The organism is Niabella aquatica, assembly GCF_054779315.1.
In genome coordinates, this window is record NZ_BAAGYM010000004.1 from 57,672 (window position 1) to 288,357 (window position 230,686).

The 230,686-nt window shown below is 41.6% G+C and carries 199 protein-coding genes and 2 tRNA genes (2 of these 201 only partly in view); 102 read left to right on the top strand and 99 right to left on the bottom strand.

The genetic code is table 11. From position 1 onward, the window contains the following. The 3 genes in view from ACYVBM_RS04025 to ACYVBM_RS04035 are tightly spaced (at most 56 nt apart) and all read right to left on the bottom strand, a layout consistent with a single transcriptional unit that may run on beyond the window. Positions 1-343: the 5' portion of a prenyltransferase/squalene oxidase repeat-containing protein gene (locus ACYVBM_RS04025; RefSeq protein ID WP_460684338.1), read on the bottom strand. It extends 734 nt beyond the left edge of the window; only the first 343 of its 1,077 coding nucleotides appear in the window; it begins with the start codon at positions 341-343; the stop codon falls past the left edge of the window. Positions 344-391: 48 nt separating this feature from the next. After that, positions 392-1,204 carry a 4-(cytidine 5'-diphospho)-2-C-methyl-D-erythritol kinase gene (gene ispE, locus ACYVBM_RS04030; RefSeq protein WP_460684339.1) on the bottom strand — a complete coding sequence of 271 codons (813 nt, stop codon included), beginning with the start codon at positions 1,202-1,204 and terminating at the stop codon, positions 392-394. Positions 1,205-1,260: 56 nt separating this feature from the next. Then, on the bottom strand, positions 1,261-1,860 hold the full coding sequence (locus ACYVBM_RS04035) for a bifunctional nuclease family protein (protein WP_460684340.1): 600 nt from the start codon (positions 1,858-1,860) through the stop codon (positions 1,261-1,263). A 299-nt stretch (positions 1,861-2,159) separates the two neighbouring features. Between ACYVBM_RS04035 and ACYVBM_RS04040 the strand changes: the two genes are divergently transcribed. After that, complete coding sequence (locus tag ACYVBM_RS04040; protein ID WP_460684341.1) at positions 2,160-4,835, top strand: metallophosphoesterase; 2,676 nt, start codon at positions 2,160-2,162, stop codon at positions 4,833-4,835. Between the two features lie 51 nt (positions 4,836-4,886). Here ACYVBM_RS04040 and ACYVBM_RS04045 read toward each other — a convergent pair whose 3' ends face one another. Together ACYVBM_RS04045 and ACYVBM_RS04050 are read right to left on the bottom strand one after the other, a co-directional pair. Further along, positions 4,887-5,843, bottom strand: a complete 957-nt coding sequence (locus ACYVBM_RS04045) for an electron transfer flavoprotein subunit alpha/FixB family protein (protein ID WP_460684342.1) — start codon at positions 5,841-5,843, stop codon at positions 4,887-4,889. 43 nt (positions 5,844-5,886) lie between these two features. Beyond that, a complete protein-coding gene (locus ACYVBM_RS04050; RefSeq protein ID WP_460684343.1) occupies positions 5,887-6,648 on the bottom strand; it encodes an electron transfer flavoprotein subunit beta/FixA family protein in 762 nt (253 codons plus the stop codon). An 85-nt stretch (positions 6,649-6,733) separates the two neighbouring features. Between ACYVBM_RS04050 and ACYVBM_RS04055 the strand changes: the two genes are divergently transcribed. Both ACYVBM_RS04055 and tilS read left to right on the top strand, forming a co-directional pair. Continuing rightward, a complete protein-coding gene (locus ACYVBM_RS04055; RefSeq protein WP_460684344.1) occupies positions 6,734-7,045 on the top strand; it encodes a tetratricopeptide repeat protein in 312 nt (103 codons plus the stop codon). 27 nt (positions 7,046-7,072) lie between these two features. After that, positions 7,073-8,386, top strand: coding sequence for a tRNA lysidine(34) synthetase TilS (tilS, locus tag ACYVBM_RS04060; protein WP_460684345.1), 1,314 nt, complete (start codon positions 7,073-7,075; stop codon positions 8,384-8,386). 94 nt (positions 8,387-8,480) lie between these two features. On the opposite strand, the gene ACYVBM_RS04065 is transcribed toward tilS, so the two are convergent. From ACYVBM_RS04065 to ACYVBM_RS04125, 13 genes are all read right to left on the bottom strand, one after another. After that, a complete protein-coding gene (locus ACYVBM_RS04065) occupies positions 8,481-9,458 on the bottom strand; it encodes a metallophosphoesterase (protein ID WP_460684346.1) in 978 nt (325 codons plus the stop codon). Positions 9,459-9,470: 12 nt separating this feature from the next. Continuing rightward, complete coding sequence (locus ACYVBM_RS04070; RefSeq protein ID WP_460684347.1) at positions 9,471-11,024, bottom strand: ADP-ribosylglycohydrolase family protein; 1,554 nt, start codon at positions 11,022-11,024, stop codon at positions 9,471-9,473. A 36-nt stretch (positions 11,025-11,060) separates the two neighbouring features. Continuing rightward, positions 11,061-14,441 carry a sulfatase-like hydrolase/transferase gene (locus tag ACYVBM_RS04075; protein ID WP_460684348.1) on the bottom strand — a complete coding sequence of 1,127 codons (3,381 nt, stop codon included), beginning with the start codon at positions 14,439-14,441 and terminating at the stop codon, positions 11,061-11,063. Between the two features lie 63 nt (positions 14,442-14,504). Then, positions 14,505-16,109: a sulfatase family protein gene (locus tag ACYVBM_RS04080; RefSeq protein WP_460684349.1), complete on the bottom strand. Its 1,605-nt coding sequence runs from the start codon at positions 16,107-16,109 to the stop codon at positions 14,505-14,507. 53 nt (positions 16,110-16,162) lie between these two features. Then, the gene (locus ACYVBM_RS04085) at positions 16,163-17,566 is read right to left on the bottom strand and encodes a hypothetical protein (RefSeq protein ID WP_460684350.1); all 1,404 of its coding nucleotides are present in this window, start codon (positions 17,564-17,566) and stop codon (positions 16,163-16,165) included. A gap of 5 nt (positions 17,567-17,571) precedes the next feature. Next, positions 17,572-19,116 (bottom strand): hypothetical protein, encoded by a 1,545-nt coding sequence (locus tag ACYVBM_RS04090; RefSeq protein ID WP_460684351.1) that lies wholly within the window; start codon positions 19,114-19,116, stop codon positions 17,572-17,574. A gap of 11 nt (positions 19,117-19,127) precedes the next feature. Further along, positions 19,128-20,951: a DUF4838 domain-containing protein gene (locus ACYVBM_RS04095; protein WP_460684352.1), complete on the bottom strand. Its 1,824-nt coding sequence runs from the start codon at positions 20,949-20,951 to the stop codon at positions 19,128-19,130. A 17-nt stretch (positions 20,952-20,968) separates the two neighbouring features. Next, positions 20,969-22,744, bottom strand: coding sequence for a RagB/SusD family nutrient uptake outer membrane protein (locus ACYVBM_RS04100; protein WP_460684353.1), 1,776 nt, complete (start codon positions 22,742-22,744; stop codon positions 20,969-20,971). 11 nt (positions 22,745-22,755) lie between these two features. After that, complete coding sequence (locus ACYVBM_RS04105) at positions 22,756-25,854, bottom strand: SusC/RagA family TonB-linked outer membrane protein (RefSeq protein WP_460684354.1); 3,099 nt, start codon at positions 25,852-25,854, stop codon at positions 22,756-22,758. A gap of 43 nt (positions 25,855-25,897) precedes the next feature. After that, the gene (locus ACYVBM_RS04110) at positions 25,898-26,905 is read right to left on the bottom strand and encodes a GRP family sugar transporter (RefSeq protein ID WP_460684355.1); all 1,008 of its coding nucleotides are present in this window, start codon (positions 26,903-26,905) and stop codon (positions 25,898-25,900) included. 426 nt (positions 26,906-27,331) lie between these two features. Further along, positions 27,332-28,255: a ribokinase gene (rbsK, locus tag ACYVBM_RS04115; RefSeq protein WP_460684356.1), complete on the bottom strand. Its 924-nt coding sequence runs from the start codon at positions 28,253-28,255 to the stop codon at positions 27,332-27,334. 219 nt (positions 28,256-28,474) lie between these two features. Next, positions 28,475-30,244 (bottom strand): arylsulfatase, encoded by a 1,770-nt coding sequence (locus ACYVBM_RS04120; protein WP_460684357.1) that lies wholly within the window; start codon positions 30,242-30,244, stop codon positions 28,475-28,477. 53 nt (positions 30,245-30,297) lie between these two features. Then, the gene (locus ACYVBM_RS04125) at positions 30,298-31,911 is read right to left on the bottom strand and encodes an ADP-ribosylglycohydrolase family protein (protein WP_460684358.1); all 1,614 of its coding nucleotides are present in this window, start codon (positions 31,909-31,911) and stop codon (positions 30,298-30,300) included. 301 nt (positions 31,912-32,212) lie between these two features. Here ACYVBM_RS04125 and ACYVBM_RS04130 point away from each other — a divergent pair, with 301 nt between their 5' ends. After that, entirely contained in the window at positions 32,213-33,706 is a 1,494-nt protein-coding gene (locus tag ACYVBM_RS04130; RefSeq protein ID WP_460684359.1) for a hypothetical protein, read from the top strand. 124 nt (positions 33,707-33,830) lie between these two features. Here the strand turns inward: ACYVBM_RS04130 and ACYVBM_RS04135 are convergent, their stop codons facing one another. Continuing rightward, the gene (locus tag ACYVBM_RS04135; protein WP_460684360.1) at positions 33,831-34,979 is read right to left on the bottom strand and encodes an aldose epimerase family protein; all 1,149 of its coding nucleotides are present in this window, start codon (positions 34,977-34,979) and stop codon (positions 33,831-33,833) included. Between the two features lie 131 nt (positions 34,980-35,110). Here ACYVBM_RS04135 and mnmC2 point away from each other — a divergent pair, with 131 nt between their 5' ends. Beyond that, entirely contained in the window at positions 35,111-35,788 is a 678-nt protein-coding gene (mnmC2, locus tag ACYVBM_RS04140) for a tRNA (5-methylaminomethyl-2-thiouridine)(34)-methyltransferase MnmC2 (protein ID WP_460684361.1), read from the top strand. 83 nt (positions 35,789-35,871) lie between these two features. On the opposite strand, the gene ACYVBM_RS04145 is transcribed toward mnmC2, so the two are convergent. The 9 genes from ACYVBM_RS04145 to ACYVBM_RS04185 all read right to left on the bottom strand — a co-directional run bounded on the left by ACYVBM_RS04145 (position 35,872) and on the right by ACYVBM_RS04185 (position 43,509). Then, positions 35,872-36,471 carry a DUF4126 domain-containing protein gene (locus tag ACYVBM_RS04145; RefSeq protein WP_460684362.1) on the bottom strand — a complete coding sequence of 200 codons (600 nt, stop codon included), beginning with the start codon at positions 36,469-36,471 and terminating at the stop codon, positions 35,872-35,874. A 173-nt stretch (positions 36,472-36,644) separates the two neighbouring features. Then, the gene (locus tag ACYVBM_RS04150) at positions 36,645-37,613 is read right to left on the bottom strand and encodes a YihY/virulence factor BrkB family protein (protein ID WP_460684363.1); all 969 of its coding nucleotides are present in this window, start codon (positions 37,611-37,613) and stop codon (positions 36,645-36,647) included. Further along, on the bottom strand, positions 37,610-38,635 hold the full coding sequence (gene mltG, locus ACYVBM_RS04155) for an endolytic transglycosylase MltG (RefSeq protein WP_460684364.1): 1,026 nt from the start codon (positions 38,633-38,635) through the stop codon (positions 37,610-37,612). The genes ACYVBM_RS04150 and mltG overlap by 4 nt, the downstream gene beginning before the upstream one ends. A gap of 160 nt (positions 38,636-38,795) precedes the next feature. Next, on the bottom strand, positions 38,796-39,164 hold the full coding sequence (gene secG / locus ACYVBM_RS04160) for a preprotein translocase subunit SecG (RefSeq protein ID WP_460684365.1): 369 nt from the start codon (positions 39,162-39,164) through the stop codon (positions 38,796-38,798). 2 nt (positions 39,165-39,166) lie between these two features. After that, on the bottom strand, positions 39,167-39,979 hold the full coding sequence (locus ACYVBM_RS04165; protein WP_460684366.1) for a hypothetical protein: 813 nt from the start codon (positions 39,977-39,979) through the stop codon (positions 39,167-39,169). Between the two features lie 11 nt (positions 39,980-39,990). Beyond that, on the bottom strand, positions 39,991-40,524 hold the full coding sequence (gene lptE, locus ACYVBM_RS04170) for an LPS assembly lipoprotein LptE (RefSeq protein WP_460684367.1): 534 nt from the start codon (positions 40,522-40,524) through the stop codon (positions 39,991-39,993). Continuing rightward, positions 40,505-41,770 carry a sigma-54 interaction domain-containing protein gene (locus ACYVBM_RS04175; RefSeq protein ID WP_460684368.1) on the bottom strand — a complete coding sequence of 422 codons (1,266 nt, stop codon included), beginning with the start codon at positions 41,768-41,770 and terminating at the stop codon, positions 40,505-40,507. The genes lptE and ACYVBM_RS04175 overlap by 20 nt, the downstream gene beginning before the upstream one ends. Before the next feature lie 95 nt (positions 41,771-41,865). Continuing rightward, on the bottom strand, positions 41,866-41,988 hold the full coding sequence (locus ACYVBM_RS04180; protein WP_460684544.1) for a GxxExxY protein: 123 nt from the start codon (positions 41,986-41,988) through the stop codon (positions 41,866-41,868). A gap of 15 nt (positions 41,989-42,003) precedes the next feature. Further along, the gene (locus ACYVBM_RS04185; protein ID WP_460684369.1) at positions 42,004-43,509 is read right to left on the bottom strand and encodes a MiaB/RimO family radical SAM methylthiotransferase; all 1,506 of its coding nucleotides are present in this window, start codon (positions 43,507-43,509) and stop codon (positions 42,004-42,006) included. A gap of 335 nt (positions 43,510-43,844) precedes the next feature. Between ACYVBM_RS04185 and ACYVBM_RS04190 the strand changes: the two genes are divergently transcribed. From ACYVBM_RS04190 to ACYVBM_RS04215, 6 genes are all read left to right on the top strand, one after another. Then, positions 43,845-44,387 (top strand): YceD family protein, encoded by a 543-nt coding sequence (locus ACYVBM_RS04190; protein ID WP_460684370.1) that lies wholly within the window; start codon positions 43,845-43,847, stop codon positions 44,385-44,387. A gap of 102 nt (positions 44,388-44,489) precedes the next feature. Further along, positions 44,490-44,684, top strand: coding sequence for a 50S ribosomal protein L32 (rpmF, locus tag ACYVBM_RS04195; protein WP_460684371.1), 195 nt, complete (start codon positions 44,490-44,492; stop codon positions 44,682-44,684). Positions 44,685-44,883: 199 nt separating this feature from the next. Continuing rightward, complete coding sequence (plsX, locus tag ACYVBM_RS04200; protein WP_460684372.1) at positions 44,884-45,831, top strand: phosphate acyltransferase PlsX; 948 nt, start codon at positions 44,884-44,886, stop codon at positions 45,829-45,831. A 271-nt stretch (positions 45,832-46,102) separates the two neighbouring features. Next, positions 46,103-48,001, top strand: coding sequence for a TlpA family protein disulfide reductase (locus ACYVBM_RS04205; protein ID WP_460684373.1), 1,899 nt, complete (start codon positions 46,103-46,105; stop codon positions 47,999-48,001). Positions 48,002-48,158: 157 nt separating this feature from the next. After that, positions 48,159-50,075 (top strand): TlpA family protein disulfide reductase, encoded by a 1,917-nt coding sequence (locus ACYVBM_RS04210; RefSeq protein ID WP_460684374.1) that lies wholly within the window; start codon positions 48,159-48,161, stop codon positions 50,073-50,075. Between the two features lie 6 nt (positions 50,076-50,081). Beyond that, positions 50,082-51,047: a bile acid:sodium symporter family protein gene (locus ACYVBM_RS04215; protein ID WP_460684375.1), complete on the top strand. Its 966-nt coding sequence runs from the start codon at positions 50,082-50,084 to the stop codon at positions 51,045-51,047. A 36-nt stretch (positions 51,048-51,083) separates the two neighbouring features. Here the strand turns inward: ACYVBM_RS04215 and purU are convergent, their stop codons facing one another. The 6 genes from purU to ACYVBM_RS04245 all read right to left on the bottom strand — a co-directional run bounded on the left by purU (position 51,084) and on the right by ACYVBM_RS04245 (position 56,631). Continuing rightward, positions 51,084-51,914 (bottom strand): formyltetrahydrofolate deformylase, encoded by an 831-nt coding sequence (gene purU, locus ACYVBM_RS04220; protein ID WP_460684376.1) that lies wholly within the window; start codon positions 51,912-51,914, stop codon positions 51,084-51,086. Positions 51,915-52,076: 162 nt separating this feature from the next. Continuing rightward, positions 52,077-53,387, bottom strand: a complete 1,311-nt coding sequence (locus tag ACYVBM_RS04225) for an HAD-IIIA family hydrolase (RefSeq protein ID WP_460684377.1) — start codon at positions 53,385-53,387, stop codon at positions 52,077-52,079. 33 nt (positions 53,388-53,420) lie between these two features. Then, positions 53,421-54,002 carry a D-sedoheptulose-7-phosphate isomerase gene (locus ACYVBM_RS04230; protein WP_460684378.1) on the bottom strand — a complete coding sequence of 194 codons (582 nt, stop codon included), beginning with the start codon at positions 54,000-54,002 and terminating at the stop codon, positions 53,421-53,423. A 57-nt stretch (positions 54,003-54,059) separates the two neighbouring features. Continuing rightward, complete coding sequence (locus tag ACYVBM_RS04235; protein WP_460684379.1) at positions 54,060-55,082, bottom strand: GHMP family kinase ATP-binding protein; 1,023 nt, start codon at positions 55,080-55,082, stop codon at positions 54,060-54,062. After that, complete coding sequence (locus ACYVBM_RS04240; RefSeq protein WP_460684380.1) at positions 55,066-55,497, bottom strand: GxxExxY protein; 432 nt, start codon at positions 55,495-55,497, stop codon at positions 55,066-55,068. The genes ACYVBM_RS04235 and ACYVBM_RS04240 overlap by 17 nt, the downstream gene beginning before the upstream one ends. A 15-nt stretch (positions 55,498-55,512) precedes the next feature. Beyond that, positions 55,513-56,631 (bottom strand): glycosyltransferase, encoded by a 1,119-nt coding sequence (locus ACYVBM_RS04245; RefSeq protein ID WP_460684381.1) that lies wholly within the window; start codon positions 56,629-56,631, stop codon positions 55,513-55,515. A gap of 295 nt (positions 56,632-56,926) precedes the next feature. Between ACYVBM_RS04245 and ACYVBM_RS04250 the strand changes: the two genes are divergently transcribed. After that, positions 56,927-57,583 carry a protein-L-isoaspartate(D-aspartate) O-methyltransferase gene (locus tag ACYVBM_RS04250; RefSeq protein WP_460684382.1) on the top strand — a complete coding sequence of 219 codons (657 nt, stop codon included), beginning with the start codon at positions 56,927-56,929 and terminating at the stop codon, positions 57,581-57,583. A 9-nt stretch (positions 57,584-57,592) separates the two neighbouring features. Then, positions 57,593-58,267, top strand: coding sequence for a LysE family transporter (locus tag ACYVBM_RS04255; RefSeq protein WP_460684383.1), 675 nt, complete (start codon positions 57,593-57,595; stop codon positions 58,265-58,267). A gap of 20 nt (positions 58,268-58,287) precedes the next feature. On the opposite strand, the gene ACYVBM_RS04260 is transcribed toward ACYVBM_RS04255, so the two are convergent. Then, complete coding sequence (locus ACYVBM_RS04260; RefSeq protein WP_460684384.1) at positions 58,288-59,604, bottom strand: 4Fe-4S dicluster domain-containing protein; 1,317 nt, start codon at positions 59,602-59,604, stop codon at positions 58,288-58,290. 296 nt (positions 59,605-59,900) lie between these two features. Between ACYVBM_RS04260 and ACYVBM_RS04265 the strand changes: the two genes are divergently transcribed. Then, positions 59,901-60,401 (top strand): phosphoribosyltransferase family protein, encoded by a 501-nt coding sequence (locus tag ACYVBM_RS04265; protein ID WP_460684385.1) that lies wholly within the window; start codon positions 59,901-59,903, stop codon positions 60,399-60,401. Between the two features lie 71 nt (positions 60,402-60,472). On the opposite strand, the gene ACYVBM_RS04270 is transcribed toward ACYVBM_RS04265, so the two are convergent. Further along, positions 60,473-61,333: a dienelactone hydrolase family protein gene (locus tag ACYVBM_RS04270; RefSeq protein ID WP_460684386.1), complete on the bottom strand. Its 861-nt coding sequence runs from the start codon at positions 61,331-61,333 to the stop codon at positions 60,473-60,475. A 113-nt stretch (positions 61,334-61,446) separates the two neighbouring features. On the opposite strand from ACYVBM_RS04270, the gene cmk reads away from it, so the two are divergent. Both cmk and ACYVBM_RS04280 read left to right on the top strand, forming a co-directional pair. After that, a complete protein-coding gene (gene cmk / locus ACYVBM_RS04275; protein WP_460684387.1) occupies positions 61,447-62,130 on the top strand; it encodes a (d)CMP kinase in 684 nt (227 codons plus the stop codon). A 103-nt stretch (positions 62,131-62,233) separates the two neighbouring features. Beyond that, positions 62,234-63,346, top strand: coding sequence for a Gfo/Idh/MocA family protein (locus tag ACYVBM_RS04280; protein WP_460684388.1), 1,113 nt, complete (start codon positions 62,234-62,236; stop codon positions 63,344-63,346). A gap of 36 nt (positions 63,347-63,382) precedes the next feature. On the opposite strand, the gene ACYVBM_RS04285 is transcribed toward ACYVBM_RS04280, so the two are convergent. Next, on the bottom strand, positions 63,383-64,360 hold the full coding sequence (locus ACYVBM_RS04285; protein ID WP_460684389.1) for a GlxA family transcriptional regulator: 978 nt from the start codon (positions 64,358-64,360) through the stop codon (positions 63,383-63,385). 35 nt (positions 64,361-64,395) lie between these two features. After that, entirely contained in the window at positions 64,396-64,791 is a 396-nt protein-coding gene (locus tag ACYVBM_RS04290) for a GxxExxY protein (protein ID WP_460684390.1), read from the bottom strand. A 178-nt stretch (positions 64,792-64,969) separates the two neighbouring features. Between ACYVBM_RS04290 and ACYVBM_RS04295 the strand changes: the two genes are divergently transcribed. From ACYVBM_RS04295 to ACYVBM_RS04330, 8 genes are all read left to right on the top strand, one after another. Continuing rightward, entirely contained in the window at positions 64,970-65,374 is a 405-nt protein-coding gene (locus ACYVBM_RS04295; protein WP_460684391.1) for a VOC family protein, read from the top strand. Between the two features lie 26 nt (positions 65,375-65,400). Further along, positions 65,401-65,847, top strand: coding sequence for a VOC family protein (locus tag ACYVBM_RS04300; RefSeq protein ID WP_460684392.1), 447 nt, complete (start codon positions 65,401-65,403; stop codon positions 65,845-65,847). Positions 65,848-65,858: 11 nt separating this feature from the next. Further along, positions 65,859-66,422: a dihydrofolate reductase family protein gene (locus ACYVBM_RS04305; protein ID WP_460684393.1), complete on the top strand. Its 564-nt coding sequence runs from the start codon at positions 65,859-65,861 to the stop codon at positions 66,420-66,422. Positions 66,423-66,473: 51 nt separating this feature from the next. Then, positions 66,474-66,935: an SRPBCC family protein gene (locus ACYVBM_RS04310; RefSeq protein WP_460684394.1), complete on the top strand. Its 462-nt coding sequence runs from the start codon at positions 66,474-66,476 to the stop codon at positions 66,933-66,935. Positions 66,936-67,053: 118 nt separating this feature from the next. Beyond that, positions 67,054-67,503: an SRPBCC family protein gene (locus ACYVBM_RS04315; protein WP_460684395.1), complete on the top strand. Its 450-nt coding sequence runs from the start codon at positions 67,054-67,056 to the stop codon at positions 67,501-67,503. A gap of 35 nt (positions 67,504-67,538) precedes the next feature. Further along, positions 67,539-67,958, top strand: a complete 420-nt coding sequence (locus ACYVBM_RS04320) for a VOC family protein (protein ID WP_460684396.1) — start codon at positions 67,539-67,541, stop codon at positions 67,956-67,958. A 115-nt stretch (positions 67,959-68,073) separates the two neighbouring features. After that, entirely contained in the window at positions 68,074-68,340 is a 267-nt protein-coding gene (locus ACYVBM_RS04325; protein ID WP_460684397.1) for a DoxX family protein, read from the top strand. After that, a complete protein-coding gene (locus ACYVBM_RS04330) occupies positions 68,321-68,689 on the top strand; it encodes an iron chaperone (protein ID WP_460684398.1) in 369 nt (122 codons plus the stop codon). The genes ACYVBM_RS04325 and ACYVBM_RS04330 overlap by 20 nt, the downstream gene beginning before the upstream one ends. 4 nt (positions 68,690-68,693) lie before the next feature. Here the strand turns inward: ACYVBM_RS04330 and ACYVBM_RS04335 are convergent, their stop codons facing one another. The 4 genes from ACYVBM_RS04335 to ACYVBM_RS04350 all read right to left on the bottom strand — a co-directional run bounded on the left by ACYVBM_RS04335 (position 68,694) and on the right by ACYVBM_RS04350 (position 75,598). Then, positions 68,694-69,416 (bottom strand): tRNA1(Val) (adenine(37)-N6)-methyltransferase, encoded by a 723-nt coding sequence (locus ACYVBM_RS04335; protein WP_460684399.1) that lies wholly within the window; start codon positions 69,414-69,416, stop codon positions 68,694-68,696. Positions 69,417-69,646: 230 nt separating this feature from the next. Then, positions 69,647-70,696, bottom strand: a complete 1,050-nt coding sequence (gene tsaD / locus ACYVBM_RS04340) for a tRNA (adenosine(37)-N6)-threonylcarbamoyltransferase complex transferase subunit TsaD (protein ID WP_460684400.1) — start codon at positions 70,694-70,696, stop codon at positions 69,647-69,649. Between the two features lie 87 nt (positions 70,697-70,783). Beyond that, entirely contained in the window at positions 70,784-73,183 is a 2,400-nt protein-coding gene (locus tag ACYVBM_RS04345; RefSeq protein WP_460684401.1) for a hypothetical protein, read from the bottom strand. Between the two features lie 33 nt (positions 73,184-73,216). Further along, positions 73,217-75,598, bottom strand: coding sequence for a hypothetical protein (locus tag ACYVBM_RS04350; protein ID WP_460684402.1), 2,382 nt, complete (start codon positions 75,596-75,598; stop codon positions 73,217-73,219). A gap of 155 nt (positions 75,599-75,753) precedes the next feature. Here ACYVBM_RS04350 and ACYVBM_RS04355 point away from each other — a divergent pair, with 155 nt between their 5' ends. From ACYVBM_RS04355 to ACYVBM_RS04380, 6 genes are all read left to right on the top strand, one after another. Further along, on the top strand, positions 75,754-76,305 hold the full coding sequence (locus ACYVBM_RS04355) for a nucleotide exchange factor GrpE (protein WP_460684403.1): 552 nt from the start codon (positions 75,754-75,756) through the stop codon (positions 76,303-76,305). A 4-nt stretch (positions 76,306-76,309) separates the two neighbouring features. Continuing rightward, the gene (dnaJ, locus tag ACYVBM_RS04360) at positions 76,310-77,470 is read left to right on the top strand and encodes a molecular chaperone DnaJ (RefSeq protein WP_460684404.1); all 1,161 of its coding nucleotides are present in this window, start codon (positions 76,310-76,312) and stop codon (positions 77,468-77,470) included. 112 nt (positions 77,471-77,582) lie between these two features. Next, positions 77,583-78,347, top strand: a complete 765-nt coding sequence (locus ACYVBM_RS04365) for an SDR family NAD(P)-dependent oxidoreductase (protein ID WP_460684405.1) — start codon at positions 77,583-77,585, stop codon at positions 78,345-78,347. Between the two features lie 97 nt (positions 78,348-78,444). Next, entirely contained in the window at positions 78,445-79,299 is an 855-nt protein-coding gene (locus ACYVBM_RS04370) for a fumarylacetoacetate hydrolase family protein (protein WP_460684406.1), read from the top strand. A gap of 212 nt (positions 79,300-79,511) precedes the next feature. After that, complete coding sequence (locus ACYVBM_RS04375) at positions 79,512-80,345, top strand: amidohydrolase family protein (RefSeq protein WP_460684407.1); 834 nt, start codon at positions 79,512-79,514, stop codon at positions 80,343-80,345. A gap of 51 nt (positions 80,346-80,396) precedes the next feature. Then, a complete protein-coding gene (locus tag ACYVBM_RS04380; RefSeq protein WP_460684408.1) occupies positions 80,397-80,774 on the top strand; it encodes a pepsin/retropepsin-like aspartic protease family protein in 378 nt (125 codons plus the stop codon). Positions 80,775-80,828: 54 nt separating this feature from the next. Here ACYVBM_RS04380 and ACYVBM_RS04385 read toward each other — a convergent pair whose 3' ends face one another. The 3 genes from ACYVBM_RS04385 to recN form a co-directional block, all read right to left on the bottom strand. Then, positions 80,829-81,647, bottom strand: coding sequence for an enoyl-ACP reductase FabI (locus ACYVBM_RS04385; protein ID WP_460684409.1), 819 nt, complete (start codon positions 81,645-81,647; stop codon positions 80,829-80,831). 62 nt (positions 81,648-81,709) lie between these two features. Next, on the bottom strand, positions 81,710-82,516 hold the full coding sequence (locus ACYVBM_RS04390) for a phosphatase PAP2 family protein (protein WP_460684410.1): 807 nt from the start codon (positions 82,514-82,516) through the stop codon (positions 81,710-81,712). Positions 82,517-82,656: 140 nt separating this feature from the next. Then, a complete protein-coding gene (recN, locus tag ACYVBM_RS04395) occupies positions 82,657-84,348 on the bottom strand; it encodes a DNA repair protein RecN (protein WP_460684411.1) in 1,692 nt (563 codons plus the stop codon). A gap of 158 nt (positions 84,349-84,506) precedes the next feature. Between recN and ACYVBM_RS04400 the strand changes: the two genes are divergently transcribed. The 5 genes from ACYVBM_RS04400 to ACYVBM_RS04420 all read left to right on the top strand — a co-directional run bounded on the left by ACYVBM_RS04400 (position 84,507) and on the right by ACYVBM_RS04420 (position 88,081). Beyond that, the gene (locus tag ACYVBM_RS04400) at positions 84,507-84,902 is read left to right on the top strand and encodes a hypothetical protein (RefSeq protein WP_460684412.1); all 396 of its coding nucleotides are present in this window, start codon (positions 84,507-84,509) and stop codon (positions 84,900-84,902) included. 94 nt (positions 84,903-84,996) lie between these two features. After that, a complete protein-coding gene (locus ACYVBM_RS04405; protein WP_460684413.1) occupies positions 84,997-85,632 on the top strand; it encodes a hypothetical protein in 636 nt (211 codons plus the stop codon). Positions 85,633-85,647: 15 nt separating this feature from the next. Further along, entirely contained in the window at positions 85,648-86,037 is a 390-nt protein-coding gene (locus ACYVBM_RS04410; RefSeq protein WP_460684414.1) for a hypothetical protein, read from the top strand. Between the two features lie 312 nt (positions 86,038-86,349). Next, a complete protein-coding gene (aroQ, locus tag ACYVBM_RS04415; RefSeq protein ID WP_460684415.1) occupies positions 86,350-86,769 on the top strand; it encodes a type II 3-dehydroquinate dehydratase in 420 nt (139 codons plus the stop codon). Positions 86,770-86,851: 82 nt separating this feature from the next. After that, the gene (locus ACYVBM_RS04420; RefSeq protein WP_460684416.1) at positions 86,852-88,081 is read left to right on the top strand and encodes an MFS transporter; all 1,230 of its coding nucleotides are present in this window, start codon (positions 86,852-86,854) and stop codon (positions 88,079-88,081) included. Between the two features lie 64 nt (positions 88,082-88,145). On the opposite strand, the gene ACYVBM_RS04425 is transcribed toward ACYVBM_RS04420, so the two are convergent. The 3 genes from ACYVBM_RS04425 to rfaE1 all read right to left on the bottom strand — a co-directional run bounded on the left by ACYVBM_RS04425 (position 88,146) and on the right by rfaE1 (position 90,751). Then, the gene (locus tag ACYVBM_RS04425; RefSeq protein ID WP_460684417.1) at positions 88,146-89,162 is read right to left on the bottom strand and encodes a glycosyltransferase family 9 protein; all 1,017 of its coding nucleotides are present in this window, start codon (positions 89,160-89,162) and stop codon (positions 88,146-88,148) included. Positions 89,163-89,271: 109 nt separating this feature from the next. Next, positions 89,272-89,772, bottom strand: coding sequence for a D-glycero-beta-D-manno-heptose 1-phosphate adenylyltransferase (gene rfaE2 / locus ACYVBM_RS04430; RefSeq protein ID WP_460684418.1), 501 nt, complete (start codon positions 89,770-89,772; stop codon positions 89,272-89,274). After that, entirely contained in the window at positions 89,765-90,751 is a 987-nt protein-coding gene (gene rfaE1 / locus ACYVBM_RS04435; protein WP_460684419.1) for a D-glycero-beta-D-manno-heptose-7-phosphate kinase, read from the bottom strand. The genes rfaE2 and rfaE1 overlap by 8 nt, the downstream gene beginning before the upstream one ends. Before the next feature lie 201 nt (positions 90,752-90,952). On the opposite strand from rfaE1, the gene ACYVBM_RS04440 reads away from it, so the two are divergent. Beyond that, positions 90,953-92,689 carry a S41 family peptidase gene (locus ACYVBM_RS04440; RefSeq protein ID WP_460684420.1) on the top strand — a complete coding sequence of 579 codons (1,737 nt, stop codon included), beginning with the start codon at positions 90,953-90,955 and terminating at the stop codon, positions 92,687-92,689. A gap of 3 nt (positions 92,690-92,692) precedes the next feature. Here ACYVBM_RS04440 and ACYVBM_RS04445 read toward each other — a convergent pair whose 3' ends face one another. The 3 genes from ACYVBM_RS04445 to ACYVBM_RS04455 all read right to left on the bottom strand — a co-directional run bounded on the left by ACYVBM_RS04445 (position 92,693) and on the right by ACYVBM_RS04455 (position 94,748). Then, the gene (locus ACYVBM_RS04445) at positions 92,693-92,884 is read right to left on the bottom strand and encodes a hypothetical protein (protein WP_460684421.1); all 192 of its coding nucleotides are present in this window, start codon (positions 92,882-92,884) and stop codon (positions 92,693-92,695) included. Between the two features lie 94 nt (positions 92,885-92,978). Further along, the gene (locus ACYVBM_RS04450) at positions 92,979-94,154 is read right to left on the bottom strand and encodes a M20 metallopeptidase family protein (RefSeq protein ID WP_460684422.1); all 1,176 of its coding nucleotides are present in this window, start codon (positions 94,152-94,154) and stop codon (positions 92,979-92,981) included. A 159-nt stretch (positions 94,155-94,313) separates the two neighbouring features. Then, positions 94,314-94,748: an SPOR domain-containing protein gene (locus ACYVBM_RS04455; RefSeq protein ID WP_460684423.1), complete on the bottom strand. Its 435-nt coding sequence runs from the start codon at positions 94,746-94,748 to the stop codon at positions 94,314-94,316. Between the two features lie 371 nt (positions 94,749-95,119). Between ACYVBM_RS04455 and ACYVBM_RS04460 the strand changes: the two genes are divergently transcribed. The 4 genes from ACYVBM_RS04460 to ACYVBM_RS04475 all read left to right on the top strand — a co-directional run bounded on the left by ACYVBM_RS04460 (position 95,120) and on the right by ACYVBM_RS04475 (position 96,865). Continuing rightward, positions 95,120-96,145: a glycosyltransferase family 2 protein gene (locus tag ACYVBM_RS04460; protein WP_460684424.1), complete on the top strand. Its 1,026-nt coding sequence runs from the start codon at positions 95,120-95,122 to the stop codon at positions 96,143-96,145. Between the two features lie 79 nt (positions 96,146-96,224). After that, positions 96,225-96,464: a hypothetical protein gene (locus tag ACYVBM_RS04465; protein WP_460684425.1), complete on the top strand. Its 240-nt coding sequence runs from the start codon at positions 96,225-96,227 to the stop codon at positions 96,462-96,464. A gap of 194 nt (positions 96,465-96,658) precedes the next feature. Beyond that, a tRNA-Gly gene (locus ACYVBM_RS04470) sits at positions 96,659-96,734 on the top strand. Positions 96,735-96,779: 45 nt separating this feature from the next. Beyond that, positions 96,780-96,865, top strand: a tRNA-Leu gene (locus ACYVBM_RS04475). A 255-nt stretch (positions 96,866-97,120) separates the two neighbouring features. On the opposite strand, the gene ACYVBM_RS04480 is transcribed toward ACYVBM_RS04475, so the two are convergent. The 4 genes from ACYVBM_RS04480 to ACYVBM_RS04495 are packed head-to-tail and all read right to left on the bottom strand — an operon-like array spanning position 97,121 to position 100,149. After that, complete coding sequence (locus tag ACYVBM_RS04480; RefSeq protein ID WP_460684426.1) at positions 97,121-97,627, bottom strand: (R)-mandelonitrile lyase; 507 nt, start codon at positions 97,625-97,627, stop codon at positions 97,121-97,123. A 38-nt stretch (positions 97,628-97,665) separates the two neighbouring features. After that, positions 97,666-98,397, bottom strand: a complete 732-nt coding sequence (locus tag ACYVBM_RS04485) for a carboxymuconolactone decarboxylase family protein (RefSeq protein ID WP_460684427.1) — start codon at positions 98,395-98,397, stop codon at positions 97,666-97,668. A 21-nt stretch (positions 98,398-98,418) separates the two neighbouring features. Continuing rightward, entirely contained in the window at positions 98,419-99,480 is a 1,062-nt protein-coding gene (locus ACYVBM_RS04490; RefSeq protein WP_460684428.1) for an alpha/beta hydrolase, read from the bottom strand. A 42-nt stretch (positions 99,481-99,522) separates the two neighbouring features. Continuing rightward, positions 99,523-100,149 (bottom strand): flavodoxin, encoded by a 627-nt coding sequence (locus tag ACYVBM_RS04495; RefSeq protein ID WP_460684429.1) that lies wholly within the window; start codon positions 100,147-100,149, stop codon positions 99,523-99,525. Between the two features lie 449 nt (positions 100,150-100,598). On the opposite strand from ACYVBM_RS04495, the gene ACYVBM_RS04500 reads away from it, so the two are divergent. Both ACYVBM_RS04500 and ACYVBM_RS04505 read left to right on the top strand, forming a co-directional pair. Continuing rightward, positions 100,599-101,264, top strand: coding sequence for a class I SAM-dependent methyltransferase (locus ACYVBM_RS04500; protein ID WP_460684430.1), 666 nt, complete (start codon positions 100,599-100,601; stop codon positions 101,262-101,264). Between the two features lie 16 nt (positions 101,265-101,280). After that, entirely contained in the window at positions 101,281-101,991 is a 711-nt protein-coding gene (locus ACYVBM_RS04505; protein WP_460684431.1) for a hypothetical protein, read from the top strand. Positions 101,992-102,301: 310 nt separating this feature from the next. Here ACYVBM_RS04505 and ACYVBM_RS04510 read toward each other — a convergent pair whose 3' ends face one another. Then, entirely contained in the window at positions 102,302-102,937 is a 636-nt protein-coding gene (locus tag ACYVBM_RS04510) for an NAD(P)-dependent oxidoreductase (RefSeq protein WP_460684432.1), read from the bottom strand. A 110-nt stretch (positions 102,938-103,047) separates the two neighbouring features. Further along, a complete protein-coding gene (locus tag ACYVBM_RS04515; RefSeq protein WP_460684433.1) occupies positions 103,048-103,416 on the bottom strand; it encodes a DoxX family protein in 369 nt (122 codons plus the stop codon). 92 nt (positions 103,417-103,508) lie between these two features. On the opposite strand from ACYVBM_RS04515, the gene ACYVBM_RS04520 reads away from it, so the two are divergent. After that, positions 103,509-103,853 (top strand): winged helix-turn-helix transcriptional regulator, encoded by a 345-nt coding sequence (locus tag ACYVBM_RS04520; RefSeq protein WP_460684434.1) that lies wholly within the window; start codon positions 103,509-103,511, stop codon positions 103,851-103,853. Between the two features lie 205 nt (positions 103,854-104,058). Here ACYVBM_RS04520 and ACYVBM_RS04525 read toward each other — a convergent pair whose 3' ends face one another. The 4 genes from ACYVBM_RS04525 to ACYVBM_RS04540 form a co-directional block, all read right to left on the bottom strand. Then, a complete protein-coding gene (locus tag ACYVBM_RS04525; RefSeq protein WP_460684435.1) occupies positions 104,059-104,487 on the bottom strand; it encodes a hypothetical protein in 429 nt (142 codons plus the stop codon). 431 nt (positions 104,488-104,918) lie between these two features. Then, a complete protein-coding gene (locus ACYVBM_RS04530; protein ID WP_460684436.1) occupies positions 104,919-105,134 on the bottom strand; it encodes a SymE family type I addiction module toxin in 216 nt (71 codons plus the stop codon). A gap of 459 nt (positions 105,135-105,593) precedes the next feature. Then, complete coding sequence (locus tag ACYVBM_RS04535) at positions 105,594-106,436, bottom strand: hypothetical protein (RefSeq protein WP_460684437.1); 843 nt, start codon at positions 106,434-106,436, stop codon at positions 105,594-105,596. Between the two features lie 283 nt (positions 106,437-106,719). Then, positions 106,720-106,935 (bottom strand): SymE family type I addiction module toxin, encoded by a 216-nt coding sequence (locus ACYVBM_RS04540; RefSeq protein ID WP_460684438.1) that lies wholly within the window; start codon positions 106,933-106,935, stop codon positions 106,720-106,722. Between the two features lie 295 nt (positions 106,936-107,230). Between ACYVBM_RS04540 and ACYVBM_RS04545 the strand changes: the two genes are divergently transcribed. Continuing rightward, the gene (locus ACYVBM_RS04545) at positions 107,231-107,506 is read left to right on the top strand and encodes a hypothetical protein (protein WP_460684439.1); all 276 of its coding nucleotides are present in this window, start codon (positions 107,231-107,233) and stop codon (positions 107,504-107,506) included. 304 nt (positions 107,507-107,810) lie between these two features. Here the strand turns inward: ACYVBM_RS04545 and ACYVBM_RS04550 are convergent, their stop codons facing one another. Both ACYVBM_RS04550 and ACYVBM_RS04555 read right to left on the bottom strand, forming a co-directional pair. After that, positions 107,811-108,905 (bottom strand): alpha/beta hydrolase, encoded by a 1,095-nt coding sequence (locus ACYVBM_RS04550; RefSeq protein ID WP_460684440.1) that lies wholly within the window; start codon positions 108,903-108,905, stop codon positions 107,811-107,813. Positions 108,906-108,929: 24 nt separating this feature from the next. Continuing rightward, positions 108,930-109,913 (bottom strand): aldo/keto reductase, encoded by a 984-nt coding sequence (locus ACYVBM_RS04555; RefSeq protein ID WP_460684441.1) that lies wholly within the window; start codon positions 109,911-109,913, stop codon positions 108,930-108,932. A gap of 156 nt (positions 109,914-110,069) precedes the next feature. Between ACYVBM_RS04555 and ACYVBM_RS04560 the strand changes: the two genes are divergently transcribed. Next, positions 110,070-110,963, top strand: a complete 894-nt coding sequence (locus ACYVBM_RS04560) for a helix-turn-helix domain-containing protein (protein ID WP_460684442.1) — start codon at positions 110,070-110,072, stop codon at positions 110,961-110,963. Positions 110,964-111,072: 109 nt separating this feature from the next. On the opposite strand, the gene ACYVBM_RS04565 is transcribed toward ACYVBM_RS04560, so the two are convergent. The 7 genes from ACYVBM_RS04565 to ACYVBM_RS04595 form a co-directional block, all read right to left on the bottom strand. Next, entirely contained in the window at positions 111,073-111,423 is a 351-nt protein-coding gene (locus ACYVBM_RS04565) for a response regulator transcription factor (RefSeq protein WP_460684443.1), read from the bottom strand. A 33-nt stretch (positions 111,424-111,456) separates the two neighbouring features. Next, positions 111,457-112,566, bottom strand: a complete 1,110-nt coding sequence (locus tag ACYVBM_RS04570; RefSeq protein WP_460684444.1) for an ATP-binding protein — start codon at positions 112,564-112,566, stop codon at positions 111,457-111,459. 521 nt (positions 112,567-113,087) lie between these two features. After that, positions 113,088-113,363 (bottom strand): hypothetical protein, encoded by a 276-nt coding sequence (locus ACYVBM_RS04575; RefSeq protein WP_460684445.1) that lies wholly within the window; start codon positions 113,361-113,363, stop codon positions 113,088-113,090. 104 nt (positions 113,364-113,467) lie between these two features. Beyond that, complete coding sequence (locus ACYVBM_RS04580; protein ID WP_460684446.1) at positions 113,468-113,737, bottom strand: RNA recognition motif domain-containing protein; 270 nt, start codon at positions 113,735-113,737, stop codon at positions 113,468-113,470. 242 nt (positions 113,738-113,979) lie between these two features. After that, on the bottom strand, positions 113,980-114,258 hold the full coding sequence (locus ACYVBM_RS04585; RefSeq protein ID WP_460684447.1) for a hypothetical protein: 279 nt from the start codon (positions 114,256-114,258) through the stop codon (positions 113,980-113,982). A gap of 173 nt (positions 114,259-114,431) precedes the next feature. Continuing rightward, positions 114,432-114,686 (bottom strand): hypothetical protein, encoded by a 255-nt coding sequence (locus tag ACYVBM_RS04590; RefSeq protein ID WP_460684448.1) that lies wholly within the window; start codon positions 114,684-114,686, stop codon positions 114,432-114,434. Between the two features lie 300 nt (positions 114,687-114,986). Continuing rightward, entirely contained in the window at positions 114,987-115,889 is a 903-nt protein-coding gene (locus ACYVBM_RS04595; RefSeq protein ID WP_460684449.1) for an alpha/beta hydrolase, read from the bottom strand. Between the two features lie 113 nt (positions 115,890-116,002). Between ACYVBM_RS04595 and ACYVBM_RS04600 the strand changes: the two genes are divergently transcribed. The 10 genes from ACYVBM_RS04600 (at position 116,003) to ACYVBM_RS04645 (ending at position 123,279) form a co-directional block, all read left to right on the top strand. Then, a complete protein-coding gene (locus tag ACYVBM_RS04600; protein WP_460684450.1) occupies positions 116,003-117,298 on the top strand; it encodes a hypothetical protein in 1,296 nt (431 codons plus the stop codon). 92 nt (positions 117,299-117,390) lie between these two features. Next, on the top strand, positions 117,391-118,101 hold the full coding sequence (locus tag ACYVBM_RS04605; RefSeq protein ID WP_460684451.1) for a DUF6320 domain-containing protein: 711 nt from the start codon (positions 117,391-117,393) through the stop codon (positions 118,099-118,101). A gap of 240 nt (positions 118,102-118,341) precedes the next feature. Next, the gene (locus ACYVBM_RS04610; protein WP_460684452.1) at positions 118,342-118,860 is read left to right on the top strand and encodes a helix-turn-helix domain-containing protein; all 519 of its coding nucleotides are present in this window, start codon (positions 118,342-118,344) and stop codon (positions 118,858-118,860) included. Between the two features lie 422 nt (positions 118,861-119,282). Further along, entirely contained in the window at positions 119,283-120,011 is a 729-nt protein-coding gene (locus ACYVBM_RS04615) for an ATP-binding protein (protein ID WP_460684453.1), read from the top strand. A gap of 285 nt (positions 120,012-120,296) precedes the next feature. Beyond that, positions 120,297-120,518 carry a hypothetical protein gene (locus ACYVBM_RS04620; RefSeq protein WP_460684454.1) on the top strand — a complete coding sequence of 74 codons (222 nt, stop codon included), beginning with the start codon at positions 120,297-120,299 and terminating at the stop codon, positions 120,516-120,518. A gap of 132 nt (positions 120,519-120,650) precedes the next feature. Next, a complete protein-coding gene (locus tag ACYVBM_RS04625; RefSeq protein ID WP_460684455.1) occupies positions 120,651-120,992 on the top strand; it encodes a cupin domain-containing protein in 342 nt (113 codons plus the stop codon). A 133-nt stretch (positions 120,993-121,125) separates the two neighbouring features. Further along, entirely contained in the window at positions 121,126-121,350 is a 225-nt protein-coding gene (locus tag ACYVBM_RS04630) for a hypothetical protein (RefSeq protein ID WP_460684456.1), read from the top strand. Between the two features lie 106 nt (positions 121,351-121,456). After that, positions 121,457-121,723, top strand: coding sequence for a GlsB/YeaQ/YmgE family stress response membrane protein (locus ACYVBM_RS04635; RefSeq protein ID WP_460684457.1), 267 nt, complete (start codon positions 121,457-121,459; stop codon positions 121,721-121,723). 166 nt (positions 121,724-121,889) lie between these two features. Next, the gene (locus ACYVBM_RS04640; RefSeq protein ID WP_460684458.1) at positions 121,890-122,099 is read left to right on the top strand and encodes a hypothetical protein; all 210 of its coding nucleotides are present in this window, start codon (positions 121,890-121,892) and stop codon (positions 122,097-122,099) included. 91 nt (positions 122,100-122,190) lie between these two features. Beyond that, positions 122,191-123,279 carry a calcium:cation antiporter gene (locus tag ACYVBM_RS04645; protein WP_460684459.1) on the top strand — a complete coding sequence of 363 codons (1,089 nt, stop codon included), beginning with the start codon at positions 122,191-122,193 and terminating at the stop codon, positions 123,277-123,279. A 173-nt stretch (positions 123,280-123,452) separates the two neighbouring features. Here ACYVBM_RS04645 and ACYVBM_RS04650 read toward each other — a convergent pair whose 3' ends face one another. Next, a complete protein-coding gene (locus ACYVBM_RS04650; RefSeq protein ID WP_460684460.1) occupies positions 123,453-123,617 on the bottom strand; it encodes a hypothetical protein in 165 nt (54 codons plus the stop codon). Between the two features lie 421 nt (positions 123,618-124,038). Here ACYVBM_RS04650 and ACYVBM_RS04655 point away from each other — a divergent pair, with 421 nt between their 5' ends. Then, positions 124,039-125,016, top strand: coding sequence for a fatty acid desaturase family protein (locus ACYVBM_RS04655; RefSeq protein WP_460684461.1), 978 nt, complete (start codon positions 124,039-124,041; stop codon positions 125,014-125,016). 119 nt (positions 125,017-125,135) lie between these two features. On the opposite strand, the gene ACYVBM_RS04660 is transcribed toward ACYVBM_RS04655, so the two are convergent. Both ACYVBM_RS04660 and ACYVBM_RS04665 read right to left on the bottom strand, forming a co-directional pair. Continuing rightward, a complete protein-coding gene (locus ACYVBM_RS04660) occupies positions 125,136-125,405 on the bottom strand; it encodes an RNA recognition motif domain-containing protein (RefSeq protein WP_460684462.1) in 270 nt (89 codons plus the stop codon). 255 nt (positions 125,406-125,660) lie between these two features. Further along, on the bottom strand, positions 125,661-125,861 hold the full coding sequence (locus ACYVBM_RS04665; RefSeq protein WP_460684463.1) for a hypothetical protein: 201 nt from the start codon (positions 125,859-125,861) through the stop codon (positions 125,661-125,663). Between the two features lie 602 nt (positions 125,862-126,463). Between ACYVBM_RS04665 and ACYVBM_RS04670 the strand changes: the two genes are divergently transcribed. After that, a complete protein-coding gene (locus ACYVBM_RS04670; RefSeq protein WP_460684464.1) occupies positions 126,464-127,534 on the top strand; it encodes a 3-oxoacyl-ACP synthase III family protein in 1,071 nt (356 codons plus the stop codon). A gap of 20 nt (positions 127,535-127,554) precedes the next feature. After that, complete coding sequence (locus ACYVBM_RS04675) at positions 127,555-127,854, top strand: hypothetical protein (RefSeq protein ID WP_460684465.1); 300 nt, start codon at positions 127,555-127,557, stop codon at positions 127,852-127,854. Between the two features lie 9 nt (positions 127,855-127,863). On the opposite strand, the gene ACYVBM_RS04680 is transcribed toward ACYVBM_RS04675, so the two are convergent. Beyond that, on the bottom strand, positions 127,864-128,112 hold the full coding sequence (locus ACYVBM_RS04680) for a hypothetical protein (RefSeq protein WP_460684466.1): 249 nt from the start codon (positions 128,110-128,112) through the stop codon (positions 127,864-127,866). A gap of 94 nt (positions 128,113-128,206) precedes the next feature. Between ACYVBM_RS04680 and ACYVBM_RS04685 the strand changes: the two genes are divergently transcribed. Further along, positions 128,207-128,401, top strand: coding sequence for a hypothetical protein (locus tag ACYVBM_RS04685; protein ID WP_008582820.1), 195 nt, complete (start codon positions 128,207-128,209; stop codon positions 128,399-128,401). A 236-nt stretch (positions 128,402-128,637) separates the two neighbouring features. Here the strand turns inward: ACYVBM_RS04685 and ACYVBM_RS04690 are convergent, their stop codons facing one another. From ACYVBM_RS04690 to ACYVBM_RS04705, 4 genes are all read right to left on the bottom strand, one after another. Next, on the bottom strand, positions 128,638-129,255 hold the full coding sequence (locus tag ACYVBM_RS04690) for a DedA family protein (RefSeq protein WP_460684467.1): 618 nt from the start codon (positions 129,253-129,255) through the stop codon (positions 128,638-128,640). 231 nt (positions 129,256-129,486) lie between these two features. Continuing rightward, a complete protein-coding gene (locus ACYVBM_RS04695) occupies positions 129,487-129,666 on the bottom strand; it encodes a hypothetical protein (protein ID WP_460684468.1) in 180 nt (59 codons plus the stop codon). A gap of 203 nt (positions 129,667-129,869) precedes the next feature. Then, positions 129,870-131,102, bottom strand: coding sequence for a FecR domain-containing protein (locus tag ACYVBM_RS04700; RefSeq protein WP_460684469.1), 1,233 nt, complete (start codon positions 131,100-131,102; stop codon positions 129,870-129,872). Next, a complete protein-coding gene (locus tag ACYVBM_RS04705) occupies positions 131,095-131,673 on the bottom strand; it encodes an RNA polymerase sigma factor (RefSeq protein WP_460684470.1) in 579 nt (192 codons plus the stop codon). The genes ACYVBM_RS04700 and ACYVBM_RS04705 overlap by 8 nt, the downstream gene beginning before the upstream one ends. 805 nt (positions 131,674-132,478) lie before the next feature. On the opposite strand from ACYVBM_RS04705, the gene ACYVBM_RS04710 reads away from it, so the two are divergent. Next, entirely contained in the window at positions 132,479-132,898 is a 420-nt protein-coding gene (locus ACYVBM_RS04710; protein WP_460684471.1) for a hypothetical protein, read from the top strand. Positions 132,899-132,952: 54 nt separating this feature from the next. On the opposite strand, the gene ACYVBM_RS04715 is transcribed toward ACYVBM_RS04710, so the two are convergent. The 3 genes from ACYVBM_RS04715 to ACYVBM_RS04725 are packed head-to-tail and all read right to left on the bottom strand — an operon-like array spanning position 132,953 to position 138,169. Further along, a complete protein-coding gene (locus ACYVBM_RS04715) occupies positions 132,953-134,338 on the bottom strand; it encodes a RagB/SusD family nutrient uptake outer membrane protein (RefSeq protein WP_460684472.1) in 1,386 nt (461 codons plus the stop codon). Between the two features lie 14 nt (positions 134,339-134,352). Next, the gene (locus ACYVBM_RS04720) at positions 134,353-137,586 is read right to left on the bottom strand and encodes a SusC/RagA family TonB-linked outer membrane protein (RefSeq protein ID WP_460684473.1); all 3,234 of its coding nucleotides are present in this window, start codon (positions 137,584-137,586) and stop codon (positions 134,353-134,355) included. 16 nt (positions 137,587-137,602) lie between these two features. Next, positions 137,603-138,169: a peroxiredoxin family protein gene (locus ACYVBM_RS04725; RefSeq protein WP_460684474.1), complete on the bottom strand. Its 567-nt coding sequence runs from the start codon at positions 138,167-138,169 to the stop codon at positions 137,603-137,605. 581 nt (positions 138,170-138,750) lie between these two features. Between ACYVBM_RS04725 and ACYVBM_RS04730 the strand changes: the two genes are divergently transcribed. The 3 genes from ACYVBM_RS04730 to ACYVBM_RS04740 all read left to right on the top strand — a co-directional run bounded on the left by ACYVBM_RS04730 (position 138,751) and on the right by ACYVBM_RS04740 (position 140,769). Then, positions 138,751-139,290 carry a hypothetical protein gene (locus ACYVBM_RS04730; RefSeq protein ID WP_460684475.1) on the top strand — a complete coding sequence of 180 codons (540 nt, stop codon included), beginning with the start codon at positions 138,751-138,753 and terminating at the stop codon, positions 139,288-139,290. Positions 139,291-139,358: 68 nt separating this feature from the next. Beyond that, a complete protein-coding gene (locus tag ACYVBM_RS04735) occupies positions 139,359-140,399 on the top strand; it encodes a HipA domain-containing protein (RefSeq protein ID WP_460684476.1) in 1,041 nt (346 codons plus the stop codon). Next, a complete protein-coding gene (locus ACYVBM_RS04740) occupies positions 140,368-140,769 on the top strand; it encodes a HipA N-terminal domain-containing protein (RefSeq protein WP_460684477.1) in 402 nt (133 codons plus the stop codon). Before ACYVBM_RS04735 ends, ACYVBM_RS04740 begins: the two co-directional genes overlap by 32 nt. 202 nt (positions 140,770-140,971) lie before the next feature. Here the strand turns inward: ACYVBM_RS04740 and ACYVBM_RS04745 are convergent, their stop codons facing one another. Continuing rightward, the gene (locus tag ACYVBM_RS04745; RefSeq protein ID WP_460684478.1) at positions 140,972-141,235 is read right to left on the bottom strand and encodes a hypothetical protein; all 264 of its coding nucleotides are present in this window, start codon (positions 141,233-141,235) and stop codon (positions 140,972-140,974) included. A gap of 670 nt (positions 141,236-141,905) precedes the next feature. Here ACYVBM_RS04745 and ACYVBM_RS04750 point away from each other — a divergent pair. After that, positions 141,906-142,454 (top strand): hypothetical protein, encoded by a 549-nt coding sequence (locus ACYVBM_RS04750; protein WP_460684479.1) that lies wholly within the window; start codon positions 141,906-141,908, stop codon positions 142,452-142,454. A 418-nt stretch (positions 142,455-142,872) separates the two neighbouring features. On the opposite strand, the gene ACYVBM_RS04755 is transcribed toward ACYVBM_RS04750, so the two are convergent. From ACYVBM_RS04755 to ACYVBM_RS04795, 9 genes are all read right to left on the bottom strand, one after another. After that, positions 142,873-143,907, bottom strand: a complete 1,035-nt coding sequence (locus tag ACYVBM_RS04755; RefSeq protein ID WP_460684480.1) for a relaxase/mobilization nuclease domain-containing protein — start codon at positions 143,905-143,907, stop codon at positions 142,873-142,875. Then, positions 143,904-144,278, bottom strand: a complete 375-nt coding sequence (locus ACYVBM_RS04760; RefSeq protein ID WP_460684481.1) for a plasmid mobilization protein — start codon at positions 144,276-144,278, stop codon at positions 143,904-143,906. The genes ACYVBM_RS04755 and ACYVBM_RS04760 overlap by 4 nt, the downstream gene beginning before the upstream one ends. 295 nt (positions 144,279-144,573) lie before the next feature. Beyond that, positions 144,574-144,921: a hypothetical protein gene (locus ACYVBM_RS04765; protein ID WP_460684482.1), complete on the bottom strand. Its 348-nt coding sequence runs from the start codon at positions 144,919-144,921 to the stop codon at positions 144,574-144,576. Between the two features lies 1 nt (position 144,922). Next, on the bottom strand, positions 144,923-145,366 hold the full coding sequence (locus tag ACYVBM_RS04770; RefSeq protein ID WP_460684483.1) for a hypothetical protein: 444 nt from the start codon (positions 145,364-145,366) through the stop codon (positions 144,923-144,925). Positions 145,367-145,370: 4 nt separating this feature from the next. After that, positions 145,371-146,084: a hypothetical protein gene (locus ACYVBM_RS04775; RefSeq protein WP_460684484.1), complete on the bottom strand. Its 714-nt coding sequence runs from the start codon at positions 146,082-146,084 to the stop codon at positions 145,371-145,373. A gap of 51 nt (positions 146,085-146,135) precedes the next feature. Beyond that, on the bottom strand, positions 146,136-147,074 hold the full coding sequence (locus tag ACYVBM_RS04780; protein ID WP_460684485.1) for a toprim domain-containing protein: 939 nt from the start codon (positions 147,072-147,074) through the stop codon (positions 146,136-146,138). Positions 147,075-147,080: 6 nt separating this feature from the next. Further along, positions 147,081-147,422 (bottom strand): helix-turn-helix domain-containing protein, encoded by a 342-nt coding sequence (locus ACYVBM_RS04785; protein WP_460684486.1) that lies wholly within the window; start codon positions 147,420-147,422, stop codon positions 147,081-147,083. A gap of 161 nt (positions 147,423-147,583) precedes the next feature. Beyond that, entirely contained in the window at positions 147,584-148,477 is an 894-nt protein-coding gene (locus ACYVBM_RS04790; RefSeq protein ID WP_460684487.1) for a hypothetical protein, read from the bottom strand. A 126-nt stretch (positions 148,478-148,603) separates the two neighbouring features. Continuing rightward, entirely contained in the window at positions 148,604-150,001 is a 1,398-nt protein-coding gene (locus ACYVBM_RS04795; protein WP_460684488.1) for a tyrosine-type recombinase/integrase, read from the bottom strand. A gap of 636 nt (positions 150,002-150,637) precedes the next feature. Here ACYVBM_RS04795 and ACYVBM_RS04800 point away from each other — a divergent pair. Continuing rightward, on the top strand, positions 150,638-151,015 hold the full coding sequence (locus tag ACYVBM_RS04800) for a hypothetical protein (RefSeq protein WP_460684489.1): 378 nt from the start codon (positions 150,638-150,640) through the stop codon (positions 151,013-151,015). 520 nt (positions 151,016-151,535) lie between these two features. On the opposite strand, the gene ACYVBM_RS04805 is transcribed toward ACYVBM_RS04800, so the two are convergent. From ACYVBM_RS04805 to ACYVBM_RS04825, 5 genes are read right to left on the bottom strand one after another with little or no spacing between them, the layout of a single operon-like run. After that, positions 151,536-152,822 carry a hypothetical protein gene (locus ACYVBM_RS04805; protein WP_460684490.1) on the bottom strand — a complete coding sequence of 429 codons (1,287 nt, stop codon included), beginning with the start codon at positions 152,820-152,822 and terminating at the stop codon, positions 151,536-151,538. Positions 152,823-152,834: 12 nt separating this feature from the next. After that, a complete protein-coding gene (locus ACYVBM_RS04810) occupies positions 152,835-155,225 on the bottom strand; it encodes a TonB-dependent receptor (protein WP_460684491.1) in 2,391 nt (796 codons plus the stop codon). Positions 155,226-155,255: 30 nt separating this feature from the next. Then, entirely contained in the window at positions 155,256-156,872 is a 1,617-nt protein-coding gene (locus ACYVBM_RS04815; protein WP_460684492.1) for a PepSY-associated TM helix domain-containing protein, read from the bottom strand. A gap of 5 nt (positions 156,873-156,877) precedes the next feature. Then, complete coding sequence (locus ACYVBM_RS04820) at positions 156,878-157,159, bottom strand: hypothetical protein (protein ID WP_460684493.1); 282 nt, start codon at positions 157,157-157,159, stop codon at positions 156,878-156,880. After that, positions 157,146-157,478, bottom strand: coding sequence for a DUF3325 family protein (locus ACYVBM_RS04825; RefSeq protein WP_460684494.1), 333 nt, complete (start codon positions 157,476-157,478; stop codon positions 157,146-157,148). Before ACYVBM_RS04825 ends, ACYVBM_RS04820 begins: the two co-directional genes overlap by 14 nt. Before the next feature lie 676 nt (positions 157,479-158,154). On the opposite strand from ACYVBM_RS04825, the gene ACYVBM_RS04830 reads away from it, so the two are divergent. Then, positions 158,155-158,397, top strand: coding sequence for a hypothetical protein (locus tag ACYVBM_RS04830; protein WP_460684495.1), 243 nt, complete (start codon positions 158,155-158,157; stop codon positions 158,395-158,397). 37 nt (positions 158,398-158,434) lie between these two features. Here ACYVBM_RS04830 and ACYVBM_RS04835 read toward each other — a convergent pair whose 3' ends face one another. Further along, a complete protein-coding gene (locus ACYVBM_RS04835) occupies positions 158,435-159,739 on the bottom strand; it encodes a sensor histidine kinase (protein ID WP_460684496.1) in 1,305 nt (434 codons plus the stop codon). Between the two features lie 1,142 nt (positions 159,740-160,881). Here ACYVBM_RS04835 and ACYVBM_RS04840 point away from each other — a divergent pair. The 15 genes from ACYVBM_RS04840 (at position 160,882) to ACYVBM_RS04910 (ending at position 182,754) form a co-directional block, all read left to right on the top strand. Continuing rightward, entirely contained in the window at positions 160,882-161,658 is a 777-nt protein-coding gene (locus ACYVBM_RS04840) for a hypothetical protein (protein WP_460684497.1), read from the top strand. 82 nt (positions 161,659-161,740) lie between these two features. Continuing rightward, positions 161,741-162,709, top strand: a complete 969-nt coding sequence (locus ACYVBM_RS04845; RefSeq protein ID WP_460684498.1) for a YihY/virulence factor BrkB family protein — start codon at positions 161,741-161,743, stop codon at positions 162,707-162,709. 3 nt (positions 162,710-162,712) lie between these two features. Further along, positions 162,713-162,913, top strand: a complete 201-nt coding sequence (locus ACYVBM_RS04850; protein WP_460684499.1) for a KTSC domain-containing protein — start codon at positions 162,713-162,715, stop codon at positions 162,911-162,913. Positions 162,914-163,556: 643 nt separating this feature from the next. Beyond that, entirely contained in the window at positions 163,557-163,826 is a 270-nt protein-coding gene (locus ACYVBM_RS04855; RefSeq protein ID WP_460684500.1) for a hypothetical protein, read from the top strand. A 690-nt stretch (positions 163,827-164,516) separates the two neighbouring features. Further along, the gene (locus ACYVBM_RS04860; RefSeq protein ID WP_460684501.1) at positions 164,517-165,098 is read left to right on the top strand and encodes an RNA polymerase sigma-70 factor; all 582 of its coding nucleotides are present in this window, start codon (positions 164,517-164,519) and stop codon (positions 165,096-165,098) included. Between the two features lie 115 nt (positions 165,099-165,213). Further along, positions 165,214-166,251: a FecR family protein gene (locus tag ACYVBM_RS04865; RefSeq protein WP_460684502.1), complete on the top strand. Its 1,038-nt coding sequence runs from the start codon at positions 165,214-165,216 to the stop codon at positions 166,249-166,251. A gap of 158 nt (positions 166,252-166,409) precedes the next feature. Further along, positions 166,410-169,778 carry a SusC/RagA family TonB-linked outer membrane protein gene (locus ACYVBM_RS04870; RefSeq protein WP_460684503.1) on the top strand — a complete coding sequence of 1,123 codons (3,369 nt, stop codon included), beginning with the start codon at positions 166,410-166,412 and terminating at the stop codon, positions 169,776-169,778. Between the two features lie 20 nt (positions 169,779-169,798). Beyond that, the gene (locus ACYVBM_RS04875) at positions 169,799-171,448 is read left to right on the top strand and encodes a RagB/SusD family nutrient uptake outer membrane protein (RefSeq protein ID WP_460684504.1); all 1,650 of its coding nucleotides are present in this window, start codon (positions 169,799-169,801) and stop codon (positions 171,446-171,448) included. A 120-nt stretch (positions 171,449-171,568) separates the two neighbouring features. Next, entirely contained in the window at positions 171,569-173,281 is a 1,713-nt protein-coding gene (locus tag ACYVBM_RS04880; RefSeq protein ID WP_460684505.1) for a glycoside hydrolase family protein, read from the top strand. Positions 173,282-173,285: 4 nt separating this feature from the next. Further along, positions 173,286-175,670, top strand: a complete 2,385-nt coding sequence (locus tag ACYVBM_RS04885) for a sugar-binding domain-containing protein (protein ID WP_460684506.1) — start codon at positions 173,286-173,288, stop codon at positions 175,668-175,670. A 7-nt stretch (positions 175,671-175,677) separates the two neighbouring features. Next, entirely contained in the window at positions 175,678-176,673 is a 996-nt protein-coding gene (locus ACYVBM_RS04890) for a glycoside hydrolase family protein (RefSeq protein WP_460684507.1), read from the top strand. Positions 176,674-176,795: 122 nt separating this feature from the next. Continuing rightward, positions 176,796-177,707 (top strand): family 43 glycosylhydrolase, encoded by a 912-nt coding sequence (locus ACYVBM_RS04895; protein ID WP_460684508.1) that lies wholly within the window; start codon positions 176,796-176,798, stop codon positions 177,705-177,707. A 64-nt stretch (positions 177,708-177,771) separates the two neighbouring features. Next, entirely contained in the window at positions 177,772-179,931 is a 2,160-nt protein-coding gene (locus tag ACYVBM_RS04900) for a beta-galactosidase (RefSeq protein ID WP_460684509.1), read from the top strand. A 65-nt stretch (positions 179,932-179,996) separates the two neighbouring features. Beyond that, positions 179,997-182,309, top strand: coding sequence for an alpha-L-rhamnosidase-related protein (locus ACYVBM_RS04905; RefSeq protein ID WP_460684510.1), 2,313 nt, complete (start codon positions 179,997-179,999; stop codon positions 182,307-182,309). Between the two features lie 16 nt (positions 182,310-182,325). Continuing rightward, entirely contained in the window at positions 182,326-182,754 is a 429-nt protein-coding gene (locus ACYVBM_RS04910; RefSeq protein WP_460684511.1) for a winged helix-turn-helix domain-containing protein, read from the top strand. Positions 182,755-182,915: 161 nt separating this feature from the next. Here ACYVBM_RS04910 and ACYVBM_RS04915 read toward each other — a convergent pair whose 3' ends face one another. Then, on the bottom strand, positions 182,916-187,079 hold the full coding sequence (locus tag ACYVBM_RS04915; RefSeq protein WP_460684512.1) for a hybrid sensor histidine kinase/response regulator transcription factor: 4,164 nt from the start codon (positions 187,077-187,079) through the stop codon (positions 182,916-182,918). Positions 187,080-187,332: 253 nt separating this feature from the next. Between ACYVBM_RS04915 and ACYVBM_RS04920 the strand changes: the two genes are divergently transcribed. From ACYVBM_RS04920 to ACYVBM_RS04960, 9 genes are all read left to right on the top strand, one after another. After that, positions 187,333-188,478, top strand: coding sequence for a glycoside hydrolase family 88/105 protein (locus ACYVBM_RS04920; protein WP_460684513.1), 1,146 nt, complete (start codon positions 187,333-187,335; stop codon positions 188,476-188,478). Between the two features lie 107 nt (positions 188,479-188,585). Further along, the gene (locus tag ACYVBM_RS04925) at positions 188,586-190,751 is read left to right on the top strand and encodes a hypothetical protein (protein WP_460684514.1); all 2,166 of its coding nucleotides are present in this window, start codon (positions 188,586-188,588) and stop codon (positions 190,749-190,751) included. Positions 190,752-190,757: 6 nt separating this feature from the next. Next, positions 190,758-193,868, top strand: a complete 3,111-nt coding sequence (locus ACYVBM_RS04930; RefSeq protein ID WP_460684515.1) for a glycoside hydrolase family 2 protein — start codon at positions 190,758-190,760, stop codon at positions 193,866-193,868. A gap of 77 nt (positions 193,869-193,945) precedes the next feature. Further along, positions 193,946-196,942: a SusC/RagA family TonB-linked outer membrane protein gene (locus ACYVBM_RS04935; RefSeq protein WP_460684516.1), complete on the top strand. Its 2,997-nt coding sequence runs from the start codon at positions 193,946-193,948 to the stop codon at positions 196,940-196,942. 11 nt (positions 196,943-196,953) lie between these two features. Beyond that, positions 196,954-198,477 carry a RagB/SusD family nutrient uptake outer membrane protein gene (locus ACYVBM_RS04940; protein WP_460684517.1) on the top strand — a complete coding sequence of 508 codons (1,524 nt, stop codon included), beginning with the start codon at positions 196,954-196,956 and terminating at the stop codon, positions 198,475-198,477. A gap of 71 nt (positions 198,478-198,548) precedes the next feature. Next, positions 198,549-199,538: a GntR family transcriptional regulator gene (locus tag ACYVBM_RS04945; RefSeq protein WP_460684518.1), complete on the top strand. Its 990-nt coding sequence runs from the start codon at positions 198,549-198,551 to the stop codon at positions 199,536-199,538. A 355-nt stretch (positions 199,539-199,893) separates the two neighbouring features. Next, positions 199,894-201,054, top strand: a complete 1,161-nt coding sequence (locus ACYVBM_RS04950; RefSeq protein ID WP_460684519.1) for a hypothetical protein — start codon at positions 199,894-199,896, stop codon at positions 201,052-201,054. Between the two features lie 28 nt (positions 201,055-201,082). After that, positions 201,083-203,392, top strand: coding sequence for a beta-L-arabinofuranosidase domain-containing protein (locus tag ACYVBM_RS04955; protein ID WP_460684520.1), 2,310 nt, complete (start codon positions 201,083-201,085; stop codon positions 203,390-203,392). A gap of 113 nt (positions 203,393-203,505) precedes the next feature. Beyond that, complete coding sequence (locus ACYVBM_RS04960; RefSeq protein ID WP_460684521.1) at positions 203,506-204,795, top strand: DUF3748 domain-containing protein; 1,290 nt, start codon at positions 203,506-203,508, stop codon at positions 204,793-204,795. On the opposite strand, the gene ACYVBM_RS04965 is transcribed toward ACYVBM_RS04960, so the two are convergent. Next, entirely contained in the window at positions 204,792-205,673 is an 882-nt protein-coding gene (locus ACYVBM_RS04965; RefSeq protein ID WP_460684522.1) for an AraC family transcriptional regulator, read from the bottom strand. The two genes, ACYVBM_RS04960 and ACYVBM_RS04965, sit on opposite strands and share 4 nt — an antisense overlap. 400 nt (positions 205,674-206,073) lie before the next feature. On the opposite strand from ACYVBM_RS04965, the gene ACYVBM_RS04970 reads away from it, so the two are divergent. The 12 genes from ACYVBM_RS04970 to ACYVBM_RS05025 all read left to right on the top strand — a co-directional run. Further along, positions 206,074-209,115 (top strand): SusC/RagA family TonB-linked outer membrane protein, encoded by a 3,042-nt coding sequence (locus ACYVBM_RS04970; RefSeq protein ID WP_460684523.1) that lies wholly within the window; start codon positions 206,074-206,076, stop codon positions 209,113-209,115. A gap of 25 nt (positions 209,116-209,140) precedes the next feature. Then, positions 209,141-210,934 carry a RagB/SusD family nutrient uptake outer membrane protein gene (locus tag ACYVBM_RS04975; RefSeq protein ID WP_460684524.1) on the top strand — a complete coding sequence of 598 codons (1,794 nt, stop codon included), beginning with the start codon at positions 209,141-209,143 and terminating at the stop codon, positions 210,932-210,934. A gap of 31 nt (positions 210,935-210,965) precedes the next feature. Then, a complete protein-coding gene (locus ACYVBM_RS04980) occupies positions 210,966-213,995 on the top strand; it encodes a SusC/RagA family TonB-linked outer membrane protein (RefSeq protein WP_460684525.1) in 3,030 nt (1,009 codons plus the stop codon). A gap of 18 nt (positions 213,996-214,013) precedes the next feature. After that, entirely contained in the window at positions 214,014-215,735 is a 1,722-nt protein-coding gene (locus tag ACYVBM_RS04985; RefSeq protein WP_460684526.1) for a RagB/SusD family nutrient uptake outer membrane protein, read from the top strand. Positions 215,736-215,785: 50 nt separating this feature from the next. After that, a complete protein-coding gene (locus ACYVBM_RS04990) occupies positions 215,786-216,739 on the top strand; it encodes a DUF1735 domain-containing protein (protein WP_460684527.1) in 954 nt (317 codons plus the stop codon). Positions 216,740-216,946: 207 nt separating this feature from the next. After that, a complete protein-coding gene (locus ACYVBM_RS04995) occupies positions 216,947-217,876 on the top strand; it encodes an alpha/beta hydrolase (RefSeq protein ID WP_460684528.1) in 930 nt (309 codons plus the stop codon). A 200-nt stretch (positions 217,877-218,076) separates the two neighbouring features. Then, complete coding sequence (locus ACYVBM_RS05000) at positions 218,077-222,141, top strand: hybrid sensor histidine kinase/response regulator transcription factor (RefSeq protein WP_460684529.1); 4,065 nt, start codon at positions 218,077-218,079, stop codon at positions 222,139-222,141. 110 nt (positions 222,142-222,251) lie between these two features. Further along, positions 222,252-223,142, top strand: coding sequence for an AraC family transcriptional regulator (locus ACYVBM_RS05005; protein ID WP_460684530.1), 891 nt, complete (start codon positions 222,252-222,254; stop codon positions 223,140-223,142). A 262-nt stretch (positions 223,143-223,404) separates the two neighbouring features. Then, positions 223,405-226,425, top strand: a complete 3,021-nt coding sequence (locus ACYVBM_RS05010; protein WP_460684531.1) for a SusC/RagA family TonB-linked outer membrane protein — start codon at positions 223,405-223,407, stop codon at positions 226,423-226,425. A 9-nt stretch (positions 226,426-226,434) separates the two neighbouring features. After that, positions 226,435-228,099: a RagB/SusD family nutrient uptake outer membrane protein gene (locus tag ACYVBM_RS05015; protein WP_460684532.1), complete on the top strand. Its 1,665-nt coding sequence runs from the start codon at positions 226,435-226,437 to the stop codon at positions 228,097-228,099. Between the two features lie 64 nt (positions 228,100-228,163). Continuing rightward, complete coding sequence (locus tag ACYVBM_RS05020; protein ID WP_460684533.1) at positions 228,164-229,873, top strand: IPT/TIG domain-containing protein; 1,710 nt, start codon at positions 228,164-228,166, stop codon at positions 229,871-229,873. Positions 229,874-229,989: 116 nt separating this feature from the next. Beyond that, positions 229,990-230,686, top strand: the 5' end (the start) of a protein-coding gene (locus ACYVBM_RS05025) for a calcineurin-like phosphoesterase C-terminal domain-containing protein (RefSeq protein ID WP_460684534.1). 809 nt of this gene lie beyond the right edge of the window; only the first 697 of its 1,506 coding nucleotides appear in the window; its start codon is at positions 229,990-229,992; its stop codon lies off the right edge, out of view.

Here is a 230,686-nt window from a genome sequence, read left to right on the forward strand (position 1 = left end):
TAGCGGTATCATCAGTGTCTGGTGGAAGGAATTTAAATAACGGGTGATACTTTGCGAAAAAATTCCAAACACCTCCTCTCATAGTCTGATATTGCAGAAAAGCAGTCACTTTTTTTAGAATAGTATCAACTTCAGGCCTGTTTTGATAGGGTAGCAGGCATTGTGCGATAAGGGCAGTTGTATAAGTCATGCTTTCATACGAGCAGGAGGGATCCTGCATAGCTTCATCTGGTGCCATATATGCAATAAACTCGCCATTAGGAAGCTGATGCTGCGATAAATAGTGAATAGCCGTATCAATGGCCGAGTCAATTTTTTCAACAGGTATTGTAGCGTCAGTCATATATAGTAAAAGATATTGAAGAAATAGTTTATTTTAACGGGATGTTTTTTACAAATCCAGCATTTTTACAAAATAGTTATCCGGAAAATTAAGTATAATATCCGTATCTTTTTTAAACAACCCATATACGGTACTGCCGCTGCCACTCATTAATGCAAAATCTGCTCCCATATTATAAAGCGATTGTTTAATAGTGCCGATTTCAGAGTGGCGTTTTATTACGGCCTCTTCAAAATCGTTCGTTATCAGTTTTTTCCATTCTTCAACAGGCCGGGAAACAGCTTCTTTCAAATTGACCGGGGCAGGTTTGGGCTGTACATAGCTGAAAGCAAGGGGTGTGGATATATGAACGCCGGGGTTCACCATTACTATTTTATAACCGGAAAGATCAGGAGCCACCTCTTCAAAAATTTCGCCGCGGCCTGAAGCAAAGCTGGGCTTGTTTTTTATAAAAAAGGGGCAATCACTACCAAGTCGCAGGGCGTAGCTGATTAATTGATCAGTTGATAAGTTGAGCCGGAATTTATTGTTCAACGCCATCAAAGTATAGGCGCCATTAGCGCTGCCGGCCCCCAGGCCGGACCCAACAGGAATATTTTTTAAGAGATAAAAATGAACAGGCGGTAACGATGGAAAGTCTTTTTTTAACAGTTCCCAGGCGTTTAATATGATATTGTCTGCGATTTTGCCGGGAACAGGCTGACCTAAAATCGAAATGGTTGTGGTACCGGCCTCCATTAGCTCTATAACATCAAACAAAGGCAGGGGCAGGAAAACCGTTTCAAGGTTGTGGTATCCATCGGCCCTTTTTTGAGTGATGTATAACCCAATATTTATCTTACAGTTGGAGAAAACAATCAAGGGGAATTTATAAATATTGAAAAATAGATGTGGAATGTTGTCCCGTTTTTCCGGGGCTATTTCTTTTTACGGCTGTTCAGCTCGTCCCTGATGGCAATGGCTTTCACATAATCTTCGCTTTCCAGTACTTCTTCCAGCAGCTTGTTCAGCTCTTCAATGGTCATTGTTTTCAGGTCGCTGCCTGTATTATCAGTAATCGCTGCGCCTGTGGTTTCCTCCTGTTTTTCGGCAGTTGCCTGGCCTTTATCATCCATTACAATTCCGGCATTGCTTAATATGTTCTCGTACGTATAAATCGGGCAGCCAAACCGCACTGCCAAAGCTATGGCATCAGAGGTGCGGCTGTCTATTTCCACCGTGTCATGATCGGAAGAACAAACCAGCTTACTGAAAAAAATACCTTCCTGGAGATCGGAAATAATGATTTCATGAAGATCAATAGAAAAGGCAACCATGAAATTTTTCATCAGGTCGTGCGTAAGCGGGCGGCTGGGGTTCATTTTTTCCAGGGCCACCGCAATGGCCTGGGCCTCAAAACCTCCGATAACAATGGGTAACCTTCGCAAACCGTTTACCTCTCCCAATACTACGGCATAGGAATGCGTTTGGGTAATACTATGCGAGAGCGCTACAACTTCAAGTTCTATTTTTTTCATAAACCGAAGCACGAAACTAAGGATTTTCTCTCATTTTGCTGCTGTTGTAAAGCAGCTTTAAGCTGCATGACATTTTTTCGGCTTATGAAGCAACAAACCGGATTTTCGGGGGCAACCGGTGTAAAAAGAAAAGCCTGTACAAATGGCCTTGATTGTATTGAATAACTAATTTAAGGTAGGTATGACAATTGGCTATTTCTAAAAGTTGCTTTTAGGAGTATTATGAAGTACTTTCATAATACAAAGTTTCGATTGTAGCGGTAAGGCATCTTGTGACCATCTATTATAAAATAAACACCATGAGCTCTACAAGCGATATTCAAACCAAATACAACCAGCTATTACAAAGAGGGCTTAAATTAGGCGCCAAATCAGGAGCGGAAACAGATACGGGTTACGGAGGAAAGCTGCAGCGCTATCAGAATGGCAATATTTACTGGCACCATACTGTAGGAACATATGAAGTGCATGGCGGCATTTTAACCAAGTATCTTTCTTTAAATGGGCCGGGTATTGCTCCCGGTGCGGGCAAACGCCTGCTGGGTTTTCCTAAGTCTGACGAAACAGCCGTAAGAAGGGATGGCTATTATCCTGTAAGCTATTTTGAATGGGGCGCTATTTACTGGATTTATGGAGGCGTATGTGTAAGCGGGGATATTTATAACAAATACAGGGAAATGGGTGCTGAACAAAGCACTTTAGGATATCCTGTTTCGGATAACCAGTTTATCCCGATGGGCGAAGTGGTTTATTTTGAACGTGGCTGTATCTGGAAATCGCCCGCACTGCCGGCACCGGTTGTGATACATCTTTCCATACCCTTAATGGGAAACCCATTATTGGTGGATACAGATAATTACAATGAGCTACCATCGGGAATTATGATTAATGCGGATGTAACAGAAGCCACCGCAAATTATATAAAGCAAAACCTGCCCGGTCTTTTATCACAATTATGGAGCGCAAAAATAAATTTACGTGCCGCAGGGGCTTCCATATTAGTTCCGCTTCAGTTTGATACTACAACTGTAGCAGTTATAAACATATTGAATATTAAAGCCTGGAAGCTTACCACTAAATTAGTGTGGCCGCCGGGGCAACGGCTCAATAACAGACAATTGTACGATATTGTTTTTTCGCTTCCGGGAAAACAGCCGGTTATGTTATCTCCTCATGCTGTATATACAAGAAATGCCTGGGACAATTTTGGGTTAATACATGCAACAGATCTGCATGTAAGCCGCAGGATTGATAGCTTCAGACAAAAATTATATAATGCGGGTTTTGCAGATGCCGTACAACAATTTAACAGCCCGAATGATGACTTCAGAGATTTGATAAAATATGCCAACAAATTACATTCGCTGGGCGTATTAGATGGATTGATACTCACCGGGGATTTAATAGACTACATATTTGAAAACGATGATGACCGGGAAGGTGGAGGGAATTTTGTGTTTTTCGAGAAACTTGTTATGGGCAAAATACCTTACCCGGATAAAGCTATTTACCCGGTAAATGCAAGCAAGGTGCAGGAAGAATTACAGGTACCTGTATTTACAACATTAGGTAACCATGATTACAGGCCCAATGCTTATGACCTGGTCGCAGATCTGGATGCAGCCGATTTTGGCAGCTTTGATCTATGGCCCTGGGGAAATAAGGTGATAGAGAATTTTTCATCTTTCAACTTATTGCTTAAAGAAGCACAGGCCATACAGGGAGGGAAGAATGTATATTATGATATGAATGATGCTGCATCGAAAGTGGCAATAGGAAGAGATAAATTAGGATATTATCAGCGCCGGTTGAATAGCCGCAATTCGTATGTGGTTAACCTGGGTATTAACAGGTTGATTATGTTAGATACTAAGTACGACAGAGGAGTTCTGGGCGCTTCGGCAAAAGACAGCCTAAAATACATTTTTGGTTTCTTAAGCGAATCGGAAAAGAATTTCTTAGATGCTAATCCCGATTCGGAAGGTTTGAATGATACAGATATCAATATGCTTCGCCAAACGCTGAACCAGAATGGAACAGGGGCTGTGATTATTGGTATGCACGCACCACCAGTAAATCCCCAGAAAAATGAAATGAACCATTATTTCAGGGAAACAGAGCATATGCAGATCAATGCCATGCACGTAAATGGTTTCATTCAGCGCCATGATCCGCTTCAGTATCATATCAAAAAGCAAAATGCACATGAAGACTGGATACGCACCAGCTCACTTAACTTTAAAAAGAAGGACCCCTCTAACCTGCTTGACTATGGGGCATCTAAAGGAAAGCAGAAGGAGTTTTTAGATTTATGTGAAGGCCGGGGTGTACAACGAAAAGTAGATCTTGTACTTTCTGGTCATGGACATAAAAGAGTTGAATACAGATTGGGCTGGAATGAGCAGGAAAATTTTTTACGGGTATATATGGATTTTTATTCTGAAAATCCGAAAATGTATTATTCATCTGTCTATAACAAAGCGTTTAAGCTTGTGCATTATTTAGGAGTGAATAACGTACAAATGGTTGCAGCAACTCAAAAAGTACATGTTCGTATAGCAAAAGGTGTCGCAGTAAACCAGCAGCCAGCGATGGTTACCGATCATAGAGCCAATGGCTGGAAGCCTTATTTGTATATCAATGTTCCGGAATATTTATCTCCGTTAAATGATAGCGTCAATCCTTCAAAATGGTGGAAAGATAAAGGCCCCATCATTATGGAAACAGCCGCTTTAGGCCCAATGGAAGCGAATTTGCGGCAATCGACTACAAGCGAGCAACGGGATTATCCCGGGCCTTGTTTCCAGGGATTCAGATTCATACAGGTAGAAAATAATGTTATTTCCAGAATAAGATATGTAGCGTTATCTGTATTGCGCGAAAATAATTTTAAAATGCCCTGGGAACCGAGTAAGGTATCAGGGCCGGATGTTAATACCGGGACAGGTGGTATAGGAATTGCTGTGATTAAGTGAGCCGTCCTAAAACAGGAGATCCTGAATGATTAAACCTGTGGAATAACAGGTTTAAAGATTTTTCAACGCTTCAGTTAATTTAGGCACTACTTCAAACAGGTCGCCCACAATACCATAATCAGCGGCTTTAAAGAAAGACGCTTCCGGATCTTTATTAATAACCACGATTACCTTGCTCTGGTTCACACCCGCCAAGTGTTGTATAGCTCCTGAAATACCAACAGCAATATAAAGATTCGGTGCAATAGTTCCTCCGGTTTGTCCTACGTGCTCGTTATGTGGGCGCCAGTGAGCATCGGCCACAGGACGGCTGCAGGCCAGGGCGGCATGAAGTTCTTTGGCAAGATCTTCAAGGATGCTCCAGTTCTCAGGTCCTTTAAGGCCCCGGCCACCGCTTACTACAATTGCTGCTTCAGCCAGAGGCACTTCCCCGCTTTGCTTATTAATACTGGTCACTGTTATTTTAGGAGCATCTGCTGCTGCGGAAAATGTTACTATTTCTGCAGCACCTTCTCCGGTTTGCATTTTAAAAGCGTTGGGCTGCAACGATATGATTTTTACCGGAGTGAGAATATGAACATCAGCAAAAGCCTTTCCCGAAAATACACGCTTCTTTACTATAAAGCCGTTGGATGTATCGGGTAGTGCTACGGCTCCCGCCACCAATCCGGCTTTTAGTCTTGCCGAAAGGCGCGGAGCTAAAGCCTTGCCGTTAGCATTGTTGGAAAATATAATAATGGCAGCGCCACTTTGCTCAGCCACCGCCGCTATCAGTTTTGTATAAACCTGTGCATCAAAATGTTTAACCGCCCCGTTATTTACCTGGTAAATCTTCGTTACGCCATATTGACCCAGGGCGCTCAGATCTTCTGTTACGGGAGCTATTACCAGGCCCTGTACTTCAGCACCTGATTGTTTAGCCAATTGCGCGCTATAGCTGAGTGCCTCAAGTGATGATTTTTTTACACTGCCGTCTTCGGCTATATCAATAAAAGTTAAAACAGACATATATATTAAGTTAATGGTGAGTGGTGTATAATAAGTGAGGCTGCTAGATCACCCGGGCTTCATCTTTTAAAAGTCTTACCAGCTCGGCTACATTGTCAGGTGCTACCAGCTTTACCCCTGCTTTGGCCGGTGGCAAACTAAATGCAGCAATACTGGTTAAAGTGTCAGCAGCTACAGGCTCTGCCACTTTTAAAGGCCTGGTACGAGCCGCCATAATACCACGCATATTAGGAATACGTTGTTCGGCCATCCCTTTATTACAGCTTACCACAACCGGTAAGCTTACTTCACACACTTCTTCACCTCCCTCTATTTCACGCGCAATAGTGGCGATAGTTCCGCCGGCTTCGGCAGGCCGGCTTAGCTCAAATTTTGTAGCCAGGGAAATATAAGGCAGGTCTAATAATTCAGCCACCATACCTCCTACAGAACTTCCGTTATAGTCGATGGTCTCTTTTCCTAAAAAGATCAGGTCATAACCACCTTCTTTTGCAACTGCGGCTATCTGTGAAGCAATAAAGAAACTATCCTGGCTTTCTGTATCCACGCGTATGGCTTCATCGCCGCCCAATGCTAATGCTTTCCTGATGACAGCATCGGCAGCAGCAGTTCCTACAGTTACTAAATGAATGACAGCAGAAGGGTCAGCCTCTTTTAACTCAATGGCTCTTACCAGCGCATAGTATTCATCATTGGGGTTGATAATCCATTGTACGCTATTGGAGTCAAATTTCGTGTTGTTGTCAGTGAAAGCTATTTTTGCCGTAGTATCCGGCGTTTTGCTGATACATACCAGTATTTTCATATGAGTGCTGTTTTAAAATAGTTGTTTATGCAACTAAACAAATATAATATTTATTTGCTAAGAAATGAAAGATTAAAAAGTTAATATGTCGAGAATTGATCAGATACAGGACCTGTTAAAAGAAAATCCCGAGGATAGTTTTTTACAGCATGCTTTAGCGCTGGAATACGTAAAACAAGGAGATGATGAAAATGCAAGGCATGTATTTGAAGCATTGTTATTGGCTGATCCGGATTATGTAGGCAGCTATTACCATCTTGCTAAACTGTATGAAAGAAGCGGCCGGGAAGAGACGGCTATTAAAGTATATGAGCGTGGTATGGAAGCAGCCCGACGATTAGGCGATCAGCATGCTTACGGCGAGCTGAGAAGCGCCTATGAATACCTCATTTATTAAAACAGGATTGCATAAAAAATTAATAATTTGTTAGACCGATTTATTTCTTTTATTCATCAGAATCACCTCTTTACCAATAAAGACAGGTTACTAGTGGCAGTAAGCGGAGGAGTAGACTCTGTGGTATTATGTAATTTATGTAAGCAGGCAGGGTATGATTTTGGAATAGCCCACTGTAATTTTCAGCTTCGGGAGGCTGCCAGCGAGCGCGATGAGCAATTTGTAATAGCTCTGGCCGGTACACTGCAGGTACCCGTGCATCGTATCCGGTTTCATACGAAGCAGTATGCCGAAGAAAATAAACAATCTACACAGGAAGCAGCAAGGGAGCTGCGTTATAACTGGTTTGAGAAAACAAGGGCAGAAGAGGGGTATAACTTTATATTAACGGCCCATCATGCAGATGATAATATAGAAACAGTGCTGATGAACTTTTTCAGAGGCACAGGCATCCATGGCCTCACCGGTATTAAAGCTATTAATGGCAAAATAAGAAGGCCGTTGTTGTTTGCAAAACGTGCTGAGCTGGAAACTTATTTAAAAGATAAGCAACTACAGTTTGTGCAGGATGATACCAATCTTCATGATGATTATACGCGGAATTATTTCAGGAATACCGTATTACCCCAAATAGCTAATGTATATCCCGAGGTTTCACAAAACCTGCTGAATAATATTGAAAGGTTTAAGGGTGTGGAAATTCTTTATCACCGTGAAGTAGAACGTAATCAAAAAAAATTGCTGTTTAAAAGGGGAGAGGAGTTTTTCATCCCGGTGCTGCTTTTGCAAAAGACACCTGCATATGCTACTGTTCTGCTTGAAATGGTAAAACCGTTTGGTTTTAAGGCCAGGCAAATACCCGAGCTGATCAGCCTGCTCGAAAGTCAGCCGGGTAAATACATGTGCTCGTCAACGCACCGTATATTAAAGGACAGGAACCACCTGGTTATTTCTGCGTTAAAGAAAGTTGGTTCTTTTGCTATCATTATAGAAGGGGAGGGTACGTACCCGTTTGCTGATGGGACATTGATCGTAAAAACCGGTATTCAGAAAGAGATCTCCAGGAGTGAAAACATAGCAAGTATCAATGCGGCTTCTATTCAATATCCGCTTATCCTGAGACCCTGGCGCACGGGCGATTATTTTTATCCATTAGGGATGCGTAAAAAGAAGAAGGTATCCAGGTTCCTGATAGATAAAAAATTATCTCTTGCGGAAAAAGAAAAAGTATGGGTTGTGGAAATGGATAAAAAGATTATTTGGGTGGTGGGACACCGTATAGACGACAGGTTTAAGGTAGAGGATCCTGAAGCTCCTGCTCTTACAATAGCGCTTTTGTAAATTGCTTCCGTATACAGTAAAAGGCTGCCGGTTTGCGCAGCCTTTTACTTTGATTAAGAGAATGGAATATGATGCTGATTTTTCGAAGTAATACTTAAAGCGTTACATCCGTTAACAGAAACTCCTGGTCGGGTTCATGCTTATAAGCATCCAGGTAAGGGGAATAGGTTTGGACCTTTACGGATTTTGCCCGGGGATCGATGTCCAAAATCCGCAAATAGCCGCTGCCACCCATTACGGACCCCTCTACACCGCTTTGATAATTGGACAGCATTTGATATACCTTGTTGCCATGTACCCCTTTGCTCACCAGTAAACCGGTACCATCGTTGAGCACATGCCCGCTGAAAACAAAAACAATATTGGGATAACGGCTTACCAGCTTCTTCCACATGGCTTCTCCATTATTTACTGCATCCTCACCGGTATCTTTACCAAGGCCATAGGCTTCCGGCAACCATTTATGGCTGGTATCTGCCCCCATTCTTAAATCATCGGAGTACATATAAGCATGGGTTACAATAATCACTTTATGGGAAGGATGATTTTTAATTATTGAACCGGCCCAGTCAATGACCTTATTTCTCGGTCCGAATTCCAGGCACAATACCAGCCATTTTTGTTGATCAGCGCTGAATGTGTACCATACATTATCCATCTTCCCTTTTTCATAGGCACCGCCGAAATAAGGAAGCTTGCTATATTTTGCATACGGCAGGTATTGATTGAACAGGTCTGTGTTCCTTATGTCGGATTTACCATTCGTTCCTATATCATGATTGCCCGTTACAAAAGCATACGGAACTTTTCCGTCAAGCAACTCAAACGCTCTTTCCGCTACATGCCATTGGCTGTCTGCATTATTATTGGTGATATCGCCGAGCTGTATTAAAAAGCGGATACTGTCAGCCTTTGCTGCCGCCCAGGCCGTTTGCATCCTGAATATCCAGGGATGCTTCTGAGAATAATTTTGTGTATCTGGAAGGAGCACCAGCCGGAACGGTTTATGCTGGGCATTGCCATGTATCGTCACCAGGTACAGAAAGGTGAAAAAAAAGATTCTTGGTAACATAACTATATTTATTTAATGCTGATGTTTTGCCGGCACCTTGTCTGTATACACGATGCAATCGGTTGCCTTCAGTTCATACCCGGCCGGAATGTCTTTCGTAACTATTTTTACAGTATGTTTCCCATGGGGAAGCTGGTATTTAAACCCGATCTCCAGCTTACGTGTGGTAAAATCAGTGGGATATTTATAATGCCCGAGCTCTTTGCCATCCAGGAAAACCGTTGCTTCCAATACCCTGTCAGGAAGGGTATTGTTTTTTTTAGTGGCCTTGCCGCGCAGGGCGAACCCGGTTCCCTCAAATTCAAAGGTGTAGGCATCTTTTAAGTTTTTGTCCAGGATCTGTTGCGCCACCGGGTACATGCCGTCAAAACTTTTCTCGAAGCGCACGGGAACGGGCTTTTGCGCTTTTATGACCACTTTGTTCGCAGCTACGGTACCCCCGTTTCTTTTTATCATCTCCAGCGCATGTTTATAACCTGTTTCGTAAACTTTGTTCAGGGACATGGTGGTGTATTTAAAATCTATATCCTCCACCTCCGAAAGTCCCAGCTTCCATTGCCGGGGTATCTGATCATATCCCAACATCGTACCCAGGATGCCCCCTACCGTTGCCGGGTTGCAATCAGAGTCCTGGCCGGCACGCGTTGCAATTTCCATGGATTTGCCAAAGTCGCCTTTTCCGTAAAGCAATCCCAGCAGCACATACGCCGAATTGATGGTGGCATCGATATTAAATGCTGCAAAAACACCATCGGGGCAGCCAATATCATCGCTCCATTTTTTTTGCAGCTCAAACCAGGTCTGCTTCCAGTCGCCGGGATATTTTTTATGCCAGCGGATCACATCCTGCATACATTTATAAAAATTACTTTGAGCGGGGATCGTTTTTAATGCTTCGGTAATGACAAAATTGATATCATCGGATATAAATGCAAGCGAATACATGGCACCCACAAAAACGCCGCCATACCAGCCATCCCCGTAATTCATAATATGGCCGATCTTATCGCTGATGACAGAAGCCGCATTGGGCATACCCGGTGTCATCAGTCCTGCAAAATCGGCTTCTATCTGGTAATCGATATCATCTGCGTGCGGGTTATGGAGCCAGTGTCCGGATTCCGGCGGTCGTATCCCGTTTAATATGTTGTACCGTGCCGCCTGGTTGGCATGCCACAGCTTATATTCGGCATGGGCAAAGGCCTGTGCAAAAGAATCAACCGGAGCGTCCAAGCCTACTCTTTCCAGGATGTCGACAAAGGTAAGGTCCATATATACATCGTCATAAAGGCCCGGCACTTCGGTCATTGTCTTTTTCAGGTATCCATCGTACCATACAATGGGCTGATAATCCTGGATAAACGTGCCGTTATACTTAAATTCGGTTGGTCCTCCGTACGTAACGCCAATGGTTTGACCGGCCCATCCGCCTTTTATTTTATTTTTTAAGGTTTCCGTGGTAAGGGTCACCTGGTTGTATGCGGCAGGTGCCGCTTTTTTTTGTGCTGCAGATTCCATAGGAACTACAAAACCAAGCAGCGATACATAAAACAGACATCGAATCATGATCATTTATTTATAGTTTAAAATATTTTATAGGTTTCAGGGTGTTCCTATCCGGAAGTACGTACGGGGGCCGTAAGTTTTGGACCCTGCCTGGTAATAGGGTATAAGGGATACGGCGCTGTTGTTGATGGTGAAAGAAACGCCTTTACCGGCAGGACCGGCTTTAAGCCGCTGCAATATTTCCTTTACGCGGGTATCATCGGGTTCCAGTCCAGCAAAAGGTTCATCGGAGGGGATAGCGCTTATTTTTTGTGCCAGGGCCAGCGGACCGTAAGAAAAAGCCACCCATTTACTGCCTTTTTCGCCCTCCTGGAGCACGACGTTTAATTCAAAATTTAAATCGACCGTGATCACATCTCCTTTTTTCCAGGTTCCTTTTATGACGTGGTATCCCTGGCTATTGAGCGTAGCATTGACCCGTTTACCATTGAGCTTTACACTTTTCAACGTGCTGTTGGCCGGTACGCGGAATGCAACAGGAAAGCTTTTCGGCTGATCTGTATTCAATGTAATGCCGGCCGTTGTTCCTGTTGGATAATTCCCTTTTATGATGAGTGTACCTCCGCCGAGCGAAACGGGTAAAGAAGTGATGGATGGCGACAGCGCGTTAATGTATAGCTCCTGGCCGGATGCTGCTACCAGGTAGCGGGAAAACAGCTCCAACGCACGCGGGCCGCTGGATGCGCAGCAATGTATCACGGACTCATAGGGATGGGCCACTTCATTCGGCCTGGTATAATAGCACCAATCGATGCCATCGGTATATTGCCCGCCCAGCAGTTGATTGTATAAAGCGGTTTCCGCCTCTGTAAAAAATTCAGCCCGGCCGGTATTTTCAAATAACAGCAGGTTCAGCTGTATCCATGTTACCGTACAGCAATTCTCCACATCCACTTCATAAGGATTAAACACATCTGTATGCGCAAAACATTCCCTGTTGGCATTGTAAGATGCTTTGCGGGTCCAGGGGCCGCCGGTTATTAACAGGTGCTGGTCTCTTATCTGGTTCCAGGCATTCATTACGGTTTGCAGATAACGCCGGTTCCCCGTACACTGGTAGAGGCGATAGTATCCAAGCAGGTTCGACATCAGCTGGTAAGCCTTCCCATCTCCCGGTTTTGATACACTTTCATTGGCCAGCATGGCGCCCATCAGCCGTAATCCCGGGTTATTTTCGCTTGCAGATACGATATACTCCGCAAAATCGAGGTATTTTTTCTCTTTTGTGCGCTCGTACAGCATAACCATTGATTCCAGCAATGTTGAAGTAGACATACCATGGCGGGTACCGTTTTTTGTGATGTCTGCTTTGCCTTCACCAAAAGTTGCGATTAGCAGATCGCCCATTTTCCTGCAGGCATCCAGTACTTTTTTATCCGGATGATACTGCTCGTAAACCAGCAGGCCATAGAGGTTATACCGATGCGTCCACACATCCCAGCTCTTGGTGTCGCCGGGCGCATTGAAAAACTGCATGGCAGGCGCATAAGTGCCCATGTAGCCGTTTTGTAGCTGTGTAGCCAGCAGTCTTTGAACGGTTAACGTAAGCTGGTTTTTTAATTGGGCATCTTTTGTCTGCTCGCAGGCCATGGTAGCCGCATGTATCCATTTACCCACATGCTCTCCCTGCCAGATATGTGCCCCGGGCCTCGACTCAAAGCCCTGCAATAAGAAGGGTGCTTTAGCTACATACCAAAGACGTTTGTTCCGCCAAAGATCAACGCGCGCTCCCAAAAGCCCGCTGGTTTGGGCAGGGGGCAGCATTTGATATCGGATCACCGCATGATCTGCGGCTGCTTTCTTCATGACCCGGGGGCCTGCTGAACTATCCGGTGAGAAACCAGGATTGGGCACCGGCATTTTTGCATGTACCGATTGCCGCCATTGGTGCAGCATTGTGCTGAGTTCTTTTACCTTGCCCGGTTCTTCCCTGGAAATATCGTGTTGCTCTCCTATATCTTTTGCCAGGTTAAAAAGCTGAACGGTATTGTTCTCATAGTATTCTATCAGCTTGTAGTCGCCGTAACGTACGGCGCCGCCGGGGCTTTGCATTCCATGATTGCTGTAATGCGGAAAATGCCAGAATAGCGCTTTCCGGTTCACTGCATCTTTACCTTTTAACAGCGGGGTAATGCTTACTCCGTCTTTATGCTGGCCGGGCAGCAGGGGAAGTCCTAACATATCCAATATTGTGGGATAAAAATCGGTGCTGATAATGGGTACGTGCGATTCTTTATTGGCGTTCCCCTGCCCCGGCCATTTTATAATGACCGGCACCCGGATCCCGCCTTCATACAGCCAGCCTTTTCCGGCGCGTAATGGCAGGTTGGATGAGGCAAATGCGCCGTCCAGTGCATTAGGCTTAATAACACGGTAAGGATTACCTACGTTTGCGGCGGACATGCCTCCATTATCGGATGCAAAAATTACAATCGTGTTCTGGTCCAGGCCTAATTCTTTTAGCTTTTTCATTACCCGGCCCATGCTTTCATCCATGCTTTCCACCATCGCGGCAAACTGGATATTATCCTGGAACTGTTTGATCTTGACGGTATGCTGGGGCAACACGCTGTAACCGGCATAGTGCGGATCGTTGAGCAGGTCATCTAACTGCTTCCTGGAAAGCGGTTGCGGGTCGTCCGGGTTGCCTTCCAGGATAAAAGGCGCACCGGCAGGCTTCTTCATTTGAGCCAGCTTTTTGCGGTATTTTTCCACCAGGTCCGGCCGTCCCTGTATCGGATCGTGCACGGCGAAATGCGAGAGGTACATAAAGAAGGGCTGATCTTTATTTTTTTCGATATACTTTAATGCTTCGGTTGTAACCCGGTCTGTTAAATACTCTCCTTTGGGCCCATCCTGTAACCCCGGCATGCCATAGGGAGAAAAATAGGTTTGGTTCGGCCAGCCTTTGTTCCACTCCGACAGGCGCTCTTCAAATCCATGGGCTAAAGGGTTGGAAGGATCTTCCCCCAAATGCCATTTCCCAAAAATAGCCGTGCGATATCCGTTCGCACGCAGGGTTTCGGCCAGCGTGGAATCTTCGTAGGGCAATTGCTGTACACTGCGTACATTCAGAAACCGCTGAAACGGGAAATCTTTCCGCCCGGGCAGCCAGTCGGAGAGGCCGCTCCTCCCGGGATATTTACCGCTAAGGATGCTTGCGCGCGTGGGCGAACAGACCTGGCAGGCTGCATAGGCATCCGTAAAACGGACGCCTTCGGTCGCCAGCCGGTTAATATTGGGGGTTTCATAAAGATCACTGCCGTAGCAGGAAATGTCCTTCCAGCCTAAGTCATCCACCAAAAAAAGAATCACATTCATTTTTTTCTGAGAACGTTGCGAATGCGATACAACCGAAAGCATCAGCGTGATGATAACTAAAAAACTTTTTAAAAATCGGGTATTCATATGCTTCATCTGTTTGTTTTTTTATTGATTGAATGGCAGGCTGTATGGGTACCGGGCTGCCCGGTCTTCTTTTTATGGATTCCGTTCACTGTGATCCGTTGTTTGCGCTTTTTGGAGGATGTTTTTCAGGAGCGCTACTTTTTCAGGACGGCGCGTGAAAAGGTTTTCGTTCTCTGCCGGGTCCCGCTCCAGGTCGTATAGCTGAAAATCTTTTGTAAAAGGGCCCCCGGCGTAAAAGGTTTGCCCCCAGGCTGCATTTCCGCCTTCAATATACTTCCAGCTTCCCTGCCGGACAATATAGGCGCCGCTTCCTCCTGCGGCCAACACCATCGAAGTGCGTGCCTGTTTGGCAGCCGGGTCCAGTATGGCCGAAAGATAACTGTAACTGTCTTCGCCTTCACCCGACTTTAAGGGACTTTTGATGATGTCGGCTACCGTTGCCATCAGGTCGGTATTACATACCATATGGCTATTAACGGTTCCGGCTTTAATATTTTTTGACCAGTGCATGATTAAAGGTACCCTGTGCCCGCCTTCCCAGGCATCGGATTTAAAGCCCCTGTAAGGCCCTGCCGACGCATGATCATAGGTAAGCCATCCCTTTTGGGTGGCGCCTCGTCCCTCCGGGTTCTGATAATGCGGCTGATAATTGTTGAAATAAGGCAGATAATATTTGTCTCCCCAGTCACTGCGGTAGCGCTCCAGCGGCACCACTGCATCTCCCGGCACTGCTCCGTTATCCGAAGTAATGATCAGCAGTGTGTTGTCAAATGCCTTGTTCCGCTTTAAAGCTTTTACTACTTCATCCACTACCCAATCAAATTCAAGCACCATGTCGCCTCTCAAACCGGCCCCGCTTTTACCTTTGGTGAACGTAGGCAGGCAGGGACGGTGAATGGCGCTGGTAGGAAAATAAAGGAATAAAGGCGTTTTTGTTTTTTGAGAAAAATGATGATCAATAACGCCTACCGCTTTTGCGGTAAGCACCTGGTCCATTTTTTCGAGGTCCCATTCCGGCGCTTTGGCAATTGGCTGGTCTGTATCGTATACATAGGTCCTGGGAACAACAGGGGCAGACAGCACATGATCGTTTTCAATAAATGTAAAAGGAAGCATATTATTGGAAGCCGAAATGCCGAAATAATAGTCGAATCCCTTTTCGAGCGGTCCACCGGTAACCGGCCTGGAAAAATCGATATACGCCTGGGTGGTCCGTTCCCATGAATTAAATACCGTTTGCTGAGGGTCTTCTATAACCGTGTCTTTCAGCGGCCAGTTAAAGCCAAGGTGCCATTTGCCGATACAGGCCGTGTAGTAGCCATTTCTTTTTAAAAGCGCGGCAAGCGTGGTGCGCCCCGGCTCTATAAGCGGCTGTGCAAACCAGGTAAGCACCCCCGATTTGAGCGACGTACGCCAGGAGTAACGCCCGGTCATGATGCTGTAGCGGGAAGGCGAGCATAAAGACGATGCCGTATGTGCATCCGTAAAACGCATACCAGCGGCAGCAAGCGCATCAATAGCAGGCGTTTTTATTTTAGATGCACCGTAACTGCTGAAATCACCATATCCCAGGTCATCGGCCATTATGATCACGATATTGGGATGCTGCTGCCCGGCTGCTTTTAAAAGCGGCAACAAAAGGAGGAGCGTCATTTTTAAAATACAGATCCGTTTCATAAATCGTTTTTTATAGCCTCTAATGGTTTTGTAATTGGATATCATTAGCAGGATTATTCTTTTTCAAACGCCCCTATATCCGGCATTGCTCCCACAGGTATGCGGGCGTTTTTAAAATCGCTTGTATATCCCAGGTTCATTGCCTTATCAATAGCTACGCTGTTCTCTTTTAAGTCGAAATGATCAGGAATACGGGCCATTATATATTCTTTAAGCGCCGGATCTCCGTAAACTGCCGCTGTGCCGGGGCCCTCTTTTCCCATTACAAGCTTTCCGGATGCCGCATAATATAGATTATGGCTGATTATATTATTGGGCGTATGTGTGCCCTGCAAGCCCGTATTGAAAACCGGAATGTCTTTTTCTGTAATGATGATATTGTTCCGGATCTTATTTTTTGAATTATTTTCCGTGATGTTGAAGACACCCCAATCATTTGCATTTACTTTTCTCCGGATGATCGTATTGTGATCAATGCTGAAATGGGCACCCTGCCAGATCGCGGTAAATTGCTGGTAGTCGTCGCTGATATTGTGATGTATCCGGAAGTCCCGGTAATCCGGGTGCTGCTTTACATCTGTCCAGGTGACTTCAAGAAAACCCTGACAGTCTTTTGTATAGTTATGATGGATATGTATGTCTGATTTATCATAGCGCGCATCATCTACTTCGAAAGCACCTCCGTCTGCTCCGCCACCTGTGCCACCTTCCCAGCGTATATTGGGATCTTCTGCGCGATAATTAACGATCCGGTTGAACCGCGCTTCCTGGTGATCGGCCCCCAACCATATTCCGATGGGTCCCCAGCCCCATTGTTTAAGCACCCGGTTGCAATCATGTATATCATTGTTTTCGATGATGGCATAAGGCCCATAGCTTTTTATCCCTACCACGCAATCTTCAATTTCGTTATTCCGCACAATACAGTATTTGGCTGTTTTATCTAAGTAAACAGCCCCCATTTCCCAAACATCCCATCCCCCGTCCGTTTTATAATTGCCGGGCTTATGGGCAGCGGTTTGATGAAAGAACAGGTTTTCCACGATCACATAGCTGCCTTTTATACGGATGCAGTTACCAAAATTGTCCTGGGCAAATACCGGGTTGGTGAAGGAAGGAGCGGTAGTTCCCGTGCCGTACGCTGTAAGCACGATGGGCTGTTGCTCCGTTCCTGATTGGTTGATGAATAACGGCCCGGTAAAGGATGACCCTTTTTTAAATTTAATGGTATCACCCGGAACCAATTGGATCGTTTGCAGCTTGCTTAAAGATTTCCATGCTGTTTGTGCCGTTGTGCCTGCAGCCGCATCGTTGCCGCTTTCAGCATCCACATAATAAACACCGGCCGTATGCATTGTCTCATAACGCGCCGCTTCATGCGTAGAGCAGGCCACCAGCATGCAGGCCATCAGCATTAAATTCTTTTGTATAAAATCATATAATACGTGATATATCATAGTTATTATTTAAACACGGGGGTTACAAGATTTTGTACAGTAAGGCCTGTTGTTTGCAGCCAATTGGACGACGTAAGCCTGGCGCCGTTAAATACCACATTATCCCACACAAACCCGTCGAAATACTCGGCAGGATCATTGCCCACAATGCTGTTTTTAAATTCTGTACCCATCGTCATTTTTACATTCCAGTTCCTGAGTGTAAGGCCATGAATGGGATTCGGGCTGAAGCTATCCGGCGAAATATTAAAAACAATGGGAACCGGGTTTTCGGTAACCAGGTCTTCTACCAGCCAGTTTCGCTGCTCGCCGGATTTGCCCGGCTCCTGGTAGCGGTTCCCCACGCAATTGATAACGCCCCTGTTAAACCCGGGCTTGTTCCATTCTGCGCGTAGCACATCTACCCGGCTTACGGTTACATTTGCAGCATTCGATCCGCCCCAGGCCATTTGTATAACGCCGCCGTTATTCAGCTGCCATATCACGCAATCGGACCAGCTAATGTTATCCCGGTAAATTTTTATAGCATCATCATTCGCCCAGATGAAGCAATGGGTTACTGTAGAGCCGGCAAATGCAGCAATACCATCGCAGTTGTAGACCCATCCGCCGATTACTTTGGTCCAGCTTACTTTATTGTTCTGGCCAATTAACCTCACAGCAAAATATTTAGGATCAGCTACCACAATACCCTCGATCTGGATATTATTGCTTTGGTTAATGGCTTCGATGCAATGGGATTGCCGGTAGTTGAGCTTTCCTGATGAGAGCACACCTCTCCCAAATATCTTTACATCGGGGTTACCATCCATGATCAATGCGCCATACACCCAGGCCCCTTCTTCAAAATAAATATTCTTAATATGCGATGGCACTTTGTATACGCCAATATTGTGCACGCCATTGCTAAAATAAATTCCGGAACTGGAGGAAGCTACAGCGGCTACCGTGGCAGCTGTAGCATTATTCAATACAGCATATCCGCTTTGCTGACGGGAAGGGGCGTTTGTCTCCGGAGGATCAGCAAAAATGATCAGGCCATTTTTATACCCGTTCTCACCAATCTCTACAGAAAACTGACCCGGGTTATTCAAGGTAAAGCGTATCACATCACCATCTCTTACTGATGATACATTATGCCTGGACGGCAAAATACGAACAGCGCCGGTTAAAGGAACTTTATTTTTATTGAGCACTTTTACTTCAACCGTAATACTGCCGGAAAAAGAAAATTTGGTCCAGTGGATGCTCCTGCCGGCGAATATCTCTAATGGGAATTTGTCGTTCTCCTGCATGTTCATGTATCCCGGAGCGTAAACGGGGCAATTGTTTTCAAATACCGCCAGCTTTTCGGCTTTGCCGTTCCGGACAATACGAACCTCATATATTCCCGATTGCGGAACACCGGGATAATGATCTTCCGGGGTTTCTGCCGGCGGCGGCTCCGGCTGCGCTCCGCTCGTGTTGTTTTTTTTACACCCCGGTGATCCGGTAATAAGCCCCAGCATTAATAAGGGGAATAAGCATAATATATAGCATTTTGCCTTCATAGTACTTATCTTTAACGAGGAATAAATACACCGCCGCTGCTGCCTGTAAGAGCAACCTCGCGTATTTTTTCAATTTGTTCTTTTGCTTTCTGATCTTCACCCGCAACGGTGAATTGCTGTCTTTGGATGCTGTGAAGGGCATATTGAAACATTAAATCCAAACGGTTTAAATGCTCGTTTTCGATGGACCCCGGCTTAAATGCTTTAGCTGCCTGATTCAACTGATCCCGGGATCGCAGTAACCTGGTAAAATGGGATTCATAAAACGATGGCTGTTTCGGTACGGAATAAGGAACAAAGCAGGCAAAACGTACCGTTTCTTCTAACGCACGATAGGCTGCTACTGCCGTTTCTGCGGCAGCGCCATAAATGACAGCACTGTAAAGCTGAACCAGGCTGTCTACATTTACATCCGGATTCCAGGCCAACCCGCTTAGTACATAGTGGTTGAGGCCATATGTGAACCAATCGCCCGGTTCGCTGTAAACGGAGACGCCGCTAAGCCCTCGTTGCTTATAATACCGGAGATCATTTTGTATGTAATGCGGGAGCATCATGGGGAGGCTGCGCCAGGCGTATCTTCTATAATAAGAATACAGGCTGATCTCCCCCCTGAAAGCATTGCTCCATGCTTCCAGGTGATCCTTATAGAACCGGTTGTTTTCGGCTTCCGGCTCGTAGATCTGGTAGTCAAAATTTTGCCGGATGGGGCAGAAGTCTACCAGGATATCCGGGTCGAGCACCACCGTATCCGGAGGCGCGGTATAATGGCTATACGCCAGGCATTCCAGCTTTACATGCGGCAAATGCTTTTTTAAAAACCGTGCAGTCTGGTTTACGAAAAGCGCATGTCTTGTAGATGCAGCCCCCAGCGCTGTACATTTGCTGCAGTGGCACCATGCTTCGCCATCGGGTGGCCAGAAATCAAAAATATCAATCTCGGGTCTGGCTTTCAGGTAAGCCAGTATGTTGTTATGCACATACGCTACCGCCTGGGGATTCGAGGTACAGCATACCCATTTTTTATCCGGCGACCGTTCTCCGTTTTCGTTCATGCCAAACCATTCGGGGTGCTGCGAGAACAATGTTCCGGACTCCATCTCCGCATTCAGGAAGTTTTGATAGCCGTGGCCCCCCACCTCCACCTGAATGCCTCTTCTCCTTAATTCCGGCACTAATTGTTCCCTCCAGTTGTCCCACTTTACTTTTCCATGCCCCTGGTAGTTCATCGGCGCCACTAAAATGTTGAACCGCACTTTTGGCATCCATTCTATCAGCTGCAGCAGATTGGTGCTGGTGTGGGAAAGCCCTTCCTCTATATACAGCTTCCTGTATTTAAAGACCGGGGACTGCAGGTTGTTTTTTACATGCGTATATACCAGCGCAGTATTGCGGGGTACATACTCATGGGTACCATTGTAGAAACCGAAGGCAGGTGCTGCCCAGCGGCAGCCAAGCTGCGCAAGGAAATCATACACGGCATACAGCACAGCCGTTTCGCTGGCGGCTGAAAGGTATATTTTTGCTCCGTCTTTTGAGATCCTGTAGCTGTTCTCAGGCTTATCCGAAAGCCATTTTTCGGAAGCAGAAAGCACAATCGTGCGGCTTCCCGAAACAGGAGCCATACTGAAACGGGCGCCGCTGATCTGATCCAGGTATTTTTTTAATGCTGCACCGGCGAACTGCATCCCCGGAGTTGTAGGGCCATCGAGGTAAATACGGTACAGCGCTTTACCTGCCGATGCCAGCTGTGCCGTATCAGGAGCTGAGGCGCACAATGTATTGCAAAACGCAATACCGGCCATTAATAGTATGCAGCGCAATCTGTTCAGCATCTTACATTTTGTGGCTGTTAGTAATCCGGGTTTTCAACAAAATTGGGATTTTCCGATACCCTGCCTACTCCCAGCGGCAGGTAATAATTCCGGTCCATAAATGTGCGGGCAACACCTTCGGCATTGATCAGCGTTATCTTATACTTCCTGGTATTGTAGTTGTATGCATACTGCAATCCTCTCATCCGCTTTCCATCGAGCCATGCTTTAGCAGTCCGCCAGCGGCGCAAATCCCAATAGCTGTGATTTTCCCAGCTCAGCTCTACCAGCCGTTCATTTTGTATGACCTGTTCGGTGATCGCGGCTTTGGGAGGCATGTCTGCCCTTGCCCGTAATGCATTCAATGTGGTCAGCGCTTCATCGGTAAAGCCAAGATAAAAAGCGGCTTCCGCAAGGTTTAAATAGGTTTCACCCAACCTGAAAATAATATAATCGGTTTCATCAGCAATAACGGGCTCCGGCTTCATGGCTTCGTTACAACGCTTACGCACCATGAGCCCGGTGCGTTGTGTATTTCTGTCGATGGCTTTGTAAGGCCAGCCATCTTCTGCGGTACCTGCTGTATAGGTTTTCCCATCTCTGATGGTGCTTGAGTGAAACAGGGTATGACCTCCCTGCCAGGGGCTTCCGGGGTAAAATACCGAAGCCCGGAAGCGGGCATCGCGGTTGCCAAATAAATTATTCATATCCCATTCCTGGCTGGTAAGCTGGCTGCGTGTAACCGAAGTTCCCGGGCGGCCATCTGCAAATTCGAAAAGTTCCACAAAGTCGTATAAGTACCACATAGAAGCCCAGGTACCGTTAAAATCATGCGGCATGGAGCGCAGCGTAAAGGCATGCGCCCGGTTCTTACTGTAATTATATACTTCTGCCATGATCACTTCCTTATTGTCGGCCGACTCATCGAGGAACAGGTTCTGGAAATTGGATGCCGGATCGGCATATTTTTTATAAAGCGAGTGAATACCATTATTCAGGATTGCTTTTGAAGCATCATAGCTGATCCGTGCATAATGCTCCATATCTGATTTCGGAAAACCTAAAAGGCCGTTCAATTGCTGCTGGCCATTTTTGGCAATGCTGGCCGCGTATAAAGCCGCCCGGCTGCGCAATGCATAAGCCGCCCACCTGCTGGGCCGGCCTTTATCTTTATCCCCATACTGGGAAGGAAGGTCTTTGGTGAGGTCATCCGTTTCCGAAAGTATAAAATCATAGACTTCTTTTTCTGAATTGCGGGGCACAAATATTTCTTCTCTTGGTGCATCTATTTCCTGGGGTTTTGTAATAATGGGTACCCCGCCAAACCGGATCACCGTTTCAAAATACATATACGCTCTTAAAAAGCGCACTTCTGCAATCCGCTGCTTGATGAGGTCGGCATCTAATGGCGATTGTGTAATCTTTTGAATAAAGTAGTTACAATCCCTGATATTTGAATACTTCCAGTAATCCAGTTCAGAAACCACTCCGGAAGAGGTGAGCACATTGGTTGATGCGGCATAAGACTGCTGGTGCGTGCCGTGGGTACGCCCTTCACCTCCCATCGAAGCGACCATGGCAAAAGAGGTCTGCTCATCTGTGTTTCCTCTCAGCTCAATAAAGTCTACCCTTGCATAGAGGTTGGCCAGGTACGCGTCTACCAATGCGGGGTCTTGCCAAACTACAGCGTCTGAAATGACATCTAAAGGCTGCTTATCCAAAAACCTGCGGCATCCAGCATTGCTGATGAGCAGCATCACCATTAAAATTTTTATACTTTTCACCGGTATGTGTATGTTTATATTTCTTTTCATGGCCCTGGCATTTATAATTTAAAATTTAACCCGAAGGATATGACCTTTACCGGGGGATAGAATTTCTGTGTATCTGTTGCTTCGGGATCCAGCGACTTTTTATAGATGCCTAACCGGCTCCAGGTAATGAGGTTGCTGCCTGCAGCGAAAACATTCATTTCCTGTATGCCTATCTTCCGGATCCAGTTGTAGGGAATCGTATAATTGATATTCAGGTTGCGCAGGCGTAAGTAGGTGCCGTCTTTTAACCAAAAGTCAGAAGCCCTGTTGTTGTTGGTATTAGAGCCTACACCCGATCCAAGTATGGCGGGCAGTTTGGCATCCGGGTTGATGTTGACACCCGGGTTATCGGGGTCGGGCTGCCACCGGTATTTGTAATGAAAATCATATGCGTTGCTGAGGTTGGCCAAGGGGCTTCTTTGTATATCCGAAATCATATAGTTGTATAAAGAGGCCCCCTGGAATAATGCTGTCAGGCTCACTCCTTTGTATTCCAATTGTATGTTCAGCCCATATGTTAAGTCGGGGAACGATGCAGCGCCGATCACATCCTGGTCTCTCCAGTCGAGGATCTTATCGCCGTTCAGATCCTTATATCGTATATCACCAGGTATTAAGGTCTTATTTCCTGCCTGGTCCTGGTTGACATCATAGCTGTCAATTTCCTCCTGGCTCATAAAAATGCCGTCTGAGCGATAGCCGAACCACCTGTTGGTAAGGTTGCCTGTTTTTTTGTAGATCCTTATTTCATCAGCATCTTCATACAAAGGCTCGGACCATTTGCGGTACCGCTGTCGAGCCAGGCTTACGGTGCCCGCCAGGCTGTAATAGAAGTCGCTGCCTATTTTGTTGCGATGGTTTAAGGAAAATTCTATACCTCTGTCAGATGTAGAATTAATGTTTAATTGGGGCAGGGTAGCTCCAAAGGTGGAAGGGTAATTCTCCAGCGGCTCTCCGAAAACGTTATCAGTGATGCGGTAAAAGGCATCCAGCTCGAATCCGATCAGGCCATTTTTGAAAGAGCCTTCCAGCCCCAGGTTGTACCCTGTCATGGTAAGCCAGGTAATATCCGGGTTGGGCAGCCCTGTGGAGCGTATTTGCTGGTATACATCTGAACCAAACAGGTATACGCTTGTTAATGCCCTCAGGATCTCGTAACCGGTCAGGTATTTAAAGGCATCTACATTGTCATTACCGGTTCTGCTGTACGATCCCCTTATTTTTAAATTGTTGATCCAGGAAATATTGTCTTTTATAAAGGGTTCTTCCGATAGCCTCCAGGCAGCCGAAACGCTGGGAAAGAATCCCCATCTTGAGCCCGGGGCAAATTTATGGCTGGCATCGTAGCGGAAGGTACCTTCCAGGAGGTATTTGGCTTTATAGGCATAATTAAGGCGGCCTACATAGCTTACACGGCCGGTTTCAACCGCATTGCCGTTGTTAGTGATGTTCTCGCTGGACCCGGCAAACAGGTAGGGAATTTCAACAGACAAAAGGTTTACCCTTCCTGCCGATAAAGCGGTATTGCGCGTATCAATCCCTTCAGCGAGCAATAATCCCTTAATGTCGTGGTTGCCAAAATTGCGGTCGTAGTTCAGCGAAACCATCGGGTAGATCTGCGTGTATTGAGAAAAGCTTTCGTTCAGCGAATTAGCGCCATTGGTGCCTTTGTCCTGGTATTCACCGGTTGCATAGTTGTAACTGTATATTTTGAATGGCCGGTCCAGGATCTTTGTATACTGGTAATTCATGGCGTAGTTTAAAGCGGCATTGGCAACGAGGCCGGTGATACCCGGTATTTTATAATTCATACTGAGCCGCCCCGTAAAATAGCGCTGAAGATTATCGTTGAATCCGGTCATTTCCCGGATGGTTTGGGCCACGGGGCTTCTTTCCAGGAATCCGGAGTAAGCGCCACCTTTGGAAGGATCGGGTAAAGTAGCATTATATACCGGCACCGCGGTTTTAAGGTTGGTCCATGTATCTACCAGATCTGTTTGCGGCGCCAGGCGCAGCTCGTTTCTGTAAGACAGATCCAGCGATATCCCCAGCCGATTCGTGATCTGGGCATCTATATTAGAACGCACATTGTATCTTTTAAAGCTCAGGTCTCCGGACCGGTATACACTCGCCTGGTCCAGGTAGCCGGCTGTCATAAAATACTTGATTTTATCACTGCCCCCGCTAACCGTAGCAGAATGGGAGTGCATGGGGGCCCAGCTTTTGAATGCTGCTTTGTACCAGTTTGCGTTCGGGTAATCGGGATCTGTTCCGTCTTTAAATTTCTGGATCTCTTCTTCAGAATAGGTAAAGGGTAATGAGCTGTTTAATTCGCCTTCTCTTAACAGTTCGGCCCATTGCCAGGAAGGTACAAATTTGGGTACAACGGTGGGTTGCTGGGTACTATAGCTGCCGTTGTAGGCAATGGTGGGCTTACCGGATTTTCCTCTTTTAGTAGTGATCAGCACTACGCCGTTCCCGGCACGGGCCCCATAAACCGCCGCCGCCGCATCTTTTAATACACTTATCGATTCTATTTCATTCGGATCCATGCGCGTCCAGGAAGTTTCGATTCCATCTACCAGGATCAATGGCGCATCGTAACCACGGATACTGAGATTGGCATAATCATTCCCCGGCACCCCCTGACTTTGCTTGGTGAACAGGCCGGGCGCTTTCCCGATCAATACTTCGGATACATTGGACGAGGGTACTTTTACCAGGTCTTTCGACTGAACGGTTGAAACGGCTCCGGTTAAGTTTATTTTCTTTTGAGATCCATAACCCACTACCACTACTTCGCCCAAAGCGGCATCGCCCTGCATTAATCCCACATCTACCTGTTTCCTGCCTGACAGCTGTACCTGTTGCGACTGGTAGCCCGTGTACGTAAATAACAGGCTCGATGTATCGGAAGAGACCCGGATGGTATAAAACCCGCCCTCATCAGCTGTGGTTTGAGAAGCGGCTCCCACCTGGCTAACGGTAGCGCCTGCGAGTGGCTGATTGGTGGATACATCCGTGATCTTACCCCTTACTACGGTTTGTGCGTTTCCGGATATGAAGCAAAAAATGGACATGACGAACAGCAGAAAAATATTTCTTTTCATGATCGTTTGATTTTGATTGTATGTGTTTTAAGAGATGCTGTTGCTATTCCCCGGCGGCAATAATGAGCATGAGACCGGCGATGAACAACAGGAACATGGCGGCAAGCAGTTGTGAAACGAGCTTTGAACTGCCTTTGAATTCTTTCCAAACGGCTACCCCCCAAATGGCGGCTACCAGGGTAGCGCCCTGCCCAAGCCCATATGAAATGGCCGGCCCTGCTTTCCCGGCTGCTATCAGATTAAAAATGTTCCCGATCCCCCATATTATTCCGCCAAGAATACCTACCAGATGCAGGCTGAGCTTCCCCTTAAAATAGGACGTATAGGATATGGGCGTTCCCTCAAGCGGGCGTTTCATTAAAATCGTGTTGAAAATAAAGTTGCTGGCAAAGATTCCTAAAGCGAAAATAAAAAATGCAGTGTAGGGCGTCATTTTTTGTGCCTCGGGGTTTACAAAGTTGTTCACGTCCATTGCTGCTGCTATAAAGCGATAGAAAAACGACATTAAAATACCTGCCGTTATGGATAAAATGATGCCTTTTGCAGCGGGTTTCGCCTGACCCTCTTTTGCCGTTGTTTTTTTATAGGCAATGGCATTAAGGATAATGGCGATGGTTACCAGTATTACCCCGGAAAACAGTAAAGCAGGCGAACCCTTTTGCACGGCCCAATAGTTAATCAGCACACCGAGTATTAAGGCAATCCCGATGCCGATAGGGAATGCCACCGCCATTCCTGCAATTGCAATGGCCGCGGTCAGCAAAATATTGGCCAGGTTGAAAACAATACCTCCCAGGAAGGCACTCCCGATATGGGCTGTGCTGGCCTGTTGTAAATCTTCTGCAAACGGGCGTCCCTGCTCCCCGGTGCTACCTAAGGTTAAAGCCGCTATGAGGGATAGTATTAAAATACCTATAACATAATCCCAGTAAAATAACTCAAAACGCCATTTCCCGGTAACTAATTTTTGGGTATTGGCCCAGGAGCCCCAGCAAAGCATGGTGATCAAACAAAACGCTATCGCCAGGGAGTAATTTTCTACAATAAACATAACAGGTTCTTTTAGAATGAATAATATACTTCACCAGTATGGTATGACATAAATGGCACTAACAAAAAAATCCGCTTTTGGTAAGGAAACTGTTATTAAATGCAACAACAGACAGCGAGACAAAAATTGAAGCAACAAAAACGTTGTTCTTGTGTAAGATTGTAATTGCTGTTGTAGATGGATCGTTTCATATAAAAGCGCAAGTTTAAAATATTTTTATTAGTCTACCAAACAAATAGACTATATGATTGACTACATCATCAATCGTTTAAAATCTCTTTCAATTACCCCTTCCCCAACATGCAGTTATTTGAGTGTACCCCGCCGTTCAGCGACCATGCGCCCGATAAAGTTGCTTTACCATTTTCCTTTAACATGCAACGGCTCATCTTTACCGGCAGCAATCGCAGGCAAAACAGTACCCGGTCAGAACGAACAGGACAGTGCAATGACCTCGCTTCGGTAAGGAATGGAAGATTGCGCCCCCAGCTTGGTAACCGAAATGGCGGCCGCTTCGCAGGCAAATGATACCGCTTTTACCAGGTCCTTTTTCTCTGATAACGCAACAGCCAATGCCCCGTTAAATACATCCCCCGCAGCAGTGGTATCTATTGCCTGCACCTTTATGGCGGGCACAATCGTAAAAACCTCATCTTCCAGCACCAGCGCGCCCAATGATCCCATGGTAATGACTACATTTTTTACACCCAGCTTTTTGATCTCAATTGCAGCTTCCTTTGCTGTCTCCATATTTGTAACGTCAATATTGGACAAACGGGAAGCTTCGGTGCAATTGGGTGTTATAATATCGATATGGGAAAGCAGTTCCTGTGCCAGTGCTGCTGCCGGCGCAGGGTTTACGATAACAGTGATGCCGCTGGCAGAAGCCTTTTGCACGGCATATTGTACTGTTTTGATCGGAATTTCCAATTGTAAAAGAATCACCCCTGCATGCTGGCCTTCTGTTATCGCCGGATCAATATCCTGTGGAAGTAAATTGGCATTAGCGCCGGGAGCAACCACAATGCTGTTCTCGCCGCTTTCGTCCACTGTAATGAGGGCTACGCCCGACGGAAGCTCGTCATCAGCTATAATATATTTTGTATTGATGCCTTCCTCGTTAAATAATTGAAAGGACTGTTTCCCGAAAACGTCGTTGCCCATTTTTGAAACAAAAACGGCATCTCCGCCCAGGCGGGCTACTGCTACTGCCTGGTTGGCACCTTTTCCCCCCGGGTTCATAAAAAATGATCCCCCTAAAACAGTTTCTCCATGTGCGGGGATATGGCTTGTTTTTACGACCATATCCATATTCGTAGATCCTACAACAATGATATTTTTTCTTTCCATATTAGTGATTTCGCAATCGTTTTATAAATGATGATTAGTTTTGGGTGCAATCGTTATTAAACTGATTTAAAAATACCTCCACTTTATGCTGATAAAAAACCATAGTTTCCTGTTTTTGAAAATTCTAATGATCATGCTGTGCTTTTAGTATTAGTATAAGTAGATTATAATCATATAATTACATGCTTGCTTTCTTATATAATTTTGAAAATCCCGGCATTAATCAGCTACCGGGGTAAGCCGCAGGTAGTAACTACCACAAACATCCGTTCCATTATGATCCCGGAACCATGCCCGTAACGTGCTGTCTTTGGCCGAAAGCTTTACCGTCATTTCGATCAGTGCCGCCTGGTTACTTGCTTTGGATGCTGTAACAGGTGCCGCTCCGTTTACCGATAAACACGCTTGTTCTATTGCAACGCTTTTACCCCTGCGCAGGGAGGAGCCGCCCACTGCTTTAGCAATGCCGGGTGTTTGAAGCGCCTGGTTTAAATGAAAGGGCCACCGGCTCAATTCGGCTTTGTACCGTCCTTCCTTTTGCACTTTTATATGCCAGATACCGCCGTTGGCCGGCCCCTGCGCCTGCGCTACTTTCCATTGCGTATTTACATAATCCCCGTTCTCCCAGAAATCTGCTGTAAGCACAGCGGATACCTGTTGCGGCGCACCTATCACCACTGGTACAAACCGGTCCAGCTCTTTTTCATTGTTCGCCCACCACTTATTGTAAAAAGCAAGCATTTGCTGAAGCTTTGCGGGGTGCTCTTTGGCTATATTCTGTTGCTGCCCCGGATCCGATTTGATATTGTACAATTCATGATTACCTACCAGTCTCCATTGGTTCCAGGCAACACAGCTGAAATATTTTTCCGGCCGGCTGCTGCCCCCGTACTGTACTATAAACATCCGGTCTTTGAGCGCTGCCGTTTGTTTCAGTAACGGAACCAGGCTTACGCCATCAAAAGGCCTGGGCTGTACAGGCGCCTTCAATTTCAGCAGATCAATAAAGGTTGGAAGCAGGTCCTGCACCTGCGTAGTGGCATCAATAGCTCTGGCCGCGCGCATTTTTCCTCCCGGCCATCTGAAAAAACAAACCGCACGGTGCCCTCCTTCATATACTTCGCCTTTTTTGCCGCGCATACCGGCATTGTATACATTCACCCCCCCGGTGCCACCATTGTCATTCATATAGATGACAATGGTATTTTCTTTTAACCCCTTACCGGTAAGCCATTGATCCAACCGGGTCATATTCTTATCGATGTTGCGTAGCATACCAAAAAAAGCGGCAGCAGAAGAATCGCCTACCTTGTCCTTATAAAAGTGGTAATCTTCTTTGGGTGCATGAAAAGGGCCATGCGGTGCGTTTGTGGGTATATAAGCAAAAAAGGGCTTGTGCTGATCTGACATTTCTCCCATCCATTTCATGGCTTCATCAAACCACAGGTCGGTGCAGTATTTTTCCGACTGGATGGTTTGGTTCCCATCCATATAACGGGTACGGTAGTAATCATTATCGTATTCCGATTCTGAAAGCAATCCCCATCCCCTGATCCAGACCGCTTTTTCAAAGCCCCGGTCCATGGGCCGGTCAGGATAGTTATCTCCCAAATGCCATTTGCCAAAGATCCCGGTACGGTAGCCGTTTTGCCGGAATATTTCGGGCATCGTTACAAGATCATGCCGCATTGTATTCCGGCCGGCGCCCACCGTTGCTGCTTTATTGTGCAGCGCGTCCATACCGGATAAGAGTTGTCCCCGGGTTGGCGTACAATAAGGCGATACATGGAAATCAGTAAAGCGGAGGCCTTCACCTGCCAGCTGATCAAGTGCCGGCGTTTGAAGAACCGGATTCCCGTTGCAGGAAAAATCGCCATACCCCTGGTCATCAGACAGCACAATGATCACATTGGGTCTTTTTGATTCCTGACCATAGCCAATGACCTGCAAATTCAACAATACAATAAGGAGCGTTATACATTTTTTCATATGATCCATTTGAATAACCCGGAATGAATGTTTAATTATTTTATCAGCTCTATTTAGCGCAACGTGATCTTTTCCCAGTAAGCATTTCCTGCCTCTTTTCCTTTCATTAACACTCTTTGATACAACCTGATGGTAACGGCCTGGTTGCGATAGGGCGTGAGGTCCACCTCAACAGGATACCAGGTCTGGCCGGGACCTACGCCGGCAATTATTTTTCTTACAAGCCGGTCATTATTCACAAAAACACTGAGCTCCCAGTAGCGGGCGCTGTCGGCCCCCACGTTCAGCAACAATTGCTTTTCATCGCCCAGCGCAACAGACCGGGTGAGTACCAGGCCCCTCACTTCATCTCTCGGGTAGGTGGCCAGTATATCGCCGTTTAAGTGCGTCATGCCGCGAATACCACCCATTCCGCCGCCGGCACCGCCAAAGCCGGCCCGTTCCATCTTCCAGCCGGGGTTCCAGTACCGGGTAAGATCGGCAAGGGTAAATAGTTCCGGTTCCCGGGTGCGGATTGGTTGAAAAGGAATGACCATTTGGTTATTGTGTATACGGGCTCCGTTCTTTATTAATATTTTTTTACCGATTGCAGCAGTGCGCCCCGAAAGCTCCTTCAGGCTTTCATGTACAGCGGGCGTGAGCGTAAGACTGCCCATTTTTTCACCGGCAATGACATCGCCCAGTGTTTGCAGTAAATGCTGCGGAATGCCTTCCAGCCCTTTCATCGCAGCCACCACGGCGCCGGCATTGGCGGCATTGCAATCGGCATCTGTAAAATCGGCTGCCTGGAAAGCGAGATTAACCGTAGTGAGAAAATCTCCTTTACCGAACCATACACAGGCTGCTACGATGCCGCCGTTTGCCACGGCATTATTGGTGGCAGGATATTCTATATGCCACCGGTCTTCTACGGCATTTACCACATCCCGGAAAGTGCTGCCGCGGGAAGCCTGCTCTATTACCAGATCAAGGCATTGGCGGTAGGGTGATTGCGGAGCGATCAGGCGGGCTGCCTGGCGAACAATATCCTGCGGATTGCTTTCTTTAAAACCCAGGCTAATCATACCGGCAATGAAAACGCCTCCGTCCAGGCCTTCCGCATAACCGTTTATACGTCCGTATTTGGCTGCTAATGCGGCAGCAACGTTGGGCATACCCGGTGCCAAAGCTCCATATACATCGGCGCTGAACTGGGGGCCAATGCTGAACCAAAGCTTATTGTACCTGGGGTGACCGCTTAATGTTGCGCTGACCCCTTTTTTAAGAAGACCGAGGGCCTGCTCGCTGGAGCCCCAGGTTCCGGCACTGTTCGCTACCCATTGTTTGCCCAGGTCGTCTACAGGCATGTCTATCCCATACTTTTCAAAAGCCCGGATCGCCACCATTTCATAATACCAGTCATCATCTACAGGAATACTGCCTGTTTTTAATGTGAACTGCTCTATTTTTTGTGTGCTGGCTACCTTATGCTCAAAGGGAAACCCCATGAGTGCGCCGATCATTTGTGCCGACCATATGGCCTGCACTTTATTTTCATAGTTGCTTAGTGAAAATGTAGCTGCCGCCTGCTGGGAAAACAGCGAACCGGGAAACAACAGCAGCAACGCTAGCAAGGCTTTGCTCCATACAGGGGTAACCAGGATTTTTTCTTCCGTATTTTTACTCATACAAGGTTTTTTAATGCAGGTCACTTTAGAGCATGCGCCAGCTACCTGGTTCAACAGTCCGGTGGGCGCTGCATATACTGCAATGGCTTCCTGACTTTGGCTGTGGCGCTGGTCCTGTAAACAACTCAATCGTATCACCCAAAAATAGCCCTGCTGAAATCTGAAAAAAAGCCTAACTTTCCTTAAAATTGCAAATTCAACTTGCATATATTTTCCCGCACACTTCCTTAATAAATTGATTATAACTCATTTGATTGTCTAATAATTGTCGTGAATTTTACAATCCTAATTTAACGGTGTCATGTCTGCGTATATTGCTGTCATTCGCTTGATCAACTCTTTATCCTCATCGGAAAAAAGATCTTTTAAATTATCTTCCGGAAAGCACAAAAGCCAATCGGAGTATATTGGCCTGTTCAACCTGATCTGCACCAATACACTGTCTAATAGTGACCAGCGGGATGCGATTGCAGCAGATTTTAAGAAACAGTTTCCCCAGTCTTCAATAGACCATACGGCACGGTATCTTATCAAGCTGATCACCGATTTGCTGATACGTACCAAAATTGAAAAGGATCAGGAATTTAAAATGTGGCATAGCCTTTTACGGGTTAAAATTTTACAGGAGCGATCGTTGCCGGAAGAGAGCTACCGCGAGCTAAAGAAGATCAGGGAAACAGCGGCAAGCCTGCAAAACTACCCGGTACAATATATAGCGCTGCGGGAAGAGCTGAATTTTGCTTCGGAGCAGCAGTATTATGGCACTACCGATCAATATATTATTGATATGCAAATGAAGGCCCGGGAGACGCTTCGTATGATGCACTCTATCGAAGAGCATTACTCGTTATATGAGCTGCTGCAATACCGGTTGATGCGTTTGGGCAAAGCTGCTTCTGAGGAAAGCCGGAAGAAGCTGGACGATCTTTTATTAAGCGAAGTAAGCCTGGTTACAGGCAAGATCCGCAATACATTTGAATCCAGGAAACTGCACCTGCTTTTCCAGTCGTTCTACTTTATTTATACGGGTGATTACAGTTCTGCAGTCCGTTGTTTTTACGATCTGAACCGCCTGTTTGAGCAGCACCCGCAGCTTCACGGGCATCCGCCTGTAGATTATTTCTCTTCTCTTGACGGGGTTTTAGACAGCCTCAGGAGCATCCGGCATTTTGATGAAATGTTTTATTATGTAAACAAATTACGGGCGATCTCTAACGAAGGAGTGCCGGACTACTTCAGGGGGCTGACTGATAAAACGATTACCGTGTACACCCTTGCTGCCATGTTGGGCAAGGGGGAATATGACAGGGCGGTTGCATTTATTGAAGCGCTGCCGGAGTCGGTTTTTAGTTCTTACCAGATTGTAAATGATGAAAAACAGGCAGAGCTGTGCTTTTATTGCAGCCTGGCGTATTATCATCGGAAGATGTATAAAAAGGCACATAAATACCTCTTTAGTGTATTGAATGATTACAGCAACTTTTCCCAACAGCCCATCTACAAAGCAATACGCCTGCTCAATATGATCATCCATTACACGCTGAAGGATATGACCTACCTGGATTATGATGTGCGGGCTTACCGGAGGTGGACTAAAATAGCAGGGCTTTCCAAAACAGCCACTGCTATTATTAAAACACTCATCCATAATCCGGGAACAAGGACACGCCACGTGAATACTGCTTTTTTGAAAAAGCTTTCACCGGCGCTGGAAGCCATTTCGAAGGATCGCTATGAACGGCAGATACTGAAGTATTTTGATTTTATTGCGTGGATAAGCGATCATGTACGCTGACTTTTTGAGCATCTTTCATTGCTTCCTGCAATATGGTATTTTTATCGCTAAGCCGTTTTATACAAAAACCAGACATTCCAAAGCCCGCTTGTGGCGGGCTTTGGAATGAAGTTTTTTAGCCGGTTTATTTGCTAAACCTGTAAATAGTTGCTGTTTTATATACTTCCCCGGGTTTTAAAGTGGTAGAAGGGAAGGAGGGCTGGTTAGGAGAATCTGGATAGTGCTGTGTTTCCAGGCAAAAGGCAGTACGAAAATCGTCTTTCCCGTTTTTCATATTCTTTTGGCTGTTCATAAAATTTCCCCCGTAAAACTGTATTCCGGGCTCACCGGAAATCACTTCCATAATGATCCCGCTTTTATCGCCTTTTACTTCGGCTGCTTTGCGTTGCCCGGAGCCTCTGACAACAAAATTGTGATCGTACCCTTTCCCGTATTCCAACTGGATATTCTTTTCGTCTACCCTGGCGCCAATGGCAGTAGGAGCAGTGAAGTCGAAAGGAGTTCCTTTCACGGTTTCATTTTTACCCAGCGGGATCAGTGTGGCATCTACAGGGGTATATTCATCTGCATTGATCTGAAGAATATGATCGTTGATTGTGCCACTTCCGTTCAGGTTGAAATATGTATGGTTGGTAAGATTGCAAACGGTTGTTTTATCAGTTGTAGCTTCGTACTCAATTTTAATTTCTTTATCTGCAGTAAGTGTATAAACCACTTTCACATTCAGGTTGCCCGGAAAGCCCATTTCACCGTCTTTCGACAAATAAGTAAGCTGAAGAGCGCTGTCACTCAGTTGCTCCGGGTCCCAAACCACATTGTGAAAGCCATCGGGGCCGCCGTGGAGGGTATTGGGGCCGTTGTTCTGAGGCAGCTTATATGTTACTCCGTCTAATGTAAATTTTCCGCCGCCGATCCTGTTACCGTATCTGCCAATGATGGCGCCAAAATAGTCTTTAGATTCAAACATATCCTTAAATGTACCCGGTCCTGCTACCACATCTGTCATTTTCCCATTAGCATCCGGTACAAATAAGTTTACCAGGCGACCACCATAGTTGGTTACTGATGCTTCTATACCATTATTTCTTAAATAAAAGATGCTTACCATTTTACCATTTAATGTGTCGCTGAAAGCGTCCTGGTCAGCTAACTTTACAGAGCCGCTGTCCTCTGTGGTTTGAGCTGTTGCATCAGCATTGTTTTTGGGTTGGGTATTACATGAAAAAACAGTTACCGCAGCCACTGTTGCGAAAAGAAAAAAATACTTTTTCATTCAAATGATTTTTAAAGTTATTGTCAATATAATCAGGCTATCCGATATTTTTGGCCTAAACAATCTTTTTAATTGTCTTTTTGATACTTAAAAAGGAAGTGCAATATATTCAATTAATTAAAGCGGAGCAAATGATAAGAAAATATGAAATCATTGAAACAGGCGACGGCAGCCATACCCTGAAACTGGCAGGAACAAATATAACTTTTCATTCGTGTAGGGGAGCCGTTCAGGAGTCGCAGCATGTTTTTATAAAATCAGGGTTTGAATATTTTGTACAGCAGGCCGGGTCGCAGCAACCTTTAGCCATTTTTGAAGTAGGATTGGGCACCGGCCTTAATGCTTTGCTTACTGCAATGATTGCTGACCAAAAACAAAGAGAAGTGATTTATTATGCAATAGACAGGCATCCGCTGCCTGTAGCAATATACACAAAGCTCAATTATCCGGTTTTATTACAAGAACCAGTATTGTACAAGTTTATGATGCAAGCTGCCTGGAATGAATTGTTACCTGTTACCCCGTTTTTCAAACTGCAAAAAATACATAGTGATTTAAACAGCTATACTTTTCACCGGCAGTATGATATTATTTACTTTGATGCGTTTGCTCCTGACGACCAGGAGGAAATGTGGACGGATGCCATCTACCGGAAAATGTATGATGCATTATATCCCGGCGGTGTACTGGTTACTTATTGCTCTAAAAGCATGGTTCGACGGGCATTGATGCAGGCCGGTTTCCTGATAGAAAAATTACCAGGTCCGCCTGGTAAAAGAGAAATCATACGGGCAAACAAATCTTTTTGATTGCCGGGTTCAATCTGTTTCGGTCATTAGTTTATAAATGGCGCAGCAAGCCGGGAGCCCGCTACGGTACAATCAATTATTGCTTATAAGTGCTCTTCTATATCTCTGTGACGAGCTTTTCCCCCGAACCGGTGGACCAGTTTTTTGATCACCCAATAAAAAGCTAATAAGAACAGTATTGCCATGATTACCGGAATGACAAAAGCCAAAACAGAGCCGCTGATTGCTGCGGTATTTTCGCCGGTGGCTACCACTGCGTTCCCGGTGCCTAAAGTAGTTTTACTGCTAAGCAGCCGAAGCAGGCCTGTACCGGATGCTACCAGTCCTGCGCCACCACCGCCGGCAATCATGCCGATCATCCATTTCATCCATTCGTTATCTACAGGTATCACAGATATAGCTAATAAAGTTCCGGCAATTGCCGCCAACGGAGTGGCAATTGTATCGAGTATATTATCAATAAAAGGAATGTAATAAGCCGTAATTTCAAATAAGGTGGCAACGCCCAGTGCTATAAGAGCAGGAGTAGAAGAAAGCCACTGGAAACTTTCAGAAAAACCGAATATATGGAACCTGCTGGCCAGCCCGGCTATTAAAAGGGGAATAAATACACGGAACCCGCAGCAGGCCGAAAGTGCAATGCCTAAGGCAGTGGCGGTAATAGCCTGTATGTCAAAGCTCATATTGGGTATTGAATTGTTTAAAGCAGGATGAATGCCTGGCCTGACCTGTCACGATCTGACCAGTTGTACAGATAAAGTTAAATCAATTTATTAAGAATTCATTTCCCGGTTGAGTTTCCTGCAAGGGGCACAGGGCTACAAATTTTACCAGTTGATACAAGCTGTACTATTGACTATGAACCATAATCCGCTGCTCCATTATTTTCTTTTCCCCTGGCAAGCGAATAAATGCTGGCATTGAGCTCGAAACCTATCAGAAGGATCAGCGAGTTTAAAAAGATCAGCACCAAAACAAAAATAATAGTACCGATCGATCCGTATAGTTTGTTATAAGTACCAAACTGGCTTACCCACCAGGTAAATCCTAATGTACAAATAACGACGAGGCAGGTGGCCACCACTGAACCGGGAGTTAAGAGCTTCCATTTTTCATCAACCGAGGGCGCGTGGCGATAAATGTAGGAGATAATAAAGAAAACAAGTAGCAGAATAAGTATCCATCTTGCTTTTTCCCAAATAGAGGTCAGAACCTGGTTCTCAATTCCCAGCCATGTTAAAACTGATTTTTGAGCAATCAGTAATGCCAGGCAAAGAATAAAGAGGAATATTAATGTCAGTGTTATACGAATAGCTACCAGCCTTCTTTTAAAGCCTTTACGTTTGGTAAAGCCCGGGTACTTCTGGTCAAAAGAACGCATAACGCCCATCATCGCGTTGGATGAGAAAAATATGGAAAGCAGGATACTGAAAAATAACAGTGCATTCCTCGGTTTTTCCACAATAGTATCAATAAAGGCGAGTATGGGCTCATAGTTGGACCTTGCCGGAATGATGTCAACGATCAGTGTTTTAAGCTGCCCCATCAAATTAAGCTCAATGATAAAATTGAAATTGGCTATAATAGGGATAAGCGTGCACAAAAAAAGCAGCAGCGGGGGCAAGGCCATTGCTGAGTTGAAGGAAATAGCAGAAGCCCGTTCAATCAGGTCGTCCCAGATTACATGTTCCCTGAGTCTTTTGATGGCATTGAATAAAGAAACATTCCTGAAACCGGGCAGCTTTTCTGAACGGCTTTGCGCGATCACTTTTTTCCAGAAACCAGTGCCCACCACCTTATCTTTTATTTTTTTGCCTACACTCATTTTTTTGCAGGTTCAATTTTTCCGAAACGTTGATTTAATGCCTCCTGGTATTCTTTCGCCAGCTTCAGATGCTCCTGGTAATTGGCAGAAAAAACATGAGTGCCATCAAATGCCGGGCTTGCCACAAAGTAAATGTATCCCGTTTCCGGTGCATTAAGCACTGCATCAACAGTAGCCTGCTGCGGCGTGCAAATAGGACCCGGCGGGAGCCCCTTATTCCTGTACGTATTATATGGCGATGAAACAGAAAGATGCTTGAATAATACCCGCTTGATGCTAAAATCTTTTAGAGCAAATTTTACAGTAGGATCGGCCTGCAGGGGCATGCCTTTTTTTATGCGGTTTAAATAAGCGCTGGCAATAATTCCTTTTTCTTTTGAGGCATTAGTTTCTTCATCCACAATAGAGGCGAGTGTTGCGGCCTGTACAGGAGTAAGGTCCTTTTGTTGCGCTTTTTGTTTTCTCTCATCTGTCCAGAAAATTTTATAAGCAGTGTAAAACTTCTCAAAAATAATATCAGGTGTCGTGTTCCATTTATTTTCGTAGGTCAATGGAAGCACGGCGGCCATTACCGTATTTGTATCTAAATTATATTTTTTTAAGGAATCATTATTGATTAAATAGCTGATAGCGAGGGTTGAGTCAAATTCGAAGGCTTTGCCCATTCTGCCTGCCAACTGCTCTTTGGTGCGTATTTTGGTAACTACAAAATGAACCGGTGTCTGGCTGCCGTTTCGCAACATGCGTATAAGCGTTAAAACGCTCATACCCCTATCAACCCTGTATTTCCCGGGCTTCACCTTGTCAAAGCTTAAAAATTTTTCGGCAATATTAAACCAGGTGATACTGCCTAAAATATTTTCGTTCACGAGTTGCTGTTTTAACTCAGGCATGGTAGTACCGGTTTTTATATAAAGAAAACCATCTTCGGTTTTTTTAGTTGCCGGCCCCACTATTTTAAATGTAAAAAAAGCGATTGCTATTAGTAGGATGATCAGTGCTGTCTTTAAAAGCTTACTCATTTATAGATGATATTGATGTTTTCTTAACGAGGTGAAAGTAAAACAAAAAAGGGGCAAAAATGAAAAACCTGTAAGGACTTTGAAATCTTTACAGGTTTAAGAATAATTTATTTTCCTGGTGGCTGTATTAGGCGTATGCCGGCAACACTACCATATTTGATTATTTTCCCGAATCCGCCGCAGGTATTGTTGCCGGCAGGGTAGTAGTGTTAGCCGGTAAGGCGGGTTTTGCCGCAGGTTGTTGTTGTACAGGTGCCGTGCCTATGTCCTGCAACCTGCCTTTGTTACCTGTTGCAGTATCAGCGCCTGAAATAAAGAACGTAGACAAAAGACTTAATACACCAATAAGCGTTGCAAAGATCCATGTGCCTCTTTCGAGGATATCGTTTGTTTGTTTTACACCCATGAACTGGCTGCTGACACCAGCAAAGTTGCCTGCCAGGCCACCACCTTTTGGGTTCTGGATCAATACGATAAAACCTAAAATAACTGCGACTAATATAATGAGTATAACAAATAAAACCGTCATGTTTATCTTTTTAAATGGTCAATTTTGGCTGCAAAATAAGCGCTTTTAGCGGGAATTTGCAAACTTAATTTTTTATAAACGGAGACAGCCTTCTGAATATCACCCTGTTTAGCCCAAACCTCTGCCATGGCTTCCGTATCGGCATTTTCACCGCTTATAGAGCGTTCGGCCATTTGTTCTATGTTTTTTTCTTCGGTTAAGGTGATGTTGGTTTTGGCAGTGGCCCCCGGCAGGCGTTTCATTTGCTTCAGCCATGCTGTAAAGCTTTTCAGTTGTACACCAAACTGATCGTTTACACCCTGTTCATTCCATTTAATGCCCTGTGCAGCAAAATAGTCTACGGTATAATAAGGAGTGAAAGCGAGTTCTGTTTTGTATGGATCAGCAGCTTCTATTTTAAAAGCCGGCAACGGGGGTAGCGGAACCTCATCGGCTGTATTTTTTTCTTCAGCAGTATTTTTGCCTGTTGCAGGAGCAGGATCAGCAGGTACTTCTTCAATCTCTGTGACAACAGGAAGTATGTTTTGTTCTATGGCCAGTGCGGTTTCTTCCTGTATTATTTTTATACCAGCTGGCCGGCTATCTGTTTCTATAAGATGGCTGATAAAAAGCGGGTTACTGTAATGAAGAAACGTTGTTTGTGCCTGCGTGGCGTATGCCTCATTGCCTGTTTGCTTTAGTTTTTGCGCGTAAAGCAGCTGTATAGCAGCAGCGTACGGATATTTTTGCGCCAGGTTTTGCAGCTCCTGGGGGTTGTAATCCTCTAATGGTCTGCCCAATACGGCATCGGATAGTGTATTGCTGAAACGTTTCATACCCTTGTTCATTACCAGTTTGAAAATATACGGTTAAAAATAGCATCGGGGATATCCCGGAGCATTTGTTCCTGCAAACCCTGCTCTGCCTGCTGAAGGCTAAGCGTACCTGAGTAATCGAAAGGGGTGCTTACATCATATTTACCTATTGTTTTTTGATTCTTATCTCTTACTATAATATTAACGCCTACATTAAGGCGGTTACTGTTTACCTGCTGGTTAGATATACCTGAAGTAGAGAGGCTATAGCTGGTGATTTTACAATCTATAACCCAATCAGCATCATCGCCCCGCGTCATCTGCAGCTTGGTTTGCCGCATTACCTTCTGTATCAGTTTATCCGTAAGCTCCGGAGCCAGTCTTGGATTAATATAAGAAGCTGAATTCGTAAATGGGTTGATCTTTACAATTTTTACTGAATCAGGAATGGACTTGGCGTCCTGAAACCCATACCGGACCTTACAGCTGCTTTGTGAAAAAGCAAGAAAGAGTACTGATGCAATAAAGGAAAAAACGAGCAATTTTTTATAACTCTTCAATATCATATTCTTTTAATTTTCTGTAAAGTGTGCGTTCGCTTATACCCAGATCAAGCGCCGCATCTTTTCTTTTGCTTTTATGTTTTTTCAACGCTTTTATAATCAGCTCTTTTTCCTTATCCATAATATTAAGACTTTCTTCTACCTCTACATGTTCCTGGATGTTATTGTCCATGCCAATGGTTATAGGCGATCCCTGCGGCTGTATAGCTGCCGGGGCAGGCAGATCTATATGCATTGGCTGGGCCAGAGACTGAAAATTATCATGTCCTGATTTTAAATCTTTCAGATTATTAATGAAGGTAGGATTTTGCTCTGCAACAGCAGGATTCTGCAAAACTTCCAGAAACATTTTTTTCAGTTCGTTAACATCTTTCTTCATATCAAAAAAGAGCTTATATAATATCTCTCTTTCGTTTTGAAATTCCTGCTGATTTGAATGCGCAACTACCGCCGGCAGCCTGTTATTGGAGTAGGGCTGTAAATACCTGCTGAGCTCTTTTGCGCTTATTGTTTTTTCGGGCGATAATACGGATACCTGCTCCGCAATATTTTTCAGCTCGCGCACATTTCCAGGCCAGGGATAGGTGAAGAGCAGATTTTTAGCATCTTCTTCCAGCTGGACGGAAGGGGTTTTGTATTTGTCGGCAAAATCTGCTGCAAATTTCCTGAATAATAAAACAATATCTTCTTTGCGTTGTGCCAGCGACGGAACCCTGATGGGGACGGTACTTAAACGGTAATACAGGTCTTCCCTGAACTTGTTTTGCTGTACTAACTGCAGCAGGTCTTTATTAGTAGCAGCAATGACGCGTACATCTGTTCTCTGCACTTTGCTGGAACCCACTCGGATGTATTCACCGGCTTCCAATACCCGCAGCAGGCGGGCCTGTGTGCCCAAAGGCATTTCCCCGATTTCATCCAGGAAGATGGTGCCGCCGTTTACGGTTTCAAAATACCCTTTCCGGGCATCCACTGCACCTGTAAAAGAACCCTTTTCGTGCCCGAATAATTCAGAATCGATGGTGCCCTCGGGTATAGCACCGCAGTTTACGGCAATAAAAGGGTTATGCTTACGCGATGATAACGAGTGAATGATAGACGAAAAAGCTTCCTTACCCACGCCACTGTCCCCGATAATGAGAACGGTAAGATCGGTATTGGCCACCTGTGCCGCCACCTGCAGGGCATAGTTTAACTCCGGCGAATTACCTATAATGCCAAAACGGTTTTTTATACTTTGTAGATCCATAAATGCCTGTTTCACGCAGCGAACGCAGAGTTGCGATGGCGCAGCGATTATAGTTTATTTACAATTCGGTTGATACCTTTTTTAACAATGTTACATTAAAGTTGATTAGTATAGCCAACTTTAAAATTAGTCAGCACTTGTTTACAATGAATATCTCCCAACGCCTTAATAATTTTCAACTCCAGAATAACTTTATTATTCAGAATGACGTCGGCTATAAATCAATGAGATTGCTACACTATCTCCCCAAACAACGTTGCCTGGGTACAATCGCTGATCAGCACATTCACATAGTCGCCTTTTTTGTATGCAGCAGTATTCTTTGGGAATACCGCCACTTTGTTTTGTGAATTACGGCCTACCCAGTCATCAGCGCTGCGCTTGCTGTCGCCGTCAATTAAAACAGTAAAGGTTTTGCCTACATCTTTTTTATAACTGATCAAAGAAAGCTCGTTTTGTTTCTCAATGATCTCCTGTAACCTTCTTTTTTTAATGTCCAGGGGAATGTCATCTTTATAACGTCGCTGCGCCAGTGTTCCGGGCCTTTCGCTGTAGAAGAACATATAGCTGAGGTCATACTGGCTATAATCCATAATGGAGAGCGTTTCCCGGTGCTCTTCCTCTGTTTCGGTACAAAAACCGGCAATAATATCAGAAGTGATGCTGCAGCCAGGCAATATTTGCCGTATTTCATCTACCTTACTCATATACCATTCGCGGGTATAGGTGCGGTTCATCAGTTGCAATACACGGGTAGCGCCGCTTTGTACCGGAAGATGAATGCACTTGCAGATATTTTCGTAAGCAGCCATGGTATGTAATACATCGCTGGTAATATCCTTGGGGTGAGAAGTAGAAAACCTTACACGCAATAAGGGTGAGATTTGTGCTACCATTTCCAAAAGTTTGGCGAACGTTATAGCTCCTCCGCCCTCCGGAGAGCTGAGCCGGGAAGCCGCTGATGATATCGAAACGCCATTGGTATTAGAAGATTCTAAAGCCTCTCCTTCGGGGTTTGGGGAAGCTGGTATGTAATAATAACTATCTACATTTTGCCCTAACAGGGTTACTTCACGATAGCCATTCTCAAACAGATCCTTACATTCATTAATGATGCTGGCTGCATCGCGGCTGCGTTCGCGGCCACGGGTAAAAGGTACTACGCAGAAGGAACACATATTATTACAGCCGCGCATAATGCTTACAAAAGCCGATACGCCATTGGTATTAAGCCTAACGGGCGCTATATCTGCATAAGTCTCCTCACGGCTTAATAATACATTAATGCTTTTATTACCATCGGCCGCCTCATCCACCAGCGTAGGCAAACTGCGATACGCGTCGGGGCCTACAACAATATCCACGAGTTTTTCCTCTTCCAGGAATTTAGATTTCAAACGTTCTGCCATGCAGCCGAGTACCCCTACTAAAGTTCCGGGGTTTTGCATTTTAAACTTTTTAAATTCTGTAAGGCGCTTACGAACAGTTTGTTCTGCCTTCTCACGGATAGAACAGGTATTGATGAAGATCAGCTGGGCTTCTTCCACATTCCGGGTGGCACCAAAACCCTCTTTATTTAATATGGATGCTACTACTTCGCTGTCGGCAAAGTTCATCTGGCATCCATAGCTTTCTATATAAAATTTTTTTTTATACTCGTTAGGATCTGAAGTAAAAGGAGCATAGCTTTCCCCCTGGCGTGCTTCATCCTGTATTTTATTGGCTACTAAATCAAGCATTAATTTTCTTATTAGAGTTTCAAGCGAGCAAAGATAGGCGATTTCCAACAGCTTTATGACAGGATGGCAGTTGTTTTAATTTTTTTGAAGTTGAAAAGTTGAACATAATCTGACTGTTATTGTCTGCCAATCAATTAGATGAGTTATGTTACACAGCCGCAAAGCTGCCTGATGAAAAGGATGAAGCCGCAGCTGAAGGCCAGGGCTCATAACCCCATAGCAGCTGGATTTTTGTATTGTTTTATAACAGCCGGAAATAATAATCGCGTATAATAGCCTGTTTTCCGAAAAATGTTCGTACATTTGCACGCTCTATTTTCGGGGTAAGAAGTTTTATGGCTAGCAGGAGGGATTACGATATAGCATTTGTGGGGTTAAAACCTGGTATTCATGAATATCACTACCATATTACAGATAAGTTCTTTGAGTCATTTCAGCAGCAGGATTTTACTGACTGTGATGCCCAGGTAAAATTGCTTTTGGATAAAAAAAGCAGTTTTATGTTACTGAAATTTGAAATTGGCGGTAGTCTGATGGTAACCTGCGACCGGTGTAATAATGATCTGAAGCTTAATTTGTGGGATGAGTTTAATATTACCGTGAAAATGGTGGAAGAGCCGGAACTGATGAATGACCAGGAAGATGACCCTGATGTATACTATATAAGCCGGGGTGAAAGCCATATAAACGTGGAGAACTGGATATATGAGTTTATTAACCTGAGCATTCCCATGCACAAGATATGCAGCGCTAATGGCGCACAGTGCAATGAGGAAGCGCTGAAAATGCTTGACAGGCTGGAGCATGAAGCGCCGGGCAAGCCGGATGTAAACCCTATCTGGAAAGGGCTGGAGCAATTTAAAAAAAAGAAAAATTAACTTTTCCCAGGGCAGCGAAAGAACTTATAAAACGCCTGGTTTAAAACAATTGTAAGTATTATTTATTAAATAGCATTTTTAAAAGAATTTAAATAAAGAGTTATGCCAAATCCTAAACGCAGGCACAGCCAGCAAAGAAGCGCAAAACGCAGAACACACTATAAAGCAACAGCACAAACTTTAACTACTGATGCTACCAGCGGTGAAACGCATGTGCGCCACCGTGCACACGTTAGCGAAGGTAAGTTGATCTATAAAGGTAAGGTAGTAGCTGAAAAAGCGCCTGCTAAAGCCTGAGTTTAGTTAGTTCTATATTATTTTTTGAGAATTCCATGTACTACCAGTCATGTTTTGACTGATGTATCTGGAATTTTTTTATTTTAGCCTGAGATCAGACGCTCGTGCTTCCTGTTTTAATGCAGCACATATATAAAACGCGTCTCTCTCAACCCAATTATGGTTTGCCCCGAGCAGACTAAAATATAAAAGTATATAAATGAATATTGGAATTGACATGATGGGTGGCGATTTTGCACCGCTTGAGGCCGTGAAAGGGGCGAAGCAATATCTTTTAAACAATGATTTTGAAGGGCTGCACCTTGTACTTTTTGGGAATGAAACGCTTTTAGAGCCTTTATTATCTGAATATGAGGTGCCCGCCGGTAAATACACGGTGGTAGCTACCACCCAGGTAATTGATATGCACGAGCATCCCACCAGGGCCCTGAAAGAAAAGACCGATTCTTCTATAGCAATTGGGTTCAGACATATGGCTGCGGGGAAAATTGATGCTTTTATCAGTGCCGGCAATACGGGCGCTATGATGGTAGGCGCTATGTTCAGCATTAAAGTAGTGGAGGGTGTATTACGGCCTACTATTTCTTCGGTAATTCCTAAACGGGATGGCAGCACCGGGCTTTTGCTGGATGTGGGGCTGAATGCCGACTGTAAACCAGAACAGCTGAACCAGTTTGCTGTAATGGGTGCTGTATTCAGCAAGTATATTTATGGTGTGGAAGAACCGAAGGTTGGATTAATGAACGTGGGAGAGGAAGAAGGAAAAGGAAACATACTGGCGCAGGCAGCTTATACTATGCTGAAGGCTAATAAAGCGATTCATTTTATAGGAAATGTGGAAGGCCGCGACGTTTTTAATCACAAAGCCGATGTAATGGTTTGTGAAGGATTTACAGGAAATGTGGTTTTGAAAATGGCGGAATCTATTTATGATATAGCGCAGAGCCAGCATATTGATAACCCTTACCTGAACCGGTTCAATTTTGAGATATACGGTGGCACGCCTGTGCTGGGCGTTGAAAAGCCGGTGATCATTGGCCACGGCATATCTCATGATACTGCATTTAGTAATATGATTGATGTTGCTGTGAAAATGCTGAATACAGACGTACTGGGAAAAGTAAAAGATGCGATAGGAAATATGTAATTTTATTAAAAAGTAATACAGGACTCGTTTAAGCTTATTTTAACCGTAGCGTTTCCGAAGCATAATGCCGTTTGGTAATTGAAAGAATATAGAATCACCAGGACACGAAGCTGCTCAAAGAGGTGGCCCCAAAAGCTATAGCAATAAAAGTGAAAAGCAATAGGGATAAACGCGGCGTATGTTAAGTAGATGTCAGGATTTTTGAAAGTTTAAAGAAGTTAGTACTTTACCTTGTAACGGGCGCTGCCAAAACTTAAATAAACAACCAGAAATGAAAAAAGTGCTTTTAATCGCAGTGAGCCTGTTTACGTTGCAGGCTTTTGCCCAGGACAATTTCAGTGTTTCTCCGGCGAAACCCAAAGCAGGTGAAGAGATCAGTTTTCAATATGCGCAGGGAGGAGATCTGTCGGGGGTTATGAAAATGCCCGAAGCCTATGTAATGCAGTTTTCTTCAAAAGGGAATAAAATAATTGATATTCCGCTTAAACGGGAATACGGAAAGCTGGTAGGTAAGATAAAAACAGATACGGCCGCTACGCTCCTGGCATTTGCCTTTACTATCGATAATAAGTTCGATACAAATAACGACGAAGGTTTTTGGATACCATTGTACGATGGTGAAAATCCAAGGAAAAACAGCTATGCCGGTGCCGGCAGCTTTTATATGCAGTATGGCCCTGATTATTTTGGTATAAAAACCAATCCAGCAAAGGCTGTGGCTTACTATGATAAAGAATTTAATGCTGACCCATCAGCTAAAGCAAAATACCTGAACAGCTACTTGAATGCCAAGAGGGCTATTGATAAGGAAAAAGGAAATGCCGCTATACAGGTTGAAATTGAGAATACCCTTAAGGCCGGCCTTAAGGCAAAAGAAGATTATACCAGGCTGGCATCTTTATACAGTCTGGCAGGCCTCAGACAGCAGAATGCATTTATCGGCAGACTGCAAAAAGAAAAATTTTCAGGAGAAGATGATGTGAGCCCTATGGGGTTTTATGAGAAATTTTATGGATCATCTTCCTCTGAACAAAAGCAAGAGGTTCTAAATGCAATGATAGCAGTTGCAGATACTGCAGCTAACAAGGGGGAATATAAATCTTATATCAACTATTTTCAGCGCTTTTTGCTGAACACCTATTTCAATGACAAAAACTGGGATGCTTATAAAAACCTCGCATCAACTATAACAGATAAAAGCTTTTTAGCTACACAATACAACAGTACAGCGTGGCAAATGCAGGAAAAAGGAGACAGCTTAAAGTATGCGGAAAGTCTTGCTTCTTTTGCTGTCAATTATGCCAAAGCCCAATGGCAAAAACCTACCGAAGCCAAGCCTGATATGATGACGGCCAAACAATGGGAAGAAAGCCGGAAAAGAAATTACGCCGCTTATGCGGATACTTATGCCATGGTATTGTACCAGCTGGGCCAGGCGAAAAAAGGCCTGCCTTATGCAAAAGATGCTGCATTTACAGTCGGCAAAGGTGATAATACTGATTATAATAATACTTATGCGTTACTTGCAGAGAAGATATTGTCCCCGGCAAAACTGGTGCCTGAGCTTGAAAAATTCGTGAAAGACGGCAAGGCCTCCGATAAGATAAAAGAAATATTAAAAAACCAGTATGTGAAAAAGAAAAAAGGAGATGCCGGGTTTGACCAATACATAGCCAACCTGGAAAAGGAAGCGCATCTTAAAATGATTGCTGATCTTAAAAAGCAGATACTGGATCAGCCGGCACCTCAGTTTACATTATCTGACCTGGATGGTAAAAAAGTAAGCCTTGCTGATTATAAAGGGAAAGTGGTAATAGTGGATTTCTGGGCTACCTGGTGCGGACCCTGCATCGCTTCTTTCCCGGGCATGAAGAAAATGCAGGAAAAATACAGGGATAACCCGGATGTAAAGTTTTTATTCGTGGATACGTGGCAAAAGGAAGAGAACAAAGAGCAGAATGCAAAAGACTTTATTACTAAAAACAATTATAACAGTTTTCATGTGCTGATGGATAACGAGGATAAGGTGGTAAAAGATTATGAGGTGTCCGGAATTCCTACCAAATTTATTATTGGTAAGGATGGCAGGATTAAATTTCAGGCAGTTGGTTTTGATGGAGAAGACCATCTGTATAAAGAGTTACCAGCAATGATAGAGCTGGCCAACTGATGGTTCGTATTCCGAGAGGTTTTTTCAAACAGGCGCAAACCGGACAGGCAGTGTATGGATGCACCCTTACATTCAGCTAATGTTATGCCTCCAATAATTTCCCGTAATAGAATATCGGGCTGCTTTTTATTACTTTTGAGCGTTTTAAAAAATGTGTATGAAGAAAATATGCCCGGTTGTTTTTTGCCTGCTTACAATATATGCTTTTGGGCAGGAGCGTTTCATTCATTTTCCTGAAAAGCCTAAGCCAGGTGAGGAAATAACTTTTCAGTATATGCCGGGCAGCGAACTGGCTGACATAAAGCAATTGCCTGATGCTTATGTGCTGCAATTTTCACTTAATGGACATTACCGGGTAATAGACATCCCACTGAAACAGGAGAAGGGGAAGCTGATAGGCAAAGTAAAAACAGATAGTGCGGCTAATTTCCTGGCTTTTGGTTTTCTCATTGCTGAAAATGTTGATACAAATGAAGGCAATGGGTACCTTGTACATTTACATAATGAAACAAGCGTTGTACAAAACAGCTATTTGAATAAAGCATTTTTTTATACAGACGGATTAGCTGGTGATTTATTGGGCATTGCCAATAGTTATGAAAAAGCCATAGCCGGTTATGAAAAAGAATATGAGCTGTACCCATCAAGTAAAAAAGATGTTTATCATCTGGAAAGTTATTTTTTATTTAGAAAGAGGGTAAATAAAGAATCGGCTGTTGTACTAATTCAAAAAGAAATTGAACAGGCAATTAAGGCCGGACTGAAGGATAAAGTAGATTATATGATGGTGGAAAGCCTTTATGACATTGCAGAGCTTCCTCAGCAAAGCGCTTTTATTGCTACGATCAGGAGAGAAAAATATCCTTCTACTGAGAACAATAACTATGAAACAGAGCCATATTATTTTTCTGATAAATTTTCTGAATCTGGAACTATTGCAGAAAAGCTGGTCGTTTTAAAGCAGATTGTTGCGATAGCCGATACTGCTCAAAATAGAGAAAGGTACAACTCTACCATAAACAATCTTAAACAAAAACTGCTTCAACTGTACATAGATGCTAACGATTTTTCAAACTTCAGGCTAATTGCCTGTACAGTAACTGATAAAGAAATGCTTGCTGAATCTTTTCAAAATGCGGCTGAAAAATTGTTTGAAACAGGAGTGAACTTAAAGTTTGCGGACAGCATTTCTTTAGCTGCAACAATGTATGCTAAAAAGGAATGGCTGAAACCTACTATTGCCAAGCCGGATTTTTTAACAGCGCGCCAATGGGAGCAACGCAGGAAAGAACGTTATGCTATGTACGCTAATACATACGCTAAAATATTATATAAGATGGGAGCGTATAAAAAAGGGTTTGCGTATGCGAAAGAGTCTGCCATCAGGCTTTCGGATGGGAACAGTTTGGATTATAACAATACATATTTCCTTTTGGCAGAAAAAATATATAACTCTAAACAATATACTGCCGAACTCGAAAAGTTTGTAAAAAAGGGTAAAGCATCTGATGAAGCAATACAAATGTTAAAGAAAGAGTTTGTGAAAATGCAAAACACCGGCAACGATTTTGATGAATACCTTTACGGATTGAAGAATGAAGCGTATGCAAAAACGCTGGCTGAATTAAAAACACAGATATTAAATAAAACCGCTCCGCAGTTTTCCTTATCTGATTTAAACGGCAACAACATAAACCTGGCAGATTATAAAGGCAAAGTTGTTGTGCTGGATTTTTGGGCTACATGGTGCGGTAGTTGTATTGCCCTGTTCCCTGGTATGATGAAGTTGCAGCAACAATATAAAAATGATAATGACATACAATTCTTTTATGTTAATACGTTGGAAAGAGGGAGTGCCGATGCTGTAAAGGCATTTCTTTTAAAAAGAAAATATCAGGCTTTAGATGTGCTGATGGATAGTGAAGACAAAGTGGTAAAGAGCTATGGGGTGTTCGGCATTCCTACAAAGATTGTGATTGGTAAAGATGGAAAGATCAAGTTCAAATCCGTTGGTTGGGAAGAAGAAGAAGTTCTTCTCAGGAGGCTTTCGGCTATGATTGAGTTATCAAAGTAAAGAAGCGTGAAATTTAAAATTGACAAATTCGTATTAGCTATTATTTTAGTTGTAGCAATAGCATGGCTTTTTCCACAGTGGGGAAGTGAGAACAGTAAAGTGCCATTGGATGCTATGGGCAGTGTAGGTGTTTCTCTGATCTTCTTTTTTTATGGGTTAAAACTCAGCCCGGATAAGATCAGGTCAGGCCTGAAAAACTGGAGGCTGCACCTGCTGGTACAACTCTCCACCTTTGTTTTATTTCCTTTAATTATCATCGCTTTTTATCCGCTCGCGGGAATAACATATCGCCAGCTATGGCTGGCTTTTTTGTTTTTAGCAGCATTGCCTTCTACTGTATCTTCTTCGGTTGTAATGGTATCTATAGCAAAAGGGAATCTCCCTGCTGCTATCTTTAATGCAAGCATTTCAGGGTTAATAGGTATTGCTGTTACCCCTCTATGGATGGGACTGTTCCTGCAAAAAACAGCTGCAGGCTTTGACCTGGGCCATATTTATCTGAAGCTGCTCACCGAAATACTATTGCCGGTGGTGCTTGGAATTGGACTGCAGCGTTATTTACACCATTACACGGTTCGTTTTAACCGCTATCTTACTTTATTTGATAAATCAGTGATCTTGCTGATCATTTACAAAAGCTTTGCCGAATCCTTTGAAAAAAATATTTTCAGCACAGTAAGCTGGGCCGACCTGTTGCTGATTACGCTAGCTGTAATGGTGCTTTTCTTTGTGGTTTATTTTTTAACAGGATGGCTGGCGCATTATATGAAATTTAACAGGGAAGACCAGATCACTGCTCAGTTTTGCGGAACCAAAAAATCGCTGGTACACGGCACTGTTTTTTCCAAGGTGCTTTTTCCGGCTTCAATGCCAGCCGGTATCATATTGCTTCCCCTGATGCTTTTTCATGCGTTACAGATATTTATTATCAGTATTATAGCTGGCCGGCTTTCGCGAAAAAATAAAAAATAAAATCCGGCATAGCTTTGCTGATTATTTATGTTGGTATTAATTCTCAAATACAATCGTTTTATTATGATATACCAGCACTTTATCCTGTAATACCAGTTGCAGTGCATGAGCCAGTGAGGATTTTTCAATTTCCCGGCCCAGTCGCATCATGTCTTTTACAGAATGAGCGTGATTGACCGGGATAATCTGCTGGGTAATAATAGGGCCTTCATCCAATACATTTGTAACAAAATGTGCCGTGGCACCAATTAGCTTTACACCTCTTTCATAGGCCTGCTTGTATGGGTGTGCACCAATAAATGCCGGCAAAAAGGAATGATGGATATTAATAATACGCGACGCATATTTTGAATTGAATTCAGGAGAGAGGATACGCATGAACTTGGCCAGTATAATATAATCAAATTCATACCGCGCAAGTGTTTCAAGGATCTCATGTTCAAAAATATGTTTCTCTTTACCTTCATGGGTTATATAATGAAAAGGAATGTCGAACTTTTGTGTGAGTGCTTTAAGGTTATCGTAATTACCTATAACACATTGCACCTCTGCTCCTAAGGTGTTGAAGTGATGCCTTAACAATATGTCTCCCAGGCAGTGATGCTCTTTGGTAACCAGTAAGGCGATCTTCTTTTTTTCGTAGGGGCGGATGCTTATATCTGTATCGGCGGGTAGCTTTATTTTTATTTGCTCCTGAAGCCGGGTAAGATCCGTATCGCCCTGCACTTCAAGGCGTATATAAAAGCGGTTTTCATTCACATTTACATATTCCTTCATCGATATGATATTGAGATGGGCTGCTGCCATAATCGAAGAGATATCAGCTACTAATCCTACTCTGTCGCTGCATTGTAACAGTATAACCATGTTTTTTTAGACTTTAGACGTTAGATGTTAGTATTTAGATGTTAGATTTTAGACAATGGACGATTGCCAAATACAGGAGGCTAAAAGCGTACACACTATTTAATTACTTTGTTAACCTGAAAGCTGGTAACCAGCAACCAATATCCAGTAACCAGCAACCATTCACACCTGCTTTGCAAAAGCCTCCAGGCTTTCAAACAACAAATCTATATCAGGATGGGGCAATGCCTGGTCTTTTTTTGTTGAAGTAATGAATACGGTATACATACCTGCATAACGGCCAAACTTCATATCGCTCAGGCTATTGCCTATGATCAGGGATTTAGTAAGATCAATGTCGGGGAAATCGCTCACTGCCTGTATGGCCATACCCGGATTAGGCTTACGGTTAAAGGATTTGTTTTCCACGTCTGTACAGAAGTAAATTTTATCAATATTGCCGCCTGCACTTTCAATACCATCCAGCATTTTTTCGTTCATGGCAGCCAGGTTATCGGGGCTGATAATTCCCCGCCCTACACCTCTTTGGTTGGTCACTACAATGATCCGTTTAAATTTTTCGGTAAGCTTTTTAAATAAGCCGGGTACGCCATCTGTAAATTGAAATTCTTCCGGTGTTGTTATATAACCGCCTGGCTTATCATGGTTAATTACGCCATCCCGGTCTACAAACAAGGTCCAGTTTTTGTCGATCCGGCTAAGATCGGGCGGAGCCTTTGCAAACTCCGTTTGTGCCCTGTTATAATCTTCAGGGATGCCGATGTCGATAAAGTATGTATCCCAGGCGATACCTGAAAAATGTGCTTCACCAACGAATTGTTGCAGGTAATCTTTTTCAAAAGAGAATTTCGTGGTAAAGCTTTTGGAAAAAAAAGCTTTTTTATGAATAAGGTATAAACCGGCGTTGATCAGGCCTGATTCATAATATTGCTTTTCTTTAAAGCTGCTGACGGTATTGTTTTTACTAAGTGTCACTACTCCATATCGGTCAAAGTTATACATAGGTTTTAATGCAAGTGTGCAGGTCGCATTATGCTGCAGATGCTGTACTAACATTGACTGCGCATCAAAATGAAACAGGGTATCTCCGTTGGCGATAAAAACATTTTCTGCGGTGGTTTTTTGCAATGCAAACCGTATAGCGCCACCTGTTCCGAGGGGCTCATCTTCAATCACGTAATCATAATCCAGCGATGAGAACTCCTGTTGCAGCCATTGAAGGATCACGTCGTGCATATATCCCAGGCTGAATACAATTTTATCAATGCCCTGCATGCGCAGGTAATTGATTACATAGTATAAAAACGGCCTGCCGGCAACAGGAGCCATACATTTAGGCAGATCGGGAACCGCAGAACGAAGGCGGGTGCCGAGACCACCGGCGAGGATGATGGCCTCATGCCCCTCCGGAGAAGTCATTTCGGACAAAGAAACAGGACTTGGAGAGGCAGAAAGTTCTTGTTGCATGTTCATTATTGGATAAACTTATATTCTTCCTTTGGGCGATTAAGGGGCTGCAAAATATTTTTCCTCTACCAGCTGGCAAATGATATGGCCTAACAGCATATGGCACTCCTGTATGCGCGGGGTATCAGCTGCGGGAATATTAATGAGGTAATCGCTTAATGGCTTCATACTTCCGCCACTTTCCCCGGTAAAGCCAATGGTAACCATTTTTTTACTTTGTGCTGTTTCAAAAGCCTGTACAATATTTTTCGAATTGCCGGAAGTGCTGAGGCCGATCAGTATATCGCCTGCCTTACCCAGACCCTGTATAAGCCTTGCATAAATAAGATCAAAACTATAATCATTGGCAACGGCAGTAAGATAAGAGGTATTACAATGCAGGGCTTCTGCCGGAAGCGCTTTCCGGTCTTTATAAAATCTTCCGCTGAATTCGGCCGCAAGATGTTGTGCATCTGCAGCGCTGCCGCCATTGCCGCAAAAATATACACTGTTCCCTTTTTTGAAAGTGTCTACTACCAGTGCAACCACTTGTTCAACAGTAGCAAGTAATGCCTGGTTTTGTAAAACCGATTGTTTTACATCAATAGATGACCGGATAAGTTGTTGTATTTGTTCTTTCATATATTTTTGTTTTAACAGCTGCTCCCTGTTTTAGGTTTTAAAGAGGGAGGATGAGGTTTATACGCTCCATGTTTTTAAGCCATGTTTGGTAAACTGGTAATTGCGGTTAACACCGCCGAACTGATCCAGGGTATGCTGAACCTTATATTTGGTATTGCCGGGGCAATAAAAGATCATAAAACCGCCGCCACCGGCGCCGCTTATTTTTCCGCCGGTAGCACCGGCTGCTTTGGCGGCGCTGTAAATATCATCAATGAGCTGGTTGTTAATACCTGCTGCCATTTTTCTTTTTTGCTCAAAGCCGATATCAAGAATCTGTCCTATTTCATGCAGCTGGCCTTTTAGCAAAGCTTCTTTCATCATTTGCGCCTGGTGTTTCAGCTCATGCATGGCGTCTATGGATGTCTGTTTTTTGTCTGTTACATTTTTGCTTTGCTCTTCAATAATTTTTGCAGATTCCCTGCTGGTGGATGTATAATAAAGCAGGAGATTGTTCTCCAGCTCATCCAGGTAGCGCTGCCTGATGCGTAAGGGGTTTACAATTACTTTATCATCTTTATAAAACTCCATAAAGTTTACACCGCCAAATGTTGCGGCATATTGATCCTGTCTTCCTCCTGCAAGTTTCAGGTCGTTTCTTTCAATGTTATAAGCATACTGCGCAATGTCATACTCGCCTAAAGGTAACTGAAGCATTTCGGCAAAAGCGCCCACAATAGCCACCACAAGCGTAGAGGAGGTGCCCAGGCCGGAACCGGCGGGGGCATCTACATAAGTGCTTAGCTTAAAACCAGTTCTCCGGAAAGGATAATCTTTCTGGATACGGTTGTAAACTCCTTTTAATAAGTCAAGATGTCCATTTAGTGGTAGTTGCCTGCCCCAGTCCAATTCCTCTCTTTCGTCGCGGTCAAAAGCTTCTAAGGTAATCTTGTCATCGTCTGTTATTTCGATGGTAGCATTTGCGTTCAGCGAAATAGTGGCGTTTAATATAGCGCCGCCAAACTCATCGCAGTAGGGGCTTACGTCTGTACCGCCACCGGCCAGTCCTATTCTTAAAGGTGCTTTACTTCTGTGGATCATTTGTCTGCCTGTGATTTGTATGAATTGACCTGAATTTTTTGTTAGGAAGCCGCTTAAAATTAAGGCCAGCTCCTCCAAAGTTGCTTAATGGTGTTATTGCTAAATTGTATGTTTCAAGATAGTTAATTGCCTGTGCAAAAGGCCCATTGTCTAAGCATATTTTGGCTTTTAGTTCAGCCGAAATAACAGTCTCTGTCCAAGAGTCAACATACCTTTTTCGGATTTGTTGATTTCTGTAATCAATCGGCATTGGAGACTCACGTTTAAAAGAAATGCCCGCAAGCATCATTTCAATTTTAAATGCATGTTGGTATATTACTTCCTGAAAGCCATTACCAGGTACCTGATGAACTGTCATTGCAAATCCGGCGATTTGTGAGACCATATCAGAATATTTATATCTGTTATCAATCATATTTAATCAATAAAATCATAGTTCTGACATTATCGCATTTACAATATTTGTCCAGCTGTATTTTTCTTTCTCGGTGCGAAGATGTGGAATAAAATGGTTTTCTCCTAATTCATAAAAATGCCTGATGGCACCGGCAATGGCTGATGGCTGCGGTTCGACAACAAAACCGCATTTTCCGTCAGGTACAAGAGCCGGCAGCCCTCCAACATTGGTAACGATCATGGGCTTTTCGAAATAATAAGCAAGGGGTGTAACACCACTTTGGGTGGCATTTTTATAGGGTTGTACCAGTACATCACTGGCGCATAAATAATACCTGACCTCATTATCAGCAATAAAATTTGTTCTAAGAATTAACATTTCTTCAATATCCAGTTCTTTTATAAGGTCTTTGTAAGGCTGATCATCTTCATAAAACTCACCTGCTATAAGTAATTTGAGATTGGGTATTTGAGATCTGAGACTGGCAATCGCGTTCAGCAATAAATCCAGTCCTTTATATTTGCGGATAAAGCCAAAGAACAAAACGATCTTATCAGCCTGGGATAAGCCTAAATATTCCCTGGCCTGATCTTTAGGCAATAGGGTCCCAAAATTATCATAAAGCGGATGCTGAACTAAACTTGCAGGTTTTTGGGAAAAAGTTCGCAGGTCTGTCAGTACTTTTTCGCTCATGGTAATAAACCCGTCAACTGCTTTTACAAAATACCTGGTAAATAGCACATCGCCCGGTCTTTTTTCGTGTGGAATAATATTGTCTGCAATGCAAATGACCTTTGTATGCCTGTTTTTCTTTACCTGCCGCAGGATAGTACCTAACGCAGGTCCCATCAAAGGTAACCAATACCGCACCACAATAATATCAGGGTTTTCCTTTCTGAGTTGGTTGCCTACCTTAAGCCAGTTAAGCGGATACACAGAGTTTATCAAAGAATCGATTTTAATGCTTTCAGGTGCTGGATCATTACTGTACTGCGTTTTTCCGGGAAACAGGAAGGCGGGGTATTGGAGGCAAAAAGAAACGATAGCACATTCATGTCCCATTGCCATAAATTCTTTTGCCAGGCGATGATCAAAAGTGGCTAACCCTCCACGTAAAGGGTGCGCCGGACCTATAATGATTACTTTAGCCATATATTTCAGCAAATATAGTTTACAGGTTTAAATTGTTAAGGAGTTAATAGGTTCAACGGGTTATTAATCATTACTATGTTTAATATGTCATGTTGTATGCTGCTCATAATATCACTATCATTGAATGGTGCCCGCGATTTGCGGATGAACTGTACAAAACCACTGATTGTAACATTCTGTTGGGTTTAAAATAGAAAAAATACGGCTAAATACAGGTCTCATTAATAAGTAAGATTATCTTCTTTTTCAATTTTTAAACCTTTTACATTTTCAACTAATCAATTACATTTGCTGCATGAGGCGCAGTACAGAAGATACTTATAAGCATAAAGGATTAAGAAAGAAGCTGGTGGATGGTATAAGGGCTAAAGGTATAAAGGACGAAAATGTGTTAAATGCCATTAATATGATTCCTCGTCATTTTTTCCTGGACTCTGCTTTTGATGATGTAGCTTATGTGGATAAAGCCTTTCCCATAGGCGAAGGACAAACAATTTCCCAACCTTATACAGTGGCGTATCAGTCGGAGCTGTTGCAGGTGCAAAGAGGCGATAAGGTACTCGAGATTGGAACCGGCAGCGCATACCAGGCCGTGATTTTAGCGGCAATGGGTGCAAAGGTTTTTACCATTGAACGGCAAAAAAAACTGTTTGATGAGAACAAAGCGTTCGCTTATCTGAAACAATATCCGTTTGTTAAGTTTTTTTACGGAGACGGGTTCCGGGGCCTGCCTACTTATGCGCCTTTTGACAAAGTGATCGTTACTGCTGCTGCACCGGAAATACCTCCTAAACTGGTTGAGCAAATGAGAACAGGAGGTAAGATGGTAATTCCTGTAAACATTGGTAATATACAACAAATGCGCAGGATAACGAAACTTGAAGAGGGTACTGATATTGAGTATTTTGATAATTTTTCTTTTGTACCTATGCTGGAAGGAAAAAATTCTTAACTATTGCGGATGAAAGGAGCACTGCGTATTTTTTTCACAGGTTTGTTGGTTAGCTTTTTAGGTACCTTGCCATTAGGAACCTTAAATATTGCTGCGATGCAAATATCGATCGCAGAGTCGCTCGGGGATGCCATGCTTTTTTCGCTGGGCGCGTTAACTGCAGAAATGATTTACGTGCGTTTGTCGCTGGTAGCAATGGATTGGGTGCGCAGGCAGGAGAAGCTTTTCCGGATATTAGAATGGCTTACTTTACTTATTATCCTGGCGTTGGCTGTTACCAGCTTCATTGCGGCTTCGCATCCACATGAAAACAAGAATGTCATTTTGAACAGCAACCTGCCTTCTTATATCCTGGGTTTAAGCATGAGCGCTGTAAACCCCATGCAAATTCCATTTTGGTTTGGGTGGAGCACGGTTTTGCTTACCAAAGGAGTTTTATTGCCTAATAACGTGCACTATAACCTTTATACCATTGGCATAGGAATAGGAACTATGATCGGAAATTGTCTTTTTATTTTTGGAGGGAGGCTGATCGCGTCAAAGATCCAGGATAACCAGTCGGTTGTAAATTATATTATTGCCGGGGTATTTTTTGTAACTGCATTAATTCAGCTCTGGCGCATGTTTATAAAGAAAAAAGATTTTAAAGAAACTATACATGATGCAGAAACACGCCGGGATTAATTCATTCCATATCTGATATCTTATATTTCTTCTGTCCACTTATCCCTGTCATGCGGGCTGAACCTCCAGGGGGCAAAATTATTCTCTACGTTACTGAACATACTGTTCCATTCCTGAGGAGCATTGCTTTCTTCCATTACCAGGTGACGGCGTAGTTGCAGTATAATATCAAGCGGGTTGATGCTTACAGGACATTCCTGAACACAGGCGTTACAGGTGGTGCAGGCCCTTAATTCTTCTGCCGTAATATAATCGTGTAGCAGGCTTTTGCCATCGCCTGTCAGCTCTTTATAGACATTTATATTTTTACCTACTTCTTCGGTACGGTCACGGGTATCCATCATTATTTTACGCGGCGATAGTTTTTTGCCGGTAATATTTGCCGGGCAAGCGGCAGAGCATCGGCCACACTCAGTACAGGAATAAGCGTCTAATAAATTCTTCCAGCTTAAATCCATAATATCTTTGGCCCCGAATTTTTCGGATGCACTGGCATCAGCAGGCGCTAATTCAGGCTCCATGGCGTACAACACTTCATTTTGAATGACCGGCATATTTTCCATTTTGCCCATAGGGAATAACCTTGTGTAGTATGCATTAGGGAATGCCAGTATAATGTGCAGATGCTTGGAATAGGGCAGGTAGTTTAAAAAAGCAAAGACACCTGTAATATGCAGCCACCAGCAGCTTCTTTCTGTTGCCATTAATACGGGGGTGCTCAGGCCTGAGAGGAGCGGTTGTACGAATTGCGATATCATAAAATTGCCCGTGGCGGATGCTGTATAATGCACAACGCCTCTTGCCTGTAATAAAGTATCAGATGCATTCATGGTAAGGAAAAGAACCATTAAGACGATTTCCGTTATAAGTATATAATTGGCATCACTCCTGGGCCAGCCGTCCAGGTCGTTACTCATAAAGCGCTTAAGCTTTATGATATTTCTTCTTATCAGAAACACTGAGCATGAAATGATAACAAGTAACGCCAATATCTCAAAAGCGTTGATCAGGAAAATGTAAAAGCCTCCCAGGCAGTTTACAAATAAACGGTGGGTGCCGAAAATTCCATCAAGCGCAATTTCCAGTATTTCTATGTTGATAATAATGAAGCCCGCGTAAACAAGGCAGTGAAGCACACCAGCCAACGGCTTCCGGAACATTTTCTTTTGTCCGAACGCCAGTAATAAAACATGTTTCCAGCGTTGGCGTTTATGATCAGTAATGGATTCGTTCCTGCCGAGGTTTATATTTCTTTTAACAATTGTTATCTTTTTATAAAAAATAAACAGGGTAGAAGCGATAAGCAACAGAAATAATATTTGTTGTAATATTTGCATGAGCTTTCGATTACAGCTGCTAATTTACGGGTTTTTGCAAGGTGCAGTCCCAATTGCAGGGATACCATTTTGGATATAGCGGAAGCATCTACAGAATAGGAAGACCTGCTTGGGGCTTTACACGGAATTCGCGTATAATTTAATAATATTTGCTTCACACGACAATTTGAGATATACGCGTTTTGTAACATAGAAACGAAACTCAAGTATTCCATTACAAATATCCCGGCCGTTATAAATGAGTATTTATATTTTTGTTGACAGATAATTGTAACATCAGGGCTAAAAATGGAATTATGACAAAAACTAAAAAATATATTTTGCAGGGTGATGTAATCGCAAAGAAACTAAAGCGGCTGGCACTTGAGGTGATTGAGAATAATATTGAAGAGAAGGAGCTGATCTTTGTAGGCATACAAACTACAGGGGTTATTATGGCCCGGTGGCTGCAAAAGCTGGTAAGCAAGTTGAGCGATGTAAAGATTGAGATACTGACCATGGATATAGACAAGCAGTTGCCGAAGGAGGTAGTGTTAAGTGCACCACTGAATTTTAATGGTAAGGTAATAGTACTGATCGATGACGTTACTAACAGCGGAAAAACCTTATTATACGCAATGAAGCCGTTCCTTGAATTTCATCCCAAAAAAATACAGACGCTGGTGCTGGTAGAAAGAAGCCATACACAGTTTCCCGTCAATGCTAATTATAAGGGCGTTTGCCTTGCTACTACTTTGCAGGAGCATATAGTGGTAGAGGTGGAAGGAGAAATGATTACAGGGGCATACCTGGCATAGATTTTTTATAAAAAAAGCAGGTGTTGTAGTGCTGCGCCTGCTTTTTAGTACTTTCCTGTTTATTTCCCGGATTACTTGAAAACAGTGCTTAAAAAAGTTTTCAATGCTTCCCATGATGCTTTGTCAGCTACCTCGTTATAAGCAATATCCAGCTTATATTTTTCACCAATAACTGTGGCATTGGGGTTGGAAAAAGCATGTTTGGCATTCGGGTAGCCGATGAATGTATAATGTGCCCCGGCATTATCCATTTCTTTTTTAAAGTTGCTTACATCTTTAGCAGGTACCATACTGTCGGCCTCGCCATGAAGCACCAGTATAGCCGGTATAACAGATCCTTTCTGTGGTGCCGGTAAACCACCATTCAGACTGCCGTGGAAGCTGGCTACCCCTTTTAGGTTGGTTCCAAGCCTGGCCATGTTTAATACCATACCACCGCCAAAGCAATACCCTATGGCTGCTATCTTAGCCGTATCGGCCTGTGTAAAGGTTTTAGCTTTTGCAAGCGCTGCATCAAAATGGCTTTTAGCCATGAAAGCATCTTTATAAAAAGGGGTGGCCAGGGAACCTGCGCTGTCAGGGGTTTCTGCGATTTTGCCCTCTCCATACATATCTACAGCCATAGCAAAATATCCAAGCGCTGCTAATTGCTTTACGCGGCTTTTGGTATAGTCGTTCACGCCCCACCATTCGGGTACTACCAAAACAACAGGCAAATGTTCGCCACCTGCTTTGTAAGCCGCAACGCTTTTAAAGTTTTTACCGCCGTTACTATATTCCACATTAACTTCAGTGATTGCAGATGAATCAGCAGCATTTGCTATAGTTGCTAAGCTGTCGTTTTCAGGCGCCTTTTGTGAACTGTTGCTGTTACAACCAAAGGCAGCAGCACATGCCAGTGCGAGAGAGAATAATAATTGATTTTTCTTCATTTGTCTGAGCTTTTTTTAATAACGTTTTATACCTGATTGATATATGGATTGGTATAATAAAATTAGGCATTAAGGATTAAATTTTTACCTTTACGAAAACTATAAAGGCTTTAATGGGCAATAAGAAAATTATAATAGCGATAGATGGTATGTCGAGCTGCGGCAAAAGTACTGTGGCCAGGCAACTTGCAAAAAAGCTGGATTATGTTTATGTAGATAGCGGTGCTATGTATAGGGCGATCACTTTATATTTTTTAAGAAATAATGTTGATATTACCAATGCGGAACTGGTAAAAGAAGCACTTAAAGAAATAGATCTTGATTTCAGATTCAACAGGCAAAGCGGGCAGGTAGAAATATTTCTGAATGATGAAAATGTAGAATACCTGGTACGGGAAATGATCGTTGCTGAAAAAGTGAGCGAAGTAGCGGCGCTGCCCGATGTAAGGCAATATGCAGTAATCCAGCAGCAGAAAATGGGCAATAATAAAGGGGTGATAATGGATGGAAGAGATATCGGGACGGTTGTATTTCCCGATGCCGAGCTGAAGATTTTTATGGTAGCTGATAATACGGTAAGAGTAGAGCGCAGGTTTAAAGAGCTGTATCAGAAAAATCCCAATATTACAATTGAAGAAGTAACGCATAATATAGAAATGCGCGATTATATAGACACCAACCGTGAAGTGGGCCCTTTACGTAAAGCAAAAGATGCTGTTGAAATAGATACTACCAATCTTACACCCGAAGAGCAATTGCACAGCATTTTAGATCTGGCTAACGGGCTGATTCAATAGTTCATGCTTGCGGCATTGGTATTTTTGGCTTTGCTCAAAATAGCAAATTTTGAAACAGCCATACTTCGTTTTAAAGTCAGATAGCAAAACGAAATATATATTAATGAAATCAAGAAGAAAATTTCTGCAACAGGTCACGATTGCGTCAGCAGGTTTGCCTTTACTGGGATCAGGTATATTTTCTTTTAAGCGCAAGGCATTCCATTCCTTTAATAGTGATAAAGTGCTGCGCGTGGCTTTAATGGGTTTAGGCGGCTATGCCCGGCGTGTAGCTGAAGCAATGAATCATTGCCGGAGGGCAAAAGTTACCGGGCTGATCAGCGGTACACCTGAAAAACTAAAAAGCTGGGGAGCTGCCTACCATGTGCCTGAAAAGAATTGTTATAACTACCAGAACTTTGATAGCATCAGGAACAATCCGGATATTGATGCGGTATATGTAACTACACCGAATGCACTTCACTGCAATAATACTGTAAGAGCTGCCCGGGCCGGCAAACATGTGATCTGTGAAAAGCCGATGGCTATCAGCGTTAAAGAAGGCCATGAAATGATGGATGCCTGTAAAAAGGCCAATGTACATTTGCTGGTAGGTTACCGTATGCACTTTGAACCTACTACACTCGAGGTCGTGCGTATGCGTAATGAAGGTGAATTGGGCGCTATCAGGTTTTTCCAGGGGCTCTGTGGATTTCGGATCGGCGACCCGTCGCAATGGAGGCTTAACATGGCATTGGCGGGTGGCGGTTCTCTTATGGATATTGGTATTTATGCGATCAATGGTTGCCGGTATATGGTTGGCGAAGAGCCTGTTTGGGTAACAGCGCAGGAAACGAAAACCGATACAGAAAAGTTCAGGTTGGGTGTGGATGAAACCATACAATTTCAGTTTGGGTTTAAAAGTGGTGCCGTAGCTTCCTGCCTCTCATCGTATAATATGAATAACCTGGATCGTTTTTTTCTGAATGGCGAAAAAGGATTTGCAGAAATGCAGCCTTCAACAGGCTATGGGCCTATAAAAGGCCGCACAAATAAAGGAGAAATTAATGCGCCGGTTGTAGTGCACCAGACAGTACAGATGGATGAAATGGCCGCTATTATACTGGATGGTAAACAGCCCGTAATACCGGTAGACGGTGAAGAAGGCCTGCGCGACCTGAAAATTATTGAAGCTATTTATAAAGCAGTTTCAATGGGTAAGAAGATAGGGTTGTAACTGTCTTTTATAATCCCGGCTTGATGAAGAACCGCATTATACGACCGTCATTTTATTGTACTTGTTACGATATTCAACAGGTGTAAGACCTGTGATTTTTTTAAAGATAGACCGAAACGCTTTTGTGTCTGTATAACCCACATCGTACATTACTTCGTTAATATTTTTCCGGCTCGATTCAAAGCTTCGTTTGGCAGACTCAATCTTAACCCTGTTGATGTATTCCAGCACGGAATTATTAGTAGCCGTTTTAAACCGCCTCTCAAAGCTTCGCCTGCCTAACGAAACCAATGCTGCCAGTTCTTCAATCGTAATTTTTTCCTGGAGATTTTTATCAATAAATTCCTGTGCCTGTTTTATAGCTTCATCCGTATGATTTTTCTGTCCCTGGAACATAGCAAAAGCTGCCTGGCTATCTCTATCGATGTCAATAGCAAAGTATTTGGAAGCCAGTATGGCCGTTTGCCTGTCGGTATATTTTTCTACCAGGTACAGCAATAAGTTCCAGTAAGACATAGCGCCACCGCTTGAGTAAAGACCATGTTCTTCGGTAACAATACTGCCGTCTATTATTTCTACGCAGGGAAACATTTCACGAAATTCGTTTTGAAACCCCCAATGCGTTGAACACTTTTTACCATCGAGCAGGCCCGTAGAAGCCAATAAGAATGCGCCTACACAAAGTGAAGCAACTTCTGCCCCATTGTTGTATTGATCCTTTATCCAGGGCAGGATTTTCCTGTTGGCTTTAATAGCAGTTTTCATATCCCCAAGCAAGGCCGGGATGATGATCAGATCTGTTTTCTTTACATCTTTCAAAAGCTGTGAAGTATTGATAGAAAAGTAGCCATCATTAATTTTTACTTCTTTTTTTAAGCCTACCAATTGCACATTAAATAATGGCTTTTTACCCGATACTGCCATAAATTGGTTTACTGCCGAAAACAAGTATTGTGGATCGGCTATGGCCTGCATTACCGAATTTTCGGGAACAAGTATGCTTACATTCTTCATTTCGTCTGAGCTATGATTTGTTTGATTTTTTATGATTACGCAGATTTGAATTTTTTATTGGTCAACCGTTTAAAGTTTAGGCTCATTTCTCCAAAATTTATTAGTAAGCCAATTTCCAGATTGTATGCTTCCAAATAATTAATGGCTTGTGCAAAATGCACATCTTCTAATTTTGTGATAGCTTTTAACTCTACGGAAACAAGAGCCTCAACCAGAAAATCAACCCTTCTTGTCCCAATCTGTTCCTCCCGGTAATATATGGGCATCTCGTATTCGCGTTGAAAGGCAATGCCCGCCAATCGCATTTCGATTGCCAACGCCCGTTGATAAATGACTTCCTGAAATCCGTTGCCCAATGTTTTATGAACAGTCATTGCACAACCAATTATTCGGGATGTCAGTTCCGAATATTTATACCTTTCATCAATCATAAAAATCATTTAATCACAGAAATCATAGTTCAGACAGTTACGGTTATAAAGATAAAGTAAAGTTTGTCGTAAATCACCCTTTAGTTGTCATTTATGCACATCGTAATATCTACATATCCGTTGCATCTTTGTATTATTAGTTCAGGCAAATTATTATTTACCATTTAAATAAGAGAAAATGAAGCAGGTATTCATCAATTTGGCAGTAAAAGACCTCGACAAATCAATGAGCTTTTACACCGCCCTGGGTTTTTCAAATAATCCTCAGTTTTCAGACGATACAGCAAAATGTATGGTATGGAGCGACAGCATTTTTGTAATGCTGCTGACGCATGAAAAATTTAAGACCTTTACGGACAAACCTATTGCGGATACGAAAAACGGAATTGCAGCGCTATTCTCTCTTTCATTGGAAAGTTTAGACCAGGTAAATGAAACAATGGAAAAAGGGCTTGCCGCAGGCGGTATTGAGCCTAATGAAATAAGAGATTATGGCTTTATGCAGCAACGAACCATAGAAGATTTTGACGGGCACACCTGGGAAGTGTTTTATATGGATATGAGCAAATTTCCGCAACAGTAAAATCTGTAACAATAAAATCCAATTTTATGAATGTACAAAAAATAGTTCCCAACCTCTGGTTTACTGCCGATGGCGGAACACTCGCTAATATAATTACCTATTATCAAAATGTTTTCGGACAAGACTTTCAGTCAGAAGAAATCATACCGCTTGGCAACACGCCCAGTGGAAATACCGAACTGTGCAACGTTGAAATTTTCGGTATGAAGTATGTTTTTATGAGCACAGAAAACGAACATCATCTGTTGAATGATGCCGTTTCGTTCATCATTAACTGTAAAGACCAGCCGGAGATAAACCGTTATTGGGATTATTTCACCAATGAGGGTAAAGAATCGCAATGCGGCTGGTGCATCGATAAATACGGGCTTAGATGGCAGGTACTTCCTGAAAATTTAAACGAGCTGATGAGCAAGCCCGATTCGTTCGAGGTAATGATGAAGCAGAGAAAAATCATAATTGAAGATTATTAAAAGGCCATACAATGAAAAAAGTAAAGTTGCAAATGCAAACGACCATCAACGGATATGTTGGTGGCTTAAATGGCGAAAGCGATTGGATGACATGGAACCCTGATACCGAATTTACAGCGTTTCTCAATACAATGCTTGATACCTCGGACACACTATTGCTTGGCAGAAAGACGGCGGAAAGTATAATAAAATATTGGGAGCATGAAGCAGCGCAGAATCCTGCTCATCCCTTTGCAAAAAAAATAGCAGATATCCGAAAAGTTGTCTTTACCAATACCCTTAACCAATCACCCTGGAACAACACTAATTTGGCAAAAGGAAACCTGGCAGAAGAAATAGCCAATTTAAAAAAGCGAGAAGGAAAAGACATCCTGGTTTTTGGCGGTGCAGATTTTGTTTCATCACTGATAGAGGAAGAGCTCATTGACGAGTATCATCTTATTGTAAATCCAACAGCCATGGGCAACGGTATGACTATTTTTAACTCGCCAGACAGGATACAGAAATTTACTCCCATAGCATCAAAGCTTTATCCGGGAGGGAAAATTGTTTTAAGCTACAAACCACAAAAATGATTGAAAAGAGACAATCAAAAATGGCACGGGAAGGAATTAAAATTTAAAAAAATGAAAAAATTACAATTCAAAACGCGCATCAAAGCACCTGTAGGTAAAGTGTACCGCATAATGCTCGGATTAGACAGCAAAGCTGATTACGAAGCGTGGACAGCCGGGTTTAACCCCACTTCCACCTACGAGGGAAGCTGGGAAAAAGGCTCTAAAATCCTTTTCGTTGGTACAGGTGAAGACGGTAAAAAGGGAGGAATGGTCAGTGAAATAGCGGAGCATATTCCCAACCGTTTTGTTTCGATTTGCCATAACGGAATATTGGACGGAGACAAAGAAATCACATCAGGCGAACAGGCAGCGCAATGGGCAGGCGGTTTTGAAAATTATACTTTTGAGGAAAATAACGGAGTAACGGACCTTACCGTAGACTTAGAAACGGCCGATGATTATTTCGATTATTTCAACGAAACCTGGCCGAAAGTATTGGAAAAGCTGAAACAGATAATCGAAAATAATTGATACAATATATTTAAAAAAAAATGATGCTCACAGATAACTCAGAAAAGCACGGATGTTTTTATCCGTGTTCATTAATGAAATCAGTGAGAGAAAGATAAATAACTAAAAATTAAAGAAAATGGAAAAGAACAAAGTGACCTTACACAGGGTTTTAACAGCTTCCGCCGAGAAAGTATTTCGTGCATTTGCTGATGCCGATGCAATGGCAAGCTGGTTGCCGCCTTATGGATTTGTATGCAAAGTCCATCAATTCGATTTTAAAGCAGGGGGTATGTACAAAATGAGCTTTACCAATTTTACAACAGGCAATGCGCATTCGTTTGGCGGCGAATACCTGGAAATTGTACCCAATCAGTCATTAAAATACACGGATAAATTTGATGATCCCAATTTGCCCGGCGAAATGATCACAACCGTACAATTAACAACGGTAAGCTGCGGAACAGCATTGCATATTACGCAAACAGGCATACCCGATGTGATACCGGCTGAAATGTGCTATTTAGGCTGGCAGGAATCATTAGAGAAATTGAAAAAATTAACAGAGCCCAATATTCCGGATGCGTAAAGATCAAATGCCAAAAAAGACTAATTAAGAAATAAATGGCACAAATAAATTCATATCTCACATTCAATGGCAACTGCCGGGAGGCAATGATATTCTACAAAGGATGCCTGGGCGGTGAGCTTACCTTTCAAACCATTGGTGAATCGCCATTGTCAGCAAAAATGCCGAAGCGAATGAAAAACTGCATTGTGCATGCTACACTTTCCAAAGAGGCACTGTTGCTGATGGCTTCTGATATGGTGAGTGAGCAGGGTTTGATAAAAGGCAACAGCGTTTTGCTTTCATTAAATTGCAGCAGTGAAGAAGAAATTAAAGATTGCTATGCAAAACTTTCAGCAGGCGGAACTGCCAGTCATCCGCTAGAAGAAAATTTTTGGGGTGTATTGTTTGGTAGCCTTACGGACAAATTCGGTAACCACTGGGTGCTTAATTACAACAAAAATGCGAACGGTTAAAATTTTACTGTAATGAAAAAGCAAAAAATTATTTTCTGCACAGCTACCGTTGTTATTTTTCTTTGGGAAGGATTGATGCCCTTGAGTACACTGCTTTTCGCGCCGGGATACGTCAATGCAGGCACAAACCCCCTGGGTTTATGCACTTATTATTTGCAAAGTATTGGGCGCAACGGCTTTAATCACTCCCCGGTTGCACCCCAAGCTAAAAGAATGGGCGTATGCGGGACTGACGTTCAACCTGGTATTTGCCGTCATCAGCCATATGGCGGTAGATAAAAATGCCGTTTTTATTTTAATGCCAATCGTGGTAGGTATTATCCTTGCAGTGCCATATTTATACAATCAAAAAATTCAAAACAATGGCAAAAACAAATTTTAAAACGATTGACGAATATCAAAGTACATTTACAGGTGATGTGCTGAAAAAAATGCAGGCTATTCGTAAACTGGTGCATCAAATAATGCCCGAAGCAGAAGAGGTGATCAGCTACCAGATACCTGCTTTCAAAATCGGTAAGCAATTCTTGATTTACTATTGCGCATTTCCAAAGCACCTCACTTTATCAAGCCCGTGGAGCGAAGCATTTTTAGAGGGGTTTGAAAATGATTTGATGGGAATGAAAGTGTCAAAGTCTGCCATTCAGTTTCCGCATGATAAACCCTTACCGTTGGATTTAATAAAACGGATACTGGTTTTCCGTAAAAAAGAGGTAGAGGTGAAAAGGTAAAAGTTCAAACCTCTTTATCAAGATAATATGGTTGTAACAGCCGGTTAAATTCATCAGTATAAATGTTACCCTTTTTAATAACTATTTCCCGGCTTGCTATACCGGTTTTACTAAAAGAGCCTTTGAGCATAATTCTGAAAGGAGTGTGGTTCTCGGTTTGCTTTACAAAAACAACCTTGTTGATAAATAAACGCCCTCCGGTTATTATATCCTGTATCTCTTCCTGTCTTCTTGCAGGTAATAATAAGTAAAATGCGCCTCCGGGCTGTAATAGTTTTTCAATTAATGGGATAAGTTCATTCAGCTTTAAACCATCATCATGATGGGCAATATTTTTCCCTTTTACGCTGCTTTTCAGATCGCTTTCATAAAAAGGAGGATTGCTTATGATACGATCATATTTTTGGGTATAGCTGAAAGATCGTGCATCTGCGTTAAATACCTGTACCCGGTTATAAAAGGGAGAGGCGCTTATGTTTTTTACCGACTGGCGGTAATCGTTTTCCTGTAATTCAACGCCATCAATGCTGGCATGGATTTGCTGCGCCAGCATTAAGCTGAGTAAACCGCTGCCGCTTCCAATGTCGAGCAGGCGGAGCGGTGTACCGGTTGTTTCGATATCGTTAGCAGCCCATGCTCCAAACAGGCAGGAGTCGGTAGTTACTTTCATACTACACTGATCGTGGTGAATAGTGAACTGCTTAAATTGAAAATAAGGATTAGGCAATAGATTGAGATGTTAGACGTTAAACAATGGACTTAACTATCAGGGTTTGGTAATTAGTGTTATGTTAATTGCAAGTTGTCGTATTTTAGGTAAATTACCTGACGCCAGACAGGTGAGTGAATACTGCATATTCAGGGGCTTTGCTCACTACTCACTGTTCACCACTCACGGTTAACTTTACATTAGATTATTTAGCTCTTATTTTCTTTCAGATGAATAATAGCCCATCTTCATTCAAATCCCCGGGCTGCCGGCTGCACCGATAATGAGGTAAAATCTTTATTAAGCAGCTTGTAATAGGCCGTAATAGCGATCATTCCTGCATTGTCCGTACAATATTGAAATTCGGGGATAAAAGTGTTCCATCCGTTCCTTTCACCCAGTTCAGTAAAAGCTTTGCGCAGCCCACTATTGGCCGAAACGCCCCCGGCAATGCAAATGTCTTTTACACCCACATCCTCTGCTGCTTTCCTGAACTTATTTAATAAAATAGTAATGATCCGTTTCTGAACAGAAGCACATATATCCGTAAGGTTGGCTTCAATGAATTGCTTTTTCTCATCTTCGGTTGCTGTAAACGCTTCTTTATATACCTGGCTTTTTCCTGCATTCATTAAAAAGTAAAGGATCGCTGTTTTTAATCCGCTGAAGCTGAAGTTGTATCCCGGTATTTTAGGCTCAGGAAACCGGAAGCGATCGGGGTCGCCTTCTCTGGCATATTTATCAATTAAAGGCCCGCCGGGGTAAGGAAGGCCCAGCAATTTGGCACACTTGTCAAATGCTTCTCCTGCAGCATCATCAATTGTTTCTCCGATAATTTCCATTTCTACGGGAGATTTGCAAAGTACAATTTGTGTATGACCGCCGCTAACCGTTAAACATAAAAAAGGAAAAGCAGGCTTCCTGTCGGGGATGAGATTCGCTAAAACATGCGCCTGCATGTGATTTACCGCTATTAAGGGTTTGTTCAGGGCCAGCGCTAAAGATTTGGCAAATTCGGCACCTACCAATAACGATCCTATTAATCCTGGTGCCTGTGTAAAAGCGATAGCATCCAGTTGTTCCAGTGTCTTCCCTGACTGTTGCAGCGCTACGTCTACAACCGGCACTATATTTTGCAAATGCGCGCGCGATGCCAGCTCGGGAATAACGCCGCCATATTGTGCGTGCATGGCCTGTGTGGCTATATTGTTGGATAGTATTTTCCCGTTTGCACAAACGGCAGCTGATGTTTCATCGCAGCTGGATTCAATGGCTAATATGATATTGTTTGGTGACATGTATTAAAATAAAGAGGTGCAAATATCCATAACATTTGCCGGATTGTAAAGCTAAAATAATTGTAACGACCGGTGGTGCAGGTACGCCTATTCTACCGTTTCTTCGAGCATTAAAAGTTTACCATCTTTAGTAATACCTTCGGCAATGACTTTGAATTTTTTAGTGCGGTCGTTATTGTAAAAATGAACTGGTATTGACGCGTTGGCCGTATCTGTAATTACCTCCGGCTGCCAGAACAAAGTAAGGCGGTTGTCGCGGTAATCTATATCAGGAGGGGTGGAATAATCGGGGCTGTAAAATTCTTTGATAATGCTGTATCCATCGTAATCCACAATATCTCCGGTGCTTTCCATTTCTTCATTCAGATCATCACCCCGTTTGGTATAGACAGCAATGGCAGGACTGTTACCGCGGGCACCGATAAACTGCGGATATATCTTTATTAAGGCAATTTGATTGGGTGGAATGGCTGATATGAAGCCTGCATCCTGCATTGGCATTTCATCGAGAAATAACTGTACCGGTTGCTGCCTGAAATACAACCTGTAATCTTCAAAACCTTTTCTCTGCACATTTAAGCTGGCAACACGTCCTGTTAGCCATTCAAAAATATTCATTTGGGGAATAAACTGGCCGGTCAGGTTGATGGTTCTTGCATTTATATTTCCAGCAAACAGCCCGCTCATATATTTTTTTTCCAGCTCTTCTAAAGTAAGCCTTCGTCCTTCAATATGAATATTGTCCAGCAAAACTCCACTGCCCTTTGTATAGCTGGAAAAGGCCGATTGCATATTATTAGCAAGCGAGGTATTAGTGTTTACAGCAGCGGGCATGTGTAGTGCAGGCAGGTTATAGGTCTGGTATAACGAATCAGTATCCAGCTTTACAGTGATAAATCGGCTTTTATTACCCATTATATCACTGAATAACACTTTTGCTTTATCAAAAAATACTATCGAATCCATTTTGAAACGTCCTTCGGCATCAGTTTTTACCATTTGCAGGGCACGGCCCGAATCTGAAGTGGCCACCCAGATCAGCAGGTCACGCTCGGCAAAACTTTTCCCGGAGCCACGCACGTTTACCTTACCCGACAGAGAAATATAACCCGGGTCGTTATATACCGGCAGGGGCAGTTTATTTTGTACGACTTCTTTCCAGTTAAAGCGCCGCCAGCCATTGGTAAGCATTACCAGGTCTGCCGCTTTTTTGGTATTCTCATCCTCGGTAAAATAAAATGCAGGATTATGCACATAACCCGGAATATCGCTGGTAAGCAACAGGGAAGAAAGGATGTTTTCTTTGCGTAATCCAGGCTCATTGAAAAGATCATCTGTTACCGATACCGAAAAATTACCCGCTACGGGTTGGTTCAGTTCAATGATATACTGGTTCAATCCTCTTGCTTTTATGTTTATCTTTTGCCGGTTCAGGCTGGCATCCACCTTATATTCCTTATTATTGATCAATACAAGGCGTTCGGCCAAAGGCATGCCCTCTTTGTTAAAAAAGGTAAGCTGCAACACTCCTGAAGGGAAGGTTGAAGTGTTGATGTTGCCTCCGGTACTACTACCAAGTGGCTCCTTTAGTATTATTTTATGCTGCATTTGCCCGATAAGGTAAGCAGGGGTAAAGCTGCTTTCCCCAGATGTATGAAAAGTGTATGGTAAGCTCCCTGTTGAAGGGGTAACCCTGATGGAAAGCCCCTTTTCTACAGCTGGTGGTAAGGGAGTGCTGCTGTTATTAAACTCCGCAATATATGTTTTACCGGTCTGAGGGGTTAACTGAAACGTACCCATACCGTCGTGTATACTTTTTGCCTGTATTATAACAGTTCCGGTATTATCTTTTATATCGGCTGATATATTTACCGGCAATCCTCTGTTGTCGGTGGCTTTAAAAGCAATATTATTTTCTACTCCGGCCAACAGGGTTCCACCTTCGGGGAAAAAAGATAAGGAAACTTTGTTAAGGCCTGTTTCTTTTATCTTTGAGGTTCTGCCGTAAATACGGATTGGCGTGCTGTATAAATAATCCTTATTATGGTTCAGCATTAAAGGGGTATAGGCCCTGAGCCGGTAAGTTCCGGTTGTGGCAGTATCAGGTATATCTAACTGCCCGTAAGTGATGCCACCAAAAACAGGCAATACTTTTTTAGCAATAATATGGCCACCGGGATTAATAAGCTCTATAAACAAGGTGGAGTTTCTCGCCGAAGGCAAAAAGTCAGACATAAAATAACCTTTGAACCAGATGGTTTGCCCTGCAAAATAATCCTTCCTGTCAAGGTGCAGATATATCTTTTCGACAGGGTTACTGTGGTGCCACGATTCAAGTTTTTGATCGGGGGATTGTGCATGGATCCCGGTAAAAAGGCCACCCGTCAAAAATAAAAGACATATATGTTTTAAAATAGTCATTGTGTATAAATACATTACAAAAAAACGGGAAGCCGGGTTTTCGGTATTCCCTTTTAAAGGATGCATTTAACAATGTATTTACACAAAAATGATGCGCATTTATGGAGCCTTCGGCTCTATAAATTTTTCGATCATCAGCATCCGGCCGTCTTTTGTTATTCCTTCTGCCACTATTTTAAAACGTTTAGTGCGGTCGTTGTTGTAAAATATCACTGGTATTTTAGGATTTACATCTGCCACAAATATAGTAGGATACCATGCCATAGTTAACCGGTTGTCGGCCTTTTCATTACCAGGCTGTTTATCATAATCGGGATTGTAAAACTCTTTTACAACCGTATATCCATTATAAGTAATGATATCGGTAGGAGATTCCAGCGAGGCGCTCAGTTCAATCCCTTTTTTCATATAAATGGCCAGCACCGTACCTCCGCCGGGAGTTGCAACAGAATTGGGAAGTAATTTTACCATGGCTATCTCGTTAACGGAAATAGATTCTATCATAGAAGCATCTGTAGGTATTTCGTCAAGAAAAAGCGAAACATTACTTCCCCCAAAGCCGCCTCCCCTGAAGCTTAGCACATAGTTGCCCGGGGTTCCTGAAACCGTCAGGCCTGCTATCCTGCCTTGTAAATACTGAAAAATACTACCTGAATAATTTTCATTTCTCAGATCCAGGGTACGGCCGTTGATGCCCCCCGCGAACAGCCCGCTCGCATATTGTTCATCAAGCTTTTCCTGTTCTGTTTTTTGCCTCGCTTTTACCGTAACATTTTCAAGTGTAAGGCCTGCAGCTTTGTTGTAATCATTATAAGCGCTCATCATTTTAGCTGTATTTACAGTTTCGCTGCTGTCAAAAGGTAATGTAATAGGTGGGATATTATATTTCCTGGTCAATGAATCGCCATCAAGCTTCACAGTAATAAATTTACTTTTTTTGCCCCGTACATCTGAAAACAGGATCCTCATTTTATCATAAAAAATCATCGAATCTATATTGAAATATCCTGATGAGTCTGTATGCATAAACCGGGAAACACTATTTTTACCCAGGGTAGAATCTACGGGGCGCATCATCACTATGATGTCCTTATTCTCCAATGGCTTTTTAGTACCTTCGATCATGACCCGGCCTTTAAGGCTGATATATCCGGGATCTTTAAACCGGGGTGGCGGCAATTTATTCTGCGCCACATCTGTCCATTTAAAACGCGTCCAGCCATTGGTCATCATCACCAGGTCTATAGTGTTCTTTACCATTTCTGATTCGGAGCTAAAATAATAAGAAGGATTGTGTACGTAACCTTTTATATCGCTGTTCAGTAAAAACCAGGAGTATATATTCTGCGGCCTGGTGGTTTCGTTCTCATAATCAGCATCGGTTACCGAAATAGAAAAATTACCTATAACCGTATCTGGCAGCAAAATTGAAAAGTGGTTCCGCTTTCTGGCATCTGTATCCAGGGTATCAACCCGTAACTCTCCGGGCAGTATATAATCCCTGTTATCAATGAAAGTGATACGTTCGGCCAGCGGCATGTCGTCTTTATTAAAAACGGTAAGGTGCAATATGCCGGAGTAAAAATTATTTGTTGGGATCAAGCCGTTGATCTCTTTTTTGCCATCCCTGAAGGGCTGCCTGAACATTATTTCATTTTCCATCTGGCCTATCATATAAGCCGGTTTAAAGGCTGGTTCATCGCTGCCCGTTTGTATCCTGAACTGTTTTCCCTGTGCTGTACTTCTTACGCTGAATAGGATACCGTTTTTTGTTTGTTGTGGTAAAGGGTATTTTTCTTCCGATCCCGCAATAGTTGCAAAATAACTGTCTCCCTCAATGGGCAGGAGAGGAAAAGATCCCATACCATCGTGCATTGTTTTAAAAGTAGTGATTACCGCTCCTGTATTATTCATTATTTCACCCGTTATATTCATGGGCAATCCGTTCTTATCAGTTGCCTTAAAAGCTATTACATTCATCAGGTTGGAGATCATATTCCCTCCCTCGGGGAAAAACAGGAGCTGGTTGTTATTCCCGGAAGGGCTTATCTCTTTCTTTCTGGCCTCTTTTCCGGAAATAGTGATGCGTTTATAAAAGATAAAACCGGGCTGATTCATCATCAGGGGAGAATAGGCTCTCAGTTGGTAGGTTCCGGCGGGTGTGTTTTCGGGCACGTCTAACTGTCCGAGAGTAGTGCTTAAATAAGCGGGGAAAATGCCGCGTACAATAATATCTGATCGGTTATTCACCAGCTCGACATACAGGGTAGAACTTTTGCCGGAAGGAACAAAATTGCTCATAAAATACCCTTTAAACCAGATCGTTTGCCCCGAAAAATAGCTTTCACGGTCCAGTTGCAGGTATAATTTTTCCACCGGATTGATCTTTGTCCACTCAATTAGTTTATTATCAATGTTTTGGGAGATAGAATGGAGGGTGGCGGACATTACACCCAGGATGAGTAAGAAAATATTTTTCATACAGATAAATCAGTAAGTGAAAATAATATAAATGACTGAACAAAATCTCATAAGTTTATTATTAGCCGGTTGTTTGCCAGGAAAACAGACATTTTGTCCTCATTTTTTCATTGGCAATATTATTGTCATGCTTAGTTTTGTCAACAAATAATGATATGATGAATGTAAACAATGATAATTTTTCAGATCAGGATGAATTAAACATCAATGCCGATGAAAACCTGAGTGGCACGGAGCACCTGAATGATCCTGTAGAAGAGAACCAACTGGAATCTTTAAAAGCAGAGCTGGCCGAAAGCAAGGATAAGTACCTGAGGCTGGCTGCTGAATTTGATAATTTCAGAAGGAGGACCAGGAAAGAACGGGATGAGTTTTCACAAATCGCCAGTAAGGATGTGGTCGTTTCACTTTTGGACGTACTGGATGATGTAGAGCGTGCAACCGGGCCGTTAGAAGCCAGCAATGATGAAAAGCTGAAGGAAGGAATTTCGCTTATATTTGGTAAGCTTAGAAATACGCTGCAATCAAAAGGCCTAAAACCAATGGAATCAGTTGGACATGAATTTGATCCCGATCTTCATGAAGCGCTTACTGAAGTGCCTGCTCCGTCAGCGGATTTGGTGGGTAAAGTAATAGATGAGATTGTAAAAGGCTATTATCTGAACGATAAAATTATACGCCATGCAAAAGTGGTAGTAGGAAAATAAGAGTATGGCAAAAAGAGATTTTTACGAAATATTAAGTATATCCAAAACCGCAACTGCTGAGGAGATCAAAAAAGCATACCGTAAAGTGGCTATGCAGTATCACCCGGATAGAAATCCTGGAGATAAGGCCGCTGAAGAGAAGTTTAAGGAGGCAGCAGAAGCATACGAAGTATTAAGCGATGCGGATAAGCGCGGCCAGTATGACCGGTTTGGCCATGCCGGTTTAAGTGGTGCAGGACGTGGGGGCTTTGGTGGCGGTATGAATATGGAAGATATCTTCAGTCAGTTTGGAGATGTTTTCGGTGATGATATTTTTGGCAGTTTTTTTGGCGGCGGAAAGGCAAGAAGTGGCGCTCAGCGGGCGCGTGGTGTACGTGGCAGCAACCTTCGTGTAAAGCTTAAATTGAATTACGAGGAAATAGCTAAAGGCGTTACTAAAAATATTAAAGTAAAAAAATATACCACCTGTAATACCTGCGGCGGGAACGGGGCTAAAGACAGGGGCAGCGTACAAACCTGTACCACCTGCCAGGGGAGCGGCCAGGTAAGAAGAGTACAGCATACGTTCCTGGGGCAAATGCAAACGGTGACCACCTGTCCTGATTGTAATGGTGAGGGTACTACTATTACTTCTAAATGCCCTCATTGTAAAGGCAGTGGCAGGGTTTATGGCGAGGAAACCATTTCTATTGATGTGCCGCCTGGCGTACAGGCAGGCATGCAGCTGAGCATTGGCGGAAAGGGAAATGCCGGTGAGCGCGGAGGCATGCCCGGAGACCTGATTGTTTTGATTGAAGAAGAAACGCATACCGAATTGCAGCGTGAAGGGCTAAATGTTGTTTACGACCTTCATATTTCCTTTACAGATGCCGTATTTGGTACAAATGCGGAAGTGCCTACCATTGATGGAAGAGCGAAAATAAAGATACCGGCAGGGACACAAAGCGGGAAAATATTCAGACTGAAGGGCAAGGGATTTCCTAATGTACATGCTAACTATGAAAAGGGCGATCAGCTGATTCATGTTAGTGTATGGACGCCCCAGCATTTAAGTGATGAGGAAAGAGGCGCATTGGAAAAGCTTTCCGGCTCTCCCAACCTGAAACCCCAACCAGAAAAAAGTGAGAAGGGATTTTTTGATAAAATAAAAGATTTGTTTAGCTAAGAAATTAGTAAAACTACCTGGAGCTGTTGTTTATTGCAACAGCTTTTTTCGTGCTTGGATTTTAAGTTTAGAAGAATCATTTTAGTATCTTTCAGGTTCTGTAAAAAATATAATGTTTCAGTTAAATAATAAAAAAGCGATTGTAACCGGCGGTGGCAGCGGCATAGGCAAAGCTGTTTGCCTTTTATTTGGTAAAGCAGGTGCTCATGTATTTGTAGCAGACCTGAATGAAGAAGCTACAAAAGAAACAGTAACAGCCATTAAAGCCGCCGGGGGCAATGCTACTGCACTGCCTGTAAATGTAGCTGATCAGCACGAAGTAGTTATGGCTTATAGTACTGCCGGTAGTATTGATATACTGGTAAACAGTGCGGGTATTTCTCATATTGGCAAAGTAGAAACCACTGCTGCCGAAGATTTCGATAAAGTTTTTAATGTAAATGTAAAAGGTGTTTATAACAGCCTTTATGCAGCCATCCCGTTAATGAAAAGAAACGGTGGCGGAGTGATCCTGAACCTGGCTTCTATTGCATCGAGCGTAGGTATACCCGACAGGTTTGCCTATAGCATGAGCAAAGGAGCCGTGCTTGCTATGACGCTATCCACCGCAAAAGATTACATAAAAGATCATATCCGCTGCAATTGTATTTCTCCGGCAAGGGTGCACACGCCTTTTGTAGATGGTTTTTTAGCTAAAAACTATCCGGGGAGGGAAGCTGAAATGTTTGAGAAGCTATCGCAAACCCAGCCTATTGGCCGTATGGCTAAGCCCGATGAGATCGCAGCCCTGATACTTTATTTGTGCAGTGATGAAGCTTCATTTATTACCGGCTGCGATTACCCGATTGATGGGGGATTTATTAAATTGAATAATTAAATACAAATGTCGCCCTGTTCCGATCTATCGGAAGACGAAGGGCGTTTTCATTATAACATCATGGTTCGTCAAGCTCACCATGACAAAGGAATAAAACATGAAACTGATACGTTACGGCCAACCCGGCAATATTAAAACGGGAGTTATTATTGATGGTGTAAAATATGACACTTCTGCTTTTGGAGAAGACTACAATGAGGCTTTTTTTGAAAATGCTGGCCTTGTACGGCTGCAAAAGTTTGTAAACGACAATAAGGGAAAACTTGCTGTGGTAAATGAAGAGGAAAGGCTGGACAGCCCTGTGGCCCGCCCATCCAAAATACTGTGCATTGGACTGAACTATGCCGACCATGCGAAGGAAACCGGCGCTACCATTCCTGCCGAACCGGTCATTTTCATGAAGTCTACCACTTCTTTATGCGGTCCTAACGATAATGTTATCATCCCCCGGAATTCTGTAAAAACAGACTGGGAAGTGGAACTGGCCGTTGTGATCGGCAAAAAAGCCAGTTACGTAGAAGAAGCTGAGGCAATGGATCATGTAGCGGGCTATGTGTTGCACAACGATGTAAGCGAACGCGAGTTCCAGCTGGAGCGTGCCGGTACCTGGGATAAAGGAAAAGGCTGCGATACCTTTGCTCCGCTTGGGCCTTTCCTTGCTACTAAAGATGAAATTGCAGATCCTGATAACCTGCGCCTGTGGCTGAAAGTGAACGGACAAACCATGCAGGATGGTACTACTGCCAATTTTATTTTTAAGCTGCCTTATGTTATTGCCTATGTAAGCCAGTTCATGACGCTTTTACCCGGCGACGTAATATCTACCGGAACCCCGGCTGGTGTAGGCATGGGATTCAGCCCTTCGGTTTACCTTAAACCCGGCGACGTAATTGAATTAGGCATTGACGGGTTGGGAACCTCAAGCCAGACCTGCGTGGCGTGGAGCAGGTAGGCTTGTAGCCCATTGACTATAGCCCATGGACTATTTTTAAATTGCTATAATAATGAACAATGGTTTACAGTAGCTGTTCGAGACGCCCTCGTCTCGAGCACTTATTCTATCGCTTTTAGCGATAAAAACGAAATGTACGATAGAACGAAATGGACTACTACGATATTTGTAGGCAAAATATTCAATAAATACTGTTCAATAATCAAGCAAATATGGCCCATACAATAGACGCCCACCAGCATTTTTGGGTATTTGATCCCGTTCGCGATTCGTGGATTGATGATTCCATGAAAAAAATACAGCGCGATTTTTTGCCCAAAGATCTGAAACCTGTTTTAGATCAGAATGAAATAGAAGGCTGTGTGGTAGTACAAAGCGATCAATCGGAAGTAGAGAATCTTTTTCAGCTGACCAACGCTATGCAAAACGATTTTGTGAAAGGTGTGGTAGGCTGGGTAGATTTGCAGGCAAAGAATATTGAGGATAAGCTGGCGCATTATAGTTATTACCCGAAAATGAAAGGCTTTCGCCATGTATTGCAGGGCGAGAAGGACAGGGCGCTGATGTTAAGAAAAAAATTTATGAATGGCATCAGCCTGTTAGAAAAGTACCATTTCACTTACGATATCCTCATCTTCCCCGACCAGCTGAAATATGCAAAGAAGCTGGCAACAGCTTTCCCCAACCAGAAATTTGTGATCGACCATATTGCCAAACCCTATATAAAGGATAGCAAAGTAGATGGCTGGAAACAGGATATACAGGCCATAGGCCAGCTGCCTAATGTGTACTGTAAAATAAGCGGTATGGTCACCGAGACTGAATGGAAAAAATGGAAACCGGCAGATTTTAACCCTTACCTGGATACAGTGGTGGAGGCTTTCGGCGCTGAACGTATAATGTACGGCAGCGACTGGCCGGTTTGCCTGGTAGCTGCTTCATACAAAAAGATGAAGGCGATTGTAGATAGTTATTTTGCCTCGTTTTCTGAAAACGAGAAGAGGGCTTTTTACGGAGGGAACGCGATAAAGTTTTATGGATTGTAACATGGTCTGACTATGTTACACAGAACTGTAACTTTATAGAAAGATGCTACAATGCGTGTAATAAAAGTACCCTTGTTATTTGTTGGCTCCAAAGAAGAGAAAATGCTTTACACGCTATTTGATAGCGGCGCTAACCTGTCGTGTATAAATCCTGATATGGTGGAAGGTATTGCTGATCTGCAGCCGTTGGGAAGGATCAGAAAGCTGGCTACGGCAAGCGAAGGTCTTTTTATAGAGGTGAAGTATCGTGTTGCTTTAGATTTCTATATTAATGATGTTTTACTGTCTGATGAGTTCTTGGTAGTGCCTAATTTGAGCGAGGAAGCCATTATTGGCGCGGCAACGCTTCAAAAATGGCGTATCATGTTAAATTTTGAGCATGATATAGTGGAAGTAGATCCTAAAGTGGCTAAGCTGCAGCTGATTTGATAATAGAATGCCCGGTTATCTGCCGGGCATTCTATATTTTATAGTAAATACAAATTATTCTTCTGTCATAGCATCCAGTACCTTTGGTGTAACGCCTGTAAAGCTGAACCCGCCATCGTGGAAGAGGTTCTGCATGGTTACATATTTGGTAAGGTCGCTGAACATAACCGCCACATAATCGGCACAGGCTTCTGCAGGGGCATTGCCCAGGGGGCTCATTTTTTCGGCATACGCAATAAAGCTGTCAAACCCTTTTACGCCACTGCCCGCAGTGGTGGGTGTAGGCGATTGTGAAATGGTGTTCACGCGCACTTTCTTTCTTTCGCCATAATAATAACCGAACATCCGGGCAACACTTTCCAGCAAGGCTTTGGCATCAGCCATTTCGTTATAATCGGGAAACACACGCTGTGCAGCAATGTAGGTAAGTGCCACCACACTTGCATGTTCATTCAGCCCATCCAGCTCCCAGCAGGTTTTTAAAACCTTGTGCAGGCTCATGGAAGAAATATCAAATGTTTTCTGGTTCCACTCGTAGTTCATTTCAGTATAATGCTTGCCTTTTCTTACGTTTAGTCCCATTCCTACCGAATGCAGGATAAAATCGAGTTTTCCGCCAAAATGTTCCATTGATTTTTCAACCAGGTTTTTCAGGTCGTCCATATTGGTGACATCAGCGCCGATTACAGGAGCGTTGCCACATTCTTCGGCAAGCTGGTTAATGGTTCCCATACGTAAAGCAACAGGTGCATTGGTTAGCACAATTTCTGCACCTTCCGCATAACACTTTTGCGCTGTTTTCCAGGCTATGGATTTTTCATCCAGCGCGCCGAATATAATTCCTTTTTTCCCTTTTAAAAGATTATAAGCCATAGTTAAAAATTAGGTGGTAAAAGTAAGGATTGATTTTGATTTGTAATACCGGTTCAGTAAAATTACCGGAACACTGGCCGTTTGCGGTATTTCTTTCGTTCGATGGCATAAACGGTTCGGGTTACAAAATAGCCCAGGGCCGCGCCCAATATTACATCACTGGCCCAATGCCGGTTATGATAAATGCGTGAAACGCCGGTAAGGGATGCCAGGGAATATGCAACCGGGGCTAACCATTTTTCGTGAGGGAACTCCTGTACCAGCACTGTAGCTATAGTAAAGGCGATACTTGTATGGGCCGATGGCATGGAAGTGTACCGGTGTTTGCCGAAAGGCAGGGCATAGTTAAATGGCGTTTCGCTGGCATCGGGCCGGCTGCGTCTGATGATATTTTTTGAGACAAAACAGATAGCGGATGAAATAGCCATAGCCTTGCTGCCTCTTAAACCAATGCTTTCAATATGTTTGTTGCCACTTGCGAGTCCGGTAGCATATACAAGAGGGAAGACCAACAGGCTATAATTGCTGCCAACAGGCCCTGCAATACCGGCTATACCATACGAAAAATTATTTTGATTGTGCAGGGCGATGCTTTGGATCTTTTTATCGAAGATCATGGCAGCGCCCACAGTGCCCATAATTACAGAAAATTTTAGCCAGTCTTTCTGTTGCCAGTGAAGAGGTTTTTCTACAGTTCGGATCCCATCTTTGAAACTGCTTATGACAAAATCCTTATTTAACTTTTCGTACTGCTTGCTGATGTGGAGAAGGGAGTCAGTAATAGCAGCAATTGAATCGGTATGTTGTAAATTAGCATCAGTACCCTGTTTTTGTGCATTTGCAGAAAAACAGGAAAAAAAGAGCAGCATGAAAGATAGTGCTCTCAGTGGTTTTATACAATGTATGGACTTAGAGATTTTCAGAAAGAGGGCTATAAATATTATTTAGATAAAATCATTATGCAGGAAAGCTATCGCAGTTTGTCAATCTGCAACTCCCTTTGTTAGTGCTAATGTTGTACCATTTCACGGGCATTTTCCAGAGCAGCCGCAGTAGGTTTTTCACCTCCCAGCATTTTCGCAATGGTCGTTATTCGCTCCTCTTTATTCAGCTGCCTGATATTGGTTTTTACCTGATCGGCTTTCAGCTCTTTATACACGAAGAAATGAGCATTGGCTTTGCCGGCAATCTGCGGCTGGTGGGTAATGCAGATCACCTGCCTGTTCGCTGCCAGCTGTTTCATAATGATGCCTACCTGTTTAGCAGCTTCACCTGAAATACCTGTATCTATTTCGTCAAAGATCAATGTAGGCATATCCATTTTTTCGGCTACCAGGCTTTTAATACAAAGCATTACACGGCTTAGCTCACCACCGCTGGCCACTTTACTTAGCGGCTTGAACTGCCCGCTTTTACCTGCCTGTACGGCAGGCAGGTTGGCATCAAATAAATATTCAATTCTATCTATCCCGCTTTCTGTAGGAGGCTGCGATGATATGGAAACCTTTACCGCAGCGTTAGGCATACCTACCTGTGCCAGCATCTGGTTTACCTGTTTTTCAAAAGCAAGAATTTGTTTTTTCCTGGATGCGGATATTTTTTCACCTGTAATGAACACTTCTTTTTCTAATGCGGATACCTGTTTTTCAAGTTCGGCAACCTGGTCGCCGATATTCAGAACGGCCTGTAGTTTTTTCTCGAGCTGCTGCTGTATTGCCAGTAATTCGTTGGTAGATTGAACCCCATGCTTTTTCTGCAGCCTGTAACCGCCAGATATGCGCTCATTCAGCTCGTTTATTTTTTCAGCATCGTAGCTGATGCTGTTGTTCAGGCGCTCCAGATCAGACGCAACATCGCCGAGCTCAATTTGTGCGCTTTGCAGTCTTTCTGTAATAGCAGGCAGATCTTTGTGATAGCTGCTATAGCTGCTCAAAAGCTGTACAAGGCTTTTTAATTGTTGCGTGATGGGATGTTCGCTTTCAGATAGTTCTCCATAAACCCGGCTAAGTGTGCTCTTAATACCTTCCGCATTTGAAAGTATCTTTAACTCTGACTCTATAACTTCCAGTTCATTCTCTTTAAAGTTGAATGCTTCCAACTCTTCAAACTGGAATCTGTTATAATCGCTTTCTTTTTCAAATTGTTGCTGCTGCTGCTTCAGGCTGTCCAGGTTTTTGAGGCCTTGTCTCCATTTTGCAAAAACTGATCTGTAGCCTGAAACGGCTTGTTGTGTATTGGCTAGTGCATCAATCACATTTACCTGGAAGCTGCTGTCGTTTAAAGAAAGGGTATCCAATTGCCGGTGCAGGTCTACCAGCAGTTCGCTCAGGCTATGCAATTGTGTAAGATTTACCGGCGTATCATTGATAAAAGCGCGGCTCTTGCCTGACGTGGCAATTTCACGCCTGATAACCAGCTGCTGCTGCTCGTCCAGGTCATTCTCTGTAAGAAAATTCCTGACCAGCTTTTTCCCTTCGGCATTAAAAATACCTTCTATCACGCATTTTTTTTCTTTGTTTACCAGGGCCGATGTGTCGGCCCTTTCGCCCAGTATTAAATTTAAAGCACCAATAATAATGGATTTACCGGCGCCTGTTTCCCCGGTAATGATGTTCATACCACCGGAAAAATCTATTTCCAGCTCATCAATAATGGCATAGTTGCTTATAGATAAATGTTGCAGCACACAGCAAACGTACATGAAATTTTCCGTTCATAAAATACAGAAAGGATAGGCGAAAAAAAATTATGGAAGTTTCTTCTGGCAAAAGAAAATAAAAAATAGTTCAGGAGAAATTAGTGTATATGGAAATTGCTAACCGGAAAGAAAATGTAATTTAGCCAGATTAAAAATTTTAATTGGATAAGGAATTTATTATTGGAGAAGAAATATTAAAAGTCAGATTCAAACAGGGCATCATTCGGTTATATGCTAATTATGCGCTGCGGCATACGATCAGCAAAAGTTTCAGGGATCTGGAGACGTTATGCATTCTTATTCTGGAGTCATATGAAAAGGAATATGGGCAGGCAATAAAAATTAGCCCGAACTCCTTTATTATAGAAATATTGGGACATGTATATGCTTATAAAGCCCTTTTGTTTTTGAGACAGATCTGTTCTTTCGGGATTTTTAGAAAATATGCTTATCATGCCTGCATTATTGAATGCGGCGACAGGCGATATGACCGGAACCGTTGGTTCTGGAATATGATCAGCTTTATGAAGCCTGTAATATTTTTATTTATACGGTAGCAACGCAGTAAATAGCGAATAGGAAGTATTTTTAACCCACTGTTGCGCTTTTTGATAAATATACGTCTTGATGGGCAACTTATAAATCTTCTATATGAAATCTTTTATTTTCAAAACCTTCCTGTTGGTTTGCCTTGCCACAGGGTTGCCCGGTTTGTTCTTTGCCTGTACAAAAAATAGTAATGACCCTGATGGCGACATAATCGGCGGCCACACGCATTATATCTATTTCAAAATAAAATCGTTAGAGGCAAAGAATGGCGACAAGAGTATTAGCGCCGGCAGCCGCGAGGCAGATGGCAGCGTCAAAAAAGAAGACTATGTCATCTTGGTCAGAGGTGTTCCTGAACAGGTAGACAAACCACAGCCTTCCGCTTTTGTGCCTTTTATCAATACAGCTTATGCGGAAAATCTGAAATTTGTAAATGTCGATACTATCGTTTCCCTGAAAATTATCACCCTGAAAGATTTTGGCAAAGATCTCCCGGCAGGCAGCGATGTTACCAATAAATTTGGAACGAATAACCCTGAGGTTTCTTTACAGGATTGGAAAGTATTACGTTATTTGTCCTCTGATAGGGGTACTACTGGTGCTACTGGATTGGGGCTGCCTTTTTTTCTTACCGGCCTTCCTGAAAACGGGATAAAGGCAGCGCAGTTTAAAGTGGTCTACACCCTTCAAAGCGGTGGACAGCTTGAAGCTACCACGCGTGAAGTGGATTTGTTGTAAAGGTTTAAACTTATTATGCAAAGGATCATATTCTCTCTGGTAATGGGATGCGGGCTTTTATTTGCGGCACTTTCGTGCAGTACCTCCCGGTCTTTTCACTTTAATGAAATAACGATCGCTTCCGATAAACCTGTCGAAGAAGCGTATCGTTTATTGCATGTATCACAGATAGGCCATACTCAAGGAGACAGTCTCCGGCTGGGACTTGGTATATATGCCGGTTTTTTCTACCTGGATATGACCGCGCCTGAAAGCCATGAAGCATACAAAATATTGCAATGGTCGAGAGATAATTTTAGACCTTTAAAGATCAGGTTCTTTAAAGGCACAGCGCTGATCGCAAACATCAAAATGCCCACACGAGAGGAGACAAAGAAATATCTTTCTGTATGGGTAAAGCCCTGACACGGTGGATATGAGAGTCAGGAAACCGGAAGGCAGCGGGTACGGAAGAAGCTGGAACAACAATACCCGTAATTTGTAACCGCAACCTGCTTTCAGCCTTCAGTGTTTTGCTTTCAGGGTAATATTTTTTGTGCTTTAGATATAGTTCGGTGTTTTACTATATATTTAGTCCCTGTTGATCTTATTTTTAATTTTAACGAAAATAAAAAAGCATGAAATGAAGCATAAAAATCATCGAGTAATTTATATCCGGTGCGACGATGATTTTATGCGTAATTCCATCTGATAATAAAAAATATAAAAAATAAACAGATGAAAATAGCCATTATTAACGGGCCTAATCTTAATTTATTGGGACAGAGGGAGCCCGGTATTTATGGTGCTGATAGTTTTGAGCGTTTTTTTGAAAAGCTGAAAACCACATATCCCGCCATTTCGTTCGAATACTACCAGAGCAATGTAGAGGGAGAGCTGGTGAACGCCTTGCAGCAACTGGCCAGCGAAGTGGATGGAATTATTTTAAACCCGGCTGCCTATACCCATACCTCAGTTGCTATTGGTGATTGTATCGCAGCTATTAAAACGCCGGTAGTAGAAGTGCATATCAGCAATGTTCATGCAAGAGAGGAGTTTAGAAAACTATCTTATGTAAGCGCCAAAGCTGCCGGAACCATCTGCGGACTGGGGCTTGACGGGTACAGGCTGGCCGTAGAATATTTTATAAACCGATAGCAGCGGGTATTGACTGTTGACAGCTTGTGTTTTCTGTCATCTGCCATCAGTCATCTGTCAGCTTAAAAGCTAACGAATGCAAATGAATAAGAAAAATGCCTCTGTTTTTAATATTACCGTTATAGTAGCGGCGCTGGGCTATTTTGTAGATATTTATGATCTCCTGCTTTTCGGGATCATTCGCATACCCAGCTTAAGAGATATGGGGCTTACTGCCGCACAAATCACAACCGATGGAGAAAGTATACTGTCGTGGCAGATGTTCGGACTGATGCTTGGTGGTATTTTATGGGGGATTGTAGGTGATAAAAAAGGCCGCAGCAGTGTGCTTTTCGGGTCAATATTGCTATACTCTTTGGGTAATATTGCCAATGGCTTTGTACAAACTGTAGAGCAATATAAATGGATACGTTTTTTTGCCGGTATTGGCCTGGCAGGAGAGCTGGGGGCAGGCATTACATTGGTGGCAGAGCTGCTGCCTAAAGAAAAACGTGGCATAGGCACGTCTATCGTGGCTGGTTTTGGAATAACCGGTGCCGTAGTTGCATTTTTTATCAAAGAAAATTTTCACTGGCGTACCTGCTATTTTATCGGTGGTGGCTTAGGGCTTGCCCTGCTGCTGCTCCGGGTATCTGTACTGGAATCGGGCATGTTTAAAGATATGAAGGAGAAAGCGGTGAGCCGCGGTAATATTTTTATGTTGTTGAATAACGGTAACCGGCTTTTAAGGTATATGCAAAGTATCCTGATCGGTGTGCCTACCTGGTTGGTAATAGGTATTTTGGTGACGTTTAGTAAAGAGTTCGGAAAAGAATTTGGGATAATGGAAGAGATCGATCCCGGTAAGGCTATTATGTTCGCTTACGCAGGATTGGCGGTGGGTGATGTTTCTATCGGGTTGGTGAGCCAGTGGTTACAGAGCCGGAAAAGGGCATTGTATGTTTTTTATGCCATCACTGCCGTTTGCATGGTGCTGTACTTTACCGTTCAGTGGAACGGCAGCGCTGCGCTGATGTATTTTTTGTGTGCCGCGTTGGGCTTTGGCTCGGGTTTCTGGGCCATATTTGTAACTATAGGAGCAGAGCAGTTTGGGACTAATTTGCGGGCTACTGCTGCAACAACTATTCCTAATATGGTGCGTGGCGCTGTTCCGCTGATGTTGCTGCTGTTCCAGTTTTTACGGAGCTTACCGGGAGTAGGATATGTAAATGGCGGCATTTATACCTGTATTATCATATTTGTATTATGCGCTATAGCGGTTATTACCTCTAAAGAAACATTCCATAAGGAGTTGAATTATGAGGAAGTATAGGGAAGGGAAACCGGAAAAGACCAGAAGACAGAAAGCCCGGAAGTCTGAGATTGCAAGTCCGCAGTCAATGTCTATCTTCTGAAATCCAGCTACTCATATCTGCCTGTTGCTTACAAAAGTTGATGATTGCTCCTTCGTTTATTTCGTGCATACATTTAAAGTGGCCTTTTGGGCATTGGGGCAGCCCGTACTTGGAGCAGGGCCTGCAGCTAATGTGCACACCGGCTACCAGCGATTGGTCAATTTTATAAGGCTGAACTCCTAATAATTCCGGTACTGTGCTTCCCCATATCGAGGCAATGGGCTTGTTGAAAGCTTCTGCAATATGTGTAAGGCCGGTATCAAAACCGATAATAGCGGTTGCTTTCGACACTAAAAAAACCGACTCGTCAAGGCTTGTTGCACCACACGCGTTGTACACTTTATCGCCCGTTTCAGCAGCCACAAAAGCGCCATTTTGCTGTACATCAGCACCACCAAGCAATACTACGGGCAGGCGGAGCTGCCTGCAAACAGAAATAATCTTTTCATTGGGCATACGTTTGGTAAAATGCGCGGCACCAATAATAAAACCGATATAGCCTTGCTGGTGAGAGGCTGGGAGTAAGCGGGATAGCTGGTATTCTTTTTTTATGAAGTAATCAATAGGTTTGTTATCATTTACGATACCAAGCGGAGCAGCAGCTTTTAAATACCTGTCTACAAGGTGAATGGGGGGGACCAGTTGTTTCCGGAGCTTCAGGCTCAGCCATTTTCGGATCGTTTGCTTATTATAGGTGTAAGACCGTATACCTGTCCGAAGCTTTATGATACACGTTCTTAAATTGCTGTGCAGATCAATAATGCAGTCGTATTTTTCATTTTTAATTTCAGCGATCGTTTCGTTGAGCGATCTTTTTAAGAGTAGCAGCTTATCCAGGTACGGATTGCCCTCGTAAATATATTTAAACTGCGGCTTGGTAATGAAATGTATTGTGGTCTCCGGTAGTTGCAGTTTAAGGCATCGCACCACAGGAGTGGTATAAATTACATCTCCCAGTGAGCTGAAACGAATGACTAATATTTTTTTCGGGGAAAACAATTGATAAATGTAAAATTTTTAAATATAAATAAAAAACAGTTGACAGTTACAGGTTACCAGTCGCAGGCTGGGTCTTATAAACCGGTATCCTGTAAACGGGAACGAACAACTACTTTCCATGAGCGATTTTGTCAATAATATTCGTAGTAGACAAACCCTTTACAAAAGGCATTATTTTCACTTCACCGCCGCTGGCAATTACTTCCCTGGCACCAACAATTGTATCGATATTATAATCGGCAGACTTTACCAAAACGTCAGGCAGTAAAGCTTTGATCAGCTTTATAGGTGTATCTTCATCAAAAACAACAACTGCATCTACAAAAGATAATGCAGCTAAAAGCAGGGCTCTGTCTGCTTCAGCAATGACAGGGCGGTTTTCTCCTTTTAGTCTTTTTACCGATGCGTCGGCATTCAGGCCAACGATCAGGCAGTCGCCATTGCTGCGGGCATTTATAAGCGATTGCACATGGCCTGCATGTAATATATCAAAAACACCATTAGTAAATACCACCTTTTTGCCCTGCTGCTTCCATTGTATGCGTAAATCGGCCGCTTCTGTTAAAGACATGATCCGGCTCCTTATAATATTTTCGATACTGCTATTCATGGGGTTTTATTATAGATATTATTTCATCAAGGGTTACGGCTACGCTGCCAACTTTACTTACAGCAATCGCTGCTGCATAGTTAGCCAGCTCGCAGGCTACCGGTAAATCAATACCCGAGGCAATAAAATATCCCAGACAGGCAAAAACCGTATCGCCGGCCCCGGTTACATCAAACACTTCTTTGGCTTTTACAGAAAAATGCTGTTCTGTTTTTTTCGAGATCAATGAAATACCTTCTTCTGACCGGGTTACAACCAGGTATTGGGTTTTTGTTTTTTTCAGGAGCTTGTGCGCCGCGCTAATCAACTGGAAGCCGGTTTCTATCTTCTCCGTCACAGTAGCTTCTGCCAGCTCGCGCTTATTGGGCTTTATCAGCCAGGCACCGGTGTATTTTTCATAATGGAGACCTTTGGGATCTATCATTACTTTTTTGCCTGCCTGGTTACAAAGCGCTATCAGCTTTTGAGTGAAGCTTTGGGTAAGCAGCCCTTTATTATAGTCAGAAAGCATTACCATATCAGCTTTGCTGATCTTTACTTCGAGCTTCTTAAGCAGCTGAGCCTCTGTTTGCGCGGAAATATCGGCAGTGGTTTCCCTGTCCACACGCAGCAACTGGTGTGTGCCCGCCATAACGCGCGTTTTTAAAGTACTGGGTCTTGATGCATCGGCAACAACAGCTGTTGCATCTATATTTTCTTTTTTCAACTGTGCAAGGATAGTAGCCGCAACCGGGTCTTTACCGGTAACACCGCATATCGAAACCTTAGCGTTGAGCTTATACAGGTTCTGGGCTACATTAGCCGCTCCGCCGAGGGTAATGGTTTCATCTTTTACATTTACAACAGGCACCGGCGCTTCAGGAGACATGCGGCTGGCGCTTCCCCATATATACCGGTCGGCCATAATATCACCGATCACGAGGATATGAGGTTGTTTTTTTTTACCAGAAAAAGATAGTAATTGCTCTTTCAGAACCATATAATAATAATAGTTTCGCTAAAGTAAAGTATTTGTTGTTCATATATAATAACTATCGGGGTGTATTTCAAATTGTTGAGAACAAATCTCACGCCGGCCTTTTCCGGATAAGTGGCTGTAAGCTTCGCTGGAAGAGGATGTTGAGCAGGATAATTTGGAGGCAGATTTGCTATACTATACTTTTTAAAAGTACCGGATGATATGTTAAAAATATCTGTAAAAGCAGATAATAGTTTATCTTTTCATAAAAATCAGAGTATGATGATCCCCAGGCGGACTTTTTTGTCAGCCATTATTCTTTTGCTGGTTTGGGTATCCTGTACACCGGATGATATTGTTGATGCCAAACCTGAGCCAGGCCCTTCTCCTGCCGAAACCAAAACGTATCAACAGTTGCTGGCTGATTCTTTGTATAAATATGCCCGTCAGGTTTATTACTGGAATACTTTTTTACCGGATAGTGCTACATTCAATCCGTTAGGCTATACCCGGTCAGATACGCTGGCGGGCCTGAAAAATGAGTTGCTCGCTCTCACGAGAATTCCTGTTAACCCCTCTACAGGAAAACCTTATGAGCAATATCAGAACTATAATAATGGTGTAATAACTGATGTTAATACTGCCAGCAAGTTTTCATATGCTGTATTGACCTCTGATCTATATGGTGGCGGTCTTACATCTAATATTATTGTTGATCAGAAGAGGGTGGCTGATTTGAAAATGACCCTGGATGGAAAGGAGAACGAGCTGGGATTTACTATTGCGTTTGTAAGAGCTTCCTACTTAAGCGGAACGCCTAAAGCATTGCCCCAGTCTTTGAAGGATAGTATTGTGGGTCTGGTAAGGATTGTTACCAAAGGTTCGCCGGCATGGAACGCGGGTGTTAGGAGAGGGGACATTATTGCAAAATTTAATGGTAATGCGTGGACCTATACCAATAATCTGGCTAAAATAGAGAGCGCGCTGGGTGGAAGCAACATGACACTTACCACGTACGATCCTGTTACAGGAGCTTATTCTGATCATCCTTTCGATAAAACGCTATACACTTTTAATCCGGTATACAGCGATACGCTTATTACAGCAGGTTCCAAAAAAATTGCTTATGTAGCATACAAATCATTTACAATTGGGGACAATACTGGGCCTGCACTCCAGGAAGTGTTTGGCAGGTTCTCAGAAGCCACAGACCTGGTGATCGATCTCAGGTATAATGGTGGAGGTTATGTAAGCACTGCAGAATATTTTGCAAATACCATATTACCGGCCAGTGCCAATGGAGGTGTTCTATTTAAAGAAGTTTATAATACTACTATGCAAAATAAGCAGGCCACTCTGTTGAAAAATCAGCCGGTTTACCTGAATAATATTAAGCAGAATTATACGTATTACGATATAGATTTTTCTGTGGGCCGGAATACCACCTATATAAAAAAGGAAGGAAGTTTTAATACATCAGGAAATATTGGTACTGTGTATTTTATTGTAAGTGATAACACTGCGTCGGCCAGCGAATTGCTGATTAATAGTGTAAAGCCTTATTTTAATGAGGTTTATTTAATTAATGCGCCGTTTTCTGCAAATGATAATCCAAATTATACTTACGGAAAACCAATAGGATTTTTTGAGATAAGGCTTGGGAAGTATAGTGTCTATATGTCCAATTTTGAGTCGAAAAATAAAAATGATGAGGGGGGATATTACCAGGGAATGAAAACTGACCTGCGGTCTAATGATGATGTGCGATACGATTTAGGCAACCCCAATGAATCGGCTTTTTTGGCTGCTATCAGAAGAATTACAGGAAATAGTTCTTACCAGCCCTCTTCTACATCTCCCCGTTCTGTCATATCCGGTACAAACGATCAAATAGTTCAACCATTGGGAGAGCCAACCAAAATCTATGATATGGTAGTAACACCTAAAACTATCCGTTGATTATTATTCAGTTTGTCGCGCTGTAGTATCCTGCAGCTCTGTTTTTGGCGGCCCTTCCTGTATTTTAGTATCCCTGGTATTCCTGTCATACAGCACTTCTTTTGCAGCGGGAATTGTTTTTTGTTTTTTGCTATGACAGCATGCAGCAAGGCTAACGCTGATTACCAGTATAGTAAATATTTTGAGTATACTCATAATGTTTGTTTTTAGCCTTTTACAGGTATGGCCAGTCACCCCTGTCTTTATTAAGATGCAATAAGACGGCGAAAGGTTTGCTAAGGCGGTGTTACTATTTATATACGGATGTGCCCAGCCAGGCCATCATACCCATACCGGTTTCTATCGCAGCCTCATTAATATCAAAAACCGGAGTGTGCACATTGCGTATATTACCGGGATCGCCCATTACGCCCAGCCTGTAAAAACAGCCGGGTATTTTTTGAGTATAATATCCAAAGTCCTCCGCTCCCAGGCGTATTTCTGTTTCGCCTACATGATCAGCTCCCATGTATTCAATAGCTTTTTGAGTAGCTGTTTGGGTTAATGCTTCGTTGTTAAATACAGTAGGATAGCCTACATCGATATTCAGATCCAGTTCACCGCCCATTGATCGTACGAGGTTTTCAGCAACTGTTTTGATATGCTCATGGGCCTCAAACCGCCAGGCTTCATCCATAGCGCGAAAAGTGCCCATCAGCTTTACCTCCTCCGGAATCACATTAGTGGCAGTGCCTCCGTTAAATGCTGTTATAGACAGTACAGAAGGGTAGAGGGGGTTTCTTCTGCGGCTGATAATTTGCTGCAAGGCAATTACCAGGTGCGATGCAATAAGTATAGGGTCTACCGTTGAATGAGGAGCAGCAGCATGGCCGCCCTTTCCTTTTATGGTAAAATACAGCTCATCAGCACTGGCCATTACTTTACCGCCCCTAAAACTTACTTTACCTGTTTCGAGGGCCGGGTGTACATGCAGTCCGAAAATGGCCGATGGGGCAGGATTCTCTAAAACTCCTTCATTAATTAAGAGGCTGGCCCCACCGGGATTTTTTTCTTCACCCGGCTGAAATATGAGTTTTACAGTTCCTTCCCATTCGTCTTTTAATTCATTCAGGATCTTTGCGGCCCCTAAAAGGCAGGCGGTATGGACATCATGACCACAGGCATGCATGACACCTTCATTAACCGACCGGTAAGGGACTTCATTGGCTTCACTAATAGGCAGCGCATCCATATCAGCACGGAGCGCTATTATTTTTTTATCAGGATTCTTACCTTTAATTAAGCCAATGACACCCGTTTGTGCCTTTATTTCAAAGGGGATATTTAATTCAGCCAGTTTTTGCTGAATAAAAGCAGAGGTTTTGAACTCCTGGTAGCTGAGTTCAGGATGGGCATGCAGGTGCCGCCTTATACTGATAAACTCAGGAGTATATTTTTTTGCAAGGGATTGTATTTTTTCAATCATCAGGCAAACGTACAGAAAAATTCTTATGCAGATAAATAGGCCTGGCCTGGCAGCCTGATGGTTACATTTATACAGGCTGACCTATAACCGGAACAATGAAGCGTGCGACGCAACAAAGATGCTGCCTGTTCTTTTGCCGGGCCAACAAACAGCAGCTGCTTAATCTTCCACTTCGGCTTCTTCGGGCTTTACCTCAACGATATCGTTCATTATAAAAATGTTGCCGGGGAATACAGAAGCCATTCTTTTCTGATAAGCCTGGGCATCACTCCTGGAAATAAAATTGCCTGCTTTTACTTTATAATAAGGTGCCTGGTACCACATATAAGCTTTAAGCTCGGGAAAATTAGTTAATACTTTCGTACGGGCGGCAATGGCTTCTGCACGATTACTGCTGCTCACTACCAGCAACCTGTAACCTTTTGCCGTTCTTCGCTTGGAAGTGTTCCGGGTAGAGAGGTCGTTGGCTTCAGCCTGCTTTTTTAGTAATATATCAATCCGGGGATCTTTATAAACATTAACGCTGCCTGTTGTTTGGGCTAACAAACCAGATGTAAAAAAAAGTACTGGAACTAACGGAAGAAATTTCATCATTTATTCTGTTTATTTTTCTTAGATTAGTTTTTTTGTTAAAACGTTGCTTTCACAAAATTAACAGAACCCGGGCAATTAAAACATTTTTTATGAATGACAGCACAGAAATAATTGGATATGTAGCCACAATAATCCTTGTACTATCTTTTTTGCCACGGAATATAAGATATATCAGGTGCATCAACTTTTTTGCGTGTATGCTTTTTGTTGTTTACGGAATTTTGCTGGGGTTTAAATGGCCCATTATTTTGAGTAATGGTGCTATTGCGCTCATTCAACTGTATTATTTATATTTTAGCAGAAAACCTGGTGATATGAAATGAGTTTGTAGCCTGTAACCTGTTAACTTACCCTATTTTTGCGCCAATATAATGATGCAACCCTCTGTAGCAATAGTTATCTTAAACTGGAATGGTAGAAAATATCTCGAAGAATTTTTACCGTTTTTATTGACCACTACATATCCTGGTTACAGGGTGATTGTGGCAGACAATGGCTCTGCTGATGACTCTTTATTTTTTTTAGAGGAAACCTATCCGTCCATAGAAATTATAAGGCTTGATGATAACTACGGCTTTGCCAAAGGATATAATTTGGCTTTAAAACAGGTGGAGGCTGATTATTATATTTTACTGAATTCGGATGTAAAAACAGAAGCCGGCTGGATCGAGCCTATGATTAGCCTGTTGGAGCAGGATAAGCAAATAGCTGCCTGCCAGCCCAAGCTATTATCTTACCATAACCCTGAATATTTCGAGTATGCCGGTGCGGCAGGAGGGTGGCTGGATGATTATGGTTATCCTTTTGCGATGGGCCGTGTATTTGATATTACTGAAGCAGATACAGGACAATACGACCGGCCCCAACCCATATTCTGGGCTACCGGAGCGGCTTTGTGTATACGGGCATCTGTTTTTCATGAAGCAGGTGGGTTTGATGATTATTTTTTTGCACACCAGGAAGAGATTGACCTGTGCTGGCGTATACAGTTATTAGGCTATCAGATTTACAGCTGTCCTTCTTCCCGGGTATATCATGTTGGCGGAGGAACGCTGCCCAAAGGCAATTCTTTAAAAACTTATTTAAACTTTCGCAACAACAATATTATGATATATAAAAATATGTACGGAGGACGGAAGTGGTATGTATTAACTGTAAGAGCTTTCCTGGATGGGGTGTCTGCTTTTAAAAGCTTGTTAAAAGGCGACGGAGGATATTTTGTAGCCGTGTTCAGCGCTCATTTGTCTTTTATTAAATGGATACTGGCAGATCGGAAGAAGAGTGTTTTCCCTATAAACAGAAAGGGCGTTTTACATGGATATCTTAGAAAAAATGTAGCCTGGGCGTACTTTGTGAAGGGTAAAAAGACTTTTTCGGAACTGGTTGATGATAAATAGGGTGAGATTAAAAAATGCCTTACCCCGGTTGATTATTTTTAGGCTGTTTCCTTTATTTTTGCATCATAACAATATATACATGGAACCCTTAGATGTAGAAAAGATTAAAGAACAGGAATACCAGGAAAGTCTTAAAAATTATGAAAAGAATGACTTCAGACAAAGCTGGGTAAGAGCTTCTGCTTATATATTTTATTTAAGTATTGCGTGCTTTTTTTTGATGACATGGGGTGGCTGTTACAAGCTGTACACAAAAAGATTTGAGAAGCCTAAAGTGCACATCCAGGAAAGCACCCTTTATACGCCCAAATACAAATAATTTTTCAGAAAATTATTTTGCAGAAAACGGAAAGCCCCTTATATTTGCAACCCCTTAAGTAACAAAGCAGTTACGAAAAGTTCTTAACAATGCGGAAGTAGCTCATTTGGTAGAGCATCCCGATAACTATCGGGACCAAGGTCGGGATGGCCGGTTCAAGCCCTCCTGATTGCAACACCAAATAGATTTTATAGGCGGAAGTAGCTCATTTGGTAGAGCACGACCTTGCCAAGGTCGGGGTGGCCGGTTCGAGCCCGGTCTTCCGCTCCAAAAAATCCTCTCAAAAGAGAGGTTTTTTTTTGACAGATTTCGTCAGCCCTGGTGGTGGAATTGGTAGACACGCAGGACTTAAAATCCTGTGGGCAGCAATGTCCGTGCGGGTTCAAGTCCCGCCTGGGGCACTGATTATCAATCAGATAAAAAGGTTCGCGCAAGCGAGCTTTTTTTATTTTTGAGAAATTTGCATACAATTTGCATACAAAATCATTTGGAGATGTAAAAGAACTTAATTACATCTAAGTTAATTATTTTTTATCGGTATTGAAAATCCGGGTTTATTTCTGACAAGTTAGGCTAATTCACTTAAAGCTTTTGTTAGTACCTAAGTTGGTAATAACTCATACCTCCCACAGCAAAACTATCCTGCTCTGCGATGTCTATTGGTTATTTTGAGGTTCCTGATTATACTCTTTATCAGTTACAACTTCCAGCCAAGCCGTTTCTCCTTTTTCCCTGCCGGTTATCGCGATCTGTACAAACGCAGTATCTACACTGGCACCATGCCAATGGGGAATATCAGGCGGACATTTTATAACATCTCCTTTCCGCAACACTTTCTTTGGCTGCCCCTTTTCCTGGTAATACCCAATTCCGTCCAGTGCCAGGATTATCTGACCCGCGGGGTGAGAATGCCATTTGGTTCTGGCTCCGGGTTCAAAAGTAACACTGCCCACTGCTACCTGGTTGACGCTATCCGCGTTTACCAGCGGTTTTAACCAGGCCGTCCCGGTAAAATTATTATTGGAGATCTTTTCACCTTTTGGGAAAATGATATACGCACCTGTATTTTCCTGAGATTTTTCTTTGGTTTCACTGCACGATAGTATACCCGCAACAACGCAAAATGCCAATAAGAAACGTCCTTTAAAATTTATTTTTCTCATTATTATCGTTTAGATGTTTATTACTACTACAGTAAAATTTATTCCTTACCCTTCAACACTTCGTCCAACACTTTTTGTGCCTTTCTGGATCCCTTTTTGCCAATCGTCTGTTTAATAACTCCTGGAAATTGTTGTAACTGCCCCGGCGTTAATCCAATGTTCAGACAAATATTCAAGTGTGAGCGTAGCATGGGCTCTACGCCGCCGATACTGCTAAGCACTGATACCGTCACCCATTCTCGCTCGGTATAGGTCAGCACATCGCGTTCAAAAATATCAGCAAACAGGTGTTCTTTGAGAAAAACCTCTATTTCCGGAGCAAATGAAGCATAACCTGTTTTGGGTCCTGCTTCCGGTATACCGGTTAATTTTTCAAGAATTGCTTTGCCCCGTTCATACTTGCTATGTTCACTACGGATCTGTGAGGCCTCCGCACCCCTAATATCATTAATTCCTTTAGCCTTACGTTCATCCAATACGGCCATAAATGTCTGTAGACCGCGAAGGCTGCGCGGGAACCCGGCATAGGCATATAAATGAACAAGGACTTCCTTTATCTGATTGACAGTTAACCCTGCATCTAAGCCGGTATAGAGTTCCGCTTTTAACTTTGACAAGTCCCCTTTGGCCGTAACCGCAGCTATCCTGATAATGCATTGTTCCCTGGGGCTCAATATGGCTTTCTTATAAGGATCACCTTGCGCACTTAGCGCAAAGGGCGTAATGCTTAATACAATTGCCAATGCTACAAATAATTTAATTGTTTTCATGTTTCAAGAGGCCAATTCTATTTATAAATTTTTACCAAAAAAAACGACCAATTGATTTACTGCTTTATTTACATATTCCGGTTTCCAATAGGTTTGTATATGAGTAGCGCCATCAATCAGAAATAATTCTTTGTTTTTTGCATTTGTTGCTTTTTTAAACGCTTCATCTGTCATGTATTTTGTATCAGCTTTGCTTCCAGCCATCATCAAGAGGGGCTGGTTGATTAATTCAATCTGATCGGTGGCATCCCAGCTCATCAGGTCCATTAAGTTGCTCGTGGAGTACAAAAAGGTTGAATTGGGATGTGCATGGGTTCTGTAATAGTATTCAAATCCTTCCCGATACAGATCGGTCGGGGTTTTGGCAATTTCCTCATCTGTAATGCTCGCTACTCCCGAATAAAGAATTTTACCACCGGCGACCTCCTGAGCACGCGCATCTGAAGCTTGTTTTAAGCGTTCCTGTATGGTAGCTAATTGCGAATTCTGAAACCCGTTGCGTCTTACCTCGCCAGAATTAAACATGCTCAATGTTGCTACAGCTTTAAACCGTTTATCCGATTGGGCAGCTTTCAGTGTATAACCACCACCACCGCAAATACCCAAAACACCCAGGTGGTTGGCATCAACCCCTGCATACTGGCCAATAAAATCAGCCATGCCGCGAATATCTTCAGTCCGGTATTGAGGTTTATCTGTATGGCGGGGTTCTCCGCCACTCGCGCCCTGGTACGCAGCATCCGCAGCAATAGTGATATATCCATTTTCTGCCAGGCGCTGGGCATATAACCCGGCAGTTTGTTCTTTTATACCTCCGTTAGGATGCGCTACCACTACCGCCGGATATTTCTTTGAAGTATCATAATTGGCTGGTGTATAAATATTCGCTGCTATATCGATCCCGTTCAGCTTATAGGTTACAGGGTGAATATTTACTTTCCCTTTTTCATTCTTCGTTATTGCCCCGCCGTATACCAGTGTAAAGGGGTTTTGTTGATGCCTCTTTTCTGTAGATTGCGCATTTACCATATCTGTAGCAGCGAGTGACGTTGCTATTGCGATTATTGATGTTAATTTTTTCATTTTATACTTATCCTTTTGAAGCGTTCATGCGTTTATTTCTTATCATTTTACTAAGCCGTTTTTACGTAACCAGTTTTGTACCTCGGTATGCACCTGCTTTTCTTTGTCACCTTCCATCACAAATAAAATTCCGTCCCTTTCTATGCCGCCTTTGGTAGAAAAGCCTTCCAGAACTTTACTCTTCGTGCAAAGCCGTTTTACCGTTTCGAATCCGCTGCCAACCCCATATCCGGCATTAGTATTAAAAGGAACAACTGTTTTCCCACACAGGTCATATTGCTTTAAAAAGCTTTTCATAGGCGGAGGTAATTGCATACCCCAGGTAGGAAACCCGATAAAAACTACATCGTATTTTTCAATGCTGTCAATGATAGTTTTTAGTGGTGGCAAAAATTCCGTTTCATTTTCTTTGGCTACCTCCGCTACTATTTGCTGGTAGTTTTCGGGATAGGGCGTTACCAGTTGCAATGCTACCAGGTCACCGCCCACTTTCTTGTGGATGATTTCTGCTACGGTTTTGGTGTTTTTTGTACGTGACAGATAAATGATCAATATTTTTTTATCCCGCAATGAATCACCTTTTTCTATTGATGGTTCTTCTGCCGAACAGGATGTCAGCGCAAATAAGAATGCGCTTAGCATTAAGCAATATGTTATTAAACTTTTCATCCGAATAAGTTATATATCATTTTATACAAATTTCCTGATACCATTCCGTCTTTTTGGTATACAGATTACGGAAATTGCTACCAATATTACTGATTGCGGCCCTGCTGAAATAGAAATCATGCCGGCGATGAAGATAAGAGGCCGAATTGCTGCATGAAGGCACATTTTTTAACAGGATGTACTCTTAAAGAGTTTTTTTGTGTTCTTATTTATTCAATTGAATGACTGGATTGCTGTTGATAGTATGAATAATAAAGCAAGTCGTTTCTTCTTTCTAATTTGTTATCGTTCAGGGGGCAAAAGAGCGCCGCTTATTTATTAATACTTCTCATAAAGAACCGGAACGGTTTGGCTTTGAGAGGTAGGATGTACAGAAGATTATAGAAATGGGAAGAATTAATTTGTATTTTTACAGGGTACACCTGTTAGCTTAGAAAAGAAAGAGAATTATGGGAGACATAAATATTTGGAATAAAATTCCATTAAACGATTATGAACAGCATATGCAGCATCATGATGTTGGTCAATCGCAGTTGCTGAACTCCCTTACCAGGAAATACCTGCATAAGCATAATCCGGAGCGGCTCTTGTTCCTGGGAGTAAGTGGCGGTAACGGATTAGAACACGTTGATATTATGAAAGCAAAAAGTGTTTGCGGTATAGATATCAATCAGGCTTATATTGAAGAAACACGAAAAAGATATGGAAACAGGATAGAGCAACTCATTCTTATAAATGCGGATATAAACACATCGGATGAGACGTTTGTTGCCGCTGATTTTGTTTGGGGGGCATTAATCCTGGAATATGTTGATATTGAACATTGTTTTAAATTTCTTCAAAAAAATACCGTCAGAGGCGCTATACTCGTAATAACAATTCAATCCAATAACGGGGTTACATCTGTCAGTAATACAGGGATCGCATCTCTAAACTTAGTTGAAGATATTTTCAAAGTTGTGGACAAAGAAGATTTAATACGGACAGCTTTAAAATTTGGGTTTGATTTAATTGGTTGCGAAGAGAATATTTTGCCAAACGGAAAATCATTTTTCACTTTGGAATTTATAAAAAAAGAAGTAACAGGTGTCTGCATCGTATTATCAAATTATTGATTAAAATAAAAGGAAGATGAAAAAAGCAATTTTGACGGTGGTGGTTTGTATGGGTTCTCTCTTTATTTCTCATGCACAAACGATAAAGTTTGGCGGGTTGGAATTTAGTCTTGTTAATGTGAAGGCATCCCTTGCTACTTTAAAAGGCAAAAAAGCATTAAGAGTAGAAAGGGATCTGGAAAAATTGCCTTTCGACATTAAAAGGATGAACGCTACGGTTGATGAGCCCACCTTTGTCAAAGTGAAAAATTTAAACTTCAAAAATGGTGTGATTGAGGTAAAAATGTTAAGCCGGATTCAAAACCCTTCGCCGTTTGAAGCTGCACGAGGTTTTATCGGTGTTGCCTATAGAGTTAATGATGATAATTCAGCTTTTGACGCTATCTACCTAAGACCAACAAATGGCCGGGCTGACGATCAGTTTAGAAGAAATCATACAGTACAGTATTATGCCTATCCTGATTATAAGTTTGATCGCTTAAGAAAGGAATCAAACGGAGCGTTTGAAACCTACGCCGATATCGGCCTGGATGAATGGATCACTATAAGGATCGAAATAAAGGATAAGATGGCTAAACTATACATCAACAATCAAAAACGTGCTTCCTTTATTGTAAGCGAAATGAAAGGAAATACAAAATCAGGTAGTATCGGCCTTTGGGTAGATATTGGCACAGAAGGGTACTTTAAAGATTTCAAAGTTGTAAACGAAATATCAAAAGACTAAAACAATAAACTCTCTGAAAATTTTCAAATTAAAGGATTTGTTATTTGTACGGATAACGAATACATGGGAGAATTGAGGTATATCATCAATAAATAAAAACAGGGGTATTCGTATACACTATGATAGTGATATGGGATTCGGTGCAGAGTTGGCCATAACCTATTACTATCAAGAGGATGTTTTTCCATTTTCTGGGTTATTGCCCAGATAAAAAGCAGGAATGAGTTTCCTGCTTGTACATTCTAAAAATATTTACATTTACAATAATCAGCAATGGTATGGGGCTTTGCGTAGCGGCTCTTGTCGTTGGTCAGTTGCTGATTACAGGTGATTTATGCAGCCATTTTTTATCGTTTAACTGTTGCAATAAAAAGTCAGCTAAGTCGGCTCTTGAAAGAGAAAACAAACTTACAGTTCCGTCACCTGTGTAACCTGCGTTTATTTTTCCACTTGCAGGTTTGTCGCTCAGCATTGGAAGCCGAACAATTGTCCAATCCAAACCACTTTCAGAAATATATTTTCCTGTCAGAACAATGTTATTGTAGCTGTCTTTGATTAAGGTCTTTACCATAAAAATACCAACCGCAAATCCGAACTGGAATCTGTCGTAACTATCCTTAAAACTTGGTGTCGCTGTGGCAATCAGGCGTTTCACGTTATTCTTTTTCATTGTTTCTACAATGCTTTTTATGCCATCAGCAATAACAAGTCCTTTTGTTTTTTGAGCAGGTCCTAAAACACTGATTACCGCATCAGCGTTTTTTATTGCTTCTTCAATTTTTTCGGGTTCTGTCAATTCGCCTTTTACAATTCTAAGGTTATCGTTCCGGATGGAAATTTTAGACGGTGCTCTTGCAAACACGGTAACTGAATGCCCGCTTTGCAATGCTTTTTCTATGAGCAAAAGTCCTGTTGCTCCTGTTCCGCCAAATATGGTAATGTTCATTTCTCTTGAATATTTATTATTGTTTTCAGCCAAGAGGAACCTTTGATGAAATTTTTCATACCTCTTTGTTTAATTTTGGCCTGGAAAATTTCATGTCGGTTTGATTTGAATTATAGAGCTGTGAAACGGCCATAAGCCACGAAAGCAGCTAACAAGAAAAGAACAGCGTTGAAAACAATTGCTTTATTTTCTTTGTGTTTTAAGTGGTGAACTGCTGCAAATATCATTATTACCGCAAGCCCAACTGCTGCCAGGGGCGTAAGTATTGGAAGAATGCCCAATGCCAAAGGCAGGATTAAACCAATCGCTCCCAATAATTCTGATAGTCCTATAATTCTGACCGTTGAAACAGGAACTCGTTCAACCCAATTCAGCCCCGATTTCATTAGTTTGTCAATCGGCTGTGTTGATTTCATAACTCCTGCCATTGCAAACATTGCCGCAAGTATTCCCTGTGTTATCCAAAGTGCTGTATTCATTATTATAATATTTTTCTGTTTAGACAAAGATACTTACGTTTGCTTACAAAAGTATAGCAGTTACCTAAAGGTAAGCGGTAAAAAGCGAAATAATGAGCAAAGCAAACCATACGGAATGTTCTTCGGCAATGCTTCCTGTCAGAGATGCTTTGGACGTAATAAGTGGCAAATGGAAGCTGATGATATTGATTTCAATTTCGGCAGGCAACAATCGTTTTAGGGAAATTGAACGAAGTATTCCAAAAATCACATCAAAAGTTCTTTCTAAAGAATTGAAAGATTTGGAAGAGCATACATTGATTAAACGAACTGTCTATGACCAGTCGCCTGTTATTGTTGAATACACCACAACACCTTATGCCGCTTCGCTTGGCAATGTCATAAAAGCATTGAGAGATTGGGGCGTTAATCACCGAAAAAAAATCATAAAAAAATAGTCCTTTTATTGCCCGTTGCCTGTCGGAGCTTTCTTTGTTGGAACGGTCGTCCTACCATTACCGCTAACGGTTTGTTCCTTTACGTAGGCGGGGATTTTTAGCATTAAAGCCCAATCGGAGAACGGACGTTGACCCTTGCATTCCCTTTGATACGAAGCCATTCAGCCTACCTATTGCCAATACGATGTTACCGGCAGTGTTATTTTTAGTCATTTGTTCTATTTTGTTTAACTGCTGTTGCTACTTTAAGTTCAATGTAAACAAGTAAACATACAATTATTACTTCTGCCAAAAAATAAACAATTCCTAATGTTGAGATAAAAGAGTTATGTGTTATTACAAGTCCAACTGTCAAAACACAATAAAGTAAGTTAGCATAACTGATTACTCTTATGAACGGTGTCCAATTTGCTTTTAAGAAAAAGAAACACGCTGTTGAGTATAAACAGAAACACATTGATATTGCTGAAAGAAATGTCAATATTGTTTTAGAAACTCCAAAATATTCGTTGAAATTTCTCAACACAACAAACAATAAAAGTGTAGTAAGCATAGCTCCCAAACCATCTATCAAGAATAGGGTTTTAGGCTTACTCGTCAGGTAATTTATAATTTTTCTTATTGCATTGATCATTTGAGGTTATGTCTTGGTATTTGTCAGCAATTTCAAAACTTCTCTCGCTTGTTCTAAATGTCTTTGTTCGTGGGAAACGATAATATCAAATGCCGTTGTCAGTTTGTCGTACTGTTCTATAGCGTCAAGTGGTCCTTTTTTGTCCTGCATTTTGTTTGTCTGCCTGTTTGGTATGGTCGTGCTGTCAGGCAACATTGCCTGTAACGTATTGGGGCTTTGCGAGGGCGGGGATTTTCAGCCGAAAATCCTCAACCGAAGCCGAAAGCCCCAATATAACGAAAATGCTTCGTTTGAAGCATTTTCGCCCCGCTCTTGCAAAACCCCTGTTATAGGCTGGGCTTTCTGTCAACCTGTTGAATAAGTGTCAATGGAGCGTTTGTGTCAGCATAAAATAAAGCCGCCAATTCGTTTTGAACTGACGGCTTTAAGTCTTAGTGTTGTTCGTCTAGCCGGATAATGAGTAATTTGTCCATTGTAGTAACTGTCACCCGTTGTTCGGGAGTAAACCCTAATCTGTCAAGCCAAAGTCCGCTTAGCCGGATTACAGGAACAGTTGTCTGGCTCCAGCGGTTAAACTTGATGTCTGGTTGGATTTTTAAGCTTCTGACCTCTGGTCGTTTGCTTACTTTCTTCTTGGATGTACGCATAACCTTTTGAAGATTTTAAATAAGTAGCCTGACAGTGCTGCGTACATCCAAGAAGTCTTGAAGTGTGCAGGACTTGCACCTGCTCTCTGCCAGGCATATTGTTAAACATTAAAGTTGTCATTGTAATTAACTTTATGGATTGTACGCATTGCAAATATAAAAAAGATTTTCAACTTCTTAACTGTCAAAAATAAATTTTTGTCTAAATGCAATTCATACAGAAATGCAGTTTTTGTCTGAGCTAAAGTAAGCAATGTCCTGTCAGGGTTCAGGTTGGAATGTTGTTGTTTGGAACGAGGGTCTTAGCCTTGCCTATAACGTTTTGGGTATTTGCGATGTGGCGGCAATCGAAGCTCGTCAGCCGAATTTAGTACAAAAGTTTAATAGTAGTACAACTCTTCAATTACTTCCGTCAGCCCTGCTTTTGCAAATATCTCTTTCGCGGTTCGTTGTTTTCTTCTAATCAAACAGAAAATATTTCCAGTGCTTATGCCCTGTATTCCCGGAAGCATACCATCCCTGACTTGCTTCTTCTTGTTCTGTTGGAAGAAGCCAAGATGTATGACTATAAACACTATTTTCGTCTAACGGGTTATAGACCACCCATTCTCTTGTCCCAAAACGATCAAGAAGAAATCTTGGTTGTTCAAAAGAGAGGTTGTATCCTTTTCTATGGGGTGCATATAAATACTTTTCAACTCCTGCAACATCTGGATAATAGTCTTTGTTTTGTGCCTGAAGCGTCAAAGGATAAGCACCTCGTAGTGTTTGGTATTCTTCAATATGTCTAATAAATCGGTAAGCATTTTCAATTGCACGATTCCTGCTGAGCTGTGTCAGAGGCTTAGCAAGTGTCAATTGTAAAAGCAGGGTAATAATTGGAAGACAAATCAGGTAGAAAGGCAAAAAATCCATTTTATTTGCTGTCTTTCCTTTTAGCTTTTTTATTTGAGGTATCAAAAGTATCGCTACAATTATCCATAGCAAAAGAGTTAGCAGTCCAAATGATTTTCCAACACTCAAAGTGGCGAAAAGAGCAAGTATCATCACGATAACAGAACTGACAATGATAGCTGCAATGGTAAAACCAAATCGGTATTTTGACATTGTCGCCCATAAAATGCCAACTGGAACTAACGAAAGTCCTACAAGACCGAATACCTGTATCATAGTTGAAATTGGTATTGCTAAGCGGTCATAATCTCCTTTTAAAAAAGGATATGCAATTCCCAACGTCAGTAATGCCGTCAGAAATATTATGAATGTAATATGTCTAACCAAGTTATATTTTGGTACTTTCATTTTGTTGGAAGTGTCGTTTTACAATGACCGCTAACTGTTCGCGGCTTTGCGTTCGGGCGGGAATTTTACCACAAACGTGAAGCGAAGAACCAAAGCTCAAATATACAAAAAAGCGTCAAACGAAGCACAAAACCTCGCCTGACGCCAAACCGCTGTTATGTGCTGGGCTTTTCGTCACCTGTGTCGGCTTTACTGTCAAAATTCAGAAATGTGTCAAGAATAAATAATGCTGTCAAGGAAGAAGAAAAGCTGCCAATTCGTTTTGAACTGACGGCTTAAAGTCTTAGTGTTGTTCGTCGAGCCGCATAATGAGCAATTTGTCCATTGTGGTAACTGTCACCCGTTGCTCGGGGGCAAATCCTAATCTGTCAAGCCAAAGTCCACTTAGTTTGATTACAGGAACTGTTGTCTGACTCCAGCGGTTAATCTTAATGTCTGGTTGGATCTTCAGGCTACGCACATCGGGTCGCCTGATTGTTTTTCGTTTGTCGTTTCGCATGACTTATTTGTTTTAAAAGAGGTCTGACGGTGCTGCGAAACGACAAACGAAGTTTGTAGATACAGGACTTTCACCTGCTCTCCGCCAGACTTTATCTTTAATTTCTAATTTTAAGGAATTGTACATCGTTTAATCGTTTCGCACTCCAAAGATAGAAATATTTATGAAGTCTGTCAACGTCAGAATTAAATTTTTGTCAGCGTTAATTCTGTCCGAACGAGGACTTTCAAATTGTAAGTGTTAGAATAAAAACGAAAGAGTCGGTCATCAAACTACGACGTTAATTGTCGGACGGATGCTGGTAGCCTTGCCTATAACGCAGGGCTACGCTTTGCTGTTTCATACCGATTTGATACGTGGTACATCTTTGGGCAGGCATATTGATGATTATACTTTTTTTTCTTATCAGTCAAATGAGGCGTTGCACTTGTCTGAAAGAGAGCGGAAAATTGTTTTGGATTGTTTCGATAAAATCAGCTATGAACTGGAACGTGGGGTGGACAAACATAGCAAAATGCTGATTGTTGATAATGTTGAGCTGTTTTTAAATTACTGTATACCGTTTTTATGAGCGCCAGTTCATTACACGCAACGATGTGAATAATGATATTTTAGCGCTATTTGAAAAATTGTTGACCGAATATTTCCATTCTGATAAACCGCAAACAATAGGATTGCCGTCTGTTCCCTGGTGCGCCGGTCAATTAAATCTTTCTACCAATTATTTCGGTGATCTTAAAAGGAAACAGGCAAAACAGCATTAGAATATATCCAGTTGAAAGTAACGGATTTGGCAAAACAAAAGATATTGAATAACAAAAAAAACATTAATGAGATATACACCCAATGAATACAGGTCTTTAAATTGAGTTCGTTTAATATATTCCTTTTTCTTTCAACCAACTCGTTAATAAATCTGCTATCTCCTTATTATTCAAATCTGACATTATGAAATGGGTGTTCCCTTTAATACCTAATTCTGGTAAATGAACAATAGTAACATTACCGCCATGCGCGTTTACAACTTTTGCCCATTGTCGAGCAGTGGCCAGCACATTATGCCAAAAGTTAAGCGACGCAGCATTGGTTTCTTCTTTGGGTATATAGTCTCCATAATAAACAACGATAGGAATTTTGGTTAATTTCAAAAACTCGCCAAGCGGCACGCCCTTACCGCCACGATTTCCTTCGGGTGCTTCACCTTCAGGAAAAGTAAATCCACCCGGCTCAATAGCTACGATGGCTTTTACCCTGTTGTTTTGAATGGCCGTTTTCCAACCAGGAGAACCGCCCGCGGAATGGGTAAAAAGAATACCATCGCCAGTTCTATCAAAAACCGCCGATAGCGCATTCACAATAGTGCCTTCATCCACGTTGCCGGTGTTAGGCGTCATCATCCGGTAAAACTGATCAAGTGATTTTTCGTCTTTCGGGAATTGTACACCTTCGTTAAAATTGGGATATAACCCGATACGAAATTGAGTAAACCAGGTTTGGTCATCAGGTGTTGCTGAAATTTGTCCCGGTTTTGTGGTTTGGCCTGCATCGCCACGGCCAGGCTGGTCAACAAGATAAACTCCATACCCTTTTCGTAAGAAAATATCAGCAAATCCCTCTCTGCCATCGGCAGTGGTTTGCCAACTGCGGCGGGATTGTCCATAGCCGTGTAAGAATACCATTGAATAGCGTTTCGCATTTTCAGGAACCTGGTAAAAAACATCAGCGTGATCCCCGTGCCGGGTTTGCCCGCCCTGCTGCACATTCCACGGCTTTAAGGCATCGAATACGCCTTCGCTTTTAACCACCGTACCGCCTGCCGAAAATGCCCCTTGTTCCTTAATGATCAAATTGCCACTTGAATGTGGTTTCGTTGACACACAAGATGTAATGCCAAATGCAAGAATTACCAGTAAATAAATACCAGATCGCTGTTTGCTCATTTGTTTATAATCCGCTGTTTTCCTTTTCATTTTATTAATGGCTACTATACAATTTTATTTTCCTACTCTTTTTTGTAAATGTTCGGGATACCTTGCCCCTACAATTTCGATATCCTTCAGCGCATCGCCGATAGCCGCCAATTCGCTATCGCTCAAGTGAATATCAGCACCACCTACATTTTCCTGCAACCGGTGCATTTTTGTTGTGCCCGGAATGGGGACAATCCAGGTTTTTTGAGCCAGTAACCATGCTAATGCTATTTGCGCAGGTGTGGACTGCTTTTCAGCAGCAATGGCTTTCAACAGATCTACCAGGGCCTGGTTGGCTTTCCGGTTTTCTTCAGAAAAACGGGGAACGATGTTCCTGAAATCAGATGGATCGAATTTTGTGTTTTCATCAATAGCCCCAGTTAAAAACCCTTTGCCCAATGGACTGAACGGTACAAAACCAATACCCAGCTCTTCGAGCGTGGGGATGATCTCTTTTTCGGGTTCGCGGTAGAATAATGAATATTCGCTTTGTAAGGCGGCAACCGGTTGCACAGCGTGCGCTTTGCGGATGGTTTCCACTCCGGCTTCTGATAACCCCCAATACCGGATCTTACCTTCTTTGATCAAGTTTCCGATGGTTCCGGCAACTTCTTCGATGGGCACATCCGGGTCTACTCTGTGTTGGTAAAAAAGATCGATATAATCCGTATTCAAATACCTCAATGAATTTTCCGCCACCTGACGTATACGTTCCGGACGGCTGTCCAGTCCCTTGGATGAATCCCCGTCTTTGAAACCAAATTTTGAGGCAATCACAACCTGGTCTCTGAAAGATTGTACCGCTTTCCCTAAAAGAACTTCATTTTCTCCCTGACTATAGGCTTCAGCGGTATCAAAAAATGTAACGCCCAGATCGTAGGCTTTCCTGATTAAAGAGATAGCATCAGCTTCTGGTGTTGCAGGTCCATACCCAAAAGTAAGTCCCATACAACCTAAGCCTAATGCGGATACTTCCAGTCCGCTATTTCCCAAAAACCTTTTTTCCATTTCTTGTGTTTTTTAATTTAATCCTGCAAATTTCCGACCTGGAAATGAAGCTATTGGTATACAGATTACTGGTTTTACTACCATTATTACTGATTGGATGCCGGGATTCGCTCCTGTTATCAGGGAGTTTGTACTTTTACATTAGAAAACAAGGATATGGAAAGAGCGATCATCTTTAATACCGTTAACGACTATAATGTCTTCAACAATAACCCCACCTTACATCCGTTGGTAAATATTGTGGATCTTTCTAAGGCTGACCCCAGATCCGGTCACCGGATGACCTTCAATATCTTTTGTATTGTGCTGAAGAATATAAAATGCGGGGATATCCGGTATGGCAATAACTATTATGACTACCAGGAAGGGACTTTGGTTTTTTTTTCTCCTGGCCAGGTAATAGATGTAACCAATCCGGAAGTCTATCAGCCAACGGGAACGGCGCTGACCTTCCATTCGGACCTGTTACTCAATACGCCGCTTGGGAAACGAATGAATGCGTTCAGCTTTTTTTCTTACCAAACAAATGAAGCACTTCACCTGTCAGAACGGGAAAAAAAGATCATACTGGAATGTTTTGATAAAATTACTTATGAATTAAGCCAGTCCATCGATAAGCACAGCAAAACGCTGATCGCATCCAATATTGAACTGTTTTTAAATTATTGTACCCGGTTTTACGACCGGCAATTCATTACCCGAGAAAATGTTAACCGGGGGATACTGGAAAAATTTGAAGAATTGTTAAACAATTACTTTGTCTCTGAAAAACCGCAGCTGATCGGTTTGCCTTCGGTTGCTTATTGTGCCGGCGAGCTGCATTTATCTGCTAATTACTTTGGAGACCTGATAAAAAAAGAAACCGGTAAATCGGCTCAGGAATATATCCAGAATAAAATAATTGACACAGCAAAGAATAAGATATATGATGCTGGCAAAACCGTAAATGAAATTGCTTATGAGCTGGGGTTTAAATATCCCCAACATTTTACTCGCTTATTTAAGCAAAAAACCGGCGTAACTCCTAATGAATACAGGAACATGAACTGAAGGGGATAGTTCTTCCGTTTATTTGAAGCATTAACGACGATTACGTATCAAATCTAACCGTTTGGCTACAGGAGATTGTTAAAATCAGACATTAAGCAGTTCATTATTTTTAAGAAACCTGTTCCACTGCTGTGATAACTTCATGAATGCCGAACGGTTTATTAATAAAAGCTTCAGCGCAGGCGTCTTCTACATTGCTAAACTGATATGCCGACATAATGATCACTGGTATATGGTTTGTTAAGCCGTTTCCTTTTATCTTTTTGCACAAATCAATACCATTACCATCGGGAAGCATAATATCCAGTATGATTATATCAGGAAGCTTTACTGCAAGGGCATCATTCAGATCTTTAGCTGAACTACCTGTTCTAACCTCATAAAGCGCGCCCTTAAGAATATATTCTATCAAATAGCGTATATCATCATCATCTTCTATTATTAAAACATCTTTTTTCACACCTAATAAAATAAATTACTTAATAAACTGTTTCTAATTCTTCTTTCGCGGAAGTGAAACGGTAAAAACAGACCCGCCGCCTTTCTGACTTTTTGCTTCTATTGTTCCTCCATGTCGAACAATGATTTCTTTGCTTATATATAAACCAATTCCTAACCCGGAAATATTTGACCGGGCGTCAACGGCCCGGTAGAACTGACTAAAAATTTCAGCCAAATGTTCATTATCAATGCCAATGCCTTCGTCCCTGACTGACAGATGAATGTTGTCACGCGATTTCCATATTTTTATTTCAACTTCTCCTCCTGATGGAGAATACTTAATAGCATTATTAACCAGGTTTGTAAGTACCTGCTCCAGCCGAATTCTATCGGCATAAACGATTATGGGCTCCCTGTTTTTAACGCTAAGGGTGTGTTTTTCAAAGTGGATAAAGCTGGAGAGTACATCCGTTACCATATCAACAGTATTAAAGTATTCATAACGAAGCTGAAGTTTTCCAAGTTGAACGCGGGAAACATCCAAAAGATCGTTCAGTAACATTATTAATTTATTCACTTGCCGACTGCATCTTTCAAGCAAACTGAAATTAATACCCTCCGGGAAAACATTCTTCTGTAACACTTCTAAAAATCCTCGCAAAGAAGTGATAGGCGTTTTTAGTTCATGAGTTGCCAGTGCAATAAATTCGTCTTTTTTTTTGTTCAACATTTTAATCTCCTCATAAAGCTGTTCTTTTTCCTGCTTGGTCCTAATGTTTTCAGAAATATCCCGCACAATTTTAGATGCTCCAATAATTTCATGGTGCTCATTAAATATCGGTGACAAAGTAAGAGAAATGGGGATTTGTCTGCCATCGCTGGTAACACGCATTGTTTCAAAATGTTCCAAACGCAAGCCTTTGGAAATTTGTTGTATGATAAAATCCTCTTCGTGTATCCGGTCTTCTGGTATGATCAATGATATATGCTTACCCAGTACTTCTTTTTCTGAATATCCAAAGAGCCGTTCAGCAGCGGGGTTCCAACTTGTTATAATACCCTTCAGGGTTTTACTTATTATTGCATCCTGAGAAGAGGATACAATCGCTGCCAGCAATGCCTGTTTCTCTTCTGCTAATAATCCCAAACTCTGGTTATTCATTTTATAAAGTATGTAAGTAACGCGCTGGGAACCTTTTAGAGCCAGGGGTTCCAACAATCTTTAAAAAACCACAATTTTCAATCCATAAAAAAGGTTTTGGACAAAAAAGCCTCTGTTGCCCTATAATACAGTGCCCGCAGGGAGTTAGTTTATAACGGATGTTGTATTCTATGCATATTAGTAACAACTCTTTAGTATTTAAACCTGCTCTAACAGCTATTTAGATGGCATTCAAAAGCAGTGCCTTTTCATGCATAGTTTAATTTCTATAATGCTGTTCTTTCCTGACGCAGTGCTGCCTGCTGACTCCTGGTGAGGAAAATATTACCCCTTCTTTCTCTTGAAAATGAAAAATAATATCTGAACGGTATACACTTCTGCGGCGAATACTTCTGTTGATTTGAAGGAAAAACGATCTTTGGTGAGCCGAGAGGTGGGAGAATTTTTTAAAACAGAACGTTCCGTATGGATGAAAGAGAAGGCTGATAAAAATCGCTGCAGCTATTTTGGACGCTGGAATTCTACAGGGCGGTGAAAGCGCTTCGCCTGATCCAGTGAAAAGCAGATACTTCACTTTTGGCATTGTCTGGCAGATCACGTGTGATTGTTTGTTCAATCATTCTGCCTTCAGAAAGGCTGGAAAGGCCGGCCAGCGATGCATAGTAATTGATCAGGAAAAGCACCTGGTCTCCGTTATTCTTATCAAAACTTCTGCGGCTGGGCTGACCACTAAAAGAAGGTTGTGTTTTGTTCCAGGTATAATGAGTACCGACAAGGTCTTGTTTTTGAAAATGCATGGTATTTATTTTTAAATGAGAATTAAAATGAAGCAACCTGACTTTTAATAGATCGTTATATAATTATAGTAAGAAAGGGCCATCCGGCCCCTTCTTACTATAATTTACCATCTTCTTTTTTCAGACCGGTCTTCCCTTTCTTTTGCTGCGGTAACGGCAATTCTCCTGCCATCGACATCCTTGCCATCCAGCTCTTTCATTGCAAATGTGGCATCTGAAACCGAGCCCATTTCTACGAACCCGAAACCCCGGCTCTTACCGGTGGTTCTATCCATAATTACTTTAGCAGAAGACACCTGTCCGAAGGAGCTAAAAAGTTCGCGCAAATCATCATCAGAGGCATAAAACCCCAGGTTTGAAACATACATGTTCATTGTAATAAATTTTTCTGTTAAAAAATAGAGGCTAAATGCGGCAGCAAAAAAAGAAGAAGGAGAAAAATAAATGCTATTGGTGCGTAGTAGATATGTAACTGATCCTGACTTGAAGTGATGGAGTATTTATGCCTATCCTTGTAAAGATAAGGCTTTTCAAGCAAGCACGGTTTTTTCTTTTCTTAGCGGTAAGAGAATTAATGCTGGGTTCAAAAACAAAATAAAGCCGAAGGAATAACATTCTATATCCACCAGGTTCCCTGTTCCGTAAGATTATGGGATTTTATAAACAAATGGCTGATGTCGCCGGGAGAAGAAAACATACTACGCGCGTAGCCTGGTGTTATGAGTTCTATCATATCATTTTGGAGATTTATAGAACAGATCTCAAATATGTCCGTATCCTCTTTACGTTCTTCATCAAATTGCTCTTCAGGAGCTCCGCTGGAAGGAAATCTTTTTATAATATCTCCTTTCCGCAATAACGGTACCTGTGCTGCTGTTATCTTTTTGCTGATCATACAAAATAATTTATAAGGTAAACGGACTATATTGATAATTAAGTGGAAACTGAAGGGAAATAAACGTGCAGATCAGAAGGCGTCTGCTGCCAGGAAATGATTCGTATAAAGGGGTCGCTAAAAAGGACAAGCTTTTTAATTCTTGTCCCTGAGGTTCTCATAAAATAGGATTCTTACGGTATGTTAAGTAAGCGAATGGCCCAGGCCGCGGTTATGGGTTGCACCTTTTTAAGGATATTGATCACTTCTTCCCTTTTTTTATTAAGCCGGGTTCCTACCCGGGCGAGTAAGTCATTCTCTTTGCCTTTTTCAAATTTCAGATCGGCATCCACCAAAAGCGGATATTTTTCTTTAAGGGTCTTTGACTGGCTGCTCCAATCTCCTACTATTTTGAAATTTTCATTTTTCCTGATGTTACCTGTGTTCATAATATTTACTTAAATTGTAACGAATTTGTTACAGAACAAAGATCATCCATCTTTAAGGTATTAATGTTACAAACAAGTTCAATAAACTTACAAATATCACAGGTTTTCCAGGTTTTGCTTGCGCTTTAGCTTCAGCTGCCTGTAAAAAAAGAAGGAGAGCATCCTGTTACTTTCTTAAGCTGGTTGGGTAACTGCGCTGCACTGCTGTAATGAAGTCTGTAAGAAATTTCTGTCAGGTTCAGCTCATCCTAATAATTCAGGGTCATATTTAAGCAGAATTGTCAGGGCCAAAGCCTCATCTCATAACCCGCTTCTGAAAACAGGATCTTTGATTAATTCAAAAATCTGCTTCCTGGCGGTGCGTGATTCGGGGAAGTCAAATAACATCCAGGCATGTATCATCTCCGGATACTCAAAATAACGGAACGGAATACCTCTGGCATCTGCAATCAGCTTCAATTTTCTGGTATCTGCTACCAGCATTTCATTTGTTCCCGCAAATACAGAGATAATGCCCAATCCTTCCAAAGATCCGTATATGGGGCTAAGCAGGAAATGATGCGGATCCGTATCTCCGGCGTATGCGCGCCCTGCCATAAGCAGCCCTTTTATACCAAGAAAAGGGTCTCTGCTGTCCAACTCCTCTATTTCTTTATTTGAGAGTGTAATATCAAGCCAGGGGGAAAGCAATATAATTTGCGCTGGCTGACTGATATTATCCTTCTTTAGTTGTTGTGCTACAGCTAATGCCAGACCTCCGCCAGACGAATCTCCCATTAAAATAACATTCGCAGGGTCAGTGTTTGCAATAACCTGTTTATATACTGATATAACTAACTCAGATGTAGCCTTATAGGTATATTTTGGCGCCAATGGATAATCGGGTGCAATGACGGTACAGTGTGTTGATTCAATCATTTGCGTAATAAAAGACCAGTGCAGTTTGGTAAATCCCTGAACATACGCCCCTCCGTGCAGGTATATAATATGTATGCCGTTTTTTGCTGCAGGATGGCTTAGCATAAATACATTATGCCCGGAAGCCTCCAATTTTTCAATATGTAACCGTTTTTTAGCAAAAGCGGATGGTTCCGAACAATCTAAAAAGCTGGTTTTTCCTGACTGTAGTTGTCTTTTTAGAAAATCTTTTTTATTTACTACACGCAACAACGCGGTAAACAGCCTGCTTTGTACACTTGCCAAAATCTGTTTTTTAAGTCAGGAAGAATTTTTCCGAGACCATCCATACTTAACAAAAGTTTGAAATGATTGTTGTAAATAGATATACGCGTAGGTTTACAAAACGGTGCCGGCACATGACTCATATAACTCAGCATAGAAAGCATACTGATGATTTCTGGTTACGCCTGGATAATGCTGCTAAGATATATCCCGCCATTAAGGATCATGAACTCACCTCGGTGTTCAGAGTAGCAGCCGTATTAAAACGCCCGGTTAGGATCCAACTTTTTATGGAAGCGATTCAGGCAATAGAAACCCGGTTTCCCTATTACAAAGTAAGATTAAAAGCCGGCTTTTTTTGGTACTACCTGGAACACAGCGATCAATCCATACCAGTAGAACATGACACCGGTACGCCCTGCAGATCCTTTCGCCCTAAAGAATTGATGTTTAGGGTACTTGTTAAAAAAAACCGGGTCAGCGTAGAGTTCTCTCATATACTAACAGATGGCATGGGCGCGCTTGAATTTTTAAAAAAACTGCTTGCTACTTATTTTAAAAAATGCGGCACCCTGCTTACGCCGGATACCTGCAGTAGTTTACCGGAACAAATGGCTAAAGAAGAATACGAGGATAGTTATAACAGGTGTTTTAAAAAGATAAAGGTTCCGCATATTAACATAAGCAATGCTTTTCATATACCCTTTTCGCTAAAAAGTGTACCCAGGTTTGATGTGCTGATTGCAACATTGCCCTCCGCATCCATCCTGGACAAAGCGAGGGAGCATCATGTAAGCCTTACCGAATACGTTACATCAGTATATCTGTACGCTTTGCAAAAGGTGTATCTCGAACAGTCTGTGTTGATGAAGAAGATAGCACGCAAGATCATACGCGTTGAAGTACCCGTTAATTTGCGTAAACTGTATTCTTCAAAAACAATGAGAAACTTCTCTCTCTATGTACTTCCGGGGATAGATATGCGCCTGGGAACTTATTCATTTGATGAAATCATAAAGATTGTTTATCACCAAATGCAACTCGAAACAGATAAAAAACTGATCAATAAAATGATCTCGCGTAATGTAAGCGGGGAAAGGAACACGTTTATAAGAAGCCTGCCGCTTTTTATCAAGTCACTTTTTTTATCCCGTTTATATACCGTTGGCACAAAGCAGTACAGTGGAGTTGTTACCAATATGGGCAGGATCGACCTGGGGTGTCAGGCAAATGAACTGATTGATCAAATGGTTTTTATAGCGCCTCCGCCCAATAAAATATTGAAGGTAAATTGTGCTGTGGCAGGTTTTGGTGACAAGCTAATACTGAGCTTTGGCAACATTAGTACGTCCAGAACATTGGAAAAGCACTTTCTTACATTTTTAACCCATCAGAATATACCTGTGAAAATCAGCAAACATGAAATGTAGCATAAGAAAATATTCATTTTTATACGCCGTGTAATGAATATTTTCTCTATGTGAAGTTCCATGTGACCATAGAAACCATTAAAAAGATACACATGAAATTTTGTAATAATTGCGGTGTAGAGCTGGAATCATACATGAATAAATGCCCGCTCTGCGGACAGGAGGTTTCAATAGCAGGTTCGGCGGAGGGAACGGTGGATGCAGAAGAGATTCATGAACCTGGTTTTTTAATCAGAAAAATGTCCCCAAAACAAAAAAATCTTGTCTGGAATGTTCTTTTCCTCATTTTTCTTGCGATGATCCTTGTTCCACTGGTCATAAACCTGGTTGTTAGCCACACCTTCAGCTGGTCCCAATACCCCATGGTCATTTGCCTGTCTGCCTTTATTTATATAACGCTTTTTGCTTTCTGGAAGCAGGGTTTTATAATAAAGCTCACCGGCAGCTTTATAGTTTCTGCAATACTCCTGGTATTAGTGGACAGTTCTATAAAAGGAATAAGCTGGCCGATAGAAGTAGCTATCCCCATCTTGTTTACAGGTAATCTTATTACAGCGGTTTTATATGCAATCATCATTCATGTAGAAAATAGAGGCATCAATATTATTGCTTTTGTTTTCCTGGGCAGTGGCTTTTTATGCCTGGGAATAGAAACTATTATTTCTTTTTACCGATTTAAAACAGTGTATTTAAGCTGGAGCCTGATCACTGTTTCCTGTGCATTCCTCATTTTTCTCATATTAATCTTTCTTCACTATAAGTTAAAATGGGGGCGGAACCTGGAAAAAACCTTTCATTTATAAAGATGATTATGAGCTTAAATACAGATATAAATTCCATCAATATGATTAAATAAGATTATCCTCTTTGTAAATTTTTTGTCCTGGGTGTCAAAACCTGACAATCTATATTGTATAAAATGAGAATTGGAGTTTAAACCGGTAAGCAGAAAATAAAGATTACATTTACAGTAGTGCGCGTCAAATTTAAACATAGTTCTTCTGAAATTGTATATTAAAAATATGGTTTGTATTCGTTGCAAGATGGTTGTGAAAAATGAGCTTGCTAAGTTGGGATTGGATCATTCCCTCGTGGAATTGGGAGAAGTGGAAATTGCCGGGGACATTACCGATGAGCAACGCAATTTTTTGAGAGCAGCATTAGTAAGATCAGGTTTAGAGCTAATGGATGATAAAAAAAGCGTGCTGATTCAAAAAATTAAAAATACGATTATTGAACTCATTCATTATTCTGAAGAGCCTCTTGTCGTTAATCTCTCCGATTATTTAAGTGAAAAGCTACATTACAATTACACTTACCTGGCAAATCTTTTCTCTGAAGTGCAGGGAACAACGATCGAAAAATTTTTTATTGCGCATAAAATCGAACGTGTAAAAGAACTGCTGGTATATAACGAATTAAATCTTACCGAAATAGCCTATCTGATGCATTATAGCAGTGTGGCGCATTTATCTAACCAGTTTAAAAAAGTGACTGGTCTTACTCCTTCCCACTTTAAGCAGCTTAAGAACAAAAGGCGCTCCATGCTGGACGATGTATAGGCAGCAACCGGTCTTAAATCAGCTATATGTGAATATTATAACCTTTTGTTAAAAAAGTGTAATAGTTAAGACATTTAATAGCGTGATATTTACATGTAATTTAAGTATTTCTATTATTTAATCTTCATTATGATAGCATTTTTTAGCTTTATTATACTTCGATCTTTTCTGTTTAGAAAGAATAATATTCCAATCCTGCAGGAAGCAAGAAAAAATGAAAACGCGGGGTTGTTTCACGAAGCAATACAAGACTACGAAAAGGCGCTTATTGAATTAAAAACAACGAAGTTTCACCATAAACTGAAAAATGAAATTGTCAATAAGATCAAACTGTTACATACAGTTCTTAATTATAATAAGAATATATGTTTCACACGATGATACCGCTTTTATCTAATCACCGAAAATAAAATTATTCAAAAATGGCAACAGCTTTTATCTCATTAGAGAATGCTGTACCTGTGGTTGTGAGTGAACAAAGCATTCCCATAAAGGTTGTTTCTGCACTGGTACATGAAATTCGTAGCCCATTGACAGACATCACTCTGTCTACCCATATTTTAAAGACCGGCATTTCTGATAATCGGCTAACTACTTTCCTGGATATCATAACCAGGGGTTCAGAAAGAATTGACGACCTGTTAAAAAAAATACTGAATTCAGGAACGGCGAATGAAGTAACAGAAGAGGACAATACTGTGCATCAATTATTAGATGAGGTACTGGCAATTACGGCCGACAGTCTTTTACTCAAGCAGGTTAAGGTAAATAAAAACTATGCTAAACAGAATTGTGCCGTTGTATTTAACATATCTCAAATGCGTATAGCTATTACCAATATTGTCATCAATGCAATTAATGCGATGGCTACCGGCCAGGGAGAACTAACTTTTCTTACAAAAGCGGTTGATAGGGGATATATATTACAAATCGAAGACAATGGCTGTGGTATTTCGAAAGATAACCTGGAAAATATTTTTAGCCCGCTTTTTACAAAAAGACCAGGAGGCCTTGGGTTAGGGTTAGCGTTAACACATGATATTCTTATTTCCAATCACATAAAAGTAACCGTAGAATCAGAACTTCAAAAAGGAACCCGGTTTGTTTTGTTATTTGAAAATCCCTTTTACACTTATCCCTGCAACTCCTAATTGAATTATGGATATCATAAATCAAAATCACACTAATGAATGATTACTATGTGATCATCTTACGTAGTCATCTTGAATAAGGGGGAAATTTGAATGATCGTTGTTTTTCAAATCCATTGAAAGAACCTGAATGAATAAAAAGTTATGATGATTTTAATATATACTCCGAATTGGTAAACTATATGTGAATGATGTAACTATTTAGAACAAGCGTGTAATAGCTAACCACATAAATAGCTGCACCTTTGGTCTGTGAAAATTCTTTCACAAAGAAAATTTTTTAAAATGAATACAACAAACGACAAAGCGGGCAAAAGCTTTAAAATTACCGGTGATTGGTCTGTACAATCTAAAAATCTCAAAAATAAATTTCCTCAGCTGACAACAGAAGATCTTAAGTATACAACGGGGCAGGAAACAGAACTGGTTAAAAGGGTCTCAGCAAGACTTGATAAAAAACCTGAGGAAGTAATGGGTATTATTGCAAAGGGCAACCTGACTAAATAGCAAACCATCCTATGGAATCCATGAACAATAAATCAACAATTATTGTAGCGCGTTGAGACACGTGCAAAAGAAAAGGCAGAGATGAAAGCCTGTCTTTTCTTTTTATTTCAGTTTAATTTAATCCTAATAATATTGGAAAATTCCGAAATAGAAAAATCTAAAGTCTTCATTATTGTTGAGATACTTGAGTACATCTCTAATTCAGTAGTTATCAAAACAATTATCCGAAAAACAACCGGAAATGTAAGTGCGGTTTCTTTTGATTCAGGGGAGGCATTATCGGAAAAGACATCTCCGTTTGACACTTTTATACAGATAATAGAGGGGAAGGCGGAAGTACTTATTGATGGAATTTCAAATTTGTTGCAAACTGGTCAATCTATAATCATTCCCGCGCATTCCCGAAACACAATAAAAGCAAATGAGCGGTTTAAAATGATCTCAACAATCATAAAGAGCGGTTACAATGAATAGATGCTTATTCAGGCTGCTTTCAACAGCAGATAACTTTATTTCATTGCTCCACATATATGTATATAAAATTAGGGTATAAACATGTTGTGTTCTTTGAGTATTGAAAGGTCAGTAAGCAATAGTAATATTTTTTATGCCTGATCAACTTTTAAGTTCAGATAAGGATAATACGGCTGTGATGTTTAATGATTTTACGCATTCCGTTAAAAGTTTAAAAAAGTTTATCCGTTCCGGAAACCTTTTTACCATTATGCTATTAGATGCAAGTATTATTCATTATAATGCAGCCACATATGCAGATAAATTTGATGAATGGCTTCGTAAACATAAAGTGGAAAGCATAAATCAGACAGAATAATGAGATTAACTGCTGCAATAAATATATATACCTGATCGCCTCTTATCCATGAATATTTTCTTTTGTCAGGTGATCAGTATTTTTTCACCAATTAAATATTAAAACCATGGAAATTTTATCTTGGGTCATTTTTGGATTAATCGCCGGCATTATAGCTAAAGCGTTGCATCCGGGTAAAGATCCCGGTGGCTGGATCATTACAATAATCATAGGTATTGCCGGAGCCTTCCTGGGAGGCTGGATTGGCAACATAATAGGCTGGGGTGAGCCCAGTAATTTTAGCATCCGGAGTTTTATTCTGGCAGTTGTGGGTTCGCTTATTTTATTATGGGTTTATAGTATAGCCACGCGTAAAAGGAGCTCCGGATCATAGAATAGCAAATGCAGGAAATAGGAGCTTCTAACACAGGTTCCGTAGTGTATAACCGGACTACAGTAATGCACGCCAATAATCCCGATACTATTATCCGGTAGTATTTATGCGAAGATCGGCAAAGCAGGCCGAAAAGGACAAATTTAAACGATATTTACAATGCATCATGAAAACAGTAAACGAACTAAACCGGGATATTATAAACAGAATGATGCAGGTACATCGCGAATTCCCTGAATTATCTAAATACATAAAAGAGATGTCTGTAAAAGTTTCGGGAATGAGCGCAGAGGGAATAGATTGTAAAGACCTGGCAGAATATTGTGATTCTTTGAAGGAGTTAGTAAAAAAATATTCTAAAACTCATGGCAGGTGACAAATCAGGCAGCGCATTAACCTTTCAAAGAATCTGCTCTTATTTTTAAATTGCCGCAATTCTTTGGCATCCCTTTTCTTTTTTTAGGTTTATGAAACAACGTATATACCTGACTTTATGGACCATAGTAATACCGGTTTTAGCCTGGCTTGCATATTGGGGTGTTTCGATGGGGGTGAACAATGGAATTTTTCACTTATTGATTGCACTCTTGTTAGTCGGCAGCGTTCTTGCGGCCGTACATCATGCAGAAGTAGTAGCTCACCGTGTGGGAGAACCTTTTGGAACCCTGGTACTTGCATTGGCCATTACTGTAATCGAAGTAGCGCTAATAGTTTCTTTGATGTTGACAGATAACGGACATGGCACGGCAGCCCTTGCCCGGGACACCGTTCTGGCAGCAGTCATGATCATACTTACGGGGATTGTGGGTATTTGTCTTCTGGTAGGGGGTGTTCGATACAGAGAGCAGGTTTTCAGCCTCCAGGGAGTTAGCGCTGCACTGGTTACTTTAACTGCCATATTGGTTTTTACGCTTATACTGCCCAATTTTACTACAACTAGATCAGGCTCCGAATATACACCTCTACAACTGGGGTTTGTTGCTACAGGATGCCTCATCCTCTACATTGCTTTTACATTGGTTCAGGCTATCAGGCACCGGGCTTACTTCCTGCCTCCCCATGCGGAAGGAAACGAAGAGGCCTATGCTGAACCTCCAACAAACAAAGAAACATGGGGCAGTGTATTCCTGTTGATCCTTTGTCTTGGAATAGTGGTACTACTTGCTAAAGTTTTAGCCCCTGATGTAGAACGCAGCGTTACCAAAGCGGGAGCTCCCAAATCCTTAGTGGGTATTATTATAGCAGCAGTGGTACTACTTCCCGAAGGACTTGCAGCTTTCCGCGCTGCCCGAAAAAACCGCCTGCAAACCAGTCTTAATCTGGCCTTTGGATCTGCTCTTGCCAGTATAGGGCTTACCATTCCTGCTGTAGCTGTAGTATCCATAACAACCGGCATGAAAATCACATTGGGTATTGATATGAAGGCAATGGTACTGTTAGTACTGGCACAATTTACAATTATGCTTTCGCTTGCAACTGGGCGCACCAATATATTGCAGGGTATAGTACTTTTGATGATATTCGCAGTTTACATCTTTTTGACGATTGCACCCTGACAATATTTCCCTGAACAGTTATGTGTGACGTACCGATTTTTACAGTTGTTGCGCACCGGATCATAGTTTCTCCGCCTCCTGATTCATACGGTATGCCTTTTCCAATCGCTCAAAATATATTTGGTTTTCCTTTTCTTTTATACTTCTTGTTGAGTAGTTCGGGTAGCCGCTTACTACTCCAGTTTTTTAATGCACTTGATGTAGATTACCAGGTTTTTATGTTCACCTTTGCGAAACAGTGTAGCATACGAACCCACTATCGAAAGAATGGTGTAGGTATTGATTGATGAAAACGGTGGCAGTAACTTCACTTTATCGCCGATCTTGAATGGTAACATGTCTCAAAGATACTTATTTTAAACCCGATGGGTTCTATTTGCCAGATATCGCGATAATTAAATCTTTTCCTGCCTTGTTACTTTATTTGTTTATCTTTACAACCTGTTAATTGATGTTAAGAGGAACTCTTTCAAAGTTTGTTGCAAATTGCAATTAGTATTTATCCTGCTTTAAAGCAGGTCTTCTCCCGATACTTCCTTTCTTGTAATAAGTTACTACTTGATTAGAAAACATGGGTAATTATATACCCTGGAAGGACTTATATTATTTATTAAATCTTCTTTTATAAAAAAGCTATCATTCAAAAAATCAGAAGCGGCTGATTTTTCTACTATATTAAAGAACCGTGTTGCAGCCTATCTTAAGGTTAACGGTAAAAGCAGGTTCGGTAACCGGGCTATGATATTAAAGACCGCTTTTATGTTGTTGCTTTACTTTGTTCCCCTGGGTATTATTTGCTTTGGCGGTGTTACCCACACCTGGCATTTGTTCGCCTTATTTATACTTAGCGGGTTTGGAATGGCAGGTATAGGGATGGGTATCATGCACGATGCATTGCATGGTTCGTACTCCAAAAGCAAGAATCTGAATAAATGGATGGGGTACACCATGAACCTCATTGGAGCCAGCGATGAAGTATGGAAATTACAGCACAATGTATTACACCACAGCTTTACTAATATTGATGAGCACGACGATGATATTAATGCTCCCTTTTTTCTGCGCTTTTCACCTCATGCCAAAAAGAACCGCCTGCATTCTTTCCAACACTATTATGTCTGGTTATTCTATGGCTTGTCTACCATATCCTGGATCACTTCCAAAGATTTTATCAGGCTTAACCGTTACAGGAAGATGGGTTTGATCAAAGAAAAAGCCGGGTACCGCCGCCTCCTCTTACGAATTATTTTCTGGAAGCTGGTGTATTATTCCTATGTACTGGTATTACCGCTGTTGTTGACTTCCTTTGCTCCGTGGCTGGTGATCCTGGCTTTTTTAATGATGCATTTTGTAACGGGCTTTTGTATATCCATTGTATTCCAGGCGGCCCATGTAATGCCGGATACTTCTTACCCTTTGCCGGATAGTGCCGGCCAGCTGGAACATGAGCGGCTGGTACATCAATTGGCTACAACCTGCAATTTTGCTCCCCGAAGCAAATTATTCTCGTGGCTGATCGGCGGTCTTAATTTCCAGATTGAGCATCATCTGTTCCCGCATATTTCCCATGTGCATTATAAGCGTATAGCGCCGATTGTAAAGAAAACCACCGAGGAGTTTGGTATACCCTATTACAGCTACTCCACATTTTTTTCCGCCGTAAAGAGCCATGGCATGATGTTACGCAAATTAGGCGCGATGCCTAGCGCGCTAAAGGACTTGAAGCAATTGAAGTAAAGCTGGTAAGATAAAAATACTAAGCAATCCGCATGTACGGCTGTTATTGTTATTGCTGCTATAATGTACAATAAATGAAAAAGGGGCCTCACGGCCCCTTCCACTATCTGCTGTTTTATTTACCATCTTCTTTTATCAGAACGGTCTTCCCTTTCTTTTGCTGCAGAAACAGCAATTCTTCTGCCATCGACATCCTTGCCATCCAGCGTCTCCATTGCAAGATTAGCATCCGAAACCGAACCCATTTCTACGAAACCGAACCCGCGGCTCTTGCCAGTAGTTCTGTCCATAATTACTTTTGCAGAGGATACCTGCCCGAAGGAGCTAAAAAGTTCGCGCAAATCATCATCAGAGGCATGAAACCCCAAATTTGAAACATACATGTTCATTGTAATAATTTTTTTATTAAAAATAGAGGCTAAATGCAAGCAGCAAAAAAGAAGAAAGAGAAAAAATAAATGCTAATATTATGTAGTAGATATTGTAACTGGTCCTGCCTTGAAATGACGGAGTATTTATGCCTGTCTGTATAAAGGTAAGGCTTTATTTACAAAGAACAGATTTTTTTTCTTGTCTTTACATTTTCTGGAAAGAATCCGCCTGAGTTCATAGAATACCTGCAAATAATAAATCAGTACGCCGCTTTAAACCGGTATGATTGCTTTTTTAATGTCAGTAACGATGTAACAGAGCGCTCCGCTTCTTAGCTCTTTATACCAGTCCCAATCGTCTAAATGCATAGTATTTCCGTTTCTCGCATAATTATTTAACAACGCAATGGCGTCCCCGGTAAACCGGATATTGGCCGATATGATTTCCTTATCAGCGCCCAGGATCTTCAGCATATGAGGTAAATTAAAAATTAAAAAAATACTTTATTAATATTAAAAGTGCTTTTCGTAAGCAGAACGCCCTTCTTATATAATACTATAGAAAAGGAAAATATTTTTTGGGGCGGAGAAGAGGTTGGAATAAATTGACCCAGAAAATGCTTTGCTATATCTGTAGTAAGCTAAAGATACGCTTTATCAGCAGTACTAACAAATAATACTTTATATGGTGTATTCTTCCTCCAGGCAATACGACGTAACGAGCAAATTCATCCTTTCTTTTCAAAATTCACGTGGCATATCTGTATAGCATACCAGGCCAGAAATGATGAATAAGATGATAGCCGTCATTACAACATGTATGGTTATACTTAATGTTAATGCGGTAGTGGAATTGGTATAAAATATCTTCCGGGTCATTAGAATTTATAAACGAACGCTGTGTCCAATTTATAATCTATCCGGGCATACATTTTTGTTAACATCTATAGGAACATTACAGATATCTTGGTATCTTTAATTGATTTAAATTACTTAATTGATTGTTTCTACTGTTTTAGTAAGGCAACCACATAGTAAATAGAACTTGTATATGCCTTTACTTAAAACAATCATTCATGAAGTATACTTCAATCATTACCGGCTCGGGAGCCTATATACCCAATGAAAAGCGTTTAAATACTGATTTCCTACAGCACGCTTTTTTTGAACCGACAGGAACACCTATCCGTGATGCAGCTGATACCATTATTCAGAAATTTAAAAATATTACCGGAATTTGTGAAAGACGCTATGCCTCCTCATACATTCATACTTCCGATATGGCGGTGGCGGCTGGCTGGCAGGCAATAGAATCCAGTGGTATAGATCCGGAGACGTTGGACCAAATTGTAGTGGCACATAATTTTGGAGATATTTCCCAGGCTACTATCCAATCCCGAAATGTACCTTCCCTGGCCTGTAAAGTAAAGCACATACTAGGCATTAACAGGCCGGAGTGCATAGCCTATGATGTATTGGTAGGTTGTCCGGGATGGCTACATGCGGTTATTCAATCCCATGCCTGGTTTACCGCGGGGATGGCACAAAAAGTATTGCTGATAGGTGCAGAAACGTTGTCCCGTGTCATTGATCCCGCCGACCGGGATAGCATGATTTTTTCTGATGGAGCAGGAGCTGTTGTAATGGAATACAAACCGGCAGCCGGCAGCAATGCGGGAGTGCTGGGTTGCAGTGCGCAGACCCACAGCAGAGAAGAGGTGGATTACATCAACATGGCCGGCAGCTACAGGCAGAATGGCTGTGATACAATGTATATTAAAATGAAGGGGCGAAAAGTATACGAGTATGCGTTAAAGCATGTGCCGCTTGCCATGAAGGAATGCCTTGATAAAAGCGGCATTTCTATCAACGAGGTTAGCAAAATTCTGATCCACCAGGCCAATGAAAAAATGGATGAAGAAATTGTAAAAAGATTGTACGGGCTGTATGGAACCACTCCTCCGCCAAATGTAATGCCTATGAGTATACAGTGGCTGGGGAATAGCTCAGTAGCTACTATTCCCACATTGTATCATTTAGTACGAAATAATAAAATAACAGGCCATGAAATTTCAAAAGATGATATCATTCTTTTTGCCTCTGTAGGTGCGGGAATGAACATCAATGCGGTTTGTTACAGGGTCTGATCACTTTTAAAAGAAAAAGTATGGAACATGATTCCATTTATATAGTAACCGCTTTCCGGAAAGCGGCCAATAAACTGTTTGAAGAACTATATCATGATTTTACAGAACGGATAAAAAAATTAGATCGGCAGAGGGATGAAAATGTATTCCAGCAGTTGCACAGCAGGTACGAACAGCAGTTGCAATACCAATTGGGCCTGGAGGCCAAAGATTTGATGCGCACTTATAAACGAAACGACATATTACAGTTACAGCAATCGCTTACCGAACATATTGCGTATTGCCTGTTGGAGTTTAAAAGAAAAGCCGGTAGCCTTTAGAAGGCGCCATCAGCCGGTAATCTCCAGCTTTGTAAATCCATCTCCATAAAAAACACGGGCCAGATCTTTATTTCCGGTCTTGTCATATTCAGCAATCCTGCTTTCATCTACAATCCGCCAAAAATTTTTCAGCTTTAATTCATTATAGTCTGTTGTTTGTATAAATAGCCCTTTAATTGAAGAACGACTTTTAAACCAGATCTCGAATACGGGTCGGTTTTGTTTTTGTATGGCGCTGCCTATTTGTTCGGATGTCATATAAGTAAATATATTTATCGGGAAGGTTTGTGACGTAACAGGTTTGTTTATAATTATCAATGGTCTATAAGTGCATAATTATTGTTCAACGATTATGCCTGATAATATGGGCTTCATTCATCCAGCTAAACTGCATGTGAGCCCGGTGCTGTCTTTTAAAAATACATGGTATCAAATTCAAATAGTGATCAAAACACTCGGAGGACTGAAGAAATACCCAACTCCCCCAATTCTGTTATCAGGCTTCCCTATTGAAACCCAACCGTTATTTATGATTGATTTTGGTTAAACTGCGTGAATGAAAACGGAAAGAGACAGGAATACAAAAAGTCAGAGAAATAAGAACCGTAGAAAATTTAAATTACTTTATGTGCTATTGCGTTGCTGAAGATACGCTATTAATAACATACTACAACAAAAAAAATATATTGCCGGATTACCTGGACTCAAAAAAGGAAATCAGGTATAAAGTTGGAAGATATCAGATGGAGTTGCTTCAATATGGTTCCCTTTACAAAAAGAAGATTAAATACCTGCATCAGGAGATTGTTTTTCCTTTTTGAATCTTCGTATAATTTTAATTACAACAGGGACCGTAACCAGCACAATAATTGCCATCACTACATAATTAAGGTAAGGGCGTAAAAAGGGCATGGTTCCTATTACATAACCGGCAATTGAAAAACAAAGTATCCATCCTACAGAACCAATAAAGGCAAATAACAAAAAACGGCTGAATTTTTGTTGAATGATGCCCGCAACAATAGGAGTGAAAGTGCGAATGAAAGGAAGAAATGCACCAACAATCAATGCCATGCCGCCATATCTTTTATAAAAGTTTTTCGCTTTTGTTAAATACTGCTTTTTAAAAAAAGCTGAATCTTCCCTGCGATATAAAACAGTCCCTGTCTTATAACCGACAATATAACCCGTAATATTTCCCATTAGCGAAGCTAAAATTCCTAAGCTGCACAGCGTAAAAAAGCTATGGTCCAGCACATTGGTAGCAATCAATACGCCTGCCATAAAAAGCAGCCCTCCACTTGGAAGAAAGAAACAGAAAAAAAGGCCTACCTGCCCATAAATTGCCAGGCAAACAAGTAGTAACCCGCCATATTGAATTAGTGCCTCGGGATTAAACATTTGATTTTAGTTAAACAAACTGCTTTGAAAAGCTACTTAAAATTCTCTTTTGGATAAAACAAATTTTTGTTTACGGCAAAATTTGACTGTAACAGCACGATATAAGGGCGCAATAATCGTAAAATCAAAATCCATTTTAAACTATATTTAGCCGCGGAAAGCGACCTGCCTCTTTAAATATAAGAGAGCCAATCTCTTTTAATTCCTGTATCGCCCGACTCACTTTCTGCCTCACGATTTCCAGCTGTGCATATCCAACCTCAAAATCTGCATCATACCTTGCCGAGCAATAGGACTTTTGAGGCAGCCTGAAAACTTCCTGTTCTGGATACTGGCTAAGAACTCATTGAGCTGTTCACCTGTTTTGAACTGCTTCAAAAAGTCATCGGATAAGAAATCTTCTGCTTTCATTTGTTCATATTGTGTTTAAAGTTAAAAAATCGAATCTGTTAAGACTCGATTTTAACTTACACACTTTATGATACAGTGTCCTTTTTAGACCGGTATCTGGCGCTTTGGATATTCCTGGCGATAGCTTCTGGCATCAATGGTATTTAATAAAGAGATATTTTAGAAACTTAAAATGCAATCTCGTCTAATTTGTTTTTTACCAATTATTGTCTTGCCACTATTTGCTCTTTTTTTTCTCGCTCCGGATTACAGAACGTATAACCACTGCTGGTAGTATACACTTTAAAACCATTATGCCGCAATACAGCAAAAAAATCCTCCCGGGTAGCTTTGTAGCATAAGCGTGTAGTTACTCTCTTTTCTTTATCCAGGCATTTCAGATCTGTAAACCGAATCCCATACCAATACTGCATCTGGTCTACAAAAGCTGCCAGAGGCACGTTTTCATACACCCGTTCTGTATTTTTCCAAACAGTAAGACCTTCGATATCCCCACACCTTTGGGTCATAATACTATCCTTAATTATCTCTTTGTCTTTTATTTTGACAAAGGCGGACCAATCGCTAAAGTTCAAAGTTTCGGAGTTACCTGAAGGAAAACTGGCTTCCAGGCGGCCTTTTGATACAGCAATCAAACTGCCGCCTTCTATGGCCCGCAGGTCAAAACTGCCGCCCTGGCTGGTGATATTGACATTAGGTCCGGCCATTGTTAACGCCCCCTGGCTTTCGGCAAATACTTCTCCCTGGATCAGGGATGCTGTTAAGGTGCCTGTTAATGAGTCAGGTGTTATTTTCAACTTGGTTTGGGCATTTAGTCGCAAAACGGTATTGCCAGGTAACACCACCAGGTATTGTTGCTCCGGAGCTGTGCTAATTTCGTGCCCTTGGAAACGAGTTGTGTCATCGGTGCCATTATGTTGTTGATAAACAATCTTTCCTGGCCGTTGTATTACCCTTAGACCGCTATATTGCAACTGCAGGCTTGTATTGCTATCCACCAGGTAGTTCTTTTCGCCATCTTTAATAGTGCAATTAAATTCCGTGGTATTTATGTCACCGGCTTCTATTGAAGCACCGCATATTACTTTATATTGTTGCCTTTCTGAAAGCACTTTGTTCATCCACAACCCAACTGCAAGCAATACGCTGGCAGCAATAGGTACAGCATATTTTACCAAAGTTTGTTTTCTTTGTGCCGCTTTTCGGGCAGTTGCTATTGTCACAATTTTGTGGGCTAAGGCAGCTGCATTCACCTTTGGCAGATTCTCTGCTGGCGGTAATGGTATTTCTGCATTTACTTCCTCTATTAGCTGTGCCAGCTCTTCGTCATTGTATAGATTCCATAACTGGATGAATGCAGCTTTTTCCTGTTCTGTAGCGCTCCCATCCAAATGTTTTTTTATCAATGATTTTATCACAAGTGTACTATCATTCATTATTGAAGATTTTTAGGGTCCATAAAATGAGTGCAATGGGAAGTTGCCCCCTTTTCTTCAGATAGCCGGCAATATAGTTCCGGGCCGCGGCCAGGTGGCTCTTTACAGTTTCGTCTTTTATGCCTAATTCTGTCCCGATTTCCTTGCGTGACATACCCGCATGTATAAACAGCTCCATTACTTTTTTTCGCATAGGAGATAGTTGCTGCAAAGCATTATTGATATGCCGGAGGGTCTCTTTGTTTGAAAGTATATCTATCAGGCTTTCCGGAGCTGGTATTCTGTCATCCTCATCCGGCAAAGCTGCTATTAAAGGATTCCTTTTTTCATTTCGTAAATGATCGATGGCTTTGCGAATACCAGTAAGGATTAACCAGCCTTCAGGATAAAGTATCTTGTCCATTGAATACCTGTGCTCCCAAAGTGTTAAAAAAGTGTCTTGCAGGATTTCCTCCGCATTGCACGGATTTCGTACATAGTGAATAACACATGTATACAATCTATTGTAGTAGGTTGCAATAATTTCGGCAAACGCTGTTTCCGAACCGGATGCCAGGTGATCAAATAGCATACTACCTCCTTTTTCATGTAGTAATCCGCAGAGCAAATTACTGGTTCAGTAGAAGGTATTTGGGCGAAAGAAAGGTTTAAAAAAAGTCAGATTTTGATTCACCCGTATACCCTCTTTTTTACGTATATATAGTAGAAGGGTTGCTTAATTAAATGATTTGGCAATACTAATTTAAGCATTACTTCTGGTTATTTTATACTTTTTATAAAATAAAAATCATCAAAAAAATATTTTGAAGGATAGTGGGTGAAAAATGTCAGAATAGGTATGAATAATAAAATTATAAATGCTGTTTAACTATTTAAGAGATCCTGAAAATAAATATTATGAATTTTCTTTTTGATAACGGCACGATTAAACAAATAGCAAGCCGTTGTTGTGAAACCGGGAAAATAGTTCATCTCAGTAGAACCAGAAGCAATTAATGCCCTTTGTAAGTTAAAACATGCCTCTCATAGGAAAGATGAAACCGGTAAACGGATCAAGGAAGTCTGAAACCCGCAGGAAAAAGGATCTACCATTGTTCTTTTTGTGGTGGCTATCACCTTACAAGCTGGAGCTGGTGGCCATTTGACACAAAACATTATTTAGCCAAACAGGAACAGAAATTAAAATATGAATCAATATTCACTACATAAATGCTATTGCCTGCATTACCAGCCAAGTAAGATCTACTATGGCCGGGCGGCTTTTGAACGAAGAAAGGGTATGCTGCGGCCTGTTGCAACATACCCCTAAACCAAAGTGGTAAAACAATCACAATATTTTACCTAATCCATATTCAGTTCACTTTAAATATACAAAAATGAGAACAAAAATCTTAACAATAGTATTACCTGTATCAGCGCTGGCATTTCTTATTTCCGTTGCATTTGCCTTTAAGCCTTTGAAAAGTTCTAAAGTAGCAGAAACAGTCACGTTGACTTTCAAATACGATGGGGAAGCTTACGATGAAACTAATGTTACGATGCATAGCAACTGGACTCTTGTAGACAATGAGCAGGCTTGTGCACAAACAGCAGATGATATTCCGTGTTCGTTTTCCATTGAAGTGGATGAAAATAATCAAGGACTTTACTTAAATGGTACAGAACCTTCCAGCCAGGTTATTATTGAGGCGGATGAAAGTGCGCTTACTGCCAATAATTATTATGTCTCAGATGTTAAGGAAAATATTACTGGCACACCTTCTTTCACTGGAGACATTAGTAATGTTCAGGAGTGACATCCATCCTCTGTATGTTAAAAAAGCGGTTTAACAAAACCGCTTTTTTAGTAATTATATGGGATTTTGCTCTAATCCAAAATCTTCAACAAGTGTATGAGGTATGGGTAAAGCGTAATAGTTAGCGTTTGGCAGTAATGTATAAGTATTGCCTTCAAAAACTCTGGTGAGTATAATATTTTGCCCTTCTTTATTAAGCCTTTTAATATCGCTCCACCTGATCCCCCTAAAAAGTAACTCTTTTCTGCGCTCACTTAGAATTCTGTTTAGCAAATCACCTATATCATTGTAAGCAAGCGATACGAAGCTATCTTTATTATATCGATGTTTTAATAAATGGTTGAGATTTGACGTTGCGGCTTCTAATCCGCTATACCCCCGGCGAGCCAGGCACTCTGCGAATATCAGCCATATTTCATCAGTTGCTAATCCTGAAAAGTTGCTTGTGCTCTGAGCGTAACTACCTTTGAAATTAGGGTAACCTCCACTTACTGCAAAAAAAGCAGTTCTTCTAAGGTCATTGGCTTCATAAATGTCGTATAGTACGGTATCCACCTTTGCTCTTAAAGGTAATATTAGAGGGAACGCACCTCCAGTAGTCATTTCCACATAAAAGATAGTTTCTTTGTTAAAACGCTTGAAGGGATAGTTGGCTGTTAAATTACCAACATCACTATCTCCATTGTAATCCATCAGGTCGCTTTTTATATCAAGGCAAAGACCAGCGTATCGGTAGGCGCTATCATATAAGCGCATTGATAAATAAGTTCGGGCAAGTAAGCCATAGACGGCTGCTTTTGAAGGTCGATATGGATGGTCTGGTAAAGGAGATAAATAACCACCAGCTAACTTTGTATCATTTATGATTTGGTTATAGGTTTCAGTTACTGTTGCTCTTTTTGATGGTACATTGAAATCTGAGGTAAGCCTTAATACAATACCCAAGTCCTTTTCAGATGATGATTCATCATAGGCTTTTGCATATATCCATGCCAATTGTTGAAAGAAAAATGATCTGAAGAATAATGCGCTGCCATATACATTATCCCATTGTACCGTATTATCCTTCGTTTTTTCGATTTTCTGCAACATCTCAAGGCAGTAGTTGGCATTATATATAGGGGTATAAGCCATTGACCAATCGTTAGCATATTGCAGCTCGTAAGGCGCCCTTTTATAAATGTGCCTGCCCCATTCGTTGATACTGGTAAAAAAATTAGCAGGTAAAAAATAATCGTCAGATGAAGCTTCTCCTGTAACAGGGCCTATATTGGTATTCATAACTCTGTTTGCATTATCAAGCAATGCCTGTAAATCGGAAAGTGTACTTGGGGTTGTGATTGCATTACTTGGTTTTTTATCCAGATATTTAGCGCAGGAGATCGCTGCTATCAAAATCGTTAAGAGAGCACTGTATAAAAGATATGTTTGCTTTTTCATTGATATGGTTTTGGTTAAAAATTGGTACGAATGCCTACTGTGAATTGTTTGGGAGCTGGTGTCCCTGTAGGTGAATCAGGATCGACTCCTGAACGGTTTGCCCGCCATATGATACCCAGATTGCTTGCGTTGGCATACAACTGCAGGCTTGAGAATAATTTGTTTTGGGCTCCTGATCTATAACTGTAAGCAATGTTGATATAATGTAGCCTTACCTGATCCCCTTTTACCACATTTACCTCAGAATTGTTATAAAAAATATCTCTGTCTCTATATTGTGGGTAATCAGTATAAACAGTAGCTGGTATATTGGTTGTATATTCATCTCCCGGTTGTTGCCAGCGTTTGTAATAATCGGCATGTGCAATGCTACCGTTTATAACGCTTGAAGAAGTATAAGAACTTTTTCTAAAATAATAACCAGCCTTGTAAATAAGGTTAAAGGAACAACTAAAGCCTTTCCATTCCAGCCGGTTAATAAGAGAACCAAAATGTATTGGTGTTGCAGACCCAAAGAAAACAATATTGCCGGCAGTTAAACCACTGTCGCTAACACTACGTGCAATAGCTGCGTAATCCGTACTTAGCTGGCCATGCAGGTAGCCCTGGGGATCGCCTTTAGTGTCTAAGCCACCCCAACGATATGCTGTTATAGCATAAAGAGGCCTGCCAATTACCGGGTAAATGCTATTTCCGCTGTTAAGGCTATAAAAGTCTTGGGCCTTTTCAATATGATAGGCTGTGGTTTTATTGGTATTATAATTATAAATAAACCCGCTGCTCCATCTTAAAGCCCGATTTATATTTACTGTGTTTATTGAAAGGTCTATTCCTTTTCCTTCCATGTTTGCGATATTAGCCACTATAAACTGGTCTCGTCCCCAGCTTGTATAATCATAAGGGGTTTCACCATAAAGATCGATCCCTTTTTTATGATAATATTCAATAGTGCCTAACACGGTTTTGTTGTGGTCTTCAAAGTCTATGCCCAGGTTGATCTGCCTGGATTTTTCCCATCTTAGAGAAGGATTATTGAGCGTGCTGATAGTTTGAACAGGAAAGCGTGTAACGCTATTCGTGCCAGCGCTGCTAACCGGTAGAGGTGTACGCCTTGTGTCCACATTACCGCTATACCCATAGGTGAGCCTCAATTTTAAAAATGGAATGCCTGAGTAATGATAGAAATTTTCAGAAGATATAAGCCAGCCAATACCAGTTGACCATAAGGGGTTCCATTTGTCGTTTGTTGAAAGCCCGAATACATTGGAGGCATCTTTACGAAAGCTACCATTGATACTATACTTTTTCTCGAAGCTGTAGGAGGCATTAGCGTATGCGCTTACAAACCTTGTGACCTGGTATGAACCTATACTGCCTCCTCCTCCCGGCAGATACTCCATATTTCCTGTTATATATGTTTTATAAATCCGTGTCCCGTCTACCGAAGAGTAAGATAAGGGGTCTTCCTGATAACCAAAAACGGTAAAGCCTTCCGAACCGCCATTAAGGGCCTCCCTTAACTCACCGCCGGCCAGGGCTGTAACACTGTGTTTCATCCAGGTTTTTGAAAAGTTGAGTTGCCCACGCAAGTTGGTGGAGGTGAAAGAGGAAAAAGATCTATTTATAATATCTCCTAAAGGTATAGGATAAGTGGCTGGCTGTGTGATACTGGCTGGTAACACTGTAAATTTGTTGATCAAGTCACGTGTATAATAGCTTTCCATGTCAGAGTAGGAAGTACTATTGCCCCACTGCTTCTGGTATTGATATTGTACACTGGCGCTTAAGGCATTTGTGATTTTATAGTCTGCTGCCGCTCTCACCAGTATATCCTGTCTTTCCGCACTTGTATATTGATGCTTATAATCATTTAAAGGATAATAATTCCAATCCAGCAACCTGCCGCCACCTGCAGTATCTATATATCCTCTTCGATATAGGTCAAGTGGTACAGGATTGCCGTTTTCGTCTTCATAAGTCAGGTAGGGTACATCTCTTCCACTGATTTCAGATACGATGACAAAAGATGGCGTTCCGCTTTTGGATTGGCTATTCGTATAATAGGCATTCAAATTGATCGTAAGGTTTTTTACAGGTTTTATTTGGTTATGCAAATGAAGGTTTACTTTATCAGATACAGCTTTATTGTTACTTACTACGTTGTTATAGTTGCCTGCTAATAACCATGAATAGTTTTGGCTACCACCGCTCAGGCTTAGCGAATGCTGTTGAGTTAGTCCTCGTCTTAAAAAATGCCCTGTGTATTCTTTACGTGTGTCGATGGAGCTTAGTTTTCGCATACCTGCTGCTGAATCTTCGGCACTGATAAGTCCCACACGGCGTTGTAGCAGCAGCTCTATTGCCGGGGTTAATGGTGGGCGGGTTCGCGTGTCATTAATAGTTTGATCAAAATACCCTTTGTTAAATAGAAACTCTTCCATTATAAGGTGGTCTGAAACTGATACCTGCGGCTGATAAAAGAGATCGGGTATATTGGTAATTAAAACACTTGAATTCATATCAAGACTTAGCCTTTTATTCAACTTTCCTGCTTTTGTAGTTATGACTATAACTCCATTACCAGCACGGGCGCCCCAAATGCTTGCTGCCGCTGCATCTTTTAGAATAGTAATATTTTCCACATCATTAGGGTTGATGTTTTCAATATTTCCATCGTAAGGAAAATTATCTACAATGATAAGTGGAGCCAGGGGGCCGTTAATGGTGCTCAGGCCCCGTATAGAAATCGTATTTTCTTCGTTGCCAGCGCTATTACTTTTACCTGTATTAAAAATGAGACTATTAGTTACACCCTTTAAACGCTCCAGTATATTTGTACCGGTTTGCTCATTAAGGGTTTTATTGTCAATAACTGTGAAAGAGCCATTTACTTCGTTAGGCTTTAGCCGTTGGTAACCGGTGTTGATGGTAACGCCTTCTAACTCGGTGTCATCGGGAGACATTTGAATATTAAAGATACCTGTTTGGCTAACAGCAAATTTTTGAGAAGTGAAACCGGTGTAAGACACTATTAATGTATCGGGTAAAACTGGTAATTGTATAAGGTAGCTACCTCCCTGTGCCGAAAGAGTAAACCTGCCGCTGCTTACACTTTTAATAGTGGCTCGTACCAGGGCCTCACCGGTACTCGCATTAGTAACTGTACCATTAACCGTAAATCGTTGCTGCGCCAAAGTGGTAACCGAAACTGCAAGGCATATTAAAAAGGGTATAATTTTATTTGACATAAGCGAAATTTTAGGGTTATTTAAGTTTGCGGCGCAGGTATCCACGCAGATGTACTTCCTCCTGCATTTTTTTTAATACCTGCTCAATAATAGGGGCAGCAATAAAGGTTGTGGATACATAACCCATATTTACTCTATCGGTAGCTATCCAGGCATAATTTGGGCGGCTGGCTTGGTTGAAATAAGCTTGTAGCTGTTTATCGGCGGTAACAATTGGTATGCTTAACTTTCTTTTGTGTTGCTGTTCCCATTTTGCAATAAAAGGAGCTACCAGCGAATCAGGTTCAAAAGTTACCATTAGTATTTGCAATTGGTCTTTAAACTCTCTTTGCAGCGAATCCAGCTTAGGTATTTGTTTGATGCAGGGTATGCAATGAGTAAACCAAAAATCCAATAGGATCATCTTAGTGTTTTGGTATTGTAAGTTGTCAATTGTAGTAGTAGTATTTGTATAATTAAGAAGATTGTGAATGGTAAGATTGGGCAACCTTTCGTTAATAGAAAGCGGCCTTATATTCTGTTGCTGTGCATTTGTATTTACACATAGGAATGCCATCACGCCCAGCAGCGTTAAAATTTTCATATCACATACAGTTAAAGATGAAGTAATAAGTAGATAATAAAAATGCCGGGACAGGCGGGTACAGCCCATGAGAACGACTGCACCGCCGCCCGGCGGCCGTTGCTAACCTTTATTCAGGATTACGCGGGTGACTGGCGTACCGGAAATTATAGCTGGCAAGGTCGCTGTTTCCTAAGTAACAGGGCCAGGCCCGAAATGAATAATATGATAAAGAAAAACTCATCCGTTTTGGGTTGGATGAGTCTCGTTGCACTGGAAAGCCGTATAATATTATAAACGAATATGGGCTTTACCAGCCACCGCTCTTAGTGACAGCCAAGATGATGGTCTTACGGTAAAACCCATATCCGTTCGGAAGCATAAAAATAATGCTTCTTAAAGACATGGGCATTTTATTACCGTCTCGCCATCTTGGCTGTCAATCTTCGAGCGTCGAGACTCTTTTATTAATGCCTATTACCTTTTGATACTTCTATATACTACTTATTTTAATGTTACTTTCTTCAAATATACAACAAAAAACATAACACCCAAACTATATCTCCATTTTTTTATTACCAAATCGTGCCAGTTTGTGATAAATGAACTTAGAAATACAATTACAAACCGGCATAAAAATAGTAGGCAATTTTGTTTTTGCCACAAGAACAAAAATGGGGATTGGAAAAAAGAAATTTGGTCAATTGTGTGATGGATTAAGTGAAACCTACATTAGAAATCTGGAAGCAGGCGCGGCCAACATTACGCTTAAAAGCTTAGTGAAGTTAAAATCCGGCATGAACTCAACAATTCCAACTCTAATAACTGGAGATAGTAGAACGTTCTCAAATAAAACGCTAAAAATTGCACGAAATGAAGATTTTACTACTGCAAAACAAAACTTCAGCACTCGCTTGTTTGCTCTAATGAAAAATAGAAAATTAAACTCGATTTCATTCAGTAATTATTTGGGTATGGACGAAAGTGCAACCAATAAATATTTAAATGGCAGTGAAAATCCGACATATTTAATGCTTCTAAGATTTGCTTATGTCTTAAATGTTGAGGTTGTAGATTTTTTTGATTATGGTGGCGCATTGCCGGAAAATACAAAATATAAGCCTAGGTACATTAATCCGTAAAAGGAGAGCACCATTAAATGCTCGAATAACAATAGCGTGAGTTTCAACAAATATTTAATAACCAACAAATGACAAAAAGGGGGAATTTACGTAGGGAAAAATCTCTTTTTAAATCGGGCAAAATCCTAAGACCGCAGAGTATTCCTACGCTTAAAGAGTCTGACTATATTGTGCAAGACATTCCATTGGATGGAGATGCTCCAAAACAGTTCATTCGTGCCTATTTTTTTGAGAGGGACGGTACAGTTAGGAAAGCTAATCCAAAAACCTGGAGCGCTTATATTGCCAAAACTGCAGAAAAATATTACCCGCATGAATCTATATATGAATACCTCATCAATCGAATTGGGCAAACTTTGGGCCTTGAGATGAACGAAATAAAGCTGGTATGGGTTAATAAACAAGTTCGGTTTTTAAGTAAATTCTTCTTAAAAGACGGGGAAGAATTGATTCACGGAGCGGAAATTTGTGGAGAACACCTGGGAGACAAGGATTTAGCAAACGAAATAGCCAATGACAGAAAATCGTCAAGAGAACTATTTACTTTTGAATTTATTAAAGAATCAATACGCAACGTTTTTCCAAAAACATTTGATAATCTGCTAGTTGGGCTGGTAAAAATGATAATTTTTGACGCTATTGTAGGAAATAATGACAGGCATTTTTATAACTGGGGAGTTATTAGGACACAAATTAAATCGCAAAAATTGCCTACCTTTGCACCCCTTTATGACTCAGCCCGGGGATTATTTTGGAATTGTACAGAAGCCCAGGTAAACGGGCATTTAGAACATTATTCGAAAAATGGCAAAAAAGTTGTTAATTATATTGAGAAAGCATACCCTAGAATTAGTATAGCAGACAATATACAGGCTAATCATTTTGAACTTATTGAATACTTAATACGTTTAAATACAGACTATATTAGTCTTATTGACGAATTTTCGAGTACAGAAAATGAAATAAAAGTTCTTAAAATGATAAAACAGGAATTTTCTTTAATCTTAACCATCAAAAGAGTAGAGTTAATTTCATTAATTTTAAAGACGAGATTTGAAAAAATAAGGAGGTTAACAAATGTTACGCAAGATCAAAAATTGGTTCAATAAAAACCAAGACGACTTGGAAGGGTACAGCCGTATTCCTGAAGAAGTTGAAGCAACATTCTCCTTGGCAAATGACGAAATTCCGGTTGGGATTTTGTCTTGCAAAAATGGAGAGTGGTATTTTAAATATACAGAACAATTCAAAAAGAATTCGGAAAAGTATAATCCTATAGTAGGATTCCCAGATATAGACAAGGTTTATAAAAGTGAAGTACTCTGGCCGTTCTTTCAGGTTCGTATTCCAGGTTTAAAACAACCGCAAATTCAGGAAATACTGAAAAAGGAAAAAATCAGTAGTTCAAATGAAGTTGAACTACTAAAGCGATTTGGGCGAAAAACAATTTCAAATTCATACCAATTAGTTGCTGGGTAAAAATTTCATCTTATCATATATAAAAAGCTGCTCTTTGGGCAGCTTTTTCAGTTATAAATAAAATATCTTTTTCAGCCCTTGTGCTAATAGAGTCTTATTCTTGGCAAATGGACATTGAGCCGCAATGAGATCTGGAGGATGTTAAGCACTTACAAAATTTAAAGAATCGAGATTAACAAAACGCCTTATCCAGCTCAAAGCGCTATTCTCTTTTTCCATTGGCCATTGTGTTGAAAATGGATGCACCTGTTTTACTGACAAATAAACCGCTACCCCGCACTAAGCCACTATCTCCATAAGCCCAAACATTAAAATCATAACCTGTTTGTGGCGTATAAATACGGATAAACATATTTTGGATGTACTGCCCCTGGTCTGAAGTGCAATAAAGTAAGGTTCTAAGAAAGACTTTCGGCTCATCATCTCCATTTTTACCAACAAGGCAAATAATCGTAGGGCGGGTCATTTTTAATTGTCCCTTCCAGATCCGGGTTAGCCAAAATGTTAACGCCGAAATAAATAACGATAGTATTGAAATTGTCAATGCCACAGTTTTCATCTTTTCCCATACGGCTGCTCATAAGCAGGTTTGCAACACTAAAATACTTGGTTTTATTGAAATGAAAAAAAGATGTCAGGTTTCATGATGTACCCGCCCAATTAGTTTTACTGGATAGAACTCACAGCTTTTAAGGGCGTCAACCGGGTGTATATTAAAAACACACAACAAGGTCACCAGGGCCAGAAAAAAGACCAGCACCATTGGGAACAATCAAATATTAGTTTTGGATATATTGGAAGTTGAGTTCAAGACGGGAAGTATATAAAATTTATAAATATTTACGGAGAAAAGCGAGCATAAATACTTTTATAAGTGACTGATTTACAGAGAATAGGAGTAATTCAATTTGCTATAAATCCGCGTTTATTTTGCTTTTTTAGTAAAAGTAATTAATTTTACAACAGATGAAAGCCACTACACATACTAATACACATGTATCCAAGGGGGATAGGCTCAATTGGGTTAGGAGATGCAATGCTGGCTCTGTGAAGTTAGACGCATCTAAAACCAAAGGCACATTGGTTTCAGGAAAACAAACAGGAAATAATACGACTACTAAGAAAGTTATTGCTTAATGGAGTTTAATTTTCCGGGCTATCCCGTGAAATTTATACAACGTCAACGTTGCAAAGATGAAAGTGCTCACCTGTTTACCCTTATTTATAAGTTTTTCTCTCCGATAACAAGATATCATTATATTATAAGAGCCGAGTATCATAAAGAAGACGTTTTTGCCATAAAATTTTATTGTAAAAAAGACCGGCGAAGTGACACAAAGTATTCCAAGATCATTAATAAAGGAGATCTTGGAAATATATTTAATACCTGCATTAATCTCCTTCCTGAAATACTAAGTTTATATCCTGCAGTTTCTTTTGCAATACTGGGAGCCAGAAGCTATGATCCCATGTCTGACAAAGTAGAACAATCAACAAATACGCAACGATTTAGAATATATAAGTACATTGCAACTCGAAAATTCGGACATGTCACTTTTGCGCACTTTGAATATACAGATATAAGCGGGTATATGCTTGTAAATCGTTCTTCTGGCAATGTAGAAAATAGAGAACGCGAGATCGCCAAAATGTTTTCAAGAACATATAATGAAATTCCCCTTTAACACCGATATCCAAATTTGTAAATAATGCCTGGCAGGCTTTTCACGAAAAGCCAGAAGAATCTGACATGCTGCAAAAGTCGATGATTGAGGAAATCCGAGCATCACTTTCCTAACTTAAATTTTTCTGTGAAATTTATTAGCCTAAGCAATAATAAGTAGCAAAAAGTGATTTTTGTGGATTAAATAGAAGCTGCAAAGTATAAATGAAGAAAAAATTAGATTAAAATAGCCATTCGATAGAATTTACTAGATTAATATATAAAAAAGGCCTGCCTTTGAAAAAGCTGGCCGTTGCTAACCTATGAAAAACACCAGTTCTAAGGTACGAAATCTTATCTGTTATCGATTAATTGATTTCTGTATTTTCTCAGATTTTAGTCTTTCGGCTTCTTAGGTCTTGTTGCATGCCTCAATAAGCCTATAGTCCGTAACCTCTTTTTTTCTTCTTCTTTCTAATATTCCGGTAGTATTCACGCTCTATTTGTGACGTGGCATAGTCCCCTGGGGATGGATAATGTACTTTGTATAAGTCGGCTGCCAGGTCGGCAGTATTTTCTACCGCTTGTTTTATTGATTGTATAAATGCGCTAATAAAATCACTTTCCTGCGGGTTTCTCTTGTATGGTGAAAAAGAAATAGTCCGCTGCCAGGTATTTGCAAACCTGGTTTCCGGACCTATTCCTTCCTGCAGATTCCGAGTGAGGTATTGAGTTTGGTTTTTCTGCAACTGTTTTTCAATAGTGCTTAAAGAAAGCCCCATAGCACTGCCTTTTATTTTTACACCAGCCTTATCAATAAAAGATATACCCCGGCCTTTGATAATTTCAAATCCCAGCTTTCTTGCCTTTTGTTGAAAACTTTCCATTGTTTTGGAAGATTGCAATATTTGCTTCAACTGTGTTTTAAGTTGTTCTTTTCGCTGGTCATTTCTGGGCAGTAATTGCTGATCTTTTGATAAAAAACGCCGGGGGCTTAATACCTGCTGCAACTGGTATTTCTGTTCCATCTTCCGGCAGAACTGAGCCATGCGTTTATAACTATTGCTGTCGGATACATTTGTTCTGCCGGTAAAACCTATTCGATTGGCCACAATATGGATATGCTGATGCTGTGTATCCTTATGTTCCACCGCTAAAAACTGGTTATTTGCAAATCCAAAATCTTCCGCGCAATCTTGGGCAATATGGATCAGCTGCGCCCTGGTCAATTTCTCGCCCGGAGCAAAACTCAGTGTAAAATGAAACACCGGTTTGGATTGTTTGGGGTTGAGTTTTCGCACTTCGTTGAACTGTTGTACCAGCTCTTTTTTATTGCCAAAGCATTTATTAAAAAGCAATATCTCCGCCCGGTTCTGCACCACCGCCTGATCTTTATCATGGCTCATTTTTTTGTCTTCCAGGCAGTAGCTGATGCATCCTCCAAAACCCTTACCGGTAATCGCTTTACCAATCATTGTAAATAGTTTTTAATGTCCTGCGCTAATTGCTTTACATCTGCTGCCAGTTGTTTTAGTTCCAACCTTTCAAACGCGTTAAATATTTGCGCGGCATTATTTTTATAGGCCAGTGAATTAATATTAGCTGCAAGGTGATTGAGCTGCGCTGTGAACGCTAAAACTTCTTTGGGCAATGTCTTTTGCCGGGTAACTATCTGGCTGTTTAATGCAGCTTCACGTAAAAACTCGGATATGGTAAGTTGCACCTGCTTTGCTTTTCCCTCAACTATTTCTAACTCCAATGCGCTGCAGGCCACCCGCAAGCGATGGCTGCGCTGTATTGTTTTCTTTGGCCTGCCGCCTTTGTTCTTACTATTATTGCTGTTCATATTAATATCCGTTTTAAGTTTGATAACAGGCGCTGTGCGCCACCCCCATAAATGCCGCCCCAAAGCGGCATGAATGGGCCAGCATGTTCGACGTGGGTGAGGTTACGAGCCCACGAGAACATAGCTGGCTCCTGAAAACACACCGGGCCTGACAAGGCCGGGAAGGCTTAGATACGTATGGTTAGGCTTGCGTAATCTTAATTGAATGTTTCCGGGCTTATTCAGGTCTATAACTATTGCATCAATGATTATTTCAGATGCAAGAAAGCTGGTACAGGCTTATCTGCATGGTATTTTACATTTCAGTGATCCTTGATGCTTTTTCATCGTCCGAACCGGGTTTGGAAAACTTAAACCCTTCGATTTTGCTTTCAGGATACCCGGCCTTAGAAAGATCAGCTTCTTGTTTGCCCGGCGTTACTTTCATATTCTGCTTCTTTTTTCTCTGCTGCTGCAATGCAGAATTAAGGCTGCTAAGATTTATTTTTTCAATTGGAACTTCTAACTCAGTAGCTAACCACCTACGAAAACGCGAGGGCGTTTCCAGGAATGTCATTTCTTTACTATATACTTCCAGTATTTTCGGGTACACCCCGTACCCGCTATCCAGCAAATCCTTCCTGATAAAATCTTTGAACATCATCTTATTTATTTGTTTTTCTGCGTGGATTTTTTTTGATTGCGTCATTGCCCGTTTTACTACCAGTCTTTTGTGCGGTCTCGTAATGCTCTTTATACCATGCGAGTTCCTGTTGTATCATCTTCTTCTCTTCTCTTTCCTTGTTAAGGTCAATGGCAAAAACGGTTAGTGCTGCCATAACAGCCAGGATGAAGCCAAGTCCCCACTGGCCCATGCCGTGCCAGAAAGCCTGCCAACGGGGATGATCGGGATCTACCTGTAATGATTTTTTGGAGTATTGTATTTGCGCTGCCATTTCATTCAGCGTTACCTGCATCGGTTCAAACTGGCGCTTCACTTCCTGCAATAAAATGGTAAGAATGGTAAGGGAGGTTTCATCCAGCTCAATACCATATTGTAAGAAGATCGCTGACCTCAATTTTTTTAAATCAGTCCGGGATGTTTGCATGTTCTTATATTTTGGATAATTCTTTCTGCATTTTTATTTTTTCGACAAACTGATAGGCTTCCATACCCTTTCCTTCGCTGACTTTTTGGAGAATGCTCCGGTGTGGTGCAGTGGTAATGTCAAAATCCCCGTATAGCCTGATAGCATTTATATAGTTTTCCCCTGATGCTCCGAAAACTGTCAACTCTTTAATAAGTTGTGGTGTTCCGGCAAACGTGCTTTCATTGATATAGATGTTGGTTTCAAAAACGCCTCTATTCAACAAGGCAATTTTTTGCAGATAATGTGTACACGGTGCATAAGCACTGCCACCTGCAATAACGACGTTAAATATGAATTGAGCGTTTAATTCGTCCTGTACTTCTTTAAACTCTTCAATAGTGTAATCCCTGGAAAACAGTGATGGCAGTTGGTCGCTCTCCGGAGCGCCAAAGTCCAGGTAGAAGCAATCATAGTCTTTCCGTGACAGCCCGTACAGGTTTTCAAAAAGCAACTGGCGATCCAGTTTTTCCCGGCTGTCCAGCAGGCTCATCGTTGCAAAACGCGAAGGCGTTCTACCCTGGAGGAATCTTAACTGTTGACAGCTTGATTTTACAGAGCTGTCAAAGTCCACGAAATAAGCCCGGTCATTACCCTGCTGTTTTAAGGCTTGTAAATAAGTAAGCATTGATTTACCGGCGCCGCCTTTGGCCTGGATGTTAAATTGAAACTGTTGCATTGTTTAAATCTTTTTGATGAAAAAAATAATATTGTAGAAAAGGGTATAAAATCAAAGCCCCCTACCTCTCTGCGTTCTTTGTTGCTGCTGCTGTTTAGATTGAGCGATCAGCCATTCATTCAAATCATCACAGTATTTATATTGATGGCTGCTGTCGATATATTTTTCCGACTGAAATTCCTGATTCCAGGAAAGCGCTTTTTCTGTGCTTTTCCTGCCGGACAGATCCCTGTCTAAAAACAGGGATATTTTATGATGCTGCTCCATCAGGGAGCGGGTTTTTTCAATAAAAGATAGGGAGTTAAGCACCAGGCAATTGGTGATACTGATTTCAGGGTGTGGGCGCAGGGCAATGAAAGAAAGAAAATTAAAGAAGCCTTCAAATACGCAAACGTTGTTCTTACCGCTGTCAAAAAAAGTAATGCCTTTAGGTGAGCTGCTGCCCTTAAACATTGGGCTTCTCAACTCAAAACCACCCAACCGGTTTTTAAACCCGATCACTGTTTGCTGTTTACTGTACAGTGAAAAATCAACTTCTTTGCAGTATTGCTGCGCAATGTGGAGCGGGATTTTTCTTTCTTCCAGATAGGAAAGTAGCGAAGTGCTTTGTAAAGGCCGGGAGCCGGTAATAATGATTTTCTCCTTGTCTGGCTCTTTCTTTTCACCAGCTATGCGGGTGGGATGTTGTTGCTGGTGAAAAGAAAAATTGTTCGTCAAGTTTTGCTCAATAACTGTTAACGCTGCTGTTTTGGCATCGCACTGGAAAAACCTGGCAGCAAAATCAATGATGTTGCCTCCTTTTCCTTCTCCATGATCGTAATAAATATTGCGGGTTCGATCCACTTTAAATGAAGCGGTTTGCTCATTTCTAAAGGGGGACTTATACCAATAATCCTGCCTTGTTACTCTATCCGGCATATAGCCAAGAGATGCTAACAGCGCTACCAGTTCCACTTTTTTTGCTTCTTCAAATATCATTTGTGCGGACATATTCTTTTATTTTTTACTGGTTACGGAGTTGACAGGAATAGGCAGGTAAGGCGGGTATTCAGGTTCAATGAGGGGTTTGTGCCCTTTTTGTTTGAGATAGGATAATACTTCAGAGCGAAGAAAATACACCCGGCCTCTTTGTTTATGGCAGGGCAGGCCGCGTTTCATCCAGTCGTGTAGAGTAACCAAAGAGATGCGGAACATACCAGCGATCTCTTTACGGGTTAGTAAGGGTTCTTCACCTTCGGTTTGCGTAGGTTGTGCAGGAATTTGCTCTAAACATTCCTTTATTGCTTCCTTAATCCACCTGCGAAAATCTCCCTCGTTGGGAATAAATAGTGTATCCATAAAAACTAATTTTATGGATGCAAAATGGATTAGGATTTACCCAAAGTCAATGATGGATGGAGTATGGATTTTTTGGGATTAGTAATAAATCAGTTACAACGAAGTTCAGGCGAGTGAACGCATGTAAGGGAATAGTGAAAGGGTAAATAAAAAGAGCTTCATCAGTAAAAAAAATCTTCCAATGCCTGAATAAGCTGTTTTACTTTAGGGCTTTTATAGTTTATTAATTCATTTTGGCTGCGGGCTTTCCCTTGCAGTGTATTTAATTTTAGATTCTTAAAAGCTTCAAAGTGTAAAGCAAGTATTGCAGCAATATCTGTATCCGAAAACTTTTTAAAAAGCTGTTCACCCTTTTGCAAGGACGAAGGGGCCTGAACGTTTTTCAGTAGGATCAGCAATTGGATCATCAACATTTCATGGTTGCGGTTATTCAATTCAATACTTCCGGTACTAAAAGAATTGGTTAGTTCCCTTAGTTCTGTATCGGCTGTTTTCATAATCTGGTCGATATGGCCGGATAATTTTTCTACCAGTATTTTAACCTGCTGGTCGGTATTGGCTTCTTTTGTCGTGCCGACCTCCTGGATAATAGATTGAACACCCGCAGCAAGTTCCTGTTTTAAATCATCTTGTTCCTGATTAATTTTTTCCCGGATCTGGTCATGCAATTCGGATTGCTTTTCAGTAACCCACTCAAGGGCGGCGTTTAATTTCCTTTGTTGGTGGCCTTTTCTTTTCAGCCGGTCGTTGATCTCATATTTAAGAAACCGGAGAAAATCAGCTTTATCCGGATACAGGCTATAATGAAATTCAAGATACCGGATAATATCAAATCCCTCGTATTCAGATAACTTGTTGAAGATTTCGTTTACATAGCGTATTGCAAATGGCTCTTTAGGGAAATACAGATAAAAGTCCTGATCATAGTCTCCAAGCCGGTAAACAAAATAGGCGGTAAACCCTCCCGGAGTAGCAGAATATCCCGACCGGTAACCGAATGTAGCCAGCATATTTCTAAAAATCATCCGGGAAAACAACCATTTTTTTATACTCATAGACTAACGTTTTTCTTAGGAAGAAGTATCATCACTAAGTTAACAAAAATTATACATTCCTGGACAGGCATAAAAAATCCCTGACAGTGGCTTACTGTCAGGGTGTAGGTTAGGATCATTAATACTTTAAACTGCCTTTAGGGCTGTATCATTTTGATTTGTTGCGCTCTTAAATGCCAGTAATCTACCCGAAAATTCTTTTTTGACTTCTCGCCCATAGTCGCCCAGGTAGATTTCTGTTGTTGTCAGGCTGGCATGGCCCAGGGCCTCCTTAATGTATTCTGTTGTAGCTCCGGTTTGTTTGGAATGTGTGGCATAGGAATGACGGCACACCATATTGTTTGGCTTCCTTGATAATTCCATATCTTCTCCAATAATGACCATCCCGTCAGTAATAAATTTAGTTAATGTTCTAACGCGGCTGTACTGCTCCATCAGGTTCATTGATGCATCTAATACGGGAAAGATATAATTATTCGGGCGCCGATCCTTATTTCCCCACTTTGCAATAATAACCTGCATATCTTCGTTTATATAAGCGGTAATTACTATGGGATCATCTTTCATGGAACGCTCTGTTTTCGCCCGGATAAAATGAAGAAATTCTCCATCAATATTCTCATATTTAAGGTAGGCAAGATCCTTGGGATTCATGCCATTGCCGAAATAGCAGAAAAACCAGTAAGCTTTTGCTCTCTGGATGTGTTCTTCCTCCGGCTCAAATTCATACAAACATTGAACCTCGCTACGTTCTAATGATTTTTTTGCCTTCTTGGCTGTTGGAATCTTGTATTTCTTCTTTCCAAAAGGATAAATATCCGCTTTGACTATCCCTTGATCAATTGCCTCATTAAATACCGCACGTAAAGAACGCAGCTTTATTCCTACTGTAGCTTTGGAGCTTTTATTGTCATCAATCATCCAACGCTCAAACTGAAAAAGGTATTGGCGGGTAATTGCTGAAAACAGAACATTGCCCCGAAATTGCTTTAATGAGGTATAAGCATCCCGGTAACTTAATGCCGTGCCTATCCTACCTTCCATCAATAAATTCTTTATGTAGCTAATAAAGGTTACAGCGATGCAATCCGCAGCGGGGCTTTCTTCTTTGAAGATTGGAAAGCGTTCTTCGTAGGGTGAAAAATCAAATTCAACTGATACTTCTTGTTGTTTCAGTTCTGACGGCTGATTTTCTATGCATTTTTTTTCTGCCTTTTTCTTACGTTCTTTGAATTGGGGATTATTCTTGATAAATTCTTTTTCAAAATAATCAAACTCAAATGGATTAATACCCTTCGCCGCTGTAGCTGCGTTCCTTTCTACTTCTAATAATGATGCTCTTACTTTTTGCAGTACTTCACTTATTCGGGGCGCTGAAAATTTGTTATAGTCTTCCTGTGTAAGATCGTAAATAGTAGGGTAATATTCTTGTTTGCGATTAAATGTTACCCGCAGCTTAACCGGATAAAGATTTTCTTTTTTAACTCTTCTGATGTCCAAGACAATAGCGATACTTACCTCCATAGCTTAAAGATTTTTTTGTTTAAAAAAATCTCCATTTGATTTGCATACAGATTTGCATACAATCAGCGGTTAAACGGGGTTTTCATCCGTTTAAACGAAGCTAACAAACTTCTCTTTAATTATTGATAATCAAATGATTAAGAAAAATTAGATTAAGTCAGGTTTAAATAAATTCGGTTTTCAGTTTGACTTAAAATCCTGTGGGCAGCAATGTCCGTGCGGGTTCAAGTCCCGCCTGGGGCACCTGATTATCAATCAGTTAAAAAGGTTCGCAATAGCGAGCCTTTTTTGTTTTTGAGACATTTGCAAACAAACTTTTAATCAGGAGAGTGTAAAAGAACTTATTTAGATAAGTTAATTATTTTTTTCGATGTTGGTAATTGGGCTTCACATCATACTAAGTTGAATTAATTTATTGAAACGATATGTTTGAAAAATGTTCTTTATCCTTGCAATATTGATGCATGCGGAAGACATGCTTTTCTGGTATAAAAAAATTAAAGTCTTATGTAACATTTTCCTTAAAAGCCTCGTCCTATCAATTATAGACACTAGATGTTTTGCCATTCACTATCCAGGTCATTCTCTAACAAATCTTGGATGTACCTCTATGAAGATATTAAAAATATAAGTAGTATGACCTTTAAAATGAATAGCTTTATGACGCTTGTTATTTTAGCCGTGTTACTTTCCTGTAAAAAGGAGAATGACAGTTCTGATTTAACATTCTCTAATTCCTGTAACTTTTCAGGTTCTGAAGTTGAAGTTGTTAACAAGTTAAACGGATTGCTTAGATATACAGATAATATTGAAAATGTTTCTTTATCAGGATACAAGTTTGTCATCGAGTTTTCCGGTCGTTTGCCTATGGTAGTTTGTAATATGCCATCCAGCTTTGAGATGGCAGAAGACCAATCCATAAACGTAAGATTCAGCGGTCACGCTATCATAATCCCAAACGAAGCTGATGCAGCAAATACCGATATTGAATTGAGCTATTTGAAGTTCGAATAACCTTTTTGTTAAAACCCATGATATTTTCAAAAAGGTATGTCAGCCATTTACTGTATCCAAAATGGTTAGATAACTTCAAATAAAGGCATAATTCTAAAAAAAGGGGCTAACTTTCTTGGTCATCCCAAGGAACAATGAAAAAAAACCTCATTGTAAAGATACAGAATAATGGAGCAAGCTCTATAAGACGGACAATTAAGTAAAATTGTATAATACTGTTTAACAAACTTACTTCGTAAATTTTGATAGAAACCGTTCGGTGGCGATTTTAACGAATGAGACTGCTACTTCTTTCTTTATTAAAAGGATATTGCATTGAGAAGGTAATGCCAATGCTCCAAACTCTTCCCAGAATAGACTGTTTGCGTAACTCAATTTCTACTTTGAATCTCATGATTCCCCGAAATATGCATTGAAATAAGAAGCCACCTCAAATATATGTAAGGCGGCTTCTTCTTTAATAATAGATGTTCTTTACAATTGCAAATCTCTGGTTGCTTTTAAAAACTAGCTGAATAGATCAGTTATTGTTGGCAATATTAAACATGCCGTTAAGAGTAGCCCCGGTAATGGTAAATGCTTTAACCGCTGTAGCAGCAGATGCATTTAATCTATAATACACGTTTTCCTGCGTAGTAGATACAGGTAAATATACATTGCCCTGGTGTGTAAATACAGTACCTCCAAACCATATTCCCACCTGTGGTATTCCGGTAATGGGCGTAACAGTTTGGGTGTTCAAATCCAAAATACACCACTTGGCAGATGGGGATGAAAACAGGATACCGAAAACTTGTTGAATCTGAGTACTGGTTAAATTTTGTACCCCGCCAGCAGTATTTATTATGTCAAGAACAGCTTGTGGTATTTCAGTATTTACAATGCTAACTGCTTTGCCATTTCCAATAGTGGTAAATTTATTGATTGTGGGTAAAAATACATTGGCAGCATTTAAAGTTTTAGCGGGTTCGAACTTGTAATTTGCATCAATAGTGTTGCTGCCAACAGGGATTTTACTTACACGTGCAGGAAGGTATCCGCCGGAATAATTTCCTGCATCATCAATATAAAGGTTGCCCTGATCATCAAGACTACGCTGTCCAAAATCTTCAATCCCCCGGAGCGAGGTGGAACCATCGCCCACTCGTTGTGTCGAACCTACATAGGTACCTGTTTTGATATTAGCCTGATGTACAAGCAGAACATTATAGTCCTTCTCTGTACTACGCGAAACAGCAAAAACATCATCCCCCCTAAAATAAAAACTTTCGTAGCGGTTGGCTAAGTTACCCGGTGACGGGCCGGCAGCCATATTGATAGTAGAAGTTACTTTTAATGTTTTGGGGTTGAAAACTGAAATGATATCATGGTTGGCCCAATCGCAGAAAAGACCGGTTTCTGAATCTTTGATCATTATCAGCCTGGATCCGTTATGAATGGTGGGAATAACGCCCGCTTCCACAACTTGACCGTTGGCGTTTACCACCATTTTGGAAAAGCCGGAAGCTCCATCTGGCCTTTTCATATATAAAGCGTTATCATAAACTGATGTAGGCTCAAAACTTTTGAAATCTTTTGCTCCGTCAAAAGTAATAGTGCTGCCATCGGCTGGCAGTTCAGGAATGTATTTTACCAGGGCGGTATTGCTGGAGGTAGTACCGCTCATAACAAAACCAGTTGTTTTGTTTTCCGGCGTCGTGTTATCGGGCCCGTCGTTTTTATCGCAGGAAAAGAAAGTGGTTACAAGAAAGGCCGCGGCCAGCCAATTTAATGGGGACAGTTTTAAACTTTTAGCTATTGATTTCATGTTTATTAAATTTTAAAGCGTGTAATTTATTTTAAAAGCATAGTTAAAGCCAGGCCTTGGAACCCTGAAGTTGTCGTATATTTTAGCATTAAATGCATTTTGAACATTGAAGGAAAAGCTTAATCCGCGCTTTACCAGCGAGTAATTGGCTCCTGCATTATGCATATTTTGAACCGGGACAATAAAGGTGGGATTTGCCTTATCCAGGTCTGCTACTTCGTTAATACTGAACCGGTCGGTATAAAAATATGTCCAGAATAGTTTCAGGTTATTGGGTGATTTGAATATCCTTTCAAAAGTATAATCAGCTCCAATATTGTAGAAAAAGCGGGGGATATTTGGAACTTGCAAGCCAATAGAAGTCGCTTCGTTTTCCTGGCCAACTTCTGAAATTTTACTGCTTTGGTAAGTAGCATTCCAGGAAATATTTAAATGCTTAAAAAGGTCAAGTTTGGAAGCCAATTCAATCCCACTGCCATCCACAGCGGCTTCGTTTACAAACCTTGCATTTTCAGGCCCAACCGGCCTTAATCTGATTAAATTTTTTCGATCGCGCACAAAACCATCCACCTGAATGGATAAATACACCTGGCTTCCCAGTTTATTATGGTAAGCGATGCCCGCGTTAATATTGTTGCTTATTTCAGGCAGTAATGTGTAATTGGGTAAGATGACCAAAAAATCACCAAATACTTCATCATCTCTGGGAATTCTAACTGCTTTTTCAAAACTGCCTCTTATAAAAACGGTGGGGTGAATATCATATTTAAAGGCGAGGCCATAGCCGTTTTGCGACTCGTTAATTTTTCTTATGGGAAGTATAGTAGCCGAAGAGGCAAAAAGATCAATAGATGCTGCTGAATAATAATAGTTTTTAAATAATACGATGCCGGTTAGTTTTTTATCGAAAAAATATTGTACCAGTTCTGCACCTATAATGTTTTTACTAAGCTTCGAGGGAATGGTATTGGGGTCAAAAACTTGTCCTTCAATCTCTAATTTCCTTGCCACCGGATCCTCACCTTTAATCCTTGTGTGGCTAAAAAAATCAGAAAATTTTAATGAAGTGTTTGAAGCTAATTGATAATGAGCAGTAAGGCGATGCGCTGTCCCTAAATTGCGCCCTTCTCTTAAAGTAGGGCGGCCGAAAATCTCTGCCCCGCCGCTATTCTGCGTTTTAAATTTTTGGCCTGTCCAGTTATAAATGGATTGGGTGCTGTCATGTACACGGGATGAAGCGTTTGACAGCATACCAAAATAGCGCAGGGTTAATTTATTATTAAAGAATTTCTTACGGTAATCCATCCGTTGGGTAAAGCCATTTATTTTGGCTTCCGCTTCGCCTGCGGCGGTGCTGATAATGAATTGGCCCTGCTGAATTTCATCGGCCCGGTAAGAATGTGCAGCGGACAGCGTAAATTTATCTGCCCAGGTTCTGTTTTTTAAGCTTAGAGAGGCTTCTATAAAAGATGATTGATGTTGATTGTGAAATCGCACAGCATCAATGGTTTCTTCGCTCACGCTTAGCACGTTCCCCTGTGCATCCAGATTTTCGACCAGGTTGGGGATACCGCGCATTTTATAATTATTGTCAGAATAGTTGTAAAAGGAGGAAACAGAAAGCGAGGTTTTATCGTTCCAGTTTTTAGTACCATTTAAAGTAAAGCGGTGCGTGTTAAAGGAACCAAAAGAATAGGAACTGCGTAGTTGCGATTTGGTTACCTCTACAGGTACCAGGTTAATGCCACCACCCAAAGCATCTGTTCCAATATCTACAGGTATTACACCCTTGTAAACGTCAATTCGCTCTAACGCATCTACAGGTATAGTATTTAATTGTATGGCATGACCATAGGTTTCCAGGGGAATACCGTCATAATAAGTTCTAACAGCATCGCCTGTCAAGCCATTCAGGTTGATATTTAGTGCGCTTCCCAGACCACCATATTGGCGCACCACTACACCTGTTGCCGTTTTTAATACTTCTTCCGCTCCCATCGAAAAATCGGCCATTTTTTTAACATTCAAAGATGTTATAGTCATTGCATGCTCGTTGAGTAGCATTGCGCGGTTTTTGCCCGTAATACTAACACTGTCTAATGTTTGAACCGTTTCCTCGAGCGCAAAAACTAAGTCTAAATTTTTGTTGATGGTGATATTGGATTGAATAGTGTTAAAACCCACAGCAGTGAGTGTCAGCGTATACTTTCCCGATTGAATGTTGTTAAATTCAAAACTCCCATCAGTGTCCGTGGCCGTTGTTGCAGCACCGTTGCTGAGGTTTACTGTAACCAATGGCAGTAGGCGACCAGCTTTTGAGTGTACCCGGCCTTTAATGTAAAAACTATTTTGTCCCCAAAGTGCAGCGGGGAGAAGCAGGAGTGCCAGTAGTAATTTTACCATGCAATCTGAAGTATTTGAAAACGCTTTGATTTAATTTTCGGCAAATTTATCGGAAGCATTTTGGGTAGTGTTTTCGAATTTGGGAAAATCTTTAAGTAAATATTTTTTTACTATTAGTAAACCGAAGATGCCGATGGTAAGCCAGGTTATATCAACAGCATATACATAAATTTGGTTGGTCATGAGTGTTTTCCAAATCCAATCACCTGTAAATATACCATTGGCTGCAGGAATCAACAATGCTAGAATACTTCCCAGCAAAATATAATTGCGGTTCAGCGCTCTGTAGTTATTCCAAAACAAACCGATGATGGTTAAAACAAGCCAGCCTGTGAAAAATATAGTGTTTACCAATTCGGCCCTGCCGGGAAAATCCATCGGCACGGAAATATTGGCCAGAAAGATCAATGCTATCGCCGGAAACATAGATAAGGTAATAGCTAAATAAACCTTGGTAACCCGGTGATGGAACCTTCGTTGTTTATCTGTGTACCTCGAGTTATCTCGGGCCGTACGCCAAATCAATACACCACTGATGATGATATAGCAGGTGATCAGCGACAAAATGAAATAAATTATTTTCAGTAAAATTCCTCCGAAGTTGCCAAAATGCAACTTAAACAACACCCCGAAAGCGCTATCCCTGTAAGTTTTCTTATCGGGGTCTTTATATTTTAACAATTTGCCGTCTTTTCCGCTGTAAACAAATAAACCGCTGGCAGCTATGCTTACCTGGTCATCCGTACTGACACTGATGGTGCCGTCTGCTTTGGTATAATTGTTAGCAGACAAGTAGGTTACGGCTCTATCCGGGTTTGTTGTTTTTGCCTTTTTGTAGGCTTCGTTTAAAGTAAAGTAGTTTTCCAGTGTTTTGGCTTTCGGATCGAATTTGTAGTCCCCCGAGTCACCAGAAACAGCTTTCAAAATTTGGGAACTATCTCCATTAAACATCAAAAACGCACCGGGAGCCACAAGCAAAATAGATAAACAAAATAATGCCCCCGTAACTGCATATATCAATTGAAAAGGTAAAGCGATAAAACCTAAAGAAATATGGCTATTGGTCCAGATCTGCTTCCATTTGCCTTTCGCCGTAAAACCATAAAACTTATTAACGATATTTTTCCAATGTATAAGCAGGCCGGTGATGATGGCGAACAGGAAAAAGAACGATACCAGGCCAGCCAGGTAAACGCCTATCATAGGAATTTGACTAAAAAAATGAAGCTCATATATAGTATTGGCCATATGGGTTTTGGGTTCGTCGGCGCTTACTACCTCATAAGTTTGCGGATTAATGTAAGCGTTAAACCGCCCGGTTTTTCCTTCTGGATTTTTGGTGTTGCCACGAAACCACACAAACGGATTGACCCTGGTGGGTGGCTCCATACTAAATTGCAAGGTGATATCGAAATTCTTTACATTTTTTTGAACAGCACCTGTGATTTTATCGTAATCAACCTGGTTTGCAGGCATGCTTTCGAAGCGTGCTTCGGGGTTTTCCCATCGGTACATTTCGTGCATGAAAAATGAAATGGCACCGCAAAAAAAGATCACGTACAATGCGAAGCTGATGACAATGCCCGACACCGTATGCGTGTGAAATAGCGCATTATACATTCGGGGCTTTAAGGATTTAAGCTTCATGGGTGCTATTTATTTAAAAATATGATGGCGGCAAAAATGATAATGAGCAATAAATAAACGCCCCATACCTTCCAGCCGCTTTTAGCCAGGAAGGCGATCACCATTAAGATAGCCCATAACAAAAACGTTGTATATGCAGATGTTATAATCAACCCATCTTTATTTTTTAAAAGGATGCCAATGGCATTATGAAACAGAATCGCAACTAAATAGCCTCCTAAAAAACCGGCCGAAATTTTTAAAATTCGTTGTCCCAGGGAAGAAAGGTATTTCTTATCTGCAGGCATTTATAGGTATATTTTCTATAATTATTAAAAGGACGCAAATAAAAGCCAACATAAATGCCAGTTTGCTATTTAAAGGAAATAGCATGATAACAAGACTGAAGGAAAAAATGAGGGCAAATAAGAAAACTACTAACCCTGTGCCCCATCCAAATTGTAATCCTGATAATAAGGCTGAAACAATAAATGTAATATAGCCACATATTCTAAACATCCGCTTTCGCACACGCATATTTTTTGTTCGCATATAAAGCGCTGAAGGAAAATATTTTGAAGTGCCGTATAGTAAAAAACAGCCAAGAACGGCAACAATAAAAAACATCAGTTGAATTTTTAGTGGATTAAGTTATTATTGATTAATGAGTTGGTTTTCAATATTTCTCTCACTTTCAGATGGCGCACCATAAACACGGTACCCAAAATCTCGCGAAAAAGCCACTTTTCACCGATCCATGCATTTTCTGCTTGGTAGTACTTTATCCTTGCGGATCCGACTAATTTTACTAATGCAATAAATTTTTAGAATTATCTTAGTTCTGGACACTAAAGTGAAAATAAATATACTTTTTGCAAAAGTATTTCCATTGTCTACATCTTGTTTACGAGATCGGGAAAATTTATGTTATGGGAACTTTTCAGTCAATCCTCAGCTTCCTATAACAATCCTGTAGGCTTAAAAACCGCAGATAACGCATTTTTAGAAAAAGCGGTGAATCTTATGAACACTAATATGTTAGATGGTGAAGGTAATCTAGAAAAACTTGCCTGTCAACTTCTTATGAGCCATTTCAGAAAATCTATAAAAGACATCGCCCAAAGAATGAAGAAGCAACTATTACGCTGCTTCCTTCGAAAAAGGAGCTTCCTTTCTTTTTTTAAGAGTTTGTAACGTCAACAAGAAGCCGGTCATGAGTTTTTGAACCGGCTTCTCATTTTTGCATCCTTGTGAAGAAGAGGAGGTATTGATAAATATTAGTGCTGTATATTTATGCCTGCAAATGGAACATTTTTTCGAATTATCAATAAACTATCAAGGCGAGGAAAGATTATTTAAAACACGGCTCGTGACTTTTGGCTACACCTATAATTTTTATATTATTATTGATGGCAAAGAGTTAGCAGTAGAATGTGACGATGAACAAAACTACAGGGCAATTGTATCTGACCCTTTTGCCCGGCAAAGTATTGATCCGAGGCTGATAAAAACTATTGTAGAATACCTGCAAAAGCTAAATCAATAATCTTTGGGTCGCAATTAAGTTGCTGCTAAAAGAACGGCTACTCTGGTGAAATTGGTATTGAAATATAAAAGGTGCTTCCTTTCTCCGGCTGACTTTCAAACCGGAGTTCAATATTTTGCTTGCTGGCAAGTTGCCGGCTCAGCAGTAAGCCAACGCCTGTTCCTCTTTCCCTGTTAGTGCCAAATTGCGGTTGTACCAGTTTTTCAAATAGTTCTGGCTGGATATTGGCAGGTATGCCTTTACCTTTATCCCGAATGACTATAACATATTGATCGAAAGTCTGGCTGGCAGTAATACTTACTTCACTATCGGGTGGCGAAAACTTGATCGCATTATTGATGATGGATCTTATTAAAATCTGTAAAAGCATACCATCCGCTTTGACTATTGCCAGGGATGCGTCGATAATGATACTTATCCTTTTACGTTCGGCATAAGATTTTTCAACGAAAACGGCTCTTTGTATGACCGAAAGTATATCAATGGGGCCGATTTGGGGGGGCGTAGAACTGACCTGCTCCCTGATCCATAAGAGCGTTGTTTCCAGCATAGCGGAGGTCGATTGTGTCAGTAAAAGCAAATCCTTCCTAATGATTTCATGATCATCACTATTTTCTGCCAGCAAGGAAAACTGCTCCAGGTAGAACTGTATTGATGCCAGTGGACTTTTCAGATCGTGGAATACGAGTGAATATAAACGGTCCTTTTCTATAGTGACTTTTTGTAAGGCCTCATTTTTTTCTGCGAGGACTATAGCCTGCTGCTGTGCGTCTCTTCTTTGACCTATATAAAGTCCGACCAATTTGGAAATGATAAAGTAGGTGGCTATTAACAGTGAGATCAGGCTGCAAAACAGGTCAATAAACTGTTCTTTTTTTGAAACATACACAGATTGTATCCATTCAGGATGCAGGTACTCAGATAGGAATAGCAGCCCTGTGATAAGGATATGCAAAGGGATAAGGTATTTGTGGTATTTCCTGGAGATTACAATGAGCAGCAGCAGGAATACGAAAGGGCCTATCAGGATAGCAGGTCCTGAGATTCCCGATTTAAAGTAGTAAGAGCTGATAAATCCGCCGTAACCAATAACGAACATCCCCGCTATGGCCAACCGGATATTTCTTTTATATCGGGATAGGTAAAAGATGAGTAGGTGAACCAAAGCGATTAGTGTAATGAGTGGGATGGAACTGTGAAGTCGCAGTGCCATGTTGGCAATAATAACACCCGATAATAAAGCTGCCGTTACCAGGTTCGCCGCATGAAATACCTGCATCTGCGGAGAGAAGGAAAGGTCTTCCCCGATTAAGGCAGCAAATTTTAATTTGACTTTAAGCATGAAGGTTTAAAGGTTTAAGGATACGCGTTCGCTTGTTAAACAGGGGGTGACGCCCATAAATGGCTCACGCTAAAAAGCTTTAATATCGTCAGTCGATAATTTGGTTTAGAAAAGATTTGTCAGGGATTTAATTTATTACCTTTCGTTATATTGAAGATAAGAATAGTTTATATATGTTTTACATTTTATTGTAAAAAATATATGCCCTGGTTGGTCAGTCAAATAGGGTATAAGCGAGGTTACTTTTTGCAATTCTCGCTTACCGCGATAATAGTTACGTTGGAACATAACTCACTGTTTATCTTGTTATTATAAAGATGGCTTTTGTGTTTTTTAAGTACTCGCAGGGTATTATTTTTTAGAAAGGCAAATCATCCTCAGGAGCTTCATAATATCTTTCAACCTTATCAAATCTTTCCCAAAGATTGTTTAAGATTATTTTTCTTCTGTCCTCTGACCTGGACCTTAAAAGGGCTATGAGGGTAATATGAATATTTCCCATCTAAAAAGATTAAAGTCAATTTGTTATTATTTTGAATAACTTCTTTAATAATTGAATTTTTATAAACTTCTTCCAATAATTTTATTATCTTCTCAATATCCTTTTCGTATTTTGTATTACATGGCATTTTAGATATAGCACTGATCAGACTATCAGCAAATTCTCTATAAATAATTTTTTCCGTATTTGGAAAAATCGATTTCTGCTCTTATCTGATCAACTATTGCTCTGTTAATATCAAAGAAAGAGGATATGTGCTCTGTATAAGGCAACAGCATTATAGAATTGAGACTCGAATATTGGAACTCAATACTTTAAAAGTCAATAAGTATTTCTTCAATTAATTTTCCGACGAAATAGATTTCTGATTTTGTGTTATATATTCTATCTGCGAACTCATCCGGCGTAGTATATCGGTGTAAAATCCTGTTCTCCTCCAAATAGGCAAACTCTCAATCGTCTGACCAAACAAATCATTCAATTTGTCTGGATTTTCAAGTATATATTTATTAATATTTCGTCTCCATTAAGATATAGCCAGTTAATCGCTCAGGATATAATATATTCTCAGCTTGGAATAGTTCTTGTATTTAACCCACTGATAAATAATTATGTAAATACGTAAGGATTCTTCTAAAACATGTCAAAAAGCAATAAAGGTTTATCCCGATTTGTCGTTTACCAACCCGATTCCAAGGTGTTTCATGTCTGCCTGGAAGTAGGAAATGTTTATTATTGCTGGTGGAGTAATTACCCTCCTGCCCAGGATAACCGGTTTGCACGCAAAGTGACCCGGTTAAAGGCTATTATGCCTAAAGTAATCCCGGCAAAACAGGTTTACGACAAAGGCACTTATACGGTCAATAAAGGCGATGATAAGGCAACTACTGAAAAGAAGGTAAAAGAGGGCGTAAAGCAGAGGTCTTTTTCTTTTATACTCAATGGCGAGGTGCTCAACGGCAGGTTTATTATCAAGCAAACTTCAGTTGGTACCATGCTGCAGAAATTCAAAGATAAATTTGTGGTAACAGAAGATATTTTGGGAGGGGATTTAAGCAGAACCATCAGCCTGATGGTACCGGACTATGATCCGGATTCTGTTAAGCTCCCTTATTCCCAAAAGCGCAGGATATCCATAAAGCCTCCAAAAGCAGAACCGCTGGATGAGGTCGAAGATGAGCCTGCCGGAGAAATAGCGGCTGATAAGAAGTTAGGCAATACCTGGTATCATTTCGATCTATATCATTCAGATACCGGACCCGAATTGTGCATTGTGTATGATAGCAAGAACGGAGTTCTGGTATTAAAAAAGAACCGGCACGGATGGGAACTACTGAAAGCAGCCAAAAAAGTTGTGCCGGAAAAAGAGAAAGAGCTGGCAGAACACGCTGAAGCACTCTACAAGTTACAGTATTAGTAACCAACAAATTCACATACTATTTATGTAATAAGAATTGGCACATTTATTTATACAGTATTACTAATTCAAATAAAAAATAATGGAATCTTCAATGCCTGCTAATAAAAAAGACAAGCGATTATCATTCAAAGGGGTCTGGGAGGTTATTAAAAACACTTTTAAAGGATTCTCAGATCATAAAATTACCAAACTGAGCGGATCGCTGGCATATTATACGGTTTTTTCTATGGGACCACTTTTGGTGATGATCATTTCTCTATGTGGCCTGTTTTTAGGGAAAGAGGCGGTAGAGGGTGAAGTTTTTGCTGTTTTGCAGGGGTTTGTAGGGGAAGACACAGCCGGTCAGCTACAGGAGATTATAAAGAATGCTTCACTTACAGGAAAAAGTACAATTGCTGCTATCATTGGCGGGGTAACGCTTCTGATCGGTGCTACTACCGTTTTTGGAGAAATCCAGGATTCTATCAATACTATATGGGGGTTAAAAGCCAAACCTAAAAAAGGCTGGTTAAAGATGCTGCAAAACAGGTTTCTTTCATTTTCTGTTATTGTAAGCCTTGGATTTTTATTACTGGTTTCATTAACAATAACAGGAATAATTGAAGGTGTCAGTAAAGGGCTGCAGGCAAGGTATCCGGATGTGACGGTAGCATTGTTCTATATTATTAATTTAATGCTTACGCTGCTTATCAGCGGCATCATATTCGCTGTTATATTTAAGGTGCTTCCCGATGCTAAGATAAGATGGCGGGATGTTTTTGCAGGCGCATTGATAACAGCGTTCTTGTTTATGCTGGGTAAATTCGGTATATCCCTGTATATTTCTCAAACGAAGGTGGGCAGTACTTATGGTGCAGCAGGATCGCTGGTAATTCTTATCGTCTGGATTTACTATTCCTCTATTATTCTTTATCTCGGCGCCGAATTTACAAAAGCCTATGCAGTAGCTTATGGCGATGATATCCATCCAAACGATTATGCAGTCACCACTAAAGAAGTTGAAATTGAAACCGGTAAAAAAACGGTACAGGAAAAAGAAAAAGTATAGGCCATGCCTTCAACCGTGATACATTCCATTCATTATAACGAAGCAAAGCAGTTGCTGATAGTAGAATTTGTATCCGGTTGGATATACCACTATCAAAAGGTGCCTCCATTCATTTACAATGCCTTCAAAAGCTCTAAATCAAAAGGCGTATATTTCAATGAACATGTAAAGGATCAATTTCCGTTTGAACGGATAAATCGTTAGTCTGCTGCATGGCCAGATATCTGCAACATAAAAGAGGCCAGTTTAAACCGCTTCTTTAAAAATATATGAATGGAATTTGCTCATTGAACCAATGGTTGTTTTTTGCACTTCGATTCTATACCCGATGAGCTGTGCTTTTGGGGTTTAACGAAATAACTTAATATTGGGAAATAAAAAACACAAATTACAGTCAAAAAAGTGTATTTTTAATACAGGTTTAAATACTCCATCATTTAAGATAGGATCAGCTATAATATCTACTATATAATAGCATTTATTTCATCTCTTCTTATTTTTTGCTGCCGCATTTCTGCCTCTTTCTTAAAACAAGAAATCAGTACAATGAATGTATATTTCAAACCTGGATTTCAGGCCTCATACGCCGATTGGGGCGAAATTTTTCAAGGTCCTCTGAGCGGGTGTCTGCTGTTAAAGTGATTACCGATGAATTTGCCAGGAAAAGGCCGTGGCTTCGGTTTGTGAAAATGAGCGCTCCAGGAGAGGCTTCTTTAGTAATAAAGATACTGACGACGGGACAGAACGTTTTGGCCGGAAACGGTAATAGAAAATAAAAGGTGCTGCGCTGTCCTTCTTATGTTCGTGCAGCACCACTACGATTTTATAACACATTGAATAAAACAGTATGCTTTTTCGAAAACAAGATCTGGAGGGAACTCATTATTCCTGGAATGAAAATAACATCTTTGATGGCCAGCCCAGCCGCAGAAGTTTTGACAAAAGAAATGGCGACCAGGTACTTTTTCTTATTAACTTTTATGCATCGCTTGCAGGCCATATGAGTCTTTCTGAAGGCCGGTTAATTGAACGTGCAATTATCTGGGAATTACCTGATGAAGCCAAAAGCGAAGTTTCTGCTTTTAATTGGATCCGGCGAAGCGTTTTTAATATTTGAGGTGGTGATATAGAAAGAGCATAAGGAAGCCATTGGTGCATTTAATCATCGATACCATAGCGCTCTTTTGTGCTTTTGCTGCTTTATTGGTTACCTGTGTAAACAATTAGACAGGGCGGTCTCATCAATACTTAAATGAGTGCTTATATTGTGTTTAAACAACCTCTACTCTGAAGTTTGCGTTTGTTGTTCCCGGTTTTTATAATCGCTGATATGGGTTTATATTGTTGTTGCAATTGCTTACCATCCATCTGATAATAATCGCCCAGCTGATGACCACTTACAGGTTGATTATCTAAATGCTGTTTTTTTAAAAGCAGCACACTTTTTTAGTCAGTCGTGTTCCCTTCATTGCCAGATCCCAGTTACGCTATACGATAGTGCCGGTGTCCGGATCTTCTCAGCGGCGACGTTTGATACTCAGAACCACTGTACCTGCGGGCAACAAATATCCCATCAACTCCTTGATCCGCATTTGGACGTAATAGCGTATGAATTGAACAATTCATAAGACTGAAAGGCCTTATAATTTTAATGGCCCTATTATTACCCTAACGGTAACAGGCACCAATGGAACGCTTAAATAATACGGTTAATGGTACACCTGGCCATGCAACGGAGTTTTGAAACGCAGAATAATATTGTATGAAAAAAGTTAGCTTTGACAATATCTAAATAGAGATTAAGTTAATGCAAGATGAAAACGTGTCATATTGGGTGGATTTAATTGCCGGGAGCAGCGATGAAATTGCGTTTTCAAAACTGTACAGACATTTTTTCCCGGGTCTCATTTCATTTTCCTATTCAATGCTTAAAGACCGCCAGCGTTGTGAGGAAGTTGTGGAAGATGTATTTGTAAGGCTGTGGATGAACCGGGCCAGGCTGACAGCAATAGATAATTTCACGCATTATTTATATACCGCTGTAAAAAATTTATGTATCAATGTAATAAATCGGGAAAGAAATATTGGCATGGAGGAAATTGGCGATGGTATGGAGTTTACTTTTGAATATCCCGAAAAACATCTTATTGAAAAAGAGAATTTGAAAAAAATTGCTGACGCTGTCAATGCACTCCCTGAACGCTGTAAACTTATATTCAGGCTTATTAAAGAAGAAGGACTTTCCTATAGCCGGGTAGCGGAGCTCCTCGAAATTTCTACAAAAACGGTTGACGCGCAATTAAATATAGCGGTTAATAAAATAGCTGCTGCATTAAAAACTGAACTGCCGGAGTATAAGGTGTTTTACAGCCGTAAAAACCAATCTTAACCATGATAGTATCTGCAGGTTCCGCTAATGGGATGGAGCCTGAGCAGATTAAAAAAAAATAAATTTCTTTTAGGGAATCGAATCTTTTATTGTGTTTTATAAATAGAGGCAAAAAATGATGCAAAGCCGCACTTTTATATTGCTCCTTAAAAAATCAAAAGGGGAACTGACGGATAAAGATGATCAGGAACTTTCTGAATTGTTACAATCCGAGCATCAGGATATTATAGAAGATTTTGAAAAGCTGCTTGCTGCAAAGGTGCGTTTTGATGAACAGGAAACAGAGCAATCTCTTGATCGCGTATTACAAAGGATCAGAAAGGCAGAAAAGAAAAAGCCTTCAATAAATGTTACCCGGAGAATATACTTCAGGTATGCAGCGGCGGCAGTAGCAATTATCACGGTTCTGGCAATTGGCTGGCTTACATATAATTCCCGGCAGGCTGACAGTAATTCCGGTACCCGGGTGTTTGCTGAGAAAAAAGCGTATAAAGCGGACTATATATTGCCCGATGGTACCCGGGTTAAAGTGAATAAGGATTCCCGCCTTAGTTTGTTTGAAGGGTTTAACCAACACACAAGGGAAATATACCTGGATGGGGAAGCTTTCTTTAATGTAGTGAAGGATAAAGACAGGCCTTTTATTGTTCATACCAATACAATGGATGTAAAAGTGTTGGGCACCGCATTTAATGTGAGGGCTTTTCAGGAAGACTCCGTTGTTGAAACAGCATTGATCCGGGGATCGGTGGAAGTGATGCTGAAAAATCAGGATAACCGGGTGTTCCGGCTAAAACCAAGTGAGAAAATTATAGTGAAGGCAAATAAATCTGTTATCAGATCCGGGAATAGCATCGCACCTGGTGTAGAAGTGTCGCTGAGTCATTTTCATGTAACGGGTAAGGATTCTGTGGCATTTGAAACCCAGTGGACAAAAGAAGCATTGTCTTTTGATGATGAAAAGCTTAAGGATCTAATCCCCAGATTGGAAAAATGGTATAACATTACAATTGAAGTGAAGGAACCAGCACTGCAAAACATAAAATTTAGCGGTATTGTTAAAGATGAAAGTATAAAAGAGCTATTGGAACTCTTTAAAATTACATCAGGATTAAAATACAAAATAGAGAAAAAACATGTAACGATTTACTAATAAAAAAGGCGAAAAATGCTACGAACATTTTCCGCCGGCTTAAGACAGATTGCTAGTGCAATTGCCTATTGTTAAATTAACAAAACAAATGTATGAAAAAAAATGCTTGCCCAACCTCCTGGGTAATGAGATTTGCATTGACCAAATTTCTGCTTCAGATGAAACTTATTCTTTTATTAATCTTGATTCCGGCTTTCCAGGCTTTTTCTTTTGACGGTTTGTCTCAGGAACGGATTAATCTTGACCTAAAGGGCCAACGGATATCAACTATACTTAAATATATAGAGAGGAATTATGATTATCGTTTTTTTTATAGTGACAAAGTCAGCCTGAATAGATTTAAAGTAGATATTGTTGCCAAACAGGCAACCATTGATTATGTAATGCAAAGCCTTTTGGCAACTACCCCATTTTCATTCAAAAAAATGAATAGCGATCTTGTCGTGATTATTGGGTATCAAAATGAAGCTCTGGAGCACACGGTAGCTGGTAAGGTTACCAATGAATCAGGTGTTGCGTTGGAAAATGTTAGCATAATCGAAAAGGGAACGAATAATGGCGTCACCACATCCGAAGAAGGAACATTTACAATCAAAGTGAAGGATGAAAACGCAGTGCTTGTAATTTCTGCGGTAGGCTACCTAAACAAGGAGGTTGCTATAAAAGACTCTGGATTTTTGGATGTGCAATTAAAGGCGTTATCGAACCAGATGGATGAAGTTATCGTTGTAGGCTATGGTGTTCAAAGGAAAGTTTCATCGACTGCCGCAGTTTCTTCCATCAAAGGGTCAGATATAGAAAATGTACCGGTTGCGAATATCAGCAGTGCTTTAACCGGAAGAATTCCGGGTCTTATTTCTGCACAAGGTACAGGAGAGCCAGGAAATGATGATGCAGAACTTTATATACGGGGAATGGGAACCACGGGAAATAAAGCTCCACTTGTAATTGTTGACGGTGTACCCCGTGAGTTGAACCGATTGGACCCTAATGTTGTTGAATCAGTTACTTTACTTAAAGATGCTGCTGCTGTAGCTCCTTATGGTGTTGCAGGTGCCAACGGCGTAGTATTAATTACCACTAAAAGTGGAAAAGCTGGTAAAGTTTCATTATCCTATAAAGGATATGCGGGTTGGCAAAGCCCTACAGATGTACCCGAACTGTTGAACTCATCCGAGTATGCATCTATGCGAAATCAGGCTACTAAAAATGAAAACCCTGCTGCGGCATTACCATTTAAGGAAAGTCAGTTAAATGGGTATAAAAAAACAGTAGAAGGTACCCGGGATGCAGACCCTGACAAATATCCTAATTCGGATGCGATGAGTTTTTTCAGGAACGCGAATACAACCATTACAGGACATAGCCTTACAGCATCCGGAGGGCAGGATATAGCTTCCTATTTTCTTGGCTTAGGTTATTTATATCAAAGTGGCCTTTATGCCACAACGGGCAACCATAGATATAACCTGACAGCCAAGCTATCTTCCAAAGTTACCAGAACAACTACTATGACGCTTTCAATCAATGGCTCCCAGCAGCAGATCGCCAGACCCTGGTTGGATCCGATTACTGTTTTTGAAAGAGCTATTAAATGGAATCCGACAGTAGCTATTGAGTTCTCTAACGGATATTTAGCCACCAATAATGGCAACATAACCAATACAATGTATGCTAATACTTTAAGCGGATCGCGGCTCAGCGATCGTACGGAAATCTTTTCCCAGTTTGCTATTCAACAGGAACTTCCGTTTATAAAAGGATTAAGCATGAAAGGTGTATTTAACTATGACCCCACAACTGTAACTAACAAAAACTGGCAGGGAGGAGGAAAGGCTGCCGGCATGATATTTTATAATATAGACACCAGTATAACTCCATATACTTATACACCGGTAACGTTATCTCTGTCAAAAACGTTATACCAGAACAGTGAGCAAAGAAAGAGGATCACGTGGCAGGGTTACCTGAACTACCATCGCAAGTTTGGCATTCATGATATAACAGGGTTACTTGTTGCTGAAAGCAGAAGAACAACATATAACGTTTTTTCCGCACAGCGAACTAATGGAATATTAGATATTGATGAGCTTGATTTTGGAAATCCCAACCAGGTATATTGGAGTAACGGGGGAAACGCTTCAGGGACTTCTCAGGTTGGATATGTATACCGCGTAGCCTATAATAATCAGGGAAAATATTTACTGGAAGCCAGCGGCCGGTATGATGGTAATTACTATTTTGCGCCCGGGCATAAATTTGGTTTCTTCCCTGCGTTCTCAGCTGGCTGGCGATTATCAGAGGAAAAATTCATGAAATCGATAACCTGGGTCGATAATTTAAAAATCCGGGGTTCCTGGGGTATATCTGGTAACCTGGCGGGAAGCCCTTTTCAGTACCTGAGCACTTATTCCATCGATGCCGCGTCCTCTTATGTCTTTGGAGGAACCGTTTACCAGGGGGCTAAAGAGAGGCTGGAACCAAACCCGGATATTACCTGGGAAAGGTCAAAAAAATCTAATATTGGTTTAGAAGTATCTCTTTTCACCAGGAAATTAAATATCGAAGCAGATTATTTCAGGGAAAAGCGCAGTAATATGTTGGTAAGCCCTGCCAGTATAGTTCCTGCGGAGTATGGAATTGCTGTCGCACAGGAAAATGCAGGCATCATGAGTAACCAGGGGCTGGACCTGAACGTTAACGGAGTTCAGCGCATAGGAGCGTTCTTAATTGATCTGACCTTCAATTTTACTTATGCTAAAAATAAGCTGATACAAACCTTCGAAAACGAAGCTACCTATAATGATCCTAACAGAAGGCGTACCGGCAGACCTCTCAATACCATTTTTGGTTATGTAGCCGAACGCCTGTTCCAGTCAGAAGATGACAAAAACGGTGATGGAAAAATTGATGACAAAGACGGCTTTCCGGTACAAACTATTGGCGGCGTAGTAGCGCCGGGAGATATAAAGTATAAAGATTTGAACGGTGATGGTAAGATTGATGCCACCGACCAGACTGCTATTGGAAATCCGAATATTCCAGGAATTATTTATGGGTTTAGTCCCCGGATTTCTTATAAGGGCTTAGATCTGTCTGTTCTGTTTCAGGGAGCAGCCAAAACAAGTGCTTTCATAAGGCAGGAGCTTGTATGGTTGCTGAGCGGTGCCAATACTACTACCTATACTCTTGATTACTGGACTCCTGAAAACCGTGATGCAAAAGTACCCCGTCCATATGGGGCAGCAGGTAACACTAATAACCAGCAAACCTCCACCTGGTGGGTATGGGATATCTCTTACCTGCGGATTAAAAGTTTTGAGCTGGGCTATAAAATCCCCGACACATTTCTAAAAAAGACACCGGTTAAATCCTGCAGGATTTTTGCTTCCGGGCAAAATTTATTTACCTGGAGCGTTGTAAAAGGTATTGTAGATCCTGAGCTTTCTTCAACAGGAAGTAATACAAGGGGATGGTATTATCCTCAGCAACGCGCATTTTCTGTGGGAGCCAATATCACATTATAAAATAGTTTAAAAATAAAAATATGAACACTTCTAAAAATATAGGGGTATTTGTTGTTATACTTATTGTTATCTTATCAGGTGGTTGCAAAAAAGGATTTTTGGAAATTGTTCCTAAAGATCAGTTAAGCTCAGAAACACTCTTTGCAAACAGAGATGGCGCCGATATCTTTTTAAATGATATTTACAGCGCGCTTCCTGACCAGGAAGCTGGCGGAGCATACGATTCGTGGGAAGGCTGGAGTGATAATGTTACAGGCCGGTATAGCTGGGGAATGTCGTGGGAAAACTCTGTTACTCGGTCTTATGGGGCCAGCACCAATAACCCAGGCCTGTATAACCATGGGTATCCCTCTGTTCCTTTCAAATATGATGACGTGTATGTGCGAATAAGAAAATGTAACCTGTTTATATCGGAAGTAAATAAAAATATAGCCAATCTTGATGAAAACTGGAAAAGGCAAAGGCTGGCCGAGGTAAGGTTCCTGCGAGCCTTCTATTATCACTGGCTGTGGATGGCATATGGGGGAGTACCTTTGATTAAAGAAGTGCTTAACAGGCAGGAGCAGGGGAATGGGATTTTTTACCCCCGTAGTTCTTACCAGGAAGCGTATCAGTTTATAATTGATGAGCTCAATGAGATTTATATGGATCTTCCAAATGAAGTAGGCACCGGAAGAGCCACCCGGGGAGCAGCGTTAACATTAAAGGGATGGTGTGAACTGTATAATCATAAATATGAGGATGCTGCAAATACTAACCAGCAGGTGAGAGACCTTGGCAAATACGGGCTTTTTGCAAATTACAATAACCAGTTTCTTACAACCAATAATAATAATAAAGAATCCATATTTGCTTATCAGCATCTTTCCGGCTCAAAGAATTCAGGACGTTCGGGCGAATTTGGACCTATGCCTTCGCGGGGTGCGATGCAGCCTACACAGAATTTGGTGGATGATTATTTGATGAAAGATGGTTTACCTGTTACAGAATCCCCTTTATTTAACCCCGACTCTCCTTACATCAACCGTGATCCCAGGTTTTATCAGTCTATTGTATACGATGGCTCTATCTGGAGGAATATAGTATATTATACAAGGCAGGGAGGCAATTATTCAGTTAGTTCGAATGCTGAAAGGCATACAGGATATTTTAGAAGAAAAGGAATTAACGATGGCGTTACAGAAGTAAATGTACTGGAAGGTCCCAATTATGAATATTTCCGATATGCAGAAGTTTTACTTAATTATGCAGAAGCAAAAATTGAGCTGAATCAGATCGACCAGTCAGTATATAATGCAATCGATAGCGTAAGAATGCGTGCCGGAATACCTACACTAATAAAAACCTACTCAAGGCAGCTTACTCAAACTGAATTAAGAGAAATTGTAAGAAGAGAACGAAGGATAGAGCTAGCCTTTGAGAATAAACGTTATTGGGATCTGATCAGATGGAAAACGGCCGAAATAGTATTGAACCAGCCCAAGTATGGAATTAACATAAGCTTGCAGAATGGTAAGCTGGTGTATAACCGGTTTATCGTTCATAATATGGTGTTTTATAAAGAAAAGAACTATCTCTTTCCTATTTTTCAAGGCTGGATCGATCAAAATCCAACTATAAGGGCTCAAAATACAGGTGAATTTAAGGCAGGGCAAAACCCTGGCTATTGAGTGAGGTTTGTCTAACCCTACTTTGTAGAAATATGTTTTCACGCGCGGCAATTGAATAGCAAAATGCTGTATTAGATTTTCTATGCAGTTATTAAATTAATATTTAATCTCTCCATATTCATGCGATACTTTGTATGTTTTGTTTTTAATTTTTTATTACTTGTTTTTTCTTCCAACGCTCAAAAACTAAATTCAGTTTCCTATTCACAGGTATATGTAGAAGGTGAGTTGGCTGCAAGATTGAACAGAAACTATAATAGACTGGAAGATGATATTTACCGACCAGAAAATGTTTTTAATGCAGGCGGAGCCTCCGAAGGATGGCCGGGTGATAAAGAAGGCAGAACCATATTGGGCCTGGCTTTGCAGGCGCAGGCCAATCATCGTGCTGCCCGGTATCTGGAAACAATTATAGATCAGTTGCCTGGCCATCTGAATGAAAAAGGATATTTGGGGCCTGTTTATAAAGACTCTGTTTTAGAGCAGCAGCTATCCGGGCATGGCTGGTTGCTGAGAGGGCTATGCACTTACTATGAATGGAAGAAGGATAAGAGAGTAAAGTCGATTATACAAGGAATAGTACATAACCTGGCCCTGCCTACCACAGGTTTTCACAGGGAATATCCTATTGACCCTTCCAGCCGTGAGAAGGGAATGGGTGCCGCCGCCGGAACAACACTTAATACAGTGGGCAGGTGGAAGCTTTCAACTGATATTGGTTGTGATTTTATCTTTCTCGATGGATTGGTACATGCCTATCAGCTTTTTCCGGAAAAAAAGTTACGTACGCTGATTGAAGAAATGACAGAACGCTTTTTCCAGATACAACTTGAAGCGATCAACGCCCAAACCCATGCTACACTTACCGCACTTCGTGCGATACTACGTTTTTACACTATTACCGGCGATCGAAGATATTTGACGGAAGTTGAAAAACGATACCTGATTTACCGCAATGCCGCAACCAGTTCAAATTATGAAAACTTTAACTGGTTCGGACGGCCTTCCTGGTCTGAGCCTTGCGCTATTGTTGATTCGTATATTGTTGCAGTACAATTGTGGCAGTTTTTGAATAACCCTTTGTACCTCGAAGATGCCCATAACATATACTACAATGCTTTATCCCGTACTCAAAGGGCTAACGGTGGCTTCGGCCTGGATAACTGTACACATCAAGATGAACCATTTTTGAAAGTAGTGGCAGATGAGGCGTACTGGTGTTGCACCATGCGCGGAGCCGAAGGATTAACCAGCGCCGTCCGGTTTAGTTGCTTTTCCGATCAAAACAGGGTGATATTTCCGTTCTTTTTTAGGGCGGTCTATAACCTGGGCGATGGGTTAAGGCTTCAAACGATTACCCGCTATCCGTTTTCTTCCGATTTTACAGTTAAGGTTTTGCAAAGTGGCAGAAAAAAGGCTTCTACGTTCAGTTTCTTCGCTCCCCGCTGGATGAACCATTTTCAAATCAGTTTAAACGGCAAGCCAATTCCGTTTGAATTGGCAGGAGGGTTTGTAAACTGCAAAACAGCTTTAAAAGCCGGAGATATTCTGTCATTCAATGCACAAACATTAACCTCAATACAAAAAATAGTAAATACAAAGTACAATAAGCCCGAACTGTATACCCTCAATTATGGAGTACTGCAGTTGGGAACGGAGAGGGAGAGATTATTACAGTTATCCTCCCAACTGCAGCTGGTGCAGCTTTCAGATTCACTATGGAGCATAAGACCAACCAATATTATTTTAAGGCCCGTATATCATTTGTTGGATACTACAGTAAATAAGCAGTCTGGTAAGGCTATGCAGGTATTATTCGAAATTCCAAAATAAGATTATGATAAAAAAGAAACTTGAAAGAATTTTACTTACCATTTTTATTGGTCTTTTATCTCATTCATCGTTACAGGCAGGTTTGGGAAGGAAAGTGGAAAAATTTGACTTGGACTGGCGTTTTCATTTGGGAGATGTTCAGGGCGCTGCCGCTTTCAACTTTGATGATAAGGGCTGGCGGTTGCTGAATGTACCGCACGACTGGAGTATTGAGCAGCCGTTCGTTAATGATAAAAAATTAAGCGCCAATGGATTTTTACCTGGCGGTATCGGGTGGTACAGGAAGCATTTTACTGTATCTCAAAAGAATCAGGGAAAAAAAATCTACCTTCATTTTGAAGGGGTATATCATCAAAGCGATGTGTATATCAACGGGCATCACCTGGGCTTTCATCCTTACGGTTATACGCCTTTTGAGTACGACCTTACAGACTATTTAAAGTTTGGTGAAGACAATGTAATCGCCGTTCGGGTAAATCATGCCGAATTACCTTCTTCAAGATGGTACTCGGGCTCGGGCATATACAGAAATGTCTGGCTTAAAGTATTGGATCCTGTACATATTGATCTCTGGGGCAGTTTTGTGTCTACACCTGAGGTGTCTGCCCAAAAGGCCGTTGTCCGTATCGAAACCAGCATAAAAAATACCCGGCTAACGACCGGTACTTATACTATTGTTACAGAGATTGTAGACCGGCAAGGAAAAAGAGTAGCTATAAATACGCAGGCCTTGCGCCTGCAGCCAGGTATAGTAAGCCAATTTAAACAGCAGGTGGAGATAAAGGACCCGGTACTTTGGTCGGATATTAATCCATATTTATACCAGGTACGAACAACCGTTAAAAAGGATGGGAAAGTAATCGATGAGTCGTTGGCTAAATTGGGCATAAGAGTGGTTGAATGGAGCCCCGACAAAGGTTTTCTACTAAACGGCAAGGTAGTGAAATTGAAAGGCATGAACCTGCATACAGATGCCGGAGCTGTTGGAACGGCCGTACCGCCTAATGTATGGAAGCGGCGTCTTAAAACATTGAAAGAACTGGGATGTAATGCCATCAGGGCCAGTCATAATCCGCCAGACCGGGCATTTCTGGAGCTATGCGACTCAATGGGATTTCTTGTAATTGATGAGGCTTTGGATAAATGGAGAAGATATGGATACTATCAGAAGTATTTTGAGGAGTGGTGGCAAAAAGACATAGGATCCATGGTGCTAAGAGACAGGAACCATTCCTCTGTTATTTTATGGAGTGTGGGCAATGAAGTTATTGAACAAAATCTTCCATCCGGAACCGATACAGTTAAGTTATTGGTCGACTATGTGCATAAGCTTGACCCCACCCGGAAAGTAATGGTAGGACTCAACCCTTCGAGAGGGTTCAACGAAAACGGATTTGCACAGGCGCTGGATGTGGTTGGATACAATTACCAGGAGCCCTGGTACGAACAGGACAAAAAAGATTTTCCTTCGAGGATTTTCATTGGCACAGAAACTTATTGTTATTTCCGTGGCTATGAGGGGAACAAAATGAATTTCGAAACCAGGCGGAATCCCTGGTACGATGTGGCAGAGAATGATTATGTTGCCGGATCTTTTTTATGGCCGGGTATTGACTATATTGGAGAGGTGGGAGGCTGGCCCCTGAAAATAAGATCTTCCGGAATTATTGATATAGCAGGCTTTCCAAAAGCAATCGCAGGCTTCTTTAAAGCAGTTTGGCTGGAGCGTCCCGTGGTTGCGTTGGCTGTATTAGACGACCATGCAGATTTAAAAGTGGATCCTGCAAAACTCAACTGGTCTTACCCTAAAATGGTATCTCATTGGAATTTTCCTTACTATAAAAAGCACCTCGTCCGGGTGCATACATTTACAAATTGTGAATCGGTAGAATTGCAGGTGAATCAGCGTTCCTTCGGAGAGCGTAATACTGCTGAGTTTGCTAATAATACAATTGAATGGTGGGTGCCCTATGCAGAAGGCCACCTTATTGCTATCGGGAAAAATAACGGAGCGGAAGTTACAAGAGATACACTCACCACAGCCCAGGCCCCGGCGAAGATACAACTGCAAACATCCGAAGAGAAGATCGTTGCAGACCGGCAGGATGCTGCCGTGGTGGAATTGAAGTTGCTCGATGAAAAGGGCACCCTGGTGTCCGATGCAGACCTGCCGGTAACTTTTTCCATTGAAGGCCCCGGTAAATTAATAGGCATAGATAATGGCAATCAGGATAGCGATGAATCATTTAAAACCCATACCCGGCATACGCGTTTTGGAAAACTTATTGCCATCGTTCAGTCAACCGGTCAACCGGGTGTTATCAGGGTAATTGCCCAACCAAAGGGGCTGCCACAAAGTGAACTGATCATTCATTCCGCAATTAAATAAAAATGGTATGATAAGAAGGTGTTCTTTATTGTGTTTATATATACTGGTTGTCTTTAGTAGTACAAAAGCTTTCGCTCAATCTTTACAGAAACTTCCATCTCCTGTCATTTTCAGCGGTAATGATTCCGTTGCGTACAGAGATCCAGCTGTCTTATTCGAAAAGGGAATATTTTATCTGTTCTTCACTGTTGTTAAAGCAGAAGAAGAAGGCAACATATACTCATATACAGCGTTCTCCCGTTCCAGAGATTTGGCCCGCTGGAGCCTGCCTGAAATAATTACGCCAAAAGATCAGCATCTGAATTTCTCCAGTCCGGGAAATATTATCCGGTTTAAAAATGAATGGATATTGTGTCTGCAAACCTATCCCCGCCCGGGTTATAAAGCGGGAGAGAAAATTATGTATGGAAACGCAGATGCCCGACTGTACATTATGCGCAGCAAGGATTTACGAAAATGGTCGCAACCTGAGCTTTTGAAAGTGCAGGGAAATATTCCGTTTGAAAAAATGGGAAGAATGATTGATCCCTATTTGCTGGAAGATAAAGATCATCCTGGCAAATGGTGGTGTTTTTATAAATACAAAGGTGTAAGTATGTCTTATACCTACAATATGAAAGATTGGGTTTACGCAGGAAATATTCCGGATGGCGGAGAAAATACCTGTGTGCTGGTTGTAGATAATCAATATGTCATGTTTCACTCACCTCATAATGGTATTGGAATCAAACGATCCGGGGATCTCACTCACTGGCAGGATGTTCCGGGCGTGATAACACTCGGGCAAACAGGCTGGGAGTGGGCCAGGGGGCGGCTCACCGCTGCAACGGTTATCCATCTTAAAAAGCATAAGTCTATTGGAAAGTACCTGATGTTTTTTCATGGGTCGGGGCCCGAAAGTGAATTGAAAGGAGACTTCGATAAAAACGCCTCCATTGGTATAGCCTGGAGCGAAGATCTGACGAGCTGGAGCTGGCCGGGTAAGCCAGCCGGCTTTCAATAGGCTGGCCTGTAGTTTTAAGAACTATTGGTGTTAAGTTAAACCTGCTTTTATATACATTTCATACCGGTCTTTTTGTCCGGATTCTTTGAACGTATATGTACCATTCTTAAATTTTAAAGACTATGCAAAAGTTTTTTTCTCTATTCTGCTTCCTGTTCTTTTTTAATACAATGCGCGCGCAGGAGTTTTATGTACCGGATGCTGAGCCTGCATACATTGATCCTGTTTGGAATGGGGGCGCCGATCCTTTTATATTATGGAACCCGGCAAAAAAGCAGTTCTATATGTATTATACGCAAAGACGTGCAGACCTGGAGGGGGATGGTTGGGCTGAAGGGTCAAAAATTGGCATTGCAGCATCGAAGGACGGCCGTAAGTGGCAATATATCGGAACCTGCAAAGGCGAAAGGTTGGAACGTCCTGTTGAAGATGATTATTCTTTATGGGCACCTTCTGTAATCTATTATAAAAAAACATTTCACTTGTATGTGAGTTATGTACCGGCCATTACCGGCAAAATGGGGAAAGGTATCAGCTATATAAAGCATTATACCAGTAAAGATGGCGAAAACTGGAACTTTGAGTCTTTTATTCCGCTTTCTTCTGACAGGTGTATTGATCCATGTGTTTATAGAGTGGGTAAAACATGGCTGATGGCCTATAAAGATGAGGCGCATGGTGCCCGTACCTGGCTGGCAGAAAGTGAAGATCTGGGTAGGTGGAAAGTAAGGGGGGCCGCAATTGATGACCTGCGCCATGAAGCCCCTTTTTACTGGAAGCAAAACGGACGGCACTTTATGATTGTAGATGCGTGGAAACTCCAGGCCCGTGTATATGAATCTCCGGACGGTTTAAACAACTGGACCTATATTACCAGTTTTCCGGCCGGGCATCCGGCCATCCTGCAGGCCAAAGGTAAAACCTTCCTTATTCATCATACACATGATTCTGAGAAACCAAGGCGTACAGCCATATTCATTAAAGAATTGGTGATAGGTGCAGACGGGAAACCTGTGCCGGCAGCTAATTACTGATGAGAGCTTGCCATATACTTGTGTGTCAAAATACTATTTATTAATTACTACAATACCTCTGTAAATGACGAAACAACAAATCGTTTTCCTGCTTTTCCTGTTATTAGCGACTAGTAGTGCCCAGCAAACTTTCGGGCAAAAAATGGAAGGATGGAGCGGGATGTATAAAGGACGAATGGTGTTCTTTATAAATGGTAAACCAGTGCCTCCTTTAATGTACTCAGGTACGGAACAAGGCCGTCAAACCTGGAAAGACCCTACAAAGAAGAGTATAGCACAGTTTAGTTCGATTGGATATGATATTATTCAAACGGATATGTGGTTTAAATATTCCCTGATGCCGGATGGAAGATTTGATATGGCAGGAGTAAAGAAACAATTATCAGGGATTTTGCAGATCAATCCCAATGCAAAGATTGTGGTACGTATTAACGTATCTGCTCCCGGATGGTGGCTGGATAAATATCCCGCACAACGTTGCTGTGTAACTAAGCCCGGCCCCGATAATAAAGAGTTTGGCGGAACGGTTGCAGAAAGTCTTGCCTCAGAAGCATACCGGAGTTTTGCCGAAAGTAAACTGAAGCTTTTTTTAAGGGAGCTGATAAAATTGCCGGAATCCGATCGTATTGTAGGTTTTCATGTTGGAGGAGGCGTATATGGAGAATGGCATTATTACGGGATATTTAATGAGCCTGACTGTTCTTCATCCATGGATACCTATTTCCGGAATTTTGCAGAGCAGAAATATGGCACCATAGACAGTATAAATTTTTACTGGAAAAGCAGTTATAAAAGCCTGGAAGAAATTCATGTTCCGGGCTATGAAAGAAGGTTTCAGGTGGCTGATGGTGAATTCAGAGACCCTCAGGCGGATCAATATGTTATTGATTATTATGAATGCCAGCAAAAAGCGATTTCGTCACTCGTATATACGCTTACAAAAAGTGTAAAAGAAAATTGGCCAAGGCGGGCTATTACCGGCGTATTCTTCGGCTACTTTTATGGTGGGTTTACGGTTGGGGCGCAGGCCAGCCAGGCGGATATTAAAACCATACTGGAAAGTCCCTATATTGATTACCTGGCTGGTCCCTATTATTCCAGAACCATGGATGGATCGGGATGTTACAGGTCTTTGGCTGCTTCGATGGTGCTGAATAAAAAAATATGGTTCACAGAGCATGACGGAGGCACCCATTTGGGCGGAAGCGGCGCTGGTAAAGCCTATTTTCCGGGTATTCCGGCAAATGAAGATCAGACAATAGCCCGGATGAGAAGGAATTTTATGTACAGCATTACAGAAAATGGCGGGCAATGGTGGTACGATTTCGGACCAAAAAGCCAGGGCGGAGGATGGTGGTCTACACCGCGGTTACAGCAGGAGGCGCAAGCTCTGTTAAAAATCTCAAACAGGCAGCTGGAGGCGGGCTATCATTCAACAGCGGATGTGCTGGTTGTCCATGATATGTACGCTTACTACTATACGCGTCCTAAGCGGGCTGAGAAATATACCGCTTCTTTGGTGGAGAAAATGGCAGACGCACTACTGGGTACAGGCGTGTCCTTTGAGAAGATATTCCTAATGGATCTGAAAAAAGTGAATTTAGAGAAATATAAAGTAGTTATTTTCTCACACACATCCCTGCTGGATGCTGACATGCGGAAGTATATCAAAACGAAAGTTATGAATGACGGCAGAACGGTGGTCTTTATTTCGGCAACCGGATATACAGACGGAAAAACGAACGACACTGCTTTTATGACAGCACTTACCGGAATAAAGATAAAGATGGCCCCGGCGGCAAGACGGATGTCGATGGAATTGAACGGTAAAACGGAAGAGGTACGCACAGATGGTATTCTAAGCCTTTTTCAGGTAGATGATAAAACGGCCGACACATCCGCGACCTACGATAACGGGCTGGTTGCGGCGGGTTTTAAAAAGATGCGGAACCATACTGTAGGATACATAGGGGCTCCTTTAGGGGATAATGCGGAGCTATATAAAATGATTTTCAACCGGGCCAATGTTCGTGCTTATGTAGGAAATGCAGTGCCCAAAGATTATATATCTGTAGGGGGCGGAATAGTCGGTATTTATACTGTTAATGGCGGCACAAAAACAATTTATGCGTTGAATGGGAAAGAGGTGAAAATAAATATGCACCCTTATTCCTGCCGTTACTTTGACCTGGCGAATGGCAATGCGCTCGATACGGAGGATTAGGGAACGGCTTTAATTGCTGAAGGTTGCCGGATCGAAAGAAAAGTGTTTTACTTTAAAAATTGAAAATGATAAAAAGAATTTTTTGTATCCTGTGTGTTCAGTTGCTTGCCTGCATGGCATTTGGCCAGGATTGGAGTGGGAAATGGATTTCTACTGAACGTTGTCAGAGTACTTCCAATACCTGGTTGGGTTACAGGAAGGAATTTACTTTAGACAATGCCGTGGCATCGGCTGTAGCCAAAATAGCGGTTGATTCTAAATACTGGCTTTGGATCAATGGAGAAATGGTAGTGTTTGAGGGTGGTTTAAAAAGAGGTCCTAACCCATTGGATACCTACTATGAACAGGTTGATATCGGGCCTTATCTGGTGAAAGGGCGAAATGTAATTGCAATTGTAGTATGGTTCTTTGGAAAGGATGGTTTTTCCCACAGTAGCAGCGGGCGGGCGGGACTTTTGTTTGACTGTGTTTCTGACGGGATGAATTTATTCTCAGACAGCAGCTGGAAGTGTTCTGTTTTGGAAGCTTACCAAACGGCCCCTCCTCCGCTTCCCAATTACCGTTTGTCTGAGTCGAGTATTTTATATGATGCAAACAAAGAAATCAGTAACTGGAAAGATATAGATTTTAAAGGGAGAATAGAGCCTGCTGTAGTATTGGGCGAAGCCGGTTGCTACCCATGGAACAGGCTTCATATCAGGCCGATACCCCAATGGAAGAATTCGGGTCTGATGCAGTACCCCAATGTGAAGAAAAGCGATTCTGATAAGTACGATACCCTGGTTTGCAGCCTGCCGTATAACGCCCAGGTAACTCCTTATCTTGAGGTAGAAGCAAACCCAGGCAAAAAGATCATTATTTGTACCGATAATTATCTTTACTATAAAGGAGGATCTGCAGAAAACATACGTGCTGAATATATTACAAAAGCCGGTGTACAGGAATATGAAAGTTTGGGATGGATGAATGGTCATAAAGTGTATTATATCATTCCTGCAGGTGTGAAAATATTAGATGTTAAGTATCGGGAAACAGGCTACCCGGCATCTTTTGAAGGACGTTTTCACAGTTCGGATCCTTTCCTCAATGAGCTTTGGCTGAAGGCGCAACGGACACTGTATGTTAACATGCGGGATACCTATATGGATTGCCCGGAAAGGGAACGGGCGCAATGGGCCGGCGATGCTGTGCTGGAATCTGCACAGTCTTTTTATGCACTTTCTTCTTCAGCTCATGCGTTATCTAAAAAATGGCTGACTGAATTATTAGAATGGCAACAGAAAGATGGGAAGATCTTTGCGCCTGCTCCGGCCGGTAACTGGAACAAAGATTTACCCGACCAATCGCTTGCAGCTATCGGTTACTACGGTTTATGGAACTATTATATGCATACAGGTGATAAATTATTGCTGGAGCAGTTTTATGATAAGATACGAAAATATATATTTTTATGGAAGCCCCGGAAAGACGGTTTTTCGATGCCCCGGTTCGGAGATTGGACCTGGGGAGATTGGGGGAATAACAGGGATATACCTTTACTTTATGATCTGTGGTATTATCTGGCAGTAAAAGGAATGTACCTTACAGCGAAGGAACTTAAAAAGGATGATGATAAAACGTTCTTTCTTCAATATATGCAGGCATTTAAAGTTGCATTTGATAAAAAATACTGGACAGTAAGAGGATATCGTTCTGCAGATTATAAGGAAAGCACAGATGACAGGGCACAGGCTTTGGCGGTGCTTTGCGGCCTTGTTCCCAAAGAAAAATATCCGGGTTTATTAAAGATCTTTCAAACCGAATATCATGCAAGCCCGTATATGGAAAAATATGTACTGGAAGCCATGATGGAAATGGGTTATGCCAAAGAAGCACTGCATCGCCTGAAATTAAGATATAAACCAATGGTTGAGGGCTGGCCGTTTTCGACATTGCCCGAACACTGGCCAGGTACTGATGGCCACGTTGCCGGATCGGTAAATCATGCATGGAGCGGCGGCCCGCTTATTATCTGTTCACAAAACATTAATGGAATTGTTCCGCTTATTCCCGGCTATCGTTTGTTTGAGCTGACTCCGCATCCCGGGTTGGTAAACAGGGCAGCTACAGAAGTGGCCAGTGTGGCAGGAAAAATAAAAAGCGCTTATTTACAAATGGATTCGGGCCTGGAATTAAATGTAACAGTACCGGGCGGAACTTTGGCAATTGTGAACATTCCTGCCGAAAAATTAAAATCGGTGACATTGAACGGTAAAAAAGTTTGGGAAAAAGGCAAATATCTGAAAGGTTTAAAGCCGGGCGAAATAAATGCCAGGCAGGGATATATTCCTTTTAAGGTTTTTTCAGGCATTTGGAGCTTTAAGGCCAAAAATATTTAACTATTATTCATAATTTATGGATCATTTTAAAATTGTGTTCAATAAGTGGGATAAAAAAGCCGATCAGATTGCATGGGCCATAGCAACAGAAATTGAAAAAGGAAATATCTCCGCAGGCGAACAGCTCCCCTCTATAAATAAGTTTAGTATATCCTATAAGGTAGCAAGAGATACAGTCGAAAAGGCTTATGGCATTTTAAAGAATCAGGGTTTAATCAGGTCAATCGCTGGTAAGGGTTATTTTGCTGTTAAGAACAAGTTGACTGCTCGTAAAGCAATAGTTATTGTAAGCAGTATGAATGAGCATGAAGAAATATTGTGCCATGCTTTAATTCAATATTTGAAAACGGAAACAAATATTGATGTCCGGATGTATTACTATAGTAATCATCTGCAGGATTTGCTTGAAAATAACAGGCTTATATACCGACATTCTGCTTCATAACTGTGTTTTTATGGTGAAAAATAAATGAATTGTGTGCGATAACAAAAAGAGCGACCTTGAGTAAAAAGCCTTCTTTTGTATATACAGGCTGGTATGAAAAATACTGTGAAGTCTACGATGAAATCGCATATGCCACTCGCTTTTACAATTTACGCGAAGGCTTAAATAACTGTGTCATTTAAAGTATAATCTTTGGGAGTCTGTCCAAATTCCTTTTTAAAGCATTTTGTAAAATACCCGGGATCAGTAAAACCCACATTATAGCATACGTCAGAAACGTTGCCCGCATTTTTTGAAAGTAACTGGGCCGCCTTTTTGAGCCGCAGCGTTTTTATGAAATCATTTGGTGATAATCCTGTCAGGCTTTTTAGTTTTCTGTATAATACCGATCTGCCCATTGTTAGAGCCCGGGCAAACTGGTCGACTGTAAATTCGCAATTCCCAATGTTGTTTTCAACAACTTCAATCGCCTGTGCAAGAAATGTCGAATCAATTGAAGTGGCAGTAACTTCTTTAGGCTGAATAACAATCTGTTGCTGGAAATGTTTTTTAAGTATTTCCCGGTTTTCTATAAGCCGTTTTACCTGGGCCTTGAGTACATCATAATAAATTGGTTTAACCATGTATATATCGGCACCGGTTTCAAGTCCTTTTATTTGTTGCTCTTTTTGGTCCAGGGCTGTCAGCATGATAATAGGGATATGGCTTGTTGCAATATTAACTTTTATTTTTTCACAGAACTCGTTGCCATCCATTTCCGGCATTAATACATCGGTGATAATCAGGTCGGGATTAAAAGATACAGCCTTGTTGATTCCTTCAAATCCGTTAGCAGCTTCTTCTATCTGGTAGATTGTTGAAAAACAATTAGACAGGTATCGCCTAATATCGGGATTGTCATCAATTATTAGAAGTTTATATCCTCCGGCAGATGAATCGCTATTATATTCCTGCTCTGCTAAATATTCGGGTTCAGAAAGTATTTCATTAACCGTAAAAGATTTGTATTGAGTATTCGGCTGGATTTCAGCCGGCTGGTAAGATGCTTTTGTTGCCGGAAAAGTGAAATGAAATGTTGTGCCTTTATTAGGGGTAGATTCAACACTTATTTGTCCATGGTGTAGCAGAATCAGCTTTTCAACCAATGACAAACCGATTCCGTATCCATATGCTCCGGATACTACCTGGTTATCGGCTTGAAAAAAGGGCTTAAAAATATGATCGATCTGATCGGGGGGAATCCCGTGGCCTGTATCCTGAACAGATATAGCAAGTTGGCCTTCGTTGTAAGCTGATTTTAACTTTACTTCACCCAGAGGTGGTGTAAAGGATATGGCGTTATATAACAGGTTGTTTAAGATTTTTTCTAATTTATCCCAGTCGATCCATACAGTCAAGAAATCAAGGTCTGTTATGAAGTAAATTTTTATCTGTTTTCGTTGGGCCAGATTGGTAAAGGAGTCCTTAATCGTTGTAATGAAGCTAATGATCTCTCCTTCAGAAACACTTAATTTCATATTATTGCCCTCAGCCTTTCTGAAGTCCATCAGTTGATTAATCAGCCTGAATAAATGATCAACGTTGTTACGTATAAAAGATAAGTTCTCTTTTGTTGGGCCATCTGCCATAGGAGATATGGTGCTGTATAGTTGTTCAAGAGGGCCTAAAATAAGAGTTAACGGCGTTCTGAATTCATGCGAGATATTTGTGAAATAATTAAGCTTCAGTTCTTCCAGTTCTTTTATTTTTTCTTTTTCTATTTGTTCCATTTTAAGCCTGTCTTTCAGCCTTTCACGTTCCAGAACATATTGAATAAGCCGATGCAGAACCAGGAGTAAAAGGACTATATATATAGCGTACGCCCACCATGTTTTCCAGAAGGGGGTTTCTACAATAATGGTTAATAAAGTTTCCGGTGAAGACCAGATGCCCAACGCATTGGTGGCTTTAGCTTTCAGAATATATGTTCCCGGTTTTAAGTTGGCGTAGGAAGCATGTCTTTGATCGGGCGGTCTGTATATCCAGTCCTGGTCAATCCCCTCCAGTTTGTATGCATAGGAAACCTGTTGGGAAATACTATAATCAGTAGAGGTGAGCGAAAATGAAAATCCCAGATCTTTATAAGTTAAATAGACCTTTTTTTGCGGCCAGTTTATTTCAGGATCGGATTTTTGCAGGTTCCCTGATGATACCTGGCATTCTGATAACACTAATGGAAAATGTCTGTAACTGGTAATAATGCTGTCAGGATGAAAGCTGATAAAACCACTCATCCCTCCAAAGTACATATATCCTTCCTGGTCCTTTGCTACTCCCATTGTATAGTTTTCTTTGGTAATATTTCCAAAGGGAAACTGGTAATTCAGGAACCGGGTATTTTTAGGATCGAATCTGCAAATACTGTTTAACGTAGCCAGCCACAGATGACCTTTATCATCTTCCTGTATACCGGCAATATGCGTATCGTATTCGGTGTTATACGTGCTGGCATACATGGCAAATGCAGCAGCATTATCAGCTGAGCTTAGTAAATTCAATCCATTGGAAGTGCCTACCCATATTTCCCCTTTTTTGCTGCAGTAAAGTGAGGCAACATAATTGCTGGACAGGCTTTTGGGGTTGGACGGGTCATTAGTGTACATCAAAGGCTGCTCTTTAATATTGCCAGCTTTAAATTTTACCAGGCCTCCTCCCCAGGTACCCACCCAAATATTTCCGCTTAAGTCTTCCTCAATTGCGAATACATTTTCATATTGATTCGGTTCAATATAATCTCTGTAATTGGTGTTAGGCTTTTTTTGGGATGAAAGCAACGATGGGGATAATAATGATTTTTGTGGATCCCATACATACAGGCCATTGGTTGTACCTATCCATATTAATCCTGTTTTGTCCCTGTGGATTTTTCTGATCGTTACTTCAGGCAGTTGATTTAACGTTAGTGGTGGGGGTAAAAATCTGCTGTTATGATAGTCATAAATCCTGATCCCCTTTTTGGTCCCTATCCAGAGGATGCCCGGCCTATACATAAACAGGCTTTGAACCTTTCTTTTTTCTATATCGCTGTTATTGTCGGGAATAGCATAAAACCGGTATTCTTGGTTGTGAACAGCTATGGTTGCCGCTGTATTAATTCCTCCCGAGCCACCGATGTATACAAACTGTTTCCCGTTTATCACATATGGAAGTATAGCAGCCACATTATTATTGGAAATACTTTGTGTACTGAACGGGCTATTTTGGAAGTGATGAAAATTGTCGAACGAGGGCACAATTTTACTAATGCCGTTATAGGTTCCGGCCCATAAGGTGCCGGAAGTATCAACATAAGTTGCAAATACCTCGTTTTGAATGAGGCTGTTAGGATTGTTGGGTGTATGCAAAAAATGTTTAAACAAGGTATTCCGGGGACTGCTGTTTACAGAAAGCCTGTTCAATCCGCCGCCTCTTGTCCCGATCCATAAATTACTTTTTTTGTCTTCTGTAATTGACCGGATATCATTATGAGAAATACCGGAAGGGCTGGAAGGATGAAAAGTGAACCGGCTGGAAGATATGTCCAGTGTTCCTGCATTTGATTGAGAAACAGCCGCTATTCTGATCAATCCCTGTTTGGTGCCTACCCATAAAGTTGTATTGGAATCTTTGTAGATCACATTAATATAGTCGTTTTGAAAATGCCTGATTTCCCGGATCAGCCTTCCCTTCGGATTAAACATGTATACATATAAGCCGTTGTTCGTTCCTATATATAGTTTATTTTCTTTATCTTCAAACAAACACGTAATAACAGTGTTTTTTGGAAAATTTGCAATCTCATTTAATAATAGTTGTTTTTGCTGATCATACCTGCTCAGGCCTTTTTCTTTAGAGCCTACCCAAAGGGAATTCCCTTTTGCAAATAAAGCGGTAATACTACTGTTTTTAAATGCTTCCAGCAACGGGTTTCCGTCGATTTTCAAAAAGCTTCTGCTTAACGGGTCGTATAGGTTCAATCCTTTTGGAGTGCCTATTACAAGCCGGCCGTTTTTATCTGACAGCATAGCTGTAACCACATCATTAGTAATAGCCCTGCCACTTTCCTGCCGTGAATTAAATCTTTTAAAACTATATCCATCGAACCGGTTCAGGCCGTTCTGGGTGCCTATCCATAACATTCCTTCGTGATCCTGAAAAATGCAGGTAACCGAATTGCTGGATAATCCATTAGCATCCGTATAGTTTACAAAGCTTACCTGGGCGCAGGCGTTATTCCTGGTACTAAATAGCAAGTAGAAAATGACAACGTAATATCCTAATGTTCTGCCTGCCATTTTATCCTTCATATAAAAAAGTATATAATATAATCGTTCCTGATACAGCAGCAACCCGGTAAGGTATAATTTTAAAAGCGATCGCATAAGTATACAAGCTGTTTGCTGCCATCTGCTGTAAATATCATAAATTATCAATGAATAGCAGGGGGTATACGCTTAAATGAATAGTTTTTCCTATTTTCTGACCAGCTTTTCCCAGCCGCCGGTTGCATTCTCTTTTATTTTCGTGTCCTGTTTTTGATTGGCTTAAATTAAAAGTAACGTGAAAAAAAATATTGGGCATCTGTTAGTTCTGTTTGGTATTGTTGTTTGTTCTAAAATCTCTGTTGCACAAAAAGAAACCTTCCAAATTAATAAGCGGACCGTTAAAAAAATAATGTCAAAGGTTTGCGATTACCAGTTGAATCATTTAAAAGATAGTACGGTTATGGCAAATGGGATTGTTGAGGCAGTTCCGGCCAACGGGTGGGTAAGAGGGGTATTTTTTACGGGTGTAATGGCTGCATTGGAAAGTACAGGAAATGAAAAATACCTGCAAGCTGCATTAGAATGGGGGCAACGGAACAACTGGCAACTGGGTCCTAAGCCCCGTCATGCCGATGACCAGGTAGTTGCCCAAACCTATATCAGACTGTTTGAGTTGAGGCGGGATCCCAAAATGATAGAGCATTGCCGGCAGACTTTTGATAAAATAGTGAATGAACCGATTTTAGGGAGTGTGGCCGGCTGGTCTAAAGATGATAACTGGGCCTGGTGTGATGCTCTTTTTATGGCTCCTCCTGCATTTGCCATGTTGAGCAGGCAAACCGGAGAATTGAAATATATTGAGATAATGGATTATATGTGGTGGGATACCTCTGATTACCTGTACGACAGGCAAGACAGCCTTTATTACCGGGATGCGAATTACAGCCCGGCAAAAGGAGACAACCAGGCAAAAGAGCCAAACGGTAAAAAAGTATTTTGGAGTCGTGGGAACGGATGGGTACTGGCAGGATTGGCAAAAACGTTGGCTTATATGCCTTTGGATTATAAAAACAGGAAGAAGTTTGAAAACCAGTTTATAGAAATGGCTTATAAAGTGAAGCGGCTTCAGTCCGGTGATGGCTTATGGCGCAGTAGTTTGTATGATACCATCTCTTTTCCCGATCCTGAAACCAGTAGTTCCAGTTTGTTTTGTTATGCTTTTGCATGGGGGATAAATAATAAAATTCTTTCTGAAAAAGAATTTAAGCCCGTAGTGGTAAAGACATGGAATGCCCTGGTAAAAAAGGTGAACCGTAAAGGGATGCTTGGGTCGGTGCAGCGTGTGGGTCATAAGCCAACCAGGGTTTACCCCCAAGACACCAATGAATATGCAGCCGGAGCATTTTTAAACGCCGGTAACGAAATGCTGAAAATGAAATAGCCTGCTTGAACAAGAAGTGAGCTTTGATGGATTAATAAGGCTTGTAAAACAGTTCGCACCTGGTATTTTTTATTTGTTGAGGTTAACAACTTCAAATTAAATGTAAAATGAGAAGTTTATTTATAACGATCGGTTTGCTTTTTTTCTTAAATTATGTGTACGCTCAGGTTGACACTGCTTTTTTTCTTAAATGTGGCTGGCTGAATATTAGCATGGCCGGCACAAAAGACTGGGCTGTTTGGGGAAATGGCAGACAGAACTTCCCGGCCGGGACAAAAGCTTCCGAGTATAAAAACGGAGGCAGGGGCATTGGCAAAAAGCTTCATATTTCCGGAAATGTACAATTGGGAAATGATCCGGGTTATGAACGGATTATCTGGAATAACGGTACCATTCATAAAACAGGGGGTGCTTTGGATACTTCCTGTTTGGGACTGCATGGATTGGTTGCGGATATTGGAAGTGATGGTACTATTACATTATTTTTTGAAGCCGGCCCTGATCTGAAAGTGGCCCGGGCCTCGGTTTTCTTTTGGTCTGCTGCTGCAGGAATAGCCTGTATAAAAAATAAAAATCAGCGAACAGAAGTTCAGTTTCCTGCTGCCAGTGGCGCGCTGCAGGTTGTATTTAATGCCAATGACCCGCTGGAGATTGAAATAAAACCTAAAAAGGGGCATATATTACAATTAAAAAGCCTGGCAGCTACTCTTTCTGAAAACAAGACATGGTGGATACGTGATAACAGGTTGGCAATGTTATATGAACCTCTGAAAGTTTCACGGATCTTGAAATCTGGCCGTAAACAAAAAAAGATTGATTATTTGCAAATGGCTATCAATTATGCAGAAACCATGCTTTTGTATGGCCGCGATCGTTATGGAGAAATTCACAGTCCTTTATTTTCAAATATCCTGACAAGAGAGGCTCACCCCAAGTCTACGCCCTATCCTCTTTTTGCCCCGACTTTTCAGAAGCCCGAAGGTACGGGGTCATTGTCTTTGGGCAAGCCGTCAGGAGTAGCAGCAGAAAATCCCTACAATGCATTTAACTATAATCTTATCTTGAATTACCCTTTCGGGCTGGGAAAAGAAGGCCCCCATAAAGTTACGCTTTATGGTTGCGACCCGATGGAAGACAAAGCGCTTTATGAATTGCTGGCTGACCTATCCGGAATTTCAGGAAATATCAAATATAAGCAAGCGGCTGACGAGGCCATTACTTACTGGTTTACTAATACCCAGTCAGCTTCAGGCCTTTACCCGTGGGGAGAACACATGGGGTGGGATTTGCTGAATGATTGCCCGGTTTATTTTAAAGGCGCCAGTCAATATTTTTTCGAGGCTAATTATCACGAAGTGCGTGATTTTGTTCCGTTCCTGGGAACACTTTCTCAAATCAAACCCTCTTCGGCAGATGAAATATCATTACTCGGGAAGTATGCTGTTGGCATCTGGAAAGCACATTTCTGGAATAAGGAAAAAGCTTATTATAACCGGCATGGAGATTACAATGGTATCGTAAGCCAGGAGGGAGAATTAGGCGCTTTCCCTGCACATCTTGCATTTTATATGCGTGTATGGTGTGCTGCTTATTTACAGTCCAACGATATTACCTTTAAGAATATGCTGGCTGAATACTTCAGAGCCGTTATGCGAATGGCATTGGACCGGTGTGAGAAGTATGGTTTTTATCCTTTCGATCTTTCGGTTGATCTGAAAAGTAAGGATCCGGGAAAAGAGGTGCCGTTACAATCCATTCGCCTGGCTCATCATTGCGTATGGCTGGCAACACAATTGGAAAAATATGTTCCTGACGTAGCACAAAACCTCAGACAGTTTGCCCGTTATCATTTGGGCGAGCAGGCGGAAAATGCCACCCTCAGGAATCTTGAATGGGCTGAGAGGCTGGATGATATGGATTTTATAGAAGGTAAAAAAAAGGCTGGGGAAATACCGCCCCCCCAGGGTTTAAAAGACATGTCTGACGAGCTTCTGTCAGAAGAATTTGCAAAAGAAATCCTGTTGAATATACAGTATGCCCGGGAGACAGGAGATGATGAGTACCTGCGGGTTGCCGGGAAATATGGGGAGATTGCTGCCCTTGTTTTCTTCAAAGGAAAGTCGCCCCTGCCTTCCGCTTTTGTTAATGGTGTAAGATGTGAAACGGCCATAGGCCAGGAGTTTCCTGATTTTTATTTTAACGGGTCTAAACTTATGAAAGCTTTTGCCTCATTAGGTGTGGCATTGCGCACAAAAACAATTGCCAAAAAATAGTTTCCGATGTTTAAAATATGTTATATACTATTTGCTCTTTTTTTCCGGGGAGAAATTGTTTCCGCCCAAAGAAACAGTGTGTATAATACAGAGCCTGTATGTATCAACAGGGACTGGGCGTTTAGCTATTTCCCTGAAAACAGCGAACCTGTTTTTTCAACCCTTTTAAATTTTGATGATAAAAAATGGCCTGCTGTGGCTTTGCCCCATACATGGTCGGTTTATGAAACCACAGGGGAAAAGCATCCTTTTATTTTTAATCCTTCTGAGCAGGATGATTCGTACTGGTGGAAAGGCTGGGGGTGTTATCGTAAGAAGGTTTTTTTCGGATCAGCTTTAAAAGATAAAAAAATATTTCTGGAGTTTGACGGTGTTCAGAAATATGCACGGATATATATTAACGGGAAGTTTGTAGAAGACCATAAAGGAGGATTTACCTCTTTTGCTGTAGATATTACTGATAAAGTCAGTTGGAACAGTGAGAATTTACTGGCAATTACAGTGAGCAACCAGAGAAACGATCCTTATCGGATTCCTCCCATGACTGCCGGTAACTGGAATGTATACGGAGGAGTTTACCGGAATGTGAGACTGGTGCTGAAGAATAAAGTGTTTATTCCCTTCCAGGGAAATGCCTCACATGAAGGAGGTGCTGTTATTACCACTTCCAATGAAAGCATAAAGGACGCTGGTTTACATTTAAAAACTTTTGTAAAAAATGAGTATGATATACCTCGAAAATGCCGGTTGGAAATAAGGATTACCGACCCTTTGGGCAAATTGGTAAAAATACTTAGGAAAGAGCAGGTTATTCCTAAAGGAGAAATGGCTGTTTTCGTGGAAAAAACCATTCTCCCAAAGCCGTATTTATGGTCTCCTGAAACACCCCACCTTTATAAAGCCGAGCTATACGTGAAAGTGAACGGAAAGGTTACTGACTGCTACAAGAGTTCTTTCGGGGTACGTTGGTTTACATGGAACAGGAATGAGAATGCGCTTTACCTTAATGACAGGAAGGTTCACATAAAAGGCACAAACCGTCATCAGGAATATCCCTGGCTGGGCGATGCAATACCCCGCTTTATCACATTGCAGGATATGCTGGATATAAAGGTCAACCTCGGCCACAATTTCATGAGAGCAGCGCACTACATAAATGACCCGTATTTGTATCACCTGGCGGATAGCCTTGGAATTATTATGGTAGAGGAAGTACCTAACATTAAGAGTATAGATTTTAGCGAAGAGGTTCAGGAGCAAAATGTTCGGGAAATGATCAGGCGGGACAGAAATCATCCGAGTATTTTATTCTGGAGCATGGGTAATGAAACTTCGGATGCTGCGGATTCAAAATGGGCAATAGAAGAGGACTCAACCCGTATCATACATTTGAGAAAAGGTGAAAACGGAGGTGATTTTGTAACGCATACCCATAAAGAGCTGGACCTGGAACAACTGTTGCGCGTAACTGTCAGGGGCTGGTTTGACAGTGCGGATGCTCCTCGTAATATGAACTCAACACCGGTTTCGGGGCAGGCAGCGGGTAATGAAACCTGGCAATGGAAAAATGCAATGATACAGAATGGCAGTACAAGAGGCCTTTTGGGTGAAAATTGTTCTGCCTGGTTATATGCAGACCACGGGTGCGACAGGGAATATCAGAATGCGCCTTTAAAGCATGTGAACGCAAAAGGGTGGGTTGATGCATACCGGGAACCTAAATACATATATTATCTTACACAAGCGCTTTATACTGATCAGCCGGTAGTATTTATACATGCTGATATATGGAGAGTCAGGTACCTGGGACAATGCAGGGATGTTATTGTCGATTCCAATTGCGACGAGGTAGAACTATTTGTGAATGGTGTTTCCCGGGGGAAACAATATCCTTTGAATAATGCGTTCCCTACGGTTGTTTTTAAGGATATGCTAATTGTCGGGGGGGAACTGAAAGCCGTTGGGAAAAAGAATGGCAGGCTACACGAACATACGGTTCAGATGCCGGGCGAGGCTTTCAGTATATCACTTGAAACGCGGCAGAACATCATAAGCGCAGACAGGGCTGGAATTGCAGTGGTCAGGGCTTTGATAAAAGATAAAAATGGTAATAGCGTTACAGACGCAAATAACACTTTAACCTGGAGCGTACTTGGGCAAGGGCGTTTAATAGGGGCTTCTGTATACGTATCCGAATTGGAGTGGAACGGGTCTGACAGTGGTGCTGCTTATACGGTTGCTCCTGTGAGTAACCTTATCAGGTCAACGAATGTTCCGGGTGTTATAACAGTTGCTGTTTCTTCTCCGGGCTTAAAAAGCGATACTCTGAATATCCGGAGTGTTAAAATGCCTTTGCATCTGCCTGACGGTATCCGGATCCCTGAATTATCTGATGCAGGAAGGGAGAGAGTGACCAGGCACTTTTTTTCCGAAAATGTAAGTTTAGCTTCAGATATCCGGACGGTGGTAAGCGATACTTTTTTACAGAAAACCGATGGTGGGTATGAGGAGGCTGTTGGGCTATTTATTAAGAAACACAATCCGGGGATCAATGATCAGGATACTGTTTTCCAGGCTATTATTAAAAAAATTTCCCATTCTGTAAGTAACCAGGGAGGAGAGTTAGTGGCAGATGATTACAATTTCTTTGCTTCCAGGTACAATCAGTATATAACCTTAGTGAAGTTAATAGCAAGCAGAAATTTTCATGTTACTTATGAAGGCTTGCTGAAAGAATATTACCGGCACCGGCTCATTTTCGATGATAACCAAAGTATAGACTTTCAGGAAGTATTTGAAATGGTCAAATCAGCTCCTGTGAAAATGTTGGAGTTGCTGGTTAAGCCTCCTTCGTCCATGCACCTTAAGGGAACTATTGAGAGAGAGCCTTTGATTAACAGTGCCACGGTCTACGATAGCCTGCTTACTGATGCCATAGCCGTTTTATACCCCGAAATACAGGCAATGGACAAAACCAGGTATTTTAGGATTTTGACATATTTAATGAAGATAAATCCACATGTTTCATTAGATACCGGCTTGGTTATCAAAAATAGTAATGAAGCATCGGGGGTAAAAGTTTTTGTTCCGGGTCTTGATTATCTGAAATCATTATAAATAATTGCTGTCTTGCTGTAGTACTTGTTCACTTAAAATATTTCCCGGTAAAAATTTTCAACGCAAAATAAATATATATGAAAAGGAATACACAATCGCTGAAATTCGCGATGATAACGATGTTGCTTTTGTTCCTGTATAATCTGAGGCTTCATAGCCAGGAGCTTACTGTTATTAAAGGTGTCATTACATCCGAAACGGGGAGCTATCTTCCCGGCGTAACAATAAATGTAAAGGGAAGTGCCCGGAGCGCCCTGTCAAAAGAGGACGGTAGCTATAGCATTATTTCCAACACGCCCTTCGGCATATTGGTGTTTTCCGCTAAAGGATACCTGGACAAAGAACTGACTTTTGATTCAAAAACCGATATTTTAAATGTGTCCCTTACTATTGAAAACCTTGAAATGGATCCCATAGTGGTTGTCGGGTATGGAACAATGCGGAAAAGTGATCTTACAGGAGCCGTTGCTTCAGTGTCTTCTAAAGATCTGAAAGCAGTTCCTTTAACGAATCTCGCCCAGGGTATTCAGGGGAGAGCACCGGGTGTAATGGTACGGCAAACTGATGCAGCACCAGGCGGGAGTGTAAGCATAAGGGTAAGAGGAGGCAATTCCATTACTGCCGGAAACGATGTGCTGTATGTGGTTGATGGGTTTGTAGGAGTGGATAATATAAATAATATCAACCCACAGGATATTGAAAGTATCAATATTTTAAAAGACGCGTCTGCAACAGCTATTTACGGTGCGCGGGCGTCGAATGGTGTAGTGTTAGTAACCACAAAAAGAGGTAAAACCGGAAGGACAGTGGTAGATGTTGATGGATATATTGGCACTCAGAGTTTTGTGAACAGGCTGAATTTAATGAACTCCGAACAATATTTGTCCTTCCTGAAGCAGGCCAGAGGTGCCAATACTTCAAATGAAGAGCTGACAGAAGACTGGCGTTTAAAGGGAAATGAAAATGTGGATACCGACTGGCAGGACGCCATTCTCAGAAACGCTGTAATTCAGAATTATAGTCTTCGTTTTTCGGGAGGCACAGAGAAAACCAGGTATATGGTTTCGGGGGAATATTTTGATCAGGAAGGAATTGTGCTAGGATCAGGATTTAAAAGGCTGGCACTAAGAAGTAACCTGGATTTTGCGGTTAATAGAAAAATAAATGTAGGATTGAACCTGGCGGTAAGTAACGGTAACCAAAGCACCAGCAACCCGTTGTTTGCTGTAGGACAGGCGCCGCCAACTCTTCCCTTAGATTATACAGGAATCAATCCGTATGACGCAGAGCGAAAAAGATTTGTGAACCCTTATATAGAAGCCACCAATAATTTTAACGAAAACAAGAGATTAAAGTTGCTGGGTAATATTGTAGGAAGCTATCAGATTACGCCGGAACTGATGTTGCGTTCTACGCTCGGACTTGATATGACCTACAGGGTTTCCAATTCCTATGCCAATAAGAACACAGGAAGCGGCATGTTACTGGAGGGGAGATTGTCGGGAAGTGCCAGCGCAACAAGGGGGCAGTATACTGATATATTGAATGAAAATACACTGACTTTTAATAAGGCATTTAACTCAAATAATTTACTAAATATTGTTGCAGGGTTTACATTGCAGGCATTAGAGAATGAATCGCTGTCCGTCTCTGACAAAAACTTTGAGATTGATGAATTGTCTTATTTTAATATTGGCAAATCCGATCCGGCAAGGGATCAGCTTAATGCAGGGATGTCTTATAGTAATGAAGGCCTGGTATCTTACCTGGGAAGAGTAAATTATACATTCAAAAACCGTTATTTGCTTACAGTAAGTTCAAGAATAGACGGCTCTTCAAAGTTCGGCGCCAATAACCGTTACGGCTTTTTCCCTTCCGGTGCTTTAGCCTGGCGGGTTTCATCGGAACCTTTTATGGAGAATGTTCGCTGGGTCAATAATTTTAAATTAAGGACCAGTTGGGGGCTTACCGGAAACCAGGGCATTTCGCCCTATTCAAAACAAGCTACCGTGTCTGCCAGCCAAACCGCATTCGGTACTTCATATAGGCAAAGTTCCCTCGCTAATCCTGATCTGAAATGGGAGACCACCCACCAGCTGGATCTGGGAATAGACCTGGAAGTATTAAACAGGAAGCTTTCATTTACTGCCGATTACTATTTCAAACGAACCAGGGACCTGTTATTTACAAGAGCACTTTCAGGCTCTACAGGCTTTGGCAGTAATCTGGAAAACTTTGGTGAGATTCAGAATAAGGGATTGGAATTAGCCCTGGGCTATAGAAATACATTTGGCGGTTTGAGCTGGAACTCGTCACTTAATTATAGTTTTAACAGGTCTAAGATCATTGACTTACCGGTTGACAGAGTGTTTTCAAATGGGCTTATATTGTTGGAAGGTCAGCCTGTAGGACTTTTTTATGGCCTGCTGAATGACGGGGTTATTTTTCCTGAAGACCTGGAGGGACTTTATACATCAACACTGCGCTCACAAAGGGCGGGGGAACTGAAGTTTGTCGATATTGACGGAAATGGAGTATTAGATGGGGATAAAGACAGAACGATTATCGGGAACCCCAATCCTAAATTTATTTACGGATGGAGTAATACGCTGGGATATAAAAATTTTGAGCTTTCATTTTTTATACAGGGGGTTTATGGTAATGATATTTATTACAGTAATTATGAATTCATGGATTTATTGGGCACAAGGGGGAGAAATGTGTTCGCAGATCTTGCAGACCCCGTCAAAGTGTATCCCTCCCCCGGAGCCATATATCCCCAGATTGGTTATGCCATAGAAGATGCGGCCAATTCATCGCAAATAAAGGACGGCTCTTACCTGCGGTTTAAGAATATTACTTTAGGGTATAACCTGCCCCAAAGCATAGCTTCCAATATTAAAGTCCGTAATGCCCGTGTTTATATCAGCGCCAACAATATTTTGACTTTTACAAAATATTTTGGCCTGGATCCTGAAATTTCCGGCTCAGGTACGCTCCTCAACGGGTACGACAACGGAAGCAGTTATCCGGCTTCCAAATCAATCTTAATAGGTATTAATCTTTCACTCTAAAATATCAAAAGATGAAATTTTTAATCAGCAATGCCGTGGTGAGTTTCCTGATATTAACCATGTTCAGTTCATGTTTTAAAAATATCCTGGAAGAAAAAAACAAGTCGGCATATCCCCTGGATGCAGTAGACGGAAAGGCTTTGATAGTTGATGCGTATAATAAGATGGCCGAAATAGCATCTGACAGGCAATGGTACCTTATGACAGAGACTGCTTCAGATAACTGCAATTTTATTGGGTCAAATGCCAGAAGGCGGCAGTTTATGAGCGCGCGGGTAGATCCGGGAAATTCAGAGTTGTCCGCAATATGGGATATACTGTACAGAGGTGTAACCAGCGCAAATACAGTATTATCGAAAATCGACTCATCGTCAGTAAGTGAACAGGAGAGCCTTCGGATCAAGGGTGAAGCAAGGTTTATAAGAGCCTTTAACCTGTTTGCACTGGTACGTTTCTTTGGCGACGTGCCCATGCCTTTAAAGCCCTCACAGCCCGGCGATCCTTTAAATCAGAGAATAAGCGCCGCTGCGGTGCTTGCCCAGATAATTGAAGATCTTAAGTTTTCAGAAAATACATTGCCTCAATCGTATGAAGGCCAAAGTAAGGGACGGGCTACCCTACATGCAGCCAGGGCGCTGTTAGGCAAAGTTTACCTCACACGTGCTTCTGTGGCGAAATACAATCATGCTTTAAACTATGGCGGAAGCACGAAAGACTATGATTCCGCCAGGATATATCTTCTCAAAGTAGTTGAAACGTCTGATCATTCGCTGCTTCCTAATTATAGTGATAATTTTAATGTACTCACCGAGAATAATTCCGAGGGTGTTTTTTATATTAAATGCCTGGCAAACGGGGCCTATCGTAATACAAACAGGGGAGCAGCCGATTGGGCAGCCAATCCTAACCTGTATGGGGGCAATTCCTATGCTCAAACTGCGCTAACTAAAGACCTTTACGGTTTGTTTTCTGCATCTGATAACAGGCTACAACTTATAGTTTGTGGTTCTTATACCACAACGCAAGGGAAAACCTATCAAACAACGGTATACAGCCGGAATGGCAATACCTCTTACGGGAACCTTATTTTTTCATGGAAGTTTTTGGATAGCCAAAACCCTGCTGCAGACGGTGGCGTAGGAGAGGGCTTTCAACTGGGCGGTGTTGATTATCCCCTTATAAGATTTGCTGATGTTTTATTAATGCTGGCTGAAGCAAAATATGAAACAGGCGACACCGACGCTTTAGGGGTTTTGAACAGGGTAAGAAAAAGGGCTAATACCGGTAATCTTACAGGCATTTCACTGGATGAAATATTGAAAGAAAGGAGACGGGAATTATACCTTGAGGGGCACAGGTGGTTTGACCTGGTGCGAACCGGCACCTTAAAGCTGCGCGTAGAACAGGCCGCTCAAACAGAAGGGCCCTTAATACATTATGATGCCTCGGTAGTAGTGGATCTGCCAAAAGAATACGTATTTCCTATTCCTCAACGGGAGGTTGACCTGGGACTTCCTCAAAACACAGGATACTAAAATCTTTTTTAGATTAGAATTATGTAGAAAAATATAAGTGATTTTCTAAAAGCAGGCTAATTATATCTGTTGTGTTAAAGAATGAGCATTTAACCAAGGTGAAGCAAATTGCTGAGATTATTAAGTCTCAGATAAATCAGGGTATTCTTAGGGAAGGACAGCAAATACCTTCTATCAGCAAATACAGTAAAAACTGCCGGGTAGCCAGAGAAACAGTGGAGAAGGCATATGCGCTTTTAAAGCAGGAACATTATATAACTCCCATCGCCGGGAAGGGTTTTTTTGTTAATTATTTATCAGAAAGAAAACCAATGGTGCTGCTGATTGCTGAAAGGTTTGGCAAATGCTCGGGGCTCATATATGATTATTTAGCTAAAAGTTTGGACAGTAAAGCAATAATAGATGTAGTAGTATATTATTGCGATCTTACAAAGCTCAGCGAACTACTGAGCTTAAATAAACACAGGTATTCTTTTTACCTTTTTGTGCCTGAATTTTCCTGTCAGGATTATACAGGTGAAGTATTGGATCTGCTAAAAATAATATCCTCCGAACGGCTTGTTTTTTTTAGTAAGCCTGTACATTTCCCGATGAGCGATGTCAGGTTTTTTCACAACATTGAGAAGGATACTTATGAATCATTGTCCTTAGTTGCCGAGAAAGTGAGCAAATATACCCGCATTGTCATTATAAACACAACAAATACCTATCCTGTGGCCGATATTGAACAGGGGATCAGGCGCTTTTTCCTGGAAAAAAATATACCTGTTGAGTCTAAAAGAGATGGTATGGACTATATGCCCCGGCAGGGCGTATTATATATTATTCAGTCAGATTCAGATCTGGTTCTGCTAATTAAAAAATGCACCTTGTCAGGATGGAGCCAGGGAAAAGATATCGGAATAATATCGTTTAATGACAATGCATTAAAAGAGATGTTGAACATAACGGTGATTGAAACTGATTTCGCTGATATGGCCCTGCACGCGGCACATTGTATATCATTGGGAAAAGTACAAACAAGGCGCCGGGTAAATATTATTCTAAGGAAGTCTGTATAGCGCCTGTTTTGCACTTTGATCAAAATAAATATAGCAAGAGGAGTAAAGCGAATATATTTATGGATGAATAATGAAAGGTAATATTTTATAATAACCGGAGAATATATTATAAACAGGACATAGGTGTATGCAATAGGTTTGCATGCTGATAAAAGTGTTTGCCTGGATTATTCTAACATGATGATGTTACCTCTGTCAGATATTTGCCTGATTGTGCTGTATCCGGGGAGGAAAACCGGAATTACAGGGATTATGCAATTGTCATGCTGTCATTATTACTGAACTTTAGTGCGGACGAGCATCGTATTTTTCAGTTGTGAAGTATACAGGAATATAATTTAACAAATTCTCACTTATGCTTACGAAACAATTCTCTTATTGGTTCTTATTGGCTTTTGTGTTTTCAATGCCTGTTTTTGCACAGGAAGATACAGCTGTACCGGGCATAGTAATAACGCATGTGCCGGCATCATCCCAAACCTATATCGGTTCGCCAAGCATCTGCATATTACCCAATGGTAAATATGTGGCTTCGCACGATTTTTTCGGTCCCAACTCACAGGAAGCAACAAATGCAAAAACGGAGATCTTTGAATCGGCCGACAAAGGACAAAGCTGGAAAAAAATTGCAGAGCTGAACCAGTTCTGGTCAGGTTTATTTGTGCATAAAAGCAAGCTCTATTTAATGGGAACAAGGAATGGAGAGGGCGATTGTGTAATCCGTCGGTCGGCTGATGGCGGGCATACCTGGACCAACCCGGTGGATGAAAAGACAGGGTTATTAATTCCCGCCAGAGAAGGTATAGGGTATCATACTTCTTCAATGCCGGTATTGGATGCAAAAGGAAAGTTATGGAGGGGTATGGAAGAAGTAAAGCCCGGCGGCCCCTGGGGCGGATTTAAAGCATTTGTAATGTCTGTAAAGGAGAACAGGGATTTGCTCTATGCGAAAAACTGGACAGTGAGCAATAAGCTGCAAATGGATAAAGACCTCGGTAAAGGGGCCGAGTGGCTGGAAGGGAATGCGGTGATGGATCCTGATGGAAATGTTGTCGATATTTTACGTGTGCATTATGGACCAGATACGCTCGCAGCAATGATTAACATATCCAGGAATGGTAAAAAAGCGATCTTTAATCCTGCTGCAGGCTTTATCACATTACCCGGCGCTTCAAAAAAGTTTAATATTAAAAAAGATCCAAAGTTAAATAAGTACTGGACGTTGACCAACGCTGTTCCGGAGGAGTACAGGAGCGGTTATATGGAGCGTACCCGGAATACGGTATGTTTATTGAGCTCTGATGATCTTGTTAACTGGCAGCAGCATGGCATTATTCTGCAAGGTAAAAATGTAGCGAAACACGGCTTTCAGTACCTGGACTGGCAGTTTGACGGGGATGATCTGATTGCAGCGGTCAGAACAGCTTATGACGATGATTTTGGTGGCGCCGATAATCAGCACAATGCCAATTACCTGATTTTTTACCGGGTAAAAGATTTCAGGAGTATAAGATAAAAGTTTGCTTAAAAAAATAAACGTTATTATGCTGGGGAGATCGGTATGGGTTTGTTTCTTAAATCTGATAAGCTTTTTGTCTGCAGCCCAACCTTTGCCAACAGCAAAGTCTTATCAACTGTCTGATGTACGTTTATTAGACGGCAGCCCTTTTTATCATGCGATGCAAAAGGATAAAGAATGGCTTCTGGCTTTAGAGCCTGACAGGTTATTGAGCGGGTTCAGGTCAGAGGCAGGGCTTCAGCCTAAAGCGCCTAAATATGGCGGTTGGGAGAGCCAGGGGGTAGGCGGGCAGTCGTTGGGGCATTATCTGTCGGCATGTGCTATGATGTATGCAGCAACCGGGGACACGGCCTTGCTTAACAAGATAAATTATATTATTGATGAGCTGCGTTTTTGTCAGCGGGAAAATGGAAATGGCTATGTGGCGGCCATTCCGGGCGGGAAAAAGATCTTTGCTGATATTAAAGAAGGTAAAATTTATTCAAAGGGATTCGATTTGAATGGGGGCTGGGTCCCCTGGTATAATATTCATAAAACCTGCGCGGGGCTGATAGATGCCTACCGGCTGACGGGCAACAAGACGGCAAAAAATATTCTGATTGATTTGTCGGATTGGGCAATAGATATTCATAAAAATTTATCCCATGATCAAATGCAACAGATATTACGTTGTGAGCCGGGGGGTATCAACGAATCGTTTGCAGAGGTATATGCCCTGACGGGAGACTTCAGATATCTCGCATTGGCAAGAAAATTTAATGATGATGCGTTGTTAACCTCTTTGGCGCAGCAAAAAGATAATCTTGCGGGTCTGCATGCAAATACACAGATCCCAAAGGTGATAGGGGTGGCCCGTCAATATGAATTGGGCAAACAAAAAAGGGATGAAGATATCGCCCGTTTCTTTTGGGACATTGTGGCGCAGAACCATTCTTATGCAAATGGCGGCAACAGTGATGCCGAGCATTTTGGGATGGCGCATCAGATAGCAAACAGACTGAGCAATAAAACAACCGAAACCTGCAATACCTATAATATGCTAAAGCTTACGCATCATCTGTTCAATTGGTATCCTGATGTGCGATATGCCGATTTTTATGAACGTGCTTTGTATAATCATATTTTAGGCTCTCAAAATCCTTCTACAGGCATGGTGTCCTATTTTACACCCCTTGCGCCCGGTTATAAAAAAAGTTTTAGCGCTCCGTTTGAGTCCTTCTGGTGTTGTGTCGGTACAGGATTGGAAAATCATAGCCGCTATGGCGAGTTCATATATAGTAAATCTGCCGATAAGGGCGTATTTATAAACCTCTTTATTCCTTCTGTTTTGGAAGATAAAGGCCTGGGGCTTAAGATGGCAATGCACTCGCAGTTAACAGCAGGCAAGGATGAGCTGACCTTAACCTTGCAATTGGACAGGGATAAATCCTTTCCGCTTTATCTCAGGATTCCCGCATGGGCGCAGGATGCCGGTGTTTTTGTGAACGGGAAGAAATATTCTTTACAAAAGAATATGAGCGGTTCCTATTTGAAACTGCAACGCAAGTGGAAGTCAGGCGATGTGATCAGCTGTAAATTCCCGATGTCGTTACGTATAGAGACTACGCCTGATGACGAAGATTTACATGCTTTAGCTTATGGCCCTTTTTTGTTATCTTCTAAATTGAAGTCTCAGTTCAGTTTCGGAAATGATTCCATTCCAGTTGTTGTGAGCGATGAAAAGGAACCATCTGTATGGTTGTCAAAAATACAGGACGAGATGCGTTTTGTTACCAAAGAAGCCGGTGTTCCGGCACAGTTGGAATTTCAGCCATTTTATAAGGAAATCAATAACCCTTATCAGGTGTACTTTCGGTTATACTCAAAAGCTAAATGGGAAAAAATAAAGAATAGTTATTTTGATGCTGGCCGGCAGGCAGCTCTTGAAAAGGCAAATACAGTAGACGATGTTCAGTTAGGGGAAATGCAGCCCGAAAGAGATCATGATTTTGCGGGCAGCCAACCGGAAGCCGGACAGATAAGGAACAGCAAATACAGGAAGACAGAACCGGGAGGTTGGTTTTCGTTTAAGTTGAAAGTTATGCCGCAGGCAAAGCAAAAGCTGGTACTTACTTATCCCGGAAACGTAAGTAACGAATCCGGGTTTGATATTTATGTTGACGACAGGCTGCTTGCGTCTGACGCTGTACATTGGTTTGACGGAGATGAGATAAACAAAGTATATCCTATACCGGATGAACTGGTGTCGGGAAAGTCGGCAATTGTTATAGCTTTAAGGGCAAAGCCCGGAAAGATTGCAGGAGAGCTTATTCGCGCCCGGATCATAAAAGAATAGTTTAAGGGGAAATGAAATTTGCAGAAGTGTCATATATTAAGGTTTTTTTTCTTGGGGCATTGTTGGCTTTGTTTCAATCCTGTTCAATTTTAAATAATTATAAATCAAACCCTGTGCAACTTACTTTTGATAAGCAGGGGCATTGTATTAACAGTACACAGTGTTTTTCTCCTGATGGGCAATGGATTGTTTTTGATAGCAGGAACCATGATACCTTGCTGGCATCCAGCGGGGAAATTAAAATGGTAAATGTTTCAACAAAAGAACAGAAGTTACTTTACAAAACAGATAATCAAACTAAATATGGACCGGGAGCAGGGGCGGTCACATTTTCTCCCGATGGAAAAAAAGTGCTGTTTCTTTCAGGCATTACCAATGCTGATAAAGAACACCCATATGCTATTACAAGGCGGTCAGGCATTGTGGTACAGGTTAAGCAGCCGATGATCCCTGTTCACATGGACGCAAGGGATATCCGACCTCCTTATACACCCGGCGCTTTACGTGGCGGTACCCATGCGCATACCTGGAGCGGTGACGGGCAGTGGATTAGTTTTACGTATAATGATTATGTGTTGCAGCAGGCGGAAAAATTATATCCTGATGTAAAAGATTTACGTACTATCGGTGTAATGTTCCCTCGAAAGGTTAAAGTAGAGGATGCGGATGGAGCAGAAAATTTTTCGGGGGAAATGTTTTCTATTTTACTGGCAACCGTCGTGCCGGATCCCGCTCCCGGAAGCGATGAGATCAGCAAAGCTTTTGATGAGTGCTGGATCGGGATAGATGGCTATAAAAAAAGGGATGGCAACTGGCAAAAAAGAGCGGTGGCTTTCCAGGGAATGGTCCGTGATATGGATGGAAAAGACAAGTCCGAGATTTTTATAGCAGATATCCCTGATGATTTGGAAGAAACCTTTGTGAGTAACACATTGTCAGGGACGGATAAAACGCTTCCGCATGTACCGGGGTTGGTTAAAAAGAAGCGTATTACTTTTACAGAAAACGGAGTTAGTCTATTGCCCAGGCATTGGCTGCGATCTACCCCTGACGGCGCTTTGATCGGATTTTTAGCAAAAGACCATAAAGGGCTTATTCAGTTATTCGGAGTGTCGGTAATTAGTGGTGAGCTACGACAATTGAGTTTTTTAAAACATTCGATTGCAGGACCTTTCAATTTTAGTGCGGATGGAAAACATGCTGCTTTTATCTCAGCCGGTAGTGTGTTTGTATGTAATATTCAGAATGGTAAATTATATCGTTTAACCAGGCAGAACGGAGAGCTGGAAGGAGCTGTTGCCTGGTCTCCCAAAGGAGATGGATTATGTTACAACCAATACGTGCCGGGTAGCGACGGTAACAAATACCTGCAGCTATTTTACGTTAAATGGCAGCACCCCTAAGCCATGTATCTTTTCATGTGACTGCGTTTATAATCCAGCGGTGTCATGCCCATGACCTTTTTAAAATGCCTGTAAAAATTAGAGACATTATTAAAGCCGCATTTATAACAAATATAAGAAAGCGCATACCTGTCTTCTTTGATCATGCGGCAGGTATGACTTATCCGTACTTCCGTAAGGAAGTCAAAGTAGGTCTTCCTGGTTATACTTTTAAAATATCTGCAAAAAGAGGTAATGCTAAAATTACTGAGTGATGCCACTTCTTCTAATGTGATCTCTTTATCAAAATTAGATAATGTGTAGGCAATAATGTTGTTGATCCTGTCTGTATCAACTGGATTAGGTTGATTAAATGCATAGCCGGCGGATATTGTTTCCAGTTCTTCAGATTCGCTTATGATTTGTAATACTTTTAACAGGGTTACAATTTTTTCGAACTTACTACATGCTGTTATTTCTTTCATAAGTGCACGCACTTTGCTACCGGTTTCCCCTTGTATGTGTATACCTTTTTTTGCCAGTTCAAAAACCCTTGAAATCAGATAAGCTTCCGGTAAATGAAAAAAATCTTTTCCCAGGAAATCAGGCTTGAATTGTATTACAATTGCTTCTATGAGGAAATCTCCTTCGTTTAAAGTTCCCGTTGTTTCTTTTTCTCTCCATGCGTGGGGAAGGTTCTCTCCTAATAAAATTACTTCCCCGGCTTTAATATGAGATATATTCTCTCCTATGATTCTTATTCCTTCGCCCCGGATAATATAATGCAGTTCTAATTCGGTATGATAGTGCAGCAATTTGCCAAATGCGTTGATGCGATCATACCTGGCCAGAAATGAATCTTGAATGGGTACAGGAACTTTGTGAGGATATGGTTTCATAACAGTATTACAGAATGTTTATATAATATTATCATATTGATATAGTATTACTTTTTTGTGGTAAATAATACTATTACAATACTAAGGATCTCTGAAATAATATTATTTTAACATTTTTGTATTTATATATAGATGAATTGTATAGTGTAAGTATACAATAAGTAAAATTTTTAGAAACACAATAATACGATAAGCAAATTATTATTGTAGTTGAAAAAATAAATATTGATGATAAAATAGTATAAAAAATTGATAATTGCTTGAAAAGATAGCTATAGAAGATATGAGACATTTGCTATATCAAAGCGGGAGCTTGTCAGCATGTTTGTTAGTGTATATAATTGAAAATATCCTTTCAGACAGTGGTTCAATGATATTGCTTAATAGTAAAAAAAGCCAGATGAAGTCTTATTTGAAAAAATTGCTTGTGTTATCCTTTGTGCTATTTGCCAAGTTATCTTTTTCTCAGAATAAAATTACAGGTCGCGTTTCAGATCAGTCGGGAAGTGCAATACCTGGTGTCGTGGTTACAAACGCTTCTACTCAAAAGAAAGCAGTAACCAATACCAATGGCTTGTATGAAATGCAGGCTTTACCTGTAGACACATTGTTTTTTGAGAGCATCAGCTACCATTCTGCAAGCGAAGTTGTGTGGAACAGGGAGGTGATAGATGTAGTATTAACAATTAAGGACGTAAACCTGGAGCAGGTAATTGTTGTGGGCTATGGTCAGCAACGGAAGCAGTCTGTTGTAGGCGCTATTGCAAAAGTGGAAGGAGAGGCCCTGGTACAGGCTGGTGGTGTAACCAATTTGTCTTCTGCGCTGACGGGGTTGGCTCCGGGGGTTACGGCAATACAGGTAAGCGGTCAGCCGGGGAGTGATCAGGCGCAGATACTCATAAGAGGAAAAGCTACATGGGGAAATACCAATCCGCTTATTCTGGTAGATGGTATTGAAAGAGACTTCAATGATGTAGACCCGCAGGAAGTTGAAAATGTATCTATTTTAAAAGATGCTTCCGCAACTGCAGTATTTGGTGTTAAAGGAGCGAATGGTGTTATTCTTATTACTACCAAGCGTGGCAGGAAGGGACAGGTTAAGATCAGCGCTACCACGAACTGGGGTGTAAAAATGCCCACTTATAAATTCCGGCTGCTGGATCATGCTACCGCTATGGAGCTGGCCAATGAAGCTCAGATGAATGATAAAAACTGGAATTATATTTTCAGCGGATCTTATATAAATAAATGGAGGAATAAAGAAAATCCCGCGTATTATCCCGAAATTGACTGGAGTAAAGAGCTGTTACGAAAAGCGGGCTTCAGTCAGCAATACAATGTGAATTTCGCCGGAGGAACGGACTTTGTAAAATACTTCACTTCTCTGGGATATACAAGGGATGGTGATATTTTTAAGACAGAAAAGCAATCGGAATACGATCCGGCTTACAGATTTACGCGGTATAATTACAGAAGTAATCTTGACTTTACAATAACCAAAACCACAACAATCTCTACCAATTTTGCAGGTAATATTGGTGTCAGGCAGGCTCCTAACACTTACCAGGGAAGGGATGCCTGGGACAGCTGGGGCGCTGCAACACAGTTTAAACAAATGTACACCGTTCCTAATTATGTGTTCCCGGTCAGATATCCCAATGGCCAGTGGGGAAATAATCCTGCCAATCGTTGGGATAACCTGGTGTTTAACCTGAACCAGCAGGGCAATGGTATCGAAAAGTTGAGCCAGATGTTCTCTGATCTTATTCTCAAGCAGGATCTGGGTTTTATTACTGCCGGTCTTTCTTTACAGGGAAAATTGTCTTATAATTCATCTATTGCTTATCGCAGAACGATTACCAAAAATGTTATCAGCTATTATTATAATGGTCCGCTTGATACAAATCCTCAGGTATTTCCCGATTATGAGTCTGTAAATAAGCCGGCAAGCTTTGGCGGGGAAAATTTATCGAATGATTACCGCAATTTATATTATGAGCTTTCCGGCAACTATAACCGTAAGTTTAAAAAACACAACGTAGGATTGATGGGCCTGTTCTTCCGGAGGCAGGACTATAATAATACCCAGTTTACGGCTTACCAGGAAAGTTGGGTAGGCAGGGCCACCTACAGTTTCGATAATAAATATTTGTTCGAGTTTAACGGGGCATATAATGGTTCTGAAAAATTTGCGCCCGGTTTGCGTTTTGGCTTTTTCCCGTCTTATGCGGTTGGATGGGTGATTTCCGAGGAGCGTTTTATTAAAAATAATCTTCCTGTTATCAATTATTTAAAGGCCCGCTACTCATATGGTAAGGTGGGCAGTGATATCGGTGCACCAAGATTTACCTATACCACAGACTATTCTTCCGGAGGGACGGCCCCGTTTGGCGAGGCTTCCCTTACCTGGTATGGTCCTATGTATTTTGAAGGAGCTGCCGCAAACCGGAATGCAACATGGGAAACTTCAACAAAACAAAACCTGGGTATAGAGCTGAGATTATTACATAAATTATCTTTCAACGCCGAGTTTTACGAAGAAAGGAGAAGCGGTATACTGATGACAAGACGTACTATCCCTATATGGTTTGGTGCCGGAAATCCATCGGCGAATATAGGTGCGACCAAAAATCATGGATACGAATTAGAAGCCGCATGGGATGATAAAATAGGGGATGTTAGTTATGGCATAAAAGCCAACTATACATTTAATGAAAACCGTGTGATATTCAGGGATGATCCTGCTAATGTGGCAACGTATCAAAAGGAAGCAGGGAAACCTATTGGATGGAACTCTATGCTGTTGCAGGAAGGTCTGTATAATTCCTGGGATGATATTTACAACTGGACGGCAAGCTCCTGGAATAGCGGTTTGATTCCGGGCGATTTTAAATATGTTGATTATAACGGTGACGGGATAATAGATGCACAGGATTTTGTGGCTAAAGGAAAGTTAAGCTATCCGGCACACACTTATGGCTTAACGCTTTCTGCCGGATATAAGGGTTTCGCCATTAACGCTATGTTTTACGGTGTTTCGGGTATTGACCTGGCGATGCCCTATGAATTGTTGTGGGAATTTCCTGGCAATAATGCAATGGCCTGGCCATACAGTGTAAACAGGTGGACGCCTGAAACAGCTTTCACAGCAACGAGGCCTTCATTACACATGACTACCACAAGAACGCATAACGCGCAAAATTCAACGTTTGGTTTTGCGGATGCCTCCTACTGGAGGCTTAAAACGATGGAGCTTAGTTACAGGTTTACATCTGGTTTCATGAATAAGCTACGCAATGGCGCGGGCCTGCAGATGTACTTCAACGGGAACAATCTTCTTACATGGTCAAGTTTTGATGATCGGATAGATCCCGAATCTGCCAACTCCGGCGCATATCCTATTGTAAGAAGATATAATCTTGGTATGCGCATCTCTTTATAGTATTAGCTAATTTAAACGATAGTCTATGTTTAAGTACATCAGAATAATTGTATGGTTGCTTATTGTGGCAACAAGTCTGTCATCTTGCGAAAAGTACCTGGATAAATCGCCCGACATTGGCATTTCCGATGAAACAGTATATAGCCGGTTTTTGAGTTTCCAGGGATTCTTAGACCAGATGTACCGTAGAAATCCTGAATATATTGACCGGTACGAATGGCGCGGAGATCAGTATGCTATTTCGGATGAGGCCGCTACTACATTCTTAAACGACCCCGGCACACAGGCATTACCTGTTAACAAAGGTTTATTTATACAGGAAGGGTCGCGTGAGTTTGGATGGAGATCGGGTTTGTCTAATGCGGATGTGTCTGATAACAGGCCTGTGCTTGAGATGGCGTTTATTAACCTGCGTGTTGCCAATTTATGTATTCAGAATATTGACAAACTTCAGGATGCTACTGAGAGGGATAAAAAATACCTGTTAGGACAGGCTTATTTTTTCAGGGCATGGAATTACTTCCAGGTAATTCGCAGATGGGGCGGAATGCCTCTTTTTGATAAGGCTTATGAGAGTAACGATGATCTTGATTTTCCACGGTTAAGTTATCACGAATCTACCAGATGGCTGGTAAGCGACCTGGACAAAGCTTTTGAACTCTTGCCCGATTCATGGCCTGCCATTCAAAAAGGGCGGATTACGAAAGCAGCAGCCCTCGCACTAAAAAGCATGGCATTGCTGTATTCTGCAAGTCCTAACATGTGCCCCGAATCAGGCTATACGGGTTATGACACCAGAATTTGTGATACCGCCGCAAAAGCAGCGTATGCTGCTATCAGTTATATCAAATCAAACGGACTGTATTCATTAATGGATGGTTCTACTGTGGATAACTATTCCAAAATATTTTATAACCCTGATCTATCCGCCAGTACTGAAGCGATCTGGTATCGCCCGAACGGTATAGTGGGTGATTTTGCTTTGGGCTCTAACCTCGGACCTAATTCTATTACACCGGGAAGTGTGCATTATGCTACGCCTACACAGAACATTATTGATATGTTTGAAATGAAAAACGGGCTGCCTGTTACCGATCCGGCATCGGGCTATGATCCGCAAAATCCTTATTTAAACAGGGATCCAAGATTTTATTATAGTGTGCTTTATAATTATGCTCCATGGACAAGAGAGAGCAACGGAAACATACACCTGTTACAGCTATGGCAGTATGATAGCTACCAGAACAAGGCATCGAGTGATTGGGGATACCAGGCCGATGTAAGATGGAGAGGGCCTTCTCCTTATCTGATCCGCAAGTTCTGGCCAGAAGGGTATAACAAAGTGGAGAAGAAATATAATATGTATGTTCCTTCGGTATACATCCGTGTAACGCAACTCTATCTTGATTTTGCGGAAGCTGCCAATGAAGTTTATGGACCAACCACCATTGTTCCCGGTACCAGCATGTCGGCTTTGGACGCCATTAATACGCTTAGAAGAAGGTCAGGCGTTGTAGATGTGCCCGCTACGTTTACTTCCTCTAAAGAAGTGTTTAGACAAAAAATCAGAAATGAGCGTACCGTAGAACTATGTTTTGAACAACAGAGATGGCATGATATAAGGAGATGGAGGATAGGGAACGTATTACATCATATTTATAATGTCGAAATCACCAGGATAGGCGCCGGCAGATTTTCGTACAGGTACTATGAAGATGAAGGGCGGAACCGGGTTTTTGAAAATAAGCATTATTGGTATCCTATACCTAAACTATATGTGAATATGCTTTACAAGCTAGAGCAAAATCCGGGTTGGTAACCAAAGCATTAACAGAAAAATATTTAATGATATGAGAAGAAATTTTTACAGGAGCTTTATTCTATTGCTTGTATTTCTTTATATTATACCGGTTGCTTTTTCACAGGATGAAGACATCTCCACTCCCGCTTATATTTTGTCAGGGAAGGTAGTAGATACTAATAATAAGGGAATTCCTTTTGCCACAATAGTCTATGGCGAAGGTATCAATGAAACTACTGCCAATGCGAGAGGTGAGTTCAGGATGAAAGTAAAAGGGAAGGCCGAACTAACCATAAAGGCTTACGGATATGAAACATTAATTGTTGACAATTATGAATTGAACAGAGACGTTTTTACACTGAGACAACCTTCATTATATAAGAGTGAAGATGATTTGATTAAGATGCCTTTTGGCGCTTTATATAAACGGCAGTTGGTTGGCGCTGTTTCCGTCATTAAAGGGAGTGCATTGGAATCTGTTCCCGATCCTTCTCTGACTAATTCGCTCGCGGGGCAGGCAGCAGGGCTCACCGCGTTACAAACTGCCGGTACGCCGGGATGGAATTCAGCAAACCTCTATGTACGGGGGCTGAATCGTTCATCGGATAACGCGCCGCTAATCATAGTGGATGGTATTGAACGGCCAATGAATGATCTGAATGCGGAAGAAATTGAGTCTGTGCAGATATTAAAAGATATTACCGCTAAAACACTTTATGGGGCAAGAGGTGCTAATGGCATCATAATGGTTACCACAAAAAGGGGGAAGGTAAACCACCGGGAACGTAATGTAAGTGTGGAATACGGGTTAAAAATGCCGGAAACGATGCCGAAATTTCTGGATGCAGGGGATTATGCCCTGCTTTTTAACGAGGCCAGAAGAAATGATGGTTTGCCTGAGTATTACTATGATTCGGAGATTGAAGGTTACAAAAAGGGCAATGCCAATTCCCTGATGTACACTAATGTTGATTTTTATGAAGAACTTTTGAAAAAATCCATGCCTTATAGAAAGGCAGTATTACAGTTTCGAGGTGGAAACGACAGAGCGCAGTATTATATGAACCTGGGGTATTTGGGCGAAGGGGGATTGGAGAAGGCGGGGCCCGCAACTACGTTCAACAGGCTGAACCTGCGGGCTAACCTGGATTATGCTATTTCCAAAATGGTGAAAATGTATGTAGATGTAGTGGGCCGGATGGAATTTAGAAATGCTAATAACCTTTCTTCTCAAGACTTCTTTGGACGAATGTCTGGCCACCGTCCGAACGAGTACCCGTTTATCATCCGCAGCAACCGGGATACGGTAATATATGGCGGCAGCTTTTACAGCTCCGGGAATGTTTACGCCCAAATGATGGAAGGGGGATACTCAAAAAGGGTGGACCGTACAGGCCAGACAAATGTAGGTGTGGATATAAATCTGAACGACATTACGCCGGGTCTTTCGGCTAAGGCTTATGTGACTTTTGATATTTACAATTATGTAACCTACGGTAAAAGCCAGAATTTTTATTCGTACGTTCCTGTATGGGCAACTTCGTCTGCGGGTCGGGACTCTATGTATCTTGTGCAGCTATCCACCGGTACAAAGGTTTCCGGGCAGTCCAGATGGGGAGATGATGGTTATCGTAATATCGGGTATTACTATCAGTTACATTATAACAGAACTTTTGGAAATATACATGCTTTCAATAGTGATCTGCTATATTTTAGAAACAAACGTGAATTAAGGGGTAGTTCCCAGGACATTAAGAATGAAACAATGGCGCTACGTGCCAATTATATGTTTAAAAACAAACTGATTGCGGAAATCGATATTACCGCTTTGGGATCTTCAAAGTTTGCGATCAGTAAAAGGTACGGCGTTTTCCCGTCGGCGGGTATGGGCTGGATCATTTCAGAAGAGCCATTTGCAAAAGACCTTATAAGAGATAATTACATGAAGCTTAAGGCAAGCTATGGGATTATAGGTACGGACAGGAACATAGATTTTTATCAGTTTGAAAACAGGTGGAGCTACTCGGGTAATGCTAACTTCGGTACCAATAATGAGAACAGGCCGGGCGTAACCAATGTAGTTACCATTGCGAATCCCGGTGTTACCTGGGAAAAAGCAAAAGAGCTGAACTTAGGATTGGAAGGCTTGTTTGTTAAGAGAAAGCTTGGGGTTGAAGTCAATTATTTTATTAACGACCGGTACGATATATTGTCCAACAGGAGCAACAGTTATCCGCAAATATTAGGCGGGCTGCTGCCTGTAGAAAACTTCGGTAGGGTATTAAACAAAGGAATAGAGGCTGACGTTAATTACAAAGGTGCGGTTGGCGACCTGGGCTATTTCGTGGACGCGAATATTATTTATTCTAAAGCAATTAATAAGGTATATGATGACCTGCCGGGATATCCCGATAACAGGCGCAGGACCAATGAAGCAGTAGATGCGGCCTTTGGCTATGTATCCAGCGGGTTGTTTCAAAGCCTGCAAGAAATCAATGGCGCGCCCGTACAGCGCCTGGGGGCCGTATCTCCCGGCGATATACGTTATGAAGACCTGGACAATAATGGTTATATTGATCAAAACGATGTGCGTATTATTGGCCATACATTTCCCCGCATTACCTATGGGATTAACATCGGAATGCAGTATAAAAAATGGGGTATGCAAATAAATGGCGCAGGTATTGGGAATGTGCAGCAGTTTAATAATAATAGCTATTACTGGATTAATGATGTTAACAAAAAATACTCAGATGTAGTATGGAACAGGTGGACGCCTCAAACAGCATCAACCGCAACGTATCCAAGACTCACTACTTTAAGAGGAACCAATAATTACCAAAACTCAACCTTCTGGCTGGCCGATGCTTCTTTCTTCAGGATAAAAGCTGCAGAATTAAGCTACACCCTGGATCAGGAACAGATTTATTTTTTTAAGGCAATGAAGATCTTCCTCAGAGGAAATAACCTGCTGATCTTTTCAAAAATAAAAGACCTGGACCCAGAGGATGCGAGCGCGGGACTGACCAATTTCCCGATCTTCAGAACGTTCACCGGTGGCATATCTGTATCATTCTAAAAATTGAGGATTATGAAAATGAAAGGAATAATATATATCTTATTGTTAGGCTTAATTTTTACTTCCTGTAAAAAATACCTCGACCCTAAAATTGATACCTCTTTATCAGACGAAGAGGTTTGGAGTGATCCTGATTATTCTTTAGGTGTGCTAATGGCTACTTATAGCAGCCTGCCGGGCTTTTATGACAATTTTGGTAATAATTTTCTGGACGTAGCCACAGACGATGCAGTAAGTAATGATTATGGTTCAGTAATAAAAATTATGGCAATGGGAGGATGGACAGTGGCCTATAATCCATTGGACTCATGGAGTAATTGCTATATCCAGATCAGGAATGCCAATAAGTTTTTAGAGAACGGTGGAACTGCCCGTTATTCTTACGATAGTACAAAGAATGCAAAGATCCGCAAGCGGTCAAAAGGCGAAGCGTATTATATGCGTGCCTGGTATGAGTGGGAACTGCTGCAGAGATTTGGAGGAAAGGCTGCAAACGATCAGTTTTTAGGATTCCCCATAGTAACAAAAGTGCTCAGCACCCAAGACCCCGCATCCATTAATATTCCAAGGAATATGTATGAAGATTGTGTAGGCCAGATTACCGCTGATTTAGATTCCGCCATCAAATATCTACCGCTGGAGTACTCGGGCTCCGACGACCAGTTGGGTTCTGTTCAGGTGGGCAGGGCCAGTGGTATGGCTGCCAAAGCCTTAAAGGCCAGATTATACCTGTATGCGGCAAGTCCCGCTTTTGCTAAGGCTTTTTCGGAAATGACGCAGCAGCAATTATGGGAAAGAGCGGCAAAGGCGGCCCGGGAAGTAATGGTAAATGCCGGCAGCCTGCCTGCAATTGATTTTAATGCGCCGGCTAATTTTTACAACAATCCTAATCATGCAGATTTTATCTGGAGGAAATATGCCGGGGACAGCAATGGCCCGGAGAGCAGAAACTTCATCCCATCGTTATGGGGTAGCGGTTTGACCAATCCGTCCCAGCAATTGGTCGACGCTTTCCCCACCAGCAATGGTTATCCTGTTACAGATGCTAACGCGGTATATAATCCACAAAATCCGTATATCAACAGGGATAAGCGTTTGGGATGGAATATCCTGGTAAATGGCGCATCCTTTAAAGGAACTGCTGTTGAAACTTTTGAAAAGGGAAAAGATACGGAAGAGGGCCGTTATAATAAAGCCACGCTTACGGGGTATTATTTAAGAAAATGGATGCACGATGGGGTGAGCCTTCAACCGGGCGGCGGGGGGACTGCCAAACACTTTTATGCGTTTTTGCGCAAAACAGAAGTATGGCTGAACTATGCCGAAGCTGCTAATGAAGCCTGGGGGCCCGATGCGGATCCATTAGGCCTGGGCATAACAGCCACAACGGCGTTAAAAGCGATCCGGACCAGGGCCGGGTTCTCTGCTGATAATTATCTCAGCACTGTTACGGCGGCAGGTAAAGAGGCCTTTCGTCAATTGGTAAGGAACGAGCGCCGTATAGAACTATGTTTTGAGAATCATCGCTTTTTTGACTTGAGAAGATGGATGGTGCCGCTAAGCGAGCTGTCGCAAACCGTTAAAGGTGTAAAAATTATCAAAAACGCAAACGGTGGTTTCTCGTTTGATTATAGCAGGCAGGTGCAGAAGCTGGCTTATTTGTCCAACATGTATTACGGGCCTATTCCCGAGTCTGTAGTATACAGGTCCAATAATATTGTTCAGAATAAGGGGTGGTAAAAGGTTATTATTCTTTAAGGATCAATTATTTAATTTTTTAAAATTCAGAGATGAAAGCAGGTATACAGGTCTTAGGCATTTTTCTTTTATTTCTTGGGTCGATGGGGTGTAAAAAATACGCCGATTATCAGGTAGGCAATAACCTGTCAACAGTGTATTTTCCTTATCAAAGACCGGTAAGGACAATAGTAGCCGAGGGCAGTAACGGAAGTTTTGATGTAGGCGTAATGTTGGGAGGAGTACGAAACAATGAAAAAGATATAGAAGTAGGCTTTAAGGTAGCCCCTTATTTATTAAACGATGCAGGCATTATGCGTGGAAAAAACTTTGAGCTGTTGCCGGCTTCCTATTACTCGCTTGGAAATGAGGCAAAGATGGTTATTCGGAAAGGTAGCTTTGATGGTGCCGTAAAAGTGACACTTACGCATCAATTTTTTAATGATCCGAAATCACTGACAAAAAATTATGTACTCCCTTTGGTTATTACCACTTCCACATCAGATTCTGTTTTGAGAGGATCTGTTGAAAATGGTATTGCCGCCAAAGACTATACGATTATTGTTTTAAAATACATTAATCAGTTTGATGCCACTTATTACCATCGTGGGGTAAGGTATGGTTTTGATGCGGCAGGTAATCAGGTAGATAGTTTGCAATATGTACGGCCGGAAGAAGAATCGCAATATATGAAAAACCATGTGTGGACACTCACCACCATTGGCCTGAATACTTTGGTGACAGATGGTGTGGAATTTAATACTACGCAGGCAAACCAGCCTTATAGCCTGAAATTGGTTGTGGGCGATAATAAGAACTTGAAAGTTGAAAACGTAAGTACCTCTTTGATCAATAATATTATCGATAACGGGGGGGGGCGGTACGATGCTGAAAATAAAAAGATATACCTGAATTATGAGTACAGGAACGAAGCAATGAGCAAAACATACAAAATGAAGGATACATTAATTTTCAGAAACTATAACCTGGCTCTGGAAACATGGTAAAGTTATCCCTGGCTTTCGGAGATTAACGCATCATATCATGAACTTGTTTAAGTTTTTAGTATTTGAGTTTTTTATGAGAAAATGCCGTCCTGTTTCAATGGTTATCGGAAGATGAAGGAAGCATGTTCCGGTCATTTTTAAAAGTTTGAAAAGATCCGTTTCAATAACAATTTTAAGCAGGATCTTACAACCAATAAAAATAGATAGATGAAATGTACGTTTGTTTTATCGTTTCTGTTGTTTAGTGTGACTGCTTTCACGCAGAAAGAAATCCCTTTATACGAAAATGAAATTCCCAACAACATTTCTGCTGATAATATTGAAAAATATGTCAAACGCGATTACGATGCAGACTGGGTCAGCGATGTATCTGTTCCAACCCTTACATTTTATCCTGTAGCAGGTGCATTGTCTCCGGTTCCGGCAGTGCTGATCTGCCCGGGAGGAGGTTATGGTGGCCTTTCAATTATAAAAGAAGGTGCGGATGTAGCCAAGGAATTTAACAGGTATGGCATTGCTGCGTTTGTGTTAAAATACAGATTGCCCGGCGACCGTATCATGAAGGATAAATCAATAGGCCCATTGCAGGATGCGCAACAGGCATTGATGCTGATCAGGAAAAATGCGGAAAAGTGGAAGGTTGACCCGAAAAAAGTTGGCATCGCCGGTTTTTCAGCGGGAGGGCATCTGGCATCCACGGCTGGAACACATTTTCAGCAGCCTGTTATCGATAACAAAGGAATAAGCGTAAGACCGGATTTTATGGTTTTGGCTTATCCGGTTATCAGTTTCACGGATTCGCTTACACATTGGGGCTCGCGCGAAAACCTTATCGGCAAAAACGCTTCAAAAGAACAGGTGATTTTATATTCCAACGAGTTACAGGTTACAGAAAATACACCGCCTGCATTCATTGTTCATGCAGGCGATGATAAAGTGGTAAAAGTTGAAAATTCAACATCCTTTTATCTGGCCTTAAATACGAAGGGCGTTTTTTCTGATATGCTGTTATATCCACAGGGAGGGCATGGTTTCGGCTTGCATAACAGAACAACATCAGATAAATGGATGGAACATTGTATTTTGTGGTTAACAGAAAATATATTCAAAAAGGATAATTCAAATATCCGTAAGTGAGCACATAATTTTTTATATTACATTATACTGCTGCGCTTGAATTGTTATTTACAGCATAGCTAAACAGCAATGCACATTTTATAAACTTATATAACTGTTACGGTTGATTGCTAGCATAAACACGCACCAGAAAACAGGCATTACCATGGAGTAATTGGTTTTTGTTTGTTAAGTAATTTTATACCGGTTAATTTGCATGAATGTACAGATTACAATATATAAAATTGCTTTGCTTATTGCTGTGCAGTATTGCGGTAAATGCCCAGTCTCCTTTGTATCAGGATATGCAAATAATGGGTACACGTAATGGGCTTTCCAGCCTCAAAATAAATAACACCATTGTTCAGGATGATAAAGGCTTTATATGGGTAGGTACAGAGGACGGCCTGAATAAATTTGACGGCCATAGCTTTACGGTTTATAAAAATATCCGGCAGGATACAACTTCCATTGTCAATAATATCATAACTGCCCTGTATATTGATTCACGGGGTCGTTTATGGGTGGCTTCCATGTCCGGTCTTCAGTATTATGATGACAGGATGGATAATTTTAAATCTGTTTACCTGGGCCAGGACAGGGATATGTTTCGCCGTCATCCGGTAAAATGGATCATGGAGGATGCCAAAAAAAACCTGTGGTTTGGGGTAGAGGATAAAGGGGCTTTACAATACCCTTTGAACGGTCAAAAGCCGGTCTGGCTTTATGCAAAAAGCGGCCCCGGCTATTTGCAGGGACATTCGATACGCAGTATTGTTGGGGATAACGAAGGTAATATATGGTTCGCAACCTTTGATAAAGGTATATCAGTCTATAACCCGGCAGACAATAGTTTTATACACTACAACGCAGGAAATAATATGTTGCCGACAGATGCCATACTGGGTATGGTCAAAACCCGTGATGGCAATATTCTGATCTCTACATTAGGCCGCGGAATTTATAGGTACGAAATCAATAAGTATGTGTTTGAGAAGCTGACCGGTGATATTACCGCGTTTACGATGCAGCGTATCAGTAACGGGGACGTATTGATCGGAACAGAAGATAATGGGCTGTTATATTTTGATCAAACAGATAAAACTGTAAAGCCCTATCCTGGCATATCCGATAGCCGCCCGGGTATGGAAAACAGTAAAATACATGGACTTTTTGAGGACAGGAACGGTAATCTGTGGATAGGGTATTACAATGATGGTATTGGATATTTGCGCAAAGAACCATTCGGGTTTACCAGTTATAAAAAGGGATGGAATGATCAGAGTAAGGCTTTTTTAAGTTATGGGCAGGTGTCGGCCATTACCACTGATCGCTCGGGGAATATATGGTTTGCTACAGATGGAGGCGGGTTGAGCCGGTATAATAAGCTTAGCGGTACCTATACCCATTACCGGCATCAGCCGCAGAACAGCCGCTCTTTGCCCGACAATGCAGTGGTGAGTGTTTTTTGTGATAGCAGGGGCGTTATATGGGCGGGCACTTACAGCGGTGGTCTTTGCAGGTTTGACAGTACTTCCGGAACATTTTTATCTTATTCCTATCAGCCCGGTGCTCATTCAATATCTGGAAATTATGTAAAATGTATTGTTGAGGATGCCCGTCAAAACTTTTGGCTGGGGCTGGATGGCACCGGGATCAGCTATTTTGACTCCCGGTCAGGGACATTTAAAAATTATCAGACCACAGCATATCCTGATCTTATTAACAACTTTGTTACGAATCTTTATCTTCAGGGGGATTCTGTTTTATGGATTGGCAGTCATACGGGTATATGTAAAATGGATATCAGGCGGCAAATATTTACCAGCTTCGAAAATGAGCCGTCAATAAAATTTCAGACTATTTATGCTATAGCTGAAGATGCGGCACATCAGATATGGGTGGGCACTTCATCGGGTCTGTATCAGTATGAACCTGAAAATAATGCTTTTATTAAGCATCGTTTAATAAGCCAGGGGAATTTTGATGTAGCCGTCAATGGTATTGTACCCTATAACAACCAGCTATGGTTGTCTGCTAATACCGGTATTATTTGTTACGACCCGCTCAAAAGAAAAATAGGGTTTTATATCAGCAACAATGACCTGGGCGGGATCAATTTCATCCGGTCTTCATATTATATAAGTCCCCGGCATGAAGTGTTTTTCGGGGGTGGCAGCGGCTGCTATTCTTTTTTCCCCGATCGTGTGCCAACTACATCCTTCAGATCGGTAGTGCATATAACCGGCCTGCAGATTTTCAATAAGCCTGTACCCATCGGCAAACGGTTTGATGGGCGTATCGTGCTGCATCAATCGCTGGCTTATACAAAAAAAATCGGTTTAAAGTACAACGAGAACAGCATCACTATTTTTTTTGCCTCTCCTTTGGTGGCTTATCCCGCTTCTACTAATTACCGGTGTATGATGGAAGGGGTGGACAAGGAATGGCGAACCCTGCCCGAAGGACAGTTAAGTGTTTCGTATGCCCACTTACCGCCGGGAGATTATGCATTCAGGATCGGTGCCGGCAATGTCTCCGGAGATGAACCTGACAATATATCTGTTTTACATATCTCTATCCAGCCGCCTTTGTGGTTAACCTGGTGGGTTAAACTGTTTTATGTTTTAGCCGCAATCCTGCTCTTATTTATGGTATTTCGGGTATTACGTAGTCGCATGATTGACAGGCATACGCTTGCTTTGGAAAAGCTGAAGCGGAAAAAGCAGGAAGAGCTGAATCAGAATAAGATGCAGTTTTTTACGAATATCAGCCATGAGCTTCGTACGCCTCTTACACTTATCCTGTCACCGTTAAGCGAAATGAAGCAGGGTGAAAAGAATAAAGACCGCACGGCCATATTAGACATGATGATCCGCAATGCCAACCGGCTGTTACGCCTGATCAACCAGATACTTGATTTGAGAAAGATCGAGGACGGTAAAATGGAAGTGCATACCAGGCTGACAGATATTGTTTCCTACACAGAACAGTTTACAAAAGTTTTTGGCGAAATTATGCAGCGCAGGCATATCTCTTTTTCATTTGAAAGTAATACGGTGCGTTGTTTTGTAAATATTGACCCTGAGTTAATGGAAAACTGCTTATATAACCTGTTTGCCAATGCTATTCGCTTCACTCCCGAAGGAGGTAACATAGGTTGTAAAATTGAATTAGTCGGTAATAAGGATAAGGTGTTAGTAACAGTTTGGGATACTGGTGTAGGTATCCCCGCCAATGAAATTCCTTTTTTATTTGACCGCTTTTACCAGGGAAGTGGTTCACAAAAAAGCGGAACAGGTATTGGCCTGCATCTGGTAAAGAATATTGTGGCCCTTCATCACGGTATGATAAGTGTTTCGAGTGCCGTTGGCAAGGGCACCAGTTTTGAAATTGAAATTCCCACAGCCAGCCAGGATACTGTTTCGTCAGCCGGACAAAATATGCAACTGGTAGAAGCTCATCCAGCGCTTTTAGGTGGTGAAGGCTTAGACCTTAGTGAGCCGGAAGCTGTACTGCATGCAAAACTATCTCTTTTACTGGTTGAGGATGAGGATGATATGGCTACTTACCTGTATCATCAGCTTAAAAATGATTACTATATTATAAAAGTATCTAATGGAAAAGATGCTTTGGAAAAAGTAAAAACGCATGAACCGGACCTGATTTTGTCGGACGTAATGATGCCGGAGATGGACGGAGTTGAATTGTGCAAATCCATAAAAGAAAATATGAATACCTGTCATATCCCTGTAGTGCTGCTGACTGCTAATGATACACTGGAGAAACAATTAGAAGGATTGGAAACCGGGGCCGATGCTTATATAATAAAACCTTTTTTTCCTGCCTATTTGAGCGCAGTGATCAAGAGCCTGATTCAGGGCCGGAAGAAAATGCGCCAAAGATCTGCAGCTATGCTCCAACTGGAAGCTAAAAATGTAGAGATAGTAAATGAGGAGGAGCAACTATTACAAAGTTGCATCAATTACATCAGGGACAATATGGATGAACCGGTCCTGAATGTAGAAGATATATCTAAGAAAATGAATATGAGCAGAACAAGCCTGCATCGTAAAATAAAAGTAATGACAGGTTCCAGTCCGGTCGAATTAATAAAAACCATCAGGATGAAACAGGCTGCTATGTTGCTGGAAAAATCGAATGTAACGGTGTCGGAGGTGGCCTATCAGGTGGGATACAGCTCCTTATCCTATTTTAGCAGTGCTTTTAATAATTACTGGGGTATTTCACCCACTCAATATCAAAAAACAAAAAGACAACAATAAAAATGTATCAGTTTGTAGAAGATCTGATACATTTTCTAAAACATTAGATACAATATTGATACCCTTCATTTTTTGTTAAAAATACTTTTATACCATCAAAACCTGATGGTATGGAACATGAACAGTTAGCTATTAAAGAAATTACACCTTTATCGGATAAAGATTGTTTTTACATTGTAGACCGGCATAAAACAGAATTTAATTATCCGATTCATATTCATGAAGAGTATGAGCTCAATTTTGTTTTGAACGCACCAGGAGTCAGGCGGGTAGTAGGGGATTCGATGGAAGTAATTGGAGAATATGACCTGGTATTAATTACCGGTAAAAACCTGGAGCATACCTGGGAACAGTATGAGTGCCGATCGAAAAATATAAGAGAAATTACGGTACAGTTTTCTCCTGAACTGCTTTTCCCGGGCCTCGTTGATAAAAAGCAATTCTCTTCGATCCAGAAAATGGTTGAGAAAGCCAAAAGAGGACTGTGTTTTCCTATGGCAGCAATAATGAAAGTGTATGCTACTTTAGAGAAAATGGCTTCAGAAGAGCATGGCTTTTATTCTGTCGTGAATTTTTTGACATTACTATATGAGTTATCCCTTTTTACAGAAGACTCCAGGGAGCTTTGCTCATCATCTTTCAGCACTATTGTGGTACACGCAGAGAGCCGCCGGGTACAGCGTGTTCAAAAATATATTAATGATCATTTCAGGGAGCCAATAAGGCTGGAGCAGCTGGCAGGAATAGCCCATATGGCGCCTAACGCATTCTGTCGTTTTTTTAAGTTAAGGACAGGCAAACCTTTATTTGATTATGTGATCGATATCAGGATTGGCTATGCATCCAGATTGCTGGTGAATACTAAAATGGCCATTACAGAAATATGCTATGAAAGCGGGTTTAATAACCTGTCCAATTTCAACAGGCTTTTTCGGAAAAAAAAGAATTGTACTCCAAAGGAGTTTAGAGAAAATTATCGCAAAACCAAGATAATTGTATAATCTCAACAATGTTATTTAAAACCAACAAAATTGAATATTAAAATAGTATTGGTTTTTATTTCTGATACTATTATTTAAATTTTTATTACTATTTAATTAATTGATTATTATTAATTAATAATTTTTTAGATGCTTTCCTGCTTTTTTATGCAAAGTGTCGGTATTGAGTAACAAAGTAGTGGTTTGCAGGTTTTTGCGATGCTACTTTTGTTCAACAAAATTTTTAATTGCCTTTCTTTTAAAGTCTTGTCAAAATTATATTATGAAAAAAATCTTCATTTTAATGCTCTGCCTGATACCGTGTTTTATTCAGGCCCAGAGTATACAGGTTTCCGGGAAAGTTACAGAAAAAGATGGCGCTCCTTTACCGGGAGTAACGGTGACCGCAGAAAACGGGGGTGTGACCGTTTCCGATGCCGCAGGGAATTTTAGTATTTCGGCAGTCAGGGATGAGCGGTTAACATTTACCTACACCGGAATGAAAATACAGGTAATAAAGGTTACCAGCGCTGTGATCAACATCATTCTGGAAAAAGAAGACCTTGTTATGGATGATGTTGTAGTGGTGGGTTACGGAACAATGAGAAAAAGTGACCTTACCGGAGCCATTTCTTCCATTAAAGGTAATCAGCTTACCAAACTGTCGGCTGTGGATGTCAACCAATCGTTACAGGGAAAAGCAGCAGGGGTAAGCGTTATCAACAATTCGGGCGAACCCGGTGCAGGTACCAAGATCCGTATCCGTGGTACAGGAAGTGTTAATAATTCAGATCCGCTTTACGTGGTAGATGGATTCCCTGTAAATGATATCAGCCACATTGCACCCAATGATGTAGAGTCGATCGAGATTTTAAAAGACGCCTCGGCGGTTGCGATTTACGGCTCGCGTGGCGCTAACGGCGTTATTATGGTTAAAACAAAAAAAGGAACCTATAATCAGAAAACACGTGTGAATGTAAATGTATTCGGCGGCGCAACCGAAATAGCTAAAAGAATCGATATGCTGAATGCCCATGAGTTTGCAACGCTTAAACTTGAGGCATTAAAAAATGCGAATCTCACTCCTTCGGTTGCAATGCAGTCAATTCTGGATTACGTGATCGCCAATAAAAGCGTAGGTACCAACTGGCAGGATGAAATTTTACAGACCGGCTATACCTCCAACTATAATTTAAATGTATCAGGCGGTAGTGAGAGAAACAAATTTGATATTGGGGGTACTTATTCCAAAGAAGAGGGCCTTGTGAGGAATACGTTTTTAGACAAATACATGGTTCATGTCAATAACGAATACAAGCTGGCAAAAAAGGTGGAACTTGGGATAAATGCGGCTTTTACTACTTATGAAAAATCGGGAAATGATGGCGATTTCTACCAGGGGTCGCTGACACAGGCATTAAAGGCCGACCCGGTTTCTGCGGCCTGGGATAACTATACGAATGAGTTTGGAGAGATCTATTTCTCATACGGCAGAAACCCTGCTCAGTCGGCTTATGAAAATAAATTCAGGAAATCGGGTGATGACCGCATTATCGCCAATGCCTATATGCAGATTAATGATATTGGTATCAAAGGTTTGTCTTTCAGGGCGCAGTATGGAAGGCAGTATATATGGGGTAAATCGCGTAACTACTACCCGGTTTATTATATAACGGCCGACCAGCAAAGAGATATCAGCAGTCTTACTGAAAGCAGGTCCGATAATATTTATTGGAATACCAATGAGTATTTCACTTATGTGAACACTTTTGGCAAACATAGTGTGAACGCTACATTGGGCGTGGAAGCTCAGAAATCGTGGTCCAGCAATATGTATGCAAAAGTGTATGATGTACCTGAGGATGAGGATCTGCGTTACCTGGGCATGTCTTCCAACAAAGAAACGCTCGAAGTGTCAGGAGGCGCCGGCCATAACGCATTATTATCTGGTTTTTTCAGGGCGAATTATAGCTTTGACAACCGTTATTTGTTTACCGGTACTTTTCGTGCAGACGGTAGCTCCAAGTTCAGGAAAAGGTGGGGATATTTTCCATCATTTTCATTGGGGTGGAACATCCTGTCAGAGTCCTTTATGGAAGATGTTCGTTTGAGCACTCCTGTCTCCACTTTAAAACTTCGTGCAGGCTGGGGCCACGTAGGCAACCAGGCAAGTGCGGGAAATTTCGACTACCTGGCTTTGATGACAACCGGCTATACTGCTGTATTCGGCGGGTCGCAGGTAGATGGTGCTATTCAGCAGAAACTGGCTAACGAAGAGTTGTCATGGGAAACTTCAGAGCAAATTAACTTTGGATTGGATTTTGGTTTGTTTCGCAACTCGTTAAGTGGGTCGGTTGATTATTTTGTGCGAAACACCAACGACATGATACTCGATACTCCTATTCCAATATATGCAGGTATGTGGAGGCCTAAAACCAACGCGGGCTCCATAAGAAACAGCGGCGTGGAATTAATGCTGAATTATTCTACCGATATTACCCGGGACCTGTCTGTAAATACCGGTTTCAATATTTCTTTCATTAAAAATAAGGTAACTTCTTTAGGTGGTGGCGAGCCACTTTACGGGCAGTATTCTAAAACAGCGGAAGGAAAAGAAATGGCTTATTTCTACGGACTTCAGTCAGCAGGAATATTTAAATCTCAGGAAATGCTGGATGCTTACGTAAACAGTAAGGGAAAACCCATCCAGCCTAATGCGGGCTTAGGCGATGTGAAATTTGTAGATCAGAACGGTGATGGATTGATCGATGAAAATGACCGTATATATTTAGGTAGCGCAACTCCTGATTTTACTTATGGATTTTCCTTTGCAGCTACATACAAAAAAATCGATTTGAACCTGTTCTTACAAGGTACACATGGGAATAAGATAGCGAATTATATGTACTCTGTAATGTACAGCACCAATATGAGGGAGTGGAGCAATTCTAAAAATATGATGAATCGCTGGACTCCGGATAATCCGAATTCAGATTTACCAAGAGTACATGCCGGTGATCCTAACCAGAACGACAGGTTTTCCAGCAGGTATGTGGAAGATGGGTCTTACATGCGGCTGAGAACCATTCAGCTGGGGTACACCTTCCCTCATTTGTTTAAGAAGAATACAGGAAGCAAGGCCCGCATATATATATCAGCGGATAATTTATGGACCAGAACAAAATACTCAGGGTTCAATCCTGAAATGGGAGACCTGTATGGCAACCCGTTAAACGCCGGGGTTGATATGGCCTCTTATCCTACGCCCAGGATATTTACTATCGGATGTAATTTAAACTTTTAATTGTCAGTCATGAAAAAATATTTATTTGTATTAGTTGTATTAACAGCTGTCTTTTATTCCTGCAATAAGTTTCTTGACCTGAAGCCGCAGGGGCAGGAAAATAGCGGTAATTATATGAACACTCCCGAAAATGCGGTGAAAGTGATCAATGGCATGTACGACCTGCTTTCTCAAACTGAAGGCCGTGGTCCCGATGGTATCTGGATGGCACACCACTATGATTTTTTCTTTGGAAGTATTACAACCGATGATGCAGTAAAAGGAAGTAACCTTGCAGACTATGCCGAGCTTGCCGATATTGAAGATTACAGGGCTCAGGTAGGCAATAGTGCAGCCCAGGCCTTCTGGATTCATGGTTTTTGGGGAGTGTCGCGTGCAAATTATGCCATCAAAAATTTGCCGGAAGCCACTATTGACCAGGATCTTAAAAACAGGTTATTAGGCGAAAGCTATTTCTTAAGGGCCTTTCACTATATATATTTGTTGCATCATTTTGGTGGCGTGCCATTGTTCTCATTACCGCTCAATCCCTCAGAATTTGGTAGTTCCCAACGGGCTTCTTTGCACGAAACTTTTGAATTTATCAATGGAGACTTAAAGAAAGCTATTGAGCTATTGCCCGAAAAGAGCCAGTATAGCGCTGTGGATATGGGAAGAGCAACCAAAGGCGCAGCGAGAGCCTTTCTGGCTAAATCACTGATGTACCAGATTGGAACAGATGCGGAAAGTAAGCATGAATGGAACGAAGTATATGAGCTCACACAGGCGATTATTACTTCGGGCGAATACAGCCTGGTACCCAATTATGCAACGCTTTGGGAATATGAGAATAAAAATACATCAGAATCTGTTTTTGAAGTACAGGCTGCAGAAGGAACAGCAGCGGATGCGCCAGGGTCTGTTGGCACTGCCTTTTCGTTATTCCAGGGAAACAGGGTTTCTAATACCGATGCTTTTGCGGGTTGGGGATTTCATAATCCTACTCAAAACCTGGTAAACGCGTTTCATCCTACCGATCCTCGCTTGTCAAGCACAGTGTACGGCATCGGATTTAATGGTGAAATACTGTATGGAAAGCAAATGAAGTTTGACAGAACAGAACAGGGAAGCAATTATCTGAACAGGAAAGCCACATTACCTTACAAACCTACGCTTACCAAAGCGGCCAACAAGAATATCCTTTTAATGAGATATGCGGATGTATTGCTCATGCAGGCAGAAGCTGCTTATCATACAAATAAGGAGAACGAAGCACGCCAGTACTTAAATATGGTCAGGGAAAGAGCCCGTAACAGCTCTTATTGTAAAGGGTATGTTAGCGGGGATGCTGAAGGGTACGTAATGCCGGTGAGTACACCTGTAATTCCTAATGTAACGGCTTCGGGCGCCAGCTTGCTGGACGCGATTATTTTAGAAAGAAGGCTTGAGCTGGCAATGGAATCGAACAGGATGTGGGATCTGATCCGTACAGGAAAGCTGGTAGAGGCCGTGTCTAAAGCTAAAGATACTGAAAGGGAAGGAGCCGGTACAAATGATGAGGTAAGGCACCAGGGTATTGCCAGCCGTATACCTGTACACGCTATTACAGGAAAAGATGGCAAGCCTGTTCCGGTATTACCCATCCCGCTAAATGAAGTGCAGAGTTGGGGATTAACACAAAACCCTAATTATTAATATATACAAGAGTAGATAAATGAGCAGAAATTTCGTGCTTAATAACTCAATAAAAAATATACAGATGAAAAGTTACTTCAATATAAAATGGTATTTTCTGGGTATTACCTGGTTGCTGTTGGGATTGGGCTGCCAGAGAACAGGCTTTTCGAACGACTATGATATAACGCTGCCTGTTTCGCGGATAATTGATTTTAATCCTAAAACAGAAGTTGTAGGAGGTACAGTTACGCTGTACGGCGAAAATCTGGATGTCGTTAATTTCCTGGCTATAGGTAACGCAACCTGCGAAATTGTAAGCCAGCAATCGGATAAGCTGGTGTTTAAAGTTTCCAGAACGGCAGAAACAGGAGCTATCACTATCAGAAACAAATTCAGAAGAGAATTTACCTCCGATGAGAAATTTACACCAAAATATCTTGATGTGACCATATCAAGCTGGCCTAAGGAGATACAAAGGGGTATCACCTTCAATATAGGAGGGGCTAACGTAGATATGATTGAGTCAGTAAGATTTGGAACTGTAAAGCTTTCCAAAGCCGCTGCTACTCAAACTACTGCTACTTTTGCCACCGCCAACCTGGAGCTTCCCGAGAGCGGCATACTGACGGTTATTACAAAAACAGGTCAAACGCTTACTTCCCCGGTTATACAGGTTATTGCACCAAGAGATACTTATATTCCAGCACCAACAATAATGCTGTTTGACTTTGATGGAATAGAACCGACAATTGAAGCAGGAAATGCCACAGGAGCCGGAGCCGCATTTACCGCCGGTAAAAACCTGGGTGGCATTGTGCCTATGATCGGTAATTATTATTCCGTCATAGCTCCTTTAGGTAACGCATGGAATGGCAACTATCAGTTTCTTCACTCCACAAATGGCGGTAAAGGGTTCGATCTCTCCAATTACCACAAACCATATATTACCTTCCTTGTCAATACAAATGGTAAACAAGGGTATTTTAACCCGGCGCTGACAATAAATGGCAGTGAATCTGACAAACATTTCACAGGTCAGGATGGAGAGTATACCGATAATTATAAGATTAAAACCAATGGATGGGAATGGCGTTCTTACGATCTTGAAAAGATGGGCTTCGGCGATGTAAAAACTACCATAGACCGGATCACTCTGTTTATTCGCGGTGGTAATGTAGGTAATGGCAATACCGAAGCGTTTGAGCTGCATATCGACCAGGTAATGATTACTGACGGGCCATTAAATCCAATAGTAGCATTCGACTTTGAAACAATGCCGCCGTTTAGCGGGGGAAGTGCTACGCTTAATGGAGGTACCGGATTTGCCAAAGCAGCCCAGGGAAATGGCTATCTTACCGTAAAAGCCGCTAATACCGGCACCTGGAGCGGCAAGGGTACTGTTACAAAAGCGGATAACAATCCAGGTAAGTATGAGGCTAACAAGACTTTTTATGTAAACTACCTTATTAATACAGGGAATGATGGGGCACAGGGCTACTTCCAACTGATATTTGAACAGGCAGGAGGAACGAAACTTGGTATGCACTTTAAAGCTAATAACGCCTATAAGGATGATTATAAGTTTGCCAACACTGCAGGTAAATGGGTTTGGCGGTCATACAGGATAGATCCCGATGGGCTGGAAAACTGGGGAGCGGTGCCTTCACTCAATCTGAGTGCGCCTTTTACCTTCTCTGTTGATTTTACCTCGGGCAATGTCTCCGGCAAGTATGAAACGAATGTAGACTATGTTATCCTCACAAGTGTACCAATGGATACGAATTTACAATAGGCAATCAATAAAGGGGAAAGCCTGTCAAGGCTTATTCCCCTTTTTCTGATCCCTGATGTTACAAAATAGATCAAGAACTGGTTTTTATTGAAAATAAAAGTTTCCGGGGCATTTATATGAAAGGAATTTCTTTATTCATAACCATTGTACTTTGTTTATTAACTGTATTGGCGTATGCAGTTGAGGCGGAAGGATATGTGTTTATGGATTTGAATAAAAACGGTATCAGGGATAAAGGAGAAAAGGGGCTGCCTGGTATAGCGGTATCTGATCAAAGAACAATAGTGCTTACAAATACAGACGGTAAGTATTGTATAAATACGGAACCCGGAAATTTTATATTTGTGATTAAACCTGCAGGGTATGATTTTACCGGTGTGCAGGGAAATGGTTATGGTTTTTATAAAAAGGTGGGAACAGGAGATTGGGTTGATTTTGCATTAACACAAAAAAAAGTAAAAACAAAATTTACCGCTTTAATGATCGGCGATCCTCAAATGAGAGGAGAACTGTCATTAAATGCCTTTCAGGAAGATATTGTAACTGAACTGTTGTATAGTGAGGCTGATTTTGCCTGTATTTTAGGCGACATTGCAGATAATGACCTTTCTATTTATCCACGGGAAAAGGAAATAACCGGACAGTTGCCTTATCCGGTATATCATGTTTTTGGTAATCATGATATTGATGAACAGGCTGTGACGGCAAAAGATGCTTCAGGTATTTTTTCACGATACTATGGGCCCGATTATTTCTCCTTTAATGAAGGTGATGTGCATTTTGTTGTGCTGAACAATATAGTATATCATGGGT

What these genes read in the sequence shown, in the direction of transcription:
- ACYVBM_RS04070 (WP_460684347.1), bottom strand. Translation starts at nt 11,024, where the DNA reads ATGATTCGATGTCTGTTTTATGTATCGCTGCTTGGTTTTGTAGTTCCT.
- ACYVBM_RS04875 (WP_460684504.1), top strand. Translation starts at nt 169,799, where the DNA reads ATGAACACTTCTAAAAATATAGGGGTATTTGTTGTTATACTTATTGTT.
- ACYVBM_RS04695 (WP_460684468.1), bottom strand. Translation starts at nt 129,666, where the DNA reads ATGAAAGCAGAAGATTTCTTATCCGATGACTTTTTGAAGCAGTTCAAA.
- ACYVBM_RS04370 (WP_460684406.1), top strand. Translation starts at nt 78,445, where the DNA reads ATGAAACTGATACGTTACGGCCAACCCGGCAATATTAAAACGGGAGTT.
- ACYVBM_RS04145 (WP_460684362.1), bottom strand. Translation starts at nt 36,471, where the DNA reads ATGAGCTTTGACATACAGGCTATTACCGCCACTGCCTTAGGCATTGCA.
- ACYVBM_RS04585 (WP_460684447.1), bottom strand. Translation starts at nt 114,258, where the DNA reads ATGATCAGCAAAAAGATAACAGCAGCACAGGTACCGTTATTGCGGAAA.
- ACYVBM_RS04310 (WP_460684394.1), top strand. Translation starts at nt 66,474, where the DNA reads ATGAAAAAATTACAATTCAAAACGCGCATCAAAGCACCTGTAGGTAAA.
- ACYVBM_RS04380 (WP_460684408.1), top strand. Translation starts at nt 80,397, where the DNA reads ATGCGTGTAATAAAAGTACCCTTGTTATTTGTTGGCTCCAAAGAAGAG.
- ACYVBM_RS04450 (WP_460684422.1), bottom strand. Translation starts at nt 94,154, where the DNA reads ATGATTGAAAAAATACAATCCCTTGCAAAAAAATATACTCCTGAGTTT.
- ACYVBM_RS04515 (WP_460684433.1), bottom strand. Translation starts at nt 103,416, where the DNA reads ATGAATACAGCACTTTGGATAACACAGGGAATACTTGCGGCAATGTTT.
- ACYVBM_RS04500 (WP_460684430.1), top strand. Translation starts at nt 100,599, where the DNA reads ATGGGAGACATAAATATTTGGAATAAAATTCCATTAAACGATTATGAA.
- ACYVBM_RS04770 (WP_460684483.1), bottom strand. Translation starts at nt 145,366, where the DNA reads ATGCAAACATCCCGGACTGATTTAAAAAAATTGAGGTCAGCGATCTTC.
- ACYVBM_RS04940 (WP_460684517.1), top strand. Translation starts at nt 196,954, where the DNA reads ATGAAATTTTTAATCAGCAATGCCGTGGTGAGTTTCCTGATATTAACC.
- ACYVBM_RS04775 (WP_460684484.1), bottom strand. Translation starts at nt 146,084, where the DNA reads ATGCAACAGTTTCAATTTAACATCCAGGCCAAAGGCGGCGCCGGTAAA.
- ACYVBM_RS04350 (WP_460684402.1), bottom strand. Translation starts at nt 75,598, where the DNA reads ATGAAAAATATTTTCTTACTCATCCTGGGTGTAATGTCCGCCACCCTC.
- ACYVBM_RS04085 (WP_460684350.1), bottom strand. Translation starts at nt 17,566, where the DNA reads ATGATATATCACGTATTATATGATTTTATACAAAAGAATTTAATGCTG.
- ACYVBM_RS04165 (WP_460684366.1), bottom strand. Translation starts at nt 39,979, where the DNA reads ATGAAACGTTTCAGCAATACACTATCCGATGCCGTATTGGGCAGACCA.
- ACYVBM_RS04665 (WP_460684463.1), bottom strand. Translation starts at nt 125,861, where the DNA reads ATGCTGAAGATCCTGGGCGCTGATAAGGAAATCATATCGGCCAATATC.
- aroQ (WP_460684415.1), top strand. Translation starts at nt 86,350, where the DNA reads ATGAAAATAGCCATTATTAACGGGCCTAATCTTAATTTATTGGGACAG.
- ACYVBM_RS04530 (WP_460684436.1), bottom strand. Translation starts at nt 105,134, where the DNA reads ATGCGTACATCCAAGAAGAAAGTAAGCAAACGACCAGAGGTCAGAAGC.
- ACYVBM_RS04480 (WP_460684426.1), bottom strand. Translation starts at nt 97,627, where the DNA reads ATGAGAAAAATAAATTTTAAAGGACGTTTCTTATTGGCATTTTGCGTT.
- ACYVBM_RS04610 (WP_460684452.1), top strand. Translation starts at nt 118,342, where the DNA reads ATGGTTGTGAAAAATGAGCTTGCTAAGTTGGGATTGGATCATTCCCTC.
- ACYVBM_RS04510 (WP_460684432.1), bottom strand. Translation starts at nt 102,937, where the DNA reads ATGAACATTACCATATTTGGCGGAACAGGAGCAACAGGACTTTTGCTC.
- ACYVBM_RS04865 (WP_460684502.1), top strand. Translation starts at nt 165,214, where the DNA reads ATGATGCAAAGCCGCACTTTTATATTGCTCCTTAAAAAATCAAAAGGG.
- ACYVBM_RS04305 (WP_460684393.1), top strand. Translation starts at nt 65,859, where the DNA reads ATGAAAAAAGTAAAGTTGCAAATGCAAACGACCATCAACGGATATGTT.
- ACYVBM_RS04230 (WP_460684378.1), bottom strand. Translation starts at nt 54,002, where the DNA reads ATGAAAGAACAAATACAACAACTTATCCGGTCATCTATTGATGTAAAA.
- ACYVBM_RS04260 (WP_460684384.1), bottom strand. Translation starts at nt 59,604, where the DNA reads ATGCAAATATTACAACAAATATTATTTCTGTTGCTTATCGCTTCTACC.
- ACYVBM_RS05010 (WP_460684531.1), top strand. Translation starts at nt 223,405, where the DNA reads ATGAAAAAAATCTTCATTTTAATGCTCTGCCTGATACCGTGTTTTATT.
- ACYVBM_RS04970 (WP_460684523.1), top strand. Translation starts at nt 206,074, where the DNA reads ATGAAGTCTTATTTGAAAAAATTGCTTGTGTTATCCTTTGTGCTATTT.
- ACYVBM_RS04895 (WP_460684508.1), top strand. Translation starts at nt 176,796, where the DNA reads ATGCAAAAGTTTTTTTCTCTATTCTGCTTCCTGTTCTTTTTTAATACA.
- ACYVBM_RS04320 (WP_460684396.1), top strand. Translation starts at nt 67,539, where the DNA reads ATGGCACAAATAAATTCATATCTCACATTCAATGGCAACTGCCGGGAG.
- ACYVBM_RS04525 (WP_460684435.1), bottom strand. Translation starts at nt 104,487, where the DNA reads ATGATCAATGCAATAAGAAAAATTATAAATTACCTGACGAGTAAGCCT.
- ACYVBM_RS04560 (WP_460684442.1), top strand. Translation starts at nt 110,070, where the DNA reads ATGGAAAGAGCGATCATCTTTAATACCGTTAACGACTATAATGTCTTC.
- ACYVBM_RS04740 (WP_460684477.1), top strand. Translation starts at nt 140,368, where the DNA reads ATGTTACGCAAGATCAAAAATTGGTTCAATAAAAACCAAGACGACTTG.
- ACYVBM_RS04545 (WP_460684439.1), top strand. Translation starts at nt 107,231, where the DNA reads ATGCTGGTAGCCTTGCCTATAACGCAGGGCTACGCTTTGCTGTTTCAT.
- ACYVBM_RS04890 (WP_460684507.1), top strand. Translation starts at nt 175,678, where the DNA reads ATGATAAGAAGGTGTTCTTTATTGTGTTTATATATACTGGTTGTCTTT.
- ACYVBM_RS04090 (WP_460684351.1), bottom strand. Translation starts at nt 19,116, where the DNA reads ATGAAGGCAAAATGCTATATATTATGCTTATTCCCCTTATTAATGCTG.
- ACYVBM_RS04290 (WP_460684390.1), bottom strand. Translation starts at nt 64,791, where the DNA reads ATGATTGATGAAAGGTATAAATATTCGGAACTGACATCCCGAATAATT.
- ACYVBM_RS04105 (WP_460684354.1), bottom strand. Translation starts at nt 25,854, where the DNA reads ATGAAAAGAAATATTTTTCTGCTGTTCGTCATGTCCATTTTTTGCTTC.
- ACYVBM_RS04845 (WP_460684498.1), top strand. Translation starts at nt 161,741, where the DNA reads ATGGAATCTTCAATGCCTGCTAATAAAAAAGACAAGCGATTATCATTC.
- ACYVBM_RS04735 (WP_460684476.1), top strand. Translation starts at nt 139,359, where the DNA reads ATGACAAAAAGGGGGAATTTACGTAGGGAAAAATCTCTTTTTAAATCG.
- rfaE2 (WP_460684418.1), bottom strand. Translation starts at nt 89,772, where the DNA reads ATGAATAGCAGTATCGAAAATATTATAAGGAGCCGGATCATGTCTTTA.
- ACYVBM_RS04345 (WP_460684401.1), bottom strand. Translation starts at nt 73,183, where the DNA reads ATGCATCCTTTAAAAGGGAATACCGAAAACCCGGCTTCCCGTTTTTTT.
- ACYVBM_RS04715 (WP_460684472.1), bottom strand. Translation starts at nt 134,338, where the DNA reads ATGAAAAAGCAAACATATCTTTTATACAGTGCTCTCTTAACGATTTTG.
- ACYVBM_RS04685 (WP_008582820.1), top strand. Translation starts at nt 128,207, where the DNA reads ATGCCTGATAATATGGGCTTCATTCATCCAGCTAAACTGCATGTGAGC.
- ACYVBM_RS04550 (WP_460684440.1), bottom strand. Translation starts at nt 108,905, where the DNA reads ATGAAAAGGAAAACAGCGGATTATAAACAAATGAGCAAACAGCGATCT.
- ACYVBM_RS04850 (WP_460684499.1), top strand. Translation starts at nt 162,713, where the DNA reads ATGCCTTCAACCGTGATACATTCCATTCATTATAACGAAGCAAAGCAG.
- ACYVBM_RS04485 (WP_460684427.1), bottom strand. Translation starts at nt 98,397, where the DNA reads ATGAAAACAATTAAATTATTTGTAGCATTGGCAATTGTATTAAGCATT.
- ACYVBM_RS04810 (WP_460684491.1), bottom strand. Translation starts at nt 155,225, where the DNA reads ATGGTAAAATTACTACTGGCACTCCTGCTTCTCCCCGCTGCACTTTGG.
- ACYVBM_RS05015 (WP_460684532.1), top strand. Translation starts at nt 226,435, where the DNA reads ATGAAAAAATATTTATTTGTATTAGTTGTATTAACAGCTGTCTTTTAT.
- ACYVBM_RS04870 (WP_460684503.1), top strand. Translation starts at nt 166,410, where the DNA reads ATGAAACTTATTCTTTTATTAATCTTGATTCCGGCTTTCCAGGCTTTT.
- ACYVBM_RS04120 (WP_460684357.1), bottom strand. Translation starts at nt 30,244, where the DNA reads ATGAAAAAATGTATAACGCTCCTTATTGTATTGTTGAATTTGCAGGTC.
- ACYVBM_RS04045 (WP_460684342.1), bottom strand. Translation starts at nt 5,843, where the DNA reads ATGTCTGTTTTAACTTTTATTGATATAGCCGAAGACGGCAGTGTAAAA.
- ACYVBM_RS04280 (WP_460684388.1), top strand. Translation starts at nt 62,234, where the DNA reads ATGAAATCAAGAAGAAAATTTCTGCAACAGGTCACGATTGCGTCAGCA.
- ACYVBM_RS04955 (WP_460684520.1), top strand. Translation starts at nt 201,083, where the DNA reads ATGCTGGGGAGATCGGTATGGGTTTGTTTCTTAAATCTGATAAGCTTT.
- ACYVBM_RS04590 (WP_460684448.1), bottom strand. Translation starts at nt 114,686, where the DNA reads ATGAACACAGGTAACATCAGGAAAAATGAAAATTTCAAAATAGTAGGA.
- ACYVBM_RS04690 (WP_460684467.1), bottom strand. Translation starts at nt 129,255, where the DNA reads ATGTTTAATCCCGAGGCACTAATTCAATATGGCGGGTTACTACTTGTT.
- ACYVBM_RS04950 (WP_460684519.1), top strand. Translation starts at nt 199,894, where the DNA reads ATGCTTACGAAACAATTCTCTTATTGGTTCTTATTGGCTTTTGTGTTT.
- ACYVBM_RS04355 (WP_460684403.1), top strand. Translation starts at nt 75,754, where the DNA reads ATGATGAATGTAAACAATGATAATTTTTCAGATCAGGATGAATTAAAC.
- ACYVBM_RS04040 (WP_460684341.1), top strand. Translation starts at nt 2,160, where the DNA reads ATGAGCTCTACAAGCGATATTCAAACCAAATACAACCAGCTATTACAA.
- ACYVBM_RS04315 (WP_460684395.1), top strand. Translation starts at nt 67,054, where the DNA reads ATGGAAAAGAACAAAGTGACCTTACACAGGGTTTTAACAGCTTCCGCC.
- ACYVBM_RS04815 (WP_460684492.1), bottom strand. Translation starts at nt 156,872, where the DNA reads ATGAAGCTTAAATCCTTAAAGCCCCGAATGTATAATGCGCTATTTCAC.
- ACYVBM_RS04605 (WP_460684451.1), top strand. Translation starts at nt 117,391, where the DNA reads ATGAAATTTTGTAATAATTGCGGTGTAGAGCTGGAATCATACATGAAT.
- ACYVBM_RS04365 (WP_460684405.1), top strand. Translation starts at nt 77,583, where the DNA reads ATGTTTCAGTTAAATAATAAAAAAGCGATTGTAACCGGCGGTGGCAGC.
- ACYVBM_RS05000 (WP_460684529.1), top strand. Translation starts at nt 218,077, where the DNA reads ATGTACAGATTACAATATATAAAATTGCTTTGCTTATTGCTGTGCAGT.
- ACYVBM_RS04700 (WP_460684469.1), bottom strand. Translation starts at nt 131,102, where the DNA reads ATGAATGATAGTACACTTGTGATAAAATCATTGATAAAAAAACATTTG.
- rbsK (WP_460684356.1), bottom strand. Translation starts at nt 28,255, where the DNA reads ATGGAAAGAAAAAATATCATTGTTGTAGGATCTACGAATATGGATATG.
- ACYVBM_RS04250 (WP_460684382.1), top strand. Translation starts at nt 56,927, where the DNA reads ATGAGGCGCAGTACAGAAGATACTTATAAGCATAAAGGATTAAGAAAG.
- purU (WP_460684376.1), bottom strand. Translation starts at nt 51,914, where the DNA reads ATGGTTATACTGTTACAATGCAGCGACAGAGTAGGATTAGTAGCTGAT.
- dnaJ (WP_460684404.1), top strand. Translation starts at nt 76,310, where the DNA reads ATGGCAAAAAGAGATTTTTACGAAATATTAAGTATATCCAAAACCGCA.
- ACYVBM_RS04075 (WP_460684348.1), bottom strand. Translation starts at nt 14,441, where the DNA reads ATGAAGCATATGAATACCCGATTTTTAAAAAGTTTTTTAGTTATCATC.
- ACYVBM_RS04445 (WP_460684421.1), bottom strand. Translation starts at nt 92,884, where the DNA reads ATGAGTATACTCAAAATATTTACTATACTGGTAATCAGCGTTAGCCTT.
- ACYVBM_RS04675 (WP_460684465.1), top strand. Translation starts at nt 127,555, where the DNA reads ATGGAACATGATTCCATTTATATAGTAACCGCTTTCCGGAAAGCGGCC.
- plsX (WP_460684372.1), top strand. Translation starts at nt 44,884, where the DNA reads ATGAATATTGGAATTGACATGATGGGTGGCGATTTTGCACCGCTTGAG.
- ACYVBM_RS04235 (WP_460684379.1), bottom strand. Translation starts at nt 55,082, where the DNA reads ATGATCCACAGAAGTAAAGCACCTTTAAGAATAGGACTGGCCGGTGGC.
- ACYVBM_RS04505 (WP_460684431.1), top strand. Translation starts at nt 101,281, where the DNA reads ATGAAAAAAGCAATTTTGACGGTGGTGGTTTGTATGGGTTCTCTCTTT.
- ACYVBM_RS04630 (WP_460684456.1), top strand. Translation starts at nt 121,126, where the DNA reads ATGCCTGATCAACTTTTAAGTTCAGATAAGGATAATACGGCTGTGATG.
- ACYVBM_RS04095 (WP_460684352.1), bottom strand. Translation starts at nt 20,951, where the DNA reads ATGCTGAACAGATTGCGCTGCATACTATTAATGGCCGGTATTGCGTTT.
- ACYVBM_RS04540 (WP_460684438.1), bottom strand. Translation starts at nt 106,935, where the DNA reads ATGCGAAACGACAAACGAAAAACAATCAGGCGACCCGATGTGCGTAGC.
- ACYVBM_RS04995 (WP_460684528.1), top strand. Translation starts at nt 216,947, where the DNA reads ATGAAATGTACGTTTGTTTTATCGTTTCTGTTGTTTAGTGTGACTGCT.
- ACYVBM_RS04885 (WP_460684506.1), top strand. Translation starts at nt 173,286, where the DNA reads ATGATAAAAAAGAAACTTGAAAGAATTTTACTTACCATTTTTATTGGT.
- ACYVBM_RS04705 (WP_460684470.1), bottom strand. Translation starts at nt 131,673, where the DNA reads ATGCTATTTGATCACCTGGCATCCGGTTCGGAAACAGCGTTTGCCGAA.
- ACYVBM_RS04720 (WP_460684473.1), bottom strand. Translation starts at nt 137,586, where the DNA reads ATGTCAAATAAAATTATACCCTTTTTAATATGCCTTGCAGTTTCGGTT.
- ACYVBM_RS04570 (WP_460684444.1), bottom strand. Translation starts at nt 112,566, where the DNA reads ATGAATAACCAGAGTTTGGGATTATTAGCAGAAGAGAAACAGGCATTG.
- ACYVBM_RS04645 (WP_460684459.1), top strand. Translation starts at nt 122,191, where the DNA reads ATGAAACAACGTATATACCTGACTTTATGGACCATAGTAATACCGGTT.
- ACYVBM_RS04795 (WP_460684488.1), bottom strand. Translation starts at nt 150,001, where the DNA reads ATGGAGGTAAGTATCGCTATTGTCTTGGACATCAGAAGAGTTAAAAAA.
- ACYVBM_RS04660 (WP_460684462.1), bottom strand. Translation starts at nt 125,405, where the DNA reads ATGAACATGTATGTTTCAAATTTGGGGTTTCATGCCTCTGATGATGAT.
- ACYVBM_RS04535 (WP_460684437.1), bottom strand. Translation starts at nt 106,436, where the DNA reads ATGAAAGTACCAAAATATAACTTGGTTAGACATATTACATTCATAATA.
- ACYVBM_RS04640 (WP_460684458.1), top strand. Translation starts at nt 121,890, where the DNA reads ATGAAAACAGTAAACGAACTAAACCGGGATATTATAAACAGAATGATG.
- ACYVBM_RS04440 (WP_460684420.1), top strand. Translation starts at nt 90,953, where the DNA reads ATGTTAAAAATATCTGTAAAAGCAGATAATAGTTTATCTTTTCATAAA.
- ACYVBM_RS04800 (WP_460684489.1), top strand. Translation starts at nt 150,638, where the DNA reads ATGACCTTTAAAATGAATAGCTTTATGACGCTTGTTATTTTAGCCGTG.
- ACYVBM_RS04130 (WP_460684359.1), top strand. Translation starts at nt 32,213, where the DNA reads ATGTCTGCGTATATTGCTGTCATTCGCTTGATCAACTCTTTATCCTCA.
- ACYVBM_RS04905 (WP_460684510.1), top strand. Translation starts at nt 179,997, where the DNA reads ATGATAAAAAGAATTTTTTGTATCCTGTGTGTTCAGTTGCTTGCCTGC.
- cmk (WP_460684387.1), top strand. Translation starts at nt 61,447, where the DNA reads ATGGGCAATAAGAAAATTATAATAGCGATAGATGGTATGTCGAGCTGC.
- ACYVBM_RS04240 (WP_460684380.1), bottom strand. Translation starts at nt 55,497, where the DNA reads ATGATTGATAACAGATATAAATATTCTGATATGGTCTCACAAATCGCC.
- ACYVBM_RS04495 (WP_460684429.1), bottom strand. Translation starts at nt 100,149, where the DNA reads ATGAAAAGTTTAATAACATATTGCTTAATGCTAAGCGCATTCTTATTT.
- ACYVBM_RS04745 (WP_460684478.1), bottom strand. Translation starts at nt 141,235, where the DNA reads ATGACCCGCCCTACGATTATTTGCCTTGTTGGTAAAAATGGAGATGAT.
- ACYVBM_RS04375 (WP_460684407.1), top strand. Translation starts at nt 79,512, where the DNA reads ATGGCCCATACAATAGACGCCCACCAGCATTTTTGGGTATTTGATCCC.
- lptE (WP_460684367.1), bottom strand. Translation starts at nt 40,524, where the DNA reads ATGATATTGAAGAGTTATAAAAAATTGCTCGTTTTTTCCTTTATTGCA.
- ACYVBM_RS04465 (WP_460684425.1), top strand. Translation starts at nt 96,225, where the DNA reads ATGGAACCCTTAGATGTAGAAAAGATTAAAGAACAGGAATACCAGGAA.
- secG (WP_460684365.1), bottom strand. Translation starts at nt 39,164, where the DNA reads ATGACGGTTTTATTTGTTATACTCATTATATTAGTCGCAGTTATTTTA.
- ACYVBM_RS04050 (WP_460684343.1), bottom strand. Translation starts at nt 6,648, where the DNA reads ATGAAAATACTGGTATGTATCAGCAAAACGCCGGATACTACGGCAAAA.
- ACYVBM_RS04785 (WP_460684486.1), bottom strand. Translation starts at nt 147,422, where the DNA reads ATGGATACACTATTTATTCCCAACGAGGGAGATTTTCGCAGGTGGATT.
- ACYVBM_RS04830 (WP_460684495.1), top strand. Translation starts at nt 158,155, where the DNA reads ATGGAACATTTTTTCGAATTATCAATAAACTATCAAGGCGAGGAAAGA.
- ACYVBM_RS04080 (WP_460684349.1), bottom strand. Translation starts at nt 16,109, where the DNA reads ATGAAACGGATCTGTATTTTAAAAATGACGCTCCTCCTTTTGTTGCCG.
- ACYVBM_RS04190 (WP_460684370.1), top strand. Translation starts at nt 43,845, where the DNA reads ATGGCTAGCAGGAGGGATTACGATATAGCATTTGTGGGGTTAAAACCT.
- ACYVBM_RS04655 (WP_460684461.1), top strand. Translation starts at nt 124,039, where the DNA reads ATGTTGTTGCTTTACTTTGTTCCCCTGGGTATTATTTGCTTTGGCGGT.
- ACYVBM_RS04635 (WP_460684457.1), top strand. Translation starts at nt 121,457, where the DNA reads ATGGAAATTTTATCTTGGGTCATTTTTGGATTAATCGCCGGCATTATA.
- ACYVBM_RS04555 (WP_460684441.1), bottom strand. Translation starts at nt 109,913, where the DNA reads ATGGAAAAAAGGTTTTTGGGAAATAGCGGACTGGAAGTATCCGCATTA.
- ACYVBM_RS04245 (WP_460684381.1), bottom strand. Translation starts at nt 56,631, where the DNA reads ATGGCTAAAGTAATCATTATAGGTCCGGCGCACCCTTTACGTGGAGGG.
- ACYVBM_RS04985 (WP_460684526.1), top strand. Translation starts at nt 214,014, where the DNA reads ATGAAAGGAATAATATATATCTTATTGTTAGGCTTAATTTTTACTTCC.
- ACYVBM_RS04965 (WP_460684522.1), bottom strand. Translation starts at nt 205,673, where the DNA reads ATGAAACCATATCCTCACAAAGTTCCTGTACCCATTCAAGATTCATTT.
- ACYVBM_RS04980 (WP_460684525.1), top strand. Translation starts at nt 210,966, where the DNA reads ATGAGAAGAAATTTTTACAGGAGCTTTATTCTATTGCTTGTATTTCTT.
- ACYVBM_RS04300 (WP_460684392.1), top strand. Translation starts at nt 65,401, where the DNA reads ATGAATGTACAAAAAATAGTTCCCAACCTCTGGTTTACTGCCGATGGC.
- ACYVBM_RS04175 (WP_460684368.1), bottom strand. Translation starts at nt 41,770, where the DNA reads ATGGATCTACAAAGTATAAAAAACCGTTTTGGCATTATAGGTAATTCG.
- ACYVBM_RS04065 (WP_460684346.1), bottom strand. Translation starts at nt 9,458, where the DNA reads ATGTTACCAAGAATCTTTTTTTTCACCTTTCTGTACCTGGTGACGATA.
- ACYVBM_RS04975 (WP_460684524.1), top strand. Translation starts at nt 209,141, where the DNA reads ATGTTTAAGTACATCAGAATAATTGTATGGTTGCTTATTGTGGCAACA.
- ACYVBM_RS04765 (WP_460684482.1), bottom strand. Translation starts at nt 144,921, where the DNA reads ATGATGTTCAAAGATTTTATCAGGAAGGATTTGCTGGATAGCGGGTAC.
- rfaE1 (WP_460684419.1), bottom strand. Translation starts at nt 90,751, where the DNA reads ATGGTTCTGAAAGAGCAATTACTATCTTTTTCTGGTAAAAAAAAACAA.
- ACYVBM_RS04670 (WP_460684464.1), top strand. Translation starts at nt 126,464, where the DNA reads ATGAAGTATACTTCAATCATTACCGGCTCGGGAGCCTATATACCCAAT.
- ACYVBM_RS04210 (WP_460684374.1), top strand. Translation starts at nt 48,159, where the DNA reads ATGAAGAAAATATGCCCGGTTGTTTTTTGCCTGCTTACAATATATGCT.
- ACYVBM_RS04460 (WP_460684424.1), top strand. Translation starts at nt 95,120, where the DNA reads ATGATGCAACCCTCTGTAGCAATAGTTATCTTAAACTGGAATGGTAGA.
- ACYVBM_RS04575 (WP_460684445.1), bottom strand. Translation starts at nt 113,363, where the DNA reads ATGCATTTTCAAAAACAAGACCTTGTCGGTACTCATTATACCTGGAAC.
- ACYVBM_RS04650 (WP_460684460.1), bottom strand. Translation starts at nt 123,617, where the DNA reads ATGTTACCATTCAAGATCGGCGATAAAGTGAAGTTACTGCCACCGTTT.
- ACYVBM_RS04835 (WP_460684496.1), bottom strand. Translation starts at nt 159,739, where the DNA reads ATGCTTAAAGTCAAATTAAAATTTGCTGCCTTAATCGGGGAAGACCTT.
- ACYVBM_RS04860 (WP_460684501.1), top strand. Translation starts at nt 164,517, where the DNA reads ATGCAAGATGAAAACGTGTCATATTGGGTGGATTTAATTGCCGGGAGC.
- recN (WP_460684411.1), bottom strand. Translation starts at nt 84,348, where the DNA reads ATGTACGTTTGCTGTGTGCTGCAACATTTATCTATAAGCAACTATGCC.
- ACYVBM_RS04385 (WP_460684409.1), bottom strand. Translation starts at nt 81,647, where the DNA reads ATGGCTTATAATCTTTTAAAAGGGAAAAAAGGAATTATATTCGGCGCG.
- ACYVBM_RS04710 (WP_460684471.1), top strand. Translation starts at nt 132,479, where the DNA reads ATGAGAACAAAAATCTTAACAATAGTATTACCTGTATCAGCGCTGGCA.
- ACYVBM_RS04110 (WP_460684355.1), bottom strand. Translation starts at nt 26,905, where the DNA reads ATGTTTATTGTAGAAAATTACTCCCTGGCGATAGCGTTTTGTTTGATC.
- ACYVBM_RS04910 (WP_460684511.1), top strand. Translation starts at nt 182,326, where the DNA reads ATGGATCATTTTAAAATTGTGTTCAATAAGTGGGATAAAAAAGCCGAT.
- ACYVBM_RS04825 (WP_460684494.1), bottom strand. Translation starts at nt 157,478, where the DNA reads ATGTTTTTTATTGTTGCCGTTCTTGGCTGTTTTTTACTATACGGCACT.
- ACYVBM_RS04820 (WP_460684493.1), bottom strand. Translation starts at nt 157,159, where the DNA reads ATGCCTGCAGATAAGAAATACCTTTCTTCCCTGGGACAACGAATTTTA.
- ACYVBM_RS04150 (WP_460684363.1), bottom strand. Translation starts at nt 37,613, where the DNA reads ATGAGTGTAGGCAAAAAAATAAAAGATAAGGTGGTGGGCACTGGTTTC.
- ACYVBM_RS04730 (WP_460684475.1), top strand. Translation starts at nt 138,751, where the DNA reads ATGAACTTAGAAATACAATTACAAACCGGCATAAAAATAGTAGGCAAT.
- ACYVBM_RS04725 (WP_460684474.1), bottom strand. Translation starts at nt 138,169, where the DNA reads ATGAAAATTTTAACGCTGCTGGGCGTGATGGCATTCCTATGTGTAAAT.
- ACYVBM_RS04285 (WP_460684389.1), bottom strand. Translation starts at nt 64,360, where the DNA reads ATGAAGAATGTAAGCATACTTGTTCCCGAAAATTCGGTAATGCAGGCC.
- ACYVBM_RS04410 (WP_460684414.1), top strand. Translation starts at nt 85,648, where the DNA reads ATGCAAAGGATCATATTCTCTCTGGTAATGGGATGCGGGCTTTTATTT.
- ACYVBM_RS04620 (WP_460684454.1), top strand. Translation starts at nt 120,297, where the DNA reads ATGAATACAACAAACGACAAAGCGGGCAAAAGCTTTAAAATTACCGGT.
- ACYVBM_RS05005 (WP_460684530.1), top strand. Translation starts at nt 222,252, where the DNA reads ATGGAACATGAACAGTTAGCTATTAAAGAAATTACACCTTTATCGGAT.
- ACYVBM_RS04520 (WP_460684434.1), top strand. Translation starts at nt 103,509, where the DNA reads ATGAGCAAAGCAAACCATACGGAATGTTCTTCGGCAATGCTTCCTGTC.
- ACYVBM_RS04840 (WP_460684497.1), top strand. Translation starts at nt 160,882, where the DNA reads ATGTCAAAAAGCAATAAAGGTTTATCCCGATTTGTCGTTTACCAACCC.
- ACYVBM_RS04390 (WP_460684410.1), bottom strand. Translation starts at nt 82,516, where the DNA reads ATGCTGCTCTTTTTTTCCTGTTTTTCTGCAAATGCACAAAAACAGGGT.
- ACYVBM_RS05020 (WP_460684533.1), top strand. Translation starts at nt 228,164, where the DNA reads ATGAAAAGTTACTTCAATATAAAATGGTATTTTCTGGGTATTACCTGG.
- ACYVBM_RS04295 (WP_460684391.1), top strand. Translation starts at nt 64,970, where the DNA reads ATGAAGCAGGTATTCATCAATTTGGCAGTAAAAGACCTCGACAAATCA.
- tsaD (WP_460684400.1), bottom strand. Translation starts at nt 70,696, where the DNA reads ATGTCACCAAACAATATCATATTAGCCATTGAATCCAGCTGCGATGAA.
- ACYVBM_RS04990 (WP_460684527.1), top strand. Translation starts at nt 215,786, where the DNA reads ATGAAAGCAGGTATACAGGTCTTAGGCATTTTTCTTTTATTTCTTGGG.
- ACYVBM_RS04490 (WP_460684428.1), bottom strand. Translation starts at nt 99,480, where the DNA reads ATGAAAAAATTAACATCAATAATCGCAATAGCAACGTCACTCGCTGCT.
- ACYVBM_RS04780 (WP_460684485.1), bottom strand. Translation starts at nt 147,074, where the DNA reads ATGTCCGCACAAATGATATTTGAAGAAGCAAAAAAAGTGGAACTGGTA.
- ACYVBM_RS04790 (WP_460684487.1), bottom strand. Translation starts at nt 148,477, where the DNA reads ATGAGTATAAAAAAATGGTTGTTTTCCCGGATGATTTTTAGAAATATG.
- ACYVBM_RS04925 (WP_460684514.1), top strand. Translation starts at nt 188,586, where the DNA reads ATGAGAAGTTTATTTATAACGATCGGTTTGCTTTTTTTCTTAAATTAT.
- ACYVBM_RS04680 (WP_460684466.1), bottom strand. Translation starts at nt 128,112, where the DNA reads ATGACATCCGAACAAATAGGCAGCGCCATACAAAAACAAAACCGACCC.
- ACYVBM_RS04855 (WP_460684500.1), top strand. Translation starts at nt 163,557, where the DNA reads ATGCTTTTTCGAAAACAAGATCTGGAGGGAACTCATTATTCCTGGAAT.
- ACYVBM_RS04255 (WP_460684383.1), top strand. Translation starts at nt 57,593, where the DNA reads ATGAAAGGAGCACTGCGTATTTTTTTCACAGGTTTGTTGGTTAGCTTT.
- ACYVBM_RS04135 (WP_460684360.1), bottom strand. Translation starts at nt 34,979, where the DNA reads ATGAAAAAGTATTTTTTTCTTTTCGCAACAGTGGCTGCGGTAACTGTT.
- ACYVBM_RS04270 (WP_460684386.1), bottom strand. Translation starts at nt 61,333, where the DNA reads ATGAAGAAAAATCAATTATTATTCTCTCTCGCACTGGCATGTGCTGCT.
- rpmF (WP_460684371.1), top strand. Translation starts at nt 44,490, where the DNA reads ATGCCAAATCCTAAACGCAGGCACAGCCAGCAAAGAAGCGCAAAACGC.
- ACYVBM_RS04880 (WP_460684505.1), top strand. Translation starts at nt 171,569, where the DNA reads ATGCGATACTTTGTATGTTTTGTTTTTAATTTTTTATTACTTGTTTTT.
- ACYVBM_RS04760 (WP_460684481.1), bottom strand. Translation starts at nt 144,278, where the DNA reads ATGAACAGCAATAATAGTAAGAACAAAGGCGGCAGGCCAAAGAAAACA.
- ACYVBM_RS04265 (WP_460684385.1), top strand. Translation starts at nt 59,901, where the DNA reads ATGACAAAAACTAAAAAATATATTTTGCAGGGTGATGTAATCGCAAAG.
- ACYVBM_RS04580 (WP_460684446.1), bottom strand. Translation starts at nt 113,737, where the DNA reads ATGAACATGTATGTTTCAAACCTGGGGTTTTATGCCTCTGATGATGAT.
- ACYVBM_RS04035 (WP_460684340.1), bottom strand. Translation starts at nt 1,860, where the DNA reads ATGAAAAAAATAGAACTTGAAGTTGTAGCGCTCTCGCATAGTATTACC.
- ACYVBM_RS04420 (WP_460684416.1), top strand. Translation starts at nt 86,852, where the DNA reads ATGAATAAGAAAAATGCCTCTGTTTTTAATATTACCGTTATAGTAGCG.
- ACYVBM_RS04125 (WP_460684358.1), bottom strand. Translation starts at nt 31,911, where the DNA reads ATGAGTAAAAATACGGAAGAAAAAATCCTGGTTACCCCTGTATGGAGC.
- ACYVBM_RS04615 (WP_460684453.1), top strand. Translation starts at nt 119,283, where the DNA reads ATGGCAACAGCTTTTATCTCATTAGAGAATGCTGTACCTGTGGTTGTG.
- mltG (WP_460684364.1), bottom strand. Translation starts at nt 38,635, where the DNA reads ATGAGTAAGCTTTTAAAGACAGCACTGATCATCCTACTAATAGCAATC.
- ACYVBM_RS04185 (WP_460684369.1), bottom strand. Translation starts at nt 43,509, where the DNA reads ATGCTTGATTTAGTAGCCAATAAAATACAGGATGAAGCACGCCAGGGG.
- ACYVBM_RS04600 (WP_460684450.1), top strand. Translation starts at nt 116,003, where the DNA reads ATGACTCATATAACTCAGCATAGAAAGCATACTGATGATTTCTGGTTA.
- ACYVBM_RS04325 (WP_460684397.1), top strand. Translation starts at nt 68,074, where the DNA reads ATGCAGGCACAAACCCCCTGGGTTTATGCACTTATTATTTGCAAAGTA.
- ACYVBM_RS04755 (WP_460684480.1), bottom strand. Translation starts at nt 143,907, where the DNA reads ATGATTGGTAAAGCGATTACCGGTAAGGGTTTTGGAGGATGCATCAGC.
- ACYVBM_RS04205 (WP_460684373.1), top strand. Translation starts at nt 46,103, where the DNA reads ATGAAAAAAGTGCTTTTAATCGCAGTGAGCCTGTTTACGTTGCAGGCT.
- ACYVBM_RS04930 (WP_460684515.1), top strand. Translation starts at nt 190,758, where the DNA reads ATGTTTAAAATATGTTATATACTATTTGCTCTTTTTTTCCGGGGAGAA.
- ACYVBM_RS04330 (WP_460684398.1), top strand. Translation starts at nt 68,321, where the DNA reads ATGGCAAAAACAAATTTTAAAACGATTGACGAATATCAAAGTACATTT.
- ACYVBM_RS04455 (WP_460684423.1), bottom strand. Translation starts at nt 94,748, where the DNA reads ATGATGAAATTTCTTCCGTTAGTTCCAGTACTTTTTTTTACATCTGGT.
- ACYVBM_RS04405 (WP_460684413.1), top strand. Translation starts at nt 84,997, where the DNA reads ATGAAATCTTTTATTTTCAAAACCTTCCTGTTGGTTTGCCTTGCCACA.
- ACYVBM_RS04750 (WP_460684479.1), top strand. Translation starts at nt 141,906, where the DNA reads ATGGAGTTTAATTTTCCGGGCTATCCCGTGAAATTTATACAACGTCAA.
- ACYVBM_RS04055 (WP_460684344.1), top strand. Translation starts at nt 6,734, where the DNA reads ATGTCGAGAATTGATCAGATACAGGACCTGTTAAAAGAAAATCCCGAG.
- ACYVBM_RS04900 (WP_460684509.1), top strand. Translation starts at nt 177,772, where the DNA reads ATGACGAAACAACAAATCGTTTTCCTGCTTTTCCTGTTATTAGCGACT.
- ACYVBM_RS04935 (WP_460684516.1), top strand. Translation starts at nt 193,946, where the DNA reads ATGAAAAGGAATACACAATCGCTGAAATTCGCGATGATAACGATGTTG.
- ACYVBM_RS04805 (WP_460684490.1), bottom strand. Translation starts at nt 152,822, where the DNA reads ATGAAATCAATAGCTAAAAGTTTAAAACTGTCCCCATTAAATTGGCTG.
- ACYVBM_RS04225 (WP_460684377.1), bottom strand. Translation starts at nt 53,387, where the DNA reads ATGAACATGCAACAAGAACTTTCTGCCTCTCCAAGTCCTGTTTCTTTG.
- ACYVBM_RS04915 (WP_460684512.1), bottom strand. Translation starts at nt 187,079, where the DNA reads ATGAAGGATAAAATGGCAGGCAGAACATTAGGATATTACGTTGTCATT.
- mnmC2 (WP_460684361.1), top strand. Translation starts at nt 35,111, where the DNA reads ATGATAAGAAAATATGAAATCATTGAAACAGGCGACGGCAGCCATACC.
- ACYVBM_RS04100 (WP_460684353.1), bottom strand. Translation starts at nt 22,744, where the DNA reads ATGAAAAGAAATATAAACATACACATACCGGTGAAAAGTATAAAAATT.